This window comes from Demequina litorisediminis, assembly GCF_030161615.1.
Lineage (GTDB): Bacteria > Actinomycetota > Actinomycetes > Actinomycetales > Demequinaceae > Demequina > Demequina litorisediminis.
In genome coordinates, this window is sequence record NZ_BSUN01000001.1 from 2,553,174 (window position 1) to 2,779,743 (window position 226,570).

184 protein-coding genes, 3 tRNA genes, 3 rRNA genes and 99 pseudogenes (2 of these 289 only partly in view) are annotated in these 226,570 nt (G+C 68.1%); 205 read left to right on the forward strand and 84 right to left on the reverse strand.

The annotated features are described in order from the left end of the window. A protein-coding gene (locus QQK48_RS15640; protein WP_284329067.1) for a PadR family transcriptional regulator crosses the window boundary here: on the forward strand, positions 1-24 show its final stretch. 528 nt of this gene lie to the left of the window's left edge; the window shows 24 of its 552 coding nt (coding positions 529-552); the start codon falls outside the window, past its left edge; it ends in the stop codon at positions 22-24. Between the two features lie 126 nt (positions 25-150). Beyond that, complete coding sequence (locus QQK48_RS15645) at positions 151-1,587, forward strand: DHA2 family efflux MFS transporter permease subunit (protein ID WP_284329430.1); 1,437 nt, start codon at positions 151-153, stop codon at positions 1,585-1,587. A gap of 81 nt (positions 1,588-1,668) precedes the next feature. Here the strand turns inward: QQK48_RS15645 and QQK48_RS22225 are convergent. Beyond that, positions 1,669-2,193: pseudogene (locus QQK48_RS22225) on the reverse strand (GNAT family N-acetyltransferase); the annotation flags it as partial. 28 nt (positions 2,194-2,221) lie between these two features. On the opposite strand from QQK48_RS22225, the pseudogene argC reads away from it, so the two are divergent. The 14 genes and pseudogenes from argC to QQK48_RS15715 all read left to right on the forward strand — a co-directional run bounded on the left by argC (position 2,222) and on the right by QQK48_RS15715 (position 19,045). Next, a pseudogene (argC, locus tag QQK48_RS15650) lies at positions 2,222-3,266 on the forward strand (N-acetyl-gamma-glutamyl-phosphate reductase). Then, positions 3,263-4,432, forward strand: a pseudogene (argJ, locus tag QQK48_RS15655) (bifunctional glutamate N-acetyltransferase/amino-acid acetyltransferase ArgJ); the annotation flags it as partial. The pseudogenes argC and argJ, both read left to right, overlap by 4 nt. A 6-nt stretch (positions 4,433-4,438) precedes the next feature. Next, a pseudogene (gene argB, locus QQK48_RS15660) lies at positions 4,439-5,359 on the forward strand (acetylglutamate kinase). Then, positions 5,356-6,595, forward strand: a pseudogene (locus tag QQK48_RS15665) (acetylornithine transaminase). Before argB ends, QQK48_RS15665 begins: the two co-directional pseudogenes overlap by 4 nt. Beyond that, positions 6,595-7,526, forward strand: a pseudogene (gene argF / locus QQK48_RS15670) (ornithine carbamoyltransferase). Before QQK48_RS15665 ends, argF begins: the two co-directional pseudogenes overlap by 1 nt. 38 nt (positions 7,527-7,564) lie before the next feature. Beyond that, positions 7,565-8,023 (forward strand): annotated as a pseudogene (argR, locus tag QQK48_RS15675) (arginine repressor); the annotation flags it as partial. A 78-nt stretch (positions 8,024-8,101) separates the two neighbouring features. Further along, positions 8,102-9,307: pseudogene (locus QQK48_RS15680) on the forward strand (argininosuccinate synthase). A 14-nt stretch (positions 9,308-9,321) separates the two neighbouring features. Further along, the gene (gene argH / locus QQK48_RS15685; RefSeq protein ID WP_284329069.1) at positions 9,322-10,626 is read left to right on the forward strand and encodes an argininosuccinate lyase; all 1,305 of its coding nucleotides are present in this window, start codon (positions 9,322-9,324) and stop codon (positions 10,624-10,626) included. Next, positions 10,611-11,192 (forward strand): AAA family ATPase, encoded by a 582-nt coding sequence (locus tag QQK48_RS15690; RefSeq protein ID WP_284329070.1) that lies wholly within the window; start codon positions 10,611-10,613, stop codon positions 11,190-11,192. The genes argH and QQK48_RS15690 overlap by 16 nt, the downstream gene beginning before the upstream one ends. A gap of 370 nt (positions 11,193-11,562) precedes the next feature. Next, a pseudogene (gene tyrS, locus QQK48_RS15695) lies at positions 11,563-12,824 on the forward strand (tyrosine--tRNA ligase). Between the two features lie 574 nt (positions 12,825-13,398). Next, positions 13,399-14,925 (forward strand): 16S ribosomal RNA (locus QQK48_RS15700). A 370-nt stretch (positions 14,926-15,295) separates the two neighbouring features. Further along, positions 15,296-18,422 (forward strand): 23S ribosomal RNA (locus tag QQK48_RS15705). Between the two features lie 79 nt (positions 18,423-18,501). Then, positions 18,502-18,619, forward strand: a 5S ribosomal RNA gene (gene rrf / locus QQK48_RS15710). Together the 16S, 23S and 5S rRNA genes form the textbook arrangement of a ribosomal RNA operon. 102 nt (positions 18,620-18,721) lie before the next feature. Then, a complete protein-coding gene (locus QQK48_RS15715) occupies positions 18,722-19,045 on the forward strand; it encodes a hypothetical protein (protein ID WP_284329071.1) in 324 nt (107 codons plus the stop codon). Here QQK48_RS15715 and QQK48_RS15720 read toward each other — a convergent pair. After that, the gene (locus QQK48_RS15720) at positions 19,023-19,910 is read right to left on the reverse strand and encodes a hypothetical protein (protein WP_284329072.1); all 888 of its coding nucleotides are present in this window, start codon (positions 19,908-19,910) and stop codon (positions 19,023-19,025) included. The genes QQK48_RS15715 and QQK48_RS15720 overlap by 23 nt on opposite strands. Positions 19,911-20,083: 173 nt before the next feature. On the opposite strand from QQK48_RS15720, the gene QQK48_RS15725 reads away from it, so the two are divergent. The 15 genes and pseudogenes from QQK48_RS15725 to QQK48_RS15790 all read left to right on the forward strand — a co-directional run bounded on the left by QQK48_RS15725 (position 20,084) and on the right by QQK48_RS15790 (position 29,804). After that, positions 20,084-20,671 carry a hypothetical protein gene (locus QQK48_RS15725; RefSeq protein WP_284329073.1) on the forward strand — a complete coding sequence of 196 codons (588 nt, stop codon included), beginning with the start codon at positions 20,084-20,086 and terminating at the stop codon, positions 20,669-20,671. Continuing rightward, positions 20,668-21,675, forward strand: a complete 1,008-nt coding sequence (locus QQK48_RS15730) for an HAD-IIA family hydrolase (protein WP_284329074.1) — start codon at positions 20,668-20,670, stop codon at positions 21,673-21,675. The genes QQK48_RS15725 and QQK48_RS15730 overlap by 4 nt, the downstream gene beginning before the upstream one ends. 2 nt (positions 21,676-21,677) lie before the next feature. Further along, positions 21,678-21,848: a hypothetical protein gene (locus tag QQK48_RS15735; RefSeq protein WP_284329075.1), complete on the forward strand. Its 171-nt coding sequence runs from the start codon at positions 21,678-21,680 to the stop codon at positions 21,846-21,848. Further along, positions 21,849-22,124, forward strand: a pseudogene (locus QQK48_RS22530) (S4 domain-containing protein); the annotation flags it as partial. It lies immediately after the preceding gene. Between the two features lie 100 nt (positions 22,125-22,224). Further along, positions 22,225-22,680 carry an SAM-dependent methyltransferase gene (locus tag QQK48_RS15745; RefSeq protein ID WP_488798428.1) on the forward strand — a complete coding sequence of 152 codons (456 nt, stop codon included), beginning with the start codon at positions 22,225-22,227 and terminating at the stop codon, positions 22,678-22,680. Between the two features lie 63 nt (positions 22,681-22,743). Beyond that, positions 22,744-22,983: an NAD(+)/NADH kinase gene (locus QQK48_RS15750; RefSeq protein ID WP_284329078.1), complete on the forward strand. Its 240-nt coding sequence runs from the start codon at positions 22,744-22,746 to the stop codon at positions 22,981-22,983. Beyond that, on the forward strand, positions 22,949-23,623 hold the full coding sequence (locus QQK48_RS15755) for a diacylglycerol kinase catalytic domain-containing protein (protein ID WP_284329079.1): 675 nt from the start codon (positions 22,949-22,951) through the stop codon (positions 23,621-23,623). Before QQK48_RS15750 ends, QQK48_RS15755 begins: the two co-directional genes overlap by 35 nt. 1 nt (position 23,624) lies before the next feature. Continuing rightward, entirely contained in the window at positions 23,625-25,325 is a 1,701-nt protein-coding gene (locus QQK48_RS15760; protein ID WP_284329080.1) for an AAA family ATPase, read from the forward strand. Beyond that, positions 25,322-25,927, forward strand: coding sequence for a hypothetical protein (locus QQK48_RS15765; protein ID WP_284329081.1), 606 nt, complete (start codon positions 25,322-25,324; stop codon positions 25,925-25,927). The genes QQK48_RS15760 and QQK48_RS15765 overlap by 4 nt, the downstream gene beginning before the upstream one ends. A gap of 38 nt (positions 25,928-25,965) precedes the next feature. Further along, entirely contained in the window at positions 25,966-26,478 is a 513-nt protein-coding gene (locus QQK48_RS15770) for a SteA domain-containing protein (protein ID WP_284329082.1), read from the forward strand. Then, complete coding sequence (locus QQK48_RS15775; RefSeq protein WP_284329083.1) at positions 26,478-26,657, forward strand: copper transporter; 180 nt, start codon at positions 26,478-26,480, stop codon at positions 26,655-26,657. Before QQK48_RS15770 ends, QQK48_RS15775 begins: the two co-directional genes overlap by 1 nt. Further along, a pseudogene (locus tag QQK48_RS22230) lies at positions 26,620-26,766 on the forward strand (hypothetical protein); the annotation flags it as partial. The gene QQK48_RS15775 and the pseudogene QQK48_RS22230, both read left to right, overlap by 38 nt. Positions 26,767-26,831: 65 nt before the next feature. Continuing rightward, positions 26,832-27,401: a copper transporter gene (locus tag QQK48_RS15780; protein WP_284329431.1), complete on the forward strand. Its 570-nt coding sequence runs from the start codon at positions 26,832-26,834 to the stop codon at positions 27,399-27,401. 28 nt (positions 27,402-27,429) lie between these two features. After that, positions 27,430-29,156: pseudogene (pyrG, locus tag QQK48_RS15785) on the forward strand (CTP synthase). A 6-nt stretch (positions 29,157-29,162) separates the two neighbouring features. Next, a complete protein-coding gene (locus tag QQK48_RS15790) occupies positions 29,163-29,804 on the forward strand; it encodes an NUDIX domain-containing protein (protein ID WP_284329084.1) in 642 nt (213 codons plus the stop codon). A 52-nt stretch (positions 29,805-29,856) separates the two neighbouring features. Here QQK48_RS15790 and ilvA read toward each other — a convergent pair. The 3 genes and pseudogenes from ilvA to QQK48_RS15805 all read right to left on the reverse strand — a co-directional run bounded on the left by ilvA (position 29,857) and on the right by QQK48_RS15805 (position 31,765). After that, a pseudogene (ilvA, locus tag QQK48_RS15795) lies at positions 29,857-31,099 on the reverse strand (threonine ammonia-lyase). Between the two features lie 37 nt (positions 31,100-31,136). Beyond that, positions 31,137-31,298 (reverse strand): hypothetical protein, encoded by a 162-nt coding sequence (locus QQK48_RS15800; RefSeq protein WP_284329085.1) that lies wholly within the window; start codon positions 31,296-31,298, stop codon positions 31,137-31,139. Continuing rightward, the gene (locus QQK48_RS15805; RefSeq protein WP_284329086.1) at positions 31,283-31,765 is read right to left on the reverse strand and encodes a COX15/CtaA family protein; all 483 of its coding nucleotides are present in this window, start codon (positions 31,763-31,765) and stop codon (positions 31,283-31,285) included. Before QQK48_RS15805 ends, QQK48_RS15800 begins: the two co-directional genes overlap by 16 nt. A gap of 573 nt (positions 31,766-32,338) precedes the next feature. Here QQK48_RS15805 and QQK48_RS15810 point away from each other — a divergent pair. The 9 genes and pseudogenes from QQK48_RS15810 (at position 32,339) to QQK48_RS15850 (ending at position 39,366) form a co-directional block, all read left to right on the forward strand. After that, positions 32,339-32,989 carry a helix-turn-helix transcriptional regulator gene (locus QQK48_RS15810; RefSeq protein ID WP_284329087.1) on the forward strand — a complete coding sequence of 217 codons (651 nt, stop codon included), beginning with the start codon at positions 32,339-32,341 and terminating at the stop codon, positions 32,987-32,989. Between the two features lie 409 nt (positions 32,990-33,398). Then, positions 33,399-34,434: pseudogene (gene sufB / locus QQK48_RS15815) on the forward strand (Fe-S cluster assembly protein SufB); the annotation flags it as partial. Further along, positions 34,422-35,637, forward strand: a pseudogene (sufD, locus tag QQK48_RS22235) (Fe-S cluster assembly protein SufD). The pseudogenes sufB and sufD, both read left to right, overlap by 13 nt. A 21-nt stretch (positions 35,638-35,658) precedes the next feature. After that, complete coding sequence (locus tag QQK48_RS15825) at positions 35,659-35,952, forward strand: Rieske 2Fe-2S domain-containing protein (protein WP_348523682.1); 294 nt, start codon at positions 35,659-35,661, stop codon at positions 35,950-35,952. A 42-nt stretch (positions 35,953-35,994) separates the two neighbouring features. Further along, positions 35,995-36,751, forward strand: a pseudogene (gene sufC, locus QQK48_RS15830) (Fe-S cluster assembly ATPase SufC). Between the two features lie 10 nt (positions 36,752-36,761). Next, positions 36,762-38,037 (forward strand): annotated as a pseudogene (locus QQK48_RS15835) (aminotransferase class V-fold PLP-dependent enzyme). Between the two features lie 14 nt (positions 38,038-38,051). Then, positions 38,052-38,495: a Fe-S cluster assembly sulfur transfer protein SufU gene (gene sufU / locus QQK48_RS15840; RefSeq protein WP_284329432.1), complete on the forward strand. Its 444-nt coding sequence runs from the start codon at positions 38,052-38,054 to the stop codon at positions 38,493-38,495. Next, positions 38,492-38,819, forward strand: a pseudogene (locus QQK48_RS15845) (metal-sulfur cluster assembly factor). The gene sufU and the pseudogene QQK48_RS15845 overlap by 4 nt, the downstream one beginning before the upstream one ends. A 1-nt stretch (position 38,820) precedes the next feature. Further along, a complete protein-coding gene (locus QQK48_RS15850) occupies positions 38,821-39,366 on the forward strand; it encodes a DUF1697 domain-containing protein (RefSeq protein ID WP_284329088.1) in 546 nt (181 codons plus the stop codon). Positions 39,367-39,479: 113 nt separating this feature from the next. Here QQK48_RS15850 and QQK48_RS22240 read toward each other — a convergent pair. The 5 genes and pseudogenes from QQK48_RS22240 to QQK48_RS15875 all read right to left on the reverse strand — a co-directional run bounded on the left by QQK48_RS22240 (position 39,480) and on the right by QQK48_RS15875 (position 43,027). Further along, positions 39,480-40,792: pseudogene (locus QQK48_RS22240) on the reverse strand (amino acid permease). Between the two features lie 112 nt (positions 40,793-40,904). Further along, a complete protein-coding gene (locus QQK48_RS15865) occupies positions 40,905-41,558 on the reverse strand; it encodes an energy-coupling factor transporter transmembrane component T (RefSeq protein ID WP_284329091.1) in 654 nt (217 codons plus the stop codon). A 135-nt stretch (positions 41,559-41,693) separates the two neighbouring features. Continuing rightward, positions 41,694-42,038, reverse strand: coding sequence for an ATP-binding cassette domain-containing protein (locus QQK48_RS20585; protein WP_431308367.1), 345 nt, complete (start codon positions 42,036-42,038; stop codon positions 41,694-41,696). Next, positions 42,025-42,402 carry an ATP-binding cassette domain-containing protein gene (locus tag QQK48_RS20590; RefSeq protein WP_348523684.1) on the reverse strand — a complete coding sequence of 126 codons (378 nt, stop codon included), beginning with the start codon at positions 42,400-42,402 and terminating at the stop codon, positions 42,025-42,027. The genes QQK48_RS20585 and QQK48_RS20590 overlap by 14 nt, the downstream gene beginning before the upstream one ends. Before the next feature lie 10 nt (positions 42,403-42,412). After that, a complete protein-coding gene (locus QQK48_RS15875; protein ID WP_284329092.1) occupies positions 42,413-43,027 on the reverse strand; it encodes a biotin transporter BioY in 615 nt (204 codons plus the stop codon). A gap of 133 nt (positions 43,028-43,160) precedes the next feature. On the opposite strand from QQK48_RS15875, the pseudogene QQK48_RS15880 reads away from it, so the two are divergent. Continuing rightward, positions 43,161-44,764, forward strand: a pseudogene (locus QQK48_RS15880) (ABC-F family ATP-binding cassette domain-containing protein). A gap of 66 nt (positions 44,765-44,830) precedes the next feature. Here the strand turns inward: QQK48_RS15880 and QQK48_RS15885 are convergent. Both QQK48_RS15885 and QQK48_RS15890 read right to left on the reverse strand, forming a co-directional pair. Continuing rightward, on the reverse strand, positions 44,831-45,106 hold the full coding sequence (locus QQK48_RS15885) for a hypothetical protein (protein ID WP_284329093.1): 276 nt from the start codon (positions 45,104-45,106) through the stop codon (positions 44,831-44,833). Next, positions 45,103-45,651 (reverse strand): SURF1 family protein, encoded by a 549-nt coding sequence (locus QQK48_RS15890; protein ID WP_284329094.1) that lies wholly within the window; start codon positions 45,649-45,651, stop codon positions 45,103-45,105. The genes QQK48_RS15885 and QQK48_RS15890 overlap by 4 nt, the downstream gene beginning before the upstream one ends. A gap of 62 nt (positions 45,652-45,713) precedes the next feature. On the opposite strand from QQK48_RS15890, the gene fabG reads away from it, so the two are divergent. Further along, the gene (gene fabG / locus QQK48_RS15895) at positions 45,714-46,418 is read left to right on the forward strand and encodes a 3-oxoacyl-ACP reductase FabG (protein ID WP_284329095.1); all 705 of its coding nucleotides are present in this window, start codon (positions 45,714-45,716) and stop codon (positions 46,416-46,418) included. 64 nt (positions 46,419-46,482) lie between these two features. On the opposite strand, the pseudogene QQK48_RS15900 reads toward fabG, so the two are convergent. Next, a pseudogene (locus tag QQK48_RS15900) lies at positions 46,483-47,779 on the reverse strand (uracil-xanthine permease family protein). 160 nt (positions 47,780-47,939) lie between these two features. Here QQK48_RS15900 and fabI point away from each other — a divergent pair. The 3 genes and pseudogenes from fabI (at position 47,940) to QQK48_RS15915 (ending at position 49,798) form a co-directional block, all read left to right on the forward strand. Further along, positions 47,940-48,706: pseudogene (fabI, locus tag QQK48_RS15905) on the forward strand (enoyl-ACP reductase FabI). Positions 48,707-48,989: 283 nt separating this feature from the next. Continuing rightward, positions 48,990-49,217, forward strand: coding sequence for a hypothetical protein (locus QQK48_RS15910; protein ID WP_284329096.1), 228 nt, complete (start codon positions 48,990-48,992; stop codon positions 49,215-49,217). A gap of 131 nt (positions 49,218-49,348) precedes the next feature. Further along, entirely contained in the window at positions 49,349-49,798 is a 450-nt protein-coding gene (locus tag QQK48_RS15915; RefSeq protein ID WP_284329097.1) for a pyridoxamine 5'-phosphate oxidase family protein, read from the forward strand. Between the two features lie 9 nt (positions 49,799-49,807). Here QQK48_RS15915 and QQK48_RS20595 read toward each other — a convergent pair whose 3' ends face one another. From QQK48_RS20595 to glgC, 3 genes and pseudogenes are all read right to left on the reverse strand, one after another. Next, positions 49,808-49,927: a hypothetical protein gene (locus tag QQK48_RS20595; RefSeq protein WP_348523685.1), complete on the reverse strand. Its 120-nt coding sequence runs from the start codon at positions 49,925-49,927 to the stop codon at positions 49,808-49,810. Further along, positions 49,924-50,439, reverse strand: coding sequence for a phosphoserine phosphatase SerB (gene serB / locus QQK48_RS15920; RefSeq protein WP_348523686.1), 516 nt, complete (start codon positions 50,437-50,439; stop codon positions 49,924-49,926). Before serB ends, QQK48_RS20595 begins: the two co-directional genes overlap by 4 nt. Further along, a pseudogene (gene glgC, locus QQK48_RS15925) lies at positions 50,436-51,678 on the reverse strand (glucose-1-phosphate adenylyltransferase). The gene serB and the pseudogene glgC overlap by 4 nt, the downstream one beginning before the upstream one ends. Positions 51,679-51,750: 72 nt before the next feature. Here glgC and glgA point away from each other — a divergent pair. The 10 genes and pseudogenes from glgA (at position 51,751) to QQK48_RS15965 (ending at position 57,794) form a co-directional block, all read left to right on the forward strand. Further along, positions 51,751-52,954, forward strand: a pseudogene (glgA, locus tag QQK48_RS15930) (glycogen synthase). A gap of 12 nt (positions 52,955-52,966) precedes the next feature. Further along, a pseudogene (locus QQK48_RS15935) lies at positions 52,967-53,748 on the forward strand (ABC transporter ATP-binding protein). A 4-nt stretch (positions 53,749-53,752) separates the two neighbouring features. Continuing rightward, positions 53,753-54,227, forward strand: a pseudogene (locus QQK48_RS15940) (RrF2 family transcriptional regulator). Positions 54,228-54,324: 97 nt separating this feature from the next. Continuing rightward, a pseudogene (locus QQK48_RS15945) lies at positions 54,325-55,238 on the forward strand (sulfite exporter TauE/SafE family protein). A 163-nt stretch (positions 55,239-55,401) separates the two neighbouring features. Continuing rightward, the gene (locus QQK48_RS15950; protein ID WP_284329098.1) at positions 55,402-55,746 is read left to right on the forward strand and encodes an NfeD family protein; all 345 of its coding nucleotides are present in this window, start codon (positions 55,402-55,404) and stop codon (positions 55,744-55,746) included. Then, entirely contained in the window at positions 55,727-55,840 is a 114-nt protein-coding gene (locus QQK48_RS15955) for an NfeD family protein (RefSeq protein ID WP_284329099.1), read from the forward strand. Before QQK48_RS15950 ends, QQK48_RS15955 begins: the two co-directional genes overlap by 20 nt. Positions 55,841-55,982: 142 nt before the next feature. Beyond that, positions 55,983-56,405, forward strand: a pseudogene (locus QQK48_RS20600) (SPFH domain-containing protein). After that, on the forward strand, positions 56,389-56,733 hold the full coding sequence (locus QQK48_RS20605) for an SPFH domain-containing protein (RefSeq protein ID WP_348523688.1): 345 nt from the start codon (positions 56,389-56,391) through the stop codon (positions 56,731-56,733). The pseudogene QQK48_RS20600 and the gene QQK48_RS20605 overlap by 17 nt, the downstream one beginning before the upstream one ends. A gap of 61 nt (positions 56,734-56,794) precedes the next feature. Continuing rightward, positions 56,795-56,920 carry a hypothetical protein gene (locus QQK48_RS20610; protein WP_348523689.1) on the forward strand — a complete coding sequence of 42 codons (126 nt, stop codon included), beginning with the start codon at positions 56,795-56,797 and terminating at the stop codon, positions 56,918-56,920. A 100-nt stretch (positions 56,921-57,020) separates the two neighbouring features. Then, positions 57,021-57,794 (forward strand): TrmH family RNA methyltransferase, encoded by a 774-nt coding sequence (locus QQK48_RS15965; protein ID WP_284329100.1) that lies wholly within the window; start codon positions 57,021-57,023, stop codon positions 57,792-57,794. Between the two features lie 42 nt (positions 57,795-57,836). Here QQK48_RS15965 and QQK48_RS20615 read toward each other — a convergent pair whose 3' ends face one another. The 4 genes and pseudogenes from QQK48_RS20615 to QQK48_RS20630 all read right to left on the reverse strand — a co-directional run. After that, complete coding sequence (locus tag QQK48_RS20615) at positions 57,837-58,514, reverse strand: pullulanase X25 domain-containing protein (RefSeq protein WP_348523690.1); 678 nt, start codon at positions 58,512-58,514, stop codon at positions 57,837-57,839. A 31-nt stretch (positions 58,515-58,545) separates the two neighbouring features. Beyond that, positions 58,546-59,817, reverse strand: coding sequence for an alpha-amylase family glycosyl hydrolase (locus QQK48_RS20620; protein ID WP_348523691.1), 1,272 nt, complete (start codon positions 59,815-59,817; stop codon positions 58,546-58,548). A gap of 232 nt (positions 59,818-60,049) precedes the next feature. Continuing rightward, positions 60,050-60,310 (reverse strand): annotated as a pseudogene (locus tag QQK48_RS20625) (alpha-amylase family glycosyl hydrolase); the annotation flags it as partial. Then, positions 60,252-60,914 (reverse strand): annotated as a pseudogene (locus QQK48_RS20630) (hypothetical protein); the annotation flags it as partial. The pseudogenes QQK48_RS20625 and QQK48_RS20630, both read right to left, overlap by 59 nt. Here QQK48_RS20630 and QQK48_RS15975 point away from each other — a divergent pair. The 6 genes and pseudogenes from QQK48_RS15975 (at position 60,908) to QQK48_RS16000 (ending at position 68,630) form a co-directional block, all read left to right on the forward strand. Then, the gene (locus tag QQK48_RS15975) at positions 60,908-61,483 is read left to right on the forward strand and encodes a hypothetical protein (RefSeq protein ID WP_284329101.1); all 576 of its coding nucleotides are present in this window, start codon (positions 60,908-60,910) and stop codon (positions 61,481-61,483) included. The pseudogene QQK48_RS20630 and the gene QQK48_RS15975 overlap by 7 nt on opposite strands. Continuing rightward, positions 61,480-63,177, forward strand: coding sequence for a Y-family DNA polymerase (locus QQK48_RS15980; RefSeq protein WP_284329102.1), 1,698 nt, complete (start codon positions 61,480-61,482; stop codon positions 63,175-63,177). Before QQK48_RS15975 ends, QQK48_RS15980 begins: the two co-directional genes overlap by 4 nt. Beyond that, positions 63,170-66,554: pseudogene (locus QQK48_RS15985) on the forward strand (error-prone DNA polymerase). Before QQK48_RS15980 ends, QQK48_RS15985 begins: the two are co-directional and overlap by 8 nt. Positions 66,555-66,643: 89 nt before the next feature. Then, a tRNA-Leu gene (locus tag QQK48_RS15990) sits at positions 66,644-66,732 on the forward strand. A gap of 202 nt (positions 66,733-66,934) precedes the next feature. After that, a complete protein-coding gene (locus QQK48_RS15995; RefSeq protein ID WP_284329103.1) occupies positions 66,935-68,230 on the forward strand; it encodes a M20/M25/M40 family metallo-hydrolase in 1,296 nt (431 codons plus the stop codon). 1 nt (position 68,231) lies between these two features. Next, complete coding sequence (locus QQK48_RS16000) at positions 68,232-68,630, forward strand: hypothetical protein (protein WP_284329104.1); 399 nt, start codon at positions 68,232-68,234, stop codon at positions 68,628-68,630. A gap of 111 nt (positions 68,631-68,741) precedes the next feature. On the opposite strand, the pseudogene QQK48_RS20635 reads toward QQK48_RS16000, so the two are convergent. Next, positions 68,742-68,879, reverse strand: a pseudogene (locus tag QQK48_RS20635) (hypothetical protein); the annotation flags it as partial. A 30-nt stretch (positions 68,880-68,909) separates the two neighbouring features. Between QQK48_RS20635 and QQK48_RS16010 the strand changes: the two are divergent. Beyond that, complete coding sequence (locus QQK48_RS16010) at positions 68,910-69,200, forward strand: primosomal protein (protein WP_284329105.1); 291 nt, start codon at positions 68,910-68,912, stop codon at positions 69,198-69,200. Positions 69,201-69,218: 18 nt separating this feature from the next. On the opposite strand, the pseudogene QQK48_RS16015 reads toward QQK48_RS16010, so the two are convergent. Then, positions 69,219-70,183: pseudogene (locus QQK48_RS16015) on the reverse strand (aldo/keto reductase). Positions 70,184-70,250: 67 nt separating this feature from the next. On the opposite strand from QQK48_RS16015, the pseudogene QQK48_RS16020 reads away from it, so the two are divergent. Further along, positions 70,251-71,111: pseudogene (locus tag QQK48_RS16020) on the forward strand (undecaprenyl-diphosphate phosphatase). Between the two features lie 154 nt (positions 71,112-71,265). Here the strand turns inward: QQK48_RS16020 and QQK48_RS20645 are convergent. Continuing rightward, a pseudogene (locus tag QQK48_RS20645) lies at positions 71,266-71,972 on the reverse strand (PAC2 family protein). Between the two features lie 172 nt (positions 71,973-72,144). Between QQK48_RS20645 and QQK48_RS16030 the strand changes: the two are divergent. Beyond that, entirely contained in the window at positions 72,145-72,687 is a 543-nt protein-coding gene (locus tag QQK48_RS16030) for an HAD family hydrolase (RefSeq protein ID WP_348523692.1), read from the forward strand. Between the two features lie 27 nt (positions 72,688-72,714). Here the strand turns inward: QQK48_RS16030 and QQK48_RS16035 are convergent, their stop codons facing one another. Next, complete coding sequence (locus QQK48_RS16035) at positions 72,715-73,548, reverse strand: RecB family exonuclease (protein WP_284329106.1); 834 nt, start codon at positions 73,546-73,548, stop codon at positions 72,715-72,717. 74 nt (positions 73,549-73,622) lie between these two features. Here QQK48_RS16035 and QQK48_RS16040 point away from each other — a divergent pair, with 74 nt between their 5' ends. The 32 genes and pseudogenes from QQK48_RS16040 to pyk all read left to right on the forward strand — a co-directional run bounded on the left by QQK48_RS16040 (position 73,623) and on the right by pyk (position 100,436). Then, positions 73,623-74,765 (forward strand): site-2 protease family protein, encoded by a 1,143-nt coding sequence (locus QQK48_RS16040; protein WP_284329107.1) that lies wholly within the window; start codon positions 73,623-73,625, stop codon positions 74,763-74,765. Between the two features lie 29 nt (positions 74,766-74,794). After that, positions 74,795-75,766 (forward strand): tRNA (adenine-N1)-methyltransferase, encoded by a 972-nt coding sequence (locus QQK48_RS16045; protein WP_431308437.1) that lies wholly within the window; start codon positions 74,795-74,797, stop codon positions 75,764-75,766. 91 nt (positions 75,767-75,857) lie between these two features. Further along, positions 75,858-76,397 (forward strand): hypothetical protein, encoded by a 540-nt coding sequence (locus QQK48_RS16050; RefSeq protein WP_284329109.1) that lies wholly within the window; start codon positions 75,858-75,860, stop codon positions 76,395-76,397. Between the two features lie 36 nt (positions 76,398-76,433). Further along, a pseudogene (locus QQK48_RS16055) lies at positions 76,434-76,508 on the forward strand (hypothetical protein); the annotation flags it as partial. Next, positions 76,480-76,743: an AAA family ATPase gene (locus tag QQK48_RS16060; RefSeq protein ID WP_431308368.1), complete on the forward strand. Its 264-nt coding sequence runs from the start codon at positions 76,480-76,482 to the stop codon at positions 76,741-76,743. The pseudogene QQK48_RS16055 and the gene QQK48_RS16060, both read left to right, overlap by 29 nt. Then, positions 76,731-77,180, forward strand: coding sequence for an AAA family ATPase (locus QQK48_RS16065; RefSeq protein WP_284329111.1), 450 nt, complete (start codon positions 76,731-76,733; stop codon positions 77,178-77,180). Before QQK48_RS16060 ends, QQK48_RS16065 begins: the two co-directional genes overlap by 13 nt. Continuing rightward, positions 77,181-77,612, forward strand: a pseudogene (locus QQK48_RS16070) (proteasome accessory factor PafA2 family protein); the annotation flags it as partial. A 46-nt stretch (positions 77,613-77,658) separates the two neighbouring features. Then, positions 77,659-77,733, forward strand: a pseudogene (locus QQK48_RS16075) (hypothetical protein); the annotation flags it as partial. 100 nt (positions 77,734-77,833) lie between these two features. After that, a complete protein-coding gene (locus tag QQK48_RS16080) occupies positions 77,834-78,625 on the forward strand; it encodes a proteasome accessory factor PafA2 family protein (protein WP_284329433.1) in 792 nt (263 codons plus the stop codon). A gap of 121 nt (positions 78,626-78,746) precedes the next feature. Then, entirely contained in the window at positions 78,747-78,926 is a 180-nt protein-coding gene (locus QQK48_RS16085) for a ubiquitin-like protein Pup (protein WP_084078458.1), read from the forward strand. Positions 78,927-78,955: 29 nt separating this feature from the next. After that, positions 78,956-80,361, forward strand: a pseudogene (gene pafA / locus QQK48_RS16090) (Pup--protein ligase). A 58-nt stretch (positions 80,362-80,419) separates the two neighbouring features. Further along, positions 80,420-81,334, forward strand: a complete 915-nt coding sequence (locus tag QQK48_RS16095) for an FKBP-type peptidyl-prolyl cis-trans isomerase (RefSeq protein WP_284329112.1) — start codon at positions 80,420-80,422, stop codon at positions 81,332-81,334. Further along, positions 81,334-82,107 (forward strand): annotated as a pseudogene (gene hisF / locus QQK48_RS16100) (imidazole glycerol phosphate synthase subunit HisF). The gene QQK48_RS16095 and the pseudogene hisF overlap by 1 nt, the downstream one beginning before the upstream one ends. Positions 82,108-82,251: 144 nt before the next feature. After that, the gene (locus QQK48_RS16105) at positions 82,252-82,851 is read left to right on the forward strand and encodes an ABC transporter transmembrane domain-containing protein (RefSeq protein WP_284329113.1); all 600 of its coding nucleotides are present in this window, start codon (positions 82,252-82,254) and stop codon (positions 82,849-82,851) included. Further along, positions 82,778-83,707, forward strand: coding sequence for an ATP-binding cassette domain-containing protein (locus tag QQK48_RS16110; protein ID WP_284329114.1), 930 nt, complete (start codon positions 82,778-82,780; stop codon positions 83,705-83,707). Before QQK48_RS16105 ends, QQK48_RS16110 begins: the two co-directional genes overlap by 74 nt. Further along, entirely contained in the window at positions 83,625-83,975 is a 351-nt protein-coding gene (locus QQK48_RS16115; RefSeq protein WP_431308369.1) for an ATP-binding cassette domain-containing protein, read from the forward strand. Before QQK48_RS16110 ends, QQK48_RS16115 begins: the two co-directional genes overlap by 83 nt. 26 nt (positions 83,976-84,001) lie before the next feature. Then, a pseudogene (locus QQK48_RS16120) lies at positions 84,002-84,811 on the forward strand (ABC transporter transmembrane domain-containing protein); the annotation flags it as partial. A gap of 205 nt (positions 84,812-85,016) precedes the next feature. Beyond that, positions 85,017-85,319: pseudogene (locus QQK48_RS16125) on the forward strand (ATP-binding cassette domain-containing protein); the annotation flags it as partial. 43 nt (positions 85,320-85,362) lie between these two features. After that, complete coding sequence (locus QQK48_RS16130) at positions 85,363-85,752, forward strand: ATP-binding cassette domain-containing protein (RefSeq protein ID WP_284329116.1); 390 nt, start codon at positions 85,363-85,365, stop codon at positions 85,750-85,752. 147 nt (positions 85,753-85,899) lie between these two features. Then, a pseudogene (gene hisI / locus QQK48_RS16135) lies at positions 85,900-86,269 on the forward strand (phosphoribosyl-AMP cyclohydrolase). A gap of 17 nt (positions 86,270-86,286) precedes the next feature. Beyond that, positions 86,287-87,826, forward strand: a pseudogene (locus QQK48_RS16140) (anthranilate synthase component I). Positions 87,827-87,860: 34 nt separating this feature from the next. Then, positions 87,861-88,097, forward strand: coding sequence for an HGxxPAAW family protein (locus QQK48_RS16145; protein WP_284329117.1), 237 nt, complete (start codon positions 87,861-87,863; stop codon positions 88,095-88,097). A 92-nt stretch (positions 88,098-88,189) separates the two neighbouring features. Further along, positions 88,190-88,510, forward strand: coding sequence for a CD225/dispanin family protein (locus tag QQK48_RS16150; protein ID WP_284329118.1), 321 nt, complete (start codon positions 88,190-88,192; stop codon positions 88,508-88,510). A gap of 5 nt (positions 88,511-88,515) precedes the next feature. Continuing rightward, a complete protein-coding gene (locus QQK48_RS16155) occupies positions 88,516-88,734 on the forward strand; it encodes a DUF2752 domain-containing protein (protein ID WP_284329119.1) in 219 nt (72 codons plus the stop codon). Beyond that, positions 88,718-88,960, forward strand: coding sequence for a DUF2752 domain-containing protein (locus QQK48_RS16160; RefSeq protein ID WP_284329120.1), 243 nt, complete (start codon positions 88,718-88,720; stop codon positions 88,958-88,960). Before QQK48_RS16155 ends, QQK48_RS16160 begins: the two co-directional genes overlap by 17 nt. Before the next feature lie 147 nt (positions 88,961-89,107). After that, positions 89,108-89,922, forward strand: a pseudogene (gene trpC, locus QQK48_RS16165) (indole-3-glycerol phosphate synthase TrpC). A 71-nt stretch (positions 89,923-89,993) separates the two neighbouring features. Further along, positions 89,994-91,130: pseudogene (gene trpB / locus QQK48_RS16170) on the forward strand (tryptophan synthase subunit beta). Then, complete coding sequence (trpA, locus tag QQK48_RS16175) at positions 91,127-91,933, forward strand: tryptophan synthase subunit alpha (protein ID WP_284329121.1); 807 nt, start codon at positions 91,127-91,129, stop codon at positions 91,931-91,933. The pseudogene trpB and the gene trpA overlap by 4 nt, the downstream one beginning before the upstream one ends. Next, positions 91,911-92,969, forward strand: a complete 1,059-nt coding sequence (gene lgt, locus QQK48_RS16180; RefSeq protein ID WP_284329122.1) for a prolipoprotein diacylglyceryl transferase — start codon at positions 91,911-91,913, stop codon at positions 92,967-92,969. The genes trpA and lgt overlap by 23 nt, the downstream gene beginning before the upstream one ends. Before the next feature lie 10 nt (positions 92,970-92,979). Beyond that, positions 92,980-97,525, forward strand: a pseudogene (gltB, locus tag QQK48_RS16185) (glutamate synthase large subunit). Then, positions 97,518-98,988: pseudogene (locus QQK48_RS16190) on the forward strand (glutamate synthase subunit beta). Before gltB ends, QQK48_RS16190 begins: the two co-directional pseudogenes overlap by 8 nt. A 23-nt stretch (positions 98,989-99,011) precedes the next feature. After that, a pseudogene (gene pyk / locus QQK48_RS16195) lies at positions 99,012-100,436 on the forward strand (pyruvate kinase). A gap of 79 nt (positions 100,437-100,515) precedes the next feature. Here the strand turns inward: pyk and QQK48_RS16200 are convergent. Beyond that, positions 100,516-100,971, reverse strand: a complete 456-nt coding sequence (locus QQK48_RS16200) for a methylglyoxal synthase (RefSeq protein WP_284329123.1) — start codon at positions 100,969-100,971, stop codon at positions 100,516-100,518. A 113-nt stretch (positions 100,972-101,084) separates the two neighbouring features. Continuing rightward, positions 101,085-101,158, reverse strand: a tRNA-Leu gene (locus tag QQK48_RS16205). Here QQK48_RS16205 and QQK48_RS16210 point away from each other — a divergent pair. The 4 genes and pseudogenes from QQK48_RS16210 to QQK48_RS20655 all read left to right on the forward strand — a co-directional run bounded on the left by QQK48_RS16210 (position 101,131) and on the right by QQK48_RS20655 (position 103,277). After that, positions 101,131-101,806, forward strand: a pseudogene (locus QQK48_RS16210) (ANTAR domain-containing response regulator). The gene QQK48_RS16205 and the pseudogene QQK48_RS16210 overlap by 28 nt on opposite strands. Before the next feature lie 188 nt (positions 101,807-101,994). Then, entirely contained in the window at positions 101,995-102,906 is a 912-nt protein-coding gene (locus QQK48_RS16215; RefSeq protein WP_348523693.1) for an ABC transporter substrate-binding protein, read from the forward strand. After that, on the forward strand, positions 102,812-103,129 hold the full coding sequence (locus QQK48_RS20650; RefSeq protein ID WP_348523694.1) for a hypothetical protein: 318 nt from the start codon (positions 102,812-102,814) through the stop codon (positions 103,127-103,129). Before QQK48_RS16215 ends, QQK48_RS20650 begins: the two co-directional genes overlap by 95 nt. Then, positions 103,074-103,277 carry a hypothetical protein gene (locus QQK48_RS20655; RefSeq protein ID WP_348523695.1) on the forward strand — a complete coding sequence of 68 codons (204 nt, stop codon included), beginning with the start codon at positions 103,074-103,076 and terminating at the stop codon, positions 103,275-103,277. The genes QQK48_RS20650 and QQK48_RS20655 overlap by 56 nt, the downstream gene beginning before the upstream one ends. Positions 103,278-103,573: 296 nt before the next feature. On the opposite strand, the pseudogene QQK48_RS16220 reads toward QQK48_RS20655, so the two are convergent. The 6 genes and pseudogenes from QQK48_RS16220 to QQK48_RS16240 form a co-directional block, all read right to left on the reverse strand. Beyond that, positions 103,574-104,305: pseudogene (locus QQK48_RS16220) on the reverse strand (ABC transporter ATP-binding protein). Beyond that, a pseudogene (locus QQK48_RS22245) lies at positions 104,302-105,139 on the reverse strand (ABC transporter ATP-binding protein). Before QQK48_RS22245 ends, QQK48_RS16220 begins: the two co-directional pseudogenes overlap by 4 nt. Next, positions 105,132-105,545 (reverse strand): ABC transporter permease subunit, encoded by a 414-nt coding sequence (locus tag QQK48_RS20670; RefSeq protein ID WP_348523809.1) that lies wholly within the window; start codon positions 105,543-105,545, stop codon positions 105,132-105,134. Before QQK48_RS20670 ends, QQK48_RS22245 begins: the two are co-directional and overlap by 8 nt. A gap of 88 nt (positions 105,546-105,633) precedes the next feature. After that, a pseudogene (locus QQK48_RS20675) lies at positions 105,634-106,104 on the reverse strand (branched-chain amino acid ABC transporter permease); the annotation flags it as partial. Between the two features lie 7 nt (positions 106,105-106,111). Next, positions 106,112-106,993, reverse strand: a complete 882-nt coding sequence (locus QQK48_RS16235) for a branched-chain amino acid ABC transporter permease (RefSeq protein WP_431308370.1) — start codon at positions 106,991-106,993, stop codon at positions 106,112-106,114. A 318-nt stretch (positions 106,994-107,311) separates the two neighbouring features. Then, entirely contained in the window at positions 107,312-107,725 is a 414-nt protein-coding gene (locus QQK48_RS16240; RefSeq protein ID WP_284329125.1) for a PaaI family thioesterase, read from the reverse strand. Between the two features lie 18 nt (positions 107,726-107,743). On the opposite strand from QQK48_RS16240, the gene QQK48_RS16245 reads away from it, so the two are divergent. The 3 genes and pseudogenes from QQK48_RS16245 to QQK48_RS22250 all read left to right on the forward strand — a co-directional run. Then, positions 107,744-108,187, forward strand: coding sequence for a 5'-3' exonuclease (locus tag QQK48_RS16245; protein WP_284329126.1), 444 nt, complete (start codon positions 107,744-107,746; stop codon positions 108,185-108,187). A gap of 68 nt (positions 108,188-108,255) precedes the next feature. Beyond that, entirely contained in the window at positions 108,256-108,936 is a 681-nt protein-coding gene (locus tag QQK48_RS16250) for a 5'-3' exonuclease (RefSeq protein ID WP_431308438.1), read from the forward strand. Continuing rightward, a pseudogene (locus QQK48_RS22250) lies at positions 108,905-108,970 on the forward strand (hypothetical protein); the annotation flags it as partial. The gene QQK48_RS16250 and the pseudogene QQK48_RS22250, both read left to right, overlap by 32 nt. Positions 108,971-108,980: 10 nt before the next feature. Here the strand turns inward: QQK48_RS22250 and QQK48_RS16255 are convergent. Further along, positions 108,981-109,334, reverse strand: coding sequence for a hypothetical protein (locus QQK48_RS16255; RefSeq protein WP_284329128.1), 354 nt, complete (start codon positions 109,332-109,334; stop codon positions 108,981-108,983). 68 nt (positions 109,335-109,402) lie between these two features. On the opposite strand from QQK48_RS16255, the pseudogene QQK48_RS16260 reads away from it, so the two are divergent. From QQK48_RS16260 to QQK48_RS16305, 10 genes and pseudogenes are all read left to right on the forward strand, one after another. After that, positions 109,403-109,465 (forward strand): annotated as a pseudogene (locus tag QQK48_RS16260) (hypothetical protein); the annotation flags it as partial. Positions 109,466-109,559: 94 nt separating this feature from the next. Continuing rightward, positions 109,560-110,408: a DNA polymerase gene (locus QQK48_RS16265; RefSeq protein WP_284329129.1), complete on the forward strand. Its 849-nt coding sequence runs from the start codon at positions 109,560-109,562 to the stop codon at positions 110,406-110,408. Positions 110,409-110,484: 76 nt separating this feature from the next. Then, the gene (locus QQK48_RS16270) at positions 110,485-111,021 is read left to right on the forward strand and encodes a 6-phosphofructokinase (RefSeq protein ID WP_284329130.1); all 537 of its coding nucleotides are present in this window, start codon (positions 110,485-110,487) and stop codon (positions 111,019-111,021) included. Then, the gene (locus QQK48_RS16275; protein WP_284329131.1) at positions 110,930-111,445 is read left to right on the forward strand and encodes a 6-phosphofructokinase; all 516 of its coding nucleotides are present in this window, start codon (positions 110,930-110,932) and stop codon (positions 111,443-111,445) included. The genes QQK48_RS16270 and QQK48_RS16275 overlap by 92 nt, the downstream gene beginning before the upstream one ends. A gap of 52 nt (positions 111,446-111,497) precedes the next feature. Further along, on the forward strand, positions 111,498-111,782 hold the full coding sequence (locus QQK48_RS22255) for an adenylyltransferase/cytidyltransferase family protein (RefSeq protein ID WP_431308371.1): 285 nt from the start codon (positions 111,498-111,500) through the stop codon (positions 111,780-111,782). Next, positions 111,667-111,915 carry a hypothetical protein gene (locus QQK48_RS16285; protein WP_348523698.1) on the forward strand — a complete coding sequence of 83 codons (249 nt, stop codon included), beginning with the start codon at positions 111,667-111,669 and terminating at the stop codon, positions 111,913-111,915. Before QQK48_RS22255 ends, QQK48_RS16285 begins: the two co-directional genes overlap by 116 nt. 135 nt (positions 111,916-112,050) lie before the next feature. Next, positions 112,051-113,546, forward strand: a pseudogene (rpsA, locus tag QQK48_RS16290) (30S ribosomal protein S1). 131 nt (positions 113,547-113,677) lie between these two features. Then, positions 113,678-114,289 (forward strand): dephospho-CoA kinase, encoded by a 612-nt coding sequence (coaE, locus tag QQK48_RS16295; RefSeq protein WP_348523810.1) that lies wholly within the window; start codon positions 113,678-113,680, stop codon positions 114,287-114,289. 38 nt (positions 114,290-114,327) lie between these two features. Then, positions 114,328-116,402, forward strand: a pseudogene (uvrB, locus tag QQK48_RS16300) (excinuclease ABC subunit UvrB). 67 nt (positions 116,403-116,469) lie between these two features. After that, the gene (locus QQK48_RS16305; protein ID WP_284329132.1) at positions 116,470-117,597 is read left to right on the forward strand and encodes a TerC family protein; all 1,128 of its coding nucleotides are present in this window, start codon (positions 116,470-116,472) and stop codon (positions 117,595-117,597) included. Positions 117,598-117,666: 69 nt separating this feature from the next. Here the strand turns inward: QQK48_RS16305 and QQK48_RS16310 are convergent, their stop codons facing one another. Further along, positions 117,667-117,942 carry a YciI family protein gene (locus tag QQK48_RS16310; RefSeq protein ID WP_284329133.1) on the reverse strand — a complete coding sequence of 92 codons (276 nt, stop codon included), beginning with the start codon at positions 117,940-117,942 and terminating at the stop codon, positions 117,667-117,669. Positions 117,943-118,034: 92 nt separating this feature from the next. On the opposite strand from QQK48_RS16310, the gene QQK48_RS22260 reads away from it, so the two are divergent. The 16 genes and pseudogenes from QQK48_RS22260 to QQK48_RS16370 all read left to right on the forward strand — a co-directional run bounded on the left by QQK48_RS22260 (position 118,035) and on the right by QQK48_RS16370 (position 130,034). Further along, positions 118,035-118,754, forward strand: a complete 720-nt coding sequence (locus QQK48_RS22260) for a hypothetical protein (RefSeq protein WP_431308372.1) — start codon at positions 118,035-118,037, stop codon at positions 118,752-118,754. Then, a complete protein-coding gene (locus tag QQK48_RS22265; protein ID WP_431308373.1) occupies positions 118,648-119,388 on the forward strand; it encodes a UvrA family protein in 741 nt (246 codons plus the stop codon). The genes QQK48_RS22260 and QQK48_RS22265 overlap by 107 nt, the downstream gene beginning before the upstream one ends. 19 nt (positions 119,389-119,407) lie before the next feature. Beyond that, positions 119,408-120,286 (forward strand): UvrA family protein, encoded by an 879-nt coding sequence (locus QQK48_RS22270; protein ID WP_431308374.1) that lies wholly within the window; start codon positions 119,408-119,410, stop codon positions 120,284-120,286. 8 nt (positions 120,287-120,294) lie between these two features. Further along, positions 120,295-120,876 carry a hypothetical protein gene (locus tag QQK48_RS22275; protein WP_431308375.1) on the forward strand — a complete coding sequence of 194 codons (582 nt, stop codon included), beginning with the start codon at positions 120,295-120,297 and terminating at the stop codon, positions 120,874-120,876. 9 nt (positions 120,877-120,885) lie between these two features. Next, positions 120,886-122,770, forward strand: a pseudogene (gene uvrC, locus QQK48_RS16320) (excinuclease ABC subunit UvrC). Then, positions 122,767-123,690 (forward strand): RNase adapter RapZ, encoded by a 924-nt coding sequence (rapZ, locus tag QQK48_RS16325; RefSeq protein WP_284329134.1) that lies wholly within the window; start codon positions 122,767-122,769, stop codon positions 123,688-123,690. The pseudogene uvrC and the gene rapZ overlap by 4 nt, the downstream one beginning before the upstream one ends. Then, positions 123,687-124,364 carry a gluconeogenesis factor YvcK family protein gene (locus tag QQK48_RS16330; protein ID WP_284329135.1) on the forward strand — a complete coding sequence of 226 codons (678 nt, stop codon included), beginning with the start codon at positions 123,687-123,689 and terminating at the stop codon, positions 124,362-124,364. The genes rapZ and QQK48_RS16330 overlap by 4 nt, the downstream gene beginning before the upstream one ends. Continuing rightward, positions 124,342-124,605: a CofD/YvcK family protein gene (locus tag QQK48_RS16335; protein ID WP_284329136.1), complete on the forward strand. Its 264-nt coding sequence runs from the start codon at positions 124,342-124,344 to the stop codon at positions 124,603-124,605. Before QQK48_RS16330 ends, QQK48_RS16335 begins: the two co-directional genes overlap by 23 nt. A gap of 49 nt (positions 124,606-124,654) precedes the next feature. Beyond that, positions 124,655-125,639, forward strand: a pseudogene (gene whiA, locus QQK48_RS16340) (DNA-binding protein WhiA). 161 nt (positions 125,640-125,800) lie between these two features. Continuing rightward, a pseudogene (gap, locus tag QQK48_RS16345) lies at positions 125,801-126,829 on the forward strand (type I glyceraldehyde-3-phosphate dehydrogenase). A gap of 66 nt (positions 126,830-126,895) precedes the next feature. Next, a pseudogene (locus QQK48_RS16350) lies at positions 126,896-128,089 on the forward strand (phosphoglycerate kinase). Continuing rightward, positions 128,046-128,306: pseudogene (locus QQK48_RS22280) on the forward strand (hypothetical protein); the annotation flags it as partial. The pseudogenes QQK48_RS16350 and QQK48_RS22280, both read left to right, overlap by 44 nt. Positions 128,307-128,386: 80 nt before the next feature. Further along, positions 128,387-128,887 (forward strand): annotated as a pseudogene (locus tag QQK48_RS16355) (triose-phosphate isomerase family protein). Between the two features lie 83 nt (positions 128,888-128,970). Next, positions 128,971-129,216, forward strand: coding sequence for a preprotein translocase subunit SecG (gene secG / locus QQK48_RS16360; protein WP_284329137.1), 246 nt, complete (start codon positions 128,971-128,973; stop codon positions 129,214-129,216). Positions 129,217-129,236: 20 nt separating this feature from the next. Next, positions 129,237-129,609 (forward strand): annotated as a pseudogene (locus tag QQK48_RS16365) (RNA polymerase-binding protein RbpA). 179 nt (positions 129,610-129,788) lie between these two features. Continuing rightward, the gene (locus tag QQK48_RS16370) at positions 129,789-130,034 is read left to right on the forward strand and encodes an Rdx family protein (RefSeq protein ID WP_284329138.1); all 246 of its coding nucleotides are present in this window, start codon (positions 129,789-129,791) and stop codon (positions 130,032-130,034) included. Between the two features lie 114 nt (positions 130,035-130,148). On the opposite strand, the gene pgl is transcribed toward QQK48_RS16370, so the two are convergent. The 4 genes and pseudogenes from pgl to QQK48_RS16390 all read right to left on the reverse strand — a co-directional run bounded on the left by pgl (position 130,149) and on the right by QQK48_RS16390 (position 135,669). Further along, complete coding sequence (gene pgl, locus QQK48_RS16375; protein WP_431308376.1) at positions 130,149-132,449, reverse strand: 6-phosphogluconolactonase; 2,301 nt, start codon at positions 132,447-132,449, stop codon at positions 130,149-130,151. Between the two features lie 368 nt (positions 132,450-132,817). Continuing rightward, positions 132,818-133,222: pseudogene (locus QQK48_RS22285) on the reverse strand (glucose-6-phosphate dehydrogenase); the annotation flags it as partial. Between the two features lie 161 nt (positions 133,223-133,383). Next, positions 133,384-135,447 (reverse strand): annotated as a pseudogene (gene tkt / locus QQK48_RS16385) (transketolase). A gap of 81 nt (positions 135,448-135,528) precedes the next feature. Beyond that, positions 135,529-135,669, reverse strand: coding sequence for a hypothetical protein (locus QQK48_RS16390; protein ID WP_284329139.1), 141 nt, complete (start codon positions 135,667-135,669; stop codon positions 135,529-135,531). Here QQK48_RS16390 and QQK48_RS16395 point away from each other — a divergent pair. The 15 genes and pseudogenes from QQK48_RS16395 (at position 135,668) to der (ending at position 144,921) form a co-directional block, all read left to right on the forward strand. Then, positions 135,668-136,631 (forward strand): annotated as a pseudogene (locus tag QQK48_RS16395) (heme o synthase). The gene QQK48_RS16390 and the pseudogene QQK48_RS16395 overlap by 2 nt on opposite strands. Next, positions 136,628-137,554, forward strand: coding sequence for a site-specific tyrosine recombinase XerD (locus QQK48_RS16400; protein WP_284329140.1), 927 nt, complete (start codon positions 136,628-136,630; stop codon positions 137,552-137,554). The pseudogene QQK48_RS16395 and the gene QQK48_RS16400 overlap by 4 nt, the downstream one beginning before the upstream one ends. 89 nt (positions 137,555-137,643) lie before the next feature. Next, positions 137,644-137,955: a ParA family protein gene (locus tag QQK48_RS22290; protein ID WP_431308377.1), complete on the forward strand. Its 312-nt coding sequence runs from the start codon at positions 137,644-137,646 to the stop codon at positions 137,953-137,955. Next, positions 137,924-139,294: a segregation/condensation protein A gene (locus QQK48_RS22295; RefSeq protein WP_431308378.1), complete on the forward strand. Its 1,371-nt coding sequence runs from the start codon at positions 137,924-137,926 to the stop codon at positions 139,292-139,294. The genes QQK48_RS22290 and QQK48_RS22295 overlap by 32 nt, the downstream gene beginning before the upstream one ends. Further along, positions 139,287-139,469, forward strand: a complete 183-nt coding sequence (locus tag QQK48_RS20680; RefSeq protein ID WP_348523700.1) for an SMC-Scp complex subunit ScpB — start codon at positions 139,287-139,289, stop codon at positions 139,467-139,469. Before QQK48_RS22295 ends, QQK48_RS20680 begins: the two co-directional genes overlap by 8 nt. After that, entirely contained in the window at positions 139,456-139,833 is a 378-nt protein-coding gene (gene scpB, locus QQK48_RS16415) for an SMC-Scp complex subunit ScpB (RefSeq protein ID WP_348523701.1), read from the forward strand. Before QQK48_RS20680 ends, scpB begins: the two co-directional genes overlap by 14 nt. Continuing rightward, a complete protein-coding gene (locus QQK48_RS16420) occupies positions 139,833-140,042 on the forward strand; it encodes a S4 domain-containing protein (protein ID WP_284329141.1) in 210 nt (69 codons plus the stop codon). The genes scpB and QQK48_RS16420 overlap by 1 nt, the downstream gene beginning before the upstream one ends. Next, the gene (locus QQK48_RS16425) at positions 139,984-140,583 is read left to right on the forward strand and encodes a pseudouridine synthase (RefSeq protein ID WP_284329142.1); all 600 of its coding nucleotides are present in this window, start codon (positions 139,984-139,986) and stop codon (positions 140,581-140,583) included. Before QQK48_RS16420 ends, QQK48_RS16425 begins: the two co-directional genes overlap by 59 nt. Before the next feature lie 51 nt (positions 140,584-140,634). Then, complete coding sequence (gene aroH, locus QQK48_RS16430; protein ID WP_284329143.1) at positions 140,635-140,997, forward strand: chorismate mutase; 363 nt, start codon at positions 140,635-140,637, stop codon at positions 140,995-140,997. 13 nt (positions 140,998-141,010) lie between these two features. Then, a pseudogene (locus tag QQK48_RS16435) lies at positions 141,011-141,313 on the forward strand (prephenate dehydrogenase/arogenate dehydrogenase family protein); the annotation flags it as partial. Positions 141,314-141,453: 140 nt separating this feature from the next. After that, a complete protein-coding gene (locus tag QQK48_RS16440; RefSeq protein WP_348523702.1) occupies positions 141,454-142,059 on the forward strand; it encodes a prephenate dehydrogenase dimerization domain-containing protein in 606 nt (201 codons plus the stop codon). Next, positions 142,056-142,355: pseudogene (locus QQK48_RS20685) on the forward strand ((d)CMP kinase); the annotation flags it as partial. The gene QQK48_RS16440 and the pseudogene QQK48_RS20685, both read left to right, overlap by 4 nt. A gap of 127 nt (positions 142,356-142,482) precedes the next feature. Then, on the forward strand, positions 142,483-142,734 hold the full coding sequence (locus tag QQK48_RS20690) for a (d)CMP kinase (RefSeq protein ID WP_348523703.1): 252 nt from the start codon (positions 142,483-142,485) through the stop codon (positions 142,732-142,734). Positions 142,735-142,820: 86 nt separating this feature from the next. Then, positions 142,821-143,162, forward strand: a pseudogene (locus tag QQK48_RS16450) (lysophospholipid acyltransferase family protein); the annotation flags it as partial. Between the two features lie 252 nt (positions 143,163-143,414). Continuing rightward, positions 143,415-144,921, forward strand: a pseudogene (gene der / locus QQK48_RS16455) (ribosome biogenesis GTPase Der). A gap of 18 nt (positions 144,922-144,939) precedes the next feature. Here der and QQK48_RS16460 read toward each other — a convergent pair. Genes QQK48_RS16460 through QQK48_RS20700 form a run of 3 tightly spaced genes read right to left on the reverse strand, consistent with a single transcriptional unit; the run spans position 144,940 to position 145,924 of the window. Then, positions 144,940-145,503: a DUF4865 family protein gene (locus tag QQK48_RS16460; RefSeq protein ID WP_284329145.1), complete on the reverse strand. Its 564-nt coding sequence runs from the start codon at positions 145,501-145,503 to the stop codon at positions 144,940-144,942. Further along, complete coding sequence (locus QQK48_RS20695; RefSeq protein ID WP_348523704.1) at positions 145,500-145,661, reverse strand: hypothetical protein; 162 nt, start codon at positions 145,659-145,661, stop codon at positions 145,500-145,502. The genes QQK48_RS16460 and QQK48_RS20695 overlap by 4 nt, the downstream gene beginning before the upstream one ends. Continuing rightward, positions 145,661-145,924 (reverse strand): hypothetical protein, encoded by a 264-nt coding sequence (locus tag QQK48_RS20700; RefSeq protein ID WP_348523705.1) that lies wholly within the window; start codon positions 145,922-145,924, stop codon positions 145,661-145,663. Before QQK48_RS20700 ends, QQK48_RS20695 begins: the two co-directional genes overlap by 1 nt. 94 nt (positions 145,925-146,018) lie before the next feature. Here QQK48_RS20700 and QQK48_RS16470 point away from each other — a divergent pair, with 94 nt between their 5' ends. The 3 genes from QQK48_RS16470 to QQK48_RS22300 are packed head-to-tail and all read left to right on the forward strand — an operon-like array spanning position 146,019 to position 147,212. Next, complete coding sequence (locus tag QQK48_RS16470) at positions 146,019-146,339, forward strand: hypothetical protein (RefSeq protein ID WP_284329146.1); 321 nt, start codon at positions 146,019-146,021, stop codon at positions 146,337-146,339. Further along, complete coding sequence (locus tag QQK48_RS16475) at positions 146,309-147,112, forward strand: GGDEF domain-containing protein (protein WP_284329147.1); 804 nt, start codon at positions 146,309-146,311, stop codon at positions 147,110-147,112. Before QQK48_RS16470 ends, QQK48_RS16475 begins: the two co-directional genes overlap by 31 nt. Beyond that, complete coding sequence (locus tag QQK48_RS22300; protein ID WP_431308379.1) at positions 147,069-147,212, forward strand: nucleotidyl cyclase domain-containing protein; 144 nt, start codon at positions 147,069-147,071, stop codon at positions 147,210-147,212. The genes QQK48_RS16475 and QQK48_RS22300 overlap by 44 nt, the downstream gene beginning before the upstream one ends. Positions 147,213-147,215: 3 nt before the next feature. Here QQK48_RS22300 and QQK48_RS16480 read toward each other — a convergent pair whose 3' ends face one another. The 8 genes and pseudogenes from QQK48_RS16480 to QQK48_RS16515 form a co-directional block, all read right to left on the reverse strand. Beyond that, on the reverse strand, positions 147,216-147,401 hold the full coding sequence (locus QQK48_RS16480) for an AMP-binding enzyme (protein WP_284329148.1): 186 nt from the start codon (positions 147,399-147,401) through the stop codon (positions 147,216-147,218). Next, entirely contained in the window at positions 147,388-148,527 is a 1,140-nt protein-coding gene (locus tag QQK48_RS16485) for an AMP-binding protein (RefSeq protein WP_284329149.1), read from the reverse strand. Before QQK48_RS16485 ends, QQK48_RS16480 begins: the two co-directional genes overlap by 14 nt. Before the next feature lie 49 nt (positions 148,528-148,576). Further along, a pseudogene (locus QQK48_RS16490) lies at positions 148,577-148,951 on the reverse strand (AMP-binding protein); the annotation flags it as partial. Next, positions 148,914-149,510 carry an acyl-CoA thioesterase gene (locus QQK48_RS16495; protein WP_284329150.1) on the reverse strand — a complete coding sequence of 199 codons (597 nt, stop codon included), beginning with the start codon at positions 149,508-149,510 and terminating at the stop codon, positions 148,914-148,916. The pseudogene QQK48_RS16490 and the gene QQK48_RS16495, both read right to left, overlap by 38 nt. After that, positions 149,507-150,355: a MaoC/PaaZ C-terminal domain-containing protein gene (locus tag QQK48_RS16500; RefSeq protein WP_284329438.1), complete on the reverse strand. Its 849-nt coding sequence runs from the start codon at positions 150,353-150,355 to the stop codon at positions 149,507-149,509. The genes QQK48_RS16495 and QQK48_RS16500 overlap by 4 nt, the downstream gene beginning before the upstream one ends. Further along, positions 150,355-151,204 (reverse strand): annotated as a pseudogene (locus QQK48_RS16505) (3-oxoacyl-ACP reductase). The gene QQK48_RS16500 and the pseudogene QQK48_RS16505 overlap by 1 nt, the downstream one beginning before the upstream one ends. Next, positions 151,108-151,707: a hypothetical protein gene (locus QQK48_RS16510; protein WP_284329151.1), complete on the reverse strand. Its 600-nt coding sequence runs from the start codon at positions 151,705-151,707 to the stop codon at positions 151,108-151,110. Before QQK48_RS16510 ends, QQK48_RS16505 begins: the two are co-directional and overlap by 97 nt. Further along, a pseudogene (locus QQK48_RS16515) lies at positions 151,707-152,977 on the reverse strand (acetyl-CoA C-acetyltransferase). The gene QQK48_RS16510 and the pseudogene QQK48_RS16515 overlap by 1 nt, the downstream one beginning before the upstream one ends. 88 nt (positions 152,978-153,065) lie before the next feature. Here QQK48_RS16515 and QQK48_RS16520 point away from each other — a divergent pair. The 7 genes and pseudogenes from QQK48_RS16520 (at position 153,066) to QQK48_RS16545 (ending at position 157,074) form a co-directional block, all read left to right on the forward strand. Continuing rightward, a complete protein-coding gene (locus QQK48_RS16520; protein ID WP_284329152.1) occupies positions 153,066-153,467 on the forward strand; it encodes a TetR/AcrR family transcriptional regulator in 402 nt (133 codons plus the stop codon). Next, positions 153,455-153,685 (forward strand): hypothetical protein, encoded by a 231-nt coding sequence (locus QQK48_RS16525; protein WP_284329153.1) that lies wholly within the window; start codon positions 153,455-153,457, stop codon positions 153,683-153,685. Before QQK48_RS16520 ends, QQK48_RS16525 begins: the two co-directional genes overlap by 13 nt. A 482-nt stretch (positions 153,686-154,167) precedes the next feature. Further along, positions 154,168-154,752, forward strand: a pseudogene (locus tag QQK48_RS22305) (acyl-CoA dehydrogenase family protein); the annotation flags it as partial. 79 nt (positions 154,753-154,831) lie between these two features. Continuing rightward, a complete protein-coding gene (locus tag QQK48_RS22310) occupies positions 154,832-155,032 on the forward strand; it encodes an acyl-CoA dehydrogenase family protein (RefSeq protein WP_431308439.1) in 201 nt (66 codons plus the stop codon). An 83-nt stretch (positions 155,033-155,115) separates the two neighbouring features. Then, positions 155,116-155,829, forward strand: a complete 714-nt coding sequence (locus tag QQK48_RS16535; RefSeq protein WP_284329155.1) for an acyl-CoA dehydrogenase — start codon at positions 155,116-155,118, stop codon at positions 155,827-155,829. A gap of 32 nt (positions 155,830-155,861) precedes the next feature. Further along, a complete protein-coding gene (locus QQK48_RS16540; protein WP_284329156.1) occupies positions 155,862-156,605 on the forward strand; it encodes an MFS transporter in 744 nt (247 codons plus the stop codon). Beyond that, positions 156,532-157,074, forward strand: coding sequence for an MFS transporter (locus QQK48_RS16545; RefSeq protein ID WP_348523707.1), 543 nt, complete (start codon positions 156,532-156,534; stop codon positions 157,072-157,074). Before QQK48_RS16540 ends, QQK48_RS16545 begins: the two co-directional genes overlap by 74 nt. A 2-nt stretch (positions 157,075-157,076) precedes the next feature. Here QQK48_RS16545 and QQK48_RS16550 read toward each other — a convergent pair whose 3' ends face one another. Together QQK48_RS16550 and QQK48_RS16555 are read right to left on the reverse strand one after the other, a co-directional pair. Further along, the gene (locus QQK48_RS16550; RefSeq protein WP_284329157.1) at positions 157,077-158,210 is read right to left on the reverse strand and encodes an NAD(P)-binding domain-containing protein; all 1,134 of its coding nucleotides are present in this window, start codon (positions 158,208-158,210) and stop codon (positions 157,077-157,079) included. A 10-nt stretch (positions 158,211-158,220) separates the two neighbouring features. Then, the gene (locus tag QQK48_RS16555; protein ID WP_284329440.1) at positions 158,221-158,721 is read right to left on the reverse strand and encodes a Pr6Pr family membrane protein; all 501 of its coding nucleotides are present in this window, start codon (positions 158,719-158,721) and stop codon (positions 158,221-158,223) included. 375 nt (positions 158,722-159,096) lie between these two features. Between QQK48_RS16555 and QQK48_RS20705 the strand changes: the two genes are divergently transcribed. From QQK48_RS20705 to QQK48_RS16630, 19 genes are all read left to right on the forward strand, one after another. After that, a complete protein-coding gene (locus tag QQK48_RS20705) occupies positions 159,097-159,576 on the forward strand; it encodes a uroporphyrinogen decarboxylase/cobalamine-independent methonine synthase family protein (RefSeq protein WP_348523708.1) in 480 nt (159 codons plus the stop codon). Beyond that, positions 159,548-159,790, forward strand: coding sequence for a uroporphyrinogen decarboxylase/cobalamine-independent methonine synthase family protein (locus QQK48_RS20710; protein WP_348523709.1), 243 nt, complete (start codon positions 159,548-159,550; stop codon positions 159,788-159,790). Before QQK48_RS20705 ends, QQK48_RS20710 begins: the two co-directional genes overlap by 29 nt. Continuing rightward, positions 159,787-159,990, forward strand: a complete 204-nt coding sequence (locus QQK48_RS20715) for a hypothetical protein (protein WP_348523710.1) — start codon at positions 159,787-159,789, stop codon at positions 159,988-159,990. The genes QQK48_RS20710 and QQK48_RS20715 overlap by 4 nt, the downstream gene beginning before the upstream one ends. A gap of 131 nt (positions 159,991-160,121) precedes the next feature. After that, positions 160,122-160,319: a hypothetical protein gene (locus tag QQK48_RS20720; protein ID WP_348523711.1), complete on the forward strand. Its 198-nt coding sequence runs from the start codon at positions 160,122-160,124 to the stop codon at positions 160,317-160,319. Positions 160,320-160,682: 363 nt separating this feature from the next. Then, complete coding sequence (locus QQK48_RS16565) at positions 160,683-161,111, forward strand: YitT family protein (protein ID WP_284329158.1); 429 nt, start codon at positions 160,683-160,685, stop codon at positions 161,109-161,111. Between the two features lie 92 nt (positions 161,112-161,203). Then, a tRNA-Pro gene (locus tag QQK48_RS16570) sits at positions 161,204-161,278 on the forward strand. Between the two features lie 428 nt (positions 161,279-161,706). Further along, positions 161,707-162,423 carry a hypothetical protein gene (locus QQK48_RS16575; RefSeq protein ID WP_284329159.1) on the forward strand — a complete coding sequence of 239 codons (717 nt, stop codon included), beginning with the start codon at positions 161,707-161,709 and terminating at the stop codon, positions 162,421-162,423. Beyond that, positions 162,360-162,872 (forward strand): tyrosine-type recombinase/integrase, encoded by a 513-nt coding sequence (locus QQK48_RS16580; RefSeq protein ID WP_284329160.1) that lies wholly within the window; start codon positions 162,360-162,362, stop codon positions 162,870-162,872. Before QQK48_RS16575 ends, QQK48_RS16580 begins: the two co-directional genes overlap by 64 nt. 508 nt (positions 162,873-163,380) lie before the next feature. Beyond that, positions 163,381-164,427, forward strand: coding sequence for a DUF8548 family protein (locus QQK48_RS16585; protein WP_284329161.1), 1,047 nt, complete (start codon positions 163,381-163,383; stop codon positions 164,425-164,427). Between the two features lie 156 nt (positions 164,428-164,583). Then, complete coding sequence (locus QQK48_RS16590) at positions 164,584-165,630, forward strand: restriction endonuclease, SacI family (RefSeq protein ID WP_284329162.1); 1,047 nt, start codon at positions 164,584-164,586, stop codon at positions 165,628-165,630. Beyond that, positions 165,596-165,766: a hypothetical protein gene (locus QQK48_RS16595; protein WP_284329163.1), complete on the forward strand. Its 171-nt coding sequence runs from the start codon at positions 165,596-165,598 to the stop codon at positions 165,764-165,766. Before QQK48_RS16590 ends, QQK48_RS16595 begins: the two co-directional genes overlap by 35 nt. A gap of 254 nt (positions 165,767-166,020) precedes the next feature. Continuing rightward, positions 166,021-166,695: a DNA (cytosine-5-)-methyltransferase gene (gene dcm / locus QQK48_RS16600; RefSeq protein ID WP_284329164.1), complete on the forward strand. Its 675-nt coding sequence runs from the start codon at positions 166,021-166,023 to the stop codon at positions 166,693-166,695. A gap of 500 nt (positions 166,696-167,195) precedes the next feature. Beyond that, positions 167,196-167,435, forward strand: a complete 240-nt coding sequence (locus QQK48_RS20725) for a hypothetical protein (protein WP_348523712.1) — start codon at positions 167,196-167,198, stop codon at positions 167,433-167,435. 323 nt (positions 167,436-167,758) lie between these two features. Then, positions 167,759-168,250, forward strand: coding sequence for a DNA cytosine methyltransferase (locus tag QQK48_RS22315; protein WP_431308380.1), 492 nt, complete (start codon positions 167,759-167,761; stop codon positions 168,248-168,250). Continuing rightward, entirely contained in the window at positions 168,237-168,611 is a 375-nt protein-coding gene (locus QQK48_RS22320; RefSeq protein ID WP_431308381.1) for a DNA cytosine methyltransferase, read from the forward strand. Before QQK48_RS22315 ends, QQK48_RS22320 begins: the two co-directional genes overlap by 14 nt. Then, entirely contained in the window at positions 168,583-169,557 is a 975-nt protein-coding gene (locus QQK48_RS16615; protein ID WP_284329166.1) for a DNA cytosine methyltransferase, read from the forward strand. Before QQK48_RS22320 ends, QQK48_RS16615 begins: the two co-directional genes overlap by 29 nt. A gap of 158 nt (positions 169,558-169,715) precedes the next feature. Then, positions 169,716-170,936, forward strand: coding sequence for an ATP-binding protein (locus tag QQK48_RS16620; protein ID WP_284329167.1), 1,221 nt, complete (start codon positions 169,716-169,718; stop codon positions 170,934-170,936). Between the two features lie 279 nt (positions 170,937-171,215). Continuing rightward, complete coding sequence (locus tag QQK48_RS16625) at positions 171,216-171,755, forward strand: ATP-binding protein (protein ID WP_284329168.1); 540 nt, start codon at positions 171,216-171,218, stop codon at positions 171,753-171,755. A gap of 594 nt (positions 171,756-172,349) precedes the next feature. Then, complete coding sequence (locus QQK48_RS16630; protein WP_284329169.1) at positions 172,350-172,928, forward strand: hypothetical protein; 579 nt, start codon at positions 172,350-172,352, stop codon at positions 172,926-172,928. Between the two features lie 548 nt (positions 172,929-173,476). Here the strand turns inward: QQK48_RS16630 and QQK48_RS16635 are convergent. The 4 genes and pseudogenes from QQK48_RS16635 to QQK48_RS16650 all read right to left on the reverse strand — a co-directional run bounded on the left by QQK48_RS16635 (position 173,477) and on the right by QQK48_RS16650 (position 176,571). Beyond that, on the reverse strand, positions 173,477-173,686 hold the full coding sequence (locus QQK48_RS16635) for a putative acetyltransferase (protein WP_284329170.1): 210 nt from the start codon (positions 173,684-173,686) through the stop codon (positions 173,477-173,479). Positions 173,687-173,690: 4 nt separating this feature from the next. Next, a pseudogene (locus tag QQK48_RS16640) lies at positions 173,691-175,225 on the reverse strand (SDR family NAD(P)-dependent oxidoreductase). A 10-nt stretch (positions 175,226-175,235) separates the two neighbouring features. Continuing rightward, a pseudogene (locus QQK48_RS16645) lies at positions 175,236-176,366 on the reverse strand (class I SAM-dependent methyltransferase). A 76-nt stretch (positions 176,367-176,442) separates the two neighbouring features. Continuing rightward, positions 176,443-176,571 (reverse strand): hypothetical protein, encoded by a 129-nt coding sequence (locus QQK48_RS16650; protein WP_284329171.1) that lies wholly within the window; start codon positions 176,569-176,571, stop codon positions 176,443-176,445. A gap of 59 nt (positions 176,572-176,630) precedes the next feature. Here QQK48_RS16650 and QQK48_RS16655 point away from each other — a divergent pair, with 59 nt between their 5' ends. Both QQK48_RS16655 and QQK48_RS16660 read left to right on the forward strand, forming a co-directional pair. Further along, complete coding sequence (locus tag QQK48_RS16655) at positions 176,631-176,921, forward strand: hypothetical protein (RefSeq protein WP_284329172.1); 291 nt, start codon at positions 176,631-176,633, stop codon at positions 176,919-176,921. Positions 176,922-176,995: 74 nt separating this feature from the next. Further along, positions 176,996-177,523 carry an NUDIX hydrolase gene (locus QQK48_RS16660; RefSeq protein WP_348523713.1) on the forward strand — a complete coding sequence of 176 codons (528 nt, stop codon included), beginning with the start codon at positions 176,996-176,998 and terminating at the stop codon, positions 177,521-177,523. On the opposite strand, the gene QQK48_RS16665 is transcribed toward QQK48_RS16660, so the two are convergent. From QQK48_RS16665 to QQK48_RS16695, 7 genes and pseudogenes are all read right to left on the reverse strand, one after another. Continuing rightward, positions 177,433-177,741 carry a carbohydrate-binding protein gene (locus QQK48_RS16665; RefSeq protein ID WP_284329173.1) on the reverse strand — a complete coding sequence of 103 codons (309 nt, stop codon included), beginning with the start codon at positions 177,739-177,741 and terminating at the stop codon, positions 177,433-177,435. The genes QQK48_RS16660 and QQK48_RS16665 overlap by 91 nt on opposite strands. Then, complete coding sequence (locus QQK48_RS16670) at positions 177,665-178,999, reverse strand: chitinase (RefSeq protein ID WP_284329174.1); 1,335 nt, start codon at positions 178,997-178,999, stop codon at positions 177,665-177,667. The genes QQK48_RS16665 and QQK48_RS16670 overlap by 77 nt, the downstream gene beginning before the upstream one ends. A 19-nt stretch (positions 179,000-179,018) precedes the next feature. Continuing rightward, entirely contained in the window at positions 179,019-180,251 is a 1,233-nt protein-coding gene (locus QQK48_RS16675) for a glycosyltransferase family 2 protein (protein WP_284329442.1), read from the reverse strand. Beyond that, positions 180,172-181,455: a glycosyltransferase family 2 protein gene (locus QQK48_RS16680; RefSeq protein ID WP_284329175.1), complete on the reverse strand. Its 1,284-nt coding sequence runs from the start codon at positions 181,453-181,455 to the stop codon at positions 180,172-180,174. The genes QQK48_RS16675 and QQK48_RS16680 overlap by 80 nt, the downstream gene beginning before the upstream one ends. A gap of 97 nt (positions 181,456-181,552) precedes the next feature. Then, positions 181,553-183,097 (reverse strand): annotated as a pseudogene (locus QQK48_RS16685) (SDR family oxidoreductase). A gap of 61 nt (positions 183,098-183,158) precedes the next feature. Then, on the reverse strand, positions 183,159-183,998 hold the full coding sequence (locus QQK48_RS16690; RefSeq protein ID WP_284329176.1) for an SDR family oxidoreductase: 840 nt from the start codon (positions 183,996-183,998) through the stop codon (positions 183,159-183,161). Positions 183,999-184,097: 99 nt separating this feature from the next. After that, a complete protein-coding gene (locus QQK48_RS16695) occupies positions 184,098-184,772 on the reverse strand; it encodes an enoyl-CoA hydratase/isomerase family protein (protein WP_284329177.1) in 675 nt (224 codons plus the stop codon). Between the two features lie 166 nt (positions 184,773-184,938). Between QQK48_RS16695 and QQK48_RS16700 the strand changes: the two are divergent. From QQK48_RS16700 to QQK48_RS16710, 3 genes and pseudogenes are all read left to right on the forward strand, one after another. Further along, a pseudogene (locus tag QQK48_RS16700) lies at positions 184,939-185,487 on the forward strand (PadR family transcriptional regulator). Between the two features lie 38 nt (positions 185,488-185,525). After that, positions 185,526-187,200: pseudogene (locus tag QQK48_RS16705) on the forward strand (ABC1 kinase family protein). A 72-nt stretch (positions 187,201-187,272) separates the two neighbouring features. Further along, positions 187,273-187,542 (forward strand): hypothetical protein, encoded by a 270-nt coding sequence (locus QQK48_RS16710; protein WP_284329178.1) that lies wholly within the window; start codon positions 187,273-187,275, stop codon positions 187,540-187,542. An 87-nt stretch (positions 187,543-187,629) separates the two neighbouring features. Here QQK48_RS16710 and QQK48_RS16715 read toward each other — a convergent pair. Together QQK48_RS16715 and QQK48_RS16720 are read right to left on the reverse strand one after the other, a co-directional pair. After that, positions 187,630-189,491, reverse strand: a pseudogene (locus QQK48_RS16715) (DEAD/DEAH box helicase). Between the two features lie 16 nt (positions 189,492-189,507). Next, positions 189,508-191,238 (reverse strand): hypothetical protein, encoded by a 1,731-nt coding sequence (locus tag QQK48_RS16720; protein ID WP_284329179.1) that lies wholly within the window; start codon positions 191,236-191,238, stop codon positions 189,508-189,510. A 286-nt stretch (positions 191,239-191,524) separates the two neighbouring features. Between QQK48_RS16720 and QQK48_RS16725 the strand changes: the two genes are divergently transcribed. Next, the gene (locus tag QQK48_RS16725; RefSeq protein ID WP_284329180.1) at positions 191,525-192,346 is read left to right on the forward strand and encodes a M23 family metallopeptidase; all 822 of its coding nucleotides are present in this window, start codon (positions 191,525-191,527) and stop codon (positions 192,344-192,346) included. Between the two features lie 37 nt (positions 192,347-192,383). Continuing rightward, positions 192,384-193,385, forward strand: a complete 1,002-nt coding sequence (locus QQK48_RS16730; RefSeq protein ID WP_284329181.1) for an NUDIX domain-containing protein — start codon at positions 192,384-192,386, stop codon at positions 193,383-193,385. Between the two features lies 1 nt (position 193,386). Here QQK48_RS16730 and QQK48_RS16735 read toward each other — a convergent pair whose 3' ends face one another. Then, positions 193,387-194,010: an alpha/beta hydrolase gene (locus QQK48_RS16735; RefSeq protein WP_284329182.1), complete on the reverse strand. Its 624-nt coding sequence runs from the start codon at positions 194,008-194,010 to the stop codon at positions 193,387-193,389. Between the two features lie 77 nt (positions 194,011-194,087). Between QQK48_RS16735 and QQK48_RS16740 the strand changes: the two are divergent. After that, positions 194,088-194,515, forward strand: a pseudogene (locus tag QQK48_RS16740) (OsmC family peroxiredoxin). Positions 194,516-194,567: 52 nt separating this feature from the next. Here QQK48_RS16740 and QQK48_RS16745 read toward each other — a convergent pair. The 3 genes and pseudogenes from QQK48_RS16745 to QQK48_RS16755 form a co-directional block, all read right to left on the reverse strand. Then, entirely contained in the window at positions 194,568-194,975 is a 408-nt protein-coding gene (locus tag QQK48_RS16745; RefSeq protein ID WP_348523714.1) for an amidohydrolase family protein, read from the reverse strand. 101 nt (positions 194,976-195,076) lie between these two features. Beyond that, positions 195,077-195,523 (reverse strand): annotated as a pseudogene (locus QQK48_RS16750) (amidohydrolase family protein); the annotation flags it as partial. Between the two features lie 58 nt (positions 195,524-195,581). After that, a pseudogene (locus QQK48_RS16755) lies at positions 195,582-196,010 on the reverse strand (amidohydrolase family protein); the annotation flags it as partial. An 89-nt stretch (positions 196,011-196,099) separates the two neighbouring features. Here QQK48_RS16755 and QQK48_RS16760 point away from each other — a divergent pair. Continuing rightward, entirely contained in the window at positions 196,100-196,504 is a 405-nt protein-coding gene (locus tag QQK48_RS16760; RefSeq protein ID WP_284329184.1) for an EI24 domain-containing protein, read from the forward strand. Continuing rightward, the gene (locus tag QQK48_RS16765; RefSeq protein WP_284329185.1) at positions 196,458-196,925 is read left to right on the forward strand and encodes an EI24 domain-containing protein; all 468 of its coding nucleotides are present in this window, start codon (positions 196,458-196,460) and stop codon (positions 196,923-196,925) included. The genes QQK48_RS16760 and QQK48_RS16765 overlap by 47 nt, the downstream gene beginning before the upstream one ends. On the opposite strand, the gene QQK48_RS16770 is transcribed toward QQK48_RS16765, so the two are convergent. Then, a complete protein-coding gene (locus QQK48_RS16770) occupies positions 196,867-197,763 on the reverse strand; it encodes a LysR family transcriptional regulator (RefSeq protein ID WP_284329186.1) in 897 nt (298 codons plus the stop codon). The genes QQK48_RS16765 and QQK48_RS16770 overlap by 59 nt on opposite strands. A 434-nt stretch (positions 197,764-198,197) precedes the next feature. Between QQK48_RS16770 and QQK48_RS16775 the strand changes: the two are divergent. From QQK48_RS16775 to QQK48_RS22345, 17 genes and pseudogenes are all read left to right on the forward strand, one after another. Further along, a pseudogene (locus QQK48_RS16775) lies at positions 198,198-200,060 on the forward strand (proline dehydrogenase family protein); the annotation flags it as partial. 136 nt (positions 200,061-200,196) lie between these two features. Beyond that, positions 200,197-200,577 (forward strand): annotated as a pseudogene (locus tag QQK48_RS16780) (aldehyde dehydrogenase family protein); the annotation flags it as partial. 129 nt (positions 200,578-200,706) lie between these two features. Then, positions 200,707-201,270, forward strand: a complete 564-nt coding sequence (locus QQK48_RS16785; protein ID WP_284329484.1) for a hypothetical protein — start codon at positions 200,707-200,709, stop codon at positions 201,268-201,270. 71 nt (positions 201,271-201,341) lie between these two features. Beyond that, positions 201,342-201,779, forward strand: a pseudogene (locus QQK48_RS16790) (alpha/beta-hydrolase N-terminal domain-containing protein); the annotation flags it as partial. Between the two features lie 85 nt (positions 201,780-201,864). Then, positions 201,865-202,197, forward strand: a pseudogene (locus tag QQK48_RS22325) (alpha/beta-hydrolase N-terminal domain-containing protein); the annotation flags it as partial. Further along, a pseudogene (locus tag QQK48_RS22330) lies at positions 202,193-202,354 on the forward strand (alpha/beta-hydrolase family protein); the annotation flags it as partial. The pseudogenes QQK48_RS22325 and QQK48_RS22330, both read left to right, overlap by 5 nt. A 103-nt stretch (positions 202,355-202,457) precedes the next feature. Further along, positions 202,458-202,625: a hypothetical protein gene (locus QQK48_RS22335; protein WP_431308440.1), complete on the forward strand. Its 168-nt coding sequence runs from the start codon at positions 202,458-202,460 to the stop codon at positions 202,623-202,625. Then, positions 202,549-202,989: pseudogene (locus QQK48_RS22340) on the forward strand (alpha/beta-hydrolase family protein); the annotation flags it as partial. The gene QQK48_RS22335 and the pseudogene QQK48_RS22340, both read left to right, overlap by 77 nt. A gap of 145 nt (positions 202,990-203,134) precedes the next feature. Next, positions 203,135-203,461: a plasmid stabilization protein gene (locus QQK48_RS16805; RefSeq protein ID WP_284329187.1), complete on the forward strand. Its 327-nt coding sequence runs from the start codon at positions 203,135-203,137 to the stop codon at positions 203,459-203,461. Positions 203,462-203,518: 57 nt separating this feature from the next. Continuing rightward, positions 203,519-203,671: a hypothetical protein gene (locus tag QQK48_RS16810; protein ID WP_284329188.1), complete on the forward strand. Its 153-nt coding sequence runs from the start codon at positions 203,519-203,521 to the stop codon at positions 203,669-203,671. 18 nt (positions 203,672-203,689) lie between these two features. Continuing rightward, entirely contained in the window at positions 203,690-204,340 is a 651-nt protein-coding gene (locus QQK48_RS16815) for a CDP-alcohol phosphatidyltransferase family protein (RefSeq protein WP_284329189.1), read from the forward strand. Next, a complete protein-coding gene (locus QQK48_RS16820; protein ID WP_431308382.1) occupies positions 204,337-204,702 on the forward strand; it encodes an FHA domain-containing protein in 366 nt (121 codons plus the stop codon). Before QQK48_RS16815 ends, QQK48_RS16820 begins: the two co-directional genes overlap by 4 nt. 59 nt (positions 204,703-204,761) lie before the next feature. After that, the gene (gene ftsR, locus QQK48_RS16825) at positions 204,762-205,484 is read left to right on the forward strand and encodes a transcriptional regulator FtsR (RefSeq protein WP_284329190.1); all 723 of its coding nucleotides are present in this window, start codon (positions 204,762-204,764) and stop codon (positions 205,482-205,484) included. Between the two features lie 89 nt (positions 205,485-205,573). Next, positions 205,574-206,146 (forward strand): annotated as a pseudogene (locus QQK48_RS16830) (MerR family transcriptional regulator). 168 nt (positions 206,147-206,314) lie between these two features. Further along, positions 206,315-209,726 (forward strand): annotated as a pseudogene (locus QQK48_RS16835) (pyruvate carboxylase). A gap of 4 nt (positions 209,727-209,730) precedes the next feature. Next, on the forward strand, positions 209,731-210,171 hold the full coding sequence (locus QQK48_RS16840; RefSeq protein ID WP_284329191.1) for a GNAT family N-acetyltransferase: 441 nt from the start codon (positions 209,731-209,733) through the stop codon (positions 210,169-210,171). A gap of 210 nt (positions 210,172-210,381) precedes the next feature. Then, a complete protein-coding gene (locus QQK48_RS22345) occupies positions 210,382-210,708 on the forward strand; it encodes a flavodoxin domain-containing protein (protein WP_431308441.1) in 327 nt (108 codons plus the stop codon). A gap of 770 nt (positions 210,709-211,478) precedes the next feature. Here QQK48_RS22345 and QQK48_RS16850 read toward each other — a convergent pair. Both QQK48_RS16850 and QQK48_RS16855 read right to left on the reverse strand, forming a co-directional pair. Next, positions 211,479-212,438, reverse strand: a complete 960-nt coding sequence (locus QQK48_RS16850; protein WP_284329193.1) for a hypothetical protein — start codon at positions 212,436-212,438, stop codon at positions 211,479-211,481. A gap of 185 nt (positions 212,439-212,623) precedes the next feature. Continuing rightward, on the reverse strand, positions 212,624-212,806 hold the full coding sequence (locus QQK48_RS16855) for a PASTA domain-containing protein (protein WP_284329194.1): 183 nt from the start codon (positions 212,804-212,806) through the stop codon (positions 212,624-212,626). A gap of 76 nt (positions 212,807-212,882) precedes the next feature. Here QQK48_RS16855 and QQK48_RS16860 point away from each other — a divergent pair, with 76 nt between their 5' ends. Then, positions 212,883-213,140 carry a hypothetical protein gene (locus QQK48_RS16860; protein ID WP_284329195.1) on the forward strand — a complete coding sequence of 86 codons (258 nt, stop codon included), beginning with the start codon at positions 212,883-212,885 and terminating at the stop codon, positions 213,138-213,140. Here the strand turns inward: QQK48_RS16860 and QQK48_RS16865 are convergent. The 6 genes and pseudogenes from QQK48_RS16865 to QQK48_RS16890 form a co-directional block, all read right to left on the reverse strand. Then, positions 213,137-213,955: a sulfatase-like hydrolase/transferase gene (locus tag QQK48_RS16865; protein ID WP_284329196.1), complete on the reverse strand. Its 819-nt coding sequence runs from the start codon at positions 213,953-213,955 to the stop codon at positions 213,137-213,139. The two genes, QQK48_RS16860 and QQK48_RS16865, sit on opposite strands and share 4 nt — an antisense overlap. Continuing rightward, complete coding sequence (locus tag QQK48_RS16870) at positions 213,900-214,661, reverse strand: sulfatase-like hydrolase/transferase (RefSeq protein ID WP_284329197.1); 762 nt, start codon at positions 214,659-214,661, stop codon at positions 213,900-213,902. The genes QQK48_RS16865 and QQK48_RS16870 overlap by 56 nt, the downstream gene beginning before the upstream one ends. A gap of 133 nt (positions 214,662-214,794) precedes the next feature. Further along, the gene (locus QQK48_RS16875; protein ID WP_284329444.1) at positions 214,795-215,268 is read right to left on the reverse strand and encodes a GNAT family N-acetyltransferase; all 474 of its coding nucleotides are present in this window, start codon (positions 215,266-215,268) and stop codon (positions 214,795-214,797) included. Positions 215,269-215,349: 81 nt separating this feature from the next. Further along, positions 215,350-216,214: pseudogene (locus QQK48_RS16880) on the reverse strand (VOC family protein); the annotation flags it as partial. Positions 216,215-216,419: 205 nt separating this feature from the next. Then, positions 216,420-216,905 carry a GTP cyclohydrolase II gene (locus QQK48_RS20740; protein ID WP_431308383.1) on the reverse strand — a complete coding sequence of 162 codons (486 nt, stop codon included), beginning with the start codon at positions 216,903-216,905 and terminating at the stop codon, positions 216,420-216,422. Between the two features lie 109 nt (positions 216,906-217,014). Then, positions 217,015-217,530, reverse strand: coding sequence for a MarR family winged helix-turn-helix transcriptional regulator (locus tag QQK48_RS16890; RefSeq protein WP_284329198.1), 516 nt, complete (start codon positions 217,528-217,530; stop codon positions 217,015-217,017). 76 nt (positions 217,531-217,606) lie between these two features. Between QQK48_RS16890 and QQK48_RS16895 the strand changes: the two genes are divergently transcribed. Next, on the forward strand, positions 217,607-218,500 hold the full coding sequence (locus QQK48_RS16895; RefSeq protein ID WP_284329199.1) for an EamA family transporter: 894 nt from the start codon (positions 217,607-217,609) through the stop codon (positions 218,498-218,500). Here the strand turns inward: QQK48_RS16895 and QQK48_RS16900 are convergent. The 5 genes and pseudogenes from QQK48_RS16900 to QQK48_RS16920 form a co-directional block, all read right to left on the reverse strand. After that, entirely contained in the window at positions 218,487-218,774 is a 288-nt protein-coding gene (locus QQK48_RS16900; RefSeq protein ID WP_284329200.1) for a DUF1905 domain-containing protein, read from the reverse strand. The two genes, QQK48_RS16895 and QQK48_RS16900, sit on opposite strands and share 14 nt — an antisense overlap. Beyond that, positions 218,771-221,130: pseudogene (locus tag QQK48_RS16905) on the reverse strand (ATP-binding cassette domain-containing protein). Before QQK48_RS16905 ends, QQK48_RS16900 begins: the two are co-directional and overlap by 4 nt. Before the next feature lie 54 nt (positions 221,131-221,184). After that, the gene (locus QQK48_RS16910) at positions 221,185-221,595 is read right to left on the reverse strand and encodes a VOC family protein (protein WP_284329201.1); all 411 of its coding nucleotides are present in this window, start codon (positions 221,593-221,595) and stop codon (positions 221,185-221,187) included. 4 nt (positions 221,596-221,599) lie between these two features. Continuing rightward, positions 221,600-222,044, reverse strand: a pseudogene (locus tag QQK48_RS16915) (helix-turn-helix transcriptional regulator). Positions 222,045-222,048: 4 nt separating this feature from the next. Next, the gene (locus QQK48_RS16920) at positions 222,049-222,408 is read right to left on the reverse strand and encodes an ArsR/SmtB family transcription factor (protein ID WP_284329202.1); all 360 of its coding nucleotides are present in this window, start codon (positions 222,406-222,408) and stop codon (positions 222,049-222,051) included. A gap of 72 nt (positions 222,409-222,480) precedes the next feature. Here QQK48_RS16920 and QQK48_RS16925 point away from each other — a divergent pair. From QQK48_RS16925 to QQK48_RS16935, 3 pseudogenes are all read left to right on the forward strand, one after another. Continuing rightward, a pseudogene (locus QQK48_RS16925) lies at positions 222,481-222,861 on the forward strand (arsenate reductase ArsC); the annotation flags it as partial. Between the two features lie 21 nt (positions 222,862-222,882). After that, positions 222,883-223,942, forward strand: a pseudogene (gene arsB / locus QQK48_RS16930) (ACR3 family arsenite efflux transporter). Between the two features lie 128 nt (positions 223,943-224,070). Next, positions 224,071-224,337 (forward strand): annotated as a pseudogene (locus tag QQK48_RS16935) (RNA polymerase-binding protein RbpA); the annotation flags it as partial. A 74-nt stretch (positions 224,338-224,411) separates the two neighbouring features. On the opposite strand, the pseudogene QQK48_RS16940 reads toward QQK48_RS16935, so the two are convergent. Both QQK48_RS16940 and lnt read right to left on the reverse strand, forming a co-directional pair. Next, positions 224,412-225,156: pseudogene (locus tag QQK48_RS16940) on the reverse strand (polyprenol monophosphomannose synthase). Positions 225,157-225,241: 85 nt separating this feature from the next. Beyond that, positions 225,242-226,570, reverse strand: partial view of an apolipoprotein N-acyltransferase gene (gene lnt / locus QQK48_RS16945; RefSeq protein WP_284329203.1) — the 3' portion only. 117 nt of this gene lie beyond the right edge of the window; only the last 1,329 of its 1,446 coding nucleotides appear in the window; the start codon falls outside the window, past its right edge; its stop codon occupies positions 225,242-225,244.

Below are 226,570 nucleotides of genomic sequence, written 5' to 3' on the forward strand. Positions count from 1 at the left end.
CGATCTCGCGAGCGGGGCCCTTGACTGGGAAGCCCCGTTCCGCACCCCCACCCCCACCTCTCTTGACAAGGAAAACGCGTGACCGAGTCCTCACCCCGCGTCGCTGACGCCACCGCCGAACAGAACCCCTGGCCGGCGCTCTGGGCGCTCATGATCGGCTTCTTCATGATCCTGGTGGACGTGACGATCGTGTCGATCGCGAACCCCTCGATTCAGGCATCGCTCGATGCGTCAACGACCCAGGTCCTGTGGGTGACGAGCGCCTACCTGCTCACGTACGCCGTGCCGCTACTCATCACGGGCCGCCTCGGCGATAGGTTCGGGCCCCGCCGCCTTTACCTCATCGGCCTCGTCGTGTTCACCATCGCATCGTTCGCTTGCGGCATCGCGGACCAGCTTCCCGGCTCTGGCATTGCCAACCTCATCGCCTTCCGAGCCGTTCAGGGCTTTGGTGCGGCGATGATGAGCCCTCAGACCATGGCCGTCATCACCCGGCTGTTCCCCGCGTCACGCCGTGGCACCGCGATGGCGCTGTGGGGAGCGACCGCAGGCGTTGCCTCCCTCGTGGGTCCGCTCCTTGGCGGATTCCTTGTTGACGGTCCCGGTTGGGAGTGGATCTTCTTCGTCAACGTCCCCATCGGCATCGTCGCGTACGTGATGGTCGCTCGCCTGGTGCCCGCGCTGCCCACCCACGCCCACGAGTTCGACTGGTGGGGCGTGGCGCTGTCCGCCGTCGGCATGACGCTGCTGGTGTTTGGCATCCAGGAAGGTTCGAGCTTCGACTGGAACGGCTGGGTGTGGGCGTGCATCGCCTCCGGCGTGATCGTGATCGCCCTGTTCCTGTGGAGTCAGGCGCGTCACCGCGGGGAGCCGCTCCTGCCGCTTGCCCTGTTCCGCGACCGCAACTTCTCGCTGGCCAACGGTGCCATCGCCCTGGTGGGCTTCGCCGTGACGGCACAGTTCATCCCCATCGTGTACTTCCTTCAGACGGTGCGCGGCCTGACGCCCACCGAGTCGGCGCTGATGTCCGTGCCCACCGCGGTGGCGTCGATCGCCCTGTCGCCGGTGGCCGGCCGCCTCGTCGATCGCCTCCACCCTCGAGTGCTGGCGGTGCCGGGACTCCTGCTGAGCGGCATTGGCCTTGTCGTGTACTTCTTCCTGATGACGCCCGATGTGCCCGTGCTCTGGCTTCTGGTGCCCGCGGCTTTGGTGGGAATCGGCAACTCCTTCATGTGGGGGCCGATCTCGTCGACCGCTACGCGCAACCTGCCGCCGCGCGATGCGGGAGCAGGCTCGGGCGTCTACAACACGACCCGTCAGGTGGGTTCCGTGCTGGGTTCCGCCGCGATCGCGACCCTCATGTCGAGTCGGCTTGCCGCCGCGCTCGGCGACGGCGGAGCGCCCGCGATGTCCGCCGAAGGCTCGGGGGCGCTGGCGCTGCCGGAGCCGCTGCTCGAGCCGTTCTCCACGGCGATGGCGCAGTCGCTGCTCCTGCCTGCCGCGGTACTGCTGGTGGGCGCCGTCATCGCGGCGTTCTTCGTACTGCCCGACTACATGGCGGACAAGCGCACCGCGCCCGCGTCCTAAAGAAGGCCGTCGACGGTCCGCGACAGCAGCGCCACTCGCGCGGTGCCGTCGAGGATGTCGTGCTCCGCGAGCCTGGCGGAACCCGAGTGCCTCGTGGAAGGACAGCGAGCGGGGATCGGCGGGGGCCACCGAGACCTCGGTGGTGACCTCCGTGGCGCCGCGCTCACGGGCACGCTCAAAGACGGACTCGTACAGGGCGCGGCCCACGCCGGTGCCGCGTGCCGCTCCCGAGACGACGATCCGGTCGATGTACTGGTGACGCGTGCCGCGGTCCTCGAACCACCGGTAGTTGGGAGACGCGTAGGGCGTGCCCGGTCCGAGGCTCAGCAGGAAGGCGATGGGGTCGCCGGTCCGGTCGCAGGCCACCAGAGCCACATCGCACCAGCCGCGCAACTGCGCCAGGCTCTCCTCAGTTAGGGGGTGAATCGTGGGCGCTGCGGCGTTGTTCAGGCGCAGCACGGCATCGAGATCCTTGTCGCGCATCACGCGTAGCCGCAGGTACCGCATGGGCACATTGTGCCGTGGCCGTGTCACGAACGTGTGACAGGGGCGCGTCCATGTGGTGGCGGAGGTGACGGCGCGCCGCGCGCGACGGTCGTCGAACATTCATGCATTCGTCTGTATAGTTATGCACATGGCACTCAAGGTCGCAGTCTCTGGAGCCTCCGGATACGTCGGCGGTGAGGTCCTGCGCGTCTTCAGCGAGCACCCTGACGTCGAGTTTGGGGCACTGACCGCGCATTCCTCCGCCGGCGATCGATTGGGGGTGCACCAGCCGCATCTGCGTCTCCTCGCGGAGCGAGAGATCGTCGAGACGAGTGTCGAGACCCTCGCGGGTCACGACGTCGTGGTGCTCGCGTTGCCGCACGGCACCAGCGGCGCGATCGCGGCCCAGTTGCCGCCCGAGACGCTCGTGCTTGACTGCGGAGCCGACCACCGGCTTTCCTCAGCCGATGCCTGGGCGGAGTACTACGGCGGGGATCACTCGGGGACCTGGCCGTACGGCATGCCCGAGCCTCATCACGCCGACGGGCCATCAGCGCGACGCGCTGGTGGGAGCCAAGCGCGTCGCGGTGCCCGGCTGCAACGTCACCGCCGTGACCCTTGGCCTCCAGCCCGGCGTGGCCGCAGGAGTCGTTGATCCGACGGACCTCACGGCCGTCCTCGCCGTCGGATACTCCGGCGCGGGCAAGAAGCTCGCGACCAACCTGCTGGCGTCGGAAGGGCTCGGCGCCGCCAGCCCCTACGCCGTGGGTGGCACGCACCGCCACATCCCCGAGATCGTGCAGAACCTTGCCGTCGCGGGCGCCGACGACGTGCGGATCAGTTTCACTCCCACGCTCGTCCCGATGGCGCGCGGCATTCTCGCGACCATGACCGCCCCGCTGGCCGCAGGGGCCGATGCGGACGCGGTGCGCGCCGCCTGGGAGACCGCTTACGCCGACGAGCCATTCGTCCACGTGTTGCCCGAGGGGCAGTGGCCGTCCACCGCCGCCACCCTCGGAGCCAACACCTGCCTGGTGCAGGTCGCCGTGGACAAGAAGGCGGGCCGTGTCGTCGTGGTCTCCGCCATCGATAACCTCGTCAAGGGCACCGCGGGAGCGGCCCTGCAGTCCATGAACATCGTGCTGGGGTACCCCGAGACCACCGGCCTGCAGCCTCCAGGAGTCGCACCGTGAGCGTGACCGCAGCGAAGGGCTTCGTCGCCGCAGGCGTCGCGGCCGGGATCAAGTCCACCGGTGCCAAGGACGTCACCGTCGTCGTGAACGATGGCCCCGGCCACGTCGCAGCGGGCGTCTTCACCACCAACCGTGTCGAGGCCGCGCCGGTGACGTGGTCCCGCGAGGCCGCCTCAGACGGGCGTCTCGACGCCGTCATCTTGAACTCGGGCGGCGCCAACGCCTGCACCGGTCCCGAGGGCTTCGCGGATACCCACGCCACCGCCGAGCACGTCGCCACGGCGCTGACCGCCGCGGGCCGCGACGTCGCGGCGGGCGACGTCGCCGTGTGCTCCACGGGGTTGATCGGCGTCCGCCTCCCCATGGACTCGCTCCTCGCCGGCGCCGACGCCGCGATCGCGGAGCCTCAGCGCCGAGGGCGGCCAGGCCGCCGCCGAGGGCATCATGACCACCGACTCCGTGTCCAAGACCGCCGTCGCCGAGCGCGGCGCCTGGACGGTCGGCGGCATGGCCAAGGGTGCCGGCATGCTGGCGCCCGGCATGGCGACAATGCTGTGCGTGGTCACCACCGACGCGGTGGTGGATGCCGAGACCGCCAAGGCGGCCCTCGCATCGGCCGTCGCTGCGACGCTCAACCGCGTCGACTCGGACGGGTGCATGTCCACCAACGACACGGTGCTGCTGTTGTCGTCGGGCGCCTCGGGTGAGACTCCGGATGCGGCCGCCTTCGAGGCGGCGCTCACGGAGGTCCTGGCGAGCCTTGCCCGCCAGGCTCGTCGCCGATGCCGAGGGTGCCAGCCACGACATCGCCGTGACGGTGCAGGGCGCGACCAGTGAGGCGGCGGCCGAGGCCGTCGCCCGCGCGATCACGCGCTCCAACCTGTTCAAGACGGCGATCTTCGGCAACGACCCCAACTGGGGCCGCATCATCTCCGCCGCTGGCACCGTGCCCGCCGACGTCGCACCGTTCGATGCCCGTACGCTCGACGTGTGGGTCAACGGTATTCAGGTCTGCCGCGCCTCGGGCGTGGGGGAGGACCGCGATCTCGTGGATCTCACCCCCCGCGAGGTCACCGTGGTCGTTGAGCCTTCACGCGGGCGACGCGTCGGCAACGATCTGGACTAACGACCTCACTCACGACTACGTCCACGAGAACAGCGCGTACAGGCTCATGAGCACAGACATCGATTACCCCGACCTCACCCCCCAACAGAAGGTGGGCGTCCTCATCGACGCCATGCCGTGGATCGAGCAGTTCAGCGGCTCGATTGTCGTCATCAAGTACGGCGGCAACGCGATGATCGACGACGAACTCAAGGCGGCCTTCGCCCAGGACGTCGTCCACCTGCGCCTGCTGGGCCTCTCGCCCGTGGTGGTCCACGGTGGCGGCCCCCAGATCAACGACATGCTCGGCCGCCTTGGCATCGAGTCCGAGTTCCGCGGTGGCCTGCGCGTCACCACGCCCGAGGCGATGGACGTGGTCCGCATGGTGCTGACCGGCTCCGTGTCGCGCGAGCCTCGTCGGTCTGATCAACGACCACGGACCCCTGGCCGTGGGCCTCTCGGGCGAGGACGCGGGCCTACTGCAGGCCAAGCGTCGCACCGCTCAGATCGATGGCGAAGCCGTCGACGTCGGTCTGGTGGGTGACGTCGTCAAGGTCAACCCCGCCGCGATCGAGGACATCATTCACGCGGGCCGCATCCCCGTGGTCAGCACCGTCGCGCCCGACCTTGACGATCCGACTACGGTGCTCAACGTCAACGCGGACACCGCCGCGGCAGCGATCGCGGTCGCGTTGCGCGCCCGCAAGCCTGGTGATGTTGACCGACGTCGAGGGCCTGTACGCCAACTGGCCGGACCGCACCTCGCTGGTGCGTCGTATCCACGCGTCCGACGTCGAGAAGCCTGCTCCCGAGCCTCGCCTCCGGCATGGTGCCCAAGATGGAGGCATGCCTGCGAGCGGTGCGCGGTGGCGTGCCTCAGGCGCACATCATCGACGGACGTGAGCCCCACTCGGTGCTGACCGAGATCTTCACCACCTCCGGCATCGGCACCATGGTGCGCCCCGACGACACGGATCTATGGGCATGAGCGGCCTGAGCGAGCACGGCGAGGGTGGTCTCGAGCGCGGGGCCGTCGATCTCCAGCGGTATGGCCACGCCCTCATGGGCACGTTCGGCGTGCCGATGCGGGTGCTGACCAGGGGAGAGGGCTCATACGTCTGGGACGCGGACGGCAACCGCTATCTCGACCTCCTCGGCGGCATCGCGGTGAACGCCCTTGGTCACGGACACCCCGCGTGGGTCGAGGCGATTGCCTCGCAGGCCGCGACGTTGGCGCACGCTTCGAACTTCTTCGCCACCGAACCGCAGATCGCACTCGCCGAGCGCCTGCTTGACCTCGCGCAGGCACCCACGGGCTCGCGCGTGTTCTTCGCGAACTCGGGCACGGAAGCCAACGAGGCCGCCATCAAGATGGCCCGCAAGACCGGCAAGGGCACCATCATCGCGCTCGAGGGAGGCTTCCACGGCCGCTCCACGGGTGCGCTCGCCCTGACCTACAAGGAGGCCTACCGGGCCCCCTTCGCCCCCTCATCGGTGACGTGGTGTTCGTGCCTGTCAACGATGAGCAGGCGCTGGCCGATGCGGTGGCGACCCATGCGCAGGACCTTTCGGCGATCATCGTCGAGCCGATCCAGGGTGAGGCGGGCGTGATCCCCCTCACGCACGGCTATCTGGCCCTGGCGCGCGAGGCTCACCCGCAGGCACGATGCTCTCCTGGTGTTCGACGAGGTCCAGACGGGTGTCGCCCGCACGGGCGCGTGGTTCGCTCACCAGGCTCCACGGCATTCAGCCCGATGTGATGACGCTCGCCAAGGGACTCGGTGGCGGCTTCCCGATCGGCGCCGTGGTTGCGTTCGGCGACCGAGCAGGGACGATGCTCGGCAAGGGCGAGCACGGCACCACCTTTGGTGGAAACCCGCTGGCCGCTGCCGCCGCACTGGCCACGCTGCGCGTGATCGAGGACGAGGACCTCATCGCCAACGTCAAGGCGGTCAGCGCCCACCTCAGGGAGCGCCTCGAGGCGATGGTCGGTGTGGTGGAGGTGCGCGGAGAGGGACTGTTGCTTGGCATCGGCCTTGCCGCGCCCGCATCGGCCGAGATCGCTCAGGCGGCCGTCGCCGCCGGCTTCATCGTCAACCCGCCGAGCCCCGACACGATCCGCCTGGTGCCCGCGCTCACCCTGACCACCGCCGAGGCGGACACGTTCCTCACCTGGATCGAGGGCCACCTGGCCGCGCATCCCCTGAACGAAGGAGGCCGGTGATGACCCGCCACTTCTTGCGAGACGATGACCTCACTCCCGCGGAACAGCGAGAGGTCATCGACCTCGCGTTGTCGATGCGCGACAACCGTCTGGCGCATCGGCCCTTCGAGGGACCGCAGGCCGTCGCCGTGATCTTCGACAAGCCGTCGACGCGTACCAGGGTGTCGTTCTCAGCAGGCGTCGCTGAACTCGGCGGCTACCCCCTCGTGATCGACGCTCAGACCTCGCAGGCTCGGCCGTGGCGAGCCCGTGGCGGACACCGCCCGCGTGCTGGAGTCGATGACGAGCGCGATCGTGTGGCGCACGTTCGGCCAGGTCCGCATCGAGGAGATGGCCGCCGGCACCACGGTGCCGGTCGTCAACGCTCTGACCGACCTGTACCACCCGTGCCAGATCCTCGCCGACCTGGCCGCTGTGGCCGATGCTCGGGGCGGTTCGTCGGCGCTCGCAGGGCTCGACCTCGCGTATGTGGGCGACGGCGCCAACAACATGGCGCACTCGTACCTGCTGGGCGGCGCGACCGCGGGTATGCACGTCCGCATCGGCACCCCTGACACCTACCTGCCGGACGCTGCGATCGTGTCGCGTGCCGAGGAGATCGCCTCAGAAACGGGCGGCTCCGTCACGGTGACGAACAGCCACGATGAGGCCGTCACCGGCGCGGACATCATCGCCACCGACACCTGGGTCTCAATGGGTGACGAGGAGCAGGGAGACGCTCGGTCCGAGGTCTTTGTGCCGTTCCAGGTGAACGCGCGGTCGCTCGAGCCTCGCCGCACCTGGCGCTCACGTACTGCACTGCCTGCCGGCCTACCGCGGCAAGGAGATCACGGCCGACGTCATCGACGGCGACCAGTCGCTCGTGTGGCTCGAAGCCGAGTATCGCCTCCACGCCCAGAAGGCCCTGCTCACCTGGCTCGTGGAGCACTGATCCCCGTGGCACAGACGATCCCCGCGACGAAGGCCGCTCGGCAGGCCCTCATTCGCCGCATCATCGAGACCGAGGCGGTGCGCTCCCAGGGCGAGCTCGCGCTGCGGCTCGAGCAGCAGGGGATCCACGTCACTCAGGCGACCCTGTCGCGCGATCTGGTCGACATCGGCGCCATCAAGGTGCGAGGACTCGGTGGGGCACACGTGTACGCCACCTCCGACTCCTTGACCGCCACGGAGGACACGGACCAGCGACTCACCCGCCTGTGTGGTGAGCTCCTGCTGGCCGCGGATGGTTCCGCCAATCTCGCGGTCATCAGGACGCCGTCGGGCGCCGCCCAGTACCTCGCGAGCGCCATCGACCAGCACGACGACGCGGCGATCCTGGGCTGCGTGGGCGGAGACGACACGATCATGGTCATTTCGCGCGAGGCCGATGGCGGACTCCGCCTTGCCCAGCGCTTCCTCGAGCGAGCCGCGGGCGGCGGCCACTCGTAGGCCGTTCGCCCCTCGCCCCAGCAATCTTCCGGCCGTGAGCCGGCCCCCATCACGGACTATTTCAAGGAGACAGACAACATGACTGACAGAGTGGTGCTTGCATACTCAGGCGGACTCGACACCTCGGTGGCGATCGGGTGGATCGCCGATGCGACCGGCGCGGAGGTCATCGCGGTGGCCGTCGACGTCGGCCAGGGCGGCGAGGACCTCGAGGTCATCCGCCAGCGTGCCCTGGACTGCGGCGCCGTCGAGGCGTATGTGGCCGATGCCCGCGACGAGTTCGCCGAGGAGTACTGCATGCCAGCGCTCCAGGCCAACGGCCTGTACCAGGAGAAGTACCCCCTGGTATCGAGCCTGTCGCGGCCCGTCATCGTGAAGCACCTCGTGAAGGCCGCCCGCGACTTCGGTGGCACTACCGTCGCCCACGGTTGCACGGGTAAGGGCAATGACCAGGTGCGCTTCGAGGTCGGCATCACCTCGATCGCGCCCGAGCCTGAAGTGCATCGCCCCCGTGCGTGACCTCGCGCTGACGCGCGACAAGGCCATCGAGTACGCGGCACGTCACGAGCCTGCCCATCGAGACCACCAAGTCCAACCCGTTCTCGATTGACCAGAACGTGTGGGGCCGCGCCATCGAGACCGGCTTCCTTGAGGACATCTGGAACGCGCCCACCAAGGACATCTACAACTACACGGACGACCCGGCCTTCCCGCCGGTGCCCGACGAGGTCATCATCACCTTCGAGCGCGGCATCCCCGTCGCGATCGACGGCGAAAAGGTCACCCCGCTCCAGGCGATCGAGATCATGAACAAGCGTGCGGGTGCTCACGGCATCGGCCGGATCGACATCGTTGAAGACCGCCTGGTCGGTATCAAGTCGCGCGAGGTCTACGAGGCTCCCGGCGCGATCGCGCTGATCGAGGCGCACCGTGAACTGGAGAACGTCACGCTCGAGCGCGAGCAGGGCCGCTTCAAGCGCCACGTCGAGCAGAAGTGGTCCGAGCCTGGTTTACGAGGGCATGTGGTCGTCGCCGCTGAAGGACAACCTCGACACCTTCATCGCCGACACCCAGCAGTACGTGAACGGTGACATCCGCATGGTGCTGCACGGCGGCCGTGCCACGGTGACGGGCCGCCGTTCTGACACGGGCCTGTACGACTTCGCGCTGGCCACCTACGACGAGGGCGATGCGTTCGACCAGTCGGCAGCGCGCGGCTTCATCGAGATCTACGGACTGGCAGCCAAGCAGGCCGCCGCCCGTGCCGAGCGCCTGAACGGCTGAGGAGACCTTCCATCATGACTGAGCAGCACGGCACCAATGAAGGCCATCTGTGGGGAGGCCGCTTTGTCGACGGCCCCGCAGAGGCCCTGGCGCGCCTGAGCAAGTCCACGCACTTCGACTGGCGTTACGCCGATGACGATCTGCGCGGTTCTATCGCTCACGCCCACGCGCTTCAACGTGCCGGGCTGCTCAACGATGGCGAGACGTCGACCATGGTCGACGGCCTCGAGGCGCTGCGTGTCGACGTGGCGTCCGGGGCCGTCGGCCCGGCCGAGTCCGACGAAGACGTCCACGGCGCCCTCGAGCGGCTCCTGATCGAACGCATCGGCCCCGAGGTCGGTGGAAAGCCGCGAGCGGGCCGCTCACGCAACGACCAGATCGCGACCCTGCCGCGCATGTACCTGCGCCGTCACGCGCGCATCGTTGCGGTCGGCATTCTCGACGTGGTGGACGCTCTGCTGGAGCAGGCGGACCGTCACCTCGACGCGCCGATGCCCGGGCGCACGCACTTTCAGCACGCGCAGCCTGTGACGCTGGGTCACCACCTGATGGCGCACGCGTGGCCGCTGCTGCGCGACGTCGAGCGCCTCACCGACTGGGACGCGCGTGCCGCGTTCTCGCCGTATGGCGCCGGCGCCCTTGCGGGCTCGACGCTTGGCCTGGACCCGCAGGGCGTGGCGGATGAACTGGGCTTCCTCGCTCCGTGCGAAAACTCGATCGACGCGACCGCGTCGCGTGATGTCATCGCAGAGTTCTCCTGGGTGGCGGCGATGGTCGGAGTCGACCTGTCCCGCATTGCCGAGGAGGTCATCGCGTGGGCCACGGTGGAGTTCGGCTTCGCCGCCTTGGACGATGCCTACTCGACCGGCTCGTCGATCATGCCGCAGAAGAAGAATCCCGACATCGCGGAGTTGGCGCGCGGCAAGGCCGGGCGCCTGATCGGCGACCTCACCGGACTGCTCGCCACCCTCAAGGGCCTCCCGCTCGCGTACAACCGTGACATCCAGGAGGTTCACGAGCCCGCGTTTGACGCCGTCGAGACGTTGGAGGTTCTGCTGCCCGCCTTCGCAGGCATGGTGCGGACCCTGCGCTTCCGCGAGGAGCGGCTGGCCGAGCTCGCGCCCGCTGGCTTCTCCTTGGCGACCGATGTTGCTGAGTGGATGGTCAAGCAGGGCACAACGTTCCGCGTGGCTCATGAGGTGGCGGGCGCGTGCGTGCGGTTGTGTGAGAAGCGCGGCAAGGAGCCTGCACGAACTCACCGAGGACGAGCCTGCAGGCCATCCACCCCGACCTCACCGTCGCGGTGCTCGACGTGTTGACCGTTGAGGGGTCGCTTGCGGCGCGCGATGGCGTGGGCGGTACGGCCCCGGCGCGGGTGGTGGAACAGGGCAAGGCTGCGCGGGCGCGTGTCGCCCACTTCCGCCCGTGGGCGGCCGCCGCGAGCCGATCGCTCGTGGACGTCACCATCGAGGCGCTTGCCTCGCGGATCCTTGCGAGCGAGCCGACGGCCGGTGGTGCACGCATCGTCTTGATTGACGGACCGGCGGGAGCGGGAAAGACCACCCTCGCGCGGCGTCTTGCCGAGCGCCTTGACGATGCGCCCGTGGTGCATGCGGACGACATGTATGAGGGCTGGTCGGGGCTGCCCTCCTTGCACGGGGTGCTGTGCGACCGCGTGCTCGTCCCTCTCGCACGTGGCGAGGAGGCGCGCTTTGCGCGGTGGGACTGGTACCGCGGCGAACGTGGCAATGAGATCACCGTGCCTGCCGCCGAGGTCGTGGTGATCGAGGGAGTGGGGGTCGCCCAACGCTGCGCGCGCGACCTCGCGAGCCTTCGTGATGTGGGTGGAGGCCCCGGAGGACCTGCGCCACGGACGATGGCTTGAGCGTGAGGGAGCAGACACCGAGCCCCAGTGGCGGGCGTGGGCCGCAGCCGAGGCACAGCACTTTGCCGCCGAGGGGACGCGTGGCGCCGCGCACGTCGTGGTGGATGGCGCCGGTCCGGTGTGAGCGCGGAACGGTGCGGAAAACGGTGCGAGTATCTGAGATTCCTCTCAGGTCACGGCGCATAATCTCGAACTAGTCGCTGGGTATGCGACGACCGCAGTCGGTAGGACCCTCATGGATGTCCACCCCTCAGCGCCGACGAGCGGGCACAGAGCGCGTACCCAGCGACGACTCATGTCTGGGGTGTGTCCGCGTCAATGGCGCCGCGGACGCTTCACTACCGCATCGGCCTGGCACAATGGCCTCACCATGACAGAGCACATCCTCGACGAGCTCGCCTGGCGCGGGCTGATCTCTCAGACGACCGGTGACGATGAGCCTGCGCGCGGCTCTGGACGAGGGACCGATCACACTCTATTGCGGGTTTGATCCCACGGCGCCGAGTCTGCACCACGGACACTTGGTGCAGTTGGTCCTGCTTCGGCACCTGCAGCGTGCTGGTCACCACGTCCTGCCGCTGGTCGGCGGCGCCACCGGCATGATTGGGGACCCACGTATGTCGGGGGAGCGCGTCCTCAACACCCGCGAGACTGTCTCTGAATGGGTGGACCGTCTGCGCGCACAAATCTCCCGGTTCCTCGACTTCGAGGGCGACAACCCGGCGCAGATGGTCAACAACCTTGACTGGACGGGCAGCCTGACCGCCATCGACCTTCTGCGCGAGATCGGCCAGCACTTCCGCCTGGGCACGATGATTGCGAAGGACACGGTGGCACGCCGTCTCGCGTCCGACGAAGGAATCTCGTACACCGAGTTCGCCTATCAGGTCCTGCAGGCCAACGACTACCTCGAACTGCACCGTCGTCATGGCGCGAGCCTTCAAACCGGCGGCAATGACCAGTGGGGCAACCTCCTTGGTGGAGTGGAGCCTCATCCGCAAGGCTGAAGGTGCCTCCGTCCATGCCATGACGACGCCGCTCATCACGAAGGCTGACGGCACGAAGTTCGGCAAGACCGAAGGTGGCGCGGTGTGGCTTGCACCCGACCTCATGAGCCCTTACGCCTTCTACCAGTTCTGGATCAACACCGAAGATGCGGATGTCGTTCGCTTCCTCAAGATCTTCACGTTCCGTTCGCGCGAGGAGATCGCAGAGTTGGAGCGTGTGACGGCCGAGGCGCCTTTCAAGCGTGAGGCGCAGCGGACCCTCGCACACGACGTCACCTCGTTGGTGCACGGTGTCGAGACGGCCGATGCCGTGGTCACCGCGTCGCAGGCGTTGTTCGGCCGTGCGGAGTTGTCCGAGTTGGACGAGCCCACCCTTGCCGGCTGCGCGGCTGAGTTGGGTTCGGCACAGATCTCCGTCGACACCCTCGTGATCGACGCACTGGTCGATGCGGGAATCGTGGCGTCCAAGTCGGATGCGCGTCGTGCGGTCCAGGACGGCGGGGCCTACGTCAATAACGTGAAGGTGGAGAGCCTCGACATGACTGTCTCCGCTCATCCCGCTCTGGCGGGTGGGTGGTTCGTCCTACGTCGCGGAAAAAAATCCGTGGGACTTGTTCGGGTGTAACGCTCTCGATCCGAACCCCTGGCAGCGCGTTCAGCGCGTCTGCCAGGGGTTTTGTCGTTTGCGAGAGTGCGACACGCCCGGGATTCACGCGATTTGACGGGACCCCGTTCAGGCCCGTAATGTCTTCCTTGCTGCCGAGGAAGGGAGCGCGGGACAAGAGAGCGAAAGTCTCGAGGCCCGCCCCGCCAGACAGCCAATCTCCACTGAGAACCCCGGGTCGCTGAAGCGTGCTCGAGGGTGTAAAGTAGAGAGCCCTGGATGAAACACGGTAAAAAACCGAGCCGCGAGGCCGATTTGACACCGCGAATCAAACAGTGTAAGTTAGAAGGGTTGCCCCAAATCCGAGCCGAAAGGCAAAGATGAGGTGCGCTTCCGATCTTTGAGAACTCAACAGTGTGCCACATAGTCGATGCCAAAACCTCCGGCATCTGCCTCTTGATAGAGGTGTGATGTACGGATTCCTTTGGTAATGAAATGAATGTCAGTGACATTTGTTCTCTTGCTAGAGATTAAACCTGGTTCTTTGGAACCTACTTCGTTTGTTGATGAGCCTTTCGGGGTTTGTTGAAAAGCATTTACGGAGAGTTTGATCCTGGCTCAGGACGAACGCTGGCGGCGTGCTTAACACATGCAAGTCGAACGGTGAAGCGAGAGCCTGCTCTTGTGGATCAGTGGCGAACGGGTGAGTAACACGTGAGTAACCTGCCCCAGACTCTGGGATAAGCCTTGGAAACGAGGTCTAATACCGGATAAGCGGCACCACCGCATGGTGAGTGTTGGGAAAGTTTTTTCGGTCTGGGATGGACTCGCGGCCTATCAGCCTTGTTGGTGAGGTAATGGCTCACCAAGGCGACGACGGGTAGCCGGCCTGAGAGGGCGACCGGCCACACTGGAACTGAGATACGGTCCAGACTCCTACGGGAGGCAGCAGTGGGGAATATTGCACAATGGGCGAAAGCCTGATGCAGCGACGCCGCGTGGGGGATGAAGGCCTTCGGGTTGTAAACCCCTTTCAGCAGGGAAGAAGCGAAAGTGACGGTACCTGCAGAAGAAGCGCCGGCTAACTACGTGCCAGCAGCCGCGGTAATACGTAGGGCGCAAGCGTTGTCCGGAATTATTGGGCGTAAAGAGCCTCGTAGGCGGCTTGTCGCGTCTGCTGTGAAAGCACGAGGCTCAACCTCGTGTCTGCAGTGGGTACGGGCAGGCTAGAGTGTGGTAGGGGAGACTGGAATTCCTGGTGTAGCGGTGGAATGCGCAGATATCAGGAGGAACACCAATGGCGAAGGCAGGTCTCTGGGCCACTACTGACGCTGAGGAGCGAAAGCGTGGGGAGCGAACAGGATTAGATACCCTGGTAGTCCACGCCGTAAACGGTGGGCACTAGATGTGGGGCTTATTCCATGAGTTCCGCGTCGCAGGTAACGCATTAAGTGCCCCGCCTGGGGAGTACGGCCGCAAGGCTAAAACTCAAAGGAATTGACGGGGGCCCGCACAAGCGGCGGAGCATGCGGATTAATTCGATGCAACGCGAAGAACCTTACCAAGGCTTGACATATACGGTCTATCCCTAGAGATAGGGAGTGATTTTTTCGCCGTATACAGGTGGTGCATGGTTGTCGTCACTCGTGTCGTGAGATGTTGGGTTAAGTCCCGCAACGAGCGCAACCCTCGTCCTATGTTGCCAGCACGTAATGGTGGGGACTCATAGGAGACTGCCGGGGTCAACTCGGAGGAAGGTGGGGATGACGTCAAATCATCATGCCCCTTATGTCTTGGGCTTCACGCATGCTACAATGGCCGGTACAAAGGGCTGCGATACCGTAAGGTGGAGCGAATCCCAAAAAGCCGGTCTCAGTTCGGATTGAGGTCTGCAACTCGACCTCATGAAGTTGGAGTCGCTAGTAATCGCAGATCAGCAACGCTGCGGTGAATACGTTCCCGGGCCTTGTACACACCGCCCGTCAAGTCACGAAAGTCGGTAACACCCGAAGCCGTCGGCCTAACCCCTTGTGGGAGGGAGACGTCTAAGGTGGGATTGGCGATTGGGACTAAGTCGTAACAAGGTAGCCGTACCGGAAGGTGCGGCTGGATCACCTCCTTTCTAAGGAGCACCTACAGACCACGCTTTGGTGTGGCTGTCAGGACCCATGCACAGCACGTACGTTGTTGTGATGGGGCTCATGGATGGAACATCGACATGGCTGCTTTGAGGTAGCCGGCCACGCAAGTACACGCCTTCGGGTGGAGGAACGCACGGGCTGGTTGGTAAGAAGCGGCAAGGCACACTGTTGGGTCCTGAAAGATCGGGACCGACACGCAAGGACAGGTCCAGATTCTTTCTGGTGACCTGCTCGAGACCACATGAACCACTCTCGATCCAAGAGATCAATGAGAGCAAGGCGGTGGTGGAGAGTATGGATCGTCCGTTGCTTGAGAACTGCATAGTGGACGCGAGCATCTTTGTAATCTGTGGTCAAGTTTTTAAGAGCACATGGTGGATGCCTTGGCAGTAGGAGCCGATGAAGGACGTTGTAGCCTGCGATAAGCCTCGGGGAGCCTGGCAAACAAGGCGTGATCCGAGGATGTCCGAATGGGGAAACCCCGCTGGAGTCATGTCCAGTGACCCTCACCTGAATATATAGGGTGAGTGGAGGGAACGTCGGGAAGTGAAACATCTCAGTACCGACAGGAAGAGATATTCCGTGAGTAGTGGCGAGCGAAAGCGGATCAGGCCAAACCATATGCGTGTGATACCCGGCAGGGGTTGCGTGTATGGGGTTGTGGGACCTTTCACCAGGAGCCTGCCGCTTCTGGACAGAGTAAGAAATCCGCGTGATAGTCGAAGGGCATTGAAAGGCCCGGCATAGAGGGTGCGACCCCCGTAGACGAAATCGCGTGGACTCTGGAGAGTCATCCCAAGTAGCACGGGGCCCGAGAAATCCCGTGTGAATCCGTAGAGACCACTCTATAAGCCTAAATACTACCTACTGACCGATAGCGGAACAGTACCGTGAGGGAATGGTGAAAAGTACCCCGAGAGGGGAGTGAAATAGTACCTGAAACCGTGTGCTTACAATCCGTCGGAGCCTCCCTAGCAGGGGTGACGGCGTGCCTTTTGAAGAATGAGCCTGCGAGTTAGTGCTCAGTGGCAAGGTTAACCCGTGTGGGGCAGCCGTAGCGAAAGCGAGTCCGAATAGGGCGATTGAGTCGCTGGGTCTAGACCCGAAGCGAAGTGATCTATCCATGGCCAGGTTGAAGCGCGGGTAAGACCGCGTGGAGGACCGAACCCACTTGGGTTGAAAACCGAGGGGATGAGCCTGTGGATAGGGGTGAAAGGCCAATCAAACTTCGTGATACTGGTTCTCCCCGAAATGCATTTAGGTGCAGCGTTGCGTGTTTCTTGCCGGAGGTAGAGCCTACTGGATGGCCGATGGGCCCTACCAGGTTACTGACGTCAGCCAAACTCCGAATGCCGGTAAGTCAGAGCGCAGCAGTGAGACTGTGGGGGATAAGGCTTCATAGTCGAGAGGGAAACAGCCCAGAACACCAACTAAGGCCCCTAAGCGTGTGCTAAGTGGGAAAGGATGTGGAGTTGCATAGACAACCAGGAGGTTGGCTTAGAAGCAGCCACCCTTGAAAGAGTGCGTAATAGGCTCACTGGTCAAGTGATTCCGCGCCGACAATGTAGCGGGGCTCAAGTACACCGCCGAAGTTGTGTCATTCACACACTGCCCGGCTCGCACCTTCGTGGTGTGGGTCCAAGCGTGTGGATGGGTAGGGGAGCGTCGTGTGGCGGGTGAAGCAGCGGGGGAACCCAGTGTGGACGCCACACGAGTGAGAATGCAGGCATGAGTAGCGAAAGACGGGTGAGAAACCCGTCCGCCGAATGACCAAGGGTTCCAGGGCCAGGTTAATCCGCCCTGGGTAAGTCGGGACCTAAGGCGAGGCCGACAGGCGTAGTCGATGGACAACGGGTTGATATTCCCGTACCGGCGAAGAACCGTCCCTGACGAATCAGACGATGCTAAGCGCCCGAAACCCCTCATCCGATCCTTCGGGATCTTCGAGGGGCGTAGCGCGCGACCCGAGTCTGTAGTAGTCAAGCGTATTAACAGGGGTGACGCAGGAAGGTAGCCGAGCGTGGCGATGGTAGTCCACGTCTAAGGGTGTAGGGCGAACGGTAGGCAAATCCGCCGTTCATATGCTTGAGACCTGATGGTGACCACGTAAGTGGGAAATCGGTGATCCTATGCTGCCAAGAAAAACCTCGGCGCGAGGTTCTAGCCGCCCGTACCCCAAACCGACTCAGGTGGTCAGGTAGAGAATACTAAGGCGATCGAGTGAATCGTGGTTAAGGAACTCGGCAAAATGCCCCCGTAACTTCGGGAGAAGGGGGCCTGAGGCGTGATCGACACTTGCTGTCGTGAGCGTTTGAGGGCCGCAGAGACCAGGGAGAAGCGACTGTTTACTAAAAACACAGGTCCGTGCGAAGTCGCAAGACGATGTATACGGACTGACGCCTGCCCGGTGCTGGAAGGTTAAGAGGAAGGGTTAGGCTGTAAAGCGAAGGCTCTGAATTTAAGCCCCAGTAAACGGCGGTGGTAACTATAACCATCCTAAGGTAGCGAAATTCCTTGTCGGGTAAGTTCCGACCTGCACGAATGGCGTAACGACTTCTCCGCTGTCTCAACCGCGAACTCGGCGAAATTGCACTACGAGTAAAGATGCTCGTTACGCGCAGCAGGACGGAAAGACCCCGGGACCTTTACTATAGGCTTGGTATTGGTATTCGGTGTGGTTTGTGTAGGATAGGTGGGAGACTTTGAAGCCGTGACGCCAGTCATGGTGGAGTCATTGTTGAAATACCACTCTGATCACTCTGGATATCTAACCTCGGTCCGTAATCCGGATCAGGGACAGTGCCTGGTGGGTAGTTTAACTGGGGCGGTTGCCTCCCAAAAAGTAACGGAGGCGCCCAAAGGTTCCCTCAGCCTGGTTGGCAATCAGGTGGCGAGTGCAAGTGTACAAGGGAGCCTTGACTGTGAGACTGACAGGTCGAGCAGGGACGAAAGTCGGGACTAGTGACCCGCTGGTGGCATGTGGAAGCGCCAGCGCTCAACGGATAAAAGGTACCCCGGGGATAACAGGCTGATCCTGCCCAAGAGTCCATATCGACGGCATGGTTTGGCACCTCGATGTCGGCTCGTCGCATCCTGGGGCTGGAGTTGGTCCCAAGGGTTGGGCTGTTCGCCCATTAAAGCGGTACGCGAGCCTGGGTTTAGAACGTCGTGAGACAGTTCGGTCCCTATCCGCTGCGCGCGCAGGAAATTTGAGAGAATCTGTCCCTAGTACGAGAGGACCGGGATGGACAAACCTCTGGTGTGCCAGTTGTTCCGCCAGGAGCATGGCTGGTTGGCTACGTTTGGAACGGATAACCGCTGAAAGCATCTAAGCGGGAAGCCGGTCTCAAGATGAGATTTCCATCAGAGCAATCTGTGAAGGCCCCCTACAGACCATGGGGTTGATAGGCCGGATGTGGAAGAGGGGACTAACGACCCTTGAAGCTGACCGGTACTAATAGGCCAACAACTTGATACACAACAACATTACTTTTGCTACGCGTCCACTATGCGGTTCCCGAGAAACGGGTGAACCAACACCACAATCTCCATAGAGTTACCGCAGCCATAGCGGCAGGGAAACGCCCGGTCCCATCCCGAACCCGGAAGCCTAAGCCTGCCAGCGCCGATGGTACTGCACCCGCCAGGGTGTGGGAGAGTAGGACGCTGCGGGACATATTTCAACGAAGAGCCGCCCCGATGACGGGGCGGCTCTTCGGCTTTGTGTACACAATTGCATCGAGACGGGCCGCCCACTGGCCTGCTGAACGGAGCATCATGGCTGACGACGACAACCGCGAGCGATCTGACGACCGACGAGACTCTCGTCCGCGTCGCGACGCCGGCGGAGACCGGCGCGATAGCGCCGACCGCCAGGGCGGCTACCGGCGCTATGAGCGGTCTGACCGCGACTCGCGCCCTCCTCGCGACGGTCAGCGCTCCGGTGGCTACCAGGGTGGTCAGCGTTCTGGTGGTGACCGTGCGCCTCGCTCCGGTGGATATCAGGGCGGCCGCTCGGGTGACCGTGATGGGGCACGACGCGAGGGCGGTTACCAGGGCGGTCAGCGGTCCGGTGGTTTCAACCGTGATCGAGCCTGGTGATCGTGAGGGCTATCGTCGGTATGACCGTGATTCCCGCGATTCCCGCGACGGTGGCGATCGCGGCCCTCGTTCTGGTGGTTATCAGGGTGGGCGTAGCGGTGACTCGCGTGCTCCCCGTGACGGTCAGCGTTCCGGTGGCTACCAGGGCGGTCAGCGCACCGGTGGTGAGCGGCGCGATGGCGGTGGCTACCGCGGCGGCCAGCGTTCTGGTGGTGACCGTGAGGGCTATCGTCGCTATGACCGCGATTCCCGCGACGGTGGCGATCGCGGCCCTCGTTCTGGTGGTTATCAGGGTGGGCGTAGCGGTGACTCGCGACCTTCCCGGGATGGTCAGCGTTCTGGCGGTTACCAGGGCGGCCAGCGTTCTGGTGGTGACCGTGAGGGTTATCGCCGGTACGACCGTGACTCTCGTGACGGTGGCGACCGCGGTCAGCGTTCGAGCAGGTATGGCCGTGACGGTGGCGGTGATCGCGCGCCTCGTTCTGGTGGTTATCAGGGTGGGCGTAGCGGTGACTCGCGTCCTCCCCGTGACGGTCAGCGGTCCGGTGGTTACCAGGGTGGTCAGCGCGCAGGTGGTGAGCGGCGCGATGGCGGTGGCTACCGCGGCGGACCGCGTTCCAGTGGCGACCGCGAGGGCTACCGCCGCTACGACCGCGATTCCCGCGATGGCGATCAGCGTGGTGGCTTCCGGCGTGACGCCGTGCGCCGCGACGACCGTCGTTCCGAGCGCGAGGACGGTTCTCGCCGCGGCGACCGGAGCACCAATCGCCCCGCGATTGAGGTGCCGGAGATCCCCGAGGAGATCTCGATCGGTCAGGCTCGACCGTGAGGTCAGGGCACGCCTGCGCACCTTGAGCAAGGACAACGCTGAGGACGTCGGTCGTCACCTCGTCATGGCAGGCATGCTGATGGACATTGACCCCGAACGCGCGTACAAGCATGCCCAGGTGGCGGCGCAGCGTGCGGGACGTGTGGATGTGGTGCGCGAGGCTGCCGCCTTGACCGCTTACGCGACCGGTCGTTACGCCGAGGCACTGCGTGAGCCTGCGCACCGTGCGTCGCCTCAACGGCTCGCACGAGCACTTGCCGCTCATGGCGGACTGCGAGCGCGGCCTCGGCCGCCCCGAACGCGCGATCGCCCTGTCCCGGGAGCCCGAGGCGAGCCTGCTCTCTGCCGAGGGCAAGCTCGAGCTCGAGATTGTCGTGGCCGGGGCCCGTATCGACATGGGTGATGGCGACGCTGCGCTCGTGTCCCTCGGGCGCCTCGAAACCCGCGATGAGACAGTCGCAGTACGCATCGCGTCGGCGCGCGTCGAGGCGCTGAAGTCCCTGGGGCGCCACGACGAAGCCGAGGCCCTTGAGGCGACCTTGCCCGTTCCCGAGCCGGTCGAAGACCCGTGGGCAGACGAGATCACGCTGTACGACGTCGCTGAGCTCGAGCTCGAGTCCGACATCGATGACCTCGACGAATGGGACGAGGACGACGACCTCGACGAGGGCGCAGGGCCCGACGAGGACGCCGTCGAGGACGACGATGCGGCGGCGACCGCCGACCCCGAAGACGCACCGTCGGCAGATGACGTCCACGATCTCGCCGAGGCCGAGTCCGAGGAGGGGCGCGCGTGAGCGGGCTTCTCGGAACCGATAAGCCACTCTTCGCCGCGCACGATGCCGCGTTGGTGGACCTCGACGGCGTCGTGTATCGGGGTCCCCAAGCGATCCCGACTGCTCCCGCGGGGCTCGACGCCGCACGCGAGGCAGGCATGAGCATCGTCTTCGTGACGAACAACGCGAGCCGGGAGCCGGGTACCGTCGCAGATCACCTCACGGTGCTGGGCATGCCCACGCAGACCCACGAGGTCTTGACCGCAGCGCAGGCGGTGTCGCGGATGGTCGCCGAGGAGCTCCCCGCGGGCTCCACGATCCTGGTCGTCGGCGGTCCGGGACTGCGCACGGCCCTGACCGAGGTGGGCATGACTCTGGTCGAGTCTGCAGACCCGACCCCCGACGCCGTGGTGCAGGGTTTCCACCCCGATGTGTCCTGGAAGGACATGGCGGAGGCGTCCTATGCGATCACCGCCGGTGCCCGCTTCTTTGCGTCGAATCGTGACCTGACCATCCCGAACGACCGCGGAACCGCCCCCGGCAACGGCGCGCTCGTCAACGTGGTCGTGACCGCCACCGGTGTGCAGCCGCCGAGCGCGGGAAAGCCCGCCCCGGAGATGTTCCGTCTTGCCGCGGCCCAGGCCGGCGCACAGCGCCCGATGGTCATCGGCGACCGCCTCGACACCGACCTCATGGGCGGCAACGCGGCAGGCTTCCCTGGTTTGTTGGTGCTGACAGGAGTCAACGACGGCCGCGACGCCCTGCTGGCGCCTGCCGGCATGCGTCCGTCCTACATCGGCCGTGACCTGGGATGCCTCGCGCACCCGCATCCAGCGCCGGAGCGTGACGGCGATGGCTGGCGTGTCCGCAACGCCTTCGCCCGGGTGACGGCAGCACAGCTCGAGGTCTCGGGAGACGGCGAACTCGACCGTCTGCGTGCGGCGTGCGCCGCAACGTGGGAGGCGGCCGATGCCGGGATCGCCGTCAACGTTGAGGGCGTCACGGGAATAGCAGTAGCCTCATGACCATGGGAGACATCAACGAGTACCGCGAGCCCCTCGGCGAAGTGGAGTACCCGGCCGAGGTCAAGGCGGCGCTGCAGGCGGTCACCGAGCTTCCTCAGGACCTTGACGCTCAGGCTGACTTCTTCGACAAGATCCAGACGTCGCTGTCGAACCGCCTGCGCGACGACCAGTAGATGCGTCTTGACCGGGCGCTCGCTGAGCGGGCCCTGGCGCGATCTCGCTCGCACGCGCAGGAACTGATCTCCGCAGGCGTCGTGACCGTCGACGGCACTGTCGTCACCAAGGCATCAGTCGACGTCGGCGACGAGACGGTGCTGAGCGTCCTTGGGGACGACGCGCGGTACGTGTCGCGCGCCGCGCGCAGGCTCGTGGGCGCGCTCGAAGCGTGCGCACCGTTGGGGCTTGACGTTCGCGGGCGCTCCGCGCTCGACGCGGGCGCCTCAACGGGCGGCTTCACGCAGGTCTTGTTGGAGCGCGGAGTGCGCCACGTACGCGCCGTCGACGTGGGTCACGATCAGGCTCGTGGCGTCGCTGCGCGACGATCCGCGGGTGACGGCTGTCGAGGGCCTCAACGTGCGCGAACTCACGGGCGCGCACGACGGCGCGGGCGTGGACCTCGTCGTGTCCGACCTGTCGTTCATCTCGTTGCCACTCGTGATCCCCGCACTCGTGGACTACGCGGCTGAGGACGCGGACTTCTTGCTCATGGTGAAGCCGCAGTTCGAACTGGGGCGGCGAGCGCTGAGCGGGAGGGGAGTCATCCTCGATCCTCGCGACCACGCGCGTGCCGTGATGGGCGTGGCGGACTCCATGCACGATGCGGGCTTGGCGATCCACCATGTGGAGCGCAGCCCGCTGCCCGGTCCACAGGGGAATGTGGAGTTCTTCGTGTGGGGCTCCGGCGCATGGCAGGCTAGTGACCACGATCACCACAGGCGTGGGCGGCCCCTCCTCGAGGGAGATGCCCTGCGCCACCGCGTCGACGAGGAGGTCAACAACGGATGAGCCGCACGATCCTCATCGTGTCGAACCCCCACCGAGCCTCAGACCCTTGAGGCGGGCGCGGAGGTGGCGCACGCCCTCGAACAGGCAGGCATCTCGGTCTGCACGTCGCTCGGGGCTGCCACCAGTGATGACGTCGAGGCGGCGATTGTTCTCGGTGGTGACGGCACCATGTTGCACGCCGCGCACCTCACTCACGGCACCGGTATCCCCCTGCTCGGCGTCAACCTCGGGCGCGTGGGCTTTCTCGCCGAGGCTCGAACGCGACGACGTGGTGGCGGCTGCCAGCCGGCTGGCGAGCGGTGATTACACCATCGAGGAACGGCGCACCCTCACCGCGACGGTGACGCGCCCCGACGGCACCACGGAGACGGGTTGGGCGCTGAACGAGGCCACGCTGGAGCGAGCCAATCGTCTTCGCACCCTCGAGGTGGCCGTCGCGGTTGACTCGCGTCCGCTGTCCTCGTTTGGATGCGACGGACTGGTCATCTCGACGGCGACCGGTTCCACCGCTCACGCCTTCTCCGCAGGCGGCCCCGTGATTTGGCCCGACGTCGACGCACTCCTCATGGTGCCTCTCGCCGCCCACGCCCTCTTTGCGCGACCCCTGGTGGTGGGACCCGACTCGGTGTTCACGGTCGAGGTCGTTCGCTCGTCGGAGGCCACGGGCCAGGTGGTCCTCGACGGCGCACGTGCCATCGACATGGAGCCCGGCAGCAGGCTTGAGGTGCGCCGTGGCTCCGAGATCGTGAGGCTCGCACGCATGTCCGATGCGCCCTTCACCGAACGCCTTGTCCAGAAGTTCAACCTGCCCACCAACGGGTGGCGCGGTGAGCGCGGACAGATCACGCCCATCGGCCGTGAGATCGGCAACCCCGGTCACCACGGCGCCCAGGCACTGCACGACGTCGTGCCTCCCTTCCGCGCTACGCCCGAGGAGCGCTGACGTGCTCCACGAGTTGTCTATCGCCGACCTGGGCGTGATCGAGACCGCGCGCATCGACTTCGGCGCGGGTCTGACCTGCGTGACCGGCGAGACGGGCGCGGGCAAGACCATGGTGCTGACGGGCCTGGGGCTCATCCTTGGCGCCAAGAGCGTGCCCGCCACGGTGCGTGCGGGCGCTCCCGAAGCACTCGCCGAGGCGGTTCTCGACATCCCCGTAGGGAGCGAGTCCGCGCTGCGCCTCGACGATGCAGGGGTGACGCTCGACGACGACGGCACCGTCATCGTGGCGAGGACCGTCGGTGCGACCACCCGGTCCCGCACCGTCATTGGCGGACGGACGGTGCCGCAGGCGCTGCTCGCGGACATCGCGGGCGAACTCGTCACTGTCCACGGGCAGTCCGATCAGGTGAGGCTGCGCTCTTCTGCGCGTCAGCGCGACACCCTCGACACGTACGCCGGTCCCGCGCACCAGTCGGTCCTCGAGCGCTACCGCGACACGTGGCACTCCTGGACGCAGGCACGCGCGGCGCTGGCCGCCATGGAGCAGGGCGCCGAAGCCGAGCGTGCGGAGGTCGCACGGCTGCGCGACGACCTCGCCGCGATTGACGCCCTCGCACCCGAGGAGGGGAGGACACGCGTCTCGATGCGGAGGCCCGCGTGCTCGACAATGCCGAGGCGGTTCGCACGGGAGCCGCCAGCGCCCACAGCGCCATTGGCGGGGACGACGAGTTCACCGTGGTCGCGGCGATCGAGGCCGCTCGACGCTCCCTCGCGGACGCTGCGCGCCACGACGACCGGCTGGCGGGGTACGAGCAGCGCCTCGCCGACATCTCGTACGGCGCTTCCGACATTGCCGCCGAACTCGCGTCCTACCTGGATGGGCTCGACGCTGACCCCGCGCGCCTCGACGAGATTCACGAGCGCCGCTCGGACCTCGCCGGGCTCACGCGCCGCATCGGCGTCCCGGACCTTGCCGCCGTGCTCGCGTACGCCCAGCAGGCCCGGCCCCGCGTCGCCGCGGACGACGACTGGGACGCGACGCTGGCCACGCGGCGCTCCCAGGAAAGCCACGCCCGCGAGGCGCTCGACGCGGCGGCGACGGCCCTCCACGAGTCACGGACCGACGCTGCGCGGCGCCTCGCCGACGCCGTCGGTGCGGAACTCGATCGCCTCGCGATGCCCGATGCACGCCTCGCCGTCGACGTCGAGCCTGGCCGAGGCATCGGCCCACGGAGCCGACCGGGTCACCTTCACCTTGGCGTCGCACCCCGGCGCACCGCACCGTCCCCTCGGCGAGGGTGCCTCCGGCGGCGAACTCTCGCGCATCATGTTGGCCATCGAGGTGTCGCTCGCGGCGGTGGGGGAGCAGGACTCACGAACGTTTGTATTCGACGAGGTCGATGCGGGTGTGGGCGGGCGTGCCGCCATCGCCGTCGGCAACCGGCTGGCGGAGCTCGCGCGCACCCATCAGGTCATCGTCGTCACGCACCTCGCGCAGGTCGCCGCCTTCGCCGACAACCATGTGGTGGTGGCGAAGACCACCGATGGTGCGATCACCCGCGCCCAGGTCGGGCGTGTCGACGGCGATGCCCGCGTCGAGGAGATTGCGCGGTTGCTGTCCGGCAATGAGGATTCGAGTGCCGCACGCGCCCACGCGCTTGAGCCTGTTGGAGCAATCCCGCGTGGCACGATGAGGCCATGAGTCGCACCGCGCATTCCCCTGTCGCGGGCGACGGCACCATCGTTGGTCCCGTGCGCGTCGAGCCCACTGTCACCGCCCTCGTGCGCCGCCTGCGCAAGGGGGATGTGGCCGTCATCGACGTCATGGACCTCGATCAGCGGACGGCCGAGGATCTCGCGTCGCACCGCCCAGCCGCCGTCGTCAACGCCCGCCCCTCGATCTCCGGACGCTATCCGGCGGGAGGACCTCGCGTGCTCCTCGACGCCGGGATTCCGTTGATCGACGCCGCAGGGCCCGCCGTGCTCGACCTCCACGACGGCACCACGGTGTCGATCACTGGCGGCGCCATCAGCGTGGACGGGCAACAGGTGGCGCACGGTACCGTGCTCGACGCGGACGCCATCGTCGATGCCATGCGAGGCGCCGCAGACGGCATGCGTGTGCAGGCTCCAGATGTTCACCGCCAACGCCATGGAGACGGTGATGCACGAGGGCGACGTGCTGCTCGAAGGGCAGGGCCTGCCTCAGGTGGGCGTGCCGCTCACGGGGCGTCATGTGGTCGTGGTGGCGCCGGGCTACCGGCATCGCGAACAGTTGCGAGAGATCCGTCGCTACCTGCGTGATGTCCGTCCCGTGGTGTTCGCCGTCGACAAGGCGGCGGATGCGGCCCACGACCTGGGCCCCGCAGGCTTCGGTGGTGGTCGGCGACCTCGAGACGATGGGTGAGGCAGCGCTTGCCAGCGCCAGCCACGCCGTGGTCCACGCCCCCCACGGTGGGGAGGGCGGCCTCGCGCGCGCCGAGGCGCTCGGTCTCGACCACTCCTCGGCCGAGACGTCGCTCTCGTCTGTTGACCTCGCCATCCTGCTGGCACATGCGGGCGGTGCCGAGGTGATTGTCACCGTCGGAGTCGAGTCGCGGCTCATGGACTTCCTTGAGTCCCCGCAGGCCGACGCCGCGGGTACCTTCCTTGCCCGTCTCACCGCTGGCGGCACCCTGGTTGACGCGTCTACGCTCGCACTCGTCTACCGCCACCGCTACAGCGCCTGGACCCTCGTGACGATGCTGACCGCGGGCGTCCTCGCTCTCGGCGCGGCGATCTGGGTCACCCCTGGCGGGCGCGAGTGGGTCGAAAACGGCTGGACGGCGCTGACGTCGTGGATCGGAGGCAACTGATGAAGGACTTCCGGTATCACGTGGTGTCGTTGACGGCAGTGTTTCTCGCCCTCGCCATTGGCATCGTGATGGGCTCGGGGCCGATGCGGACGGCGCTCGTGGGGGAGCAGGACGAACGGATCGCTCAGGCTCGAAGAGGACCTGGCCGATGCGCAGGCCGACGCGGCGGGCCAGCGTGACGACGCCGCCGCAGGCGAGCAGTTCGCCGACGAGACCGCGGCCACCACTCTTCCGGGAACGCTCGATGGCATCGGCGTCGCGACGATCGCCGTGGCCGAGCCACAGGACGAGGACGTCACGGCGCTCTCGGAGCGACTCGTCCAGGCGGGCGCATCCGTCAGCGGCCGGCGGAGATCGGCGCCGCCTGGACCGACCCCGATAAGGCTGCCTTCCGCAATTCGCTGGCGTCGACTCTCGCCCCCGACCTTGCCGGAGTCGACACCGACGCCGCACCCACCACGGTCCTTGCCCACGCGCTCGCGCAGGCACTGATGCCAGGTGCGGGCCCCGCCGCGGGCGAGGAGGGGGACGCGAGCGAACGCGCGGGTCTCCTCCTTGATCTCCTCGTGGAGTCGGACATGGTGACAGGTTCGCTCTCGGGTGACGTCACCGCCGTCGTGCTCGCAGCAGGCACAGGAGTCGACGATGACGACGCGCGTACCACCGCATCGGCGGCGTACGCGGACCTCGCGGCCGTGCTCGCGCAGTACGCGGACGGCGTGGCGGTCGCGTCGGGTGTGGACGCCACGGGCGATGTGCCCAGCGCCGTCGCCAACTCGGCCGATGCTGCGGGATTGGTCACCACCGTGGTGACGGGTCTCGACTACTACGGACGGATCACGACGCCCCTGGCACTTGCCCAAAACATCGGCGGAGACGTGTCGACGTATGGCCCGGGTAGCGGGCGGTCGATGCTGCCGTAGATGCCGCGACCGGCGCGGCTCGGCACCCATGAGGGCCGCGTCGGTGTTAGCATTGAAGCCCGTGGAGCGAACTCGAATCTCGTCCGGCACGGACCACGTCACACGGCACATCTTCGTCACTGGAGGAGTTGTTTCCTCCCTGGGCAAGGGCCTCAGCGCTTCGTCGCTTGGCCGCCTTCTGCGCTCGCGCGGCCTGCGCGTCACCATGCAGAAGTTGGATCCCTATCTCAATGTGGATCCCGGCACCATGAACCCCTTCCAGCACGGTGAGGTCTTCGTGACCGACGACGGTGCTGAGACCGACCTCGACATCGGCCACTACGAGCGCTTCCTCGATGTGAAGGCTCTCGGCATCGTCCAACGTGACGACCGGCCAGGTGTATTCGCAGGTCATCGCCAAGGAGCGTCGCGGCGAGTACCTCGGCGACACCGTTCAGGTCATCCCGCACATCACGGACGAGATTAAGCGTCGCATGCGCGACCAGGCCGGCCCCGACTGTGACGTCATCATCACCGAGGTAGGCGGCACGGTTGGCGACATCGAGTCGCAGCCGTTCCTTGAGGCCGCGCGTCAGGTACGCCACGACGTGGGTCGTGACAACGTCTTCTTCCTGCACGTCTCGCTGGTGCCGTTCATCGGCCCCTCGGGCGAGCAGAAGACCAAGCCGACCCAGCACTCCGTGGCCGCGCTGCGTTCGATCGGTATTCAGCCCGACGCGCTGGTGCTGCGCTCCGACCGCGAGGTGCCCGCCTCCGTCAAGGCCAAGGTCGCCCTGATGTGTGACGTGGAGCCCGATGCGGTCGTCAACGCGGTCGATGCCCCGTCGATCTACGACATTCCCAAGGTGCTGCACTCCGAGGGCCTCGACGCCTACGTGGTCCGCCGCCTCAACCTTCCGTTCCACGACGTCCAGTGGGGCGCATGGGATGACCTGCTGACGCGCGTGCACAAGCCCAAGGACGAGGTCGAGGTCGCGCTGGTCGGCAAGTACATCGACCTGCCCGACGCCTACCTCTCGGTCTCTGAGGCGCTGCGCGCCGGAGGCTTCCACCACAAGGCGCGCGTGAAGGCTGCGCTGGGTGGCGTCCGACACGTGCCAGACCCCCGAGGACGCGGAGCGCGCACTCGGCGGCGTCGACGCGGTGCTGGTTCCTGGCGGATTCGGCGTGCGCGGCGTTGACGGCAAGATCGGTGCGCTCCGGTGGGCGCGCGAGAACAAGGTGCCGACGCTCGGCATCTGCCTCGGCCTGCAGACCATGGTGATGGAGTACGCCCGTCACGTGGTGGGCCTCGAGGGCGCCTCGTCCTCCGAGTTTGACCCCGACACTGTCCACCCCGTCGTCGCGACGATGGAGGAGCAGGCTCGCGATCGTCGACGGCAAGGGTGACCTCGGCGGCACCATGCGTCTCGGCGAGTACCAGGCCGTCCTCAAGGAGGGCTCGGTCGCCGCGGCCACCTACGGTGCGACCACGGTCGGCGAGCGTCACCGTCACCGCTACGAGGTCAACAACAAGTACCGTGCCCAGGCTCGAAGAGGCCGGGCTTGTGGTCTCGGGCGAGTCCCCCGACCGGGAGGCTCGTCGAGTTCGTCGAACTCCCGCGCGACGTGCACCCGTACTACATCTCGACCCAGGCTCACCCCGAGTTCCTGTCCCGGCCCACCAAGGCACACCCGCTGTTCGCGGGTCTCGTGGGCGCCGCCCTCGAGCGCCAGCGTGGTGCGGAGGCGGACGCTCCGGACGTCTCGGCCTAGTCCCGCATGCCTCACGAGCTCGTCGACGTCCCCGGACCTCGCGCCGTGACCGCCACACATGAGCGGTTTCGGGGCAAGGTCTGGGACGTCGCGAGTGACGAGGTGGACCTCGGCGGTGGCCACATCGTCACGAGGGACTACCTGCGCCACACCGGTGCGGTCGTGATCGTGGCGCTCGACGCCGACGGCCGTGTCTATCTTGTGAGGCAGTACCGACACCCCGTGGGCGCCGAATGCTGGGAGCCTCCTGCGGGACTTCTGGACATCGCCGACGAGGCGCCGGTCGCCGCGGCCCAGCGCGAACTCTTCGAGGAGGCCGACCTCACCGCGTCGACCTGGCATACCCTCGTCGACTACTTCCCGTCCGGCGGTGGCACGTCCGAGGCGGTGAGGGTCTTTCTTGCCCGCGACCTCGCCGAGGTACCTGCCGAGGCACGCCACACTCGTGAGGACGAGGAGGCGGACATGATCGGCGCATGGGTGAATCTTGACGACGCCGTGGCCGCGGTGCTCGCGGGCCACGTCCACGCGTCCTCAGCAGCCGTGGGGCTCCTGGCGGCAGCGCACGCCCGCGACGCGGGCTTCTCGACCCTGCGGCCGGCCGATGCCCCGTGGCAGCGCCCCGAGGAGACTCGCCTGACGCGGTGACGGCCAGGTCGCCTTGCGTGCCCGCTGTCTCTGACTCGGCGCGGTGCGGCGCCTAGAGCCCGCTCGCCTCGGCGACTACGGGGGAGAAGCCGGACGCGGCCAGCGCGTCGAGTACCTCCTGCTGATGGTTGGGGCCACGCGTCTCGACACTGACCTGCAACACCACATCGCTGACCGTCAGCCCGGCGTCGTGACGGGTGTGAAGCACCTCGATGACATTCGCGCGTGCCGCGGCAAGGATCTCCGAGACGCGTGCCAACTGGCCCGGACGGTCGGGCAACGGAATTCTCATCGTCATGTACCGGCCCGAGGCGACCAGCCCGTGGCCGATGATGCGCTGCATGAGGAGCGGGTCGATGTTGCCTCCCGAGAGCACCACGGTCGTGGGGCCTACGGGCGCGATGAGGCCACCAAGAATGGCTGCCACCCCCGCGGCACCGGCCGGTTCGACCACGAGTTTGGTGCGCTCAAGGATCACCAGCACGGCGCGCGCGAGGTCATCTTCGTCCACCGTGACGATCTCGTCGACCAAGTCCCGAATGAGGGGAAATGTCAGCGCGCCGGGGCGCGCGACGGCGATGCCGTCGGCGATGGTGGCGTCGCGGTCGATCGAGACGGGCTCACCCGCCGCGAGTGACGGGGGATACGCGGCCGATGCCGATGCCTGCACTCCGACGACGCGCACCTCGTGGCCCGCGAGTTCCGCATGGGCCTTGGCGGCGACGGCGATACCTGCGACGAGGCCTCCTCCGCCGACCGGGACCACGATCGTGCTGACCTCGGGCACGTCTTGGACGATCTCCAGGCCGACCGTTCCCTGCCCGGCGATCACGTCGGGGTGGTCAAACGGGTGGATCATGATGGCACCCGTGCGCGACGCGTGATCCTGTGCGAGGGCGAGACAGTCCTCGACGGTGGCGCCCTCGGTGACGACAGTGGCGCCGTAGCCCTTGGTGGCAAGGAGCTTCGGCACCGGGGCGCCGAGCGGCATGAAGATGGTCGCGGGGATCCCGAGTTGCTGGGCGGCGAACGCGACTCCCTGGGCGTGATTGCCTGCGGACGCGGCGACCACGCCGCGAGCGCGCTCCTCGCGAGACAAGCGGGAGAGGCGGTAGGTCGCCCCGCGCAGGCTTGAACGAACCGGTGCGTTGCAGGTTCTCGAGCTTCATCGTCACGGGAACGCCCAGGAGGTCGCTGAGGTGGGTCGCGTGGTCGAGGGGAGTGCGCTGAGCCACGCCTGCGAGCGCCGCCGCGGCCGCCTCGATGTCACCCATCGTCACGTCGGAAGCGCCCATGGTCGTCAGTCTAGGCGCGGCGCCGTAGGCCCCAGCGTCACGCGTTGCGGGAGGTCTTGAGGAGGAAATGGCTCGCCGAGTGCGCCGCGGCGAAGACGCCAAGTCCCGCAAGGTGCAGCGCGACGAGCCACTCGGGCAATCCCGTGAAGTACTGGAAGTACCCGATGGCGCCCTGCGCGAGCGTCACGGCGGCCAGCACCCCCACGCCTTGCGGACCTCGTCGCTGTCGCCCACGGAGTGGTCTCGCCGGATGCGCCACACCAGCAGCGCAAAGAGGCCCAGGAACAGCCAGACCGAGGCGGCATGCACACGGGCGATCAGTTCGGGGTCGAGCGCGAGCCGATCGGTCGCCTCGGCGTCACCGGAGTGAGGCCCGGCGCCCGTGGTGAGCGCTCCGAGGAACAGGATGACGGCGACGTTGAGCGCGATGGCGCGCTGATGCCATATGACCGATGCGCCCTGACGCCGCGGCGCGCGTCGGTAGGCGAGCGCGAGCCAGACGGAATACCAGACCAGCGCGGTGGACAGCAGCAGGTGAGGCGCCACGAGGAGCGGGTGAAGGTCGACGAGCACGGTGATGCCGCCCACGACGGCCTGGAGAATGATGCCGACACCGGGGACGAGGCCCCACCACTTGAGGCTCGGGGCGTGAGCGCCAGATGCCAATGGCGACGCCGAGCGCTACGGCTGCCAGCACAAAGGTCAGCATCCGGTTGCCGAACTCAATCGCGGGGTGGAACCAGGTCTCGGGGTGGAACTCCGGCGTGAAGCGTCCCGGTTCACACTGGGGCCACGAGGAACAGCCCAAGCCGGAGCCGCTGAGGCGCACCACGCCGCCGGTGACGATAATGCCCGCCTGCGTGACGATGTTGGCGATGGTGAACCCGCGCGTGTGGCGCGTGATCCAGTCGAGCACCCCGATCAGGGCGCGCCGCAGGGAGGTCATCAGGCGGGTGAACACGCGTCCATCGTAGTTTCGGTTCGCCGGTGCGCTGGACGCGTGGCGTGACCCCAGCGAGGGGGCGCCCTCGCGGGCACTCGACTGTACCGCCGTGTTCGGCCGCGACGGCAGGGAACAGGTGAGGTGTTGCCGCTCGTTCAGGGATGGCGTCGCCCCGGCTGTCGGGGATTTTCGCAACGCCTGAGGTAAGGCTTCCCTTGCTTGCGAGGAAGCATTTGAGCAACAACAATGTTGTCTTGAAACGGGGCCGAGTGCGGCCCGAGCGGAAGGAGCGTGGCTTGGCATCGGACACGACTCGCGACCGGGTTCTTGGCCTCATCGCCTCGGCCGGTCCCATCACCGCAGCCTGGCTCGCCGAGGAACTCGGCGTGACCCCTGCGGGTGTGCGTCGTCACCTTGGCGCGCTCGTCGATGACGGACTCATCGCGGAGCAGGAGCAGCCCGGCACTCACGTGCGCGGCCGCGGCCGGCCTGCGAAGTCCTATGTCGCGACCACGGACGGGCAACGGTCGCTGACCACCGCCTATTCTGCCGTCGCGGTCGACGCCGTCTCCTTTATGCGTGAGCACGGTCACCTTGACGAGTTTGTCGAGGCAAGGCTCGCCGAGCTCGAGGCCTCGGTCAGGGATGCCGTCCCGACCGATGCGCCCGTCAAGGACAGGGTCGATGCGCTCGCCGCCGCTCTTGCAGAACAGGGATACGCGACCTCGGTGCGGCCCGGACCCGGTGGCTTCACCGTCCAGGTGTGCCAGGGCCATTGCCCCGTGCAGTCGATCGCGGAGGAGGCACCCGAGTGGTGCGAGGCGGAGACCCGCGCCTTCTCCCGCGTTCTTGATGTCCATGTCCAGCGCCTGTCGACTCTGGCAGGCGGCGCACACGTGTGCACCACGACCATCCCCGTCGCGGTTGCGACGCCCAAGGAAGGATGACCATGAGCACCCCTACCGACAACGCCCCCCAGGCGACCGATGAGGAGATCATCGCGTCGATCGGTGGCTATGAGTACGGATGGCACGACTCCGACGTGGCCGGTTCGCTTGCGCGACGCGGCCTAGACGAGGATGTCGTGCGCAACATCTCGGCGCTCAAGAACGAGCCCGAATGGATGCTGAACCTGCGCCTCAAGGGCCTGAAGATGTTCGAGAAGAAGCCCATGCCTCACTGGGGTTCCGACCTCTCGGGCATCGACTTCGACAACATCAAGTACTTCGTGCGGTCCACCGAGAAGCAGGCCACGTCCTGGGACGAGCCTGCCCGAGGACATCAAGGCGACGTACGACAAGCCTGGGCATTCCTGAGGCCGAGAAGCAGCGCCTCGTGGCAGGCGTCGCGGCCCAGTACGAGTCCGAGGTCGTCTACCACCAGATCCGTGAGGACCTCGAGGCTCAGGGCGTCATCTTCGTCGACACCGACACCGGTCTGCGGGAGTACCCCGAGCTCTTCGAGCAGTACTTCGGCACCGTCATTCCCGTCGGTGACAACAAGTTCGCGGCGCTCAACACGTCCGTGTGGTCGGGTGGCTCGTTCGTCTACGTGCCGCCGGGCGTGCACGTCGAGATCCCGCTACAGGCCTACTTCCGCATCAACACGGAGAACATGGGTCAGTTCGAGCGCACGCTGATCATCGCTGACGAGGGTTCGTACGTGCACTACGTCGAGGGCTGCACCGCGCCGGTGTACTCGTCCGACTCGCTGCACTCGGCCGTCGTCGAGATCATCGTCAAGAAGAACGCTCGCGTGCGCTACACGACCATTCAGAACTGGTCGAACAACGTGTACAACCTCGTGACCAAGCGTGCGACCGCCGCGGAGGGCGCGACCATGGAGTGGGTCGACGGCAACATCGGCTCGAAGGTCACCATGAAGTACCCCGCGATCTACATGCTCGGCGAGCACGCCCGTGGTGAGACCCTCTCGATCGCGTTCGCGGGTGAGGGCCAGCACCAGGACGCCGGCGCCAAGATGGTGCACGCGGCCCCGAACACCTCAAGGCTCGATCGTGTCGAAGTCGGTTGCCCGCGGTGGCGGCCGGACGTCGTACCGGGGACTGGTGCAGGTGCTGGAAGGCGCCAAGAACTCGAAGTCAAACGTGCTGTGCGATGCGCTGCTCGTCGACCAGATCAGCCGCTCCGACACGTACCCGTACGTCGACGTCCGCGAGGACGACGTCCACATGGGTCACGAGGCCTCGGTCTCCAAGGTGTCGGAGGACCAGCCTGTTCTACCTGATGTCCCGAGGTATGGACGAGACGGAAGCCATGGCGATGATCGTCCGCGGCTTCGTCGAGCCCATCGCGCGCGAGCCTCCCCATGGAGTACGCACTCGAGCCTGAACCGCCTCATCGAACTGCAGATGGAAGGATCCGTCGGTTGACCGTCACTGACCACTCCCGAGCCACCGCTGACGCCGCGCACACGCACGGTCTCGGCACCCCCACCCCCGACGCCTCGCGCGCGGACCGTCCCACCTCGTTCGAGGTGGACTCCTTCACCGTGCCCACGGGTCGCGAGGAGGAGTGGCGGTTCTCGCCCACCAAGGCGCTGGCGCCGGTGTTTGTCGATGAGGCCGTTGACGGCCACCTTGAGTGGGACGTCCCGGAACTTCCGGCCGGCGTCACGCTCACCGAGGTGTCCACCGCCGATGCGCGTGAGCGTTCGGTGCGTGCGCCTGGCGACCGTGCGGCTGCCGTGGCCGCCGCGCATGCCGGCGGTGCGATGGCGCTGACGATCGCGCCGAACACTGTCGTGGACGAGCCGATCCAGATCACCCTCACAGGTACGGGTGCCGATGTGCGCGGCCACCTCCTCGTCGAGGCGGGTGCCTCGTCGGAGGCCACCGTCATCATCGAGCGCAAGGGCACCGCCACCTACTCTGAGTTCGTGTCGGTGGACCTTGCCCAGAACGCGAGCCTCAACCTGGTGCTCCTGCAGGCTGTGGGACGAGGACGCCGTCCACGCCGGTGAAGTCGTCGCCCGTCTGGGTCGCGACGCACGCCTGCGCGGTTCCGTCGTCACGCTCGGCGGCAAGGCTGTGCGTCTGAACACGTCCGCTGCCTTCGCTGGCGAGGGCGCCTCCGTTGACCTCTTCGGCCTGTACTTCGCCGACTCCGGCCAGCACCAGGAGCACCAGGCTCTTCGTGGACCACGCCGTGCCTCGCTGCACGTCGCGGGTGACCTACAAGGGCGCCCTGGCGGGCAAGACGGCTCGTACGGTGTGGATCGGCGACGTGCTGATCCGCAAGGAGGCCGAGGACACCGACACCTACGAGCCTCAACCGCAACCTTGTCCTGACGGACGGCGCGCGTGCGGACTCGGTGCCGAACCTCGAGATTGAAACCGGTGAGATTGCCGGTGCCGGTCACGCCTCTGCGACGGGACGATTCGACGACGAGCAGATGTTCTACCTGCGCTCTCGCGGCATCTCCGAAGACGAGGCCCGCAAGGCTCGTGGTCCGTGGCTTCTTCGCCGACCTCATTCAGGAGATTGGCGTGCCGACCGTCGAGGCGTCGCTCATGAAGGCGATCGACCTTGAGCTCGAGCACGTCAACGAGGAACTCGCCGAGGAGGAGGCGTGAGCGAGCAGGCTCGCGTGTCTGGTGACGGACCTCGCGCCCGGTAGCGCGATGGACGTCGACCTCACTCTCGAGTCCGGCACGGACACGCCTGTCGCCGTGGTGCGCACGGACGATGGCGAGTTCTACGCCATCGGCGGTATGTGCACTCACGGCGAGGTGCCGCTGGGCGAAGGCGACGTCGAAGGCTGCTTCGTCGAGTGCTGGGCCCACGGCTCCCGCTTCGACGTGCGCACCGGCGAGCCCGACGAGCCTTCCTGCCGTCACCCCCGTGGCTACCTACCCCGTCCGTATCGACGGCGAGCGCGTGCTCGTTGACGTCGACAACCCCAAGTCTTAAGAAGTGAATCAAGGAGCATCATGAGCACCCTGGAAATCAAGAACCTCCACGCCTCCGTGGAGACGCCCGAGGGCACCAAGCAGATCCTCAAGGGCGTTGACCTCACCATCAACTCCGGCGAGACGCACGCCATCATGGGCCCCAACGGCTCCGGCAAGTCGACCCTGGCCTACTCGCTTGCGGGCCACCCCAAGTACGAGATCACCGAGGGCTCGGTCACGCTCGACGGCGAGGATGTCCTCGCGATGAGCGTCGACGAGCGCGCCAAGGCGGGCATGTTCCTCGCCATGCAGTACCCCGTCGAGGTCCCCGGCGTGTCGGTGTCGAACTTCCTGCGCACCGCCAAGACCGCGATCGATGGCGAGGCCCCCAGGCTCCGCACGTGGGTCAAGGACGTCAAGAAGTCGATGGATGACCTGCGCATGGACTCATCGTTCGCCGAGCGCAACGTCAACGAGGGCTTCTCGGGTGGCGAGAAGAAGCGCCACGAGATCCTCCAGATGGAACTCCTCGCTCCGAAGATCGCCGTGCTCGACGAGACCGACTCCGGTCTCGACGTCGACGCGCTGCGCATCGTCTCCGAGGGCGTAAACCGCGTGAAGGACAACACGGGTCTTGGCATCATGCTCATCACCCACTACACGCGCATCCTCAAGTACATCCAGCCCGACTTCGTTCACGTCTTCGTGAACGGTCAGATCGCCGAGCAGGGCGGCCGCGAGGCTCGCCGACCGCCTCGAGGCCGAGGGCTACGACCGCTTCCTGGCTTCCGCGTAAGGAATCCACGATGCACCTTCCCGATCTGCGCGCGGACTTCCCGCTCCTGACCCGCACGGTCAGGAACGGGAAGGACCTCGTGTACCTCGACTCCGGCGCCACCTCCCAGAGGCCCACCGCCGTACTCGATGCGGTGAGGGACTTCGAGGAGCGTCACAACGGTGCCGTCGCGCGCGGCGCCCACCTGCTCGCGGAGGAGGCCACCGGACTCTTCGAGTCCGCCCGCGCCTCCGTCGCGACCCTCGTGGGCGCCTCGCACGACGAGATCGTGTGGACCGAAAACGCCACCGCCGCGATCAACCTGGTCGCGTCGGGCATCGGCAACGCGACGAGCGGCATCGGTGGCGACGAGGCGGCGCGCTTCCGCATCGGCCCCGGTGACGAAATCTGCGTCACCGAGACCGAGCACCACGCGAACCTGGTGCCGTGGCAGCAACTCGCGATCCGCACCGGCGCCACCCTCCGGTGGATTCCGCTCGATGACCTCGGGCGCTTGGTGCTCGACGACCTCGACGCGCTCGTCAATGAGCGGACCAAGGTGCTGGCGTTCACGCACGTCTCCAACGTGACAGGCGTGATCTCGCCCGTCGCGACGCTCGTGGCGCGGGCCAAGGCGGTGGGAGCGCTGACGGTGCTCGATGCCTGCCAGTCCGTTCCCCACCTGCCGGTGGATGTGAAGGACCTCGACGTCGACTTCGCGGCGTTCAGCGGGCACAAGATGCTGGGCCCCACCGGCATCGGCGCCCTGTATGGCCGCAAGGAATTGCTCGATGTGCTGCCACCGTCGGTGTTCGGCGGGGGAGCGGTCACCATCGTCTCGATGGAGTCGACGGCGTGGCATCCGGCTCCGACGCGCTTCGAGGCGGGCACCCAGCCCGTCGCGCAGGCCGTCGGCATGGGCGCCGCGGCGAACTACCTCATGGAACTCGGCATGGAGCGAGTCGAGGCGCATGAGCGCGAGATCGGCCACCTGCTGCGCGAGGGCGTGTCCGAGATCCCCGGCGTGCGCCTGTTGGGCCCCGTGGGAAGCACCGAGGACCGCGACGTCATCGGCCTCGCGGCCGTCGTCGTGGACGGAGTGCACCCCCATGATGTGGGCCAGGCTCCTGGACGACCGCGGCATTGCGGTGCGGGTGGGACACCACTGTGCCCAGCCCCTGCATCGGCGCCTGGGCGTGACCGGCTCCACTCGAGCCAGCGCCCACGTCTACACCACCACCGACGACGCGCGCGCCTTTCTCGAGGCCCTCGCGGACGTCCCTGCCTTCTTCGGAGTGCGCGTATGAGCAGCCTCGAACAGATGTACCAGCAGGTCATCATGGACCATGCGCGTGAAGCGCACGGGCGTGGCCTGAAGGACCCGGGACTCATCCAGATCGGCGAGTCCCACCAGATCAACACCACCTGTGGCGACGAGATCACGCTTCGCGTGGGTCTCGACGGAACGACGGTGGGCTCCGTGTCGTGGGAGGGACAGGGATGCTCCATCTCCCAGGCCTCCGTGTCGGTGCTGACGGACCTCGTGGAGGGCCAGAGCCTCGACCAGGCCGAGGAGACCATGGAGGCGTTCCGGGCCCTCATGCATGCCAAGGGCGAGCCCCTGGATGATGAGCGCGAGGACCTCCTGGGCGACGCAACCGCCTTTGTCGGAGTGGGAAAGTACCCGGCGCGCATCAAGTGCGCCATGCTGGGGTGGTCGGCGTTCAAGGACGCCCTCATCCATGCACGAAAGGATCAGGCATGACTGACACCAAGACCCCCGCGAATGCCGCGGATGTCGAGGAGGCGCTGCGCGACGTCATCGACCCCGAGCTCGGGATCAATGTGGTCGACCTTGGCCTCGTGTACGGCGTGTCGCTGGATGAGAACCAGCACGCCGTCATCGACATGACCCTCACCTCGGCGGCGTGCCCGCTGACCGACGTCCTCGAGGACCAGGCCGGCCAGGTCCTCGACGGCATCGTCGACGGGTTCCGCATCAACTGGGTGTGGATGCCGCCGTGGGGCCCTGACAAGATCACGGACGACGGACGCGAGCAGGCTGCGCGCTCTCGGCTTCAACGTCTGACATGGCCGGTGCGACGCATGTCGCGCTGATCCGCGGCATCAACGTCGGCGGACGTAACCCGGTCCCGATGGCGCGCCTGCGCGAGGAACTGTCCTCGCGCGGCGCGCCTTCGCGTACCTACATCCAGTCGGGCAACGTCATCCTCGATGCGCCGCACCTGGACGTCAGCGCCGTCACCGCGCTCGTTGAGGAGGTGCTGGCGCAGGAGTTCGACGTCACGACGGTCGTGGTGGTGCTCACAGCGCCGATGCTGAGGAGTATCGTGGAGGCCGCACCCGACGGCTTCTCCGTCGATCCCAGCGTGTTTCACCGCGACGTCGCCTTCTTGCGCTCCGGTGTCGACGCGAGCGCGGCGCTGGGAGCGTTTCGCTTGCGCGAGGGCGTCGATGAGGCGTGGGCGGGCGACGGTGCCGTGTACTTCCGACGGCTCAGCGCCGAGCGCACCAAGAGCCGCATGAACTCCATCATGAAGACGCCTTTCTACGCGCAGATGACGATCCGCAACTGGGCGACCACCACCGCACTGGCCGAGATGGTGGACGCCTGACCAGGTAGAAGGAGATGCGGCCGCTGGCAAGGGCAACAAGGCCGATGAGCGCGCCCACCGTCACCGCCACGCACAATGCCGCTTCCGCGTGGGTGAACAGCCGCAGGCCGCGCTCACGGCGGGCCCGCCAATACATCAGTGTCGCGGGTGCGTACACGACGAGTGCGATCAGGACGTACTGCAGGCCCATCGCGTAGACGAGGTAGCAGGTGTACGCGAAGGCGCAGGCTGTGAGAGCGAGCGCCCCCGAGCGCCGGGTGCCGCCGAGCGTGAGCTTCAGCGCGAACGCCGCCGTGAGCAAATACGGCAGGATCGTCACGGCACTCGTGAGCCTCCAGCGAGAAGTCGGAGGCGCTGCGCGAAAAGTGCGCGATGACCAGGAAGACCTGGCTGAGCAATGAGGTCGCGGTCAGCGCGCGCAGCGGCACGCCGCGGGGGCTCAGCGTCGCGAGAGCGCGGGGCGCGTCGTCGCCGCTGGCGGCGGCGAAGAGGACCTCGGCCCCCAGAAGCGTCCAGGCCAGGTAGGCGCCGAGGACCGAGATCAGCAGCCCGATGCCGACCATCCACGCGCCCCAGGAACCCACCGCGGCCTCGATCACGCCTGCGGCTGAGGGCTGGCGCAGCGAGGCGAGCTCCTCGCGGGGCAGCACACCGTAGGACAGCATGGTGATCACCACAAACAGCGCGAGCACGGTGAGGAAGCCGGTCACCGTGGCGCGCCCCACGTCCTCGCGTCGCCGCGCATACCGCGAGAAGACGTTGGCGCCTTCCACGCCAAGGAAGACGAACACGGTCACGAGCATCGTCGCGCGCACCTGCTCGGCGAGGTCACCCGCGGTGTGGGTAGGCGAGCCCCACAGGTTGTCGACGAAGGTCTCCCACGAGAAGCCAGCGAATGCGACCACGACGATGAACAGCGCCAGGGGATGAGTTTGGCGATGGTGGTGATGGTGTTGATGATGGCGGCCGTATCGATACCGCGCGCGATGACGGCATGGAAGACCCAGATTCCCGCAGAGCCGACCACGACGGCGGCGAGGGTGTCGCCCTCGCCGAGTGCCGGGATGACCGCTCCGAGCGTCGAGCAGATCAGCACCCAGTAGGTGACGTTGGCGATGCAGGCCCCGGCCCAGTAGCCGAACGCCGAGAAGAACCCGACGTAGGGGCCAAAGCCCGCCTTGGCGTACGCGAAGATACCTGCGTCGAGGTCGGGACGCTCGCGAGAGAGCCGTTGGAACACGATGGCCATGAGCAACATGCCGCCGCCTGCGAGCGTCCACGCGATGAGGGCGCCGTACACGCCAGTCGCCTCGGCAAACGTGGACGGGAGGGAAAAGACTCCGGCGCCCACCATCGAGCCGATGACCATCGCGATCAACATCGGCAAGCCAAGCCGGCGGGTGGGGGCAGCGGCGGACTCGGTCATGCCAACCCCCTCGCCAGCGCATCGTGCCTGGTGTCAGAGTAGGCCACGGCGTTCGGAGGGGAGCGGTCAGCGCTTCCGGTCGGAGCGGCGAGTGAGGATGTCGAAGGCATCGTCACTCGACAGGCTTCGAGGCGTCCGTGCTGGGGGACGTGTGCGGTCGCGCTGGGGGAGTCTTTGCCCGTGACGGACGCGCGGTGGGCGCCTCCGATGGCGGCGCTACCTCGGGGGCGATGCTGTGCTGAGCGGCCACCGAGCGGCGCGAGCGACGCTCGCGCCGGCGCCCCGATTCGACCTGGTCGCCCTCTTCTCCGATGCCGCGGGCGTGAATCGCCTGTCCGAGGTCAAGTGCGAAGCCGACCGTCCGGGTGGTGGTCGGGTAGAGCAGGGCTCGCAGATTGCGGTCGAACCCACGCGCCCGCGCGGCCTGACGCGACTCGAGGTAGATCTCGGCGACCTCGGGCAGGGCGCGTAGCAGGAGCGCGAACATCAGGCCGAGGGTCTCGGGCGGCAGGACGGCGCGGATGGGGCGGGCAAGCGATGAGACGAGGTCGAGCATCGCGGTCATCGATGTCGACGCCGCGATGGCGAGGGCCAGCGCCACGACCGCGATGAGGTCCGCGCTGACGTCGATAGCGCGGGACCAGTCGCCTCGCCACACGTGAATCGCAGAGGTGAGCGCGGCGACCACCAGCGTGCCTGCCATGGCGACTGCAGTGGTGCGCGCGGGCGGTTGAGTGGAGACCAGGAGCAGCAGACACGCCGCCATGATGCCCAGCGAGGCTCACGGGGTCGTCGAGCATGATCACCGCCACGGTGGTGATCAGCAGCAGGCTCACCTTGAGCCACGCGGGCGCGTGGTGCAGGGGAGTCTGGCGGGCCCTGAAGAGCCCGGTGGGGGCAATCACGACGCGGGGCTCCGGGTGGTGCGCCCGAACATCAGGTCGCGATAGAACGCCACGGCCTCGACCGGGTTGCCGTCGAAGGCGACCGCGCCGTCGTCGATGACGATGGTGCGCTCGGCGCGTGCCGCCGAGTCCAGGTCGTGAGTCACCTCGATCAGTTGCACGGGCAGCGACCGCAGCAGCGCACCGACATGCGCACGCCAGCGCAGATCCAACAGGGTCGTCGGTTCGTCCGCCACGAGGATGGACGGTGTGACGGCCAGGACGCCTGCGAGGGCGAGGAGCCGGCGCTGTCCGCCAGACAGCGACCCCACCGCCACGTCTGCGCGGTTACCAAGACCCATCTCTTCGAGGGCGTCGAGTGCGGCGCGGGTGCGCTCGTCCCGGTCCTTGATGGTGCGTCGAAGCGACAGCATGACGTCCTCGATGGCCGTCGGCATGATGAGCCTGCGCGGAGGGATCCGTGAAGAGGAAGCCCACCTTGCGGCGGACTTCGGGGCCCTTGCGCGCCACGTCGAGGCCGTCGACCTCCACGGAGCCGGTGGTGGCGGGGATCAACCCGTTGATGAGCCGTACCAGGGTTGATTTTCCGCCACCGTTGGCTCCGATAACGGACACGCGCCGTTCGGTGAGGGTCAGCGAGGTGGGCTTCAGGATCGTCACACCCGTGTCGGGTGCGGTGACTCCCGCGTCCTTGAACTCGATCATGGGGTCAAGGCTATGCGGTCGCGGGCGCCTTGCCCTCACTCGCGGCCGATGCCACGGGTCGCGCGGCTCCCAGAAGGCGGGGGTAGGCCCGGTGCACCACGGCGGCGATTCCTGCCGCGATCGCGACCTTGAGCACGTCTCCGACCATGAAAGGCGCCATCGCGACGGTGGCATCGGCCAGGCTCAAGCCGGTGCGGACGGACAACCACGGCAGGCCGATGGCGTAGACCACGGGGATCGAGGCAAGGCCCGCGATCGCGAGGGTGGCGTAGGTGAGGCGGCCTCGGCGCCGGAACGCGACCGCGATGGCGCCGGTGATTCCCGCCGCCGGGATGAAGGACACCAGGAAGCCGCCGGTGGGGCCGGCAAGCACCGCGATGCCCGCGGACATGTTCGCGAAGATGGGCGCCCCTGCGAACCCGACCAGGATGTAGAGCGTGACGGAGGCCATGCCGCGCCACGGTCCCAGACACAGGCCCGCGACGACGACGGCGAGCGTCTGGAGCGAGAACGGGACACCGAAGGCGAGCGTGACCTCGGGGACGAGCGTCGATGCCGCGATGAACGCCGCGAACACCGCGATGAGGGCGATGTTCTGGCCGGACAGGGTCTCACGTGGGGACATGGCTCTCCTTGCTGGATAATGGTTCGGCGCTCACGCTACCCACGCCAATCGCCCGATAGGTATGGATGCGGGGTGGGGCGCACGTTTCTTGTAGAGATCCCACAGTTTTTCTGGTCTGGAGGCCTGACGCGTCGTGATCGCCGTACAGAATCTTGAGATGCGCATCGGCGCGCGCGTTCTCCTCCATCCCACGTCGTTCCACGTGAACGCCGGCGAACGCATCGGCCTCGTGGGCCGTAACGGTGCTGGCAAGACCACGATGACCCGCATCCTCGCGGGCGAGGGGCAACCCTCGGGCGGCACGGTGACGCACAAGGGCACGGTGGGCTACCTGCCGCAGGACCCCCGCTCGGGAGACCTCAACCAGATCGCCATGGACCGCGTGCTCGCGGCTCGTGACCTCGCCACCATCGTCGCGAAGATGCGCCAGGCGGAGGAGGACATGGGCGGCGCGGACGAGAAGGCCGCCGCCAAGGCCATGGACAGGTATCCCGCGCTCGAGGAGCGCTTCCGGGCCGCGGGAGGCTATGCCGCGGAGTCCGAGGCGCACCGCATCGCCTCGAACCTTGGCCTGGACGACCGTATCCTCGCCCAGCCGCTCCACACGCTCTCGGGTGGCCAGCGCCGCCGCGTGGAGCCTCGCCCGCATCCTCTTCTCGGACGCCGAGACCCTCCTGCTCGACGAGCCCACCAACCACCTTGACGCCGACTCGATCGTGTGGCTGCGCGAGTTCCTGCGTCAGTACTCGGGTGGGCTCATCGTCATCTCCCACGACGTCGACCTGGTGCGCACCGTCGTGACGAAGGTGTTCTACCTGGACGCCAACCGCGGCCAGGCTCGACCAGTACGCGATGGGCTGGGACCTGTACCTGCGTCAGCGCGAGGACGACGAGAAGCGCCGCCACACCGAGCGTCGCATCGCCGAGAAGAAGGCGGGCGCTCTCGTGGCCCAGGCGGAGAAGATGCGCGCCAAGGCGTCGAAGGCCGTGGCCGCCCAGCAGATGCTCAAGCGCGCGGAGAAGCCTGCTCGAGGGCACGGAGGGGGAGCGGGCCTCGGACAAGGTCGCCTCGCTGCGCTTCCCGACGCCCGCCCCGTGCGGCAAGACCCGCTTCGCGGCCACGGGCTGTCAAAGAGCCTACGGCTCCCTCGAGGTGTTCATGGATGTGGACCTCGCCATCGACCGCGGCTCCCGGGTGGTGATCCTCGGCTTCAACGGTGCCGGCAAGACCACGCTGCTGAAGCCTGCTGTCCGGCATCGAGGCCCCGGACACCGGCGAGGTGGAGGCCGGGCACGGCCTCAAGGCTCGGCTACTACGCGCAGGAGCACGACACGCTCGACATGGACGCGACCGTGGCGGAGAACATGCGCCACGCGGCGCCGGACCTCGGCGACACCGAGGTGCGCAAGGTGCTCGGTTCGTTCCTGTTCTCCGGCGACGACGCTGACAAGCCCACGCGGGTCCTGTCGGGTGGAGAGAAGACGCGCCTCGCGTTGGCGACACTCGTGGTGAGCCAGGCCAACGTGCTGCTGCTCGACGAGCCGACCAACAACCTCGACCCGGCGTCGCGCGCGGAGATCCTTGGCGCGCTCAGGACGTACGAAGGTGCCGTCGTCCTCGTCACCCACGACGAGGGTGCTGTCGACGCCCTCGAGCCCGAGCGGGTCCTCCTGCTTCCCGACGCCGACGAGGACCTCTGGAACGACTCCTACCGGGACCTCATCACCCTCGCCTAAACCGTCACATGGATCCATGTGACTCGCCTCAGGCGGTAAAAGAACCACACGGATCCACGTGACCGGCTAGAGGGCGTCCTCAATCTCCTCGTCTGAGGGCTCGGCGCGACGTCGCTTGCGCGGCTCCTTGATGGCCGATGCGGGTGCCGGCTCGTCCTCCTCGCGCGCCATCTGTGCGTCGCGACGCAGCAGCAAGATCGCCCCGGTGGGGGCGAGCGCGGCGAACACCCACCACTGCACGGCGTAGGCGAAGTGGGGTCCGAGCGACACCTCGGGCAGCGGCACCTGCTCGCCCACGACCGTGGGGGAGCACTGAGCGCCGTCGCAGATCTCGCGGATCATGAGGTACCCGGGTACCTCCTGGCCCGCGGGGAGTCGAGCTGCGACGGCGTGATGCGGGTCGCCGAGTCGGTGGCCGACTTGCCGTCGTCCTCTTCCCACGCGCGCACCACGCCCGTGACCGTGACCTCGCCCGCCGGATACTCCGGGACCGCGGGGTCCTCGTTTGGGCCCGGCTGGGGGATCCATCCCACCGAGACGAGCACGGACCGACCGTCGTCGGTGTCGAGCCAGGCGAGGTACTGCCACGCGGCGGTGGAATCGATGGGGCGCCCGCGCAGCACCGTCGCGGTGCCCGTCTCGAAGGTGCCCGTGACCGTGACGAGGCGCCATTCGGCATCGTCGGGCAGCGAGGTGGCGTCGGGGGGAATGACCGTGGCGAGAGGCTCCGCCGCTCGACCCTCGGCTGCCTCGAACGCGGCCACCGCGGCCGCCTTGTCCTGATGCCGGTGAAACTGCCAGAACCCCAACTCGATGGCCACCGCGCTCACCGTGAGGGCGATGAGCATCGTGACCGCGATGCGGGTGAAGGTGAGGCGTCGGGGCACCCTTCGATGCTAGTCGCGAGCCGCGGCCGTGCGGTCCGCGCCGTTCCACTACCGTGGCACCCATGACTCGACACGTCCTCGTCACCGGAGCCAACCGCGGCATCGGCCGCTCTATCGCCGCGGCGTTCGTCGACGCCGGCTACACCGTCAGTTCGATTCACCGCAGCGGTGACCTGCCTGAGGGCGTTCACAGCGCGCTCGCGGACATCACCGACACCGACGCCGTGAACGCTGCGTTCGACGCGCTCGAGGCCGAGCACGGCCGCGTGGAGATCCTGGTGGCCAACGCGGGCATCACCAAGGACGGCCTGCTGATGCGCATGTCCGATGAGGACTTCGAGACCGTCCTCGACGTCAACCTCGCGGGTACGTTCCGCTGCGTGCGCCGCGCCACGAACTCCATGCTGCGCCAGCGCTTTGGTCGCATCATTCTCGTGGGCTCCGTGGTGGGCCTCATGGGCAACCCCGGCCAGGTGAACTACTCGGCCTCGAAGTCGGCGCTGGTGGGTATGGCGCGCTCCATCACCCGAGAGGTGGGTTCGCGCGGCATCACCGCCAACGTGATCGCCCCGGGATTCATCACCACGGACATGACGGACGAACTCCCCGAGGATGTGAAGAAGCAGTACGAGGCCACTATCCCCGCCAAGCGTTTCGGGGCGGCCGATGAGGTGGCCGCCGCCGCGGTCTACCTCGCCTCCGATGCCGCAGGCTACGTCTCGGGCGCCGTGCTGCCGGTCGACGGCGGCCTCGGGATGGGTCACTAGACCACAGCGGAAACGACGAGGGCCCTCGGCGCATTGCCGGGGGCCCTCGTCGTGTGAAGCGTGGCTACGCCTGCGGCGCGGGATCGTCGTCGCCACCCTGGTACGCCGGCGAGGCGACGGGGTTGGCGGCGTCACGCCAGCGCGTGATGATGGCCATCAGGTGGTACGTGATGAGCGCGGCGGCGGTGCCGAGGATGATGCCCTCGAACTTCAGTTCGCCCACCTGCCACGTGTAATTGGCGGCTCCCATGACGAGCGCCACACCCGCGGGGATGAGGTTCACCGGGTTGCCGAAGTCGACCTTGCCCTGGCCCCAGATGCGGGCACCGAGGACGGCGATCATGCCGAACAGCACGGTCGACAGGCCGCCGAGGACGCCCGCCGGGGTGGCCGCGATGAGCCTCGCCAATCTTGGGCGACAGGCTCAGCAGCAGGGCGAAGATACCCGCGCACCAGTACGCCGCGGTCGAGTAGACGCGGGTCGCAGCCATGACGCCGATGTTCTCCGCGTAGGTCGTGGTGCCCGAGCCGCCGCCGAGGCCCGCGACTGTGGTGGCGACGCCGTCGGCCAGCAGCGCGCGGCCGGTGATGGGGTCAAGGTCCTCGCCCGTCATCGCGGACACGGACTTCACGTGGCCGATGTTCTCGGCGATCAGCACAAAGATCACCGGCAGGAACATGAGCATGACCGAGGCGTCGAAGGTGGGGGTCGCGAAGTCGGGGAGGCCAAACCACGCGGCGTCGTGGAAGTCGGTGAGGTCGTACTCGCCGTTGAACGCCGCGACGATGCAGCCCACCACGGTGCCCAGCAGGATCGAGAGGCGGCCGAGGATGCCGCGGAACAGCACGGTGATGATCACGACTGCGAGCGCGGACACGAGTGCGGTGCCCATCGACTCCTGCACCATGCCCCACGCCGCGGGGGCGAGGTTGAGCCCGATCAGCATGACGATGGAACCGGTGACGACGGGTGGCATCGTCACCTCGATCCACCGGGTGCCCGCCACGTGGACCACGACGCCCACGACCGCCAGAAGGAGGCCCGTGGCCACGAGGCCGCCGAGTGCAGCACCCTCGCCGCCGGAGGCGACGGCCGCCGTAATGGGCGCGATGAACGCGAACGACGAACCCACGTAGGAGGGCAGGCGGTTGCCGGTGATGATGAGGAACAGGATGGTGCCGATGGCCGAGAAGAAGATCGTGGTGCTCGGCGGGAAGCCGGTCAGCAGCGGCACCACGAACGTCGAGCCAAACATCGCGAGGACGTGCTGAGCGCCCAGGCCGATCGTGCGCGGCCAGGTGAGCCGCTCCTTGGGCTTCACCACCGCATCGGCCGCAATAGTGCGACCGTCGCCGTGCAGTGTCCAGGCTCATCAATGCCATCGTGCTTCTCCTCAACTGGTGACCGCGCGTGGATCGCACGCGCCGGGCGACAATCTACTGGGTTAGCGACGCCGTGCCGTTAGGCTCGGGCCTGGTCGCGCCGACGGCGCTAGGCTCGTTTCGACAAGGAGAGACTTCATGGGAATGCTTGATGGCAAGAACATCCTGGTGACGGGGGTGCTGACCGAGGGCTCGATCGCCTTCGAGGTCGCCCGCCTCTGCCAGGAGCAGGGCGCCACGGTCGTGCTGACCGGCGTCGGGCGTTCCCTCAAGATCACCCAGGCGATGGGTCGCCGCCTCCCCGTCGAGGCTCAGGTCGTGGAGCCGACGTCACCGACCCGGAGCACCTCGCCGCGCTCGCGGACAAGGTGCGTGAGCACGTGCCCCATCTGGACGGTGTGGTGCACTCGATCGGCTTCGCCCCGCAGTCCGTCATGGGCGGCAACTTCATGTCCGGCGAGTGGGATGACGTCTCGACCGCCGTGCACATCTCGTCGTACTCGCTGAAGGCGCTGGCGCAGGCCGCCCTGCCGCTCATGGCGAAGGGCTCGTCGATTGTGGGCCTCACGTTCGACGGCCGCTTCGCCTGGCCCGTGTACGACTGGATGGGCGTCGCGAAGGCCGCCATGGAGGCCGTCAACCGCTACCTCGCCCGCGACCTTGGCCAGCACGGCATCCGTGCCAACCTGGTGTCCGCTGGCCCTATCAAGACCACTGCCGCCAAGCACATCCCCGGCTTCGAGCAGATGGAAGGCGTGTGGGCGGACCGTGCCCCGCTCGGTTGGGACTCGTCCGCGACCGAGCCGACGGCCCGTACCGTGACCGCGCTGCTGTCCGACTGGTTCCCGGCCACCACGGGCGAGATGATCCACGTGGACGGTGGCGTCCACGCGATGGGACAGTGACATGCCTACGCTCATCATCGCCCGCCACGCCAAGGCCGAGGCTCCCTCGACCCTCGGCAACGACGCGGACCGCACTCTCGAGCCTGATCGGCCGTCAGGCCTCGACCAAGCTCGGCCAGGAGATGGCCGCCGCCGGGCTCGCGCCCGCCGTCGCGCTCGTGTCGCCCTCGGTGCGCACTCAGCAGACGTGGAAGGCTCATGTCCGCGGCGCTGCCCGAGTGTGAGACGCGCATCGTCGACGCACTGTACGAGACGGACGTCGACGGCCTGCTCGAGGTCGCGCGTGAGGCTCGAGGACGTGGAGACCGCTGTGATGGTGGGACACGAGCCCACGTCCTCGGCTGCGGCCGCGTATCTGGCAGGAACGGGCTCGGACACGCCCGCCCTGAAGTTCATCGCGCATGGCCTGCGCACCGCGACGGCCGCCGTGCTGACCTTCGAGGGTTCGTGGGCCGACCTGGCGTCGAACTCGGCGGTGCTGACGATGGTGGTCTCCGGCCGCGACGTCTGAGCGAAGATGTCGACCGAGCACGCGAGTCTCGACGGGTTCATCGGAGACTTCATCGCGCGTCAGCCGATGTTCTTCGTCGCCACGGCGGACGTCGACGGCTTGGTCAACCTCTCACCCAAGGGGGCGATGGGATGTTGCGCGTCATCGACGCGCACACCCTCGCCTACCTTGACCTCACGGGGTCGACGGCGGAGACGATCGCGCATGTGCGTGCCAGCCGACGGATCACCGTCATGTGGTGCGCGTTCGAGGGACCGCCGATGATCGTGCGAGTGCACGGCACCGCGCGCATCGTGACCCGTGCCGACCCCGAGTGGAAACACTGGGCGGCGCAGTTCCCGCCCAAGGTGGGGGCGCGTTCCGTGGTCGTGGTGACCGCGCAACGCATCTCCGACTCGTGCGGCATGGCCGTGCCCCTGCTGACGTACGAGTCCGACCGTCAGCAACTCGACCGTTGGGCGCGCGGAAAGGGCGAGGCGGGACTGCGCGACTATTGGGAGCGCAAAAACACCACGTCGCTCGACGGCAAGCCCGCATTCACGGTGGCGGACAGGGGAGTGCCGCCCATGGAGGCTGTCTAGGTTCTCCGCTTACCGCTCGATGACGTCGAGGACGTCTGCGAGACTCGGGGAGTTCACCGCGACATCGGCCTGAGCCTGGACGACCGGCTTGGCGTTGAACGCGACGCCAAGGCCCGCGGCAGCCATCATGTCGAGGTCGTTCGCGCCATCGCCAACGGCCACACAATCGGCGGGGAGATCCCCAACTGGGCCGCATATTCACGCAGGGCCTCCGCCTTGGCGGCGCGGTCAATGACGGGACCCACCGTGCGGCCGGTGAGGCGGCCATCGGCCACCTCAAGGCGGTTCGCGCGGAACCACGAGATGCCGATGCGTGCCGCGAGCGGCGCGACGACCTCCTCGAAGCCTCCGGACACCAGCGCCGCCGTCCAACCCTCACCCTGGAGCGTCGAGATGAGTTCCTCGGCGCCGGGGGTGAAGCGGACTTCCGCAAGAACCTCGGTAAAGACCGACTCGTCGACACCGGCGAGGGTGGCGACGCGCTGGCGCAGCGACTCGCCAAAATCGATCTCGCCGCGCATCGCGGACTCCGTGACGCGCGCGACCTCCTCCTGAGTGCCCGCGCGTGCGGCGATGAGTTCGATGACCTCAGACGTGATCAGCGTGGAATCGACATCGAGGACGATGAGGCGTGCGCTCATGCGGTGACAACCGTGCCCTTCGGCACCACCGTGATGCCGGACTCCGTCACCGTGAACCCACGCTCCAGGTCGCTCACGCGGTCGATGCCGACGCGGGCGCCCTCCTCGATGATGACGTTCTTGTCCAAGATGGCGCGGTGCACCTGAGCGTGACGGTTGATTACCACGTCGTCGAGCAGCACCGAGTCCGACACCGTCGACCACGAGTGCAGGCGCACGCCAGGAGACAGCACCGAACCGGTGACCGTCGCGCCCGAGACGATCACTCCAGGGGAGACGATCGAATCGGCGGCGTGACCGAGCCTGCCCTCCTCGGAGTGGATGAACTTCGCGGGAGGCTCGGTAATGAGGCCCTGATGCAACGGCCACTCGTGGTTGTAGACGTTGAAGACTGGCTGCACGGCGATGAGGTCCATGTGCGCGTCGTAGTAGGAATCCATCGTCCCGACGTCACGCCAGTAGTTGCGGTCGCGGTCGGTGGAACCAGGCACGTCATTGTCGACGAAGTCGTAGAAGCCGCAGGTGCCCTGCTCGACGAAGTGGGGGACGATGTCGCCACCCATGTCGTGCTTCGAGGTCGCGGACTCGGCATCGGCCTTGAGAGCCTCGAGGAGCGGACCGACGGATGCGACGTAGTTGCCCATCGATGCCAGGACCTCGTGGGGAGAGTCGGGCAGCCCCTCGGGCTCGGTGGGCTTTTCGAGGAAGGCCTTGATGAAGCCGGGACGTTCCTTGTCGGTGTCGATCACTCCGAACTGGTCCGCGAGGCTCGATGGGCTGGCGGATGCCCGCCACGGTGAAGTCCGCTCCCGACGCGATGTGGCTGTCCACCATCTGCGAGAAGTCCATGCGATACACGTGATCCGCGCCCACGATCACGACGATGTCAGGGTTCTCATCCTCGATGATGTTGACGGTCTGGTAGATCGCATCGGCACTGCCCAGGTACCAGTGCTTGCCTCGCCGCTGCTGCGCTGGCACGGGCGCCACGTAGTTGCCCAGGAGGGGCGACATGCGCCAGGTGCGCGCGATGTGACGGTCCATCGAGTGCGACTTGTACTGCGTGAGCACGACGATGTGCAGGTAACGCGAGTTCACCAGGTTGGACAAGGCGAAGTCGACCAGCCGGTACGTCCCTCCGAAGGGGACGGCGGGCTTTGCTCGGGCCGCGGTGAGGGGCATCAGGCGCTTGCCCTCACCTCCGGCCAGGACGATGGCGAGAACTTTCGGCGCTGGCATGTGCCCAGCATAGGCGGGTAGCCCGGCGAGTGAACAGGTCACACGCCCGGGGAGAGCACTAGCGTGGGTGGTATGCGAGCAGACATCCTGACCCGTGAGTACCCACCCCACATCTACGGCGGCGCCGGCGTCCACGTGACCGAGTTGGCGGCGGTGTTGCGCGACCACATCGAGGTGCGGGTGCGTGCCTTCGACGGCCCGCGCGACGAGGAAGGCGTGGATGGGTATGAGCCGCTGGGCGGGGGCGTGGGGGACGCGTCGCTCGACGTCATCGCCCACAACCTGCCGATGGCCAAGGACTGCGAAGGCGCCGATCTGGTGCACTCCCACACCTGGTACGCCAACCTCGCCGGCCACCTTGCGGCGCGGCTGCACGGTATCCCTCACGTGATCTCCGCACATTCGCTGGAGCCCCTGCGTCCGTGGAAGGCGGAGCAGGCGGGTGGCGGCTATCGCGTCTCGTCCTGGATCGAGCGCACCGCCTACGAGAACGCTGACGCGATTATCGCCGTGTCCGGCGGGATGCGGCAGGACGTGCTGCGCTCGTACCCCAACGTGGATCCCGCGAAGGTCCGAGTGATTCACAATGGCATCGACGTGGACGCCTGGGCGGCGCCGTCGAGTCCCGAGGAGCGGCAGGCGGCCGATGCCGTGGTCGCCGACTGGGGCATCGACCGCGATCGCCCCGCCTTGGTCTTTGTGGGCCGCATTACCCGCCAGAAGGGGCTGCCGTACTTCCTGCGGGCGGTCGAGTCACTGCCGCCGGAGGTGCAGATCGTGTTGTGCGCGGGCGCGCCCGACACGAAGGAGATCATGGCCGAGGTGTCCGGCCTTGTCGACGAGTTGCGCTCCAAGCGCGACGGGGTGATTTGGATCGAGAAGCACCTGCCCCGAGCCGAGGCTCGTGGCCGTGCTCGACGCCTGCACCGCCTTTGTGTGCCCCAGCGTGTACGAGCCGCTCGGCATCGTGAACCTTGAAGCGATGGCCGTGGGCCTGCCCGTGGTCGCGACGGCGACGGGCGGTATCCCCGAGGTCGTGGTGGACGGCGAGACGGGCATTCTGGTCCCGATCGACCAGGTCTCCGACGGCACAGGAACCCCCAAGAACCCCGAGGCGTTCATCGCGGAACTTGGCGGTGCCCTCGCGGATGCCGTCTCCGACCTGGACCGCGCGAAGCGCTGGGGCGAGGCGGGCAGGGCACGAGCCGCCGAGCACTTCTCGTGGCACACCATCGGCGAGCGCACCCTGGACCTCTACCGGGAACTCACGGACTAGGCTGGCCACATCATGACCGAGGTGCTGAGCTTCCAGGGCGTGGGGCTGCGTCGCTCCGACAACGCCATCCTGTCCTCCATCGACTGGAGCATCGACTCCGCGGACCGCTGGGTCATCTTGGGCCCGAACGGCGCGGGCAAGACATCGCTCATCTCGATCGCCTCGGCGCGCATGCACCCGAGCGAGGGCGAGGCAACTGTCCTGGGTTTGCGCCTGGGTCACGCCGACGTCCAGGAGTTGCGGATCCGCGTAGGACTCGCCTCCGCGGCGCTCGCGGACAGGCTCCCTGCCGACGAGACGGTCCTCAACGTGGTCATGACCGCAGCGCACGGCGTCACCGGACGTTGGCGCGAGGAGTACGAGGGCGTCGACGTGGAGCGCGCCGAGGCGCTGCTTGCCGCCTTCGGCATGCAGGGCTTCGCGGAGCGTCGCTTCTGGACCTTGTCCGAGGGGAGCGCAAGCGCGTCCAGATTGGACGCGCGTTGATGGCGGACCCCGAGTTGTTGCTGCTGGACGAACCGGCGGCGGGGCTGGACCTTGGCGGACGCGAGGAGTTGCTCTCCGCGCTGACGGAGTTGGCGGGGGACAGGCGTTCACCCGCGATGGTGCTGGTGACGCACCACGTCGAGGAGATCCCCGTGGGCTTCACGCATGCGCTGCTGCTGCGTGAGGGGCAGGTTGTCGCCGCGGGCCCGCTTGAGGAGACCCTGACGGCGGACAACCTCAGCACCACGTATGGCATGCCTGTGGCGCTCGACGCGCGCGACGGCCGCTGGTCCGCACGCCGCGCGTGAGCGCATGAGGATTTCCGCGAAGGCCGATTACGCCGTCAGGGCGGCGGCAGAGTTGGCCGCGTCCGAGCCCGGTGCGACGCGTACCGCTGAGGAACTCGCGACGGCGCAGAACATCCCGCGTAAGTTTCTTGAGGCGATTCTGACGGCACTGCGCAGCGCGGGACTCGTCGTGAGCCAGCGCGGACTCGGCGGCGGCTACCGCCTCGCACACGACGCCGCCGAGGTGTCGGTAGCGGATGTGGTGCGCGCCGTGGACGGACCGCTGGTCTTCGTGCGAGGGGAGCGTCCCTCCGAGCCTCGATTACCAGGGCGCGGCGGCGGGCCTCCTGCACGTGTGGGTCGCGCTGCGCGCCAACGTCCGCAGCGTCCTGGAGTCAGTCACGTTGGCCGATCTGGCGGCGGGAACGCTTCCGGCCGAGGTGCGCGAGATGCTCTCCGACGACGGCGCGTGGGAGAGCCCGGATTCCCCATCTTTCTAGTAGGTATTGTTTCCTACTAGGGAAGTAGGTATTGTTCCGGATACGGCGTGTCCCTCGCCGTCGGCGTTGGCGCGCCGCCTGACCCCGGGAGGATGCCATGCGTTCCCTCATCGTCCTCGCGCTCATCGGCTTCGGCGCCCAACTCGTCGACGGATCGCTCGGCATGGCCTATGGCGTCACCTCGACGACGCTCCTGCTCGCCGCGGGGATCAGCCCCGTCGCGGCGTCGGCCACCGTCCACCTCGCCGAGGTGGGCACCACCCTGGCCAGCGGCGCGGCGCACTGGAAGCTCGGCAACGTTGATTGGCGTGTCGTCAGGCGCGTCGGCATCCCCGGCGCGGCGGGCGCCTTCCTCGGCGCCACCGTGCTGTCGAATATCTCGACCGAGCTCGCCGCCCCCATCATGGCCATCGTGCTGCTGTCGCTCGGCGTGTACGTCCTGCTGCGCTTCACCATCTGGGGAGTGCGCACCGCACCGGACCGCCGCCCCTCGGCAAGCGATTCCTCGCACCGCTCGGACTCGTGGCCGGATTCGTCGACGCGACCGGAGGCGGCGGCTGGGGCCCCGTGGGTACCCCGGCGCTGCTCGCCTCGGGCCGCATGGAGCCGCGCAAGGTCATCGGCTCGATCGACACGAGCGAATTCTTGGTGGCCCTCGCAGCGTCGCTGGGCTTCCTCATCGGCATCGGCACCGCAGGCATCGATGCAGGATGGGTGCTCGCGCTGCTCGCGGGTGGACTCCTCGCGGCCCCGATCGCCGCGTGGCTCGTGCGCATCGTGCCGCCGCGTCTGCTCGGCGCCGCGGTGGGTGGACTCATCATCCTCACCAACACCCGCACGCTCATCAGGGCAGAGCTCCTGCCGGTGACCGGCGCGGCGCAGACCGCGGTCTACGCACTGATCGTCGTCATCTGGGTCGCGGCCATTGCCTGGTCCTGGCGCGCCCACCGTCGCGACACGCTCGCGGCGAAGCAGTCGGAGCACGGCGCGCCCGCGCTCGTCGTCGACTGATCCCGACCCGCCCGCGTTGTTCCCGTCCCCCACGGTTGAGCGACGCGGGTGCGGATGAAGGGCGTTGGCCATCGTCATGATGGCCGACGCCCTTCGTCATTCCCGCGGCCGATGCCGCCGCGACGAGGCCCCTGCTAGGTTGCCTCGCAGGAGGTGGTCCCGCATGGATTCAATGTGGTGGTTCATCGGCGCTATGGCGCTCGGTATCGTCGAGGTTTTCACCCTCGATCTCACGTTCGCCATGCTCGCCGGAGGTGCCCTCGCAGGCGGCGCCGCAGCGCTCTTGGGCGCCCCGCTGTGGCTCAGCATCGTCATCGCCTGCCTTGTGGCGGCGCTCCTGCTTTTCACGCTGAGGCCTTATCTGCTCAAGTCGTTGCGCGCCAAGGGCGAGCTCATCGAGACCAATGCCGTCGCCCTCATCGGCGCGATCGCGCGCACACTCGACGAGGTCACCGAGACCCGCGGCCGGGTCAAGGCTCAGCGGGGAGGTGTGGAGCGCCAGGACTGAGGACGACGCTCCGCCGATCGCCGAAGGAATCGAGGTCACCGTCGTGGCCATTAGGGGTGCGACGGCCATCGTCGCGCCAGAGAAGGGGGAATGACATGACACCTACGCAGATCGTCGTCATCGTGCTCGCGGCGACATTCGCGCTGTTCGTGATCATTGCGATCGCTCGCGCGATCCAGATTGTGCCGCAGGCCGAGACCCGCGTGGTCGAGCGCCTCGGACGCTACAGCCGCACCATGCAGGCAGGCATGCACCTGCTGGTGCCCTTCGTGGACAAGGTGCGTCAGCGCGTCGACATGCGCGAGCAGGTCGTGTCCTTCCCCCGCAGTCGGTGATTACGTCCGACAACCTCGTGGTGGAGATCGACACCGTCATCTACTTCCAGGTGACGGACGCCAGGGCAGCGGTCTACGAGATCGCCAACTACATCGTCGGTATGCAGCAGGCTCACCGTCACCACGATTCGTAACGTCATCGGCACGATGGACCTCGAGCAGACGCTGACCAGCCGTGACCAGATCAATGGCCGCCTGCGTTCCGTCCTCGATGAGGCGACCGGCAAGTGGGGTATCCGCGTGGGCCGCGTCGAGCCTCAAGGCCATCGACCCGCCCGTGTCCGTCAAGGACTCGATGGAGAAGCAGATGCGTGCCGAGCGTGACCGCCGTGCCGCGATCCTCACCGCGGAGGGCGTGAAGCAGTCGCAGATCCTCACCGCGGAGGGCGAGAAGCAGTCGGCCATCCTCAAGGCCGAGGGTGAGGCACAGTCCGCCATCCTCAAGGCCGAGGGTGAGGCCCGCGCGATTCTCCAGGTCTTCGACGCCATCCACGAGGGTGACGCCGACTCGAAGCCTGCTCGCCTACCAGTACCTTCAGGTGCTGCCCGAGATCGCCAAGACCGACTCGAACAAGGTGTGGTTCGTTCCCACCGAGTTCACGGGCGCGCTCAAGTCGATCTCCGCGGCCTTTGGACAGGAGGAGAGCGTTGAGCCCCTGCAACGCGATCCGCAGCGTGGCCAGGACCGTGCGTCGAAGGCGACGCAGGCGCTCGTGGACCCCGCCGAGGCGCTGCGTCAGGCGCGCCAGGAGGTGGAGGACGCGACCTCCGACGCCACCGATGCAGGCACCCGTTCGGGTCGCCCGTTCGACCCCGACGCGGAGCGCGGCCAGCAGTAGGCACGCCTCGCGCACGACAGGTGCGCCAGTGGACACTCCGTGTGCGCTGGCGCACCTTCGTGTTTCTGGGGTCAGGCGCCGCTCCTGCGAGAATGGCCCGGTGGATCTCCTCGACGACTATCGCGACCTCACCGATGTGGCGCTGCGCCGCCGCCTCGAGCCCGAGCGGGGGCTCTACATGGCGGAGGGCGCGAAGGTGATCGAGCGGGCGCTCGCGGCGGGCCACCGGCCTCGGTCGATTCTGGTCAGTCCGCGGTGGGAGGAGTCCGCGAGGCGGGCGCTTGAGGTTGTGGGGATCGACGCCCCCGTCCTCGTCCATCCCGAGAGCGTGCTCGAGGAGGTCACCGGCTATCAGGTGCATCGCGGCGCCCTGGCGGCGATGGAACGGCCCGCGCTGCCGGCCCTGGCGGACCTGGTGCGTGATGCGCGCCGCGTGGTCGTCCTCGAAGGCATCGTGGATCACACCAATGTGGGAGCGATCTTCCGCTCGGCAGGCGGCATCGGCGCCGACGCGATCGTCTGCGCGCCCACGTGCGCCGACCCGCTGTACCGCCGGAGCGTCAAGGTGTCGATGGGCACGGTGTTTCAGGTGCCGTGGACGCGAGTCGATCAGTGGCCAGGGGCCCTCACTCGCCTGCAGCAGGAGGGTTTTGTGGTGGCGGCACTCGCTCTCGCCGACGATGCGGTGACGCTCGATGAGTTCGCGGCCGCGGGCCACGCACGTATCGCCCTGGTGATGGGCGCGGAGGGTGACGGACTCACCCGGGCCGCTCAGCGGACGGCCGATGCGGTGGTCACCATCCCCATGAGGGGCGACGTCGACTCACTCAACGTCGCGGCCGCATCGGCCGTCGCGCTGTGGGCGCTGCGCTAGTTGCTGCGCAGCGGGGGCCGGGACGCACACCCCGGCCCCACGTCAAGGCGTCACGGACGCCTCGACCAGATGCGTCGCGTGATCGTAGGTGAACGTGACCGTAGAGTCCTCGGCGAGCGCGAGCGTGATGTTGGCCCCGTCGCGCACGCCCGCGTCCCCGTAGTTCTCGGTCCACGCGCCGTCGATGGCGATCTTGTACTCGTAGGAGCCCGCCGAGAGTTCGACCGTGAGGACCCACAGTGCCGCGTCTTCGTCGAGCGTCATCTGGACGGCGTCGCAGTCGGGCTGCCAGTCCTGCGAGCAGCCCGCGGCCGCGTTGAAGGACCCGGGGACAGACACCGCCGCCGGTTGAGCCGCCGCGCCCGCGACGGCCGGGATGATCGACGATGTCACGGTGGTGCCGCCAGAGGTCGCCACGGCTCGATACTGCACCTCGGTGCCGGGGGCGAAGCCGGACGCATCGTCCCGCACCGTCCATGCGGGCGCGGACGTGTCGGTGCCCACCGTCTCCCAGTCGCCGCCTGACACCCTGCGCTCGAACGTGACCTCGGTGTCGGTACGCACCGGCAGCACGGTCGCCTCCAGCACAGGCGTGTCGCCGAGGGTCGCGCCGGTCAGCGGCTGCGTGAGACTGACCGTTGGCGCGGCGACGGTGCCCGTCAGGAGGTCCGATGCTGACGTCTTGCCCTTCGCGTTGGCCGCCACCGCCTGGTACGTCACCTCGGTGCCGGAAGCGAGGTCAGCGGTGGGGTCAAAGACCTGGTAAGGCGCGTTGTCGTCGGTGCCGAGAAGGCTCCCAGGCGCCGTCGTCGACGCGTGCCCAGAACGTCACCTCCGCATAGGCGTCGCCGTCGACCTCGGCGGTGACCTGCAGGCGGCCGGGGTCCTCTGCGGCCGGTGCCGCGCCGGTGAGTGTCACCGCGGGTGCGCCCTTGGCGGGAGAGACGCGGCCCGCCGACTCGTAGACGACCGCGCTCAGGGCGGGCACGGTGACCGTGAGGGTGGCGTCTGCATCGGTGCGCACGGAACCCGTGGCGCCGTGGATCGCCTTGTATTGGCGCTTGGCGGCCCACGTCGGGATCTCCGCCGTGACGGCCTCCGTCGCGTTGTTGACCGCGACCACATACTCGCGCTGGTCATCGGCGTCCATGCGGCTGAAGGCGTAGACGCCAGCGCCGTCGGACGCGAAGCGGGTCTGGTGGACTCCATCGCGCAATGCCGGGTGGTCGTCGACCAGGGAGGCGAGCGCGGCGACGGCCTCATAGACCGGGTGCGACGTGTCGTAGGAGTCCGTGGCGAGGGTGGCGTCGGTGCCGAGGAGATCGTCGGCGAGGTAGTCCTCCACCTGGGACGCGAACAGCGTCTGACGAGCCTCCTTGTCGCCGCCGTCGCCGGTGAAGCCCTGCTCGTCGCCGTAGTAGATCACGGGGTTGCCGCGCGAGAGCATGAGGAGCGAGTGCGCGAGGATGTCTCGCTGCACCAGTTCGGCGTCCGCTGCCCCGGGGTTGTCGGCGACCAGGAAGGAGCCGAAGCGCCCCATGTCGTGATTGCCCAGGAAAGTGGGCAGTTGGTAGGCGTTCGAATCGGCATCGGTGTACCAGTCATCGGCCGCAAAAAAGTCGGCGAGCGCCGCGGCCGAGCCGGACTGCGAGGCATAGGCGCGCGCGGCCTCCTGGAACGGGAAGTCAAGGATCGCCTGCATGGAAGCGGTGGTGGTGTAGTGCGAGGTGACTGCTCGCGACGTGTCGAACACCTCGCCAAACATCATGAACTCGTCCTTGCCTGCGACATGGGCCGCGGCCAGCACCTCGGGGCCGAATCGCTGCCAGAACGCGTCATCGACGTGCTTCATAGTGTCGATGCGGAAGCCGTCAATCCCGAAGTCCTCGATCCACGTCGAGTAGATGTCGACCATGCCGTCCACCACGGCGGGGTTCTCCGTGAAGAGGTCGTCGAGTCCGTAGAAGTCGCCGTATTGCGAATCCTCTCCCGCGAAGGTGGTGTCGCCGCGGTGGTGATACATCGTGAGGTCGTTCAGCCACGCGGGCGTCTTGGCGTTCTCCTCGCCGGCCTCGCCTGCGGCGTGTAGGGGAAGGACGTTTGCGCGTCGAGAGTGGGGAAGTCCGCGGTTCCGGCGACATCCCGGTCGTCAAAGGCGACCCCGTCGGCGTCCAGATATGGCGCATCGTCCTTGCTGACGTACGCGACCCTGTCTCCTCGTCGTAGCCGATGACATCGGCGGTGTGGTTGGTGATGATGTCGAGGAACACCTTCATGCCGCGGTCGTGCGCCGCGTCGACGAGTTCCGCAAACTCGTCGTTGGTCCCCAGGTGCGGGTCGATCGTGGTGAAGTCGGTGACCCAGTAGCCGTGGTAGCCGGCGGAGGAGTCCTCGAGCCTGGACTGGCTTGTTGGTGAACGAAGGCGTGAGCCAGATCGCGGTGGTGCCCAGCCCCTCGATGTAGTCGAGGTTGTCTCGCAGCCCCGCGAGGTCTCCGCCCTGGTAGAAGCCTGCATCGGTGGGATCGTAGCCGGAGACGAGGGGGTCGTCGCCGTAGCCGCCGGTGTTGTTGGCGGGGTCGCCGTCGGCGAAGCGGTCCGCCATGACGAAGTAGAACTGTTCGCCCGTCAGGGACTGGCGCAGCGGCTGCTCGGCGCGGGGTTCGGTCGCGCTACTCAGGGCTCCGCAGCCGGTGATGGCGATGGCCGATGCCGCGGCGAGCGTGGCGGCGATGCGTGTGGTGGGTTGGGTCGCCACGGGGGCCTCCTTCGTTGCAGGACGGGCGTTGGCGACGAATGTATACGCTTGCACAGATGCGTGCAAGAGGTGGCGTGGAGCGGGGCGAGCGCCTCGGCGATGGGGGACATTCTGCGCTGACAGCGCTTGCATTCCGAGGGCGGATGGACGATGTCGGCACCTCCTGCGATAATCGAACATATGTTCGAACACGAGCCTTGGCGGCTCGCCGCAGGAGGAGGGGAGACCCGCATGCTGAAGCCCCAACATGGCGCGGCTGGCAGCAGCCAGGCCGACCGGTTGGCGGCTGCGCGCAGGGCCCTCGCGGGGGTGGAATCCCGGGTGGGGACCACCCGCGAGAGAGGGAGAAGCCGCGCTTGCCATTGGCGCAGGTGCTGTCCCCGCTGATCCCTGCGGGCTTGGCGCGCGGTTCGGTGGTCTCGGTCGAGGGCTCCACCTCGCTCATGGTGGCCCTCGCGGCGAGGGCGTCTCACGAGGGATCGTGGTCGGCGATCGTGGGGATGCCCGCCGTGGGAGTGGTGGCCGCCGCCAGGCGAGGCCTCGACCTGTCCAAGCTCGTGCTGGTCCCACACCCGGGTACTCAGGTGGTCGAGGTGGCTGGCGCGTGCGTGGACGGGATGGACGTCACCCTGCTGGGGGCACGGCTGGCGTTGTCCGATGCGGACCGCAGACGCCTGATGTCCCGCGCCAGGGAACGCGGCTCCGTCGTCATCGCCTCGGGGCCATGGTCGGGAGCCCACCTGCGCCTCGTGGTGGAACACTCCGCCTGGCGTGGTCTTGGCGCAGGGGAGGGGCGGCTGCGCGAGCGAGACCTCACCGTCGCCGTCACCTCGCGGCGTGAGGGAGCGACGCGGCGGGTACGGATCGTGCTCGATGCGGACACCAGCGGGTTGCGTCATGGGGCGGCCCGTGTCGCTGAGGAGGTGGCATGAGCGCCCCCGTCCATGCCCGAGGCGGGCCCGTCACCACCACCAGGAGGGCCGTCCTGTGGGTGCCTGACTGGCCGGTTGCCGCCGCCATGCGCGAGGCAGGGCTGGGAGCGGATGCCCCCGCCGCCGTCCTTCACGGACGCGGCATGGTGGCCGTCTCTGCTGCCGCGCGTGCCGCAGGGGTGCGTCGTGGCCACGGCAAGCGGCAGGCGCAGCGAGCCTGCCCCGAAGTGGTGATCCTTCCCTACGACGAGGGACGCGACGCACGAGAGTTCGAGGCCGTCGCCGCCGCAGCGGAGGAGGTGGTCGCCGGGGTGGAGATCTCCAGGCCCGGCCTGCTCATGATTCCCGCCGAGGGTGCCGCGCGCTTCCACGGATCCGAGGAGGCGCTCGCCGAGGCACTGGTCACCGCCGTCGCCGAGGCCTCGGGGCACGAGTGCTCGGTGGGTGCCGCGGATGGGCTTCTCGCGGCCATTCTGGCGGCGCGTGCCTCGGTGCTGGTCCCCACGGGAGCCTCTGCCGAGTTCCTCGCCACCGCCCCCGTCACGGTGCTCCCGCTCGCGGCCATGGAGCGGCGCCAGCGCGAGGCTGTCGAGGACCTGGTGAGCGTGCTCGGTCGGCTTGGCATCGACACCCTCGCTCACTTCACGGCGCTTCCCGTGGGAGACGTCCTGGCCCGCTTCGGCCCCGTCGGGAGATGGGCCCACCACATCGGGCTCGGCCACGATGTCCGCCCTCCCGTGCTGCGCCGCGCGGAGGACGACATCGAGGTGGGGTACGAGTTCGAGGAGCCTGCGCAGCGCATCGAGCAACTCACCCTCGTGGCAGCGGAGTCGTCACGTCTCCTCGATGAGGCGCTGCTGGCCGCCGGGGTGCGCTGTGCGAGGGTGAGGATCACGGCCCGCACCGAACGAGGCGACGTTCTCGAAAGGGTGTGGCGCACCGACGTGGGGTCACGTGCGGGGGCCTTCGCGCGTCACATGACGGATCGCGTCCGCTGGCAACTCGAGGGATGGCTCTCCGGCACGGCGAATGGTCCCGAGCCCGCACCGCTGACCTCGCTCAGTCTCACAGCGCAGGACGTCATCGCCCTCGGCGACGAGCAGGCCTACCTGTGGGGAGGAGTCTCCGGAGCGGACTCGCGTGCCCAGCGCACCGTGGAAAGGATGCAGTCCCTCCTGGGCCCCGATGCGGTGCTCGCGGTGCGGGAACAGGGTGGACGCTCTCCCCGTGACCGGGTACTGGCGTCGCCGTGGGGGCAGGAAACCACGCCCGCGCGCAAGGTGGAGCACCCGTGGCCGGGTCGCATTCCCGACCCCGCGCCTGCCACCGTGCTTCCGCTGCCCGAACCCATGCAGGTCCTCGACGCGGGAGGAAGCCCCGTGGTCGTGGACAGAAGGCTTGCGCTCTCCGCCCCGCCCACCTGGGTGAGGCTTCAGGCGGATCCTGGGCGCGCTAGGGCGGCCGCGGCTCGCCGTCATCCCGCCGCAGGTCACGTCGGTGACGAACCCACCTGGGCAGAGGTGCAGCCCATCGAGGCGTGGGCGGGGCCATGGCCCATCGCCGAGCGATGGTGGGCCGCCGATGCCTCCCGGCGTGCCTACCTGCAGGTGATCCTGCGGCGGACGGAGGGCGGGCCGGCCCTGCTGGCGGCGTTCTCCGGCGGTCAATGGTGGCTGGAGGCCCTCTATGACTGAGCCGCGCTACGCCGAACTGCACGCGCACAGCGCGTTCAGGCTTTCTTGATGGCGCGAGCCATCCCGAGGAGATGGCGGCTGAGGCGGGCAGACTGGGGCTGAGTGCCCTGGCCATCACCGACCATGATGGGCTGTACGGCGCGGTGCGCTTCGCCAACGCTGCCCGCGCCATCGACCTGCCCACCGTTTTTGGCGCGGAACTTCATCTGGCGGCGCCGGAAACCCCAGGAGGTCCTCCCGTTCTCGACCCCCCACCGGCAAACCCGACCCTCGCGGCTCGCATCTGCTGGTGCTCGCGCGCGGCGCCAACGGTTACGGCCGGCTGTCCCATGCGATCGGCATGGCGCACCTGGCGACCGGAGAGAAGGGGCTGGCCCGCTACACCCTCGAGGACCTCGCTGCCACCGGAGGAGGGGAGTTCCTGGTGCTGACCGGCTGCCGCAAGGGCACGGTACGCCGTGCGCTCGCGGGCATCGGAGTGCCGGGCGCAAGCGCCCTGACCGGTGCGGTGACCAGGGCAGGAGTGGAGGCGGCGCGGCGTGAGATCGACACGCTCGCGAGCCTGTTCGGTCGCGACAACGTCGCCGTAGAGATCTCCGACACGGGCGACCCCTTCGATACCGAGATCGCCGATGCGCTCGCGGACCTTGCCTTCGACGCCCATCTCCCGCTCGTCGCCACCACGAACGCGCACTATGCGTCACCCCGCGATGCCGATCTCGCCGCCGCGGTCGCTGCCGTGCGGGCGCGCTCGTCGCTCGACGAGATGGACGGCTGGCTCCCGGCAGGCGCCGCGGGTCACCTGCGATCCGCGGCGGAGATGCTGGTGAGGCACCGCAGGCACCCCCAGGCGGTGGCCACGGCCGCGGCCCTGGCGGACGAGTGTGCCTTCGACCTCCAGTTGGTTGCCCCGCATTTGCCTCCGTACCCGGTGCCTGAGGGGCACACCGAGGCGTCGTGGCTTCGCGAGCCTGGTGCGACGGGGTGCCGTCGAACGTTACGGCCCTCCCGAGGCCGAGCGGGTCTCCGGCGCATGGGCCCAGATCGCGCACGAGATGAACGTCATCGAGGCGCTCGACTTTCCCGGCTACTTCCTCATCGTGCATGACATCGTGAATTTCTGCCGCGAACAGGGGATCCTGTGTCAGGGACGCGGATCGGCAGCCAACTCGGCCGTGTGCTTCGCCTTGGGGGTGACCGCCGTCGACGCCGTCACTCACGGGCTGCTCTTCGAACGCTTCCTCGCGCCCGAGCGCGACGGACCCCCGACATCGACGTCGATATCGAGTCCGATCGTCGCGAGGAGGTCATCCAATACGTCTTCCGCCGCTTCGGTCGCATCAACGCGGCGATGGTGGCGAACGTCATCCAGTATCGGCCGCGCTCGGCGGTACGGGACGCGGCGAAGGCGCTGGGATATGACACGGGCCAGCAGGACGCCTGGTCCACGAGCATCGACCGTTGGGGGCGCTGCGGGTGCCACAGGAGAAGCAGGAGGAATGGGCGGCGAAACAGCGTGACGCGATGTGGCCAGAACCTCCGCCAAGCCAAGACCTCGACCACATTCCCGAGCCCGTCCTCGACCTTGCCGACCGCTTCATGCGACTGCCGCGCCATCTCGGCATTCACCCGGGCGGCATGGTGTTATGCGACCGACCTGTCATCGACGTATGCCCGGTGGAATGGGCGCGGATGCCAGGGCGGACGGTGCTGCAGTGGGACAAAGACGACTGTGCCGACGCGGGACTGGTGAAGTTCGACCTCCTGGGGCTGGGCATGCTGTCCGCGCTCAGGTACGCCTTCGAGTACATGCGTGACGTCGCGGGCGAGCAGTGGGGCCTGCACTCGTTGCCTCAGGAGGACCCTGCCGTCTACGACCTGCTGTGCGCCGCGGACACGGTCGGGGTGTTTCAGGTGGAGTCGCGGGCGCAGATGGCCACCCTGCCTCGGCTGCGGCCCCGACGTTTCTACGACATCGTCATCGAGGTGGCGTTGATCCGGCCCGGCCCCATCCAGGGAGGCTCGGTTCATCCCTACATCAATCGCGCGCGGGGTCGCGAAGAGGTCACCTACCTCCACCCGCTACTCGAGAGGTCTCTTGGCAAGACGCTGGGAGTGCCGCTGTTCCAGGAGCAACTGATGCAGATGGCGATGGACTGCGCCGGGTTCGACGGTGCGCTCGCGGACCAGCCTACGCAGGGCGATGGGTTCCAAACGCAGCCCCGAACGGATGGAGGCGCTGCGCGCGCGATTCCTTGTCGGCGCACACGAGCGAGGCATCACCGCCGACGTCGCCGCCCAGATCTTCGACAAGGCTCAAGGCCTTTGCCGACTTCGGGTTTCCCGAGTCGCACTCGTACTCCTTCGCCTACCTCGTGTATGCCTCCAGTTGGCTTAAGGTGCACCGCCCCGCCGCCTTCTATGCCGGATTGCTGGCCGCTCAGCCGATGGGCTTCTATAGCCCGCAGTCCCTCGCAGCGGATGCGAGGCGTCACGGCCAGGTGGTCTTGCGTCCCTGCGTGGCGCGCTCCGCGGCGCTGGCCACGGTGGAGCGCCTCGAAGTGCCCTTCACGGAGCCCGCGGAGACCCGCCCCGACATGGCGCGGCTGAGCCGCGTGGACCGCACCCTCGCCGTGCGCATGGGACTCGCCTCGGTGCGGGGCCTCGGTGCCGACGCGGCCCAGGCGATTGTGGAGGCCCGCGCCGTGCGTCCGTTTGCTGACCTTCGTGACATGGCGCGCAGGGTGCAGGTGCGACCGGCGGGAGTCTCCGGCCAGGCAGGGATTGCGCCGGCCAAGGGGCTGACGACGGCTCAGTGGGAAGCCCTCGCCACCGCGGGCGCGCTCGAATCCTTCGGGGTCACGCGGCGAGAGGGGTTGTGGGCCTCGGGTGCGCTCGCCCTCGAGGGCCCCGACACCCTTCCAGGCACCGTCCCCGGGGTCGACGCGCCGATGTTGCCGGGGATGAGCGCCGTCGAGGAGGCCGTCGCCGACGTGTGGGCATCGGGGGTGTCGGTGGATACCTACCCGACCGTGTTCGTGCGCGAGGGGCTGAACACCCAGGGGGTGCTGACCGTGGCAGGCGTGCTCGCGCACGAGGCCGAACGGCGCGTGAGCGTGGCAGGCGTCGTCACGCATCGTCAGCGGCCCGGGACCGCGAAGGGGGTGACCTTCCTGTCTGTCGAGGACGAGACGGGCTTCCTCAACGTGATCTGTTCTCGGGGGGTGTGGCGCCGCTTCCAACCCGTCGCACGGCGCTCACCTGCGCTCGTGATCCGCGGTCGTATCGAGCGAGCCGATGGCGCCACCAACCTGGTCGCGGAGCATCTGGCTCCGCTATCTCTCACCGTGCCGTCAAGGAGCCGTGACTTCCGCTGACAGTTTCAGGGAAGTGGTGAAACGACCTCGAAAATGCGTGCTAGAGTTTCTTCTCGCTGACGGGCTCGAAAGAGCGAATCAGACACCCTGTCCGGGTGGCGGAATTGGCAGACGCGCTAGGCTTGAGGTGCTAGTGCCCGTATTAGGGCGTGGGGGTTCAAGTCCCCCTCGGACACCACGAGATGAAGGGCCGGAGCGCAAGCTCCGGCCCTTCGTCGTTTCTCGGCTATCTCTCCGTCGCCTGATGCGTCGCCGATGCGGTTCCACGCGCGGTTGGTGCGCCACCGGTGACCTCCGTCCACGCTCACGGGGCGCAGGGTCGCCATCTCCGCGCGCGACGGCTTGCCGATGTCCCGGGCGGACGCCATTAGCCTGGGCGCATGAGCCTTGACGTCGTCCGCACTTGCCAGGACCTCATCCGCATCGACACCTCGAACTACGGTGACGACCCGGGCCCCGGCGAGCGTGAGGCGGCCGAGTACGTCGCGGACGTTCTGCGCGACCTCGGCCTCGAACCCGTCATCCGCGAGTCGCAGCCCGGACGCGCCAACGTCACCGCGCGCTGGCGCGGCACCGATGCGAACCGTGACGGCATGGTGCTGCACGGACACCTCGACGTGGTGCCCGCCTTCGCGGACGACTGGTCTGTCGACCCCTTCGGCGCCGAGATCAAGGACGGCATGCTGTACGGCCGCGGCGCGGTGGACATGAAGAACATGGACGCCATGATTCTCGCGTCCGTGGCGCGCATGATCGAGTCAGGGCAGCGACCGGAGCGCGACGTCGTGATCGCCTTCTTCGCCGACGAGGAGCACGGCGGGCGCAGGGGAGCGGGGTGGATGGTCGACCACCACCCGGAGGACTTCGCCGGCTGCACCGAGGCCGTGAGCGAAGTCGGAGGCTTTTCCGCCTACGTCAACGGCAAGCGTGCCTACCTGCTGCAGACGGCGGAGAAGGGCATCCAGTGGCTGCGCCTCATCGCTCACGGCAAGCAGGGCCACGGCTCGCTGGTCCACACCGACAATGCGGTGGCGCACCTCGCAGGTGCACTGCAGCGCATTGCCGCGCACGGCTGGGACATCGATGTGACGCCCACAGTCGAGACGTTGCTGCGCGGCGTGGCAGATCTCGAAGGAATCGAGTACGAGCCCACTGCCGAGGGCATCGGGCGTCTCATCACGGGGCTTGGCGCCGTGGGGCCGATGATCGACGCGTCGATCCGCAACACCGCGAACCCCACGATGATGCAGGCCGGCTACAAGACCAACGTGGTTCCCGATACGGCGGTGGGCTACGTCGACAGCCGCTTCCTTCCGGGGCAGCAGGAGCAGGTCCTGCGTCAGATCGAGGAACTGGCGGGGACCCACGTCAAGGTCGAGCCGTACATTACGGAGCGCAGCCTCGAGGCGCCGTTCGACGTGCCGCTCGTGGAACGGATGGTTGCGTCGCTGGTCGCGGAGGACCCTGGAGCCACGGTGCTGCCGTACAACATGATGGGTGGCACCGACAACAAGCACCTGGCGCAGTTGGGCATCGCGGGCTACGGCTTCGCGCCGCTGCTGCTGCCGCCGGATCTCGACTTTCCCAGCCTCTTCCATGGCATCGACGAGCGCATCCCGGTCGACTCGCTTCACTTCGGCACCACGGTGCTGACCCGCTTCTTGTCGCAGTGCTGACATGCGCGTGACGGCCGTCGTGGTGCTCGTGGTCCTCGGCATCGGTGGACTCGTCGGGGGAGTGTCATTCCTGGCAGACCCCTCCGGCGCGGGGCTGGGTCTCGACGGCACGCCGCTGCCGGGATGGCTTGCCGGAGACTACCTCCTGCCGGGGGTGGCGCTGGTGAGCGTCTTCGGCGTCGCCCCGCTTGTCACCGCGGTCGCCGTGCGGCGACGATGGCGCCACGCGTGGACGTGGACCGCCGCCCTGGGGCTCGCCTTGCTGGCGTGGATGGCAGTGCAGGTCGCCATCATCGGATGGGCGGCGCCGCCGATGCAGGGCGCCTTCACGCTGATCGGCGCGTGGCTTGCCTGGGTGGGCGTGAGTCGCGCGCGACGTCAGAGCGCGTCGGAGCGCTGAACCAGCATCACCTTGCGGCGTAGCCACACACGGCGCGCCCCACCGATGAACTTCTGCGAGCGGGCCAGGCTCCCAGCGTCCGTACTCGGCCTGCTCGGTGAGGATCGAGCGAGCCTCCGAGCGCGTGATCGCGCTGGGGATGTCCACGACGCGCCACTCAAACCTGCTTGTGGCAGGCTCGCGCCGACGCCGCGGGTCCACCACATGCGCCGCTGTCGGGTTCGAGTGCTTCCTCATCACACCTCCCATTCAACCGCGTTCGCGGTTATCGTCGTGAACATGAGCGCTGAAGCCCGTGAGGCCCTTCGCCGTCTGACCGCCGCCTTCGAGGAGCACCTCGAGGCGGTCACGTCGCGCCGCGGCGAGGAGGATGCCACCGTCGACGATGCGTATGAGGCGCTCGCCGAGGCGTTCGTGCGGTACGAGGAGGTCTTGGACGTTGAGTACGCCGAGACGCTACCCGTGTTGCTCGACGAAGACTTCGACGAGGAGGCGCTCGACGGACACGCGGAAGAGGACGACGAGGCGCTCGACGACGACCTTGACGACTTCGACCTGAGGCAGGAGTAGCGCGTCGTCGTCATCGCCCTACCGCCGCTCGGGATACCCGGTGTGAGGCGCTGAAACTTCGTCCAGGGCCTGCGCAATCGCCTCGGGAAGGCTCGAGGTCGGCGGCCACCAGAGCCGGACGCAACTGCTTCGCGGTCCGTGCTCCCACGATGGCGCTGGTGAGGCCGGGGCGGCTGAGCGTCCACGCGAGCGCGGTCTCCAGCGGGCTCCAGCCCAGTCCCTCAGCAGGCTGTCTCGAGTGCGCTCACCACGATCCCGGAGCGCTGGTCGAGGTACGGGGCGACAAAACCGGCGAGGTGCTCGGACGCCGCGCGGGAATCTGCGGGAACGGCGTCGCGGTATTTGCCCGTGAGGACCCCCTCCCGAGCGGAGACCACCCCAACACTCCCATGCCGAGGGCCTGAGCGGCGGGCATCACCTCGCGCTCCACGCCCCGCTCAAGCAGCGAGTACTCGACCTCGGTGGCGGCGATCGCCGGCCTGCCGGTCGCGAGCGTCGCGATGCGCGCCATCGCCCAGCCGGGGAAGTTCGAGACACCCACGTACCGCGCCCGCCCGGTGTTCGCCGCGATCTCGAGCGCGTGCAGGGTCTCCTCGAGTGGCGTGACCGGGTCGAACGCGTGCACGAGCCACAGGTCAACGTGGTCGGTGCCGAGCCGCTCCAGGGACGCGTCGAGCGTGCTCAGCAGCGTGTCGCGCGATGCATCGACCATGCCTCCACGTGCGGTCCTGCGGATACCGGCCTTCGTGCAGATCTGGACGTCGGAGCGCGAGATCGAGGCGCCGAGTAGCGACCCGATCAGCGCCTCGGAGCCGCCGTCGGCGTAGGAGGCCGCGGTGTCCACGAGGGTTCCACCCGCGTCGAGAAACGCATCCAGCCTGCTGCCCGGCCTCGTCGGCGCCCGTATCGCGCGACCACGTCATCGTGCCAAGCGCGAGGCGCGACACCTCGAGACCGCTACTGCCGACACGTGCCCGTTCCATGGACGCGAACCTATCGAATGTGCGCGGGTGCGCCGTGATCCGACGCGCGGGCGCTAGCCTTGCCGGCATGGGTTGGTGGGAAGCGGTCATCCTCGGGCTGGTGCAGGCGCTGACGGAGTTCCTTCCGATCTCGTCGAGCGCACACATTCGTGTGATCGGCCCCCTGCTGCCACATGGTGCAGACCCGGGCGCCGCGTTCACCGCGATCATCCAGGCTCGGCACCGAGGCCGCGGTCCTGCTGTACTTCCGCAAGGACATCGTGCGGATTGTGAAGGCGTGGTTCGCGGCCCTGTTCGGCCACCACGGCAAAGACCGCGCTCATCGCCTTGGCAAAGGCAACCCCGATGCGCTCATGGGCTGGTGGGTGATCCTCGGCTCGATTCCGATCGTGGTGCTCGGGGTGATCTTCAAGGACGCCATCGAAGGGCATCTGCGCAACCTCTACATCACCGCCGCCGTGCTGGTGATCTTCGGCCTAGTGCTGGGCGTCGCCGACAAGATCGGACGGCGCACCCGTGAACTCGACACGCTGAAGGCGAAGGACGCGTGGCTTCTCGGTCTGGCACAGGCCATGGCCTTGATTCCCGGCGTCTCGCGATCGGGCGGCACCATCTCGATGGGACTGTTCCTTGGCCTCACGCGTGAGGCGGCGGCGCGCTACTCGTTCCTGCTGGCGATCCCGGCGGTCATCGGGTCCGCGGGCCTTGAGCTCGTCACCAATAGCGACGAACTGACCGCCGCGGGTGGCCCCGGCGCCCTCAACACCGTCATCGCGACCGTGGTGTCCTTCGCCGTGGGCTACGTGGTGATCGTGTGGTTCCTCGGCTCATCACGCACCACACGTATTGGCCGTTCGTCTGGTACCGCATCGGCTTCGCGGCGGTCATCCTGGCGCTCCTTGGCGCCGGAGTGATCCCGGCGCTGTAGCGCTACTTCGCGGTGCCGCCGTCGCGTCGACGCAGGAAGCGCTCGAACTCGGCGGCGATGGCATCGCCCGACGCCTCGGGCAGGCTGGTCTCGTCCATGAGTGACTCGAGCCTGGCGCACGTGGTCGGCGATCTCGTCGTCCTCCTGCGCGAGCTCATCGGCGCCGCGCTGCCACGCGTCGACCTCGTCCGGCAGGCTCACCCAGATCGATCGAGACGCCGATGAGGCGCTCCAACTGAGTGAGGAGCGCGGCGGTGGCCTTGGGGCTCGGCGGGTGAGCGATGTAGTGGGGGACACCCACCCACACGCTGAGGACCCGGATGCCGCGTAGTGGGCCTCGTGACCCAGGACGCCGACGATGCCCGTGGGGCCCTCGTAGTCCGAGCGCTCGAGGCCGAACTCGTCGCGGGCGTCCTCGTCCTCGCTTGTCACGAACGTGGGCAAGGGGCGCGTGTGCGGCACGTCGACGAGCAGGGCGCCCACCGTCACGAGCGTCGTCACCCCGAGGTCCTCGGCGTGGTCGAGCACCTCGGCGCAGAACGAGCGCCAACGCATGGAGGGCTCGATGCCACGAGCGACCACGATGCGCGGCCCACCCTCGGGGTCGGCGGTGGACAGGACCGTGCCCGGCCACGACACCACGCGGTCGCCCGATGCCATCCGCGTGATGGTCGGGCGGCTCACCTGGAAGTCGTGATAGTCCTCGGGGTCGAGCGCCGCGTGTTCACGCGCGCCCCACCAGGTCGCGAGGTGGTCGAGCGCGGCCGATGCGGCCGAGCCGGCATCGTTCCAGCCCTCGAACGCCGCGAGCATGACCGTCTCGTCGGCGCTGAGCGTTGGCTCCTGATCCTCGGTGTCCATCCGCCCAGCCTAGACTCGGGCCACGTGACTATGCACGCAACCTCGCCCGCCGCCGTCTTGTGGGATATGGACGGCACCCTGATTGACTCCGAGCCGTACTGGATCGCGGCCGAGACCGAGCCTGGCGCATCGGTTCGGTGCCCCCTGGACCCACGAGGACGGACTGAGCCTGGTGGGCAATCCGCTGCCCGTGTCGGCGCAGGTGTTGCGCGATCGCGGTGTCGACCTTCCGCTCGACGACATCACGGCGTTCCTGCTGGCACGGGTCAGCGATGCGGTACGCGCACATGTGCCGTGGCAGGAGGACGCGAAGCGACTCCTCGAGGCCACCGTCGCCGCGGGCATCCCGTGCGCGCTGGTGACGATGTCCTATACGCGGCTCGCCGACGCCTTCCTGGCGGCTGTCCCCGATGCCTTCGCGGTGGTGGTCACGGGCGACAGGGTCGCGCGCGGCAAGCCCGACCCCGAGGCCTACCTCACCGCCGCCCGTGAACTCGGCGTCGACATCACACGCTGTGTGGCGGTCGAGGACTCGCCCGCGGGCGTGGGGTCGGCGTGGAGTTCTGGCGCCAAGACGGTGGGCGTGCGTCGCCTCGTCCCGATCGAACCTCGCGCCGACCTGAGCCGTGTGCGCTCGCTCGAGGGCTGGAGCGTGAAGACGCTGTCGGAGGTCGCCGGCGGTCGGGTCGTCGACGACCTCGGCGACGAGATCTGACGAGGCTGGGGCGGGCCCGGACGGGGGTTAGGCGGCCTGAGGGCGCACTCCGAGCGCCTTCTCCACGGCGTCGGCATCGAGCGGGGGAGTCTGGCCCCCGAACTCCGGGCACAGCGCCTGGAATGAGCACCAGCCGCACAGTTTGGACTTCTTGGTCCTGAAGGCTCCTGCGCGCGCCGCGCCAAGGATGTCGTCCCACAGTTCGCGCACCTCGAACTCGATCTGCGCGAGGTCATCGTCGCTGGGGCGCAACACCAGCGTGCCGCCATCCTTGAGGAACAGCAGTTGCAGGAGTGCGGGGCGACGGCCACGCAGGCGCTCCACGAGCAGCGCGTAGAACCGCATCTGGAACTTCTCCTTGTGCCCGTACTGCGGTAGCGGCGTCTTGCCCGTCTTGTAGTCGATGATGCGGATCGAACCGTCGGGGGCCACATCGACGCGGTCGATGAAGCCGCGCAACAGCGGGCCGTCCTCCAACTGCCACTCCACGAACTCTTCGCGCGCGGCGGGCTCGAGCCGCTGCGGATTCTCCATCGAGAAGTACGTGGTCAGGCGCCCGCGCCCCTCGGCGAGCCACGCCTCCTCGGCGGCGGCGTCGACGTGCAACTGCGCGAGAGCGGCGTCCTTGGCGACCATGGCACGCCACTGCGGCTCGAGCATCGCCCACGCCGTCGCCTCCGTGCGCTCCGTCGCGGGCCGGTCGTACAGGTGTTCCAGGACGGCGTGCACCAGCGTCCCGAGTGTCGCTGCCGAGGACGGCGGCTCCGGAATCTTGTCCACGACCCTCAGGCGGTACATGAGGGGACACTGACGAAAGTCGCCCGCGCGCGACGGGGACAGGGCAGGCAGGCGGCGAGACATGGTTCCAGGGTAGGGCCGGCCTCTGACATGACCGCGTTCCAGAACGGAGCCGTGAAGCGTCTACGGTTGTCGCCATGACGCCCTCACCGCGCCCCACCCGAGGACTCACGCTCGGCAGGGCCTTCGGCGCCCGCATCGTCGTCCAGCCGTCGACCCTGGTGATGCTGGTGTTGCTCGCGCTGCTGTTCGCCACGAGCGGCGGTGTGGAACTCGATCGCCGCACCTTCACCATCGGCCTCGTGCTGGCGCTCTTGCTCTTTGTCTCGGTCTTCCTTCACGAACTTGCGCACGCCGCGACCGCCCGTGCGTTCAAGCGCGACGTGAGCGAGATCGTGTTGACGCTGTGGGGTGGCCACACCGCCTACGACGCCCGCGGCCTGACGCCGCTCGTCTCGGGTGTCACGTCCGCATCGGGGCCCGTGGCGAACCTGGTGATCGCTGGCCTCGCGTGGCTGCCGATCGCCACCGGCCTGCTCGAGCCCTCACTCGTGCAGTGGCTCAGCGGCTCCGTGACGGTCTACGGCATCGTGGCGTGGCTTGCCTGGGCGAACCTCGTGCTCGCCGCGTTCAACGCCCTGCCAGGCATCCCCATGGACGGTGGACGAGTGCTCGAGGCGATCGTGTGGGCGGTCACAGGGAATCGCTTCCGCGGCATGATCGTCGCCGCGTGGGGCGGCAGGGTGGTCGCGGTGGGTGTCCTGATGGTCGGGCTGAGCGTCCCGTACCTCCAGGGACGCACGCCCGACCTGTTCGACATCGGCTGGTCGCTGCTTATCGTCGCGATCCTGTGGCCCGCCGCCACCCAGGCCCTGCGCGTCGCCAGGGCGCTCGACAAGCGCTCGGCGGTGACCGCCCGCGCGCTCGCGGTCGGCGCCGTCGCGCTTCCGTTCAGCGTCTCGGTGGCCGATGCGAGGGCCGCGGCGAGCGCCGCGGGCGCCGACGAGGTGGTGGTCCTCGGGGCCGATGGTGCGGCGGCCGGCCATTTCCCGGTGGCGTTGACGGAGGCGGTCGAGGAGGCAGCACGTCCCTCGACAGGGTTGCAGTCCGTCACGATGCCCCTGCCACGCGGCGCGGCCGTGCCCATCGACGCTGACGGCGACGCGCTCGTGGACGCGCTGCAGGAGTGGTGGGGAAGGACGGACGTGTGGATCGCCGTCGACGAGGGCGCGATCGTGGGCGTGGTGCGCCTGGCGGACGCGATGAAGGCCCTGCAATAGCGCGACCCTAGACTGGGGCCCATGACCTCATCCCCCTTCCCACGGGCGCCGCCGAGCGCCGCGGCCCGCTGCGTGCGGGCGACCGCGTGCGCCTGACGGACGCCAAGGGACGTCACCACACCATCGTTCTTGAGCCCGGCAAGACCTTTCACACGCACCGTGGCCAGTTCGGTCACGACGACATCATCGGCCAGCCCGAGGGAACGGTCGTCACGAACACCGCAGGCTTCGAGTACCTCGTGCTGCGTCCCCTGCTGAGCGACTACGTCCTGTCGATGCCCCGCGGTGCCGCGGTCATCTACCCGAAGGACTCCGGCCAGATCATTCAGATGGCGGACATCTACCCCGGTGCCCGGGTGGTGGAGGCGGGCGTGGGCTCCGGTGCGCTCACCATGTCGTTGCTGCGCGCCGTGGGCGACGGTGGCTCGCTGACGTCCATCGAGCGACGCGAGGACTTCGCGGACATCGCCCGCGGCAACGTCGAGTTTCACTTCGGTGGTCCGCACCCCGCGTGGGACCTGCGCATCGGCGACTTCGCCGACAGGGTCGGCGAGATCGGTGAGGTCGACCGCATCGTCCTCGACATGCTCGCCCCGTGGGAGAACCTCGATGCCGCGGCCGATGCGCTCGCCCCCGGCGGCGTCCTTCTCGCCTACGTCGCGACCACCACTCAGTTGTCGCGCCTCGCGGAGGCGCTGAAGGATCACGGCGGATACACCGAGCCGCAGGCGTGGGAGTCGATGGTGCGGACGTGGCACCTCGAGGGCCTGGCTGTGCGTCCGGACCACCGCATGATCGGTCACACCGGCTTTTTGCTCACCACCCGCCGCATGGCACCCGGCGTCGATGCGCCCTTGCGCAAGCGTCGTCCGGCCAAGGGCGCGTACGGCGAGGACGAGTGGAGCGCCGAGGACCTCGGCGAGCGCGCCGTGTCGGACAAGAAGATCCGCCGTGTGCGCCGGGATGCGACCCGACCCGCGGCCGAGCAGGGGGAGAACTGATGGTGTCCGAGGGACAGGACCGCGTCGCCGCGCTACAGGCGCGCAACGCCGAGCCTGCAGCGGTTGCTCGAGACGGCACGCCAGTCGCTGGGTGAGATGCGCGAGAAGGCTCGCCGAGGCATCGGCGCCGCCACAGACCTTCGCGACCTTCGTCCAGTGGGCGGGGGAGCACGCCGACGTCGTGAGCGGCGGCCGTCGCCTGCGCGTGGCGGTCCTGCCCGGCGTGCCGCGCGACCTGGAGCCCGGCGCCGAGGTCCTCATGAACGCGATGAGCGTCATCGTCGGTGTCGCTGAGGCAGAGAAGGTGGGCCAGAGCGCCCTCGTCCGCGAGGTGCTCGACGACGACCGCGTGCTCGTGGTCGCGCGCGGCGAGGACGAGCGGGTCGTGATGCTCACGGGAGGCGACGCCAGGGCGCGCCTGACCGAAGGCGACACCGTCATCATCGATGCCCGCACCGGCTTCGCCACCGAACGGGTGGACCGCTCCGGCGTCGAGGCGCTGCTGCTCGAGGAGGTGCCCGATGTCGACTTCGGCTCCATCGGTGGCCTCACCGCCCAGATCGAGCGCATCCGTGACGCCATCGAGCCTGCCGCTGCGGCACCCCGACCTCTACCGCGAGCACCGCCTTAACCCGCCGCGGGGCCTGCTGCTGTACGGACCCCCGGATGCGGCAAGACGCTCATCGCGAAGGCCGTGGCCCATTCGCTCGCCGATGCCGTGGGCGCCGACCGCTCATACTTCCTCTCGGTCAAGGGCCCCGAGCCTGCTGAACAAGTACGTGGGCGAAACCGAGCGGTACATCCGCACCATCTTCGAGCGCGCCCGTGCCAAGGCAAACTCGGGTGCGCCGGTCGTGGTCTTCTTCGACGAGATGGAGGCGCTGTTCCGCTCCCGCGGCACCGGGGTGAGCTCGGACATGGAGACGACGATCGTTCCGCAGCCTGCTGACCGAGGCTCGACGGCGTGGAGCAGGTAGGCAACGTCATCGTGATTGGCGCCTCGAACCGCGAGGACATGATCGATCCGGCCATTCTGCGCCCCGGTCGCCTCGACGTGAAGATCGAGATCTCGCGTCCCGATGCCGCGAGCGCGCGAGACATCTTCTCCAAGTACCTCACCGCCGACCTGCCGCTGTCCGGCGCGGCGCTCGCGGCCACAGGCGGCGACGCTGGGGCGGCCGTCAAGGCGCTCGCGGACCACGCGGTGGATCGCCTGTACGCGGATCCCGCCAACAAGGCCCACATGTCGGGTGCGCTGCTGCGCAACGTCGTTGACCGCGCCAAGACCCTCGCCATCAAGGACGTGATCCGTGGCGGCGAACGCGGACTGACGGCCGTTCACCTCGAGAAGGCCTGCGAGCAGGAACTGGCCGAGGCGCGAGCCGTGGCAGCCTCGACGCTGCGGGAGGGCTGAGTGAGGCTCGTCGGAATCGAGACGGAGTACGGCATCGCGGATCCCGCGCGGCCACAGGCCAACCCGATCCTGATGTCATCCCGCCTGGTCGAGGCATGCCGCGGATGGGCGGACGGCCACACCACACGCTGGGACTACGGCGGCGAGGACCCGCTGCAGGACCAGCGCGGGCAGCGACGTGACAGGGCATCGGCCCATGCGGACCTCCTCACTGACGCGTCTGAGTACGACGCCGTCGCCGGCGGCGTGAGCCTGCGACGCAGGCGGGGGTCCTGGGAGGATCCCGCGCACCTGAACGCCGTGCTGTCCAACGGTGCGAGGTTCTACGTTGACCATGCCCACCCGGAGTACTCCGGGCCCGAGGTGACCACGGCCCACGATGCCGTCCTGTGGGACCGCGCCGGCGACGCGATCGCGCTGGCGGCTGCGGAACGCTACGCCGTGGACGAGGACGGCACCGTCGCGTTGTACAAGAACAATGTGGACGGCAAGGGCTCGAGCCTACGGCACCCACGAGAACTACCTCGTCGAGCGTGCCACCGACTTCGGAGATCTCGCCACGCGCCTGACCGCTCACCTCGTCACGCGGCAGGTCTTCACCGGCGCGGGGCGCGTGGGGCTCGGGCAGCGCAGCGAGCGCGCGGGCTTCCAGCCTGTCACAGCGCGCCGACTACATGGAGGCCGAGCTCGGACTCGAGACCACGCTGCGTCGCCCCATCGTGAACACCCGCGACGAACCCCACGCGGAACGCGCGCGGTGGCGGCGCTTGCACGTCATCATCGGCGACGCCAACTGCCTGCAGGTGCCCACATACCTGAAGATCGGCACGACGTCGCTCGTACTGAGTGCCATCGAGGCGGACGATGAGCGCCTGGACGCCCTCGTCCTCGCCGACCCGGTGAGCGCCGTTCAGCAGGTATCTCACGACCTCACGCTGCGCGCCGCGCTGCCCCTGGCATCGGGGGAGCAGGCCACGGCGATCGAGATTCAGCGCGCCCTGCTGGAAATCTGCCGCGACTACGCCTCCGACGCCGACGACGCTCTCGTGGTGGCGCGGTGGGAGCAGATCCTTGCGGTCCTGGCACGCGATCCCATGGAGGCCGCGGCGGACGTGGAGTGGGTGGCAAGGCTCCGCCTGCTCGGCAGGCTGCGCGACAAGCATGCGAGCGTGGCGGCGGACGGCGCCGTCACACCGCTGGCCTGGGACGCGCCGATGCTCGCCGCGCTCGACCTGCAGTGGAGCCGGCTCGGCGACGGCTGGGCCGCACGGCTCGAAGGCGCCGGACAGACCACCGTGCTCGTCGACGCTCAGGAGGTCGCCGCGGCGGTGACGCGGGCGCCACAGGACACTCGGGCACGTCTGCGTGGCGGCATGGTCGCCGCGCGGCCCGAGCCTTGTCGATGCGGCGGGCTGGTCGAGCGTGGTGCTGGACCGCGACGGTGACCACCTCGAGGTGGTCCACCTCGACGACCCCCACCAGGCGACGCACCCCCTGCTCGACCCGTTGATGGCGGGGCGGTGACGGAAGCGAGCCACGGCATCGGCCGGGTCTAGACTCGCTGGTATGGCTCAGACTTTCTCCTCCGGACAGCCCTACGAGGACGATGCGCCGGAGCCCGCCCCCGCACCTGCGAAGGCGGAGTCCACCGACGCACTCGACTCGTTGCTCGACGAGATCGACGACTCGCTTCAGGTCAACGCGGAGCAGTTCGTGCGTTCCTTCGTCCAGAAGGGCGGGCAGTAGTCTCGACCGCCACCGGCTTCGCGACCGACATTCCCGCACCCCTCGAGGTTCCCGCCGCACGGCGCATCTTCGGCCTCGAGACCGAGTTCGGGCTTCACCTTGACGCGCCCGGCGCGCGCACGGTCACGCCCGAGGAGGTGGCGGGGCACCTCTTCCACTCGGTGGTGCGGTGGGGCCGCTCGTCGAATGTGTTCCTCACGAACGCGTCGCGGCTCTACATCGACGTGGGCGCTCACCCCGAGTATGCGACCGCCGAGTGCGACACCCTCACGGACCTCATCGCCTCGGACAAGGCCGGCGAGCGCATCGTGCAGGCACTCGTGGCCGAGGGGGAGTCGCGGCTGGCCGAAGCCGGCGTCGCGGGCGAGATCCACCTGTACAAGAACAACACCGACTCGGCGGGCAACAGTTACGGCTGCCACGAGAACTACCTTGTGCGTCGCCGTGCCGATTTCCGCGCGTTCGCCTCGGCCCTGTTGCCGTACCTGGTGACGCGCCAGATCGTCACGGGGGCGGGGACGATCACGCGTACGCCGGAGGGTGCGCACTACTCGTTCTCGCCGCGGGCCGACCACATGTGGGAGGGTCTCAGTTCCGCGACCACGCGTTCGCGGCCCATGATCAACACCCGCGACGAGCCGCACGCGAACGCCGAGCCTGTATCGCCGCATGCACGTGATCGTCGGCGACTCGACCATGGCCGAGCCGACCACCCTGCTCAAGGTGGGCGCCACCGACCTGATGCTGCGCCTCATGGAGGCGCACGTGCGCCTGCCGGACCTCACGCTCGCCAACGAGATGCAGGCCATCCGGACCGTGGCGCATGACCTCAGCGGTACGGCCACGGTCGAGTTGGCCGATGGTCGCCACGTCACCGCGGTGGAGATCCAGTCCGCGTACCTCGACGTGGTGCGCTCGCACGTGGGTGGCATCATCGAGCCCACCGCGGAGGTGGAGTCCATCCTCGACCTGTGGGAACGCGGCATTCGTGCCGTCGCGGAGGACGCCTCACACCTGGTGGACACCGAGTTGGACTGGGCGATTAAGCGTCGCCTCATCGCGCGCTATCAGGAGCGATTGGGGTGCTCGCTTGGCGACCCGCGCCTGGCGCGACTCGAACTCGCGTTCCACGACGTGTCGCCGGAGCGTGGGCTCTATCACCGGCTCGTGGGCCAGGGACTCATCGCGACCGTCGTCGATGACGCCGCGATCGAGAGCGCGCGGACCGTGGCCCCTCAGACCACGCGCGCGCGGTTGCGCGGAGCGTTCGTGGAGGCGGCCTCCACCTCGGGTCAGGACTACACGGTGGACTGGGTGCACCTGAAGGCTCACCGGGGCGAGTAGGACGGTGCTCCTCAAGGACCCGTTCCGCCACGTCGATGAGCGCGTCGATGCGCTCATCGAGGGTCTTCAGGCAGGCCCTCAGGGCGCTTGAGCATCCCCGTCGCGCCGCTAAACTGAACCATCCCCACCCCCGCCCGAGAGGACGACCCATGCGTCGCATCATTGCGCCCGTTGCCGCGGCCGCGGTGACCCTTGCGGCGTGCACGGGGCCGTCGCCCGATCCCTCCGTGACCGCATCGGCAGCGGGGGACATCGCGCAGATCACGGTGGGCCAGTCCGACACCCTCGCGCCGTCGTTGACGTACGAGGCAGGGCTCACGTACACGGACCAGCAGAGCGCGGTCATGTGGAACGGGGACGGGGCCGCCCTGGAGGACGGCCAGCCGCTCCTGCTCGACCTGTACGGCGAGTCGCTCTCCGACGCGACGCCGGTCGTCAACACCTTCGACGGCCTGCCCCAGTCGTTTGTGCTCACCGAGGAATCGCTCGGCGAGGACCTATATGCGAGCCTCATCGACCTCAATGTCGGAGCGCGCGTGCTGACCGTGTCGCCCGGCGACGGCAGCGAGGACAAGCCGCCTGTCGCGATCGTCATGGACGTGCGCTCGGAGACCGCTCAAGGCGACGAGGTCGCGGCCCCGGAATCGATGCCCGCGGTGTCGCTCGACGTGGATGGCGCGCCGCAGGTCACCGTGGCAGACGACGCGCCGACGGTGGACGATCTCCAGATCGCGACCCTCATCCGCGGCAGTGGCCCTCAGGTGACCGCAACGTCGCGCGTGTTGGTCAACTACACGGCGTTTTACTACGCGGATGGTGAGAACGCGGAGGACGGCGCGTGGGAGGCGGGGGATGTGTTCCGGACCTCATGGCCCGCCGATGTGGAGCCGCTGACCATAGATATGGATGCCGGTGACACCGTCACGGGCATCACTCAGGGCATCCTCGACCAGACCGAAGGGTCGCGCGTCGAGCTCGTCATTCCCGCGACGATGGGCTATCCGTCGCGTGGCACGATGGTTGTCGTCGTGGACATCCTCGACGTGTGGAACTCGGAGGAATAGTGGGCACTGCCGTCAGGGTGATTCCGTGCTTGGACGTCGACGCGGGGCGTGTGGTGAAGGGCGTGAACTTCGTCGAGGCTCCGTGATGCGGGCGACCCCGTCGAGCTCGCCGCCGCTTATGGCGTCGCGGGCGCTGATGAGGTCACCTTCCTTGATGTCACCGCGTCCGTCGATGGCCGTGACACGACCTATGACGTGGTGGGCCGTACCGCGGACACCGTGTTTGTGCCGCTGACGGTGGGCGGAGGAGTGCGCAGCCCCGAGGACGTCGACAGGCTATTGCGTGCCGGCGCCGACAAGGTGGGGGTGAACACCGCCGCGATCGAGCGTCCCGAGCCTGATCTCAGAGATCGCCGCACGCTTTGGTTCGCAGGTGTTGGTGCTGTCCGTCGACGCGCGCCGCTGCGGTCCGGACACGTACACCGAGTCCGGCTACGAGGTGACCACGCACGGCGGCAAGAAGGGCACCGGCATCGACGCCGTGGCCTGGGCGCGCAAGGGTCAGGAGCCTCGGGGCGGGGGAGATCCTGCTGAACTCCATGGATGCCGACGGCACCACCGGTGGATTCGACCTTGAGATGTTGCGCGAGGTGCGAGCCCAGGTGACCATTCCGTTGATTGCCTCGGGGGGCGCGGGCACGGCGGAGCACTTCGTGGAAGCCGCGCGTGCGGGGGCCGATGCCGTCCTCGCGGCAAGCGTCTTCCACTTCGGCGTGCTCACCATTGGAGAGGTCAAGGACCACCTGCGAGCAGCGGGGATCGAGGTCCGATGAGCCGCCGACCAAAGGCCGCGGATTACCGACTCACGGGATCGTTCAACCGCAAGGCCATTCAGCCTTCTGTGGCACGCGCTCAAGACCGAGCCGTGGCGCTTCGGCGTCGCCATCGGGTCCGCGGCCGTCTTCTCACTCCTGACCGTGCTCTTCGGCACGCTCGTGGGCGACATCACCGACGACGTGGTGATTCCCGGTGTCGCGGGTGACCCCATTCGGGGCTTCTGGGGCGACCTGACTCAGGACCCGACCACAGCGATCTGGATCGCGGGTGCGATCTTCCTCGCTATCGGCGTCGTGAACGCAATCCTGGTCGGTATTCGACGGGGCGTGCAGGGGATCGCCGTCGCGGGTGTGGCGGCCCAGCACCGCAGAGTGGTGGCCGATGCCCTCGCCAGCCTTCCCCTCGGATGGCACCGGGCGAACCCGTCGGGCCGCATGCTGTCCGCGATGTCTTCGGACTCCGAGAGCGCCACGAACACGCTTCACCCGTTCGCCTTCACCGTCGGCTCCTTCGTCATGATGTTCGCGGCCGGATGGACCATGTGGCGCATGGATCCGTGGCTTGCCGTCACGGGGCTTGCGGTGGTGCCCGTCATCTTCGCGATCAACTACGCCTTCGAGAAGATCATCACGCCGCAGTGGGATCTGGGGCAGTCGCGTCGCGCCGATGTCTCGACCATCGCGCACGAGAGCCTTCGAGGGCGGCACTGTCGTCAAGGCGCTCGGCGCCGAGGCCCGTGAGACCGCGCGCTTCTCGGAGGCCTCGCGTGGCCTGCAGGATGCCGATATTCGCGTCGGGCGGACCTCCGCGTGGTTCGAGCCGCTTATGGACCTCATTGTTCCGCTCGGCGCCGTCGCGCTGATGATTGTGGGTGCCATCAGGGCCGATGCAGGCTACGTCTCGGTCGGCGAGGTGGTGTCGTCGATCTATCTGGTGACGCTGATGGCGGTGCCGATCCGTGGCATCGGCTGGGTGCTGGGGCAGATGCCCCAGGCGCTCGTGGCGTTCAGGCGCATCGGCGAGATCGCCCAGGCGGCGACGGAGGTCGACGAGCCTGGCCACCGCGTACTCGCCAGGGACGGAGCCGGTGCGCTCGCGTTTGTGAACGCTGACATCGGCGCCGACGACGGCGACGGTAACCTCGCGATGATTCTTCAGGACGTGTCGCTGTCGCTCGAGCCGGGCACCGTCACGGCGCTCGTGGGCCCTACGGGTGCGGGAAAGTCGACCGTGGCGCTGGCCGCGGCGCGCCTCGCCCGGCCGGTGACCGGCACCGTGACGCTCGACGGCGTGCCGCTGGACGAGATCTCGGGGCTTGGCGATCACGTCGCACTCGTACCGCAGACGGCGTTCGTGTTCGCCGGCACCGTGCGCGAGAACGTCACCCTCGGCGGCGACTACACCGACGAGCAGGTCTGGGACGCTCTGCGTGCCGCGAACGTGGTCGACGTGGTGGAGAAGCCTTGCGCGCGGCGAGGGCAGCGGCCTCGACGGCGTGCTCGCCGAGCGCGGCATGAACCTCTCGGGTGGCCAACGTCAGCGTCTCGCGCTTGCGCGTGCCCTCGTGCGCCGTCCGCGCATCCTCGTCCTCGATGACGCGACGAGCGCGGTGGACCCGCGGGTTGAGCAGGACATCCTTCGCGGTCTTGCCGCGGACGGAGACGGCCCCACCGTGCTGATCATCGCGTACCGCCTGGCATCGATCATGCTCGCCGACAGCATCGTGCACGTCGACGCGGGCCGCGTGGTGGACTCCGGCATGCACTCCGATTTGGTGGCCCGCGATGGCGGCTACCGCGAACTGGTGCTCGCGTACGAGGAGGACTCGCGCAGGCAGGCCGAGGAAGAGGCGGGGCGCATCTGATGAGCCAGTCGATGTCGACCAAGGAAATGTTCCGCCGCGGCTTCGCGGTCAGTCCGGAGTTCAAGGTGGGGCTCGGCGTCACCCTGACACTTGCCGCTCTCGCCGCGTGCGGGCGTGCGGCGGTGCCGTTCGTGACCCAGCGCGTCACCGACCTGGGCCTCATGGCACCGGGCGGTGTCGACATCGAGGTCGTGGTCCAGTACGCGGCGCTCGGCGCCGTGGTGCTCGTCATCGCAGCATTGCTCGCATGGCGTGTGCGCCGCCGCATCGTTGCCGCAGCAGAGACCGGCCTTGCCACGCTGCGTATCCGCGCCTTCCGCAAGGTGCACGAGCCGAGTGTGCTCACGCAGAACGAGGAACAGCGAGGACGCTACGTCTCCCGCGTGACCGGTGACGTGGAGACCATCCGCGACCTGATGCAGTGGACCGGTGCGGCGATGATCATCTCCGCTCTCGAGTCGCTCGTGGTGTACGGCGTGATGGTGGCGTACTCGTGGCGAGTGTCGCTCATCATCCTGGTGGCCTTTGTGCCCATGGTGCTGTCACTGCTGTGGATTCAGCCGCGTGTGAGCCGGGCCTTCCAGCACGTCCGTGAGCGGATGGCGGACCTGCTGGCGCGCACCAGCGAGCAGATCGTGGGCGTGTCGACCATCCGGTCGTACGGCGTGCAGCAGCGCATGCGCGACGAGTTGAATGCCGAGAATGACGACATTCTGGCCGCCGAGCGGCGCGCGTCGATCCTCGCGTCGGTGAACTTCTCTTCGACCGTGGTGGGCCAGTCTCTCGCGACCGGCATGGCACTCGTGGGCGGCACGATTATGGCCGTCAACGGTCAGATGTCGGTGGGCACCGTGGTGGCAATGGCGTTCCTCGTGTACCAGTTCGCCGGTCCCGTCATGTGGATCATCGAGATGCTTGCCGAGATGCAGCGCGCCCTCGTGGGTTGGAAGCGCGTCCTCGAACTCGTCGACGAGCCCGTCACCGTCGCCGACCCCGGCGCGAACGGCACGCCGATTCCTCACGGCAGGGGTGAGGCTCGACATGGAGGGCATCCGGCTGACCTACCCGGGCGGCCCGGAGGTCCTCAAGGGCATCGACCTGTCGGTTCCCGCGGGCAAGCGCATCGCGCTCGTCGGCACCACCGGTTCAGGCAAGACCACGCTGGCTCGGCTCATGTCCCGCTTCTTCGACCCCACCGAGGGCGCCGTGCGCGTGGGCGGAGTGGACCTCAAGGACGTCCCGATGGATTCGTTGCGTCGGTCCGTCGCCGTGGTGCCTCAGGAGGGCTTCCTCTTCGATGGCACCGTGCTGAGCAATCTCGCCTACGCGTTGCCCGATGCGCCGCCTGCCGAACTGAAGGCCCGTGCGCTCTCGGCTTTCGAGTCGCTTGGCCTCGAGGGCTGGGTGGACGCGCTGCCTGCCGGGCTCGACACCCACGTGGGTCCGCGCGGCGAGCCTGCTGAGTGCGGGGGAGCGGCAACTGGTCGCCATCGCGCGCGCCTACCTGCGGGACCCCGACCTCCTCATCCTCGACGAGGCCACGAGTGCGGTGGACCCCGCGACCGAGGTGCGGATCTCGCGTGCGCTCGAGTCGTTGATGCAGGGACGCACCTCAGTGGTGATCGCTCACCGTCTCTCGACCGCCGAGCGTGCGGATCTGGTCGCGGTGATGGAGTTTGGTGAACTGATCGAGGTCGGTCCGCACCGTGACCTGGTGGCTGCGGGCGGCATGTACGCGTCGCTGCACTCCGCGTGGGTGTCGCAGACCCGCGACTGACCACACGCAGTCTCGCCCCACGCCACCCTCACCCACCCCAGTCCACCCCGTCCCCTGGCGCAAATGGCTCCATTTGCGGCGCCAAGCGCGGCTTCGTGCCGCAAATGCGGCCATCTGCGCCAGCCGGTGTGACGGATCTGGAAGGATATGCGCATGCCATTGGACGCCAGCATCGCTGACCGCCTCAAGCGCAACGACGACGGGCTTGTCTGCGCCGTCGTTCAGGAGCGCGACACCCGCGACGTTCTCATGGTCGCGTGGATGGATGACGAGGCTCTTCACCAGACCCTCACCACCGGGAGAGCGGTCTACTGGAGCCGGTCGCGACAGGAGCCTGTGGCGCAAGGGTGACACGTCGGGTCACATCCAGGAGGTCCACTCCGTCGCCATCGACTGCGACGGTGATGCGCTCCTCCTGACCGTCACGCAGCACGGACCCGCGTGCCACACCGGCACTACTACCTGCTTCGAGGCGGGCGGCGCGCTGCCCGTGATCACACTGGGAGCGGGCGAGTGAGCGGCGCGACCGCGGCTGTGGTGCGGCCCGCGTGGGGTGAGACGTGGCCCACCCTCGAGCGTTTCGTTGAGATCGGCGCCACGCGCCGCGTGGTGCCCGTGGTGCGCCGAGTGTTGGCCGATGGCCTCACTCCCGTGGCCGTCTACCGCGCGCTGGGTGACGAGCGCGCCGGCACCTTCATTCTTGAGTCAGCGGAGCCGGACGGCACGCGTGGCCGCTTCTCGTTCGTGGGCGCAGACTCGCGGGCGACGCTCACGATTCAGGGCGATGACGCGCGTTGGGCGGGCGATGTTCCCGTGGGCCTCACCAACGGTGCGCCGCTCGAGACCATTCGGCACGCCCTGCGCGAGCCTGCAGTCGGAGCCCATTCCTGGGCTTCCTCCGCTGACCGGCGGCCTGGTGGGGGCGCTGGGTTGGGACATCATCCGCCAGTGGGAGCCCACGCTGCCCTTCAAGGCGCCCCGGGAGATTGAGGTCCCGGATGTGACGCTGCTGCTGGCGACCGATATCGCCGCCATCGATCACCACGACGGATCGGTGTGGCTGATCGCGAATGCCGTCAACGCCGATGCGCGCGAGGACGGCATCGAGCGTGCCTACGCCGATGCCGTGGCGCGTCTTGACCGCATGGAGCGCCGCCTGGCCGATGCCGATGCGGGCGAGGTGTCGGCGCTCGACCCCGATGCAGTCGAGCCGATGCTCACCCAGCGCAGCGCGCCAGGAGAGTTTGAGGAGGCGGTGCGGTTCGCGAAGGAGGCGATTCGTGACGGTGAGGTGTTCCAGATGGTGCCCTCTCAGCGTTTCGATGTGGATTGCCCCGCGAGCCCCTTGGACGTGTATCGGGTGCTGCGCACGCTGAACCCGTCGCCGTACATGTATTGCTTCCACCTCGCGGACGACGAGGGCCGGGAGTTTGCCGTGGTCGGGGCGAGCCCCGAGTCACTCGCCGCGGTCAAGGACGGACGCGTCTCGACGTTCCCTATCGCGGGTTCGCGCCCGCGGGGTGCGACCGTCGAGGAGGACGCGGCCCTCGAGACCGACCTTCTGGCGGATCCCAAAGAGATCGCCGAGCACGTCATGCTCGTTGACCTCGCGCGCAACGACCTGGTGAAGGTCTGCGAGCCCACCTCGGTCGAGGTGCTCGAGTTCATGAAGGTCAACCGCTATAGCCACATCATGCACATCTGCTCCACGGTGGTGGGCCGCCTGGAGCCGCAGTACGGCCCAGTGGATGTGCTGACCGCGACCTTCCCCGCGGGCACGCTGTCCGGCGCTCCCAAGCCACGGGCTATCGCGCTGATCGACGAGATCGAGCCCGCGCGGAGGGCGCTCTATGGCGGCGCCGTCGGCTACTTCGATTTCGCGGGCAACATGGACATGGCCATCGCGATTCGCACCGCACTGATTGAGAACGGCATCGCGCACGTGCAGGCCGGCGCAGGCATCGTGGCTGACTCGGTGCCCGCCAACGAAGATCAAGAGACCAAGGACAAGGCCGCAGCCATGGTTCGTGCCATCGGCATGGCGGCCCGACTCCGCACTATCACCGCTGGTTAGACTGGCCCGCGACGACGTCAAGGAGAAACAACACATGTCGAGCATCGAGATTGGCCCCGAGGACCTGCCCGAGGTCGCCCACTCCAACCACGGCAAGACCACTGCCGCGTGGGTCACCAACACCGGACTGGTCATCGCGGCGCTCGTGATGGCCTTCGGCATCGCGATCCCCACCTGGCCCCTCGTGTGGGTGGGTGTGGGCATCGCCGTCGTCTCCCTGGCCGCCGGAGCAATCCTCCGCGCGCTCGGCCACGGACAGCCCCTCGCCTAGCGGCCCCGTTCGCGGGCGCCGCTCCCTTCGAAGGAGAACCGCATGACCGACGTTCCCCCGCCCCCGGTGGACAGCCCCCCTACGACGGTGGCATGACCCCGCCGCCCCCCGGTGGCGGCTACAACGCGCCTCCGCCGCCCGGCGGCTTCCCGGGCTCCGGCCAGGCGCCCAACAACAACCTGGTGCTCGCCATCTTGACCACCGTGCTGTGCTGCCTCCCGCTTGGCGTGTGGGGCATCGTGAAGGCCGCCGAGGTCAACGGCAAGTGGGCCCAGGGCGACTACGCCGGTGCTCAGGCTTCCGCTGACCTCGCCAAGAAGGTGTCCCTGTGGGGCATCGGCGTTGGTGCGGTCGGCGTCATCCTGTACGTCGTGCTCATGCTCGGCGGCGTCCTCTCGCTCTCGACCTACTGAGAGCCATGGCAGTAGACGAGCGGGTGGAGAAGACTCAGCAGACATTGCTGGGCCGGCTCCACCCGCTCGTCGTTCCGCTGGCGGTCGGCGCAGGTGCGCTGGCGGCCGTGACCTATGTCGGCAACGTCGATCCCCACGAGGGCGGTCACTACCCGACGTGCCCGAGCCTCCTGCTGACGGGTTTCTACTGTCCCGGTTGCGGCAGCCTTGCGCGCCATTCATGACCTTGCCAACGGCGATCTTGCCGGAGCCTGGGGCATGAACCCCCTTGCCGTCATCGTCATCCCGTGGCTCGTGTGGCGGTGGATCGCATGGGTGCTCACGGCCGTCGGACACCCACCGCGTCGGCGCCCAGCGCCCGCGTGGTCGCTCTACCTGCTCGCCGCTGCCGTCGTGGCATACGGCATCCTGCGCAACATTCCCGCTCTCGCGCTCTACCTCGCCCCGTAGACGCACACTCGCCGCCGTCCCCGGACGCGCCGCGCCACTCAGCACGGCTGTGCCGTTCTCAGCATCTGCCAGCGCTCCCTGCCTTGAGAACAGGTCAGAGGCGTCGATGAGCGCCGGTACGATGGGCCGCATGGCAAGGGGAGAGCGATGACGACTGTGCTAGACAGCATCGTGGCGGGGGTACGCGAGGATCTCGCGGTGCGCGAAGGCGCCACCACCATGGATCAGGCTCAAGGAGCGTGCGTCGCGTCAGCCTGGCGCGCTCGACGCGCGGGCGATGCTCGCCACCTCCGAGGTGTCGGTGATCGCGGAGGTCAAGCGCTCGAGCCCCTCCAAGGGAGACCTCGCCTCAATCTCGGACCCGGCGCTGCTAGCCACCGAGTACGAGGCCGGGGGAGCAACCGTGATCTCGGTGCTGACCGAACAGCGACGCTTTGGCGGTTCGCTGGAGGACCTCGACGCCGTGCGCGCCAAGGTGGACATCCCCATCTTGCGCAAGGACTTCATCGTCACGCCGTACCAGGTGTGGGAGGCGCGTGCTCACGGAGCCTGACGTGGTCCTCCTCATTGTTGCCGCGCTCGATCAGATGGCCCTTGAGGGTCTCGTGGAGCGGGTGCACTCGCTCGGCATGACCGCGCTGGTGGAGGTTCATGACGCCGAAGAGGTGTCGCGCGCCGTGGACGCCGGCGCGCGAGTGATCGGCGTCAACGCCCGCAACCTCAAGACCCTTGAGGTGGACCGCCACACGTTTGCGCGCCTGGCGCCCACCATTCCCGACGGGATCGTGCGCGTCGCCGAGTCCGGCATTCGTGACGGCCACGACGTGGTCGAGTACGCGCGGATGGGCGCCGATGCGGTGCTCGTCGGCGAGGCGCTCGTCAAGAACAAGGATCCGCGACAGGCAGTGGCCGACATGGTCGCCGCGGGAGCGCACCCGGCGCTCCGGGCGGTTCGCCCGTGACGGGCTCCCTGCAGTCGGCTCCCGGACCGTTCTTCGGCGAGTTCGGTGGGCGCTTCGTTCCCGAGGCGCTGATGGCCGCGCTCGACGAGCCTGACCGACGCCTACGACAAGGCCCGCGTCGACCCGGCCTTCAATGAAGAGCCTCGTGCGCCTCGCACGCGACTACACGGGCCGCCCGTCGATCATCACCGAGGTGCCGCGCTTCGCCCGCCACGCCGGCGGCGCGCGCGTCTTCCTCAAGCGTGAAGACCTCAACCACTCCGGTTCGCACAAGATCAACAACGTGCTCGGCCAGGCCCTGCTTACCAAGCGCATCGGCAAGAAGCGCGTGATCGCCGAGACCGGTGCGGGTCAGCACGGCGTGGCGACGGCCACCGCCGCGGCGCTCATGGATCTCGATTGCGTGATCTACATGGGCGAGGAAGACACGGAGCGTCAGGCGCTCAACGTCGCTCGGATGCGCCTGCTGGGTGCCGAGGTGATTCCCGTCGCTACGGGCACCCGCACCCTCCGTGACGCCATCAACGAGGCCTTCCGCGACTGGGTGGCGAACGTCGACACCACCAACTATGTCTTCGGCACCGCGGCCGGCCCGCACCCGTTCCCCGCCATGGTGCGAGACTTCCAGCGCGTCATCTCCGTGGAGTCGCGCGAGCAGATGCTTGCGCTCGGTGGGCTGCCCGATGCGGTCCTCGCTTGCGTGGGAGGCGGGTCCAACGCGATCGGCTCCTTCGACGCCTACCTCGACGATGCCGACGTGCGCCTCATCGGTTGCGAGGCAGCGGGCGACGGTGTCGAGACCGGCCGCCACGCCGCAACGCTGACCGGTGGACGCCCCGGCATCCTTCACGGGTCCATGTCCTACATCCTGCAGGACGAGGAAGGCCAGACGCAGCCCTCCCACTCCATCTCCGCGGGACTCGACTACCCAGGAGTCGGCCCCGAGCACACGTGGCTCGCGAGCATCGGCCGTGCGGAGTACTGGCCCGTCACCGATGCCGAGGCGATGGAGGCCTTCCGTCTTCTGACCCGAACTGAAGGCATTCTTCCCGCCATCGAGTCGTCGCATGCGCTCGCCGGAGCCATCCGCCTTGGCCGCGAGCCTGGGTCCCGAGGCGACGCTGCTGGTCACGCTGTCTGGCCGCGGCGATAAGGACGTCGAGCAGGCGGCTCGCTGGTTCGACATGATGCCGGAGGATCAGGTGTGAGCGCGATCACCGCACGGATCGACGTGGCGAAGGCCGAGGGACGTGCCGTCCTCGTCGGCTATCTCCCCGTGGGTTACCCGACTGTCGAGACCTCGCTCGAGGCGATGCGTGTGCTGGTCGAGGCCGGCTGCGACATCGTCGAAGTGGGTCCGCCGTACTCCGACCCGCTCCTGGACGGCCCCGTTATCCAGCACGCGGCCGCGACGGCGCTCGAGCACGGCGTCCGCGTGGACGATGCGTTCCGCGCGGTCAACGTCGTCGCCGAGGCTGGCGCCGTGGCCGTCATCATGTCGTACGCCAACCTCATGCTGAGCCGTGGCTGGGAGCGCTTCGCCGACGACCTCGTCGCGGCAGGCGGCGCGGGCGTGATTACGCCCGATCTCACTCCCGACGCGGCGCCCGAGTGGATCGCGGCGGCGCGCGAGCGAGACGTCGACACCATCTTCCTGAGCGCTCCGTCCACCACTCGCGAGCGGATGAAGCTCACGGCCGATGCGTCTCGAGGCTTTGTCTACGCCACGAGCCTCATGGGGGTCACGGGTGAGCGCGCGTCGGTGGGCGACGCCGCCGCCGACGTGGTGCGCCGCACCCGCGAGGCGGGCGCCGAGCGGGTCTGCGTGGGGCTTGGAGTCTCGACCGGTGTCCAGGCAGCGCAGGTCGCGCAGTACGCGGACGGCGTCATCGTGGGCTCGGCATTCGTGAAGGCGCTCGGCGACGGGGAGACCTGGCGGCGCTGCGCGCCAAGGTCGAGGAACTCGCCGCGGGCGTCAGGGGTGAGGCGTGATCCGGGCCTCGATCCCTAGCCCGCCCATCGAGTGGGCGTCGTTCAGCGTTGGCCCACTCACCATTCACACCTACGCGATCTGCATCATCATCGGCATCGTGGTGGCCCTGTGGCTGACCACGAAGCGCTGGGTGGAGCGCGGTGGCGACCCTGATCTCGTCGGAGAGATCGCGCTATGGGCCATCCCGTTCGGCATCATCGGCGGTCGGCTCTATCACGTGATCTCGACGCCCGGCCCTTACTTTGGCGAGAACGGCAACCCGGTCGACGCGCTCAAGATCTGGGAGGGTGGCCTCGGTATCTGGGGCGCCGTCGCGCTCGGTGCGCTCGGCGCGTGGATTGGAGCCAGGCGCCACGGCGCGCGGTTCACGGCGTTCGCCGATGCCGCGGCGCCCGGAGTGCTGATCGCTCAGGCCATCGGCCGCCTGGGAAACTACTTCAACCAAGAGCTCTTCGGCGGTCCGACCGACCTGCCGTGGGGGCTCGAGATCGACCCTGCCTTCCGACCGGAGGGCTACGAGCAGTTCGCAACGTTCCACCCGACCTTCTTGTACGAGATGGTCTGGAACCTTGCGGGGGCGTTCCTCATCATCTGGCTCGACCGCAAGCGCGACCTGCGCGGCGGCCGAGTGTTCTGGCTCTACGTGATCGTGTATGTCTCGGGTCGCCTGTGGATCGAAATGGTCCGCATCGACACGGCCGTTCACATCCTCGGGGTCCGCGTCAACGTGTGGGTATCGGTGCTGGTGCTCCTCCTCGCGATCGTCGCGTACGTCGTGCTTGGCATGCGTCAGCGCGCGAGCGGCGTTCACGTGCCGCGTGAGCAGGCTCGCGCTGAGCGCCCTCGCGGTGCCCGCGGACGCGGAAGGCACGGCCTCCGAGGATGCCGACCACGCGGAAGACGCCGCGGCCGGGGACGATCGTCCCGAAGACCAGAACAACTCATAGACGATTCTTTACCTGGGGCCTCAAGGCGGTACGCTGAACACCCGTGTGTTCACCGGGCCGACGGCGCCCCAATACCAGTAAGCCCACGTGTCCCCGTGGGCGGTTAAGGACGGTGTGATGGCAGCGCTTCTTGGCGCCTCGCAGCCCGCGTATGGGCTCTACAACCCCGCGTACGAGCATGATGCGTGTGGTGTCGCCTTCGTGGCGACGCTCCGTGGCACGCCCGGACGCGACATTGTTGACGCGGGGCTCACGGCGCTGAAGAACCTCGAGCACCGTGGCGCCGTGGGTGCCGAGACCGAGACGGGAGACGGCGCGGGCATTCTCACGCAGATCCCCGACGCGTTCCTGCGTGAGGTCGTGGACTTCGAGCCTTCCCGAGGCCGGCCGCTACGCCGTCGGCATCGCCTTCCTCACCCCCGGCACCGAGGCCGATGAGGTGGCTGCCTTTGCGCGCGCCGCTGAGGTTGAAGGGGTCCGCGTCATCGGCTGGCGCGACGTGCCCGTCAACCCCGAGCCCCTCGGGCCCTCCGCGCGTGCGGCGATGCCCGTCTTCCGTCAGGTGTTTGTGGCCGCCGATGAGCCTCTCCGGCATCGAGCCTGGACCGCCGCGTGTACCGCGTCCGCAAGGCTCGCCGAGCGCGACGGCGGGCCGTTCTTCGCCTCGCTGTCGAGCCGCACCCTGACCTACAAGGGAATGCTCACGACCTATCGCCTTGAGCAGGTCTTCCCCGACGTGACGCATGAACTGTTCGCGTCCGAGCCTGGCGCTGGTGCACTCGCGCTTCTCTACCAACACGTTCCCCTCGTGGCCGCTCGCTCAGCCGCTGCGCGGCATCGCTCACAACGGTGAGATCAACACCGTCCAGGGCAACCGCAACTGGATGGCCGCGCGCGAGGGCACGCTGCAGTCGGACCTGCTGGGCGACCTGGGCACGTTGATGCCCGTGTGCTCGGCGTCGGCATCGGACACGGCGTCGTTCGACGAGGTGCTGGAGCTCCTGCACCTCGGCGGCCGTTCGCTGCCCCACGCCGTGCTGATGATGATGCCCGAGGCGTGGCAGAACAACGACGAGATGGACCCCGCGCGCCGGGCCTTCTACGAGTACCACTCGGCCCTCATGGAGCCGTGGGACGGCCCTGCAGCGCTGCACTTCACGGACGGCACCGTCATCGGTGCAACGCTCGACCGCAACGGCCTGCGCCCGGGGCGTTTCTGGCTGACCGACGACGGCCTGGTGATCGCGGGCTCCGAGGCGGGCTTGCTGGCCATCGACCCCGCCAAGGTGGTCCGCAAGGGCCGCCTGCAGCCCGGCCGCATGCTCCTGGTGGACACCGCAGCCGGACGCATCATCGAGGACGAGGAGATCAAGTCTCACCTGGCGGGCGAGCACCCCTACGAGCAGTGGGTCTCCGAGAACGCGGTGCGCCTGTCCGAGTCACCCGAGCGTGAGCACATCGTCCACTCGCGGGCGTCCGTCAAGCGCCGCCAGCGCGCCTTCGGTTACACGGAGGAAGAGCTCAAGCGCATCCTGTCGCCGATGGCGATCGAGGGTGCCGAGCCGTTGGGTGCCATGGGATCGGACACGCCCATCGCGGTGCTGTCGAGCCGTCCCCGGCTCCTGTTCGATTACTTCACCCAGATGTTCGCGCAGGTGACGAACCCGCCGCTGGACGCGATCCGCGAGGAGATTGTCACTGCCATCTCGGGCGCGATCGGTCCCGAGCCGAACCTGCTGGCCGCCACGCCCGAGCACGCCCGCAAGATCATGCTCGAGTTCCCCGTCATCGACAACGACGAGGCTCGCCAAGGTGCTCCACATTGACGCCGACCCGCGTCTCAAGGGCGTGTTCTCGGCACGGAAGATTCGGGGCCTGTACCGCGTAACCGATGGTCACGAGGGTCTCGAGCGCCGGCTGGACGACATCTTCGACGAGGTCGACCAGGCGATCCGCGAGGGCGTGTCGTTCATCGTGCTGTCGGACCGCGACTCCAACCAGGACTTCGCGCCGATTCCGTCGCTGCTGTTGACCGCTGCGGTCCACCACCACCTGGTGCGCAACCACACCCGGACCAGGGCGTCGCTGCTGGTCGAAGCCGGAGACGTGCGCGAGGTCCACCACGTGGCCCTGCTCATCGGCTACGGCTGTGCCGCGGTGAACCCGTACCTCGCGATGGAGACCATCGAGGACCTGGGGGAGCGCGGCTACCTCGGCGACATCGAGCCCTCCAAGGCGGTCAAGAACTACATCAAGGCGCTCGGCAAGGGCGTCCTCAAGATCATGTCCAAGATGGGCATCTCGACCATCCAGTCGTACCGCGGTGCACAGGTGTTCGAGGCGCTCGGGCTTTCTCGCGAGCCTGGTCAACCGTCACTTCACCGGCACCCCGAGCCAGGTGGATGGTGCAGGCCTCGACGTCATCGCGGAAGAGGTGGCGCGTCGCCACGCCGATGCCTACCCGGCGTCCGGCGACCTGCCCCCGCACGAGCGGCTCAACACCGGCGGCGAGTACCAGTGGCGTCGCGACGGCGAAGAGCACCTCTTCGATCCGCACACGGTGTTCAAGCCTGCAGCACGCGACGCGTACCCGTCAGTACGACGTTTTCCGTGAGTACACGGACCGGGTCGACGATCAGTCCACGCGGCTCATGACGCTGCGCGGTCTCCTCGAGTTCTCGTCGGACCGCGAGCCTGTTGCCCTGGACGAGGTTGAGCCCGTCAGCGAGATCGTCAAGCGCTTCAACACGGGCGCGATGTCCTACGGGTCTATCTCGGCCGAAGCGCACGAGACCCTCGCGATTGCCATGAACCGGCTCGGCGCACGCTCCAACACCGGCGAGGGTGGCGAGAGCCCCGAGCGCCTGTACGACCCGGAGCGTCGCGGCTCGATCAAGCAGGTCGCGTCCGGCCGTTTCGGTGTCACCAGCGAGTACCTCGTGAACGCCGACGACATTCAGATCGCTCGCCCAGGGCGCCAAGCCCGGCGAGGGCGGTCACCTGCCCGGCAACAAGGTCTACCCGTGGGTCGCCGAAACGCGTCACTCGACTCCCGGCGTGGGGCTCATTTCGCCGCCCCCGCACCACGACATCTACTCGATCGAGGACCTCAAGCAGGCTCATCCACGATCTGAAGAACGCGAACCCCGCGGCGCGCATCCACACCAAGTTGGTGTCGGAAGTCGGCGTGGGCACCATCGCGGCGGGCGTGGCCAAGTGCAAGTCCGACGTGGTGCTGATCTCGGGCCAGGACGGTGGCACGGGCGCAAGCCCACTGAACTCGCTCAAGCACGCGGGTGTGCCGTGGGAGATCGGCCTCGCCGACACCCAGCAGACCCTGGTGCTGAACGACCTGCGCGACCGCATCGTGGTGCAGGTTGACGGCCAGATGAAGACCGGTCGTGACGTGGTCGTGGCCGCGCTCCTGGGAGCCGAGGAGTTTGGTTTCGCGACGGCGCCGCTCGTCGTCGAGGGCTGCATCATGATGCGCGTGTGTCACCTCGACACCTGCCCCGTCGGTGTCGCCACCCAGAACCCCGAGTTGCGCAGCCGCTTCACCGGCAAGCCCGAGTTCGTGGTGACGTTCTTCGAGTTCATCGCGCAGCAGGTCCGCGAGCACCTTGCGGCGCTCGGCTTCCGCACCATCGCGGAAGCGGTGGGTCACGTCGAGGCGCTCGACGCACGCAAGGCGATTGACCACTGGAAGGCCGCAGGTCTCGACCTCGCTCCGGTGCTCGCTCGCCCCGAGCCCGGCCGCGCCATCACCAGCGCGACCACACAGGACCACGGACTCGAGCACGCTCTCGACAACACGCTGATTGCCCAGGCGCAGACGGCGTTGGAGCGCGGCGAGAAGGTCACCATTGACCTGCCGATCTCCAACGTCAACCGCACGGTGGGCACGATGCTCGGCCACGAGGTCACCAAGCGCTACCGCGGCGCGGGCCTTGAGGACGACACCATCGACGTGACGTTCCACGGTTCGGCGGGCCAGTCGTTCGGCGCCTTCGTGCCGCGCGGCATCACGCTGCGGCTCCTTGGTGACGCGAACGACTATGTCGGCAAGGGCCTGTCGGGTGGACGGATCGTCGTGCGCCCCGCGCGCGAGTCCATGATGGACGATTCCAAGGACGTCATTGCGGGCAACGTCATCGGCTACGGCGCCACCGGGGAGAGCTTTTCCTGCGCGGCCAGGTCGGCGAGCGCTTCCTGGTCCGTAACTCTGGCGCCACGGCTGTGGTGGCGGGTGTCGGCGATCACGCCCTCGAGTACATGACCGGCGGCACCGCGCTGATCCTCGGCCGCACAGGCCGGAACCTGGGCGCTGGCATGTCCGGTGGCACCGCGTATGTCCTTGACCTGCGGCCCGAGCGCGTCAACGCTCAGGCCATCGCGAGCGGCGAGCCTGACGCTGTCGCCGCTCGATGCCGAGGACGAGGTGATCGTGCACAGCCTGCTCGCTCGCCACGTCGAGGAGACCGAGTCCCCGCGCGGTCGCGACCTGCTCACGCGTTGGGAAGAGATCAAGGGACGCTTCACCCGCGTCCTGCCCGCCCAGTACGCACGCGTCCGCGAAGTGCTTGCGGACCTTGACGCCTCGGGAGGCGACCTCAACGCCCCCGGTGCGTGGGCCGAGTTCCTGGAGGTGACGAGCCGTGGCTGACCCGCGCGGATTCCTCAAGCACCGCGAGCGTGAGCTTCCGAGCCTCGCGTCCCGTGCCGGTGCGACTGCTGGACTGGAAGGACGTCAAGGACGAGCCTCACCAAGGACGAGCCGACCCTGCGCCGCCAAGCCGGCCGCTGTATGGACTGCGGTATCCCGTTCTGCCACCAGGGCTGCCCGCTGGGCAACATCATCCCCGAGTGGAACGACCTGGTCCGTGAGGGCCACTGGTCGGATGCCATCGAGCGCCTGCACGCCACCAACAACTTCCCGGACTTCACCGGGCGCATCTGCCCTGCTCCGTGCGAGACTTCTTGTGTGCTCGGCATCAACCAGCCCGCGGTCACGATCAAGAACATCGAGGCCGAGATCATCGACCACGCGTTCAAGGACGGGAACGTCAAGCCGTTCGTGCCGCAGCGCCTCACGGGCAAGACCGTCGCCGTGGTCGGCTCGGGGCCCGCGGGCCTCGCCGCCGCGCAGCAGTTGACTCGGGCCGGACACACGGTGCGTGTGTACGAGAAGGACGACCGCATCGGCGGCCTGCTGCGCTACGGCGTGCCCGACTTCAAGCTCGAGAAGGTCGTCATCGACCGCCGCGTCGAGCAGATGGAGGCCGAGGGCACCCGCTTCCGCACGTCGGTGAGCATCGGCGAGGACATCACGTGGGACGAGTTGCGTGCGCGCTACGACGCCGTGCTCGTCGCGACCGGTGCTCCGAAGCCGCGTGACCTGCCGCTGCCCGGCCGTCACCTGGGCGGCATCCACTACGCGATGCCGTACCTGCACCAGGGCAACCAGGCCGCAGCCGGCGACGTGGTCGAGAACCAGATCACCGCGGAAGGCAAGCACGTCATCGTCATCGGCGGTGGCGACACGGGCTCCGACTGCATCGGCACCGCGCTGCGTCAGAAGGCCGCGTCGGTGACGACGCTCGCCATCGGCCAGCAGCCGCCAGTCGATCGCCCCGAGAGTGAGCCGTGGCCCACCGACCCCCGCGTGTTCGAGGTGTCGTCGAGCCACGAGGAGGGCGGCGAGCGCGAGTACCTCGCGTCGACCGTCGAGTTTGTCGGCGACGAGGCGGGCCACGTGCGCTCGCTGAAGGTCGCCGTCACGCAGTACAACGAGGACGGCTCCCGCACCCCCACCCCGGGGACGGAGCGGGAGATCCCCGCCGACCTCGTGCTCATCGCGATGGGCTTCACCGGCCCGGAGACGGATGAGCCTGAACGCACAGGGCGGCGTGGCCGTCACGGACCGGGGGCGCATCGAGCGCACGGACGACTTCCACACCTCGACGGACGGCGTGTTCGTTGCTGGCGACGCAGGACGCGGCGCCTCGTTGGTGGTGTGGGCCATTGCGGAGGGCCGAGCGGCCGCCGCAGCCATCGACGAGTACCTGACCGGTAGCACCGAGCCTGCCGGCACCTGTGACGGCGCGCACGGTCGCGATTCGCGCCTAAGAGAACGACTGAGGTTGGAGAACATGCGTAAAGCAAAGATCGTCTGCACCATCGGGCCGGCCACCGCGCCGATCGAGCGGATGCGCGAGCCTGGTGAACGCGGGCATGGACGTCGCCCGTATCAACCGCTCCCACGGCTCGACCGAGGAGCACGAGGCGGTGTACAACAACGTCCGTCAGGCTGCGCAGGAGGCCGGCCGCAACGTCGCCGTCCTCGTCGACCTGCAGGGCCCCAAGATCCGTCTCGAGAAGTTCGCGGACGGCCCCCACGAGCTCGCGATTGGTGACGTCTTCACCATCACCACCCGCGACGTGGTCGGTACCAAGGACATCTGCGGTACCACGTTCAAGGGCCTGCCCGGCGACTGCTCCGTCGGCGACACCCTCCTGATCGACGACGGCAAGGTGCGCCTTGAGGTCACCGACATTGTGGACGGCACCGACGTCGTCACGAAGGTCGTCGTGCCCGGCCCCGTGTCGAACAACAAGGGCATCAACCTCCCCGGCGTGGCCGTTTCCGTTCCCGCGCTGTCGGAGAAGGACGAGGACGACCTGCGTTGGGGCCTGAACATCGGCGCCGACTTCATCGCGCTGTCGTTCGTGCGTTCCGCCAAGGACTACGAGGACGTCGCCCGCATCATGGCCGAGGAGGGCATCACCCTGCCCGTCGTCGCCAAGGTCGAGAAGCCCCAGGCTGTCGACAACCTCGAGGAGATCGTCGACGCGTTCGACGGCATCATGGTCGCCCGTGGTGACCTCGGTGTGGAGCCTTCCGCTCGAAGAGGTGCCGCTGGTGCAGAAGCGCGCCATCGAGTTGTGCCGTGCCTACGCGAAGCCCGTCATCGTCGCCACCCAGGTGCTCGAGTCGATGACGCACTCGCCCGTGCCGACCCGTGCCGAGACCTCGGACTGCGCGAACGCGATCCTGGACGGCACCGACGCGGTCATGCTTTCGGGCGAGACCTCGGTCGGCGACTTCCCGATCGTCACCGTCGAGACCATGGCCCGCATCGTGCGCAACACGGAGGAGAAGGGGTACTCGCGTATCGCGCCGTTCCTCACCACCCCCAAGACGCGCGGTGGCGCCGTCACGCACGCGGCGGCCGAGATCGCCAACGTGCTCGACATCAAGTACATCGTGACGTTCACCCAGTCGGGTGACTCGGCCGTGCGTATGGCCCGCCTGCGCCCGAGCGTGCCGATGCTCGCGTTCACCCCCGACGCCAAGACCCAGAAGCGCCTGGCGCTGTCCTGGGGTGTCGACGCTCGCCTCGTGGACCGTGCGGAGACCGCGGACGACATGGTGAACATGGTCGACGCCAAGGCTCAAGGCCGATGGCCTCGTCGAGGACGGCGACTACGTGGTGGTCGTGTCCGGCACGCCCGTGGGCATGCCCGGCACCACCAACTCGGTGTTCGTCCACAAGATTGGCCAGGTGCGCGGCTAACCGCCAGCCTGAATCACGAAGGGCCCGTCGCACCCATGTGGTGCGGCGGGCCCTTCGTCATGATCGGCCGATGCGGCGATCAGGAGCGCTTGGGAGAGAAGTTCCGTGCATCGCGGTCGGGCAGCGTGGGCGCGGCTCGCTGATAGTCCTCCCGGAACAGAGGAGAAGAGATCAGGAAATCGGCCGTGGCGACGTTGGAGGCCATCGGGATGTTCCACACCGCACCGAGTCGCAAGAGCGCCTTGACGTCGGGATCGTGGGGTTGCGCCTCAAGCGGGTCCCAGAAGAACACCAGCATGTCGATGCCGCCCTCGGCGATCTTGGCGCCGATCTGCTGGTCACCACCGATGGGGCCCGAGAGGAAACGGTGCACCGGCAGCCCTACTCGTGTTCGAGGAGCGTTCCGGTGGTGCCGGTCGCGTACAGGTGATGCGGCGCGAGCGAACCCTTGTTGAAGCTTGCCCACTCCAGCAGGCTCGGCCTTCTTGTTGTCGTGCGCGACGAGCGCAATGTGCCGTGCGGCGATCCGTGCCATCGGTGAACCTCCTGAAATCGTTGCGTTGAGTATCGCAGGCGACAGGAGGGGAGGTGGACATCGCCGTGCCGCATCGGCCCTCCAGATAGGAGGGCCGATGCCGGCTGGTGCGGTGCCCCGAGTGGGATTCGAACCCACACTGGTACGGGTTTGAGCCGTATGCCTCTGCCAGTTGGGCTATCGGGGCCAGCGGAGACTAGGCTAGCGCCTGTGACAGACACGAACAGCACATCCGAGCAGATCAACACCCCCGCGAGCAAGAAGCGTCGCGCGGTCGTCGCCGAAGACGAGGCCCTTATCCGCATGGATATCGTGGAAACCCTCCGTGAGGGCGGCTACGACGTGGTCGGTGAGGGCGCGAACGGTGAAGAGGGTGTGGCCCTCGCTCGGGAGCACAAGCCCGACGTGGTTGTCATGGACATCAAGATGCCCGTGATGGACGGCATTTCTGCCGCCGAGCAGATCGCGCAGGAGCGTCTTGCTCCCGTGGTCCTTCTGACGGCTTTCTCGCAGACCGAACTCGTCGAGCGTGCGCGCGATGCAGGCGCCATGGCCTACGTGGTGAAGCCCTTCACTCCCGCCGACCTGCTGCCCGCGGTCGAGATCGCGGCCTCGCGCTTCATTGAGATTCGCGCTCTCGAGTCGGAGATCGCCGACATCACGGACCGCATGGAGACCCGCAAGAAGGTGGAGCGCGCCAAGGGTCTGCTGATGGAGAAGATGAAGGCTCAACGAGCCCGAGTCTTTCCGCTGGATCCAGAAGACCTCGATGGACCGTCGCCTGACCATGAAGGAGGTTGCGGAGGCCGTCATCGAGCAGATGGGTGGCAAGTAGCAACCGCTTCCCGAAAGGCGCGCACCGGTTCGTCCGGTCCGCGCCTTTCGTGCATCTAGCAGGTCACAGAATCGTGACCATGCAGACCCCCACAAGAAATGAATGGTCGGTAACGTGGCCACATCGCCGCCTGGGACGGTCCCTGGGGCGAGAGGCTGACTGCCCAGTCAGTGTGGAGGGAAGACAACATGGCACGATGGAACACCATCGCGCGTGGCGCGGCGTTTGCTGCTGCTGCCTCGCTCGCCCTCGCGGCCTGCGCGACCGACTCGGACCCTGAGGCGTCCGGCTCCGAAAGCGGCTCCGAAGGTTCAGGTTCGACCGACGCCCTGAAGATCGGCACCGTGTTGCCGCTGACCGGTTCGCTCGCGTTCCTCGGCCCGCCCGAGGTGGCGGGTGTGGACCTGGCGATCAGTGAGATCAACGAGGCCGGCGGTGTGCTGGGCAACGAGGTTTCGGTGCAGCACGAGGACTCGTCCGACACCACGCAGGCGAACATCGCCCCGCAGTCGGCCTCGAAGCTCATCTCGGACGGCGTGTCGGCCATCATCGGTGCCGCGTCCTCGTCCGTCACGCTGAACTTCATCGACGACGTTATGGCCGCCGAGGTGGTGCAGGTCTCGCCCGCGAACACTGCTACTGCTCTGTCGGGCTACAACGACTTCTTCTTCCGCACCGCTCCGCCGGACTCCGTCCAGGGCAACGCGCTCGCCAACCTCATCCTGGAGGACGGCCACAAGAACGTCGGCGTGCTCGTCTTCAACGACGACTACGGCACGGGTCTTCGTGACGTGATCCAGTCGACCATCGAAGAGGGCGGCGGCACCATCACGTACGGCACCGCGGGCCAGGAGTTCGACCCTGCCGCGACCAACTTCTCCGCCGAGGTGGAGGCGATCATGGGCACCAACCCCGAGGCGCTCGTGCTGATCGCGTTCGACCAGACCAAGCAGATCATCCCCGAGCCTGCTGGCCGCCGGCCTCGACCCGACCACGCTGTACATGGTGGACGGCAACACCGCCGACTTCTCCGAGGACTTCGACGCCGGTGCGCTCGAGGGCGCTCAGGGCACCATCCCCGGTGCTCAGGCATCCGATGAGTTCGCGCAGCGCCTCGAGGAGGCCTACGGCAAGCCGCTCGACTCGCTGGCCTATGGCCCCGAGTCGTACGACGCCACGATCCTGGTCGCGCTTGCCGCGGTCCACTCCGGTGGCACCGACGGTCCGTCGATCCAGTCGTCGATGGCGGCGGTGTCCGGCGCCACGGGTGGCACCGAGTGCTCGGCCTTCGCCGAGTGCGTGGAGCCTGCTCGACGCTGGTGAGGAGATCGACTACAAGGCAGTCTCCGGTGTCGAAGCGTTCAACGACGCCAACGACCCCTCGGCCGCCTACGTGGGCGTGTACAAGTACGACGCCTCGAACGTGCCGGTGTGGCAGTCCGAGGTCTTCGGTGAGGTTCCCGCCTCCTGATCGACTGACACGCATCTGACAGGGGAGAGGGCCCCGGCTTCGGCCGGGGTCCTCTTTCTTGTGTCACGGGCTCGTGCGCGGCCCCGGGGGCGGGCCCGTGCGCGGCCCCGGGGCCGGTCCCGTGGGCGTGGACGCCAGAACTCCCGCCCAGGACGTTCGAGACGGTGCGGCGGGAGCGTCGAGACCGACACTTGCGCACCCTCATCTCAGGAACGCTAGGCGTGACGGCATGGGCCGCCGATACACGACTGCGCCCCGCCGGCGTGGCCGACGGGGCGCAGACGAGGACGCGGAGATTAGGCGCCGAGCGTTCCCAGGTACAGGCTCGATGACCTTGGGGTCCTTCAGCAGTTGCTGACCGCTCGCGGTGTACGCGGTCGTGCCCTGGTCGAGCACGTAGCCGCGGTGGCAGATCTGCAGGCACCGGCGCGCATTCTGCTCCACCATGATCACGGTGACGCCCGTCTTGTTGATCTCCCGCGTCCGCACGAACGTCTCGTCCTGGCGATCGGGCGACAATCCTGCGGACGGTTCGTCGAGGAGCAGCACGCTCGGGTTCATCATGAGTGCGCGGCCCATGGCCACCATCTGGCGTTCGCCTCCGGACAGCGATCCCGCACGCTGGTGCTTGCGGTCCACGAGCCTGGGGAAGAGGTCGCCAATACGCTCCCACGCCTGCTTGAAGGACTTGGGGTCCTGGTAGGTGCCCATCTCCATGTTCTCCATCACGGTGAGCGACGGGAACACGTTGTTGGTTTGGGGAACGAAGCCGATGCCGCGCTTGACGAGCCTCGTCGGCGCGCATGTTGGTGATGTCCTCATCGCCGAGCCTTCACTGTGCCCTTGCGGATCGGGACCAGCCCGAACAGCGACTTGAGGAACGTGGACTTGCCGGCGCCGTTGGGGCCGATGATGCCGATGAGTTCGCCCTGACGAACCTCCATCGAACATCCGTTGAGGATGTCGATGCCGGGAAGGTAGCCGGCGAAGAGGTTGTCGGCGTTGACGATGACGGGGGCGTCGTTCATGAGGCGTCCTCCGAAAGGTCGGTGTCGTGGTGAGCGCCAAGGTAGGCGTCCTGCACGGCGGGATTGGACATCACGGTCTGTGGCGGGCCCTCAGCGATGATGCGGCCTTCCGCCATCACCACCACCCAGTCAGAGATGCGGCGGACCATGTGCATGTCGTGCTCGACGAACAGGATGGTCTTGCCCTCGTTCTTGAGGTCCACGATGTGGTCGAGGAGCGATTCGGTGAGAGCAGGGTTCACGCCAGCCATCGGCTCATCGAGCATGATCATCTCGGGGTCGGACATGAGGGCTCGCGCCATCTCGAGCGCCTTGCGCTGTCCTCCCGAGAGGGATCCGGCGTAGTCATCGCGCTTCTCCCACAGCCTTGAACCGCTTGAGCAGCACCTCGGCCTTCGCCGTGATGTCCTTCTCCTCGGACTTCCAGGTGGCAGGCACGAGCGCGCGGAAGAAGTTCTCGCCGGACTGCTGCGCGGCGCCCAGGCGCATGTTCTCGATGACCGTCATGCGGTTGAGCGCCTTGGTCACCTGGAACGTGCGCACCTTGCCCGCGCGGGCGATCTTGGCGGGGGAGGTCCCCACGAGCGAGTGCCCGTTGAACATCCATTCGCCGCGTTGGGGCTTGTCGAAGCCGGTCAGCAGGTTGAAGAAGGTCGACTTGCCTGCGCCGTTGGGGCCGATGAGGGCCGTGATGGCGTGGCGTTGCACCTCGAAGTGCTCGACATCGACGGCGGTCAGGCCGCCGAACTGTCGCTGCACGCCATGGGCGGTCACGATGGGATCCGGCTTGGGCGCGCCGGGCTCCTGGGGCACGGCCGCGAATGCGTCAGTCATTGAACGCCAACTCCCTCTTGTTGCCGAGGATTCCTTGGGGCCTGAACACCACCAGGCACATCAGCGTGATGCCGACGAGGACGAGCGAGAACGGTTCGAGCTCGATCGGCGACAGCACGGAGGTGGGAATCACCGCGGAGGCGATGCCCTTGACAGCGACGAGCGCCATCCAGAACAGCATCGAACCCACGATGGGGCCGAACACCGTCGCCGCACCACCGAGCAGGAGCAACGTCCAGATCCAGAAGGTCGTGGGGCGACCCATCGAGTCCGGCTGCACGGAGTTGCCTAGCGCCCACAAGATGCCGCCGAGTGCACCGATGACACCGCCGAGGACGAGCGCCTGCATCTTGTAGGAGTAGACGTTCTTGCCGAGGGCGCGGACGGCATCCTCGTCCTCGCGGATTCCCTTGAGGACGCGTCCCCAGGGACTGCGTGCGAGCCTGCCAGTAGAGCAAGGCGAACAGCGCGACGGCCGCCCACGCGACGATCACCAGCCACCATGAGGATGAGAGTGAGCCGTGCCTGCTCCAGAACAGGAACGTGATGTTCTGGTCTGGTAGCGGACTCAGTTCCTCGAAGGTGAACTTGAAGTCGTTGCCGCGAATACCGGTGGAGCCGCCCGTGAGCGACTTGAGGGAGTTCGAACGCCCCAGATAGCGCACCAACTCAGCGGCGGAGATGGTCGCGATGGCGAGATAGTCGCCACGGAGCTTCAGCGTCGGCCATCCCAGGAGGAGGCCAAAGAGCGCCGCGACCACGATCGCGATGACGAGGGCGAGCCAGATGGGGGCGCCACGCGACGTCGAGATCGCGTAGCCGTACATGCCGAGGAGCATGAAGCCTGCGTGGCCCATGTTGAGCAGGCCCGTGAGGCCGAAGTGGAAGTTGAGGCCGATCGCGGCGAGAGCGAAGGCCGCCGTCGCGGGCGCGAACAGGCTCGTTGATGGCGTCGAGCAGGATATCCATGGATCAGCCCACCCTTTCCGCGCGTCCCAGGATTCCCTGGGGCCGCACCAGCAGGACCAGAATCAGGATGCCGAGTGCGACCGCGTACTTCAGGTCGGTTCCCACCCAGATGGTGGACATCTCGACGGCGACGCCGATGACCAGCGAGCCAACCAACGCGCCAAACGGGTGTCCGAGCCCGCCGAGGGTGACGGCCGCGAACATCAGGAGCAGCAGACGCGCGCCCACATCGAAGGCGGCGGCGTTGTCATAGAGGGCCAGCAGGATGCCGCCGACCGCGGCGAGCCCGGTCGCGAGGATCCAGACCAGGCGCACCACCTTGTCGACGCGAATGCCCGATGCCGAGGCGAGCGCGGGGTTGTCGGAGACTGCGCGCGTGGCACGGCCCGTCCGGGTGCGCATAAGGAAGTACGCGACGCCGCCGAGGCAGGCGAGCGAAATCGCGAGCGACCACAGCGTCGACTGGCCGATGGTGAAGATGCCCATGTCGATGCGCGAGTCGATCGAGGTGGACAGACGCTGGCGCTCGGCGCCGAACCACCACTGGATGAAGTTGACCAGGGCGAGCGACAGTCCGATCGACACGATCATCTGCTGCACGGTCGAGACGCGACGGCGCCGCAGCGGCGACCACAGGAACTTGTCCTGCAACCAACCGGTACCCGCTGCGACGGCGATCGCCGCGATCGCAGAAGGGATAAGCGGCCAGCCGATGGTGAACTCGACGGGGATCAGCGGCAACGAGACCGGCTGCTGGGTGGTGAAGAAGAAACACAGCAGGGCGCCGAGTGAGACCTGCTCGCCGTGCGCGAAGTTGCTCAGGCCAGTGGTGCCGTAGATGAGCGACAGGCCCACAGACGCGAGTGCCAGCAGTAGCCCGAACACGAGTCCGTTGACGAGCCTGTTGGATGTATCTGTTGTCGCCGGGTTCGGTGGTCGCTGCTGCGGCCTCGGCGTGGATGCTCGCATCGGCCTGCGCGATGGAGCCTGCCGCGTCACCGCTTGCCGCCCACGCGTGTGTTGTCACGTGGGTGGCGGTGTCCGCGGCGGCGGCAGTGCCGAACGCGGAAAGCACGGTGAAGGCGGCGGCTGCCACGACGAGGACGATAAGCGCGCGGAGCACCACGCGTCGATCGACTCTGTTCGTCAAGGGGTCCCCTCCCATATTGGATTGCGCCACAACGTACGCCCCGAATGTTTCGCCTACGTAGCAGGCACCTTTCGGATGGCGCACGTCAGCCGGGCTGACGCGAGGTGGCGCCCGTCCTGGTCCTCGATGCGCACGGTGTACGTCGCGACGGTGCGGCCCAGGTGGACCGCCTCCGCGACGCCCACCACCAGGCCCGCCGAGGCGGAACGGTGATGGGAGATGCTGAGTTCGATGCCGACGGCGACGTGATCGGGGCCCGCGTGAAGGTTCGCGGCGATGGAGCCTAGGGTCTCGGCGAGCGCGGCGGAGGCGCCTCCGTGAAGCAGCCCGTACGGCTGACGGTTGCCCTCGACGGGCATCGTCCCCTCAACGCGGGCGGCGGAGGCAGACGTCAGAGACATGCCCATGCGGCTCATGAGCGTGTCGTCGGCGAACTGCCGAGCGCTGGCCGCGTCGTTGTCGGTCATGCCGTATAGGTTTGCATAGTGAGCGACGAGAACCGACCAACACTGCTGCTGATCGACGGCCTTTCTATGGCATTTCGGGCATTCTTCGGACTGCCGGTCGAGAATTTCGCCACGTCGACAGGGGTTCCGACCAACGCGGTGTATGGCTTCACGACGATGCTCGCGACACTGATGAAAGACCACGCTCCCACGCACGTGGCGGTGGCGTTCGACCTTCCCGGGGGCACGTTCAGGACCGAGGAACTGCCGGCCTACAAGGGCACTCGCGACGCGACTCCGCCCGAGTTTGAGCCGCAGGTGCCGCTGATTCGCGAGATGTTGGACGCTCTCGGCGTGTCGGCCGTCGACAAGGCCCGGTATGAGGCTGATGACCTGCTCGCCACCTACGCGCGCCTGGGCCGCGAGGCGGGCATGAGGGTCTTGGTCGTGTCCGGCGACAGGGACACGATCCAGGCCTGGTGACGGACGACGTGACGCTGCTGTATCCCCGCAAGGGTGTCTCCGACCTGGTGTACTTCACCCCGGCGGCGGTGCAGGAGAAGTACGGCGTCGCCCCGCATCAGTACCCGGAGCTTGCCGCGCTCGTCGGCGAGACGAGCGACAACCTTCCTGGCGTGCCTGGGGTGGGGCCGAAGACGGCCGCGAAGTGGATCGGCGCGTATGGCGGGCTCGAGCAGATCCTCGCGCAGGCGGAGGATGTGCCTGGCAAGGCGGGTCAGAACCTGAGGGAGCACCTCGACCAGGTGCGCACCAATCGCCGCCTGAACCGGTTGCTCGACGATCTCGAGGTCGAGGCGAGCCTCGCGTCGCTCGAGTATCGCGGTGCGGATCCGGTGGCGATCCACCAGATGTGCGATGCCCTTCAGTTCCGTACCCTGCGCGACCGGCTGATGCCCTTGGTGGCCGGTGACGCCGTGGAGGAGGTCACGGAGGCACCCGCAGAGGTGTCGGTGGTGACCGATGGCGCGCTCGCGGCCGTGACCGCGTTGAGCGGTGCGGTCACGGTGTTCGTCGACGGCAGGATCGGGGCCGATGCCGACGCGTGGGCGCTCGGCGTCACGCAGGACGGTGCGGCCTGGGGCATTGATCTCAGTGCGCTGTCCGCGGAGCAGGAGCGTGAGCCTGGGTGGATGGCTCGCGGACCCGTCGGTCGAGGTGACGACCCACGCGGCGAAGGATGCCTGGCATGCGCTGCAAGCCCGAGGCCTTGACCTCGGGGGAATCGTCGGCGACACCCAGATCGCTGCGTTCCTCGTCAATGCTGACCAGCGCGGTTTTGATCTCGAGTCCGTCCTGCAGCGCTACCTGGGTGTCGCGGCGGGAGCGGGCACCGAGGCGGGCGAGCCTGGACCTCGGCCTCGGGGAATCCGCCGCGCAGGCCGCCGGCCGCACCGCTGTCCACATCGCTGCGCTGGCCCGCGAGCTCGACGCGGAGGTACAGCGGCGCGGCATGGCACAGCCTGTACGCGACGCTCGAGATCCCGCTCATCTCCGTCCTTGCCCGCATGGAGCACGCGGGGATGGCAATCGCCACGGACGCGATGCGTGAACGGCGCGAGGCGGCACAGGCGCGCGCCGATGCGGCGGCCGCCGCCGCGTACGAGTCCATCGGTGGGGATCGGGTCAACCTTGGCAGCCCCAAACAGGCTCCAAGAGGTGCTGTTCGAGCGGCTCGGTATGCCCAAGACCAAGAAGATCAAGACGGGCTACTCGACGGACGCATCTTCTCTCGCGGATCTCCAGGAAAAGAACCCGCACCCGTTCCTCGAGGCTCTGCTGGCGCACCGCGACGCCGCCAAGCCTGGGCCAGATCATCGACACGCTCGCTCAGGCGGTGCGCGCCGACGGCCGCATTCACACCACGTTCTCGCAGGTGGTCGCGTCGACGGGACGCCTGAGTTCCAAGGACCCCAACCTGCAGAACATCCCCATCCGCACCGAGGAAGGGCACCGCATCCGCGAAGCCTTCGTGGTCGGTCACGGCTACGCGACACTCGTGACGGCGGACTACAGCCAGATTGAGATGCGCATCATGGCGCACCTCTCCGGCGACGCGGGTCTGATCGAGGCGTTCAGGGCGGGGGAGGACCTCCACCGTTTTGTGGGCGCGCGCGTGTTCGGGGTAGAGCCCGGCGACGTGACGCCGGAGATGCGCTCCAAGGTCAAAGCGATGAGCCTACGGGCTCGCGTACGGGTTGTCGTCGTTCGGGCTCGCGCGGCGCTGTCGTTGTCCGTGGGCGACGCTCAGAAGCTCATGGATGACTATTTCTCGCGGTTTGGTGGGGTGCGGGACTACCTGCACTCCGTGGTGGAGCAGGCGCGCGAGGTCGGCTACACCGAGACCATCATGGGTCGCAGGCGCTACATCCCCGACCTCACCTCGAGCAACCGGCAACGGCGCGACATCGCCGAACGGGTGGCGCTGAATGCCCCCATTCAGGGCTCCGCGGCGGACATCATCAAGCAGGCGATGCTGGGTGTTGACGAGGCGATCGCGTCTCAGGGCCTGGCCTCCCGCCGGCTCCTCCAGGTGCACGACGAATTGGTGATCGAGGTCGCGGCGGGCGAGGAGGACGCCGTCGAGGCAATTCTCATCGAGCAGATGCACGCGGCAGGCGATCTATCAGTGCCTTTGGATGTGAATGTAGGACGTGGGTCTGACTGGAGAGCGGCCGGGCACTAGATAGGGTAAGCATCATGAGGATTGGAATCCTGACCGGCGGGGAGACTGCCCCGGACTCAACGCTGCGATTCGTGCCGTGGTCAAGCGCGGTACGTCGCAGCACGGCTGCTCCATCGTGGGTTTCCACAATGGCTGGCAGGGCGTGATCGACGGCGACGCCGTCCCGCTCACCAGGGATGACGTCAGCGGCATCCTGGTGCACGGCGGCACCATGCTCGGCACGGCGCGTTGCCACCCGCACAAGGTCGAGGGCGGACTCGAAGCCGTCGCTCAGACGGTCGAGGACGAGAAGATCGACGCCCTGATCTGCATCGGCGGTGACGGCACCCTGCGCGCCGCCTCCAAGGTGCAGGAGAAGGCCGGCGTTCCCGTCATCGGCATTCCGAAGACCATCGACAACGACGTGGTCGGCACGGATTCCTCCATCGGTTTCGATACCGCTGTCACGATCGCCACCGAGGCCATCGACCGACTGCACTCCACCGCCGAGTCGCACAACCGCGTCATGGTGGTCGAGCCTCATGGGTCGTCACTGCGGCTGGATCGCGGTCACGGCCGGCATCGCCGGTGGCGCAGACATCATTCTTGCCCCCGAGTCGCCGTTCGACATTGAGCGGATCGCCAAGAAGATCAAGCACCGTCACCGCTACAAGAACTTCTCGATCGTGGCAGTCGCCGAGGGCGCCGTTCCCGTCGAGGGCTCCTCGTGGGACGCGAACGACACGCTCGACGCCAAGGGCAACCCCATCGCCGGACAGGTCGGCGCGCAGGTCACCCGTGCGATTGAGCGTCTCACCGGCTTCGAGGCGCGCCTCACGACGCTGGGCTACGTCCAGCGTGGAGGCGTTCCCACCGCTGCTGACAGGCTTCTCGCCACCCGCTTCGGCATCGCGGCGATTGACGCTGCCGTCGAGGGCAACTTCGGTACCTTCACCGCTTTGCGCGGCGAGAAGGTCGAGATGCTCCCGTTCAGCGACATGGCGGGCAAGACCAAGTACGTGCCCGACGAGCTTCTCCAGGCCGCCTGGGGGCTGTGAGCCCGCGGCGCCGGGCGTCGAGCGCGCGACGCCGTGCCGGTAGGGTTGACGCATGACCCGAGTGATCACGTTTGGCACGTTTGACGTCTTCCACATCGGCCACGTCAACATGCTGGTGCGCGCGGCGGAGATGGGCGATCACCTGACGGTGGGAGTGTCGTCGGACGAGCCTCAACTTCTCGAAGAAGGGCCGCTACCCGGTGTACCGCGAGGAGCACCGCATGGCCATCGTGAAGTCGCTCGCCTGCGTGGACCAGGTGTTCGTCGAGGAGTCCCTCGAGCTCAAGGGCCAGTACATCAAGGAGCACTCTGCGGACATCCTCGTGATGGGCGATGACTGGGCGGGGAAGTTCGACCACTGGAACGACCTGTGCAAGGTGGTTTACCTTCCGCGTACCGCAGAGGTGTCGACGACCGACATCATCCAGAGCATCCGCGAGGAGCCTGGGCTGACGTTTCCTCGTCCGTAATCTCGCCACGCGGCGCGGTGGCGTTGTGCGGGAACGGGATGTGGGGCTAGAATGTCTGTTGGCTACGTGCGCCTACGCGCGCGGTGCTAGCACGACATCCACTACTCATCCATTGTCCAACGGAGTCACTCCTTAATGTCCGTATCCACCCCCGAGTCCACCCCTATCGCCGTCAACGACATCGGCTCCGCTGAGGACTTCCTCGCAGCCGTCGACGCGACCATCAAGAACTTTGACGACGGCGACCTCGTCGAGGGCACCATCGTCAAGGTCGACCGTGACGAGGTTCTCCTCGACATCGGCTACAAGACCGAGGGCGTTATCCCCTCGCGCGAGCCTGTCGATCCGCCACGACGCCAACCCCGATGAGGTTGTCAACGTTGGCGACACCGTCGAGGCGCTCGTCCTCCAGAAGGAGGACAAGGAGGGTCGCCTGATCCTCTCGAAGAAGCGTGCCCAGTACGAGCGTGCATGGGGTTCGATCGAGAAGATCAAGGACGAGGACGGCGTCGTGACCGGCTCCGTGATCGAGGTCGTCAAGGGCGGTCTGATCGTGGACATCGGTCTGCGCGGCTTCCTCCCCGCCTCGCTCGTCGAGATGCGTCGTGTGCGCGACCTCGCCCCCTACATCGGTCAGCAGATCGAGGCGAAGATCATCGAGGCTCGACAAGAACCGCAACAACGTGGTCCTGTCGCGCCGTGCCTTCCTCGAGCAGACCCAGTCGGAGGTGCGCTCGTCGTTCCTCACCGCGCTGCAGCCGGGCCAGGTCCGCAAGGGCACCGTGTCGTCGATCGTCAACTTCGGTGCGTTCGTCGACCTCGGTGGCGTGGACGGCCTCGTGCACGTCTCGGAGGCTCTCCTGGAAGCACATCGACCACCCCAACGAGGTCGTGTCGGTGGGCCAGGAGGTCGAGGTCGAGGTTCTCGACATCGACATGGACCGCGAGCGTGTCTCGCTGTCGCTCAAGGCGACGCAGGAGGACCCGTGGGCCGTGTACGCCCGCACCCACGCGATCGGTCAGATCGTCCCGGGTAAGGTCACCAAGGCTCGTTCCGTTCGGCGCGTTCGTGCGCGTCTACGACGGCATCGAGGGCCTGGTCCACATCTCCGAGCCTCGCCGTTCGCCACGTCGACCTGCCCGAGCAGGTTGTTCAGGCCGATGAAGAGGTCTTCGTCAAGATCATCGACATCGACCTCGAGCGTCGCCGCATCTCGCTGTCCATCAAGCAGGCCAACGAGGGTGTCGACCCGGCCGGCGAGGACTTCGACCCCGCGCTGTACGGCATGACCGCGGAGTACGACGACCAGGGGAACTACAAGTACCCCGAGGGCTTCGACCCCGAGACGCAGGAATGGCGCGACGGCTTCGACGAGCAGCGCGAGGCCTGGGAGGCAGACTACGCCAAGGCCCACGAGCGCTGGGAGGCACACAAGCAGTTCGTTGCCAAGCAGGACGAGCAGGCCGCCGAGGCAGAGGCCACCGAGCCCGCCGCAGGCGCCGCGCGTCGTGCCGGCGGCAAGCGTGACGCCGGTGCATCGTACTCGTCGCACGACGAGTCGTCCGACGCGGGCACGCTCGCCTCGGACGAGCGCCTCGCCGCTCTGCGCGAGAAGGCGACCGGCAACTAAGACCTGCCGCAGTCGCGAAGGCCGTCGCCCCTTGGGGCGGCGGCCTTCGTCGTTCCCGCCGGTCCCTGTCCGATGCCTGTGCGCCCGGCAGCCTCCAGAGCCGGCCGATGTGGTGGTTGCCGCCCGTCACGATGAACTGGGAGACTCTGACCCATGCTTCGTATCGGCCTTACGGGGGAATCGCCGCTGGCAAGTCGACGGCGTCCGCACACTTTGCGGCGCTCGGCGCGCGCGTCGTGGACCATGACGTGCTGGCACGCCGTGCCGTCGAACCCGGATCGGCGGGGCTCGTGGACATCGTCCGCGTGTTCGGTGACCGGGTCATCAAGGACGGATCGCTCGACCGCGCGGCGCTCGCCGCCATCGTCTTCAATGACCCCACCGCGCGCGAACGCCTGAACGGAATCGTGCACCCCTCGGTCTTCGCGATGGGCAGGGCTGCCGACCGGCAGGCACGAGCAGACGGCGTGGACGTGGTCGTGCATGACATCCCGTTGCTCGTCGAAAGCGGTCAGATCGCCGACTTCGACACGGTCATCACCGTGGCGGCGCCCGTGGAGGTGCGCGTCGAGCGTCTCATCGCCTCGCGGGGGATGACGCGCCAGGAAGCCGTGGCACGCATCGGCGCGCAGGCCAGTGACGACGCGCGCGCGGCCATTGCCGATGTGGTGCTTGACGGCGCGGGCTCGGCGGAGTCCCTGCGCCGGCAGGTGGAAGAGTGGTGGGCCGTCCACGTTCCCTGAGTGGCGTCCGTGTCAGTGGTGACGCGTACCGTAGAGCCATGAGTCCTGACCTACGCCGTAGCGAGGCCCCGTTCAAGGTCGTCTCCGAGTACCAGCCGTCGGGCGACCAGCCCAAGGCGATCGACGAGCCTTGAGCGACGACTGCGCGCGGGGGAGCAGGACGTGGTGTTGCTGGGCGCCACGGGAACCGGAAAATCGGCCACGACGGCATGGCTCGTGGAGCGACTGCAGCGGCCCACGCTCGTCATGGCTCACAATAAGACGCTCGCCGCGCAGGCTCGCGAACGAGTTCCGTGACCTGCTTCCCCACAACGCGGTCGAGTACTTCGTGAGCCTACTACGACTACTACCAGCCCGAGGCGTACGTCCCGCAGACCGATACCTTCATCGAGAAGGACTCGTCCATCAACGAGGAGGTCGAGCGGCTGCGCTACTCGGCGACCAACTCGCTGTTGACCCGGCGCGACGTGGTGGTCGTGTCGTCCGTGTCCTGCATCTATGGACTCGGCACGCCAGAGGAATACATCCAGGGCATGGTTTCGCTTGCAGTGGGCGACTCCGTGGACCGCGACATGCTGCTGCGCGAGTTCGTCCAGATGCAGTACTCGCGCAATGACCTCGCCTTCACCAGGGGCACCTTCCGCGTGCGCGGCGACACGGTAGAGATCATCCCGGTCTATGAGGAACTCGCCATCCGCATCGAGTTCTTCGGCGACGAGATCGACGCTCTCTACACGCTCCATCCGCTCACGGGTCAAGTGGTGGAGCAGCGTCAGCAGGTGCACATCTTCCCGGCGTCGCACTACGTCGCCAGTGAGCAGAGGATGAATGCGGCGATCCGCACCATCGAACTCGAGCCTGGGCGAGAGGCTCGAAGAACTCGAGCGGCAGAACAAGCCTGCTCGAGGCGCAGCGTCTGAAGATGCGTACGACCTTCGATCTCGAGATGATGCGCTCCGTGGGGACGTGTTCCGGCATCGAGAACTACTCACGCCACATCGAGCAGCGAGAGGCCGGCACTCCGCCACACACGCTGCTCGATTATTTCCCCGACGACTTCCTGCTTGTCCTCGACGAGTCACACGTGACGGTCCCGCAGATCGGCGCCATGTTCGAGGGCGACAGGTCTCGCAAGCGCACGCTGGTCGAGCACGGCTTCCGGCTTCCCTCGGCCCTCGACAACCGGCCCCTCACGTGGGGCGAGTTCCTCCACCGCACCGGCCAGACCGTCTACCTCTCGGCCACGCCTGGCCAGTACGAGCCTGGATGCGGCCGACGGCGTCGTGGAGCAGATCATCCGCCCCACAGGACTGGTCGACCCCGAGATCGTGGTCAAGCCCACGGAGGGTCAGATCGACGACCTGCTGGAACAGATCCGGTTGCGGGTGGAGCGCGACGAGCGTGTGCTGGTCACCACGCTGACGAAGAAGATGGCGGAGGACCTTACCGAGTTCCTTTCCGACCGGGACGTGCGCGTCGAGTACCTGCATTCGGATGTTGACACGCTGCGACGCGTCGAGCTGCTGCGCGAGCCTGCGCATGGGCCGGTACGACGTGCTGGTGGGCATCAACCTCCTCCGCGAGGGCCTTGACCTGCCCGAGGTGTCGCTCGTGTCGATCCTCGACGCCGACAAGGAGGGCTTCCTCCGGTCCGGCACGTCGCTCATCCAGACCATCGGACGCGCGGCGCGCAACGTCTCCGGACAGGTGCACATGTACGCCGACACGATCACCGACTCGATGGGCAAGGCCATCGAGGAAACGAACCGTCGTCGTGACATCCAGATCGCCTACAACAAGGACAACGGGATCGACCCCACGCCGCTGCGCAAGCGCATCGGCGACATCACCGAGATGCTGGCGCGCGAGGAGGCGGACACCGCCGAAACTCTCGAGCGCGCCAAGGGCTCGAGCGCGGGGGCGCGCACCCATGCGAAGGCGCCGTCGCCGATGGCCGGCAGGCCTTCCGAGGAGCCGACGCAGGCTCATCGAGGATCTCAGTGCGCAGATGCGAGAGGCCGCGGCCGAGTTGCGCTTCGAGATCGCCGCGCGGCTGCGCGACGAGATCGGCGAACTCAAGAAGGAACTGCGCCAGATGCTCGACGCGGGGTGATGCGCGCGTCCACGGTCATCCACGAGGAGGAGGCGCTATCTCCGATGTCCTCCTTTAGGATTGCCCGGTGACCGATCCTCTTGTCTGGACCGTGACGATCGCGCTGATCGTCGGACTCTTCGTGTTCGATTTCGCCGTCGTCATCCGTAAGCCCCACGAGCCGAGCTTCAAGGAGTCGGTGGCGTGGTCGCTGTTCTACATCGGCGTGGCCGTCGTGTTCGGACTTGTCCTGCACATCTGGCACCACGAGTTCGTCACTGGTGAGTTCTTCGCCGGATACATCACCGAGAAGGCGTTGTCCGTTGACAACCTGTTCGTCTTCCTGGTGATCATGACGCGGTTCGCTGTGCCGCCGAAGTACCGCTCGCGCGTGCTGCTCGTCGGCATCGCCGTGGCGCTCGTGCTGCGAGGCATCTTCATCGCGGCGGGCGCCGCGGCTCTCGACGCCTTCTCGGTGCTGTTCTACGTCTTCGGTGCCTTCCTGATCTACACCGCCTGGGGACTGGCGCGCGAGAACAAGGATGAGGCCGGCGACGAGGACTACGAGGAGGGCCGCCTCGTCCGCCTCGTGCGCCGCCTGTACCCCGTCACCGATGGGTACCGCGAGGGTCGAGTCTTCGTGAAGGAAGCCGGCCGTCGCATGGTGACGCCGATGCTCCTGGTGATGGTGGCCATCGGCTCCACCGACGTCCTGTTCGCTCTCGACTCGATTCCCGCGATCTTCGGCCTGACTCAGGACCCGTTCATCGTCTTTACCGCCAACGCCTTCGCGCTACTGGGCCTACGCCGCCTGTACTTCCTGGTGCAGGGCCTCCTGCAGCGCCTGGTGTACCTGCACTACGGCCTCGCCGCCATCCTTGCGTTCATCGGCGTGAAGCTCGTTCTCCATGCGCTTCACGAGAACAACCTGTCGTTCATCAACGGCGGCGAGCACGTGAAGGTCCCGGAGATCACGACCGGCATGTCGCTCATCGTGATCGTGGGCATCCTGGCGATCGCGACCATCGCGAGCCTCGTGGCCACGCGCGGCAAGTCCGCGCTGGCGGACGAGGTCGAGGCGGCGCACGGGGGAGAGGCGCTCGAGGCGACCGCGGGCAGCGAGCCGGAGGACGTGGAGCCCGCGTCGTCGGCCTCTGCCGGCGCATCGGCCGAGACGACCGGCGAGCACGCCTCAACGCCTGACGACCGCCGCTAGGGCCCATCTGACGCGAGAGGGCGTCCTGAGCCCAGGGTCAGGACGCCCTCTCGCGTTGGCGGATGGTGTTTACGCCCAGACGGCCGGCCAGCGACGAATGCGGCGCTCGGCCACGAGTCCCGCCACGTAGAACGGGTCGGTGTCGAGCATGGCCTCGACCTCGTCGAGGGTCTCCGCGCGCCCGATGAGCAGGGCGCCGGCGGCGCCCTCGTCGTCGAAGCGCCCGTAGGCGGGCATGCTGCCCTGCTCGGCGAGCGCCGCGAGGTGGGCGCGGTGCTCAGGGCGGAGGCGGTCCCGCTCGTCGGCGCGGTCGTCGTACACGTACTCGATCATCCAGTCGGTCATGCCGCCATGCTCCCAGGTCGCGCAGCCGCCAATCCGGGACGACACGCCCATTCGAACGTGCGTTCGAACGCCAAGGCCCGTACGATGAGCGGGTGAACGAACGACTTCTGGTCCGCGGCGCACGCGAGCACAACCTCAAGGGCGTCGACCTCGACCTCCCGCGCGATTCCCTCATCGTCTTCAGCGGCCTCAGCGGCTCAGGGAAATCATCGCTGGCGTTCGACACGATCTTCGCCGAGGGGCAGCGCCGCTACGTGGAATCCCTGAGCGCCTACGCGCGTCAGTTCCTCGGGCAGATGGACAAGCCAGACGTCGACTTCATCGAGGGACTTTCGCCCGCGGTGTCGATCGACCAGAAGTCCACGAACCGCAACCCGCGCTCCACGGTGGGCACCATCACCGAGGTGCACGACTACCTGCGACTCCTGTATGCGCGCGTGGGCACGCCTCACTGTCCCGTGTGCGGCGAACTCATTCAGGCGCAGACCCCGCAGCAGATCGTCGACTCGGTGCTGTCGCTGCCCGAGGGCACGCGCTACCAGGTGCTCGCGCCCGTGGTCCGTGGCCGCAAGGGTGAGTACGCCGACCTGTTCGAGGAACTGCAGCAGCAGGGCTTTGCGCGCGCCAGGGTTGATGGCGAAGTGGTGCAGGCTCACCGATCCGCCGCAACTCGAGAAGAAGCTCAAGCACGACATCGAGGTGGTGGTGGACCGCCTCGTCGCGCGCGATGGCGTCCGCAGGCGCCTGACGGACTCCGTCGAGACCGCGCTGCGCATCGCCGATGGACTCGTGCTCATCGATCCGGTCGATGACGACGTACCCGCGCGCCGCTACAGCGAGAAGCGTGCGTGCCCCAACGACCACATTCTGGCGCTCGAAGAGATCGAGCCGCGCACGTTCTCCTTCAACGCCCCGTACGGCGCGTGTCCCGAGTGCACGGGCATCGGGGTGCGCCTCGAGGTCGACCCCGGCCTCGTGGTGCCGGACGAGGACCTGAGTCTCGCGGGGGCGCCGTCGCACCGTGGGCTGCCTCGTCGTCGGAGTACTTCGGGCGCATGCTCAACGCGCTGTCCGAGGACCTCGGGTTCTCCATGGACACGCCATGGCGCGAGCCTACCCGAGGCGGTCAAGGAAGCGGTCCTGATCGGCAAGGACTACGAGGTGCACGTGAAGTTCCGTAACCGGTTCGGCCGGGAGCGGGCGTACACGACGGGCTTCGAGGGCGTGATCTCCTGGATCCAGCGCCTGCACGAGCAGACCGAGTCCGAGTGGTCGCGCGAGAAGTACGAGGCGTACATGCGCGAGGTGCCGTGCCCCGTCTGCAAGGGCACCCGCCTCAAGCCAGAGGTCCTTGCGGTGACCATCGGCGGACGGTCCATCGCCGAGGTCTCCGACCTCTCCATCGCGGACGCCCGCGACTTCCTGCTTACCGCCGAGGCTCGATGAGCGCGGCAGGCAGATCGCCGTGCAGGTGCTCAAGGAGATCGACGCGCGCCTTGGCTTCCTCCTCGATGTCGGCCTCGACTATCTGACGCTGTCCCGCGCCGCGGGCACCCTGTCCGGCGGAGAAGCGCAGCGCATTCGCCTCGCCACCCAGATCGGCTCGGGACTGGTGGGTGTGCTGTACGTGCTCGACGAGCCGAGCATCGGCCTGCACCAGCGCGACAACCATCGCCTCATCGAGACCCTGACGCGGCTGCGCGACCTCGGCAACACCCTGATCGTCGTGGAGCACGACGAGGACACGATTCGCGCCGCGGACTGGGTGGTCGACATCGGTCCCGGCGCAGGCGAGCACGGCGGCGAAGTGGTGCACACGGGCACGGTCGAGGAACTTCTCGTCAACGAGCGCTCGCTCACGGGCGCCTATGTGGCTGGTACCCGCAGCATCGCGGTGCCGGACGAGCGCCGCACGCCCCAGGCGGGTCGCGAGATCACGGTCGTCGGCGCGCGAGAGAACAACCTGCGGAACGTCGACGTCACCTTCCCGCTCGGCGTTCTCACCGCCGTGACCGGCGTGTCGGGATCCGGCAAGTCCACCCTCGTGAACTCGATCCTCTACACGTCGCTTGCGAACACGCTGAATCGGGCGCGCCAGGTACCGGGCCGCCACACCCGCATCACGGGCGTTGACCAGGCTCGACAAGATCGTGCACGTCGACCAGGGCCCCATCGGCAGGACGCCCCGCTCCAACCCGGCGACCTACACCGGAGTGTGGGACAAGATCCGCAAGGCTCTTCGCTGACACGCAGGAAGCCAAGGTCCGCGGCTACGGCCCGGGGCGCTTCTCCTTCAACGTCAAGGGCGGGCGCTGCGAGTCCTGCTCCGGAGACGGCACGCTGAAGATCGAGATGAACTTCCTTCCCGATGTCTACGTGCCGTGCGAGGTCTGCAAGGGCGCGCGCTACAACCGCGAGACGCTCGAGGTGCATTTCAAGGGCAAGACCGTTGCCGACGTGCTCGACATGCCCATCGAGGAGGCTGCGGACTTCTTCGAGGCCATCCCTGGCATCTCGCGTCACCTCCGCACCCTGGTCGACGTGGGCCTCGGCTACGTGCGGCTCGGCCAGAGCGCCCCGACGCTGTCCGGCGGCGAGGCCCAGCGCGTCGCTCGCGTCGGAACTCCAGCGACGCTCGACGGGACGCACCATCTACGTGCTCGACGAGCCGACCACCGGCCTTCACTTCGAAGACGTGCGTGCCTGCTCGCGGTGCTGCAGGGCCTGGTCGACAAGGGCAACTCGGTCATCGTGATCGAGCACAACCTGGACGTCATCAAGAGCGCCGACTGGCTCATCGACATGGGCCCGGAGGGCGGCTCCGGCGGCGGCATCGTGGTCGCGGAGGGCACGCCGGAGGAGGTGGCAGCCGTCGAGGCGAGCCACACGGGCAGGTTCCTCGCGCCGATGCTGGGCGTGAGTACCCCGGCGTAGAGTCGACCGGTGGCTGATCCCGCGAGTACCGGCCTGCGCCGGGCACCATTCCCACGCGACCCGGCGTCTACCGGTTCCGTGACCCCCACGGCAGGGTGGTGTACGTCGGCAAGGCGAAGAACCTGCGCGCGCGGCTGGCGAACTACTTCCAGCCGCTCGCCAACCTCCACCCGCGTACCCAGATGATGGTGACGACCGCGGCCTCCGTCGAGTGGACGGTGGTGCGCAACGAGGTCGAGTCGCTCATCCTTGAACACACGTGGATCAAGGAATACGACCCGCGGTTCAACGTGGTCTTCAAGGACGACAAGTCGTACCCGTACCTTGCCGTCACGCTCAACGAGAAGTTCCCGCGCATCCAGGTCATGCGCGGCGACCGCAAGAAAGGCGTGCGGTACTTCGGGCCATACGCCAAGGCGTGGGCCATCCGCGAGACCGTCGATACGCTGCTCGCCGCGCTTCCCGTGCGCACCTGCGCGCCGGGCGTGTTCAGGAAGGCCGAGCGCCAAGGGCGTCCGTGCCTGCTGGGCTACATCGACAAGTGCTCGGCTCCGTGCGTGGGCCGGATCTCCCCGGAGGACCACCGCGCCCTCGCAGAACGGGTCTGCGCCGTGCTCGGCGGCGACGCCAAGGGCATCATGCGCGACCTCACGCACACCATGAACGATGCCGCGGAGCGGGAAGACTTCGAGGCGGCGGCACGGGCACGCGACCGACTCCAGGCACTCACCGCCGTGCTCGACCGCAACGCCGTGGTGCTCGACGCGGGCGTCGACGTCGACATCTTCAGCCTCGTGGACGACGAAATGGAGGCTGCCGCCCACGTGTTCTATGTGCGTGACGGCCGCATCACGGGTGAGCGTGGCTGGGTGGTGGACAAGCCCGAGCCGCTCGGCGCGGCCGCCATGGTGCTGCAGCCTGGTCCAGGAGGCCTACGGCGCCGCGGAGGCGGACGACATTCCCCCCGAGGTGCTCGTGCCTGCGTTGCCGGACGACGCGGCGCCGCTCGCCGAGGTCCTGGGCGGCATGCGAGGCACCAGGGTCGCTATCCGGGTGCCGCAACGGGGCAAGAAGGCGGAACTAGCGCAGACGGGTCACCAGAACGCCCAGCAGGTGCTCGATCAGCACCGGCTGAAGCGCGCCAGTGACCTCACGACGAGGTCCGCGGCACTGCAGGAACTGCAGGAGGCTCTCGGCATGGTCGAGGCACCGCTCAGGATCGAGTGCTACGACATCTCCCACACCCAGGGCACCCACCAGGTGGGCTCGATGGTCGTGTTCGAGGATGCGCTGCCTCGCAAGAAGGAGTATCGCCAGTTCTCCATCGCCGATGCCGTGGATGACACGGCCGCGATGGACGAGGTGCTGACGCGACGGTTCACCCGCTACCTCGAGGAGTCGCAACTGCCGCCCGAGGAGCGCGAAAGCGCGCGTTTCGCGTATCCGCCGCAGCCTGGTCGTCGTCGACGGTGGTCTTCCGCAGGTGAATGCCGCTCGGGAGGTGCTGGACCGGCTCGGGATCACGGACGTGTTCCTCTGCGGCCTTGCGAAGCGGCTGGAGGAGATCTGGATCCCTGGTGAACCCTTCCCTGTGATCCTGCCGCGCGGTTCCGAGGCGCTCTACCTGATGCAACGGGTCCGCGACGAGGCGCACCGTTTCGCCATCCGGCACCACCGCGCCAAGCGCGGCAAGACCGTGACGGCATCGGCGCTCGATAGCCTCCCGGGCATCGGCCCCTCGCGCGCCAAGGCGCTGATCCGGCACTTCGGATCACCCGCACGGCTCAAGGAGGCCTCCGCCGAGCAGATCGCGCTGGTGCCGGGGATCGGGGAGGGGCTTGCCCGGTCGGTCTACGCCGCACTTCACGGTGACGATGGCATGCTGGAGTCATGACGGAAGATCCCCATCCGCCGACGTACCCCTCCGGCATCCCGCGTCCCACAACCCACGCGCGTGGGGATGGGGCCGAGGTCCTTGTGCTCACCGGCATGTCCGGGGCGGGCCGGACCAGAGCGGCTGCTGTCCTCGCCGATCTGGGCTGGTATGTCGTCGATAACCTGCCGCCGCACCTGATGGGTGACCTGGTGGACTCGCTGCTGGGCCGCGAGTCCACGCGCAAGCTGCGGTGGTGGTCGACGCCCGCGGCGGCGCCTTCCTTGAGGACCTTGATCCGGTGGTGGAGGAGCCTCGAGCAGCGCGGAGTCCAGGTGCGCATCGTGTTCCTCGACGCCTCGGACGAGACCCTGGTGCGTCGCTTTGAGGAGGCCCGCAGGCCGCACCCGCTCCAGGGTGACGGCACGCTGCTTGAGGGGATCCGCAAGGAGCGCGAGATCGTGGCCGGCACGCGCCGCACGGCCGACCACGTCATCGACACGTCCAGACTCAATGTGCATCAACTGCGTGAGGTCATCACGGCGGAGATCGCCGCCCAAGTGCCCCAGTTGCAGGTCAATGTGCAGTCTTTCGGCTTCAAGAACGGCATCCCCGTCGACGCGGACTTTGTGGCGGACGTCCGCTTCCTCGCCAATCCCCATTGGGACCCTGCGTTGCGGCCGCTGACGGGCCTCGATGCGCCGGTGCGCGACCACGTCCTCCACGGGTTGGGGGCCGAGGAGTTCCTCGACGGCTACACGGCCGTGCTCGACGGCGCGCTTCAGCGCTACCGCGCTCACGACAAGCCGTCGGTCACGGTCGGCGTGGGGTGCACGGGGGCAAGCATCGCTCGGTCGCGATCGCCGAGGAGCCTTGGTCGTCGCCTTCAGGAGCGCGGGTACGCGGTGCGGATCAGCCACCGCGACAGGACGCTGGGATGACACTGCGCGTGGTCGCCCTCGGCGGCGGGCACGGGCTGTATCACTCGTTGACCGCGCTGCGGGGAGTGACGAGCGACCTCACCGCGATCGTGACGGTGGCCGATGACGGCGGCTCGTCGGGCCGCCTGCGCTCCGAGATGGGCATCGTGCCTCCTGGGGACCTCCGCATGGCACTGTCCGCCCTCTGTGGCGACTCCGAGTGGGGGACCACCTGGCGAGACGTGTTGCAGTGGCGCTTCACGACGGAAGGTGCCCTCGACGGGCACGCCGTCGGCAACCTGCTCATCGCCGCCCTGTGGGATCGGTGCGGCAACGTGGTGGAGGGGCTCGACTGGGTGGCGCGGCTACTCCAGGCACACGGCAGGGTCCTGCCGCTGTCCGATGAGCCGCTGACCGTGCGTGCCAGCGTCGAGGGCCCCGATGGCGTGGTGGAGGTTCGCGGCCAGGTGGCTGTGGCGCTAGCCGCGGGGCGCGTGCGGGAGCTCGCGCTCGATCCGCCCCACCCCCATGTGCCGGAGGAGACCCTCACGGCCCTGGCCGAGGCCGATGCCGTCGTCCTGGGTCCGGGGAGCCTGGTACACCTCGGTGCTGACACACTTCGCCGTGGCCCCTGTGGCCGCGCGGCTGGTGGAGGCAGGACCTCGTTCGACGGTGATCCTCAACGTCGGCGATGACGATGTGGAGACCGCGGGCATGTCGCGTCTTGACGACGTGCGAGCGCTGCGTGCCGCCGCCCCGGAGTTTGTGCCTGCGGCCGTCCTCGTCGACCCTGCACACGCCGATGAGCCGGGCCTGCGCGAGGAGATCGAGCAGTGGGGGCCGCGGCTCGCGGTGGCGCACGTCCGCGACGAGGCACGCTCCCACGCCCACGATCCTCTCGCTCTGCGCCGAGCGCTCACAGATTTGCTGAGGTAAGGGGACCTCGGGGGACTCGCCGGCCTCCGGGGAATGGCAGAATCGGCGCATGGCTTTGACGGCGCAGGTGAAGGACGAACTGGCAAGGGTCGCGGTCGACAAGACCTCGGCACGCAAGGCGGAGGTCGCGACGATGCTCCGCTTCGCGGGGGACTCCACATTGTCAGCGGCAGGATTGTGATCGAAGCCGAACTCGACACCGCGGCAGGCGCTCGACGCCTGCGCGCGTTCATCCACGAGGTGTACGGGCTTGTGGGCGAGATCATCGTGGTGTCTGGCGGCGCTCTCAAGAAGGGCAACCGCTACGTCGTGAGGGTGGTCAAGGAAGGCGAGTCGCTCGCCCGCCAGACCGGACTGCTCGACCAGCGGGGACGCCCCGTGCGCGGACTGCCTCCCCAGGTCGTCGGAGGGTCGCTCGACGACACCGTCGCCGCATGGCGTGGCGCGTTCCTCGCGCACGGTTCGCTCACGGAACCCGGCCGATCATCGGCCCTTGAGGTGACGTCTCCGGGGCCCGAGGCCGCGTTGGCGCTCGTGGGGGCCGCCCGCAGGCTCGGCATCTCCGCGAAGTCGCGTGAGGTCAGGGGAGTGGACCGCGTGGTGATTCGCGACGGAGAGGCCATCGCGCAGGCTCCTGACGCGGCTCGGGGCCCACGACTCGGTGCTCGAGTGGGAGGACAAGCGCACGCGCCGCGAGGTGCGCGGCACGGCGAACCGCCTGGCGAACTTCGACGACGCCAACCTGCGCCGCTCTGCCCAGGCGGCGGTGGCGGCAGGGGCTCGTGTTGCCCGCGCCTTCGAGATCCTGGGAGACGACGTCCCGGAGCACCTTCGCGAGGCTGGCGAGCTCCGTCTTGCCAACCGTGACGCATCCCTCGAGGAACTGGGAAAGCCTGGCGACTCCGCCGCTGACCAAGGACGCCGTCGCGGGTCGGATTAGGCGTCTGCTCGCCACCGCCGACAAGCGTGCGGAGGAACTCGGGATTCCCGATACTGAGGCCGGGATTAACCAGGAGATCTTGGATCTCGACTGACCACCCACCAGGACTTTCGTCGCGTCTCGCCGGTCGGCGCACCGGTGTAGGCTGATGGAAGATCCCCGGGGAACCGGGGACACCCAGCGCACGTCGAGGTGCGCGAAGAATCCACACACAATCGCGCCGGCAATGGTCGGCGCAAGCCGAGGAGATTCACTGTGACCATCAAGGTCGGCATCAACGGCTTCGGCCGTATCGGACGTAACTTCTTCCGCGCAGCGCTCGCCGAGGGCGCTGACTTCGAGATCGTCGGTGTGAACGACCTCACCGACAACCACACCCTTGCGCACCTGCTCAAGTACGACACCGTCCTGGGCAAGTTCCCCAAGGAGGTCACCTACGACGACGACAACATCTACGTCGACGGCAAGGCCATCAAGGCGCTCGCCGAGCGTGACCCCGCCAACCTCCCCTGGGCCGAGCCTGGGCGCCGACATCGTCATCGAGTCGACCGGCTTCTTCACCGACGCTGAGAAGGCCAAGGCGCACATCGCCGCCGGTGCCAAGAAGGTCATCATCTCCGCGCCCGCCAAGAACGAGGACGCGACGTTCGTCGTCAACGTGAACCACACGGACTACGACCCCGCCAACCACCACGTGATCTCGAACGCGTCGTGCACCACCAACTGCCTCGCGCCCGTCGCGAAGGCCCTCAACGACGCCATTGGCATCGAGAAGGGCCTCATGACCACGGTTCACGCCTACACGGGCGACCAGAACCTGCAGGACGGCCCCCACAAGGACCTCCGCCGTGCCCGCGCCGCTGCGCAGAACATCGTTCCCACCTCGACCGGTGCGGCCAAGGCCGTGGCGCTCGTGCTGCCCGAGCTCAAGGGCAAGCCTGGACGGCTTCGCGATGCGCGTTCCCACCATCACCGGTTCCGCCACCGACCTCACCTTCGAGGCCGGCCGTGAGGTCACCGTTGACGAGGTCAACGCCGCCGTCAAGGCCGCCGCTGAGGGTGCCATGGCCGGCACGCTCGCCTACGTCGAGGACGACATCGTCTCCTCGGACATCGTGGGTGACCCGCACCAGTCGATCTTCGACGCCAAGGCTCACCAAGGTGTCGGGCAACATGGTCAAGATCGTGGCCTGGTACGACAACGAGTGGGGCTACTCGACCTCGCTCGTCAAGCCGACCACCTACGTCGGCGACAAGGCTCTGATCCACCCCATCCGGATCTGATCGTGGCAACGCCCGCGCACGCGCCGCGTGTGCGGGCGTTGCTATGTCAGGAATGTGAGGACTGAAATGAAGACCATCGCAGGACTGGGAGACCTGACCGGCAAGAAGGTGCTGGTTCGCTCCGACCTCAACGTGCCGCTCGACGGCACCACCATCACGGACGACGGCCGCGTGCGCGCCTCCGTCCCGACCATCCAGGCGCTGCTCGACGCAGGCGCCGCCGTGATCGTCACGGCCCACCTCGGCCGTCCCGGTGGCGAGCCGAAGCCCGAGTACTCGCTCGCGCCCGCGGCCGCCCGCCTCGCCGAGGTTCTCGGACGCCCCGTGACCCTCGCCGAGGACCTCGTGGGTGACTCGGCGAAGGCCACCGTTGCGGCCCTCGAGCCCGGCCAGGTCGCCATGCTCGAGAACGTGCGTTACGACAAGCGCGAGACCTCGAAGGTCGACGAGGAGCGCCAGGAGCTCGCCAAGGAGCCTTGCGGCGTTCGCCGATGCGTTTGTCTCCGACGGCTTCGGTGTGGTCCACCGCAAGCAGGCGTCGGTGTACGACGTGGCGCGCCTGTTGCCCGCCGCGGCCGGCACGCTCGTCGAGAAGGAGGTCGTCTCCCTCTCGCGCGCCACCACCGACCCTGAGCGCCCCTACGCGGTGGTGCTCGGTGGCTCCAAGGTCTCGGACAAGCCTGGGTGTCATCGGCAACCTGCTGACCAAGGCCGACCGTCTCCTCATCGGTGGCGGCATGGTGTTCACCTTCCTCAAGGCCAAGGGCTACGACGTGGGCTCCTCGCTCCTCGAAGAGGACCAGGTCGACACCGTGAAGGGCTACCTGGAGACCGCAGCGGCCAATGGTGTGGAGATCGTTCTTCCCACCGACATCGAGGTCGCGGACAAGTTCGCGGCCGATGCCGAGCACAAGACCGTCGCCGCCGACCAGATTCCCGCCGGCTGGATGGGTCTGGACATCGGCCCCGACTCGGCCGCACTGTTTGCGTCCAAGATCGCGGACGCCAAGACCATCGTGTGGAACGGCCCCATGGGCGTGTTCGAGTTCGAGGCCTTCGAGGGCGGCACCCGTGCCGTCGCGCAGGCGATGATCGACGCTGACGGCTTCTCGGTCGTCGGCGGTGGCGACTCGGCCGCGGCCGTGCGCCGCCTCGGCTACGACGAGGCCGGCTTCTCGCACATCTCGACGGGCGGCGGCGCGTCGCTCGAGCCTGCTTGAGGGCAAGGTCCTGCCGGGCCTCGCCGTACTGGAGGACTGACACATGGCACGCACCCCTGATTGCGGGTAACTGGAAGCCTGAACCTCGACCACCTCGAGGCCACTCACACCGTGCAGAAGCCTTGCGTGGCTCCTGCGCGACGCGAAGCACGACTTCGAGGACGTGGAGGTTGCGGTGCTCGCATCGTTCACCTCCATCCGTTCCGTGCAGACGCTCGTGGACGCCGACAAGGCTCGAGTTGAAGTACGGCGCCCAGGACATCTCGCAGCACACCTCCGGTGCCTACACCGGCGAGGTCTCCGGCACCCAGGCTCGCGAAGCCTGGGCGTCTCCTACGTGGCCGTCGGCCACTCGGAGCGTCGCGAGTACCACGGCGAGAGCGACGAGGTCGTGGCGGCCAAGACCAAGGCCGCGTTCGAGAACGGCATCGTGCCGATCGTCTGCGTGGGCGAGGGCCTCGACGTCCGCAAGGAGGGCCGCCAGGTCGAGTACACGCTCGCCCAGGTTGACGGCGCGCTGAAGGACCTGCCCGCCGACAAGGCGAAGGACGTTGTCATCGCCTATGAGCCCGTGTGGGCCATCGGCACCGGCGAGGTTGCGACCCCCGCCGATGCTCAGGAGGTCTGCGGTGCGATCCGTGCCCGCCTCGCCGAGCCTGTACGACGCCGAGCCTTGCCGATGGCGTGCGCGTGCTCTACGGCGGCTCCGTGAAGTCGAGGCTCGATCGCCCAGGCGATGGCGGAGCCCGACGTCGATGGCGGCCTCGTGGGTGGCGCAAGCCTCGACCCCGAGGAGTTCGCGAAGATCGCGCGCTTCCGTTCGCACCAGATCGGCTGACGCCCCACCGTGCGTGGCGCCTACCAGGATGCGCTCACCTTCGCGTATCCTGGTAGGCGATCCGAACACGTCTGAGGAGAACTGTGCACATTCTGGAGATCACCCTGTGGGTGCTGCTCGTGGTCACGTCGCTCGTGATCATCGGCCTGGTGTTGATCCACCGGGGCCGTGGCGGCGGCATCACCGACATGTTCGGCGGCGGCTTTGCGTCCGGCGTTCAGTCGTCGGCCGTTGGTGAGCGGAACCTCACCCGCATCACGTGGATTACGGCCTCGATTTGGGTCTCGATCATCGTGTTGCTCGGTCTCATCTCACGGTTCGCCGTCTAGCAGCATCTGAGGGGAAACACATGGCAGGCGGAAACGCCATTCGCGGCTCGCGCGTCGGCGCGGGGCCCATGGGCGAAGACGAGCGCGGCGAGTCCGCACCGCGTCAGGTCGTCAACTACTACTGCGCGAAGGGCCACGTCACGTCGCCCAGCCTTTGCGCTGGGGGACGAGAACGACGCTCCCGAGGTTCCGATGGAGTGGGATTGCCCCCGCTGTGGACTTCCCGGTGGCCTTGACCCCGAGAACCCGCCGGAGCCGCTGCGCAACGAGCCGTACAAGACGCACCTCGCGTATGTGAAGGAGCGTCGCACCGATGAGGAGGGCGAGGCCCTGCTCGACGAGGCGCTCGGCACGCTCCGTGCCCGTCGCGGCACCGCGGTCGTCGCCGACTAACACCCGTTCACCGAGGGGCCCGTCGCCTTCCCACCAGGGAAAGGCGACGGGCCCCTCGGCTATTTCCCCCGCCACCCACCTACCCCCTTAGCCGAGTCAAATGGATCCATTTGACTCGCCTAAGGCCTTAGACGAACCAAATGGATCCATTTGACGGTGAGGGAGTGGGGGATGGAAGGATGGCGGGGTACGACCCCATCGACACTGGAGGACCTGTGAAGATCGAGATCGAGTACTGCGTGCCGTGCGGCTACCTTGACCGGGCGCTCGACGCCCAGCGCACGCTGCTGAGCACGTTCGGCGGCCGCCTGGAGTCCGTCGCGCTGGTGACGGGGGAGAAGGGCGTGTTCACGTTCCGTGCGGACGGCGACACCATCTACTCCAAGCCGGACAGTACGACATCACTCAGATTGTCGAGTCCGTGAAGGCCCGTCTGACCGCGTAGTCGACGACCGACAAGGAAGGGCGGGGCCATCGGCCCCGCCCCTTCCTCATGGTTGATCCGCCTTGCGGCGATGTGGCCGATGCCTCGGCTGGCCCTAGACCTTCGTCGCGGCTGCGGCGTCGACGAGCCACAGCGTGCGCTCGGTGCCGTCCACGGCACCGCCGGGAACTCCGGAGCGGCGCAGGGAATCGCGGACCGCATCGGCCTTGCCCTCGCCTGCGGCCACCACCCACACCTCGCGGGCGCGGTTGATGCTGGCGAGCCCGAGCGACACCCTGGTGGGCGGCGGCTTGGGGGAGTCGTGAACGGCGTGAGTCTCGGCCGAGGGGCCCGTGAAGACCGGGTGTCCGGGGAACAGCGACGCCACGTGAGCGTCCGGCCCAAGCCCGAGCAGCAACACATCCCATGCGGGGGTGCCTGCCGCGGAGATTTCGCGGGCGTATGCCTCTGCAGCCTCCTCGGCGGATGCGAAGGCATCGGAGGAACCCATGCGGTGGATGTTGTCCTCGGGCAGCGGAAGCGTTCCGAGCAACACGGCCTGAGCCTGGCCCTCGTTGCGGTCGGCGTCGCCCGCGGGGACGAACCGCTCGTCGCCCCACCACACGTGAACGCTGGTCCAGTCGACCGTGCCGGCCAGCGGAGAGGCCGCCGCCGCTTCCAGCAGCGCGATGCCGACGGTGCCGCCGGTGAGCACCACGTCGGCGCGGCCGCGCAGGGCCACCGCGTCGCCCACGGCGATCAGGAGGCGCGCGCCCGTGGACTGGGCGACGGCATCGGCGTCAGCGTGGACGATGACCTGCCTCACGCCTGACCCTTTCCTGCCCAGCGACGCAGCGCGTTGCCGTAGACGGGGTCGTCGTCGAGGCGGCGAAGGCTCCTCCGCGAGGCAGTCGCCGAGCGTCCTGGCGGGCAGAGCGATGGTGTGCTCCGGCTGGCCCGGCTGCGTGAGCGTGGCGTTGTGTCCGTCAGGCCGCGCGATGCCGATCTCGCCGGAGGGAGTCTCCAGCACGATCGACTGCAGGCCACGGACGTCATCGGCGTACGTGGCCTCGAACTCGCAGCCCAGGGTGCCCTGAAGCCAGGCACCGAGCAGCAGGATCGACGGGCTACCCGTGTCCCCGTGCAGACGCGCCTTCGTGACGCGCTGGTCCGCCACCTGCTCGAGCGCGGCGGCCAGGAGCGCACGCCAGCGCGTGACGCGCGTCCACGCAAGGTCGGTGTCGCCAGCCTGGTAGTGCTCGGCGAGCGACCGCAGCACGGCGCCCGCATCGGCCTCACCCTTGGAGTCGGTGATGCGGCGCGCCGCCATACGGCCGATGCTCGAACCACCAGGGTTTGCAGGCACCGCGGCGGGCCACCAGGCCACGAGCGGCACATCGGGAAGCAGCAGCGGCATGACGAGCGTGTCGCCGTGGTCGGCCTGGACGCGCGAGGGACGCAGGACCACGACCTCGGAGGCGCCGGCGTCGCCGCCCACGCGTAATTCGGCGTCGAGCGTGCCCTCGTCGCCGTCGTGCGGCGCGATGACGATGATGCGGCAGGGGTGCTCGCGCGAAGCGACGTTCGCGGTCTCGATCGCGTCCTCGACGTCCGCGTCGGTCGCGTCGATCACCAGGGTGAGGACGCGACCGAGTGTGATGACTCCGAAGTCCTTGCGCGACGACACGAGTCGCTTGTTGATCTCCGAGATGGAGGTACGGGGCAGGTCGATGATCATGGGCGCCTCCAGACGCGTCCGTCCTTGGCCATCATGGCGTCGGCACTGGCCGGTCCCCACGTGCCCGAGCGATACTGCTCGGGCTGCACGCCGGAACCCTCCCAGTGGGCGATGACGGGGTCGAGCAGGCTTCCACGACAGGGCGACCTCTTCGTGGCGGGGGAACAGCGGCGGGTCGCCCAGCAGGACGTCGAGGATGAGGCGTTCGTATGCCTCGGGCGAGGACTCGGTGAAGGCGTTGCCGTAACCGAAGTCCATCGTGACGTCGCGCACCTCCATCTGCGAGCCCGGCACCTTGGAGCCGAATCGCAGGGTGACGCCCTCGTCGGGCTGGACACGGATCACGAGCGCGTTGTTGCCTGCGTCGGTGCCTTCCACGTCCTGGAAGTAGGGACTCGGGGCCTTCTTGAAGACGAGCGCGATCTCCGTGACGCGACGACCAAGGCGCTTGCCCGCACGCAGGTAGAACGGCGTGCCCGCCCACCGGCGGTTGGAAACGTCGAGCCGGATCGCGGCAAACGTCTCCGTGATCGAGTCCGAGGGGATGTCATCCTCGTCGAGGTAGCCACCCACCTGCTCGCCACCGCGCCAACCCGCGGCGTACTGGCCGCGCGCGGTGTTCGCGTCGAGGTCGTCCGGGAGCCTTGGCGGCGCGCAGTACCTTCTCCTTCTCGCCACGCAGGTCGTCGGCGTCGAAGGTGGCGGGCTCCTCCATCGCGGTCAGCGCGAAGAGCCTGGAGGAGGTGGTTCTGGATGACGTCGCGAGCCTGGCCGATGCCGTCGTAGTAGCCGGCGCGCGACCCGATACCGATGTCCTCGGCCATCGTGATCTGGACATGGTCCACGTACTGGCTGTTCCAGATCGGCTCGAACAGCCTGGTTCGCGAAGCGCAGCGCCAGCAGATTCTGCACCGTCTCCTTGCCCAGGTAGTGGTCGATGCGGAACACGGAATCGGGCGGGAAGACGTCGGACACCACGGCATCGGCTCATTCGCGGTGACGAGGTCCTGGCCGAACGGCTTCTCGATGACGACACGGCGCCACGTGCCGTCCTTGGCGTCCGACAGCCCCGAATCGCGTAACTGCGTGAGGACCTGGGGGAACGCCGACGGCGGAATCGAGAGGTAGAACGCGTGATTGCCGCCGGTGCCGCGACGCTCGTCGAGCTCCTCGACCGTCTCGCGCAATCGACGGAACGCATCGGGGTCGTCGAAGGTGCCCTGGACAAAGCGGATGCCCTCGGCGAGCCTGCTTCCATGTCTCTTCGCGGAACGGCGTGCGGGCGTGCTTCTTGACGGAGTCGTAGACGACCTTCTCGAAGTCCTCGCGGTCCCACTCGCGCCGCGCAAAGCCCGTGAGCGCGAAGGCGGGGGCAGGAGACCACGGTTTGCGAGGTCATACACGGCGGGCATGAGTTTCTTGCGGGCGAGGTCGCCGGTGACGCCGAACATCACCAGGCCGGACGAGCCCGCGATGCGGGGAGGCGGCGGTCGCGCGGATCGCGCAGCGGATTGACCATGTCAGACCTTACGTCGCGACGATGACGCCGCGTGGGTTCCGGGGGAGGGGTAGATGGTGAGGGTGGCGCAAGCGCGCCACCCTCACCGACGTACTACTTGGCGGCGGCCAGCGACTCGCGCGCCTTGGCGGCGACGTTGTCGGCAGTGAAGCCGTACTTCTTCAGCAGCAGACCACCATCGGCCGACTCGCCGAAGTGGTCGATCGACACGGTGCGGCCCGCGTCGCCTGCGATCTCGGTCCAGCCGAGGCGCGAACCGGCCTCGACGGTGACGCGAGCCTTGAGCGCGGACGGGAGGACCGACTCGCGGTACTCGGCGTCCTGACGCTCGAAGCGCTCGCGCGACGGCATCGACACCACGCGGGCGTTGATGCCCTCGGCGGCGAGCACCTCACGTGCCTCGAGCGCGACCGCAACCTCGGAGCCGGTGGCGACGATGACCACGTCGGCCTCGCCGTCACCGGCGAGCACGTAGGCACCCTTCGCAACGCCCTCTGCGGACGTGCCCTCGAGCACGGGCAGGTTCTGGCGCGACAGGATGATCGCCGACGGACGGTCGGTGGTCTCCAGGATGGCCTTCCACGCCGCGGTGGTCTCGTTGGCGTCCGCGGGACGCACCACGTCAAGGCCGGGGATGGCGCGCAGCGTCGCGATGTGCTCGATCGGCTGGTGCGTGGGGCCGTCCTCGCCAAGGCCCACCGAGTCATGCGTCCACACGAACGTGGTGGGGATGCGCATGAGCGCGGCGAGACGGACCGAGGCACGCATGTAGTCGGAGAACACCAGGAAGGTGCCGCCGTACGTGCGAGTGAGGCCGTGAAGCGTGATGCCGTTGAGGATCGCGCCCATGCCGAACTCGCGGATGCCGAAGTGCAGCGTGCGGCCGTACCAGTCGGCGTTGGGCCACGAGTGGGTCGCGCGACGCGGGGGCAGGAACGACGGCTCGCCGTCCATGGTGGTGTTGTTCGAGCCGGCGAGGTCGGCCGAGCCGCCCCACAGGCTCGGGAAGGATCGGTGCGAGCGCGCTCAGGACCTTGCCGGACGCGGCGCGGGTGGCGACCTTGGTGCCGGGCTCGAAGGTGGGAAGCGCGTCCTCCCAGCCCTCGGGAAGGCTCGCGAGCGGCGAGGCGAGCGAGCAGGCGAGCACGCTCGGGGTTCTCAGCCTCCCAGCGGGCAAGCCCCGCGTTCCAGTCGGAGTGCGCGGCCTGGCCGCGCTCCTTCACCTTGTGCATGTGCTCGAGGATCTCGGGCTCCACCACGAAGGACTGCTCGGGGTCGAAGCCGAGCACCTCCTTGAGGCCCGCGACCTCGGCGCCACCCAGGGCGGAGCCGTGGACTCCACCGGTGTTCTGCTTGGTGGGCGAGGGCCAGCCGATGATGGTCGACAGGCGGATGATCGACGGCTTGCCGGTCTCGGCCTTGGCGGCCTCCAGCGCGTCGAACAGCGCGACGGGGTCCTCGTCGTAGCCGTCCTCCTTGATCCACGAGACGTGCTGGGTGTGCCAGCCGTAGGCCTCGTAGCGGGCCATGACATCCTCGGTGAAGGAGATGTCGGTCTCGTGCTCGATCGAGATGCGGTTGTCATCCCAGATGACGATGAGGTTGCCCAGTTCCTGAGTTCCCGCCAGCGACGACGCCTCAGCCGAGACGCCCTCCTGGAGGCAACCGTCGCCCGCGATCACATAGATGTGGTGGTCGAACGGCGAGGTGCCGGGCTCGGCGTTGGGGTCGAGCAGGCCGCGCTCCTTGCGGGCCGCCATCGCCATGCCCACGGAGGAGGCGATACCGGTGCCCAGGGGGCCGGTGGTGATCTCCACGCCGTCGGTGTGGCCGTACTCGGGGTGACCCGGCGTGCGCGAGCCCTCGGTGCGCAGCGCCTTGAGGTCGTCGAGGTCCAGGTCGTAGCCGGAGGCGAACAGGCTGCAGGTACAGCGTCAACGACGAGTGGCCCGCGGACAGCACGAAGCGGTCACGGCCCAGCCACGACGAGTCCGACGGGTCGTGGCGCATGACGTTCTGGAACAGCAGGTACGCGGCCGGCGCCAGCGAAATGGCGGTGCCGGGGTGGCCGTTACCGACCTTCTCTACGGCATCGGCGGCAAGGACGCGCAGGGTGTCCACGGCGCGGCGGTCGGCATCGGTCCAGGTGACGGTCACAGATTTCTCCCATGAATCGTGAGGTGGTTCCCCGCCAGCCTAGCGGCGCGAAAGGGGTGCCGACACGCATCGGGCACAACTTCACGGCACCCAAATCTGGGTGGTGAGGATCTCAGTACAAGGTTGTAACCCACGGGGGTCGCCGACGCTTCCCGCCGCCACATCAATCCACCCGCGGCGTGGGGCGGCGCCGCGGCCCTGCGCAGGTACCATGGACGCCATGTCCCAGGTCCCCCTCGCGCCCACCACGACGCCCGGCAAGGTGTCGTCGCGAATCCCGCTCGGAGACAAGGCCAAGGCCTACGTCGCGCTCACGAAGCCGCGCATCATCGAGCCTGCTGCTGATCACGACCGTTCCCGCGATGATCCTCGCGGCCGATGGCTTCCCGCGCTGGGACCTGCTGCTCACCACGGTGGTGGGCGGCTACCTGTCCGCCGGTGCCGCCAACGCGTACAACATGTACTTGGACCGCGACATCGACGCCATCATGAACCGCACCAAAGGCCGCCCACTGGTGACCGGCAAGGTGACGCCGTCCGAGGCGCTGACGTTCGCATCCGTCCTGGCCGTCGTGTCGACCGCGTGGTTCTGGGTGGTCGTGGGGTCGCCGCTGGCATCCGTGCTGTCCGTCGCGGCCATCGTGGGCTACGTGGTGCTCTACACGATGATCCTGAAGCGCCGCACGGCCCAGAACATCGTGTGGGGTGGAGCCGCGGGCTGCATGCCGGTGCTCATCGGCTGGGCGGCCGTCACGCAGTCGCTCGCCTGGACCCCCGTCCTCCTGTTCCTCATCATCTTCTTCTGGACGCCGCCGCACTACTGGCCGCTGTCGATGAAGTTCAAGCGCGACTACGCCCGCGCCGAGGTACCGATGCTTCCGGTGCTCGCCTCGAGCCGCCGCGTCGCCGTCGAGATGATCGCCTACGCGGCCGCCATGGTCGCCACCACGCTGGTGCTGATTCCGGTGGCGGGGATGACCTGGGTCTATGCCGGCATCGCGGCTGTCGCGGGAGCCTGGTTCCTCACGGGATGCGTCAGCCTGTACCGCCGCGCGCAGCGTGACGAGGCGAAGCTCAAGGAGATGCGCCTCTTCCACGACTCGATCACGTACCTGACGATCGTGTTTGCGGCCATCATGGTGGACCCGTTCCTTCCGGAGGCCCTGACCGTCTGGCAGCCGTGACGAGCCTGACGGGGGAGCGCGAGGCCTACCTTGCGCACGTCTCCGTGGAGCGCGGCCTGAGCGCCAACACGCTCGCCGCCTATCGCCGCGACCTCACGCGGTACGTCCTCTTCCTCGAGGCTCGCGACCGGGATGACCTCGCCGCCGTCACCCGCACCGACGTGGCCGACTTTGCCCTGGCGATCGGCACGGGGCGCGACGGTGGACGGCCGCTCGCCCCGGCATCGGCCTCCCGCACCGTGGTGGCCGTGCGCGGCTGGCACCGCTTCGCGCTGGCCGAGGGCTGGTGCACGCAGGACGTCTCCTCCGACGTCAAGCCGCGTGCCGTGCCCCAGCGCCTTCCCAAGGCAATCTCGACCGATCAGGTGGAGGCCATCCTCGAGGCGGCCTCGACAGGCGACGGCGCGGCACCCCTGCGCGACAGGGCCCTGCTCGAGCTCGTCTACGCCACGGGCGCACGCATCTCCGAGGCCGTGGGCCTCGACGTCGACGACCTGACCCTCGACGAGGGGCAGGAAGCGGTCCTGCTGCGCGGCAAGGGCCGCAAGGAGCGCGTGGTGCCCATCGGCGGCTACGCGGCGCGCGAGCCTTCACGCCTACCTGGTGCGAGCCCGCGCTCCGCTGGCACAGGGGGAGTGGGCACTCCCGCCCTGTTCCTCAACACCCGCGGCGGCAGGCTGTCACGTCAGAGTGCGTGGGTGATCCTGAAGGACGCCTCCGCCCGCGCGGGAGTGCCCGATGTTTCTCCGCACACCCTGCGTCACTCGTTCGCCACGCACCTCCTCTCGGGCGGCGCGGATGTGCGCGTGGTGCAGGAACTGCTGGGTCACGCCTCGGTCACCACCACGCAGATTTACACGGCCGTCACTCAGGACGCGCTACGCGAGGTGTACGCCACCTCGCACCCGCGTGCCCGCGGGTGACAGGGGTGTCCCGACGGTAAGGTGTGGGGCGTGACCGACTTCCCTCAGCCCGCCCCCTTGCCAGCCACGGTCCCGCACGCGTGGTCGCGTTGTGCAACCAGAAGGGCGGCGTGGGCAAGACCACCACGACCGTGAATCTCGCGGCGGCGTTGGCGGAGTACGGGCGCAAGGTCTTGGTGGTCGACTTCGACCCGCAGGGCGCAGCATCGGCCGGGCTTGGTATCAACCCGAACGAGGCCGAACTCACCATCTATGACCTGCTCATGAGGTCCTCGGTGTCCGCCGCGGACGTGATCGTGCCCACCAACGTCGAGAACCTCGACCTGATGCCCGCGAACATCGACCTCTCGGCCGCCGAGGTGCAGGCTGGTGGGCGAGGTGGCCCGCGAGTCGACGCTTGACCGTGCCCTGCGTGGCGTCGAGGACGAGTACGACGTCATTCTGATCGACTGCCAGCCCTCGCTTGGCTTGCTCACCGTGAACGCGCTGGTGGCTGCGCACGGCGTCATCATTCCGCTTGCCTCGGAGTACTTCGCGATGCGCGGCGTGGCGCTGCTGGTGGAGACCATCACCAAGGTCCAGGACCGCCTCAACCCGCGCCTCACCGTGGACGCGATCATCCCGACCCTCTACGACGGCCGCACCCTGCACTCACAGGAGGTCGTCGAGAGCGTCCGTCACGGCTTCGGCGACAAGGTCACCGAGACCATGATTCACCGCACGGTGAAGTTCCCCGACGCCTCCGTGGCCGCCGAGCCCATCACCACCTTCGCCCCGCAGCACGCGGGCGCCCACGCCTACCGTCAGGCTCGCCCGCGAGCCTTGTCGCGCGCGGCGTCGCCGCCTGACACGCACGTGACGGGACAGGGCACGGCGGTCGACGGCACCGCCCTCGAGGCCGATGCCCCCGTCGCCGACGCTGCCCCTGCGGCCAAGGCGGGATTCTCCGTCCACCTCGACAACTTTGAGGGACCGTTCGACCTCCTGCTGAGCCTCATCTCGAAGCACGAGATGGAGATCACCGAGGTGGCTCTCGCGCGGGTCACGGACGAGTTCCTCGCCGTGTTGTCCTCGGGGGAGAAGGATTGGGATCTGTCCCAAGCCTCGGAGTTCCTCGTGGTGGCGGCGACGCTCCTTGACCTCAAGGCGGCGCGCCTGCTGCCGCAGGGTGAGGTCGACGACATCGAGGACCTGGAGTTGCTCGAGGCGCGAGACCTCCTGTTCGCGCGGCTCCTGCAGTACCGCGCGTTCAAGCAGGTGGCTGCGACGTTCGATGGGCTGCTGAGCGGCCCCCGGCGTGTGCCCCGCGACGTTCCCCTCGAGCCGCACTTCGCGATGCTGCTGCCGGAACTGATCTGGGCCGTCACCCCCGAACAGTTGGCGCGCCTCGCCGCGCGGGCGCTGCAGCCCAAGAGCACCGACACCGGGGTCAGCCTCGCGCACCTTCACGCACCGGCGGTCTCGGTTCGCGAGCAGGCGATGGTGGTGACCAGCAGGCTGCAGCGCGAGCACGTGATGACGTTCCGCGCGCTCGTGCGCGACGCCGACCACGTCAACGTAGTGGTCGCACGCTTCCTCGCCCTGCTTGAATTGTTCCGTGAGGCGGTAGTGGCCTTCGACCAGGTACGCTCGCTCGGCGAGTTGACGGTCCGCTGGACCGGCGGCGAGCATCAGGTGGAGGTGTCCGACGAGTTCGACGACGGCGAGCCCGACGAGACGGAGCAGGGAGCAGATGGCTGACACGCACATCGCGGGAGCGATCGAGGCGATCCTCATGGTCGTGGACGAGCCGGTGGCTCCCGCGGACATCGCCGCGGCGCTTGACGTGCCCGAACCCGAGGTGGTCGCGGCCCTTCACGCGCTGCGCGACGAGTACGCCGACCCCGACCGTCCGCGTGGCTTTGAGCCTGCGTGAGGTCGAGTCGCGGTGGCGCGTGTACTCGTCCCGCCTCTACGCCGATGCTGTGGGTGCGTTCATCGTCGAGGGCCAGTCGGCCCGCCTGTCCCAGGCGGCGCTTGAGACCCTCGCCGTGGTCGCCTACCGCCAACCCGTCACGCGCGGTCAGGTCTCGCAGGTGCGTGGCGTGAACGTCGATTCCGTCATGAAGACACTGTCCGCCCGCGGCCTCGTGACCGAGGTCGGTGAGGTGGGCGGCGCCCTGCAGTACGGCACCACGACGGAGTTTCTCGAGCGGATGGGGATGGCGTCGCTCGACGACCTTCCCGAGCTCGCCCCCTACCTGCCCGAGTTGGCAGACGTTGACGGAGAAGGACGCTGATGGACCTCGAGATCCACCGCCCCGAGGGCGTACGGCTGCAGAAGGTGCTGGCGGCCGCCGGTGTGGGATCGCGCCGCAAGTGCGAGGTGCTCATCGAGCGTGGCCTCGTGACGGTCAACGGCGAGGTCGTGGATCAGGCTCGGGGTCCGGGTGAACCCCGCCGAGGTCGTGATCGAGGTCAAGGGCAAGCGCATCTCGGTCGACGATGACGCCGTGACGGTGGTCCTCAACAAGCCGCGAGGCGTGGTGTCCACCATGTCGGATCCGCAGGGCCGTCCCGCCCTCGACACGTATGTGCGGGAATTCTCGGAGCGACTGTTCCACGTGGGAAGGCTCGATGCCGAGACCACGGGCGTGCTGTTGCTGACGAACGACGGCGAGCCTCGCGAATCGTCTGGCCCACCCGACGCACGGCGTCTCCAAGGTCTACATCGCCAAGGTCACCGGCGCGGTGCCCGCGAACCTGTGCACGCGTCTGCGCGCCGGGGTCGACCTCGACGACGGCCCCGTGCGGGTCGCCTCGTGCACCATCCTCGACGTGTCCAAGGGGCATTCTCTGGTCGAGGTCGAGCCTTCACGAGGGCCGCAACCGTATTGTGCGCCGCATGTTCGACAAGGTCGGCTTCCCCGTGGTGGACCTGGTACGCACCCGTTTTGGCCCGGTCACGCTCGGCAACCTCGGGCCCGGAGAGCTCCGTCGTCTCGACCGCGAGGAGCCTTGGCTCGCTGATGCAGGCCGCGGGCCTGTAGCAGGCACGCGGCCGCGCATCGTCGCGGCACGTCACCGATACGATGGACCCCATGACGACCCGAGCGATTCGCGGCGCCACCTCGCTCGCAAGCGACGACAAGGCCCACCTGCACGAGCGCACCAAGGAACTGGTGACGGCGATGCTGGAGGCCAACAACCTCGGCACCGACGCGGCGATCTCGGTCTTCTTCACCTGTACGCCGGACATCGTGTCCGACTTTCCCGCCGCCGCGGCCCGCGAGATGGGCTTCGCCGACGTCCCGCTCATGTGCGCGGTCGAGATGGCCGTGCCTGGCGCGCTTCCGCTCGCGGTGCGCGTCATGATGCATGCGGAACTTGACGTTCCCCGCGCGGAGGTGAGGCACGTGTACCTGCACGAGGCCGTCAGGCTTCGCCGCGACATCGCACAGTGAGGTGGCCGCGTCCATGACCTCGGTTCACATCGTCGGCGCCGGCCTCATCGGCGCCTCGATCGGCATCGGCCTGAGCGCCGAAGGCTGGTCCGTCACCATCACCGATGCGAATGCCGAAGCCGCGCGCCTCGGCGCCGCGATCGGTGCCGGCGCGACCCGTGACGCCTCCACGCCCGCACCGGACCTCGTCATCGTGGCGGTGCCGCCATCGGTGGCGCCCGCCGCCGTCGTCTCGGCGCTGCAGGAATGGCCCGATGCGGTGGTGACGGATGTCGCCAGCGTGAAGGCGCCCATCGCGCGTGCGGCGCACGACTCCGGGCACGGAGCGCGGTACGTGGGCTCGCACCCCATGGCCGGCCGCGAGGTGTCCGGGGACGCGCCGCGCAGGGCGACCTGTTCAAGGCGCGACCGTGGGTCATCTGCGCAGGCGAGGCCCCGGCATCGGCCGTCGCGACGGTGCGCGCCGTGGCCGCCGCGCTCCAGGCCGATGCCATCGACATGGATGCTCAGGCTCACGACGCTGCCGTGGCGAGGGTGTCGCACGCGCCCCAGGTGGCCGCCTCGGCCGTGGCGGCCGCACTCGGGCCGCTACAGGCCGACGACGTGGCCCTTGCCGGTCAGGGACTGCGCGACGTGACACGGATCGCTGCATCCCTGCCTGCCATGTGGGCGGACATCGCGCGCCTGAATTCGCACGCCCTCATCGCGACGCTCGACCACATCATCGGCGATCTCGAGGACGTGCGCGATGCCGACGACATCGGCGAGGCGCTCACGGACCTCATCGAACGGGGACGCATGGAGGTCGCGCGCATCCCCGGCAAGCACGGCGGACCCACGCGCGACTGGGTCCCCGTGACCGTCATCGTCCCCGACACCCCCGGTCACCTGCTGCGGCTGCTTTCCGACGCGGCCTCCGCGCACGTCAACGTCGAGGACATCACCATCGAGCACTCACCGCGCCAGCCCGTGGGTCTCACCACCTTGCACGTCCTTCCCGAAAGCGCCCCGGCGCTCGTGGACGCCCTCACCGCACAGAACTGGGAGATCGCCTCATCATGACCGGCATCGCCATCGCCATCGACGGTCCCGCGGGGACCGGCAAGTCCACCGTCTCGCGCGAGGTCGCCAAGCGCCTCAAGTTGGCGTACTTCGACACGGGCGCCACCTACCGTGTCGCGACGCTGACGTGCCTGCGTGAGGGCGTGGACCTCGCGAACGCGGCCGACGTGGCCGCGATGGTCGCGACCATGAACGTCGAACTGATCCTCAACCCCGCAAACCCGCGCGCGCTGCTCGACGGCGAGGACGTCTCGAGCCTGATCCGCACCGACACCGTGGCGCTCACGGTGTCGAAGGTCGCGACCAACCTCGAGGCGCGTCCCCTGCTCCAGCAGATGCAGCGCGACGTGATCGCGGCCGAGCCTCGCCGGCGGCTTCTCCGGCGGCCGTGGCGTGGTGGCCGAGGGCCGCGACATCACCACCGTGATCGCCCCCGAAGCCGACCTTCGCATCCTCATGACCGCCGACGACGAGGTCCGCGTGGCACGCCGCGCGGGAGAGGGCGCGGACGTGGCCACCGTGCGCCAGGCCGTTCTTGGCCGCGACAAGACGGACTCCGCGGTGTCCTCCTTCCATGAGGCCGCCGACGGCGTGCTGACCCTCGACACCACCGATCTCACCATCGAGGAGGCCGTCACGGCCGTCCTCGACCGCGCCGCCGAGGCGCGGGCGTGACCCAGGCGCGCGTCCCGAGCCGATGGGGACCGCGATGGTCCCGATGGGTGGGGCGCGCGCTCGCCAAGGGCCTGTGGCGCACCGAGGTGCGCGGCGCAGGCAATATTCCCGCCGAAGGCCCGGTCATCATCGTGGGCAATCACGTGGGCCTCATCGACGGCCCCGTGCTCCACGGAGTGATCCCGCGTGGCTCGTACTTCCTGATCGGCTCGCACATGTTCCGCGGCGCCCTCGGCGTCCTCCTCAGGGGCGCGCAACAGATCGAGGTGGTCGATGCGGGGCGTGACGCCCTCGCGCAGGGGCTCGCGGTCTTGCGTCGCGGAGACGTGGTGGGCGTGTTCCCCGAGGGCACCAGGGGAGCAGGCAGGGCCGATGCCGTTCACGGCGGCGCGGCGTGGCTCGCCATCCAGTCCGGGGCACCCATCGTGCCCACCGCGCTCGTGGGGACACGGCACACCGGAGAGCCCACGGGTGTGTGGCCCCGGCCGGGGCGGCGTATCCTCGTGGAGTTCGGTGAGCCGATCTCGCTCGACCTCGATGAGTCGCTGCGCGGTCGCGCCCGCCAGGAGGCGGCGCAGCAACAGGCTCGCCGACGCCCTGCGCGAGCGCATCGACGCGACGCTCGCCACCACCGACCTCACGCTTCCCGCCGATGCGGGGGCGCCTTCCAAGGAGACACCATGACCGACGAGCAGGAGTACCACGGCCTGGGCGATGTGCCCGAGCCCCTGCAGGTGCCGTCCGACCCCGCCGAAAGCCTTGACGAGGTGCGCGAGGCCGCGCTCCGCGCAGGCCTTGAGGCGTACGAGCCGACGGAGGCCGACCTCGCCACGCTGGCCGGCGAGGAGGAGGTCGAAACCGAGGAGGCGCTGCCCATCCTCGCGATCATCGGCCGCCCCAACGTGGGCAAGTCCACGCTCGTCAACCGCATCATCGGCAAGCGCCTCGCCGTGGTGGAGGACACCCCCGGCGTGACTCGCGACCGCGTCGAGTACCGCGCCGAGTGGGCGGGCCGCGACTTCACGCTGATGGACACCGGCGGCTGGGAGGCGAAGGTCACTGGCCTTGACCTCTCGGTGGCGCAGCAGGCCGAGGTCGCGATCGACCTGGCGGACGCCGTGCTGTTCGTCGTCGACGCGACCGTGGGCGCCACGGCCTCCGACGAGCACGTGGTGCGCCTCCTGCGGGCCTCCAAGAAGCCCGTGGTGCTGGTCGCCAACAAGGTCGACGGGCCCCAGGGCGAACTCGAGGCCGCCGCGCTGTGGAACCTCGGGCTCGGCGAGCCGTACCCCGTCTCGGCGCTGCACGGACGTGGCACCGGTGACCTGCTGGATGCTGCCGTCGCGGCGCTTCCCACCGAGATGCCTCAGGTCGAGATCGACCCCGACGCTCCGCGCCGCATCGCGCTCGTGGGACGTCCCAACGTGGGCAAGAGTTCGTTGCTGAACCAGGCTCGCGGGGAGAACCGCGTGGTGGTCAACGAGGTGGCAGGCACCACCCGCGATCCGGTCGACGAGATTGTCGAGATCGGTGACCGTCGCTGGACGCTCGTGGACACCGCGGGTATCCGCCGTCGCGTCCACCAGACTAAGGGCGCAGACTTCTACGCGTCGCTGCGCACCGGCGCCGCGATCGACCGAGCCGAGGTGGCCCTGGTGCTGCTGGACGCCTCCACGCCCCTGACGGAGCAGGACACCCGCGTGATCTCGCAGGTGATCGACTCGGGCCGCGCCACCGTGCTGGTCTTCAACAAGTGGGACCTGGTGGGCGAGGACGAGCGGTTCCTGCTTGAGCGCTCCATCGAGAAGGACCTGGTCCAACTCACGTGGGCGCCGCGCGTGAACCTCTCGGCCCGTACCGGCTGGCACACCAACCGCCTGGTGCCCGCAATCGACCTCGCGCTGGGAAGCCTGGGATCAGCGCATCTCGACCGGACGCCTCAACTCGTTCCTCGGGGAACTCGTGGCGGAGCACCCTCACCCGGTGCGCTCGGGCAAGCAGCCCAAGATCCTCTTCGCCACGCAGGCGTCGAACCGTCCGCCGCGCTTCGTCATCTTCGCCAGCGGCTTCCTCGAGCCCACGTATCGCCGCTTCATCGAGCGTCGCCTGCGCGAGGCGTTCGGCTTCGAGGGATCGCCGATTCAGATTTCGGTGCGGGTGCGCGAGAAGCGCAAGAGGCAGCGCTAACTCCCGTTCAGTGTGCCGTCACGCGCGTGACGGCACACTGACGTGCGCCACCTCGTACACGGTGCCGTCCGTGCGGCGCGGCTGGCCCGCGAGCAGATCAAAGCCGACCTGGTCGCCGGTGGCCAGGTCAATGGCTCGCACGGCGGCGCGGCAGTCCTTGCGCAGCACCGCGGCATTCGCGTCCGTCTTGAGGCGGCCGGCGGTGTCCGCGAGCGAGTCGCCCGCGTTGCTCAGCGCCCGGGAGAACACGCCGACGGTGGCCGATGCCGCTCCCGCGCCATTCACGTGCAGACTCGCCACGGGCCAGGTCTCCACGACGGGCCTGCCAAAGTCGGCCTCGATGCCCTGAAAGCCGTCGCCGCCCCACAGGAATCGCGCCATACGGGACGTGTTGGCCCACACGTAGAACGGTGCGTACTCGTTCGACGTCGCACCATCGACTCCGGCCTCGCGCAGGCAGTACGCCTTGAACACCAGGCCCTCGTAGTCGTCCAGCGCGCTCCCGCGAGTCGCGACCCGGTGGCGAATGCGTCCCATGTCGTAGTCGCGGGGCAGTGTGATGGCGTAACGCATCGCGATCATGCGGACGCGTCCATCTCGCGGTGGTGCGCGTACCCGAGCTCCACCAGTTCCCGCAGCACGTCCTCGTCGACAGCATCGAGTCGCGTGACATAGAGGCAGGCTCGCTCCTCGGGTGTGGGGCCCGAGCGACGCGAGCAACGCGTCAGACCCCACAGCATCAGTGAGGCCGTAGAGCGAGAGCCTTCGCCTTGCGAGGCGAGAATCCCACGCACGGCATGTCTCCCTCGCGCCCCGAGTCGTAGCGATAGTGAGTGCTGCCGAACCCGACGATGCTCGGACCCCACATCACGGGCGGCTCGCCCGTCACGCTTGCCATCAGTTCCGCGAGGCGTTCACCCTCGGCCACGCGCCGCGGCGGCTCGACGGTCGCCAGGAAGGCATCGACGGGGACATCGGTGGGGCGGGTCACGGCATCGGCCATACCGGCCAGCCTAGAGCGAGCCGTGACCGAGGGCCAGAGACGGGTGCGTCACACCGGGTGTCGCCGCGGCGCGATCCCTGGGTAAAGTCTGTCCATGCTCGACGTCATGACCCTGCGCATCACGCTCGGGGTCGTGACTCTCACGGTGCTGGTGCTGTTCTGGGCTGCGGTCTATCTCCCGACGCGCTCGCCGTTCGCGGGCTGGTGGACCATGGCGCTCGCGTGGTCGACTTTGAGCCCCGTGTTGCTCCTGTTTAACGGCAGTCCCGCGCAGGTGGTGTTGAACCCGACGTCGAACGTGCTCTCGGCGTGGGCGGGTCTGAGCGTGTGGTGGGCGACGCGCTCCATGCGCGACCGCGAGCCCCCTCGTGGGTCCTGCCCGTCGTGTCCGTTGTCACCCTTGTCACCGCGCTGATTGACAGCCCCGGTACCAACGTCTGGGCGGGCAACGGCACGCTGTTCACCGTCATGTCGGGGTGTTTTGCCCTGGCGTCCTGGGACCTGTGGGCGACCTGGCGGCACCGGAGGCTCGTGCCGGATCGGCGCGATCAGCAGGAGGCGCTCGTGGCCCTCATGGTCGCCGCGCTGGGCTCAACGCTGCTGGGAGCCTTCTATGTGGTGCGACTGGCGCTGTTCGTCGTGGCGGGCGCGGACTCGTGGGCCTTCACGACCTTCGCGGGATCCGGCACCACGACCATCGTGCTGTTGGTGGTCCTCGTCGCGGTGACCTTCTCGGTCTCGGCGCTCGGCTACGACTATCGCACCCAGGAGTTGCGGCGCCGCGCCACGCAGGATGACCTCACGGGAATCCTGGGCCGCACCGCATGGATCGACGGGGCACGCCGTCTCTTGGAGAAACGCGCTCACGGACTGGATGACGTTGTTGTCGTCGTAGCCGACATTGACCACTTCAAGGTGATCAACGACTCTCACGGCCATGCGACGGGCGACGCCGTGCTCACCACCTTTGCCGACGCGGCACGTGACGCCATGGGCCGTGGCGCCGTCGTGGGGCGTATGGGTGGTGAGGAATTTGCCGTCGCCGTAGCGGGGGAGTCACCTGCCGTGGTGGCCGCGCGCCTCGAGAAGCCTTGCCGACCGCTTTGCGTGGCGCCTGCGGACGGACGGACTACCGGCCACGACCGTGAGTTGTGGAGTCGCGGAGGCCCGCGCGGCGGATTCAGTTGACTCGGTGGTGGCCCGTGCCGATGCCGCCATGTATCGCGCCAAGGCCGAGGGCCGCGCCCGCGTCGTGATCGACAACGCAGACGGAGCCCCCGGCCGGTAGCGGTTAGGCCGATGCGTTCGCGCGGCCCTCTTCGCGCTCGCGCAGCGCACGGCGCAGCACCTTGCCCACATTGGTCTTGGGCAGTTCATCGAGGAACTCGATCTGGCGCGGGCGCTTGTAGCCCGTCAGGCGTTCGCGCAGGAACGCCGCGAGTTCCTCCTCAGTGAGCGACGGGTCACGTCGCACCACGAAGAGCCTTGGGCACCTCGCCCGCGTGATCGTCGGCGATGGGAATGGCGCCTGCCTCGAGCACCTTGGGGTGCTGCATTGCGGTGTCCTCGATGTCGCCGGGGTACACGTTGAAGCCGGAGACCACGATGATCTCCTTCTTGCGGTCCACGATCGACAGGTAGCCGGACTCGTCGATCGTGGCCACGTCGCCGGTGAGCAGCCAGCCGTCGTCGGTGATGACCGCGGCGGTCTCCTCGGGCTTGCGCCAATACCCCTTCATCACCTGGGGTCCCTTGACGGCGAGCTCGCCCGGCTCCCCGAGCGGCGCGTCGGCGCCGTCGTCGGTCAGCACCCGCACATCCGTGGAGGACAGCGGCACTCCGATGGTGCCCAGCCGGGGCGGCAGGTGCGTGGGGTTGACGCTGACCACGGGGGAGGCCTCGGTGAGCCCGTATCCCTCGACCATGTCGGTGTGCGTCACGTCCTTCCACTTGTGAGCCACGGCGGTGCGCAGCGCCATGCCTCCCGCCACCGAGATGCGCAGTCGCGACAGGTCTGCCTTCGCGAAGCCCTCGTTCTCCAAGAGTGCGCCGGCGAGCGTGGACACGAGCACGAGCACATGCGGCTTGGACTGGTCGATGGTCTTCACGAACGCCGGGATGTCGCGAGGATTGGTGATGAGGACGTTGTGGCCGCCCAGGCGGAAGAATCCGATGCAGTTCACCGTCAGCGCGAACACGTGATAGAGCGGCAGTGCCGCGATCACGGTCGAGTCCTCGTCGAGGACGGCGCGCATCTGGCCGATGAACTGGGCCTGGTTGGCCAGGAGGTTCCAGTGGGTCAGCATCGCGGCCTTCGTGCCGCCGGTGGTGCCGCCCGTGTACTGCAGGAAAGCGAGGTCCTCGGGCTCGACGCGCGGATCGGTGAACCGGCCAGGGTCTCCCGTGAGGAGGTCCCGGAACGCGATGGCGCCGGGGAGGTCATAGGCGGGGACCATCTTCTTGACCCGCTTCGCGACCAGGTTGACGATGGCGCGCTTGGGCTGGTGGAGCATGTCCCCGGCCTCGGTCACGATCATGTGCTCGATGGTGGTGTCGCCGACCACCTTGGAGGCGGTGGCCGCGAAGTTTGCCAGCACGATCATGGCGCGCGGCTCGGCGTCCTTGAGGACCGCCGCAAGGCTCGGTGGCCGTGTACAGCGGGTTGGCGTTGACGACCACGAGACCGGCGCGCAGCGCCCCGTACAGCGCCACGGGGTACTGGAGCAGGTTGGGCATCTGCAGCACGATGCGGTCGCCCTTGGTCAGGCCGAGCTCGTTCTGCAGGTAGGACGCGATGCGGGTGGCGATCTCGTCCACCTCGCGGAAGGACAGGGTGCCGCCAAGGTTGGAGAACGCGGTGCGGTCACCGTGGTGCTCGGCTGCCGCATGGGCGAGTTCGCCGAGGGAGTGCTCGGCTGGAGCGCTGATCCGGGGCGTCACGCCGGGGGGATAGTGCGCGAACCAGGGACGCGAGGCGTCGCCGACGGGGTCAAGGTTGACGGGCTGAGTGGTCATCTGCATCTCCATTGATGTGGATGGCTGGGGGACTTGTCGCGGTCAGGCTTGGGATGAGGGTACGCGAGTGTGGCGGGTCCAATCGCGCATCCAGTCCTCGACACGCAGGTGCGCGGGGAAGCCGCCGACGGCCTCCTCGAGGCTCATCGTGGTCGACGGTGCCGCCGGACTTCTTGAGGAACCTCGTGCGCACCAGGGCGTGCGCGTGCACCGTGTCTCCCACGCAGAAGCGCTGCTCCAGGTAGCCCCAGCGGTCGTCGAGGCCAAGGATCCGGGAGTGGATCTCGAAGCGCTGGCCCAGGCGCAGTTCCTTGCGGAAGGTGATGGTCTGGCCGGCGACCACGGGGAACCACCCGCGGCGTTCCAGGTCCTCCCAGAAGCCCGAGCGCATCATCAGGTCGAGCCTGCCGAGGTCCATGAGCGTGAGGTAGCGGCCGTTGTTCATGTGGCCCAGCACGTCCAGGTCCGTGGGCGCCACGCGAAACGGCGTGACGGCCGTTGACCACAGTGACAACGCGCCGCGGCGGCGCGAGCGCAGCCGCGTGAGGAGAAGGCGCCACCACAGGTTCACGGGCGCACTCGCATCCGTAGGTGTGGCTTGGCGCCGTCGCGGGTGGTGACCGCCGCGTCCCAGCCGCCGCCGGCATCGGCCGCATGAAAGCCGATGGTGCCAGGCAACAGGACCGGCTTCACGAAATTGACCTCGACGGAGTAGCGCTCGGGGAGCCGTGACTCGAGGGCGGCGAGGGCACGAGCGTGCGTCCACATGCCGTGAATGATGGGCCGGGCGAAACCGAACCCGCGGGCCGCGACTTTGCTGGTGTGGATGGGGTTGGGATCGCCGGAGACGCGTCGGTAGTCGCGGCCAAGAGTGGCGGGCAGCCGCCAGCGGGCGTGCGGCGTCACGGGGGCAAACGGCTCATGGGCCTCGTCGGTAGGCGTGCCCGGCGCACGCATCCCGGTGGCGAGGTATGTGCTCACGCCCTCCCACACCAGCGCGCCGTCGGTCGATACGGTCGCCTGCAGGTCCACGAGCGCGCCCCGTCGGTGCGAACGCACGTGGCCCGCACGTACCGCGATGTCGAGCGGCTCGCCCACGCGCACGGGACGGTGTTGCGTCATGGTGTTGGTGACGTGGACCGCGCCCACGAGACGGACGGAGGCGCGCGGGTCTCCCAGGAGATGGACGTGGAGCGGGAAGGCGAGCACGTGGAGCCACGTGGGCGGGACGGTGTCACGCAACGTGAACCCGGTGACGCGGCAGTAGTCGGCGAGCCTGGTGACGTCCTGGCGCTGACGCTCGAGGCGCACCTCGTGGCCCGGGACGGTGGCGTCCTTGGCGCGCGTCGGGACCAGGGCTCGCGCGAAGGCCGGGCCCAGGCGGGGGACGGCGTCGAGGCGCACGGTCTGCGTCATCACGCCCCCACGAGGTTCTGGCCGCATACGCGGATCACCTGGCCCGTGAGGCCCTGGGAGTGGGGGTCAAGGAGATAGCCGATGGTCTCGGCCACGTCCTCGGGGCGTCCGCCCTGGGACAACGAGTTGGAGCGCCGGAAGATCTCGCGCTGGACAAAGGGGATGCGCCCGGTCATTTCCGTCTCGATAAATCCGGGGGCGACGGCGTTGACGGTGATGCCTCGGGAGGCGACGTCGGGTGCCATGGCGGCGACCAGCCCCGCCACGCCCGCCTTGGAGGCCGCGTAGTTAGTCTGGCCCTTGTTACCCGCGAGGCCCGAGGTCGAGGCGATGCCGACGAGCCTGCCGCCCTCGGCGAGTCCGCCTTCGGTGGCGGGGTCCAGCAGGACCTCGTTGATGCGCATCTGGGCGGAGAGGTTCACGTCGAGCACCGACGCCCATCGGTCGGCGTCGGTGTTGGCGAGCATCTTGTCGCGGGTGATGCCCGCGTTGTGCACCACCGCGTAGAGCGGGAGGCCGCTGCGGGCCACGTGCGCGGCGATGGTGGCGCCGGCATCGGGCGCGGTGATGTCGAGCCTGCACCGCGGTGCCGCCGACCCTGTTTGCCACCTCGGCAAGCGCCTGGCCCGCCGGAGGGATGTCGACGGCGACGATGCGCGCGCCGTCGCGAGCCAGGGTGGTGGCGATGGCGGCGCCGATGCCACGGGCGGCACCCGTGACGACGACGACCTTGCCGTCGAGGGGGCGGTCGCTCAGGCCCTCGGCGGGCTGGTCGGCGGCGGCAATCGTCCACGCCTGCCCGTCCACGAACGCGGAGCGTCCCTGGAGCACGAAGCCCAACGTGGACACGAGGTCGCCGGGGCTGGCATCGGGTTCGACGTACAGGAGCGTGGCGGTGGCGCCGCCGCGCAGGCTCCTTGCCGACGGTGCGGTTGATCCCATCGAGGGCTCGCGCCACCGTGCGCTGTTCCCAGTCGCCGGCGCTGGGGTGCGCGATCACCACGATGCGTCCTGCACGCTCGATGCCGCGCACCGCGGGCCGCAGCACTGCCCGGAGTTCCTCGAGCCTGAGCGATGCGGGTGAGGCCGGTCGCGTCCACCACGAGGGCTCCGATGCGGCTCCCGTATCCGGGCGCGGGGTCGCCGCCGTCGTCGACCACGGGCGACTCGACCGAGCGTCCCAGGAGCCACAAGGTGCGACGCGCCAGGGTGCCGTCGCCGATCTGCGCGAGCACGATGGCGCCCTCGGGCCAGGTGCGACCGCGGCGCAGGCGGGGCGGCTCCTTGAGTCCCGCCTTGGCGGCGATCGCCTTGCCCGGCTTGGAGGTGAAGGCCTTCTCGAGCGCGCTCATCACACCGCCTCCAGGATTGCGACGACGCCCTGCCCGCCCGCGGCGCACATCGAGATGAGCCCCTTGGATCCGGGGCCCCGTGCGTGGAGCAATTTGGCGAGGGTGGGGACGATGCGGGCCCCGGTCGCCGCGAACGGGTGTCCCGCAGCCAGCGAGGACCCCGTGACGTTGAGCCGCGAGGGGTCGGCGGCGCCGATGGCCCCGTCGAGGCCGAGGCTGCGGCAGTAGTCGGCGTCCTCCCAGGCCTTGAGGGTGGCCACGACGGTGGAGGCGAAGGCCTCGTGGATCTCGATCAGCGCGAAATCGTCGGGCGTCAGGCCCTGGCGGGCGAGGAGGCGGCCGGTCGCCGCCACGGGGCCCAGCAGGAGGTCGTCGCCGCCGGGGTGATCGACGGCCGCCACCTCGGCGTCCACGAAGCGGGCGAGGATGGGCATGCCGTGCTCGCGCGCCCAGTCCTCGCTCGCCAGCAGCGCCGTCGCGGCGCCATCGGACAGCGCGGTCGAGTTGCCCGCCGTCATGGAGCCGTCCGGGCCGCCGAAGACGGGCTTCAGCGCCGCGAGCCTTCTCGACGGTGGTGTCGGGACGCATGATCGCGTCGCGGGAGACGCCGAGGTAGGGCGTGACGAGGTCGTCGAAGAAGCCATCGGCCCAGGCGGCGGCGAGGCGCTGGTGGCTCGCGGCGGCGAGGGTGTCCTGTTCGGCGCGGGTCACGTTCCAGCGCTCGGTGGTGAGCGCCTGGTGCTCGCCCATGCTCAGGCCGGTGCGGGGTTCGGCCACGCCGGGGGCCTGGGGGGCCAGGTGGCGAGGGCGCAGCCCCGTGAACGCCTTGGCTCGCTCGGCGGCCGAGCGTGCGCGGTTGGCCTTGAGGAGAGCCCGCTTGAGGCCGTCGCTCACGGTGATGGGGGCATCGGACGCGGAGTCGACGCCCGCGGACACGCCCACGTCGATCTGGCCCAGCGCAATCTTGTTCGCGATGTAGATGGTGGTCTCGAGCCCCGTGCCGCAGGCCTGTTGAAGGTCGCACGCGGGCGTGGCGGGGGACAGCGCGGAGCCTCAACACCACTTCGCGGGTGAGGTTGAAGTCCTTCGGGTGCTTCAGGACGGCGCCGCCTGCGACCTCTCCGAGGCGGGCTCCGGCGAGGCCGAAGCGCGCGACGAGTCCGTCGAGGGCTGCGGTGAGCAGGTCGTGGTTTGAGGCATCGGCGTACGGGCCGCCTGCCTTTGCAAAGGGGATACGGTTTCCCCCGATCACCACGGCGTTGTGGGACATGCTGCCTCCATCATTGGCGGGAACTGGTCAGCGTCAGTACGTGATACTCACGGTAGCAGATACTTCAGGTATCGGGTATGGTCGGCGTATGGCCATCGACGGCAGGGACACCCGCTGGGATCAGCACCGCACGCAGCGACGCCGCGAACTGGTGTCCGATGCGCTGCGCGCCATTCGTGTCCACGGCCCCGGTGTGGGCATGGACGAGATCGCCACCCGCGCCGGCACCTCGAAGACCGTCATCTACCGCCACTTTGGCGACAGGGCCGGGCTGTACGCCGCCGTCGTCGAGTCCGTGCATGCGTACATTCGCGACGGGGTGACCGAGGCGCTGCAGGCGAGCGAACACGGCGACCTTGCGCACCTGACCGACACGCTCGCCGATGGCTACCTCGGCCTGGTCGAGCGTGACCCGTACATCTACCGGTTCGTGATGAATGGGCCGGGGGAGCGGGCGCGGTCAATCCCGCGGGCCGTGTGCCCGATGTGATCGCGGACTACATCGCGCAGATCCTCGTGGAGCACGCGGGCGCGAACGGCATCGACCGGGCCACCGCGGAGACGTGGGGGCACGGCCTCGTGGGCTTCATCCATGCGGTCTCGGACCGGTGGATGGATGACCCTCACCGCGAGCCGCGCGCCGCCGTCGTGGCCCGCATCAGCCAGTTGTTTACGCCCGCCTTCGCGAGCGTCCTTGCGCCGCAATAGCGACGCTCTAACCCATCCGCCATCACCCCGGAGAGGCAACAATGACGTTGACCGATGAGACCGCCGCCCCCGTCCAGCACGAGAGCCTGACGGCGCTGGGCGCGCACCTGCGCACCGCCGTCGACGGGCCCTACGCCGCCGAGCGGGCCGTGGGCCGCGCCACCTTCCCCGCCGACGATCTGCTGCGCGACCCGGAACTCGACGTCGAGCAGTCGCGGGAGTGGACGCTGGGGAGGCTGCGCGAGCTCGAGCGGCACGGCTTTGGCCACGCAGGCGTTCCCGATGGGCCCAATTCCGTCTCGGACCCGCTGACGGCGGTCATGGCGTTTGAGATGCTCGCGCATGGCGACCTGTCGGTGACCATCAAGTCCGGCGTTCAGTTCGGCCTGTTCGGTGGCGCGGTGACCAACCTCGGCACCGAGTGGCACCACGCCACCTTTCTGCCCGGCATCACGGATCTGAGCCTGCTGGGCGGATTCGCGATGACCGAACTGGGCCACGGATCGGATGTGGCCAGCCTCGAGACCACCATCACGTACCTGCCGGAGTCCGACGAGTTCGAGGTGCACTCGCCGACGCCGGGCGCCACCAAGGCGTACATCGGCAATGCGGCCAAGGACGGGACCATGGCGGCCGTGTTCGGCCAACTGTGGGTGGATGGAAAGTGCCACGGCGTCCACGTGATCCTTGTGCCGCTGCGTGACGAGTCCGGCGCGGACCTTTCGGGAGTGACGACGGGGGACCAGGGCCACAAGGGTGGGCTCCTCGGCGTCGACAACGGCACCATTCGGTTCGACAAGGTGCGGGTCCCGCGGCGCATGCTGCTGGACCGCTTCGGCGGCGTCCGTGAGGACGGCACGTATGAGTCGCCGATCGAGAACGCCAACCGGCGCTTCTTCACGATGCTCGGCACTCTGGTGCGTGGCCGGGTCTGCGTCGGTGGCGGCGCGGGGGTGGCGGCACGCCGGGCGCTGTCCATCGCCACGCGGTACGCGCTGCGGCGCCGTCAGTTCCCGGCGGCCGGGCGCCCCGGCGGAGTCCTGCTCCTGGATTACGTGGTTCACCAGCGACGGCTCCTGCCGCGGGTGGCGCGCAGTTACGCGCTCGGCTTCGCGCAGAACGAGCCTGATTCAGGCGCTCGTCACGGTGCAGGGTCCGGGCGAGAGCACCGAGGCGCAGCAGCGCGAACTCGAGACGCGCGCGGCGGGCATCAAGGCGATCACCACATGGTTCGCGAACGATGCGGTGCAGGAGGCGCGCGAGGCCTGCGGAGGCTCGGGCTACCTCAGCGAGAACCACCACGGAGATGCGCAGGGACGTGGACATCTTCGCCACGTTCGAGGGTGACAACACCGTGCTGCTGCAGTCCGTCACGAAGGCGCTGCTGATGGACTACAAGCGCGAGTGGAGCGAGCCTGGACCGCACGGGAGTGCTGCAGGCGACCGCGAAGGTGGCGGGCGAGCAGGTCGTCGAGGCGACCTCCGCGAACCTCGTGCTCGACCGATTGGCAGGCGCGATTCGCCGCAGGCCAGAGGAGACCACGCTCACCGATCGCCGCTGGCACGCGCTGATGTTCGAGGAGCGCGCTCGGCACTCCCTCGAGTCGCTCGCTCGCCGCATGCGCGCCGCATCCACCGCGTCCGGCGACTCCTTCGAGGCGTTCAATGCGCTCGGTGAGCACGTCCAGTTCGTGGCCAAGGCCCACCTGGAGCGCCTGGTCCTGCAGGCGTTCATCGACGGGATTGAGGCCTGTGCCGATGTGGAGGCGCGCGGAGTCCTCGAGGATGTCTGCAGCCTGTACGCGTTGTCCTCCATTCACGACCAGCGGGCGTGGTACCTCGAGCACAACAGGATCAGGCTCCTCGAGGTCGAAGGCGATCGGCCAGCAACTCGACGATCTGTGCCGCAGGCTCAGGCCCCACGGACTCGCGCTGGTGGAGGGCATGGGGATCCCCGAACACTGGTTGGGGGCGGCGATCCTCAGGGACTGACTGACGGTCAGAAAGTCGCCGGTCTGCCTGGGGTTATCCTGGTTTGTGCTCGCCGTCGAGCGTGTCCCTGCTCGCTCGTCGAACGGCCTCGTCATGTCCCCTCTCAGCCCTGCCCGCACCCGCCTCGCGTTGGTGGCCCTCGCCATTGGTAGGCTTTGGCATCGGTACCACGGAGTTTGTGGCGATGGGCCTGCTGCCCGACATCGCCCGTGACCTGCTGCCGGGCCTGTGGGAGACCAGCCAGGAGGAGGCGCTGTCGCGCTCCGGTTGGCTGATCTCCGCGTACGCCGCCGGTGTGGTGGTGGGTGCGCCGACCATCGCGGCGGCGACAGCGAAGTACTCGCGCAAGACGGTGCTGACCATCCTGGCCGTGGTCTTCACACTCGGCACGGTGGCGTCCGCGACGGCGCCGACGTTCGAGACCGTAGTTGCGGCCAGGTTCGTCGCGGGCCTGCCGCACGGCGCGTACTTTGGCATCGCCGCGCTGGTGGCGGCGAGCCTCATGGGTGCCGAGAAGCGTGGCCAGGCAGCGGCATTCGTCCTCGCGGGCCTCACCATCGCGAACGTGGTGGGCGTGCCCGCGATCACGGCGCTGGGTCAGAGCGCCGGATGGCAGACCGCCTACCTGGCCGTCGCCGCGATGTTCGCGGTCGCCGCCGTCGCGATCGCGCTGTTCGTCCCTCAGCAGGGAGGGGATCCCACCGCGACGATGCGCCGCGAGGTGGCCGCGCTCGGCCGTCCCGCCGTGTGGTTCGCGCTGCTGACCGGAGCGCTGGGCTTTGGCGGGTTCTTCGCCGTCTACAGCCTACGTCTCGCCGCTCGCGACGGAGGTGACGGGCACCACGGAGGCCTTCGTGCCCTTCGCGCTCATGACCGTGGGTCTTGGCATGACGGTGGGCAACTTCGTGGGTGGCTGGATGGCCGATAGGGGCGCGCTGCGGGCGATCTTCACGCTGTTTGGGGCGCTCGCCGTGTCTCTGCTGGTCCTCATCGCCGCCGCGGGTTGGACCCCCGGACTGCTGGGCGGGCTGTTCCTGGTGGGGGCCTCGGCGTCCGCGCTCTCGCCTGCCATTCAGACCCGGCTCATGGACGTTGCTGGCGACAGCCAGACCATGGCCGCCGCGCTCAACCACTCGGCGCTCAACATCGGCAACTCGATTGGTGCGGCCCTCGGCGGTGCGGTCCTCGCGGCGGGGCTGGGTTATCTTTCGCCCACATGGCTTGGTCTCGTGCTCTGTGTGCCCGGAGCGCTGTGTGCCCTGGCAGGGTGGGGCGTCACGCGCCACGCAGCCGCCGCGCGCCTCACGAGCGCTACGGCGGCTCCAGCGGAACTGCGCGGCGCGGCCGATGCGTCCGATGGTCTTCCCGCCGGCGTTCCGCAGTCGCCGGCGCGCTGAGCCTACTTGTCTGAAGTCACGGCCGTCCGTGACGGCGGCACGGGTGGCCACACCGCATCTGTGAGGAATTGCTCGATGTCCCTGGCGATGACCCGGGCACCGCGGTTCGCGCTGATGGTGGACGCCTGCGGCCCGTAGCCCGCGAGGAACAGGCCCGGCACCGCGACGGCGTGCCCCTCGCTCACCATGACGCCCTTGCGTGCGTCGATGCCGAGCGGGGAGAGCAGGCCGAGGTCCGCGTCGAAGCCGATCGACCACACCACGGCATCGATGGCGGCGTAGGTGCCGTCGGCGAGCACCACGCCGTCGGTCACCATGCGGGTGAACATAGGCAAGCGGTGCAGGAGCCCCTCGCGCTTCATGCGGGCGATGGGCGGCGTGAGCGGCATCCCGGTGGTCGAGACGATGCTGGGCAGGGGCCGTCCGGCGCGCGCTGCCTCATCTTGAAGACGCACGGACTCGCGGCCTAGGTCCTCGCGCAGGCTCGACTCGCGGTCGTGGAACGTCACGGGGCGTCGGGTAAACCAGGAGACGGAACTCGCCACGGGGGCGATCTCGCGGATCATCCCCAGGGCGGACGCGCCGCCGCCGACGATCGCCACGCGCAATCCCGCGAAGGCCTGAGCGTCGCGGAACTCCGGGGTCGTGATCTGCAGGCCTCGGAACAGATCGGCGCCCGGCATGCTCGGCACCCGGGGGCTTCCCCAGGTGCCCACGGCGGCAACGACCACGCGTGCGCGGAACGTGCCCGCGGCATCGGCCGCGTGGACGTCAAAGCCACCGTCGGCGGCGCGCGAGACGGAGGCGATGTTGACGGGGCGTTGCACCGCGAGGCCGTAGTGGCGCTCGTAGGCGCCGTAGTAGTCGCGCACCACCACCGATGCCGGTGGCGAGGGCGGCGCGTTGTCGAAACTGACGCCGGCATCGGCCATGCCGGGCAGGTCGGCGATGCGATGCGCGTCGCCTAGCCGCAGCGAGTCCCAGCGATGCTGCCAGGCGCCGCCCGCGGTGGGGCCGCGGTCCACGATGGTGAAGTCCACTCCCGGACGCAGGCCGCGACGGATGAGGTGGTAGCCCACCGAGAGTCCCGCCTGTCCGGCGCCGATGACCAGGACGGGGGAGGAGGGCGCGCTCACCTGGATAGGTCTACGCCCGCGGGCGGCGTTCGGGCAAATGCGTGGCGTGAGGCTCGGCGCGTCGCAGGAACATGCTGCAGTGGAGGATGGCGACGAACGCGAGTCCCACGGCCGCGATGATGCCGAGCGTGGTGGCGATGGCGGCGAACCCGCGCTCGGGGTCGAGGAACGGGTAGGGGACCCAGCCGTCGCGGGCGGCGCGCACCAACAGGAAGGACGCCCAGCCCGCGGGGACGAGCAGCACGGTCCACCAGGTCGAGACGGGCAAGCGCCGGCGCTGGCCGACCAGGAGCCAGTCGGCGACCAGGACGATGCCCGCGCCGCCGTGGAGGACAGCGTTGGCCCACGGGAACAACGGGTTGGCGTGGGCGGCGAGGACGGCCCAGTAGACGGCGCCGGCGAGGAACAGGTAGGTGGCAGCATTCACGCGCAGCAGTTGCAGCCACAGGAGGTTGCGCTCGCCCGCGACGGCGGATCCGACGAGCGCGACCACGCCGGCGATGGCCGCCAGGGGAGTGAAGTAGCCCGGGAGCCTGGCCCCAGGTGAAGGTGCCGTGGGTGAGGTCCGCCCAGCCCTGGAACCCCAGTGACACGGCGATCACGAGGGCGGCGAAGAGACGGATGGTGCGTAGTGCGGCGTCGTTGCTCACGTTCGGCACTTTACCTGACCTTGGGGAATCGATGTGACAAATTTGCCCGTGTTGTGGGGTTTTGGGGGTGAAATTCGGGGGTAGAGGGTCGCCGGGGCACCGGCCCGGTGGAAGAATGGGCGGCGACGCCACGCATCAAACGAAGCCTCGGATCCGCGCCTCAGCGCGGGCATTGCTGGCGCGAGACCCCTGGTACCCAGGCGTGCGCTCGCGCGCCGAGATCATAAGGAGGATGCATGTCCGATCTCACCATCGAGACCACCACGGCAGGCTCGCTGCCGCGTTCGGCGGAACTCGTCGAGACGACGAAGACCCTGAAGGTCGCCGAGGACGGCTTCACGCTCATTCAGACCGACGAGTACAAGGAGAAGGCGGCCGCCGCGGTCACCGCGCTCGTCAAGCGTCGGCTCGACGCGGGCATCACGCGCGTGGGCGACGGCGAGTATGGCAAGGCCATGACGGCGTCGCACGACTTCGGCGCCTGGTGGAGCCTATTCGTTCCAGCGCACCGCCGGGTTGGCGCTTCCCCGGCCGATGCGCCGATGCCCGAGCCCGTACGCTCGACCCCCGGTCACGTGGAGCCTCACCACCATGAACGACCGCCGCGATTGGGTCGCCTTCGCCGAGGCCTACCAGGACCCGTCCTCGGGTGTCCTGCTTGGCGAGCCGCCGTTCTGGCCGCTCACGGTGTCGGACATCTCGTACCGTGGCCATGACCTCATCGCCGCGGACATCGCGAACCTCAAGGGCGCGATGGACGCGACCGGTCAGACCCACGGCTTCCTTACGTCGCTTGCGCCCGGCTCCGCCGCCCGCATCGGCAACGCCCACTACAAGGACGAGGCCGAGCACATCTGGGCCTGGGCCGACGTGATGCGGGAGGAGTACAAGGCCATCGTCGATGCCGGACTCACCGTGCAGGCTCGATGACCCGTCGCTCGCGGAGAGCCTGGGACCAGGTCAACCCCGAGCCGTCGGTCGCCGACTACCGCGCGTTCCTGCAGACGCGCATCGACGCGATCAACCACGCCATCGAGGGCCTTCCTCGCGAGCAGGTCCGTCTGCACATTTGCTGGGGCTCGTGGCACGGGCCCCACACCACGGACCTCGAGCCTGCGTCACATCCTTGACCTGCTGCTGACCGTGAACGCCGGCGAGTTCTCGTTCGAGGCGGGCAACGTGCGCCACGAGCACGAGTGGAAGGCGTGGCGCGACGTGTCCATTCCCGAGGGCACCGTGCTGGTTCCCGGTGTGGTGAGCCATGCGACCAACGTGGTGGAGCACCCCGAGCCTGGTCGCGGACCGCATCGAGCGCTTCGTGGACATCGTGGGCCCGCAGCATGTGGTCGCCTCGACCGACTGCGGCCTCGGCGGACGCGTCCACCCGCAGATCGCGTGGGCCAGGCTCGCGTCGCTCGGCGAGGGCGCGCGCATCGCGGCCCAGCGCATCGGCGGCTAGTAGTTCGTTTCGTTGGTGGCGGCGCCGGCTCCCTTTGGGGGCCGGCGTCGTTGCTGTGTGGGGCCGATGCCGTGGCTGGCTTCCCGAAACGTCGCCGACACGCGGCTCTGGCACCATAGACCGGCGCGCGACCCGCGCATCGTCCACCCGCCTTCCCCACCCTCGGAGGTTCAGCCTTGTCCGTCGTCGATCCGCCCATTGCCGAACGTCACGCGCTGTGGGAGGACGCGCTGGCGATTCCCACGGGCGCGTTCATGATGTCCTTCGGGCTGTTCTTGCTGGACCAGATCGGGGGAGTGTCTGGCGGTCTCGCGGGCGTCGCGATCCTGACGAGCCTACTGGACGGGCGCGGCGTTTGGGCTGGTGTTCTTCCTCATCAACGTGCCGTTCTACTGGCTCGCCGTGAAGCGCATGGGGTGGACGTTCACCGTCAAGACGCTCATCGCGGTGACACTGATCTCGGTGCTGACGTCCGTGCACGGGCTGTATCTGGACGTGTCCGGGATCAACCCGCTGTACGGGGCGGTGTTCGCCGGGCTCGCGATCGGCGTGGGCATGCTCATCATCTTCCGTCACGGGGCGTCTGCGGGTGGGTTCGGCATCCTTGCCGCATGGTTGCAGGAGACGCGCGGGTGGAGGGCCGGGTACGTGCAGGGCGCGCTCGACCTGGTGGTCGTGGTGGCCTCGCTTGCGCTGGTGCCGTTCCCGATCCTGCTGTGTTCGATCCTCGGCGCCGTGCTGCTCAACCTGACGCTCGCGATCAACCACCGTCCGGGCCGGTATTTCGGCTAACTCGGGCTTCGGTGGTCATCGCGACCCCGCGATCTGTGTAAACTATTCACCGGCCCAAGGCGAGGACGTCAAGTCCTTCGAGGCGGGCTGTTCGGGCTGTGGCGCAGGCTTGGTAGCGCACTTGACTGGGGGTCAAGGGGTCGCAGGTTCAAATCCTGTCAGCCCGACGAACTGCATACGGAAAGTCCTGGTAACTCGCGAGTTGCCAGGACTTTTTGCATGGAGTGGCGTGGACGGGTCGTCTTTTGACCATGGCTTTGGGCTCGCCGAGGCGCGCTCGGCTGGCTGCGGTCTGACACAGGCCGGCCCGTTCCTGTTGGCCCCGGTCGCCTGGGGTGCGCGCTCCACACCTACGTGGCATGAGCGCCGAACGCCGCACGGTGGACAGTTTCAGGAGCCTGGAGCCGCTACTCGATGTGAACGAGCCTGGCCGCATAACTGGGCGTGCCAGTCTCCACGGTCGACGACCCGCGGACTCGCGGCGTTCGGCCGCGCGGGTACCGCTTCGGCAAGCACCTGAAGTTATCGGTCTCGGACGTGCGCCTCTGGGTCGAGTAGCAGCGCGACGCCTCACCGGCGGAGGGGCGGTGACCCCGTGACCCGCGCGCGACTGACCATCGGCACCTTTGGCGGCATCACCTATCTCGAGGCTCCCCGCGGGCGCGTGGTCGCGCGGACCCGCTACCGCGACTGGGACGGGAAGAACTGGCTCGTCCAGGCCAACGCCAACACGCGCAGCCAGGCCGAGCAGGCGTTGAAGGCGAAGGCTCGCCGATCGGAGCCTGTTCCAGCCCGCCAGGCTCGGTCCTGTCACCCGACAGCCCCTTCCCGGACCGGGTCGCGTATTGGCCCGAGGATGTCGAGTTTGAGGCGCGGATCTCGAAGCGCACTCTGGAGCCTGTACGTGCGGGACATGCGCACGCTTGTGCTGCCGGTGTTCGAGGGCCTCACGCTGCGGGACATCGGGGTCGCCCGTTGCGACCAGTACCTCAAGGTGCTGGCGAAGCAGAGCCTACAGCCGCGCGCACGGGCGGTGCTCCGGCTCGCGCTCGAGCTCGCGGTGCGACACGAGGTGATGCCGCGCAATCCCATGGCTCACGTCTCGCCGCTGCGGCGCCCCGCGTCGCGACCGAACGCGTTGACGGCCACCGAGGTCAACGCGGTGCGCGCGGTTATTGCCTCGTGGGCGATGGGCGGCTCGTACACCGGCCCACCGCCGGACGGGCACTCGGAGCGATCGTCGAGGTCATGCTCGGCACCTCCGCCCGCATCGGCGAGGCCCTGGCTATCCGGCGCCGCGATGTCGACCTGACGACCGTGACGCCATCGAATCGCATCGCCGGCACCATCGTCAGCCTCCATGGTGAGCCGACGAAGCGTCAGGACCACCCGAAGACGAGGACCGTGGTGATCCCGTCGTTCACCGCCGAGGCGGTACGGCGCCGGATGGCGCGGTTGGAGGACCACTCGCTCGACGCGCTGCTGTTGTGCACGCGCGGCGGGACGCCGCTCACGACGAACAACGTGCGCCGTCAGTTCCGGATGGTGCTCGAGCGTGCCGGTATCACCGGGGTCACGCCGCACATGTTCCGACGCACCGTTGCGACCGCGATCAATGACGAGGGCGGGGTAGAGCCTGCGGCGGAACTGCTGGGGCACACGGACCGGCGGATCACGATCCATCACTACATCCAGGCGCCGGAGATGGTGAATCCGGCGACGGCTGCGATGCTCGACCAGGTGTTCGCGAAGGACGAGTGAGGCGAGCCGAGGTGCTCATGCCGTCAGTGTCGGGGGGAGCGGGCTGGGTGGTCGGCTCGTCGGGCGCGGTCGTCGGCTCCTGCTTGGCGCGGCGCGTGCGCTCGACGGCTCGGTCCGCAGTGCGGCCGAACACGACCAGGTCGTGGAACGTCGGCTCGAGCGGGGTGAATAGGCCGTCCTCGCCGCGCTGGAAGTGCTCCTGGCCGACGCGGACGTAGAGGCGGGCGCCGGCTCGCTCCGTGGCGGTGAGCGCCACTCGCTCACGAAGAAGCCAGACAGTGATGCGCGGGTGCGGAACATGATGCCGCCCTCCCTTCTAGGTGGTCGGCGTCGCGGTGACGCCAACACCGGACAGGTGCACGACGTGCTACCGCGGTGGACGAAGTCTCGCTTTGGCGCGCGTTCGACGCGCTGTTGAATCAGGCCGGCTGTCAAGTGGGACGGCACGAGCTTCCGGGCACGTCGGCTGTCAATGGGGGCTGTGCGCGCCCGCCCCTAAGGTCTCCCCATGTGCCATGGTGCAGTCGTCGCGGAGTTCGTCGAGTACGTCCGAACTGACTTTCCGGAGGGGATCCCGCTGCTTCCCAACTACGGGTACCCGGACTCGCTTGCGCTTTGTGCCGTGGACTCCGTCTACTCGCTTGCAGCCCGATACTCGGGAGTGATCAATGCAGTCTCGCGCTACGGCGCGGTTCGCGCTGGGAGCGGTGCTGACGCGACCAAGGACTCGCTACTTGACCTGGTCGAAGCAATCGATCGGGTGGGCGGACCAACTGCGGCCGCCGAGCGCCTGTTCAAGAACCGCCAGATCACCCCTGGAACCAAGCGCCGCAAAGCCGAGGCGCGGTACGGCGCGGCGACGCGCCTATCGGGGCCTGAGGTGGGTATCGCCACGGCCTCCGACCTCGTCGCGTGCGCATGCGATCCGGCACGCCTCGAGAGGGTCCGTCGTGCATGGATGGCTGAGCCCGGTCTTGGGTATGCGTCCTGGCGCTACTTGCTAATGCTGGCTGGTGTGCCGGGCGTGAAGATCGATCGCATGATCACACGGTACGTCGCTCGTGCTTTTGGACGGACTCTTTCCAAGGTCGAACTCGAGGCAGCGTTCGCAGGTGCAGCGGCTTCACTCGGCGTCGGCATTCGAGACTTCCTGCAGCGCTACATGCCCTCGAACATCCCCATCCGCGCCACGCGTCGGCGTTCCGGTCTGAAGTGGGGTGTGCCGGCGATGCTCGTCGCCGGGATCTACTTGGTGATCGCGGCGGGTCTTGTGCAATGGATCGGCGACGGCGGACCGGGGTGGGTGTACGTCGTCGTTCTGGTGTGCCTGTGGAACGCGCTCATGCTCGCGATCAACGGGCCGGTCACGGTGGTGTTGCTCATCGGGGTGCGTGCTGAGGCAGGCTCGCGCGCGCCAACGATACCGCGGAGATACACATTCAAGGCCACGGCAGGACCAGCGCCTGCGCAACTTGCGGGCTTGAACTGTCACCGCAGTACGTGCCGAGTTCGCACCGCCAGTTCCGTCCCGTGCTCGACACCGAAGCCCAGTTGACCTTTGCCTCCACGAGAGTGCAAGTTGAGTGGCGAACTGCGGATCGGCGACACTGGCGGCGCAGCCAATTCCTCCCGACACGCGGTCATCGAGAGGCAGCAATCGGTTCAGCCGACTGGGCTGTTGGGGTCAGTGCTGCACCGATAGGCTCGCTCCATGATGGACATCTCAAGCGAGCACGACGAAGGCAAGCGTTGGCAACTTGACTTGGCTGCGGCTGAGATTGTTATGGAGCAAGCGCTTGCTCAACGTACTGCGGATCGCGCGAACGACAACTTCGTGGCGGGCGAGTGGGCGGAGGTCTCGCGGGAGGTCTACGGCTGGGCGCAGGCTAAGACGTACCTGGCGGCAGTTCTTTGCGGTCTCGTCGCCCGCGCGACTGATGCTCGCGCAAACCCGTTGAGTCTTCAGGTCGGAGACGATGCCGGGACATTCGGGTATGCCGCTACGAGTCTTTGGCAGGTCATCCAAGGTGTCGCGCATGGGCGTGTCGATCTGCGGTCACTCAAGAGCCAACCATTCAACAACAGTCCATTTGGGGGCAAGCGCATCTTGTCGTCCGATTGGGCGAACGTTGCACCACGCAATCGTCCACTCCTAGCCCGCACTGTCTCGCTTATGGCCAATGTGGCTGAGATGTCGCGATCGGACGCTGCACAGGCGTTGCGCGACTTTCTATCGGCTGTGCCTGATGCGACCCTCCCGAGCGTGCTTGAAGCCCATCTGGCCACGAGTCACCTCGATTTAGTGGCATTCTTCGAGTCGTTGGAAACGTTCCTACTTGACGACGGCGAGAACGGACGTCGCGCGCAGGCGATGGTCGCTGCAGCGATTTCATTGGTGCATCCGCTGGGTACTTTCACGCCGAAGAGCGTCAACGATCCCAGCCGAACGACGCCGGGTGACGTGTCTGTAACGGGCGTGACGTCGCTTGGTCGAAGGCGTGGACTCTACGTTGAGGCGAAACAGAAGTACACTCCCGCTGAGTGGGTTGGGCAGTTCGCCCACGAACTCGCTGAAAGGGATCCTGCCGGTGTCGGCGCCTACGCGGCACTGGTGAACGACCGCACGGAGAGGTCGGCCAGACGAGCCAGCAAGGCTTCCCGCATGGACGGAGGTCATGCGGGAAACCGGGGTTCTGATGACCATCTGGACCAATCCTTCCGACATGGTGCGCGAAGCGCTGACGTGGTCAGGGCTTGAGGTCACGGCTGCCGTTGCTCGCTTTGTCGAGCAGTACGTCTTCTTCCTCGAGTGGGTGGAAGCGGACCCTGCGACCGTCCAGGAGTGGCTCGCGGCAACTCGTGACTTCGGCGTCATCATCGTTCGCGACGACTAGTGAAGCCTGTGAGTAGTGGGGATTGTGCGGGCCGTGCGGGGTTATAACCAAGCCTGCGACCAGGGTCTAGTAGGCTCATCTGTTCACCAAACTGTCGCGAACGGCTCGCATCTCACCGGAGAGTGGACACGCCGTATGAAGCGAGGCATGGGTCTAGGCCTTCGCGCCAGGCTCCTCTCAGCACGCCTGCTCGAACGCGCGTTCGATCGGTGTGTCAGGACAGCAAGGTCGGTGGGGCGACGTAACCTTGCGGGATGGCGTACGACTTTGATGCTCACACCGGCGTTGCATTCGCGGACCTCTTCGCAGGAGTCGGTGGATTCGCGGCTGCGCTCACGCCTATGGGCGCCAATCATGCCTACGCCGTCGAGATCGACAAGGCGGCAGCAGCGGTGTACGAGGCGAATTGGCGCCACCGTGCACTCGGCGATGTCACCAAGGATGCCAGCGACGCCGGGGTGAGCGTTCCCGCGCACGACATCATCACGGGTGGGTTCCCGTGCCAGCCGTTCTCGAAGTCTGGCGCTCAGCGCGGCATGGAGGAAACGCGCGGCACTCTCTTCTGGCACATCGAAAAGATCGTTCGCGAGCGCAAGCCCACGCTTGTCTGTCTTGAGAATGTCAGGAACCTTGCAGGCCCGCGCCATATCCATGAGTGGGAAGTCATTATTCGAGAACTTCGGGCGCACGGCTACCAGGTTTCCGAGACTCCGGCCATCTTCTCTCCGCACCTAATCGATCCGAGGTTCGGCGGCGCTCCGCAGGTTAGAGAACGAGTCTTTATTACCGCGACGTTGGTCCCCGAAGGCCACGTGGCTGACCCGGAAGTGGCTCCTGTGCGGCTCCCCGCCGACGTATTCATGGAGCGTGAGTGGGATCTCGTCAGCGACCTGCCCATGGACAGGCTCACGCGCAATCCCTGGCACTGAGATTAGTGACGACGAGGTTATGTGGATTGACCACTGGGAGGTAATGGTCCAGCACATGCGCATGTGGCGTGCTTCGCAGGCGGCGGCGACTGGCGAGCCAGTGCGTCGGCTACCTGGATTCCCCATCTGGGCAGACGCGTGGGGCACCGAATGGACCAAGGCGCGCCGCGAAGCGTCTATCGCTGCAGGCTCCAGCGTGGAAGGCGGATTTCCTTCGCAAGAACTTCGATCTCTACGACGCGCTCAAGTTGCACCTAGGTGGTGACCTAGTCGGCAGGTGGCTTGCGAAGGTGCGCACGTTCCCAGAGTCGCGACGCAAGTTGGAGTGGCAGGCACAGGACACCGAGCGCCTTTGGGACTGCGTGATCTCGCTACGCCCGTCGGGGCTACGCGCCAAGCGGCCAACTCACCTACCGGCATTGGTCGCGATCACGCAGACACCCATCATCGGTCCAATGAGACGCCGACTTTCTCCCCGCGAAGCGGCGCGACTTCAGGGCTTGCCCGACAACTTCTCATTTGGGCCGCAGCGCGACGCTCTTACCTACAAGCAGATGGGCAACGGCGTGAACGTCGGTGTCGTGAACCAAGTGCTTAAGGCTCATTGTGAACGCGACAAGGATTTGTTGCTCGCGACGGAACGAGGCCGCGCGATCTACGAGTTGGTGTCGCGCGCAGTGACCGCCCGCTTCCAGTTGTCGAGGCAGTGCTGGACGGACACGGTGCCTTTGCCGGCGTAGGTAAGTAGGCCTCGTGGCCGCCGCCGCTAGGCGAGGGCAAATTCCTTGCGCGTGGTCCTGACTCATGCGATTCCCGTACCGCTCTTTGAGTCTGTCTTCGGGCCGCGCGGGAGTTGAACGGCGTCATGGCGGCGCGTTGGTGTGCCTCGAATCCAGTTGCTGATGCGTGTCCCCGCGCGCGACTAGAGTGTCGACGGGATAGTGTCGGCGCCGTCAGTTGGCAATCTCACGAGACGCCCACGGTGTGGTCTTGGAGGTGAACCCGAAGGCATGGAGGGAGCGCTTACGCGTGGCGCAATACGCAGTGAAGGCTCGAACGTTCGGTGCCGCTCGCCCTTCCTCGACACCCTGACGCTCCTGCGGACGACGCGTTCGTTGAGTGGTGCGCCGCCGAGAAAGCGGCAGGGCGCCCGCTCGCAGTTGACCTGTTCTCAGGCGCGGGCGGCCTCGGTGCAGGGGTAGAGGCGGCCGGGTGGACCGTAGTGGCGGCGGTCGACCACGACAAGGCGGCCCTTGACACCCACCGTGCGAATTTCCGCGGACAGGCGCTCGACGTCGACATGTCGGACGAGACTCAAGTGCGCGTCCTTATCGACCGCTTGAAGCCGCTGGAAGTTGATCTCGTTGCGGGTGGGCCACCGTGCCAACCGTTTAGTAGGGCGGGACGGGCCAAGATCCGCAGCCTCGTTGAGGGTGGAGTTCGTGATGCTGTCGATGGCCGCAAGGAACTGTGGCGCTCCTTCGTGGCCGTGGTGAAGGCATTGCAGCCTCGAGCCTGTGCTCATGGAGAACGTCCCAGACATGGCAATTGGTGATGATCTCACCGTGATTCGCGAGATCGCGGACATCCTCGAAGGCATTGGCTACGTCGTCGACTATCGGCTTCTCGATGCTTGGCGACACGGTGTCCCCCAACACCGAAAGCGGTTCATATTGCAGGCACGTAGGGACGGCGTTGACCCCATGTGGCCGGAGTTGAACAGTGAACGCCCGACTGTTCGCGACGCGATCGCGGATCTCCCGGCATTGCACGATTCGACTGGCGCCCGAGAGCCTTCCGTATTCCGGCGCGCCAATCAGTGTTCTAGCGAAGCGCTTGCGATCCTCGGATGGATCGGGCGTCATTCACGATCATATGACGCGCCCTGTGCGCGCGGACGACAAACAAGCATTTGAACTCATGACGTCGTCTACGTTGTATTCGGAATTGCCGGAACGGCTCAAGCGATATCGCTCCGACACATTCAATGACAAGTACAAGCGCCTACCCTGGGACGACCTGAGCAGAACCATAACCGCCCACATTGCGAAGGACGGCTACTGGTACATCCACCCTGCTGAGCATCGGACGTTGACGGTCCGGGAGGCCGCCCGCATCCAGACGTTCCCCGACGACTTCCGTTTCTCTGGCACGCGGAGCGATGCCTTTCGTCAGATCGGGAACGCGGTACCTCCTCTCCTGGGGCTTGCGGTCGCCGAGGCAATCCGACCCGACAACGGCGGTGACCAACTGGAGCGACTTCCGGTCTTGGAGCTTCGGCGCCAACTAGTGGCGTGGGCCAAGGCGCGCCGACGCGACGCTTGGTGGCTCTTTCCTGGTCCCGACATGACCACCTTGGCAGCCGCGTTTGCCGCGCTTCTTGAAGTTCATCAACTAACTCCCGACCAGGCTGCAGTGATGATGGAGCCGTTCCAAGGAGCGACTCGGATCACGCCGAGTGCGCTCGAGAAGATCGAGGCGACGAGATTCACTCCAGCGAGGGGGCGGGCGGTCGATGCAGCGATCAGGAAGCTCCAGGATGCCGCCGATAGCGACGAACTGATCGCGATCGACGGCCTGCTACGCCCATCGCAGCAGGCCGTGTTCGGGATGCTGCGCGGGGGCAACCAACTCATTACGAGCCAACGCGTAGTTGCGATTGTCGCCGAACTGCTCGATCTGCCCGAAGCGCAACGGGGACGCGGTACCGACATTAAGGTCGCCTTGGCACAGTTGGTCGGCGCGGGTGACGACGCCGCGTTGCGTATGGCCGCCATACGGGCGCTAGTTAAGGAAGATGTACAGTTGATTCTCGCTTTCCAACGCGAGGACTTGCACGATGCGACGGCTAGGGCATCATGAATCCGAGTTTGCCGCGAACAGAGTTTTCACGGACATCGGTGGAGATCGGGAGCACGGATGACTGACGGCGACGCACTGCGATTCCGCCCACGGGCAAGGCTCCTTCAACTTCTGGGCGACCAACTGATCGGTAGTCCCCGACTCGCGATCTTCGAGCTGTGAAGAACGCGTACGACGCTGACGCAACGCAAGCAGAAGTCACGATGGCGCGCCTCGACGCGACCGACGCAACGATTACGGTGGCTGATGACGGCGAAGGCATGTCGGAAGACACGCTGAGAAACATCTGGCTTGTACCGGGGCACGATCACAAGGCGAAGGATCGCGCGAGCGGAACAAGGACTCGGAAGGGGCGACTGCCGCTCGGTGAAAAGGGAGTTGGACGGTTTGCCGTGCACAAACTTGGCCGCGCTGTCGAAGTGGTTACGCGTCAGACCGACGGGCCCGAACTTGTACTCAAGATTGACTGGGACGACATTGCCTCCGTCGAGTACCTTGATGAGGCTCGAGTTGAGATTGTCGCGCGCACGCCCCAACTATTCTTGGGCGGTAGGGGCACGTCCGTGACGGTCTCGGCATTGCGCGGTCCGGCTTGGACTCGAGGTGAGGTCCGGCGCTTGTATCGGCAAATCACGTCAATCTCCTCGCCCTTCGCCGCTCGGTCCGACGACTTTGCTGCCACCTTGTCCCTTCCGCAGCAGGCCGATTGGATCGCGGACGTACCCAACACTGAGACCCTGCTTGAGAGTGCGCCGTGGCGTTTCACATTCTCGCTGAAGGACAACGAGTTCAGTTGGCGGTATGAGTTTCGCGGATTCAAGGGGATCGCGTTGAGCCCGCGCACGGCGGAGGGGACTCAGTTTGGCGTGCTCCTAGACCCCAAGGACTTGCCAGAGGGAGACCAGGACGCGCTAAGAGGCCAGGACAAGCCGCCGCGGGCGGTGCGGAGCAGTTCGACGCACCAAGAGGGGATCGGTCCAATATCGGGCACTCTTATGGTCTACGACCGCGACAAGGACGTGATAGAGAAGATCGGGAATAGCGCCTCGTTGCAGGAGTTCTTGAACGAGAGTGGTGGCGTACGGGTCTATCGAGACGGCATTCGTGTCTACAACTACGGTGAGCCGGGCGATGACTGGCTAGGGCTCGATATCCGACGAGTCAACTCCCCGACCAAGCGCATTAGCAACAACATCGTAGTAGGCGCCGTGGACCTGTCCCTTGCAGCAAGTAGTTACCTCGAGGAGAAAACGAACCGCGAGGGATTTGTCGAAGGCGTCGCGCTCGGACGTATGCGCGCCTTGATCCGTGGCGCAATAGCGGTTTTCGAGTCTGAGCGGAACATTGACAAGAAGAATCTTCGGAAGGCTCCTGGCTAAGAAGCGCAATTCGCTGAGTGGTGGCATCGAAAGGCCTCTCGAACAGATCAAAGTTCTTGCCAAAAGGAACAATCTGTCCGACGAGGTCGACCCGCTGATCGACAAGGCCCAGAAGGCCTACGACGATATGCGTGAAATAATGCTGCGTGCTGGAGTTTCCAGTATGTCACTCGTAATTGTTTACCATGAGATTGATCATGGTGTGCGATTGCTCCATACCGCGTTGCGTGGGGAGGCGACGCGGAACGAGCAGTTCAGCAGGCCCGTGACCTCGTTGCGGTGTTGGACAGTTTCGGCGACATCCTGCGTAAGGGAGAGGTCTCGGACCATGACCTTCGAGACCTGGCTGAGCGGGTTGCCGAACTCAACTCCGTTCGCCTGTCAAACCACGACATCGAACTCGAGGTGCGCGTCGACCGGAGTCCCGTAGCAACTCTCGCGCCGTCAAAGTTTCCACTCGGTCTCGTGCTTGGTGCCGTGACGAACCTCATTGATAACAGCGTCTACTGGCTCTCTTCGCGCTGGCCAGAGAACGCAGAGCAGGGGAGCCGCAGACTGCTTATCGCCGTTGACGCCGACTCCTATGAGGGCCCAGCGCTGATCATCGCGGACAATGGCCCAGGCTTCGCGGACGGGCTCGAAGACGCTACCGAACCGTTTTTCACGCGCCGTCCGGACGGTATCGGAGTCGGCCTGTATTACGTCAATCTGATCATGCATACGATCGGTGGTTCTCTGCGAATGGTAGACACCGATCTGTTTCCGCTCGGTGACGAGTATGACGGCGCCGCGCTCGCTCTAGTATTTCCGAGAGGCTAAATGTTCACGCCGCCGAGATTTGTTGTCATTGACGACGACCCGAGACACCTGGACGCCATCTCTTCCACGATCCAATCGCTCGGCTCCGCCTGCGCTCGTGTCCACTATCGACCCGAGCACGACGTGCCACGGGAGTTGTTCGCCGGTGTCAGAGCCTATATTCATTGACCTTCAGGCTCCAAGACCGGGCCGCAAGCAGTGACTTCAACCGCCACTTCGCTGAAATTCAACGAATACTCGGGAGAGTCATCGATACGTCTGGCGGACCGTACGTCCTGATCGTGTGGACGGACAAGCCCGAGCGGGTCGGCGAACTCGAGAGGTACCTGGAGGATAATTTCTTCCCCAGGAATCTTCACGCGAAGCCAATCGCGATTGTTCCGCTTTCCAAATCCAACTACATAGACATCGACACGGGCGCTCCCAATAGAGGCAACCTCGTGGAGGACATCCGTGAGCATTTGACTCGGCAGCCTGCGATGAGCGCTCTTGTGCAGTGGGAGGCGGAGGTTCTCGGCGCAGCGACGGGCGTTCTGACTGATGTAGGCTGGTCTCGCAGCAGATCTAGATGGGGACGCGCCTCTCCCAACGCTGTTGAAGCGGCTCGCGGTAGAAGCCGTCGGGCACGCAAACGCGGCAGATGACCCACGCGCTTCCATCCAGGCTGCGCTACTGCCGCTACTTCAGGATCGCCTCCAGAACGCGCCCGACGAAGGAGGTGAATGGGTGCGGTCGTTTGAAGGTGCCACTGAACCACCACCGGCGTTGTCAAAGACACAGGTCGGTTTGCTGAACACCAAGTTGCACGTCACCAGACAGGACACCGCACGTCCTATCTCGCCGCTTGCTTGGGGTGCGGTCTGTGAACCAGAGCCGGGGATCGACTGGAGCGAGTTCGGCGTCGCCGACGAAGCGACCTTTGTTAGCGAAATCGTCGCCAAGAAGGTCAGGATCGACCTGAAGAACTACGCGCCGGGCATAGCGCAGATCCGCATCGGTGCCGCTTGTGACTACGCACAGAAGGCCACAGGTCCGATTCCGTATGCGTTGGCGGCGCTGCTCCCCGTGAAGGACGGGGACCGCACCCATGAGTTGCAGCCCAAGTCGACTGGATGGCTGTCGCCGGAACTCGATTTTGGAAGCGGGATCGTTCAGGCTCTTCGTGGATCCTAGGTTCGTCAGGGTTCGGGGCTCGAATGTGGCAGTGTCATTCAAGCCCATTGGCCGAATCAAGGAGCAGTTGTTGCTCGAACTGGTCGGAGCCGTGAGTCATCACGGTTCGAGGCCAGGTATCGTGCGATTCCAAGTCAAAGGGTGACCGTTAGTCGCCTCGCGGGACCCCAGTGCTGGCGGAGTCTCGCCTGCCGATCACAGGGCGTGGGGGCTGAGTTCTCGGCGGGAGTCGCGGGGCCGAGTTCGGCTGGACTGCTCGCCGCCCCCCGACCTCATCAAATTGTCATCAGATTCAACCGTGAGCAACCGTGAACGTCCGGATACACTCGTGAACGACGGACCGTCCGGTTCCCGAACACCACGAGGGAATCCGAGAGTTCCGGGACTAACCGTGAATGACCGGAAAGAGACTGGTTGAAGCAGGGGGTCGCAGGTTCAAGTCCTGTCATCCAGACCGAGAGGAGAGCCGTGTTTCCTGGTAGACACCGGGAAGAACGACTCTCGTTCGGTATCGCACGTGGGTGCTAGCGAGCGCGTCACCCCCTTCTTTACTCGCGCACCCGCCGTTCCGGCGCCGGCGGCACCGGCTTAGCAGCCACAATCGCCGACACAGCAATAGTCACCACCCCACGCTTCCCGTCGACCACCACGGTCTCGGCATCGGCGCTCAGCAACATGCCCAACGCGTCCGTCGCCGAACCATCGGGCAACAGGTAGCGCACCACCACGCGCGCCCCGGGCGCGGGCAGCCGGATCACACCGTCACCACTTCGAGGGTGCGTAGTCCTTGAGGAACACCCCGAAGAGGTCCTCGCCGGCCTCGCCCCGGACCACAGGGTCGTAGACGCGCGCCGCGCCGTCGACCAGATCTAGGGGAGCGTGGAAGCCCTCCTCGGCGAGCCGCACCTTGGTGGGATGCGGCCGCTCGTCGGTGATCCAGCCGGTGTCGACGCTCGTCATCAGAATCTGGTCGGACTCGAACATCTCGCGCGCGCTCGTGCGCGTCAGCATGTTGAGCGCCGCCTTCGCCATGTTGGTATGCGGGTGCCCAGGGCCCTTGTAGCCGCGCTCGAACACGCCCTCCATCGCGGAGACGTTCACCACATAGGAGCGACCGGAGCCAGAGCCCGACGCCGATGCTGCAGCGCCCGCCGCGAGAGCCGGCCGCAGGCGATTGATCAGAATGAACGGCGCGGTCGAGTTGCACAGTTGCACCTCGAGCAGGCTCCAGCGGCGTCACGTCGCCCACCGCCTGCACCCACGAATTCGACCCGTGAAGATCGGGCACTAGACCGCCAGCGTCAATCGCCGTGCCGTCCGCGAGTCGCGCTAGCGACGACGATCCCGGCGCGAGCGCCTGGTCGGTGAGGCGCTGAGCCTCCCTCGAACCCATTTCCGCCAGGTGCGCGGACGCCAGCAGAGGATGCGTGGCGGCCGAGGCCTCGATGCTGACGGGGTGAGCATCGGCCGTGCGCCCCAGGGTGAGCAGCCGCGGCCCCTGACCCTCGGCCCACAGACCCTGCTCGAGCGGCACAGACTCGGCCTCCACGAGGGGCGCGTACGCGCCGGGGGAGCGGCGCACTGTCTGCGCCGCGTTGTTGATCAGAATGTCGAGCGGCCCGCCCGCGGCGACAGAATCGGCCAGCGCGACCACCTGGGCCGGGTCACGTAGGTCGATGCCGACCACCGTGACGCGGTGAAGCCACAGCGCGGCATCGGGCATGGCGGCGAAGCGCCGCACCGCGTCGCGGGGGAAGCGCGTCGTCACGGTCAGGTCGGCGCCGTCGCGCAGCAGCCGCAGCGCGATGTGCATACCGATCTTCGCCCTGCCGCCCGTCAGCAGCGCGCGGCGTCCCCGCAGGTCCGTGCTCGCATGCCGCTTGGCGTGACTGGTTTCCGCACACGCGGGGCACAGGCTGGTGATAGAACGCGTCGACGACCGTGTACTTCTGCTTGCAGATGTAGCACGGGCGCGCCTTGAGGTACTCGCCCGCGGTCGGCGTCGCCGCGCGCGCCTCCAGCGTCAGCCCGCGCGTCTCGTCATCGATACGGTCCGATGCCCCCGTCGCCGTGGCGGCGACCACAGCGGTGTCGTTCGCGGCGATGGTGGCGCGCCGCTCGCGCCGCCTGCTCTGCTTGACGGCCTTGATCATGTGGGCCGTCGCGTTGCGCACCGCCACGAAATCCGGGTCCTGCTCGTCGACGTCGCTCAGCGAGGCGAGCACCCGCAACGTGGTCTCGAGGTCACCGGGGTCGATGCGGTGCTGGCGGTCGGCGGGTGCGGACGGTGTGGACACTCGCTCTAGTTTACGGACGCCGCGTGGAGACCGTGACGGTGAACTTGGCGTTGCGCGCCACCTGAGCGGTGGGCCCCACGATTGTCGAGAGCCTGCGGCCTGTACCGCAGGGCCGAGTTCCACACGCACCACAGTTCGCCGCCAGGACGCAGCACGCGTGCCGCATCGGCGAACAGCCGCGGCGCCAGCAGATCCGTCACGGCTGCGCCCGAGTGAAACGGCGGATTCAGCGCGATGAGGGACGCGCTCGAGTCCGGCCGCGAGGCGAGCGCGTCGTCGCGCGCCACCTCCACGCGTGAGTTGATCCCGTTGGCGATCATCGTCGCCCGCGCGGACTTAACCGCGACGGCCGACTGATCCGAGGCGTAGACGCGCACCTCAGGGTGGCGCGTCGCCATCCACGCGGCCACGATCCCCGTGCCGCAGGCCAGGTCGATCCACGGGTCGTCGGCGGTCCCGCCCGCGGGAGCGGCCGGGAGTTGCTCCAGCAGGAGCCTGGTGCCGATGTCGAGGTTCGCACCCGCGAACGCCCCGCCAAAGGCCCGCACCTCTAAGCCCTCCACCCGGGCCGCTGCGGGCACGGGGTCGCGGCCCTCGCGCGGCGAGCGCGCGATGAGGACGCGCGACTTCTGCCGGGCGTGACTCACGTCGAGGCGGCCGAAGTGTTCGCCGAGCACAGCGTTCATCGACACCGACATGTGCTTGAGCCGGCCGCCCGCGAACACGATCACCTCGGGATCCGCGTACGCCGCGATGAGGCCCGCCATGTCGCGCAGCGCCTCCAGCGACCGGGGAGCCTCAGCAGCACCACGCGGGCGCCGCGCACCAGCGCCGGCTCCAGGCGATGCACCTCAAACGCCGCACCCAGGCCGGCGCGCTCGGCGTTGGCCTCCAGGGCGCGCTCGCCATTCAGCGGATCCACATGCGTGCGGATGCCGGTCGCGCCCTCGGCGGCGGCTCCCAGGGTGAGGGCGCCATAGCCGTCACCGATCACCACCACGGTGCCAGGCGCCGCGGACGCACGGTGCTCGCTCGACTCGTCCAACATCAGCCTGTCTGCGGCATCGACGGCGACAAGCCCCGGCGCCTCGACATCGGGCCACCGGCGTAGCGCGTCCAGATCGAGCGGCGGGGGAGACATCACCGTCAGAGCCTAGCCCTGGGCATGCCGCAAGGCCCGCGCGGCACTACACTTTTCTGGTCGACAAGACAACCCCTTATCCCTTGAGCAGAGGAACCCTCATGCGCTTCTCCATCACCGCTGCCGTCGGCGTGCTCGCCGCGGCCACGCTCCTCACCGCGTGCAGCAGCGACGCCGACACCGACGCCTCGGCATCGGCCAGCACCTCGCCGTCCGCCGAGGAGAGCCTTCGACGCCTCGCAGGTCTCGACCATCGTCGAGGACGTGCGTGTCGCGACCGGTTGCGAGACCTGGGCGGGCGGCCGCGTCGCCGGCGCCGGCTACGTCTCCACCTGGGAGTACACCTGCGACGTCGACGGCGACATGGTCGTCGACTCGACCCTCGCGATCTACACCACCGCCGACGCGCTCGAGGGCGACGTTGCCACCCGCGAGGCCGCCGACGCTGCTACCGCGATCGTGAAGGGTGACGACTACCTCTTCATCACCACGGACGCTGACCAGGCGACCGCGGTCGAGGGCCTCGGCGCCGAGGTGGTTCGCCCGCTGTCCTAAGCGGCACCCCTGATGGTCTGGCGGTCCCCGGTTGAGCCTGCGCTCCCGGGGCCGCTGGCCCGTAACCTGAACGCATGACCCCCCACGATCCGACCACCCTCATCCGCGTCTCCGCGGTGGTGCTGCGCAACGAGCGCGGCGACATCCTCACCGTCCGCAAACGCGGCACCGCCCGCTTCATGCTTCCCGGCGGAAAGCCGGAGCCGGGCGAAACCGCCGTCGAGGCCGCGCTGCGCGAGTGCCACGAGGAACTTGGGATCACACTGGATTCCGCGCGCCTCACGGAGCCTGGGGGTACTACGGGCCGATGCCGCCAACGAGCCCGGCCACGTGGTCGAGGGCACGGTCTTTGTGCACCCGGCCGTGGCGGTCGACGCTCCGGCTGCCGAGATCGAGGAGCCTGCGCTGGCTCGATCCGAGCGCGGAGGCTCCCCGGCGACCTTGCGCCGCTCCTGGAGAAGGAGATCCTGCCGCTGCTGGTGTCCTCAGGCAAGCAGCGGCAGGACCGTTCCTACTGGACGGGAATGACCAGCACCCACGGGCTTCCGCCCGCCACGTTGGTGCCGGGCTCGGTGCCCTGGCTCCACCACTTCGCCTCGTAGGGCACCAGATCGAACAGGACCCGGTCGCCGGCGTTGTACGTTTCCTCGGCGTCCCACTCGGGGTAGGTGCCCGCCGGAAGGGTCGGCAGCGGAGCGGGCGTGTCGCCGGGCAGCACGGGGCCGATGAGCGTCCACGGGTCGTCACCGCCGCTCGGCGTGGACCCGGGCGCGACGCCGCTGGTCCAGTACCGGGCCTCGTAGACCTGTTTGTGCCACACGATCTTGGTGCCGCCGGGGTACGTGCCGAGCGGGTCCCAGATCGGGTACGGGCTGGTTTCCGGGTCGTCGGTCACGTTGGCCGGGTTCTCGGTCGCCTCGGGCGAGGACTCCTCGCTGGGCTCCGTGGTCGGCGACGCGGAGCCTGTCCGATGCCTCCTCGGACTGCGCGGCCGGAAGGTTCGCCGCGAGCGTGTCGGCGTACGAGGCGCCGTCCTGGTTCACCCCGCTGCACGAGGTCTGCACCACGGTCGTGACGGTCGGCAGCGGCGACTCGCAGGTCGCGTCTCGGTTGAGCGACCAGATGCCCACCAGACCCACACCGTGGTCGAGCGCGAACTGGTTGACCCGCTCCGCATCGGCGATGGTGAAGGTCTCGGACGAGACGTCGTTCTGACCGATCATCACCGTCATGCCCACGTGACCCCACGCCGCGGAGGCCGACAGCGACGTGCCAGCAGCCGTGTAGAGGTCGTCCACCTGGCCCTGGAGCGCCGTCATGGCCTGCGCCACGAGGTCGGACTGCGGGTTGGCGGACGAGGTGGCGGCGCCGAAGTTCATCGCCATGCCGTTGACGCCAGCGAGGTCCACGCCCGCGGCCAGGGTCTGCCGCACCACGTTCTGACCCGCCGCCGTGAGGCCGGCGGTGTCGACGGGAAGCGTCAGCCACACGGCGAGGGGGTCGCCTTCGCCGCGCTCTTCCTGCAGCGCCGCGATGGCGTTGGCGCGGCGGTCGATGCTCGCGGAGTCATCGAGCGCCGCGCCCTCCACGTCGAGGTCGATCGAGTCGAGGTCGTAGCGCTCCACCACCGAGCGGTAGGCGTCGAGAAGCGCCTCATCATCGGTGCAGCCCACCGCGAGCGACGTGTTCGCCTGGCCGCCGAAGGACACGCGCACGTGTCCACCCACAGATGCCAACTGGACGATGCGACGGTCAAGTTCCATCTCATCCGAGGCCTCGTCGAGCGAGTAGTAGCCGCCCCAGGCGGGCTCACACGCGTCCTGCGGGTCGGAGACCACGAAGGACAGGGTGACGTCGGACTGCGCAGCGCCCGTGGGCGTCTCGAATCCGAAGGCGGGCGTGGCGGTCACGTCGACGTAACCGCTGAACGTAGACGGACCCGGCTGCAGCGGGCCGATGGCCGCCGCGGAGACGGCCTTGAAGCCGAACCACCCGACGGCCGCCGTCACCAGCAGGAGGACGAGGACGCGGGACTTGGAGATACGCGTGGTGCGCACGCGCGCGGACGATGAAGACATGGTGAGGCTCTCCTGCGGCTTAGTCGCGCTGGCGGGCGCGGGTGTCGCCGTAGCGGGGGCGGGTGGTGGAGGACACGGTCACCGGCGGGGGAGTGTCCGAGGTCGGGTCGTGGTCGGGTCCGAAGTACAGGACTGACTCCCACGCATCGGCGACGGTGCGCTGTTCCAGAGCGGCCTTCTTAGGCTTGCGCGGCACCTTCACCCAGTGGACGGCGCCCAGCACGATGTCTACCAGGGAGTTGCGGAAGCCGATGAACGCGCCGATCGCGTACGTGGTCAGCACACCGTTGAAGGCGGCGAACGCGGCGTGGTACCAGTTTTCCGTGCGGATGTCGTTGGCGAGCGTGTAGAACGAGAACAGCGCGATGGCGTACGCCGCGAGCACGTAGAGCGCGGGCGCGGCCGTGCGGTTCGCGACCTTGGGGGTGCGCGCGAACGCGATCTTGGACTTCGCCGCGGCCTGCTGGAGCGACTTGAGCGTGCCTCCGAGGTTCACCGCGAGCAGGATCAGGTTGAACGCGTAGACGCGGAACACGTCGGTGCGCTTGTAGCCCATGCGCTTGAAGTCGTAGGACATCGCCAGGAAGTACGGCAGGGCCGCCGCGACGATGATGGGGCTGAGCAGGCGGTCATCGAACGGGTAGGTCAGCAGCAGCAGAAGCCCGAAGGCGGCCCACGAGATGGACGCCATGTAGTTGACGCGCAGAATGATCGACGAGCGGCGGATGCGGTTGCCCTGCTTCTTGCGCTGCTTCACGAGGCGCCTGAACTTCGGGGCGATCAGCAGGCCGCCGTTGGCCCAGCGGGCGCGCTGCACCGCGAGGGAGCCGAAGTCGGGCGGCGTGGCGCTATACGACAGTCGCTCGGGGTAGTTGTACAGGCTCCAGCCGTGCGCCACGAGGTCGATGCTGGACTCCGTGTCCTCGATGACGGTGCGGTCCTGGACGTAGCGGCGCACCTCCTGACCGCCCACGTAGGTCACCTCGACGATGTCGTTGAGCGCCGTCTTGCGGATGACCGCGTTGGCGCCCACCCAGAAGGTCGCGTCGAAGTAGGTCAGGCCCTGGTGGAGGATGTGCTGAATATCGGTGGTGGCCGCAGCGATGCGCTCGAGGCGCGTGGTGGCGCCGCGGAACGCCGAGTACGGCGTCTGGATCACGGCGATGCGCTCATTACCGGGCATCTCGAGGTGGTGAACCAGGCGCAGGCAGTACTCGCGCAGGATCACGCTGTCCGCATCGAGCGTCAGCACGTAGTCGGAATCCGGGATGAGGACGCCGTCCTCCGCATCGGTGAAGCGCAGCATGGGACCCGAGCGGGTCTCGACGCGGCGCACCTTGCGGCCCATGAGGCCCAGGTACGCGTTGAGGTTCATCGCCTTGTTCGCGTCGTGAGGCAGGTTCGCGTACGCCTTGCGCTCGAACGAGGACACCTGAGCATCGAACGTCCACACCAGGCGCCTGCACAGGCTGGCTGAGGCGCGCGGTGGGCAGCGCCGCGCCACTGTCGAGCGATGCGAACAGCGCCTGCGCGGTGGTGTCCATGTCGTCGGCGAGGCCGCCCAGCACCTCATCGGCGAGGAAGTCGTCGGCGTTGTTGGTGCGTACATACTCGTCGCGCTGCTCGCGCAGCCACGCGGCGGCCCAGCGGAAGTCGCGGCCAAGGTCACGCACCTGGTCGGGGGTGCTCGCACCGTCGGTGAGCGCGGCCTCCTCGTGGCGTGCCAGCGACTCGGTGAACCGGTGGTACGGCCCCGCCAGGAGCATCTGGATCTCGCCGGGCACGGCGCGGCACGCGTCGAGGCTGGCCATCGCGGCCGGGTCCGTCGGGTGCGGCGGGTCGTCGAGAAGCAGCACCACGCGGATGTCCGGGTACTCCTGGAGCGCCGCAGACAGCAACGTGGCGCGCACGACCGCGGGGTCCTCGGCGTAGGAGGGCACCAGGGCGGTGAGCGACGGCCTGCTGACGGAGAAGAACGCATCGATCTCCGCGCGCGGCGTCCGCACGTGGTCGCGCGAGCGGTACAGCGCGCCCTGGCGAGCCAGCAGGTACGAGAACGTCGAGAAGATGAGGAAACCCATCACGATGACGTACGCGATGGCCTGCCAGACGAAGGCGCTGCCGATGATCCCTTCGTCGATGACCTGCGACACGATGGTGATCGCGAGGTACGCGACGAACATCACCACGGTGGCCACGATCGCGAAGCCGCCCAGCCACGTCGCCGCGGTGCTCGCGGGCTTCTCGATGGCGGGAAGTGGCGGACGCGGTCGCTCCGCACCCCACTGACGCCTGCGGCGCTTCGGGGGCTTGGGGGCATCGGCCGAGACGGGCGACTCCTGCTCCATCTCGAGGACCTCGAGCGGGTTGGCGTGATCGTCGTCGTGGGCGCGCGCGGGCGCAGCAGAACCGGCGGCGGGCGCGGCGGCGCCCGACCTCTGGTCGTGTGTTGGCATGGGTGACTACCTCAGCGTCGTCGTGTCGCGGCGAATCGCGACCCCGGCGAGTCTAGGTCGGACGACCCAACTTGACCAGGGTTTCGAGTGATATTCGTCACATCTCGTGGGAATCTTCTCGTTCGGCGAGGGCAACAATGCGATTGACCATGCCCGCGAATACGAGACCGTGAAACGGCAGCATGGCGAGCCAGTACAGGCGGCCCGTGAGCCCTCGCGGGAAGAAGACGGCGCGTTGGCGGTACGTGCAGCCGTCCTCGGACGGCTCGACGGCAGGCTCCAGCCAGGCACGCCCGGGAACTCGCATCTCGGCTCGCAGGAGCAACAGATGGCCGGGCTCCACGCGCTCCACCCGCCACAGGTCAATCGCATCCCCCACGCGCAGATGCCTCAGCGTGCGGCGGCCCCGCCGCAGGCCCACACCACCCGCCAGACGATCCATCAACCCCCGGGCCGCCCACAGTGCCGATGCCGAGTACCAGCCCGTGGCACCGCCGATCTGCTCGACGACCGCCCAGACGGCGCGGGTGCTCGCGGTCGTGTCCCGATGCCGCTCGTCGGTGAACTCGGGCCTGCCTGCCCAGTCGGGATCGCTGGGGAGCGGATCGCTGGGCGCGCCACGCACCGATGCGTCTTGCCAACTGGTTTCGACGGCATCGGCTCAAGCCTGCCCAGCGCCCAGCGCACGGCTTCCTCGTACCCGGTCAGTCCCTCGGGCGGCGGTGCGATGACCTGGTCGATGTCACGGCTCTTCACCACGCACGAGTGAAGCAACGACTCGACGAGGGGGCGCGCGATGCGGCGCGGTACCGGCGTCACCAGGCCCACCCAGTGCGACGCGAGGCCAGGAGTCAGCACGGGCAGGGGCAAGATGCGGCGTCGGGGGAGGCCCGCGATGGCGGCGTAGCGGTTCATCATGTCGGCGTACCGCATGACGTCCGGACCGCCGATGTCGAATGCACGGTTGGTGGCGTCGTCGAGCCGGGTGGCCGCGAGCAGATAGTGCAGAACATCGCGGACAGCGATGGGTTGGATGCGGTTCATCACCCACCGGGGAGCGGGCATGAAGGGCAGCACCTCGGTCAGATGCCGCACCATCTCGAAGGACGCCGAGCCGGCGCCGATCACCACGCCGGCCTGCAGCACCAGGGTGGGGGTGCTGGAGGCGAGCAGGATGTCTCCCACCTCCTTGCGCGACGCGAGGTGCGCAGAGAGCCTCCACGCCATCGGGATGCAGACCACTGAGATAGATCAGGCGCCCCACGTTCTCTGTGGCGGCGTGTCTCGCGACCGAGAGGGCGATACCCCGGTCGATCCGGCCGTAGTCCCGAGCGGCGGACATCGAGTGGATGAGGTAGTGGACCACGTCGACACCCACCATTGCGCGGGCGATGGAGTCATCGTCGGTCGCGTCGCCTTGGACGATCTCCACGTCGCGAGCCCAGGGCTGCCCCTCGACGCGCCGCCGTGACCGCGTGAGAACCCGGACTCGATAGCCCGCCGTGATGAGCCGCGGCACCAGTCGACCGCCGATGTACCCCGTGGCGCCAAGGACGAGCACGAGCGGTGCATCACCTGTGCCCGTGCCGGCAGCCCGCAGCCACGGTTCTGCTCCGGTGGGAGAGCCTCGGAGCGTCTGCATCGTCGCGAGTCATGCCACGGAAACCGCGTCAGGCCCCCGCGCCATTCCCCGGCGCGAAGCCCTAGTCCAGAAAGATGTCCGGAAACAGGTCCTCATCCGCGGTGCCTGGCACGGCGGCGTACTCGCTGAAGTCGGTCACTCCCGCCGCGGTGAGCAGGTCCTCGACGAGAAGGCTCTCACCCGCGACCTCCGCGGGGGCGGACGTCAGCACCACGTGGGCCGCGTCCGCATAGATCTCCGGGGTTCTGCTCTGGCGCATGAGCCGCTCGCCGCCGATGACGTTCCTCACCGCCGCCGTCGCGATGGTGGTGCGTGGCCACAGGGTGGTGGCGGCGCCACCCATGGCGACGAGGTCCTCGTTCAGCCCCAGCGTCGCCATCGTCATCCCGAACTTTGCCAGGCTGTAGCCGGTGTGTGCGCCGAGCCATCGCGCCGACGGATTGAGGGGCGGGGACAGGGACAGCACGCGGGGAGTCGCGGACACCGCGAGGTGCGGCAGCGCGGCCCGGGTGAGCATGAAGGTGCCGCGCACATTCACGTCCTGCATGAGGTCGTACTTCTTGGGCTCGAGGTCCGCCGTGGGGGACAGGTCGATCACCGAGGCGTTGTTGATCACGATGTCGATGCCGCCGAACTCGCCGACGGTCGCCTCGACGGCGCGAGCGATGTCGTGATCGCTCCTGACGTCCCCAACCACGGCGAGGGCGGAGCCGCCTGCCGCGGTGATGGCCTCGGCCGCCGTATGCACCGTGCCCTCCAGTCGGGGGTGAGGTGCGTCGGTCTTGGCCAGCAGTGCGACGTTGGCGCCGTCCCGGGCGGCGCGCAGGGCGATCGCAAGGCCGATGCCTCGCGACCCTCCCGACATCAGCAGGGTGCGGCCGGACAGGGTTGAGCCGGTCATCGGCGTGCCTCCCGAGCCGCGCTGGCCGCGGCGAATGCGGCGATGCGCCCGCGCGCCTCGTCGGCGTCGAAGGCGGCGCCGATGGTGGTGGCCTCGTCCTCAAGGCTGGCCGCGAAGGGACGCGCAGCGGAGGCCTGGATGAGACGCTTTGCCTGTCCGAAGGCCCCGGTCGCGCCGTCGAGCCACCCCTGCGCAATCTCGCGGGCACGCTGTTCGGGCTGCTCGTGGACTTCCTCGACGAGGCCCCACGCAAGGGCAGTCTGCGCATCGAGCCTCGCGCCCGAGCGTCAGGATGGCCGTGGCGCGGCGCGGCCCCACGGCGCGCACCAGAAGTGTGCTGACACCGAGATCCGGAGTGAGGCCCACGTCCGTGTAACGTCCGGCGACGCGAAGGTCGGGGGCGGCGACCACCACATCGGCCGCCAGCATGAGGCCGATGCCGCCTCCGGCGACGGCGCCACGTACCGCCGCGACCACAGGAATGGCCGACGAGGTCAGGGCGCTGATGCCCTCGTGAATCACTCGCGCTGCCGCGGTCACGTCGGCCCCCGTGGCGCCGCCGGAGGCCATGGCGAGCACGTCGCCGCCGGCACAGAAGGCACCGCCCTCGGCGTCGAGGATGACGGCGCCAAGGCTGGGAGTCGAGGTCGCCTCGAGGCAGGCGTCGCGGTAGGCGGCACCCATGGCGAAGTCGATGGCGTTGAGCCGCTCGGGCCTCGACAGGGTCACCTGCGCCAGGGCGCCGTCGATGGTGAGCGTGATGCCGTGGGGCATGGAACCTCCCGTGCTGCGCCGGTGCTGGGTTCGTCGGTGAACCGCATCCCCATCCTGACACGGCCGTGCGCTCACCCCTTGCGGCCTGACGTTCGGCGTGTTCCAATAGCGATATATCGTTCAGAGTCGTTCGGCAGTCGAACGACATGGAAACACGGAGGTCAGCATGGGTTCTCAGCAGCACTCGCGACACGGCGGCTTCAGCGCGTCCCAGGCGGGCGACGCCATGTGGGAGGCGATGGAACAACTGCGCAGCCAGTTCGACAAGCGTGTGGGCACGCGCATGGGCAGGGAGACGTCCGCGCCGCCGTCCTCGCGCTTCTTCACGAAGAGCCGATGCACGGCTACCAGATCATCCGCGAGATCACCGAGCGCACGGACGGCCGCTGGAAGCCCTCCGCCGGGTCGGTGTACCCCACGCTTCGCCTGCTCGCCGACGAAGGCGTCGTGACCGCCGAGGCTCTCCGCCGACCGCAAGACCTACGCGTTGACGGACGAGGGCCGCGACGAGGCCGAGGCGGCCGCGGCATCGGCCCCCTGGGTCGAGACCGAGAGCGACGGCCCCCGCTTTGGCGGCGCACCCAAGGCCGGAGCCGAACTGGCGCAGGCGGTCGCTCAGGTGGTGCGGTCTGGCTCTCAGGACCAGCAGGAGCGCGCCACGGAAATCCTCAACGAGGCCCGACGTAAGATCTACACGATCCTGGCTGAGGACTGACGGGAGGTCCGCGGCCCGGTCGGGATCAAGGAGAGCCGATGCCCGACACCCCCGTGGACCGTGCCCGTTACCGACGCATTCTCCGCTTCGCCGCGTGGCACTTTGCGGTGCAGTGGTGGTACGAGATCGCGCTTCCCGTCATCGGCCTGAGGCGCGTCGCCGAGCGCACGCGGCCCCAGCGCATGCGCACCTTTGCGCAGCGGTTCCGCGGGCTCGCCGTGGACCTCGGCGGGCTCATGATCGCCTGGGACAGTTCATGTCCTCGAGGCTCGACGTGTTGCCGCCCGAGATCACCAAGGAACTCGAGGGACTGCAGGACGAGGTGCCGGCGGTGCCCTTCGAAGCGCTGCGGGCTCAGGCGGAGGCGGAACTCGGCGTGCCGCTGGCGGCTGCCTTCGCGACGCTTGACCCGGTCCCGATCGCGGCCGCGTCGCTCGGTCAGGTGCATCGGGCTCGGTTGCGCGAGGACGACGCCGCTGCCTGCGGCTTCGCGGACGTGGTCGTGAAGGTGCAGCGCCCCGGCATTGGCGCCATCGTCGACGTGGACCTTGCCGCGCTGCGACGCGTGGCGCGATGGCTGATGAAGGTGCGTGGCGTGCGCGCCCGCGTCGACATGCCCGCCCTGATCGAGGAGTTCGCGCACGTCAGCCGCGAGGAGGTCGACTACCTCCACGAGGCCTCCGCGTCTGAGCGGTTTGCCGACGTGTTCGCAGACGATGCTCGCGTCCACGTGCCCCGCGTCGTGTGGGAGCGCACGTCGAGGCGCGTCCTGGTCCTGGAGGACGTGTCCGCCATCAAGATCACGGATCACGCGGCGCTGCGGGACGCGGAGATTGCCCCGGCCGCGGTCGCGCGGGTGTTCGCCGAGGTGATGCTTGACCAGGCTCTTTGTCCACGGCTACTTTCACGCCGACCCGCATCCCGGCAACCTCTTCGTGACGCCCGATGCCTCCGTGGAGCAGGGCTGGCGTCTCACCATCGTCGACTTCGGGATGATGGGAGAGGTCCCCGCAAACCTCCGCACCGCCCTGCGTGCGCTGGTGATCGCCGTGGCCTCCCGTGATGGAGCCGGGCTGGTCAAGGCCATGAGCACGGCAGGCGTGCTCCTTCCCTCGGCCGACACCAAGGAACTGGAGAAGGCGCTGACGGCGCTGTTCGGACGGTTCGGAGGCATGGGCTTCGCGGAACTCAAGGAGGTTGATCCGCGCGAATTCCGTGCGTTCGCCGCCGAGTTCGGTGACCTGGTGCTGGATCTGCCGTTCCAGATGCCTGAGGACTTCCTCCTGATCATCAGGGCCCTGTCGCTCACCTCCGGCGTCTCGACGGCCCTGGACCCCGCCTACAACGTGTGGGACACCGTGGAGCCCTACGCCCAGCAGGCTGCTGCGCGACGAGACCAGGTCCTTTGCGGCCGATGCGGGCCGCGAGGCCGTGGACATGGTCAAGTTCGCGTGGGGACTGCCGCGGCGCCTCGACGGCATCCTCGCTCAACTCGAATCGGGCGACCTGCCCGTCGCCGCACCGCGACTCGAGAGCATCGTGCAGCGCCTCGAGCGGACTGCGTCACGCCTGGTCAGCGGGTTGATCTTCGCCGCCGTGCTGCTCGCCGGTGCCTTGGTCCACGCGGCCACGCCGGGCCTCGGCACCACCCTGATGGCGCTGTCGGTGATCCCGCTGCTCGTGACCGTCTTCGGTGGGCGCGGCGGCCGGTAGCCGGCACCGGACGCGTCGGGACGCCAGGCGCCTGTTCGCCGCGCGCCGTAGCGTGAAGGCATGTTCACGCTGATGTCCATTCATCATCCGCACCCGGAGCACCGCGACGCGCTCATCGACTCGATGCATCGCTACGGTGCGGCGCTTCAGGGCCACGAGGGCCTCCTCAGCGTGCACACCCTGGCCGATGCCCGGTCCGAGCGGCTCGTCGGCCTCGCCATCTTTACGGATCGCGAAGCGTTCGAACGGCTCGCCCCGCTGGCTCGTGCTGCGGTTGCTGAGGATCCGTTCGATCAGTGGGAGAGCCGCGAGACCGACGGCTTCGCGCTGACGGAGATCTGAGCCGTCTGCACGGACGACGACTGCCACCACGACGACGACGGCCGCCCTGGCGGGGTGCCGGGGCGGCCGTCGTGCTGCGTCGCAAACTTACTTGTGGCGCGGCTTGCGGAAGGGCTTCCCGCCAGCGGCGTCGTCGCGGTACGAACGGCCGCCACCGGAGCGCGGCTTGTCGTAGCGGTCCCCGCCGGAGCGCGGGCCACGGTCACGTGAGGGACGGTCGTCGCGGCCGCCCTCGCGGCGCTTGAACGAGCCGGGACCACGGTCGAGCCGCGCTCGATCAACTGACCGGAAATGCGCGTGCGCTCGAGGGCGCGCAGCGCGTCCTGAGGCAAGTCGGCCGGCAGGCTCCACAAGGGAGAAGTCCGGCTTGATGGTGATCCGGCCGAACGCGGAACGGTCGAGGCCGCCCTCGTTGGCGATCGCACCAACGATCTGGCGGGGCTCGACGTGCTGACGCTTTCCCACCGAGATGCGGTACGTGACGCGGTCGCCAGAGGTGCGCGGCCCGCGATCGGGGCGGCCGCCATCGCGGTCTCCGTCGCGCTCACGGCGCTTGCGGTCCTGGAAGCCCACCGAGCCGCGGTCCTCCGCCGGGTCGAGCAACAGGGGAGTCTCGCCCTGGCTGACCACGGCGAGCGCGGCGGCAACATCGGCCTCCGGGACGTCGTGGTGCTCCACGTAGTGGGCGATGATGTCGCGGAACCGGTCGATGCGGTCGCGCTGCTCGAGCGCGGCCGTGATGGACGCGTCGAAACGCGTCAGGCGCGTCGCGTTGACGTCCTCGGCGCTCGGCAGCGGCATCGGCGTGATGGGCTGCTTGGTCGACTTCTCGATCGAGGACAGACGCCCTCGCTCGCGGGGCGTCACAAAAGCGATCGCGTCACCCGTGCGGCCGGCACGGCCCGTGCGACCCACGCGGTGGACGTACGACTCGTTGTCGATGGGGAGGTCGTAGTTCACGACGTGGCTGATGCGCTCCACGTCGAGACCACGCGCGGCCACATCCGTGGCGACCACGATGTCCAGGCTTGCCGTCCTTGAGCCTGCTGGATGGTCTTCTCGCGCTGAGCCTGCACCACGTCGCCGTTAATCGCCGCGGCGGCGTAGCCGCGAGCGCGCAGGCGCTCCGCGACCGTCTCGGTCTCGTTCTTGGTGCGGGTGAAGACGATCATCGCGTCGAAGTTCTCGACCTCGAGGATGCGCGTCAGGGCGTCCATCTTCTGCTGGTACGCGACCACCAGGTAGCGCTGCGTGATCGATGCCGAGGTCGCCGTCTTGCGCTTGACCGTGATCTCCTGCGGGTCACGCAGGTACTTCTGGGACAGGCGGCGAATCTGTGCCGGCATGGTGGCGGAGAACAGCGCCACCTGCTTGTCCTCGGGGGTCGAGGCGAGGATGGTCTCCACGTCCTCGGCGAAGCCCATCTTCAGCATCTCGTCGGCCTCGTCGAGCACGAGGTACTCGAGTTCGGACAGGTCGAGCGTGCCCTTGTCGAGGTGGTCCATGATGCGGCCGGGCGTGCCGACCACAATGTCCACGCCGCGACGCAGCGCGGAAAGCTGGACGCCGTAGCCCTGGCCGCCGTACACGGGCAGGATGTGGACGCCGGTGCGGTGGTTCGCGTACTGCTCGAACGATTCACACACCTGCAGCGCCAACTCGCGGGTCGGTGCCAGCACGAGGGCCTGGGGCTTCTTCCTGCCGGGCGTGAGGCGGTCAAGGATGGGCAGGGCGAACGCGGCGGTCTTGCCGGTTCCGGTCTGCGCCAGGCCGATCACGTCGGATCCCGCGAGAAGCGGGGGAATGGTGGCGGCCTGGATCGCGGAGGGGGTTTCGTAACCCATCGCCTTGATCGCCCTCAGGACGGAGTCACCCAGTCCGAGGTCGGCGAACGTGGGTCCCTGATCGGGCGCGAGGTCGTCGGCCGGTGCTGGTGTGTCAATCGTCATGGGATAAGGGTAGGTGCTAGACGCGTGTGGAGCGGCGGACCTGGCCGCAGAGATGCCATCCGTCACTCGGCGGCATCCGCGGTCGCGGCCTCGTCGTCGCCGCCGAGCGCGTCGACGATGTCTGCCAGCACGTCCTCTGCGGGCTCCAGGAAGTCCGGCGCCTCGGGGGCCTCGAAGGTGCCGACCTCGGTGGCGACGTACTCCAAATGCCACCATTCGGGCTTCGAACCGCCGCTGCGCGCCCAGGTGGGATGGACCCAGCCGTACCGCGCACCGTTCTCCGTGAGCCAGGTGGCCGAGGCGTAGTCGAGGTCCACCGCCATGCCCCACCCGTGGTTCGAGGTGCCTGGGGTAGCCGCGAGGCTTCCTTGATGGCGCGCGTGCGTACCTGCGAGGCGTACGACCGATACGAGTCCGTCAGCGTCAGGTGGTCGCCGGTTTCCGCGTAGTAGTCGGCGTCTGCGGCCTCGAGCGCGGCGGCGGCATCGCACTGCAGGGAGTGTCCCGCGGCGAAGTCGACCTCACACAGGCTGTCGCTCGAGACGTTGCCGTTGGAGCCACTGACGCCCGTGGGCTGTCCTTCCCAGCCTTCCTGGCGCGCAGCGACGGCGGCCTCGTTGGCCTCGGCGAACGCGGCCTCGGCCTCATCGATCTCATCTTCGTACGCGGCGAGCGTCTCGGCGTTCTCCGCGTCGCGGCGTTCGTTCTCGGCGGTGAGCCACTGGGTGTGCGACTCCTGGGCGGCGACGACGGCGTCGAGCAACGCGGTGCGCACCTCAGCAAGGGAGGCGACGCGGGCCTGTGCCGTGGTGCTGTCATCGACCTGGAGCGCGACCGCGGCGCTGGCGCGCAGGTTGGCCCGTGCGGACGCGATCGCGCTCAGGGTGGACTCGTCCTCCACCATGCCGGTCACCGCCTCGATCACGTCGGCCGTCGCGTCAAGATCCGCCGTCGCCGCCACTACGAGCGAGTCGTAGTCGGACGTGGCCGCGGCAAGCAGCGCTGACTCGGCGGCATCGGCGAGCCGTTGAGACTCGTCGTCGACGCTTGCCGTCGCGGCCTCGAGGTCGGCCGTGGCGCGCTCCAGCGCGGCGGTGGCATCGCGTGCGCTGTCGGCGTCGGCAAAGTCCGCCGCGTCAAGGTCGAGGACGTCGGCCACTGTGGTGGCGCCGTGTGTTGCTGTCGCGACGTCGCCCTCGGCGGCACCGCTGGTGTCGCCCTCGGTGGAAGCCGTCTCGCCGGAATCGCTCACCACACCGGCATCGCCGGCAGCCTCCTCGGACTCCGGCGTCGGCGAGGTAGTCGAGGCGTCGGTGCCCTCCGTGGTGTCGTCCGCATCCTCGGACGTCGCCTCACCCTCGGCATCCGCGGTGTCCGATGCCGTCACGGGTGCGATGACAGCATCGGGCTCCAGCGAGGTCCCCGCAGCCTCCGCGGCGGTCTCCTCGGCTTCGGCCGCGGCGCGTTCGGCCGTGTCGGTGACGGCCTCGAGCGTCTCACTGGCCTCGACGACGTTCTCGGCGTCGGAGACCTCGGCAGCCTGATCGGCCACCGCATCGGCCTCGGACAGGACGGAGCGCAGGCGGCTACGCCGCTCCTCGAACTCCTTGGCGGCCGCTTTGGCCTCGCTGATGGCGACGTGTTTGTCCACGGCGTTCGCGGTGTGGGCGCCAAAGACGCCCGTACCGAAACAGACGACGGCGATGGTGGTGATGAATGCCCGGTGAGGGCGGGGGAAATGACGCATGGTGGGGTGGGGGTTGGGGAGGTGTCATCCGCGTGCGACGAGGCGCTACGGGTGAAGGCGGAGCCTGCGTCGCCCGGAATCGACGGCGCATGCGGCTCTGCCGGTACAGCCAGGCTAGGAGCGGTCCCAGGCGCAAACGCGGGACGGGCGTCCCACGCCAGGCGTGAGGACGATCACACTGGCCGACGGTGGCGGAGCAGCGCACATCACGTCGATGACCCCCAGATAACGCACGACACGGCCAGAAGGTTTCGAGATGGTAACAATCGGGCCTAAGGTGTCCCGCATGCCAGTCGCCTTTGCCCGCTGTCGTGTGCCTGCGATGTACCTCTCGCTCGTGGTGCTCCTCGCGGGGATCGTCCTGACCGCCGCCGGATGGTGGGGTGCCCCCACCGATGCGCTCGGGCGCCTGGGCATTGTGGCGGGTCTCGCCCTGTTTGTGCTGTCCTTCGTCGTCACCGTTGCCTCGCCTCGGGCGCGCGTCGAGCCCGCCGTCCTGACCTCACCCGTGCTGGGCGAGTGGATGGCCGCGCACTCGCCCGCCTCTCGCGTCCCCAGCCAGGGAACGCACGCCTGGGGTCAGACCTACGCCATCGATCTGGTGTACGCGCCCACCGGCGTGGACCGCCCCCGGTTCGCCGACGGCTCCGGCTCGTTCCTGGGACCGGGGCGCTTTCCCGGCTTCGGGCAACCCGTCCTCGCGCCTGCGGCTGGCATCGTGGTCCACGTGACCGATGGCGCCAAGGATCACCGTTCCCGCTCCTCGCGTCGTGCCATCGCCTGCATGTTCCTCGAAGGTGCCGCGCGGGAGATCTGGGGTCCGCGCGCGGTGTTTGGCAACCACGTGGTGATCCGCCTGAGCGACGGCACGCACGTATTGGTGGCGCACCTCAGGCGCGGGTCGATTCGGGTTGCGGAGGGTCAGAGCGTCGAGGCCGGCGTCGTGATGGCCGCGTGCGGCAACTCGGGCCATTCGACGGAGCCGCACGTCCACATGCAGCGACAGGACCTCGCCTCGCCGTACGTGGCACTGGGCCTGCCATGGACCCTCGAAGGCGCGCCGATGCCCGCCTCGGGCGAGTTCCTCGCACGCGTCTCAGCGCGCTAGGTGTCGCGAGCATCGTCGCGTGTGACACGCTGACAGCGTGAACACCGATCCCCAGGTGCCTCCCACTGGTCCCGGGCGACCGTTCGACGACGCCGTCACCAGCCGCAGCACCCGTGCGCCGCGGCTTCCGCGCCTGCGCGACCCGGGCGACGCGTGGGTCGAGGGGCCCGACGGCACCCGCTACTGGGGACGGTTCGGGGCCGCCGGGTTGCTGGTGATCGACCCCGAGCGCGGCGTCCTCCTGCAGCATCGGGCATCGTGGAGCCACCACGGCGACACGTGGGGCGTGCCTGGTGGTGCACTCCACGAGGGTGAGGCGCCCGTGGTGGGCGCGTGCCGCGAGGCTGCAGAGGAGGCGGGCGTACCCGCCGAGGCGCTCGTGCCGCTCGTATCCGTGGTCGCCGACAGGGGCGTGTGGCACTACACGACCATCGTCGCCGCGGCGCGCGAGGCATTCGAGGCTCGCGCCATGGACGCGGAGTCGCACGAACTGCGGTGGGTGCCAGTCGCGCAGGTGGAGCACCTTCCGCTCCATCCCGGATTCGGCTCGGCCTGGCCCGTGCTCGTGGAGACGCTGGGGTGGCGTCCCGTCCACGTGGTGGTGGATGTGGCAAACCTGATGGGCTCCGTCCCCGATGGCTGGTGGCGGGACCGTCGCGGCAGTGCCGCCCGGTGGCTGGACAGGCTGGCGCGGTGGGACCCTCGCTCCGTTCAGCACGAGGGCACGCCGCAGGATCCGCCGGTGGACCACCCGGCGGTTTCAGGCGACCACGGGCTCGCGGTCGAGGTGCTCACGCACGTCACGGCCGTGGTCGAGGGTGCCGCACGAGGCGCTCGTGCGTCCGCGGCGGCTCCGCACCTGACCGTGGTCGATGCTCGCGAAAGCGGCGACGACGCGATCGTGACCATCGTGCGAAGGCTCGAGTCCAGCGCGTCCGTCATCGTGGTGACGGCCGACCGTGAACTGCGGGAGCGGGTCGCCGAGGCGGGCGGCGACGTGCGCGGTGTGACGTGGCTGAGAGATTCCCTGCCTGAGTGACCTATGGCGCCAGCGCGTCACGGAGGAAGGCGGCGACGTCGTCCATCTCCGCCGGCTCGATGCCGTGTGCGAGTCCCTGGTACTCCCTGCGGGTGAGCCGCGTGTGCTCGGTGAGCCACGTGTCGGTGCGCGCGACTGCGGCGTCCCAGATCACCTGGTCGCGCAGCCCTCGACCCCAGAAGACTCGGGGTCGGAGCTCGGCGAGCGAGGCATCGGCCGTTGCCCCCGCCTCCGTCACGAATCCGGCGAGCACCACGGTCGCGGCGACCCGAGCGGGGCGCGATCGCAGCATCTCGAGCGCCATCATGCCGCCCTGCGAGAAACCCAGCGGCACCACCTGGCGTGCCGCCCCAACCTTGGCGTCCAGGTACTCCCAGATCGCGGCGACCGACGCCTCTGCGCCCTCGCCCGTGGGTTCATCGGGCAAGGAGATCGGATACCACTCGAAGCCGCCGAATCCCGTCGTGCCGGGAGCCCTCAGCGAGACCCAGGGCATGCCCGCGGGCAGCCACGGCGCGAGCCCGGCGAGATCATGCTCGTGAGAGCCGTAGCCGTGAAGCATCACCACCAGCGGGGCGTCGTCTGCGGTTGATGGCGGGCCCCACACGGCCTCGGTGATCGTCATGGCGCCAGTATGCCGGGCGTGCTTGACTGGTCTGGGCGGCGGACGTCCCGCCGCCGAAGTCCCCACGGAGGTACAGCATGGCAATCCACAGCAAGGCATCGACGGTGTGGAAGGGCGGTCTCGCCGACGGGTCCGGCACTACTGCACTCGCGTCCGGCGTGGCCACTGTCGGGGTCAACTGGAAGGCACGCTCGGAGGGTTCCGAGACCACTACGACGCCCGAGGAACTCCTCGCGGCCGCCCACGCCTCGTGCTACGCCATGGCGCTGTCCCACGCGCTCGGCGAGAACGGTACCCCGCCCACCGAGATCTCGGTCGAGGCGGAGGTGACGTTCGTTCCCGGCGAGGAGTGACGCAGTCCGTGCTGACCGTGTCGGCCTCCGTCGAGGGCATCGACCAGGTGGCGTTCGGCGAGATCGCCGAGGACGCCAAGGCCAACTGCCCGGTCTCGAAGGCGCTTGCCGGCGTGCAGATCGCCCTGGGTAGCGCGACCCTGCTGGACTGACGCGTCAACCCGATGCCGGTGTTGCCCCGAGCGGGCGCACCGGCATCGGCGTCTAGATCGCGCAGTGGGTGAAGGCGCCCCCGACGAGTGTGGCCGCCACCGGCATTGCCAACAGGTCGTCCGTGGAGCACGTCAGCGGATCCGTGTCGAGCGCAATGACGTCGGCTGGCTCGCCCACGCGCAGCGTGCGGCCATCGGTGGAGGCCGCGAGCGCGTGGGCACGGGTCAAGGCCTGCTCGGGGTGCCAGGGTGCGCGGTCATCGCCACTGCGGTGCTCGGCCGCCGCGATGGCGCGCCACGGATTCAGCGGAGACACGGGTGCATCGGACCCAAGAACGATGTCCGCCCCTGCGTCACGCAGCGCACCGAACGGGAAGGCGCGGTGGGTGCGACCCGGCCAGATTCGCTCGCTCGCGTCCCTGTCGTCCCACAGATGCTCGGGCTGAACTGACGCCACCACCCCAAGGCTCGCCGAAGCGGCCGATGTCCGCGTCGCTCACGAGCCTGGGCGTGTTCAATCGTCCCGCGTGCACCGGTGGCCGCGAACGCGTCGAGGGCGTGGGTGACCGCGGCATCGCCGATGGCGTGAACGGCCACGTCGTAGCCCGTCGCCACGGCGCGCTGCAGCAGCGCAGTGGTCTGCTCGGGGGAGTAGGTGAGGACTCCGTGACTGCCGGACGCGTAGGGGTCATGGCAGAACGCGGTCCTCGTGTTGAGGGAACCGTCCGTGATGATCTTGAGCGCGCCCACGGTAAGGAGCCCTCCCGTGTCGGGGATGACGTCGCCGCCCGTGAGCCCCATGCCTAGGCGTTCGTCGAATTCGTCGGGGTAAAAGCCGGAGCGCACGCGGAAGGCTCTCAGGCCCTGCGACATCCGGCGCGTCCAGCCGTGGAGGTTGCGCGCCATCTCCAGGTCGACGATGCCGACGATGCCGCGCGCGGCCGCCTCCGCGGCTGCCTCGGAGATGGCGACATCCTCGTCGCCTGGCGCCTCCTGGTCCAGGCGCATCTGCAGGCTCGAACGCGTCGCGCTCGCGCAACACTCCCGCGTGGGGCAGCCCAAAGCGGTCCCGTGCCGCAGAGTTCACCCACACCGCGTGGAGGTCGCCGGAAAGCAGCACCACGGCGCGCGTGGGTGCGACCTGGTCGAGCACCTCGGCCGTGGGCGAGTCGTCCCACAACGCATCCCTGTAGCCGTTCCCGATGAGTGGTGCAGGCACGTCGAGCTCCGCCTGGAGACGGGCTCCCACGATGTGGGCGGCCATCGCCGCACTGGTGGCTCCGGACAGATCGAGCCGTCTCCTCACGATGGCCCACTGCGTGAAATGCACATGGTGATCCCACAGCCCCGGCATGACCCAGCGGCCCTCGAGCGAGACGCGCTCGGCGTGCGAGTCCGCGGTGGTGGGATCGGCGAGCAGTCCGTCGCGGATCAGAAGCCGAGTGGTGGTGGCGGATCCGGGGAGCCGCGCATCGGTCAGCAAGAGGTCGGTCACGCGTCTGCAGCCTTTCTGCGTGCGGGTGTCGCGTCAGGATAGGGCCGATGCTCCCCACGGCTAGGGGAGCGCGCCGCTAGCATCGCGGCATGCGAGTCGTGCCGCCCGTGGTCCCCATTGCCGCCGCCGGGTCGGCGCTCAAGGAGGCGGCAATCGGCGCTCGCATGCTGTGGCGTGGCGTGATGACCTGGAAGGCGGCTCCTCGCACGATGGCGTGGGGGCTGGTGCCGGCCGGCATCGCGGCGATCATGCTTGGAGCCGTGGTGGTGGCGGCGTTGGCGTCGGCGGTGCCCGCGGGCGAGTGGGTGGCCGACCGCGCCTTCGCGGACGGCTCCTTCCCTCAAGGGCTGCTGCGCGCGGTGGTCGCGGTCGGGCTCGTGGGTGCCGCGGCGCTCGTGTCGATCTACACGTTCACCGCGTTGGCGCTCCTGGTGGGCCAACCGTTCTTTGAGCGCATTTCCCGCGAGGCTCGACGCGAACGATCCGACGCTTGATGAGGAGGATCCAGAACCGTGGTGGCGGGCGGCGCTGCGGGGCGTGGCCGAGTGGGCGCGGCTGCTGTTGCTCACGGTGCCGCTTGGCCTGGTCGCGTTGGTGCTCGGCTGGGTGCCGCTGGTGGGGGCGGTCGCGGCCTTCGTGGTCTCCGCGACCCTCGGTGGATGGCTGCTGGCCCTCGAACTCACCGCCTACCCGCTGAGTCGTCGCGGCATCGTGACGCTCGCCCAGCGGCGCGCGGCCCTCAGGGGTCACCGGGCCCGCGCGATCGGCTTCGGGGCGGCCGTGTTTGTGACGTTCCTGGTGCCGGGGGCCGTGGTCGCCATGATGCCCGCCGCCGCGGCAGGGGGCACCGCGTTGGTCAGGTCCCTGCCCGCAGATCCTGCGCGCCGCGTCGCAGCGCCTCACGGACCGCGCTGACCGCAGGGTCGGTGCGGGACGACCCGCGAAAGGCGGCGAAGACCGTCCGACGCGCGGGCTCGGCGAGCGAGGTGAGCGCCACACCGACAGGCGCGCTCGCCACCATGAGCCCTGGCATGAGCGCGACAGCGTGACCGGCAGCGATGAGCGCCAGATGGGCCTGCAGATCCGCCGTCTCGAAGCGCACATCCGGCTCGAAGCCCGCGACGCGACAGGCCTGCTCGGCGAAGTGTCGCGAGGCCGCTCCGAGCGGCTCCATGACCCACGGCATCGCGGCTGCGGCGCCGATCTCGCGGACCGGGTTGGCGAGCGCCGAGGCGAGCGCGATCTCATCGCGCACGAGCGTCTCCCTGACCAGTTCGCTGTGATGAGGAGCGCTGTGGTGGGGGTACTCCTCGGCGACCACCAGGTCGTACTGGCGAGCCCAGGTGTCCTCAAGTGCTTGGGCAGGCTCCGCCTGAGTGATCTCGACACGGACCTCAGGCGCATTGCGCGAGAGCAGCGTGAGGGTGCGCGGCACGAGCGCCAAAGCGGCGGACTGAAAGATGGCGAGACGCACTGTGCCGTGGGGGCTTGCGAGGGTCGCGGCGACACCGGCCCTGGCCCGTTCGAGCGCGCCGAGGACGTCCTCGGCTGACCGAGCCAGGGCGGCGCCCGCGGAGGTGAGCACGAGCCGGCGCCCCACGCGCCGCGTCAGGGCAGTGCCCGCCTCCCGCGTCAGCGCGGACAGGTGCTGGGAGACAGCCGACGACGTGTATCCCAGGGCGTCAGCGGTCGCCTGGAGCGTGCCGCGGACGGCGAACTCCCGCAGCGTCCTCAGGTGCGTCACGTCGTACATGCCAACAGTTAAGCATTTGTGAACGTTATTCGTGAGACACCCGCGCTAGTGCTGGAAGGTTGGCCAGCCTCACACTCAGTCGTATGACCCCGGATACCCTCTCTTCGCGCGCCCTTTCGACGGAGGCGGACGCCGCCGTCGCTCAGGTGCACGCGTGGCTCAGCGACGCCGCCACGACCCGGCAAGGCGTCGCCGCTCACCTCATGGAGGAGATGCTGCGTAGGCGAGGGGGCCTCGCCTTCCTCACCACGCTGCTCGACGGCCTCATGCGGCCCGACGACGCCCAGGTCGCGGCCGAGGGGTTCCGGTCCGCGGCCCGCATCGCACCGCCCCGCCTGCCCTGGGGACTCAGCCCGGCCCTCCACACCGGTGCCTTCGCCAGCCGCATCGCTCCCGCCACCACCGTCGCGGCCGCGAGACGCGTCGTGAAAGCCATGGTGGGCCACCTCGTCGTGGACGCACGTCCCGAGCGACTCGCTCGCGCGCTTGATCACGTGCGCGCCGGGGGAGCGGACGTCAACCTCAACCTGTTGGGTGAGGCCGTGCTCGGACGCGGCGAGGCGCAGCGGCGCGTGAGCCGCACCCTTGCGCTCATCGAGCACCCCGCGGTGGACTACGTCTCCATCAAGGTCTCCGCGGCGGTGGCTCCTCATCCGGCCTGGGCGTTCGACGAGGCCGTCGCGGACGTGACCGACGCCCTCGCACCTCTTTACCGTGCGGCGCTCACGCATGACGGCACCTTCATCAACCTGGACATGGAGGAGTACCGCGACCTCGACCTCACCCTGGCGGTCTTTGAGGACCTCGCCATGCGCGAGGAGTTCCTCGCGCTGCCTATGGGGGTCGTCCTCCAGGCGTACCTTCCGGACTCGCTTGCCGCATTGCGGCGCCTCCAGGACCTCGCCCGGGCGCGCGCCGCCGCATCGGGCGCGCCCCTGAAGGTGCGCATCGTCAAGGGCGCGAATCTGTCCATGGAGCGCATCGAGGCGGAAGCCCACGGGTGGCGGCTCGCCACCTGGGACTCCAAGGTGGAGGCCGACGCGCACTACAAGCGCCTGCTCGACATTGCGCTCGACCCTGCGAGTCTCTCCACGCTCCGGGTCGGTCTCGCGGGACACAACCTCTTTGATATCGCGCTGACCCGCGTCAGGTGCGAGCGTCGGGGGATTACCGAGGGCGTCGACCTGGAGATGCTGCTGGGCATGGCCCCGGGGATGGCCACCACCGTCGCACGCACGATGGGGGAGTGCGCTTGTACACGCCTGCCGTGGCGCCCGAGGACTTCGACGTGGCGCTCGCCTACCTCGCCCGCAGGCTCGAGGAGGTCGCCAGCCCCGGCAACTTCCTTGCCGAGGTGGGCGAGCCTGCGCGAGGACGCAGGGGTGTTCGCCGCCCAGGAGCGTGCCTTCCGGCTCGCGCTCGAGGCATCGGCCACGCTCCCACGGCGCGAGCGCGGACGCACCGCGACGCCGCCGGTGCGCGACCACGACGGATTCGTCAACGCGGCCGATGCCGATCCCGCCGTGTCCGGGCAGCGTGATGCCGGCCGGAGCGCGCTGGCGCGCGTGACCCAGTCGGATGCGGGGGCGGCAACGGCAGCGCAGGCACGCGTGGCGGACCACGCAAGTCTCGACGCCGTGCTCGACGAGACGGTGGCCGCGGCCAGATCATGGGGGCTCAGCACGCCCGCCAAGCGTGCCACCATGTTGCGCGCCGTCGCGGTCGCCCTCGAGCAGCACCGGGAGGTGCTGTACGAGGTCATGGCCTCGGAGTGCGGCAAGACGCTGGAGCAGTCCGACCCGGAGATTTCGGAGGCCATCGACTTCGCCAGGTACTACGCGATGAGCGCCGAACGGCTCGTCGACATCGACGGCGCGCGACCCGTACCGCGTGCGGTCACGCTCGTCACTCCGCCGTGGAACTTCCCCGTCGCCATCCCCCTTGGCTCGACGCTTGCGGCCCTCGCGGCGGGCAGCGCCGTAGTGCTCAAACCTGCGGAAGAGGCAATGCGATGTGGCGCCGTGATCCGTGAGGTGCTCGATGCCGCAGGCGTGCCCCGCGATCTGGTGCGTCTCATCGACATCGACACGGAACGTCTTGGTGACGCGCTTATCGGCGACCCCCGCGTGGAGCAGGTCATCCTCACGGGCGCCTTCGAGACCGCACAGCGTTTCCTGGCGGTGCGCCCTGACCTTGACCTGCGGGCGGAGACCAGCGGCAAGAACGCGCTCGTCGTCACACCGAGCGCCGACGTTGACCTCGCGGTGCGTGACCTGGTCCAGTCCGCCTTCGGGCACGCGGGCCAGAAGTGTTCCGCCGCATCGCTCGTGATCCTGGTGGGCTCCGCTGCGGCGTCGCTCCGCTTCCGCGATCAGGCTCATCGACGCCGTCACCTCGCTACGCGTGGGCCCCGCGGGCGATCCGCGGACGCAGATGGGGCCCGTCATCCTCCCGCCCAAGGGAAAGCTGCGTCGCGCCCTCACCACCCTGGAGGAGGGCGAGGAATGGTGGGTGGAACCGCGCGAACTCGCGCCCGAACTGTGGACCCCTGGTGTGCGCGCCTGGGTCACGCCCGGGTCGTGGTTCCACCTCACGGAGTGCTTCGGTCCCGTGCTGGGTGTCATGCGCGTCGACACGCTCGAGGAGGCGATCGCCGTCCAAAACACGGTCGACTACGGCCTGACCGCCGGGCTTCACTCGCTGGACGAACACGAGATGCGTGTGTGGCTCGCCGGCGTCGAGGCAGGCAACGTCTACGTCAATCGCGGCACCACGGGCGCCATCGTCCAACGCCAGCCTTTCGGTGGCTGGAAGCGGTCGGTGGTGGGCGCCACGGTGAAGGCAGGAGGTCCGCACTACGTGGCGTCGCTGACCGGTTGGGAACGGGTGGCCGATGCGCCGGCGGCACCCAGCGGCCACCTCTCAGCGCGCGTGGCGCGGCTGGTGGAGGCGAGCGCCGCCTGGGTGCGAGACGGAGCCTCCCGTGACGCTACGGCCTGGGAGCGTGCTCTCCGCCTGGGCAGCGATCCCTCCGCACTGGCCGGTGAACACAACGTGGTGCGCCACGGCCCTGTGGCCACGCCGGTGCGCTGGGGTGGCTCCGATGCGCGCGCCGATGCCGACGCGCTGATGCGTGCCGTGGCGGCGTCGCTCACGGTGACGGGGGCGGCCACGGTGTCGTCGCTTGACGCTCTCCCCGCGGCGCTTGGCTCTCGGCTCGACGAGGCGGGTGTGACGCGCGTGGTGGAGGACGCGGCATCGGCCGTGAAGCGGGCTCGCGAGCACGGGCGCCTCCGGATCATCGGCGCAGTAGAGCCTGGGGTTCGTGGCCACGCCGATGTCGCGGTGTACTCCGCGGCCCCCACCGCGTCCTGGCTCGACGTGCTTCCCTTTGTGCGGGAACAGGCGGTCTCGATCACCGCGCACCGTTACGGCACCCCTCACCCGCCCAGCGGCCGCATCGGCGCGGCCCTCCTCGCCGGTGAGGTGGGGATCGCCCGGGGCTAGACACTCGTCCCGCGCAATGTCACCGCAACGACATGCGGTGGCGCTACTGTGGCGCCCGGAAGGGAGGGCGCATGTTCGCATGGGGTGTCAGGCGCTTTGACGTCGTCGGCTCGGTCGTGGGAGTGGCATTTGTGGTGCTCTCGCTCACGCCGTCGCTCTTGCCGCGTCCGGCCTGGGGCCAGGGCCTGGTCTCGGGACTGGCGTTCGCGGTGGGCTATGGTCTCGGCGTGCTCGCCTGGCGCGTGCTTCGCCTGGTGAGCGCAGGGCGGATCCGCTGGGATGCCTCCGCACCGGGTTGGATCGTGGCGGGATCGACGGCGCTCGCTTTTGCGGCGGTGCTTCCGCTTGGGGTGCGGTGGCAGAACGATGTGCGAGAGGCCGTGGGGCTGCCCGACTCCGACGGTCTGCACTGGTTGAGCCTCATCCTCGGCGCCTTCCTCGGAGTCTGGCTGGGCTTCGCCATCGGCCGCGGCATCCGTAGGCTCCACAATTGGCTCCGGCCGATGGTGGTGCGCGTGGCCGCCAAGGTGAGCCAACGCGACGGTGGCCCCCGCGATTCCCTGGTGAGCCTTCGCGGCAGGTGGGACGACCACACTCGGTGTCATCGTCATCGTCGCGGTCGGCACCTCGGTGCTCTCACTGCTACTCACGGGCCTCTATGGCCAGCGCAACAACCAGTACGACCCCGCCTACAGCCAACCTTCGAGCGCGCTGCGTTCCGGCAGCCCCGAAAGCCTGGTGGCATGGGAGGACCTGGGACAGGCCGGCGTCAAGATTGTCGCGAGCGGCCCGACGGCCGAGGAGATTTCCTCGATCACCGACGTCGAGGCGATCGAACCTATCCGTGTCTACGTGGGTATCAACGCGGCGGACACACCCGAGGCTCGCGCGGACCTCGCGGTCCAGGAACTCGAACGCACCGGTGCGGCCGACCGCGACCAGGCTCCTGGTCGCCGCGACCACCGGGTCGGGCTGGCTCGATCCCGCGGCCATCGACGGATTCGAGTACCTCCACGCTGGCGACACCGCACTCGTCACAGTGCAGTACGGCGCGACGCCGAGCCCCGTGTCCGCGTTGCTCACCCCGGACCTGGCGCCCACGGGGACCCGCGCGGCCTTCGACGCCATCTACGCGTGGTGGAGCGCACTGCCCGAGGACCACCGCCCCCAGGCTCACGGTCTACGGGCTGTCCCTTGGCTCCTACGGACTCAACAACGCGTTCGACTCGGTCGACGATCTTCTCGCCCGCACCGAAGGAGCAGTCCTGGCGGGCACGCCCAGCCTTCTCGAACGTCTGGAAGCAAGCGACGTTTGGTCGCGACGCTGGATCGCCCATGTACAAGCCCGTGGTTGACGACGGCATCAGCGTTCGCTTCGCCGAGCAGCGCGGCGACTTCGACAGCCCCGCGGGGGAGTGGGCCGAGCCACGGATCGGGTACCTACAGCACGGCAACGATCCCATCGTGTGGATCGGTCCGTCCGTGATCTGGTCCAAGCCGGACTGGCTCACCGACGGTGAGCGCTCGCCGATGCTGAGCGACGACATGGTCTGGATTCCAGGGGTTACGGCGTTCCAGGGAGTCATCGACCTCATCCTGTCCCAGGGCGTGCCGGAGGGGCGGGCCACAAGTACGGCAACATTGCGCTCTACGGCTTCGAAGAGGTCACCGGCGACGCAGGGCTCACCGACGACGCGCGAGACCGCATCGCCCAGGTGATCGCGACGTACGACCCGTACTGGATTCTCACTCGCTAGGCACCAGCGGCGGCCGGTCACGTGCCGGCCGCCGCATCAGCGTGGAGGAACACGTCAACGGCGCGACGTGTTGCAGCCTGTGTGGTCGACCAACGGAGGTGAGTGCCATGCCGCACAGCGCATGGAGCAAGAAGCGTGAACGTCAGTACGAGCACATTAAGGACTCGAAGCTCGATTCCGGTGCGAGCGCGGAAGAAGCCAAGGAAGTCGCTGCGCGCACCGTCAACAAGGAGCGTGCTCGTGCAGGGGAATCGGAACGGGCCTCCCAGACATCGACCGACGACCTGTCCAGCGGCGAAAGGGGCGGCAGACGGTCGCACAGTGGCGCACGTGGTCGCACGCGGGACCAGTTGTACGCGGAGGCGAAACGCAAGAACATCAAAGGTCGCTCCACGATGACGAAGGCACAACTCGAGGAGTCCGTGGGTCGCTAACGCGCGCGTGGGGCCAGTGCGGCATAGCCTGAAGTGACCCGACGAGAGGAGCCCGCCATGGGTGAGCAGGCATCGACCGAGAACCGTCGCCGCACCTTCGAGCAGATCCGTGCCAAGGAGCTCGCACGCGGGGCCTCCGAGGACGAGGCAAACCGGATCGCCGCCGACACCGTGGACAAGGTGCTCGCCCAGGAAGCGGCCCAGAAGTAGTCCGGTAGCATCGCTCGGGTGAGCGTCACCCCACCCGAGCAGCGGCCCTATCCGGTGTCGCACGCCGTGTGGACGATTCCGAACGTGATCTCGTTCGCGCGGATCCTCCTGATCGCCGTCTTTGGCGGACTGTTCATGGGGGAGCAGGACGTCGCGGCGATCATCGTGCTCGCCGCCGCGGGCCTGTCCGACTTCCTCGACGGCTTCCTCGCGCGCCGCTGGAATCAGGTGACGGCTCTGGGGCGTCTGCTCGATCCTGCCGCGGACCGGCTCCTCACCCTCGTGGTGGTGCTCGGGCTCGCCGTGCGTGACATCATCCCGTGGTGGCTTGTCGTCGTGCTCCTCGCCCGCGACCTCATGGTCGCCGTGGCCCTGCTGTACGGTCGCGCTCACAAGATTCGCAGCCCCCACGTCACCTTCGTGGGCAAGGCGGCGACGTTCTGCCTCTACATCACGCTTCCGATGGCCTACGTGGGCTTCGAATTGTGGGAGTGGCTCCACACGGTTGCCATCGTCCTGTCGCTCGGTGCGGCGGTCCTGTACTGGATCTCCGGTGTGGGCTACGTCCAGGACATTCGGCATCGTGCGGCGGCGGCGCGGCGGGCGCGGGGATCCGCGCGCGGGCCTAGGATGGAAGCCACGATCCGAGACAGCGAGGAGGCGTCGTGACCTACGACGAGAGTCCTGTCGAGCGGACCATGTCCCTCGACGCACACATCAACGCGGAGGACGCGCCCGCGCGCCTGTCCACCCAGGACGACGCGGCCATCGACGCGCTCGATGAGAACTGCGCCCTGTTGATCGTGCACCACGGCCCCAACCAGGGGGCTCGCTTCCTGCTGGACGTTGACCTGACCACCGCGGGCCGGTCGGTGTCCTCCGACATCTTCCTCGACGACGTGACGGTCAGCCGCGAGCACGTGCAGTTCGTGCGCACGGGCTCCACGTTCACCGTGAAGGACGCGGGCTCGCTGAACGGCACCTATGTCAACCGCGAGGCTCGTCAACGAGCACGTGCTGGCGGCCGGTGACGAGGTCCAGATCGGCAAGTACCGGATGACGTTCCACCCCGGAACGGCCCGCTGAGCAGATGCCAGCGCTGAGCGCAGCCGGATCCGAGCCGCGGCGCGAAGCCCTCGAACCTCTTGAGGGCACGTGGCCGCATGCGCTGTCCCATGAGCCGCTGCTCAGGGTGTCGGACGTGCTCGCGCTCGTGCAGACGGAGTTTCCGGCGCTCAGCCCATCAAGGCTCCGCTTCCTGGACTCGAACGGGCTGGTGTGCCCGCACCGCACAGCATCGGGCTACCGCCAGTACTCGCCCGCTGATGTGGAGCGCGTGCGGTTCGTCTTGCGTCAGCAGCGCGACCACTACCGCCCTCTCAGCGTGATCGCGGGGCACCTCACGGCTCTCGACGAGGGGCGCATGCACGAGGCTGTCGTGCCGCATGCGGTCGACCAGCGCGATGCGTTCCTGTCCCCAGATGACCTCGCGACTGCTGCTTCGATGGACGTCGAGGTGGTGCTCACCCTCGAGGGTGAGGGTGTGATTGCCCAGGCAGTCCCCGGTCGCTTCGACAGGGCGGTGGTGCCCTTGGTCGTAGCCGCGGGCGCTTTCCTCGCCGCTGGCGGGTCCACGCGCGACCTGCTCGTGCTGGGGCGTGCGGTGGCGCGCGAAGCCGATGCGGCCAAGAATGCAGGTGCAGCCGATCGCGCCAAGGGTCGCGACGCCCAGGCCGATGCGTCGACGCGTGCGCGCCTCGACGCGACGGTGTCGCTGTTTTCGGCCTGGGTTCACGCTCAGGTCGACCGGTAAAGGAATCGTGACCTGGCGCGACCCGCGTGGTGCGTTGACCGGGTTAAGCCTCAACCGTAGGTTGAAGGACGTGACACAGAGGAGGGCTCATGGCTGACGGCGGTACTCGTGACGTACGCATCGTGAGTGATCAGGGCATCCTCTTTGACGACGGCCTCGCCGAACTCGATGAGAACGCCGGCTATCGCGGCCCTACGGCCTGCAAAGCCGCGGGCATCACCTATCGCCAGGCTCGACTACTGGGCTCGTACCGGACTCGTGGAGCCGACCGTGCGCTCCGCTGGTGGATCCGGCACGCAGCGCCTCTACGGCTTCCGCGACATTTTGGTGTTGCGCGTGGTGAAGCGCCTGCTGGATTCCGGGGTGTCGTTGCAGCAGATTCGTAGCGCGGTCTCGCATCTGCGCGAGCGCGGCGTCGAAGACCTGTCCCGCATCACCCTCATGTCGGATGGCGCCTCCGTCTACGAGTGCACGTCCGACGACGAGGTCATCGACCTGGTCCAGGGCGGACAGGGCGTGTTCGGCATCGCGCTGGGCAAGGTGTGGAGGGGCTCGAGGGCTCGCTCTCGTCACTGCCCGCCGACCGCGGCGAGGCGGAGCCCGTCGTCGACGGCACCGACGAACTCGCCGAGCGTCGCGCCAAGCGCACGCAAGCCTCCTGACCCCTTCCTCACTTTGAACCGCTCGCGGTGCGACACGCCGTCGCTGCGGTGCGCGCCGGCGTCTGAGACGGGGTGTCGCGGCCGCATTCGGTTCAAACTGTCGGAGTGAGGACCGCGACTCGCCCGCGATAGTCTGGCGCTCGTCAAGAGACGTTCGAAGGGGAGTCAATGTTCTCTAAGGTGCTTGTCGCCAACCGTGCCGAGATCGCCGTGCGAGCCTTCCGGGCCGCCGTCGAGCCTGGGGGCCAAGACCGTCGCGGTCTTCCCGCACGAGGACCGCATGTCCGAGCACCGCGTGAAGGCGGACGAGGCCTACCGGATTGGCGAGGAAGGCCACCCCATCAAGGCCTATCTCGACATTGACGAGATGCTGCGCGTCGCGACCCACGCCGGGGCCGATGCCATCTACCCCGGGTACGGCTTCCTGTCCGAAAACGTCGAACTCTCGCGCCGTTGCGCCGAGTCGGGCGTCACCTTCGTAGGGCCGCCGCCCGAGGTGCTGGAGCAGGCGGGCGACAAGGTCGCTGCGCTGAAGGCCGCCCGTGCCGCAGGCGTGCCCGTGCTCGACTCGTCCGAGCCGTCCAAGGACGCGGAGGCACTGATCGAGGCCGCCGACCGCATCGGCTTCCCGATCTTCGTCAAGGCCGTCGCGGGCGGTGGCGGGCGCGGCATGCGCCGCGTCGAGACCCGTGAGGCGCTGCCCGAGGCCCTCGCCTCCGCCATGCGCGAGGCTGACACCGCGTTCGGCGACCCCACCGTCTTTCTTGAGCAGGCGGTCCTTGGCCCGCGCCACATCGAGGTGCAGATCCTCGCCGACGGCGAGGGCAACATCGTGCACCTGTACGAGCGCGACTGCTCCGTCCAGCGCCGCCACCAGAAGGTGGTCGAGATCGCGCCAGCACCCGCCCTTGACCCCGCCATCCGTGAGGCGCTGTGCGCCGACGCCGTGACGTTCGCCCGCTCCATCGGCTACGTCAACGCCGGCACCGTCGAGTTCCTCCTTGCCACCGAGGGCGAACGCGCCGGCGAGCACGTCTTCATCGAGATGAACCCGCGCATTCAGGTGGAACACACGGTGACCGAGGAAGTCACCAGCATCGACCTGGTCGCCGCACAGTTGCGTATCGCCGCGGGCGAGACGCTGGAGCAGATCGGCATTCGCCAGGAGGAGATCAGCACGCGCGGCTTCGCGGTGCAAACCCGCATCACCACCGAAGACCCCCTGAATGGATTCCTGCCCGACACGGGACGCATCGTCGCCTACCGCTCGCCGGGCGGCGCAGGCGTGCGCCTCGACGGCGCGACCGGCATGGCAGGCAACGAGATCACCGGTCACTTCGACTCGATGCTCGTCGGCTCACCTGCCGTGGCCAGGACTTCGAGCAGGCTGTCACGCGTGCCTCCCGCGCACTGGCGGAGTTCCGCATCCGCGGGGTCACGAACAACATCCGGTTCCTGCGCGCGGTGCTCGCCGACGAGTCGTTCCGTGCCGGGGGAGTGACCACCGCGTTCATCGAGTCGAACCCTCGCCTGCTCGAGGTTCCCGAGAACGCCGAACGCTCCACCAAGCCTGCTGACGTTCCTTGGCCACCGCACCGTCAACCGTGCGCACGGCGAGCCGCCCGCCGTGATCGTCACGCCACGCGCCAAGCGCCGCAGGTCGACCTCGATGCTGCGCCCGCCGACGGCACCCGCCAGCAGTTGCTCGAGGTGGGGCCAGAGGGATTCGCGGCCGCCCTCAGGGCCGAGCAGCGACTGCGCGTCACGGATACGACGATGCGCGACGCCCACCAGTCGCTGTTGGCGACGCGCGTGCGCACCTATGACCTTCTGGGCGCCGCCGGACACACGGCACGCATGATGCCCGAGCCTGTTTTCGGTCGAATGCTGGGGAGGCGCCACCTACGACGTGGCGATGCGGTTCCTCTCCGAGGACCCGTGGCTGCGCCTGTCGCGGTTGCGCGAGGCGATGCCCAACATCGCTCTGCAGATGCTGCTACGAGGCCGGAACACCGTGGGGTACACGCCCTACCCGGACGAGGTCGCGCACGCGTTTGTCCAGGAAGCGACCGCGACGGGCATCGACATCTTCCGCATCTTCGACGCCCTGAACGACGTCGAGCAGATGCGCCCCGCGATCCAGGCCGTCCGTGACACAGGGCAGGCGGTCGCCGAGGCAACGCTGTGCTACACCGGCAACCTCATCTCGCCGGACGAGAAGCCTGTACACGCTCGACTACTACCTGCGCCTCGCCGAGCAGTTGGTGGAAGCGGGCGCTCACATCCTGGCCGTCAAGGACATGGCGGGGCTCCTGCGACCCGCGTCCGTGTTCGTGCTGGTCGACGCCCTGCGCAAGCGCTTTGACCTTCCCGTGCACCTGCACACTCACGACACGACCGGCGGACAGACCGCGACGCTTCTCGCCGCCGCCGAGGCCGGGGTCGACGCCGTCGACGTCGCGAACTCGGCGATGGCGGGGACCACGTCTCAGCCGCCGATGAGCGCGCTCATCGCCGCCATGGAGTACACGGCCCGCCAGACCGAGATTCCGTTGGAGGCCGCGCTCGATCTCGAGCCCTACTGGGAGGCGGTGCGCAGCTGTACCGCCCGTTCGAGTCCGGCCTTCCGGGCCCCACCGGGCGCGTGTACCGCCACGAGATTCCCGGCGGTCAGGCTCTCGAATCTGCGCCAGCAGGCCATCTCGCTTGGTCTCGCCGACAAGTTCGAGCAGATCGAGGACATGTACGCCGCCGCGGACCGCATGCTCGGTCGCCTCGTCAAGGTGACCCCGTCGTCGAAGGTGGTCGGTGACCTCGCCCTCAACCTGGTGGCCGGAGGAGTGGACCCGGGCGAGTTCGAGCGCAACCCGCAGGACCAGGACCTGCCCGATTCCGTCATCGGCTTCCTGCAGGGCGAGCCTGGGTGACCCGCCCGGCGGGTGGCCTGAGCCGTTCCGCACCAAGGCACTCGAGGGCCGCGACGCACCCAAGGTGCGTGCAGAGCCTGTCCGACGACGACCGCGCCGCCCTGGCATCGGCCGGACCGGAGCGTCAGCGCCGCCTCAATCACCTGCTGTTCCCCGGGCCTGCCACCGACTTCGACGTGGCGGTGGCGACCTACGGCGACATCTCCGTGGTGGACACCTTCCACTACCTGTACGGGCTCACCGTGGGCTCCGGCGAGGAAGTCACCGTGCGCCTGGACGAGGGCAAGGAACTCCTCGTGTCGCTTGAGGCCCTCGGCGAGCCGGACGACCACGGTGAGCGCACCGCGATGTTCAACTACAACGGATCGTTGCGTCCCGTGCAGATCAGGGACGAGGTCGCCTCCGTGGGCATCGTCGAACGAGAGAAGGCCGATGCCGGCGCACCGGGCTCGATCGGCTCGCCGTTCTCGGGGATGGTCACGCCCACCGTGGCCGTGGGCGACGCCGTGGCGGCGGGGCAGACCGTGGCGACCATCGAGGCGATGAAGATGGAGTCCTCCATCACGTCTCCGGTCGCGGGGACCGTCGCGCTCCTCGCGATCGATGGCGCGGCACCCCTCAACGGTGGCGACCTGATCCTCGTCGTGGAGTGACGCGGTGAGCGCCCTCGTGCGGTCCGCGTCACAGGCGGACGCAGACGCCGTATGGGGGCTGCTCGCCGAACTCGTCGTGTCGCATCGGCCACGGCGCGTGGCCTTCGAAGCGGACTACCCGGTGGTGATGGCCGATGCCGGGGCCCGGGTCGCGGTGGCCTGCGACGCTGACCGTGTGGTCGGGTACGTGCACGCGTTGCTCCGACCCTCGCTCTATGCGGGTGGCCCCGTCTGTTGGGTCTCGGAACTCGTCGTGGCGGCGGGGGAGCGCGGCCAGGGTCACGGCGGGCGTCTCATGGATGATGTGGAGGCGTGGGCGCAGGAGATGGGGGCGGTGGAGGTGACGCTCGCCACCTCGCGCGCCGATGCCTTCTATGCCGGGCGCGGATTCAGCCGCACGGCCGGCTACTTCAAAAAGCACCTGGTAGACGAGTTGGGGACGTAGGTCCCCCGCGATCGCCCCTGGCGCGCGGGACACTTAACCGAGCACAGGAGGAGGTCGTCATGAAGGTACTTGTCGCCAACGGTTCGAAGTACGGATCGACGCGCGAAGTTGCTCGGGTCATTGCCGAAGAGCCTGAGTTCGCTCGGCTTCGATGTGCATAGCGCTGACGCCTGCGAAGTAGCCGGCGTTCATTTCTACGATGCCGTCATCGTGGGATCCGCCGTCTACGGGGGATTGTGGCGCCGCGACGCTGCGGGGCTGGTGCGTGAGCAAGCAGAGGAATTGCGTCATCGGGATGTGTGGTTGTTCTCCGTGGGGATGGCCACGGTCAAGCAGCCGCACCAGGAATTCGATGAGGCACGTGAACTCGCGTCCCTGGTGGGCGCGCGCGGACATCGCACGTTCGATGGGGCGCTCGACTATGAGCGTCTCAACGCGGGGGAGAAGGCGATCATTCGCGCCCTGAACCCGCCCAAGGGGGACTTCCGTGACTTCGCGGAAATCCGCGATTGGGCGCACGGCGTCGCGATCGAGTGAGGGCGGTCGCGGCGCTGTAGTAGCGCCCGGCATCGCCAACGAAGGGGCGGGACGCGTCATGCGTCCCGCCCCTTCGTGTCGGTCTAGGCGGCGTCGCGCAGGAGTTCGTCGACCACCGTGAGGGCGGAGGACAGTGCCGAAACGGCAGGAGCCTGCCGCATCGTCATGAGGGCTCCGCCACCGCGCGGCGACCTCGATTTGCAGGCCCGCGAGGCCCAGGTGTTGCTGCGCGAGGCTGGTCACCGTGTAGTGCGGGCTCGCGTCGAAGGGGGAGTCGACCGCCACGTCGAACGGTTCGAGCTCGGTCCGCAGAATGTCCACGGCCATCTCCTCGAGCGCCCCCGGCTGCGGTCCGGTACCCAGGCAAAAATCTGGGCCGTGGTGGTCGGCCATGCCGTGGATGTCCACCACCATGCGTGCGGGGTGCCTCAGGTCGCGGAGGTGACGGGTGAATTCGTCGTCCCTCTCGTCCCAGGTCTCCCATTCGGCGCGCGCGCGAGTGACGACCACCGTCGACACGTGTGCCACCTCGCCGGCGAGCATGGTGAGCGAACCCGTGTGAAGATCCGCCTGCTTGAGGCCACCTGCGCGGTAGTGCTTGGTGGCGTGGGGCGCGGTGAGGACTACGGCACTGCCACGGTCCGTCAGCACGGCGGGATCGGAGCCTCGCGCCTGCGCGCGGGCGGCGCCAAAGGAGTCGTGGAGGCTCTCGCCAGCGGTTGGGAATCGCATCGACATCAAGAATCTCGGACATCGCTCCTCCAGCCTTCTCAGGGTGGCGCGTGTATCGGCGCTGGTATTAAGCCTATCGCCGCCGTGTGCTCGACCCTATGAGGCGCGCCGCGGGGAGGGGACGTCACCGCAGCGGGTTTCCAGTGCCGTGACTCGTCGTCCAGACGCCATACGACGGGCGGCTCCGCGCCGATGCTGACGGCACCAAAGTGGTAGGTCTCACCCGGGTTCCACCCAGCGATCACACTGCCGACGCCGGGATACACCTCAAGCGCCCGGCCGGCCAGGTCGAGGTAGCCCGTGAGCGTCAGTTGCACTGCGTCGTACTCCTCGGCCACCGCGGCCCAGTCGGGAATCACCCAGCGCACATCGCCGCGTCCGGTGGTGTGGAACCAGTCGCTGCGTTTGCTTGCCGTGACCTCCAGGGGAGCGAGCCGACACAGTGCGACCCAGTCCTCGGCGGTGGAGATGGCGTGCACGCGCGCGGACGGGGACACGGTGACGGGTGCGACACGTGCGACCTCCTCGCCGAAGCCGTCCTCCACGCACGCGAGGCCCCAGGGGCCACGTGCCGGATCATTTGGCGTCGAGACCACAAGGCCGTGCGGGGGCGTCGACCACCAGTCGCTCGACACCCCGTGGGCGGGATCGGTGGGCCAGGTGCGGGCCGCGATCGCCTCGTGTTGCCTGGCCCGCGCCGACCATTCCTGAAGGATGGTGGCGGCTGCCGCAGGCACCGGCCACGGAGTGGGGTCATCGTCGCGGGGCCAGATGACCATCGTGCTGCCCTTGTGGTCGCCTTCCGGCAGCGCACGGGTGTCACACACCGCCTGAGCAAGCCCACCCAGGACGCCAGCGAGTTCGGGTGCGGCGGCGAGCGCGTCCTCGCCGCCGGGAGGTTGCCAGTAGGCGGCCGCGTCGACGGCGGCGACAAGGGCCGTCCACGCCGCGTCCGCGGTGATCTGGCTGAGGTCGACCTCGGCTACGGCAGAAGCCACCTGCTCGGGGGTGACATGTGGCGGCGCGTTCGAGCCGGCTTCGAACGCGAGCCGCGATGGTGTGCCGCTGGGGTGGAGCAGCCGGGCCGCGTAGAAGCACTGTCTCGCGACCTCGGGGGAGAGGGCGCTGGCGAGCTCAAGCAGTAGGCGCCTTCCACGAGGCCCCGCAAACACGGGTACTGGAGTCATTCGGAGAACGTGACCGCGATGCCGCCCTCTGGGGGTACCGGCTCACCGGGCTCGGGGGACTGGCTGATGATCACTCCGTCGGACTCCATCATCTGCGTGGGCCGCGTCCCGGTGGTTTCCTCCATGACGTCAAGAGCCTCGTCGAGGGTGAGGCCCAGCAGCGCGGTGCGTACGTGCATTGTTCCCCCTGCGATTTCTCTCACTGTGGCAGAGTCACACGTCGCCCACAAGGTGCGCACGACCTAGAGTGCTGGAATGAGCACCACGGCGTCGCATCGTTCCTGGAAGTCCATCGCGTCGAACCGCTCCGTGCTGTCCATCGGAAGCAATCGCTCCATCCTCAGCATTGGCTCCACGGATTCCGTGTTGAGTGTCGGTTCCGCTGGATCGGTGTTGTCGGTCGGCTCGTTTTTGTCCGTGGGCACCGTCATGTCCGCGGTGTCCGTCGCGGCCATCCTGTCGTGGCTTTCAGTCGGGGGAGTCCTCGCGAAGGGGCGACGGAGGCGCGGTTAGTTCCACCCTCGGGGGTTCACATCCATCTCCGCAGTGCGCCGCTCGAACTCGGCCTTGAGTGCTGCGGCCACGTCGGGATACCGCGCCGATACGTCGTAATTCTCGCCTGGATCCGCGTCGAGGTCGAATAGCCATGGCCCCTGTGCGGTGACCGAGAGCCCGTCCGCGTTGCCGCTGGGCGCATCGACATAGTCGGTCACGGCGTGATACTTGAACCGGCCGTCGCTCACCGCAAGCAAGTCCAGGCCGGAGTAGAAGTAGTAGAACTCGCTCGCAGCATCGGACGTCCCGTCGATGAGTCCCGCCATGCTGGAGCCGTCGAGTTTGCGGTCCGTGGGTGCGGCGATGCCGAGCCACTCCAGCACCGTGGGGAACACGTCCGTACCCATCGTCATCGCGTCGATAGTGCGGCCGCCGTCGAGGCCCGCAGGCCAGTGGGCAAGGAACGGCACCAAGAATCCGCCCTCGTATACCGAGCCCTTGCGGCCCCGATGGTCGCCTGCGCTGCCCTGGTACCAGGGGCCGTTATCGCTCGTGACGATCAGGAGGGTGTTGTCGAGCTCGCCCGTCTCCTGCAGGGTCTCGACGAGACGGCCGATGCCATCGTCAAGTCCCTCGACCACGTCACCATAGAGCCCGGCGTCCGACCGTCCGAGATTGTCCTCACTGGTAGTCAGCGGTTCGTGTGGGTAGTGGTGGGCGAGATACAGGAAAAACGGCGCGTCATCCGCGGCGCCCTTGTCGATCACCTTCACGGCCTCATCCGTGTACAGCGCGTCGAGCCTGAGACTCGTCGACACCCTCGACGACGTCACCGTCGCGGTACAGCACGAACGGGTCCATGTCGTGAGAGAAGTACGAGCCCACGAACGAGTCGAACCCGAAGTCTGTGGGTAGCGACCCCTCCGAGTCTCCCAAGTGCCACTTGCCGATCATGGAGGTCGTGTAACCCGCCGCGTGCAGGGTGTCGGGCAGCGTGATCTCCTCCTGCGTCAGGGGAGAGGCGCCGGACTCGTCGTTGAGAAACGCGAGGTCGCCCTCCGACGGAAACAGCACGGCGGGGACGTTGGCCCGGGGGCCTAGCCGCCCGGTGAGGAGCCCTGCGCGTGACGGGGTACACACCGCAGAAGGTGCGTGATAGTTCGTGAGTACCACGCCAGCCTTGGCGAGCGAGTCCAAGTGAGGCGTGGCGACTGGAGTGTCGGCCATGAAGCCCACGTCCCCATAGCCGAGGTCGTCGTAGTGCACGATGACGACGTTGGGGGCGTCTGCGGCCACGCCCGCCGCGGCGACGTCGGCGAGGTAGTCGAACTTGCCGTCGGTCGCGCGTGCGATGGCTTGTGCTGGAGACCCATCCTGGTTGACGTCGGACACACGAGACGCATCGTGTGCGTCGTTTCCCGTGTGGGTGAAGGAATATGCGAGCGCGCCAAGAACGACGACGGTTGTCAGTGCCACGCCGGTCGCGGCGCGTGCGCGTGACGCCCGACCACGAGTCGGCGTGCGCTCAGTGTCCGTCACGAGCACCAACCTAGGGCACGGGTGGGGTCGTGGCCGTCAGGACTGCTCTGCGTCGTATCTGACATAATGTGCATTATCGGCGTTACGGAGGGGGTGACGCCGAGGAGCGTTCCTCGTGGCCAGTCCGCACCCGTCATGCCCGCCACACCGTCTCCTCGTCGACACGTTCCTCGGTGCGCGTCATGCCGAGACGCCCGGCAACGCGATCCGAGGCCAGGTGTCCGTCGGCAATGTTTGCGCTGAACTCCCGCACGCCGTGGCGCGTGAGATGGTCAATCATGAGCCTGGCCGCACGAGTGGCGATCCCGCGGCCCTGATACGCCGGGTGGACGAGCCACGCGACCGATGCCGCCCAGGGTTCCTCGCGAAGCATGAGCGTTGCCTGGACATAGCCCACCGCGGATCGAGTCGCGGTGTCCCTGATGATCCAGTTGAGCCAGGCTTCATCGCCGGCCGGTGACACGCCACGTGACTGTCTGACATAACGTTGCCGCAGTGCCTCCAGTGACGGCGCCGTGTCGCCCGTGAAGACATACAGCGAGGGTTCGGCGAGGACCCGCACCATCTCGTCCGCATGGTTCGGGCTCAGCGGCTCCAACGACACCACCGCGTCACCGAGCGGCGTACAGCGTGGCGACCCCGCCCCGCCCGCCGGGCTCATCGGCGTGCGTCCCCCACAGAAAGGCTCGATGCGATTCGCCCACGGGTCGTCGAACGCGAGCGTCTGGCCGTCGTGCGCCAGGGCGACCCCCGCGAAGGTGAGCCTCTCCCCTGCCTCCCCGACAGCATCGGCCGTCGGTAGAGCGATACGCACCAGGCCAAGGCCGAGGGCGGGCGCGCGCAGGCCCGCACCGCGGGAGTTCCACACGTTCATGGCCATGTGATGGTGATATCCACCCGCCGAAACGAACAGCGCCGAGCCAGGCATCGCGAAGGTCTGGTCGAAGCCCAGGGCATCCACGTAGAACTTGCGAGCCGTGTCGACGTCGCCCACCGACAGGTGAATGTGGCCCACCGTCGCGGGCGCCAGGCCCTCCAGAGCGTCGGCCGTGTCCCGCACCAGGTGCTCGTCGAGGAACGCGTTCGGGTCCACGTACATCGAGCCCATCTCGACCTGGCCGTGCACCCATGACCATGCGGTGCGTTCCCGGTCCCAGTACAGGCTCCACGCCGTTGCCCTCGGGGTCCGTCATGTAGAACGCGATCGACACCAGGTGGTCGGCGCTGCCGGTGTAGGTGCCGGGATACCGGCGCGCGATCGAGTACAGCGAGCGCGCCAGTTCCGCACGGGTGTCGAACACGATCGCGGTGTGAAACAGCCCTGCAGACCCGCTCGGCGCCCAGGACAACTCGGGTGCGTGTTCCAAGATCACTACCGGCACTCCCCCACGGCCGAGCGTCGCCACGCCGTCTGCCAGGGACAACAGTTCGAGCAGGACCCCATCGCGGTAGTAGCCGATCATGGCGTCGAGATCGGCAACCTTGAGCGTGACAGCGCCCATGGCCGTCGCGACGTCGAGGGAGTCCGGCCGCTGCGCCGGCGAGGCGGTCATGCGAGGTCCAGAAGGTGGCCGGTGACCTCGCGCTTGGTGGCGAGGTAGCGGGCGTTGGCGGCGGTCAGGTGGACGCCGGTGGGAACCTGCTCGGCGACCTCGAGCCCGTACCCGCGCAGGCTGCTCCGCCTTGTCCGGGTTGTTGGACAGGAGGCGGATGCGGTCGGCGCCCACGGCGGCGAGCATCTGCGCCACCATCGCGTAGTCACGCTCGTCGTCGGCGTGGCCCACGGCACGATTTGCCTCGTAGGTGTCGAGCCCGGCATCCTGCAGCGCATACGCATCGAGCCTTGGCGTACAGGCCGATGCCGCGGCCCTCCTGGCGCAGGTACGCCAGGAAGCCGCCGGTGGTGGCAATGCGCTCGGCCGCCTCGCGTAGGCGAGGGCCGCAGTCGCAGCGCTCGGAACCGAACACGTCGCCCGTGAGGCACTCGGAGTGCGGTCGCATGAGGGGCGCCTCGCCTCCTGCGGCGGATGCCGCAAGCGCGCCTCGCCAGTCGCCAAGGCCGAGCAGGAGGTGCTCGCGACCATCAACGAGGCCAGTGAAGGTCATCACCTCGGCGTCGGTTCCGTAACCATCCGCGAAGCGCAGGGGGACGCGCACGGAGGTGCGCAGGTTGGCAACGGGTACGGCGGCGTTGCGCGAGGCCGATGCGGGGGCCGCGGTGGCGGCAAGGGCGACGGTCGACATGGTTCTCCTCCGGGTGGTCGAGCCCAGCGTAGGCCCGATTACTTGAGGATTCAACTACATTATCGTGTCGGGCATTCCCGCGATGGCGGAGGCGCCCGTAGCGGCGCCCTCAGGCGCGTCGCCCAGGCTCGCGTCCCAGCGCAAGCAGCCCGGCGAGCAACGCCTCCCGCTCCCCCGGCTCGAGCCCCGCGAGGATCCGTGACTCGTTGGCGGCGTGGGCGGCGTGCGCGGTGGACTGCACAGCCCGGCCCTCCTCGGTGAGGCGCACGCGCACCACTCGGCGGTCGGCCTCGTCGCGCCTGCGGGTGACGAAGCCGCGCTGCTCGAGGCGCTGGACCCGGTGCGTGGTGGTGCCCGAGGAGATCAGCAGGGCGCGGTCCAACTCCCCCGGCGTCAGTTCGTACGGTGCTCCAGCGCGCCTGAGGGCGGCGAGGACGTCGAACTCCCAGGACTGAAGGCCGTGCTCAGCGAACACCGCATCGAGCCTGTCCTGCACCAGGTCCGCGAACCGCGACAGCCGTCCGATGATGGGGAACGCCTCGAGGTCGAGGTCTGGACGCTCGCGCCGCCAGGCACCGTAGAAGGCGTCGACGGCGTCGGGCTGGCGATCGGGCATGTCCGCCATCATGCCAGCGGAATATCTTGACGTCGAGATACGTCTGATATCTTGACATCGAAATATCTTCCCGAAGAAGGCCGTCATGAACACCCTGCGCACGCTTGCCCACACCGCGCTCGCGCCCATCACCTGGGGTACCTCGTACCTGGTGACCACCGAATTGCTTCCGGACGGCCGCCCGCTCCTCACCGCGACACTCCGTGCCCTACCCGCGGGGATCGCGCTTCTCGCACTCACCCGAGTCCTCCCCCGCGGCGACTGGTGGTGGAAGGCCGCCGTGCTCGGCACGCTCAACATCGGCGCGTTCTTCGCCCTCATGTTCGTGTCCGCCTATCGGCTCCCCGGCGGCATCGCCGCCACGCTCGCCGCGGTCCATCCGTTGGTGACCGCGCTTCTCGCCGGGGCGGTGCTCCACGAGCGCGTCTCCCCGCTCGCCCGAGCGGCGGCGGGCGCAGGCGTAGCGGGCGTCGCACTTCTCGTCATCACGCCATCGGCCCGCCTCGACGCGTGGGGCATCTTGGCGGGGCTCGGGGCGGCGCTCTGCACCTCCGCAGGGGTCATGTTGACCAAGCGCTGGGGACGCCCCGTGCCCATGCTGGCCTTCACCGGGTGGCAGTTGGTCGCGGGTGGCCTGGTGCTGCTGGTGCCACTGCTCGCACTCGAGGGCCTGCCATCGGGTCTCACCGCCAACAACCTGCTGGGCTACGCCTGGCTCGCCATCCCCGGCACGGCCATCGCCTACCTCCTGTGGTTCGGCGGCATCCTCAAGCCTTCCTGCGACCCAGGTGAGCCTGCTGAGTTTCCTCACACCGCTGACGGCGGGCGCGCTCGGGTGGTCGATCCTCGGTCAGTCGCTGAGCGCCACCCAACTCGTGGGCGGAGGCGTGGTCCTCGCGGCCGTCGCGGTCGGAGCATTCGCCGGACGCCCCCGGGCCGTCACCCCCGCCGAGGCCCCCGACGCGTCAGCGCTGGGTGACGACGACGGTCACGGAGTCGCCGATGTCCTTGCCGAGCGCCTTCCTCACCTTGGCGCTGAGGGAGATCATGTGGCCACCGCGGCCGGTGACCATCGCGCCCACGTTGCTGAGGGACACGTCGTCGACCGTCGCGTCGACGCGGACCGAGCGGCCGGTGCCGAACAGTTCTGCGGAGTCAGGAATCTCGACGCATGACCACGTCTCGCCCTTGACCTCGACGCCGATCACCGCCTCGAACCGTGCGGACGGCTGGTGCTGCGAGTCGTCGCTCATCGGCCCACGTACTCCTTGAGGTGCTGGCCTGTCAGGGTCGAGGCATCGTCTACCAGCGCCGCGGGCGTCCCCTCGAACACCACCGCGCCGCCATCATGCCCCGCTCCCGGACCCATGTCGATAATCCAGTCCGCGTGAGCCATCACGGCCTGATGGTGCTCGATGACGATGACCGTCTTGCCCGAGTCCACCAGTCGGTCCAGAAGGCCCAACAGCGTCGATACGTCCGCCAGATGCAGGCCCGTGGTCGGCTCATCGAGCACGTAGACGTCGCCCTTCTCGGTCATCCGCGCGGCCAGGCTTGAGGCGCTGGCGCTCGCCGCCGGACAGTGTCGTGAGCGGTTGGCCGAGCCTTGAGGTAGCCAAGGCCCACGTCCTTCATGCGCTCCAGAATCCTGTGCGCGGTGGGGGTCTTGCCGTCGCCTGCGCCGAAGAACTCCTCCGCCTGTGCGACCGACATGCGGAGAACCTCGGCAATGTTCTTGCCCCCCAGGGTGTGCTCGAGAACGGACGCTTGAAAACGGCGGCCCTCGCACTCTTCGCACAGGGTCTCGACCGAGTCAAACGGTCCGAGGTCCGTCACGGTCACTCCGGCGCCCTTGCACACCGGGCACGCGCCCTCGGAGTTCGAGCCTGAACAGGGCGGGCTTGACCCCATTCGCCTTGGCGAAGGCCTTCCGGATCGGGTCGAGTAGGCTGGTGTAGGTCGCGGGGCTCGACCGGCGGGACCCTCGGATGGGGCTCTGGTCCACTGCGATGACGTCCTCACGCGGGGTCACGGACCCGTGGATGAGCGATGACTTGCCGGAGCCCGCGACACCGGTGACCACCACGAGAACCCCGGTCGGGATATCGACGTCAACGTCACGCAGGTTGTGCGAGCGGGCGCCACGTACCTCGATGACACCCGTGCCGGCACGCACCGCGTCCTTCAGGCCCGCGCGATCGTGCAGATGCCGCCCCGTGCGTGTGTCCGCCGCCGCAAGGCTCGGCGGGCGTTCCCTCGAACACCACCTCGCCGCCGTCGGTGCCGGCGCCCGGACCCATGTCGACCACGTGATCGCCAATGGCGATGGTCTCTGGCTTGTGCTCCACCACGAGCACGGTGTTGCCCTTATCGCGCAGCCTGCAGCAGCAGGTCGTTCATGTTCTGAATGTCGTGCGGGTGCAGCCCGATGGTGGGCTCGTCGAACACGTACGTGACGTCCGTGAGCGCCGACCCGAGGTGCCGGATCATCTTGGTGCGCTGCGACTCTCCCCCGACAGCGTGCCGGTGGGCCGCTCGAGCGACAGATAACCCAGTCCGATGTCGACGAAGGCGGTCAGTACGGCCCGGATGCCATCGACGAGGGGCCCGGCGGCGGGCAGATCGACGCCTGCAAACCACGTGGCGAGGTCGGTGATCTGCATGCGGCAGAGGTCCGCGATGGACTTGCCCTCGATGACGGAGGCTCGCGCGGTCTCGTTCAGACGAGTCCCGTCGCAATCCGGGCATGTCTGGAAGGTCACCGCTCGCTCCACGAACGCGCGGATGTGCGGCTGCATGGACTCCTTGTCCTTGGCCAACATCGACTTCTGGATGCGCGGGATGAGGCCCTCGTACGTCATGTTGATGCCGTTGACCTTGACCTTGACGGGCTCCTTGTAGAGGAAGTCGTCGCGCTGACGCTGAGTGAAGTCCTTCACGGGAGTGTCGCCGTCGAAGAAGCCGGCCTCAGCATAGATCCGGACCATCCATCCATCGGCGGTGAACCCTGGCACGGTGATGGCTCCCTCGCGCAGCGACTTGGACTCGTCCACCACTTGGCTGAGGTCGATGTCCGACACGGCGCCCATGCCTTCACACCGGGGGCACTGGCCGCCCTGGATAGAGAACGATCGCACTTCCTTGGTGGTGGTCCCGCGGCTGTTCTCCATCTGCACGGCGCCCTGGCCGGAGATCGAAGCCACGTTGAACGAGTACGCCTGGGGCGAGCCGATGTGGGGCTGCGCGACCCGTGAGAAGAGCATGCGGAGTAGTGCGTTGGCGTCGGTGGCGGTTCCCACGGTGGAGCGTGAGTTGGCCCCCATCCGCTCCTGGTCCACCATGATCGCGGTGGTCAGTCCCTCCAGCGAGTCCACGTCGGGGCGGTTGAGGGACGGCATGAAGCCCTGGACGAAGGCCGGGTAGGTCTCGTCGATGAGGCGCCGCGACTCCGCCGCGATGGTGCCGAACACGAGCGAGCCTCTTTCCTGAGCCCGAGACGCCGGTGAAGACCGTGAGGCGGCGCTTGGGAAGATCGACGGAGACGTCGCGCAGGTTGTTCTCGCGCGCTCCGCGCACGCGGATGATGTCGTGGCTGTCAGCCTGGCTCACGGGGACTCCTTGGGGTGGGCCGATGCGGTGGGTGGACCTAGTCTGCCAGGCCCATCACGGGCGCTGCTGGAGGCGAATGAGGTTGCCTGCGGGGTCGCGCAGTGCACAGTCGCGGACGCCGTAGGGCTGGTCGGTGGGCTCCTGCACGATCTCGACGTCGTGTCGCTCGATCTCGGCGAAGGCGGCATCGACGTCGGGGGTGGCGAGGAGGAGGGAGGCGAACGTGCCCTTCGCCATCATGTCCGCGATGACGTCCTTCTCGGCGTCCGTGATTCCCGGGTTGGCCTGGGGTGGATACAGCACGATGTTGGTGTCGCCTTGGCCGGCGGGGCCGATCGTGAGCCAGCGCATGGCGCCTTGGCCCACGTCGAGACGCACCTCGAAGCCGAGGACGTCGCGGTAGAACGCCAGCGAGGCTTCCGGGTCGGCCAGTGGAAGGAAGGAGGAGTGGATGGTGAGGTTCATGACCTCACCGTAAGACGCTGACCGGCACCGTGGCTTCTCGATTCCTGACCGGTCGTGCGACGTCCCGGGTGATGAGGGTGGGCAGCCCTGCCGTCGCATCGGCCGTGTGCTCGCGGTACACGCCGGGCGACATGCCGACCAACTCGGTGAAGCGTGTCGTGAAGGTGCCGAGCGAGGCGCACCCCACTGCCAGGGCAACCTCGGTCACGCTGAGGTCGCCGCGCCGCAGCAGCGCCATGGCCCGCTCGATGCGACGCGTCATGAGGTACGAGTACGGACTCTCGCCGTATGCGTCACGAAACTGCCGTGAGAAATGCCCCGCGGACATGCCCACGCCGGCCGCGATCAGGCTCGACGTTCAGCGGGAGGGCGTGCTCGCGATCCATGCGGTCCCTGGCGCGGCGCAGGAGCGCGAGATCGCGCAGGCGCTGCTCACGCGAGGTGGTCATGCCGTCATCGTGGCACGGATGGTAGCGCCGTGAGCGTCATGAGTGGCGCATTCACGCGGGCCACCGCCTCCGTGTCCAGACCAAAGAAGGCCCAGGTGCCGCGCTTCTCGCGCGTGACTAGGCCCGCATCATGCAGCAGGCGCAGGTGATGCGAGACGGTGGGCTGACTCAACCCGAGCGGCGCCTCAAGGTCGCAGGCGCAGACGGCGCCGTTGGCGGCGAGGATGCGGAGAATCCTGAGCCGCGTGGGGTCCGCCACCACCTTCAGCAGTGCGGCAGCCGCAGCGTCATCGCCCTCCGGAACCACTAGTGCGGTGCCGGGGCTGCACACGTCTCCAGCGAGGAGGTTCTCTCGGATCGCCATCTCACCAGGCTAGCCCGTACATCGGCATTCATCAATATTGACAGTGATCGATATAAGAGCCATGCTGGCCGCATGAGCGACTCCCACCCCTCCGTCATCTTTGTGTGCGTCCACAACGCCGGCCGGTCCCAGATGGCCGCAGGATTCATGCGCCACCTGTCCGCCGGTGCCGTCGAGGTCCGGTCCGCGGGCTCCATGCCCGCCGAGCACATCAACCCGGTCGCCGTCGAGGCGATGCTCGAGGTCGGCATCGACATTCGTGAGGAGCAGCCCAAGGTGCTCACTCCCGATGCGGTCCAGGCGTCCGATGCCGTCATCACCATGGGCTGCGGCGACGCGTGCCCCTACTACCCCGGCAAGCGTTACGAGGACTGGGTCCTGGAGGACCCCGCAGGACAAGGGATTGACGCGGTGCGTCCCATCCGTGACGAGATCAAGGCGCGTGTGGAGGCGCTCCTCACGCAGGCTCACGGCATGAGCACGCTGGCCCCTCGCACCGCCCCCGCGCGTCTCAGCACCCTCGACCGGTGGCTGCCGCTGTGGATCGCGCTGGCGATGCTCGCAGGCATCGGCCTCGGCGAGTACGTGCCGTTCGTGGGCGACGCCCTCGAGGCGCTCGAGGTGGGCGGCATCTCGCTGCCGATCGCACTCGGCCTGCTCGTCATGATGTACCCCGTTCTCGCGAAGGTCCGCTACGACAAGGTCGCGGCCGTCACGGGTGACAGACGGCTCCTCATCAGTTCGCTCGTCCTCAACTGGCTGGTGGGGCCCGCCGTCATGTTCGCCCTCGCCTGGACCTTTCTGCCTGACCTCCCCGCCTACCGCACGGGGCTGATCATCGTAGGGCTTGCCCGATGCATCGCGATGGTGGTGATCTGGAACGACCTTGCCTGCGGAGACCGCGAAGCAGCTGCCGTGTTGGTCGCCATCAATTCCGTGTTCCAGGTGGTCGCGTTCTCGGTCCTTGGCTGGTTCTACCTCGCGGTGCTTCCCGGGTGGCTGGGCCTCGAGACTCAGGGGCTCGACGCGTCAATGGGCACGATTGCACTCAATGTCCTCGTCTTCTTGGGTGTTCCCCTGGTGGCGGGGTTCGTCTCCCGCGCCGTGGGTGAGCGTGCCAGGGGGCGCGAGTGGTACGAGGAGACGTTCCTACCCCGCATCGGCCCCTGGGCGCTCTACGGACTGCTCTTCACCATCGTGTTGCTGTTCGCGCTCCAGGGTGAGCAGGTGATCGCACACCCGTGGGACGTGGCACGGATCGCCCTGCCGCTGCTGTGCTACTTCGCGGTCATGTGGGGCGCGGGCATGGCGACCGGACGCGCGCTTGGCCTCGGGTACGCACGCACCACCACGCTCGCCTTCACCGCGGCGGGCAACAACTTCGAGCCTTGCCATCGCCGTGGCCATCGGAACATTCGGCGCCGCCAGCGGCGAAGCACTCGCCGGGGTCGTCGGCCCGCTCATCGAGGTGCCCGTCCTGGTCGCACTGGTGTACGTGACCCTCTGGCTTCGCCCTCGCCTGTTCGCCGCATAGTCCGAGGGTCGGGAGCCTTTCCCAGTACCGGGAACCCTCAAGCGGGAACAACCCTGGTATCAGGCTCGTTCACTTCCCAGAGAGCAGGCACCACCCCCGCCTGCCGTCACACGATGAGGGAGGCTGACATGGCTGATCGAGCACTGCGAGGAATGCGACTGGGAACCCAGAGCATGGAAGCACCGGGCAACTCCGAACTCGCGGAGCGCCGCGATGTTCACTACGACTGCCCCAACGGCCACGTGGTGACACTGCCGTTTTCCGTCGAGGCCGACGTCCCGCTGTCCTGGGAATGCCACTGCGGCGCGCTCGCGCTGCTGCGTGACGGCGACCGCCCCGCGGAGACCGACACCAAGGCCGCCCGCACCCATTGGGACATGCTGCTCGAGCGCCGCACCATTCCCGAGCGAGGAACTGCTCGACGAGCGCCTCGAACTGCTCCGGGCGGGCCGCATCGGCGCCTAGCCCGCTACTTCTCCCGTGAGAGCGCGCGACGCACCTGCGTCGCGCGCTCTTTCATGCCCCACGCAGTGGTCTTGATGAGCGCCTCGCGAATGATCGCCCCCGACATCTTCGACTGGCCCTGCTCGCGCTCGACGAAGGTGATCGGCACCTCGACCACCACTCCCCCGGCTTTGACGACTCTCCACGCCATGTCGATCTGGAAGCAGTATCCCTGGGACTCCACCGCGGAGAAATCGAGCCTCGCGCAAAGTGTCGGCGCGGTAGGCGCGGAAGCCCGCCGTCGCATCGTGCACACCCAGGCCCAACATCAGGCGCACATAGGTGTTGGCCCCCGTGGACAAAAGTCGGCGGTGCGTCGGCCAGTTGACCACCGAGCCTCCCGGCACCCAGCGGGAACCGATTGCGAGGTCCCACGCTCCGGGGGCGCCCAGCACGGAGGGCAGGTCGACGGCCCGGTGGGAGCCGTCGGCGTCCATCTCGACCAGCACGTCGTACCCGCGCTCCAGACCCCAAGCAAAGCCCGCGAGATACGCGGCGCCCAAGCCGGCCTTGCCGGGCCGATGCAGCACGTGGACGTGCTCGTCGGCGGCGGCGCGCTCGTCAGCCCACAGTCCGGTGCCGTCGGGCGAGTTGTCGTCGGCCACCAGGATGTCCACGTCAGGAGCCGCTGCACGTACCGCGGCCACCTGGACGGGAAGCGACTCGCGCTCGTTGTACGTGGGGATGATGACGAGAGTTCGGGTCACCAGTCATACCTCTCTCGGATGGTCCGTCCGGCGGCGGAGGTCACCAGGATGATGGGGACGATGAGGAAGCCCCAATGCCACAGGTGCCTCAGTCCCACCGCCGGGGTGATCTCCGTGCGAAGCGGCAGCGTGGCGTAAAGCCTGATCGGCGGTGAAGAGCTCTGTCGACTCCACGAGCCTGCCGTTCGGTGTCACCACTGCGGAGACGCCAACGGTCGAGATCTGGATTGCGGCGCGGCCCGTGGTGATGGCCGCCAGGCGCGTCATCTGCAACTGCTGCGTGGACTCCGCGGTCAGGCCGAAGGCTCGCGTTGTTGGTGGGAACCAACAGCGCCTCGGCGCCCTCGGCGATCGCGTCGGTGATGATCGCGTCGTAAGCGATCTCGAAACAGATGGGGGTTCCGACGGTCACGACCCTGTTCAGTGCGGCGACCGGAACGTCGATGGTGGCGGAGCCCGTACCGGGCAGGACCTCGGTCTGAACGAGGTCGACGGCGTCAGAGAATCGCGACACGAAGTCACGGATGGGGATGTACTCGGCGAAGGGCGCGGGCCGCTGCTTGTTGTACGAGTCGATCACGGAGCCAGCCTGCGACCACAGCAGCATCGTGTTGTACCGGCCATCCTCGGGCGAGTAATCGTTCGTACCGAGCAGCAGCGGCGCCCCCGCCGCCTGAGCCGACGCGGTCACGAGCGCCTCGGACTCCTCATCCGCCCGCGGATCGTAGTCGGACGAGTTCTCGGGCCACAGCAGCAGGTCGATCGGGCCGGGGTCGGATTCGACGAGCGCGAGGGTCCCGTCGTGGTGATTCTTGGTCACCTCGCGCGCCTGCGAGAACGCGTCGAGCCCGGTGTTGGGAACGTTGCCCTGGACGGCGCCGACGCGCAGCGTGCCGTCCTGAGCCTGAGTGTCGATGGGTACGAAGAGGCCGCCGATGAGCAGCACGGCGCCCACGATGGGCGCAGCGCCTGCGAGGACGAGTCTGCGGGTCAGTGCGGCCTCGATCGCGAGTCCCAAGCACCCCGCGACGACGGCGACCACGAACGCGGTCAACGGCACGCCGCCGAGCCACGCGAAGCGTGCGATGGGCGCGTCGACCTGCGAGTACGCGATCCGGCCCCACGGGAATCCCCCGAAGGGGATGAGCGAACGCAACTGCTCCATGCCGACCCAGAGCAGGCCGAAGGCGAGCGGCGACCACCACGGCGGGCGTCCACTCATGAGGGGTGAGCGGCGGACGCACACCCAGGCCGCACCGAACAGCGCCATGAAGGCCCCCTCGGCGATGCTCAGCGCCACCCATGGCACCTTGCCCACCGAGGCATCGGCCCACGTGAGGTGTGGCAGCAGGAAGGCGATGGAGAAGAGCCAAGTCAGGAGGAACCCACGCCACACCGTCGTCTCGCGCAGCGCGAG

What these genes read in the sequence shown, in the direction of transcription:
- QQK48_RS22275 (WP_431308375.1), top strand. Translation starts at nt 120,295, where the DNA reads ATGAACTTCCTTCCCGATGTCTACGTGCCGTGCGAGGTCTGCAAGGGC.
- QQK48_RS20705 (WP_348523708.1), top strand. Translation starts at nt 159,097, where the DNA reads ATGTCCGATCTCACCATCGAGACCACCACGGCAGGCTCGCTGCCGCGT.
- QQK48_RS15715 (WP_284329071.1), top strand. Translation starts at nt 18,722, where the DNA reads ATGGCTGACGACGACAACCGCGAGCGATCTGACGACCGACGAGACTCT.
- QQK48_RS16670 (WP_284329174.1), bottom strand. Translation starts at nt 178,999, where the DNA reads ATGTCTTCATCGTCCGCGCGCGTGCGCACCACGCGTATCTCCAAGTCC.
- QQK48_RS22320 (WP_431308381.1), top strand. Translation starts at nt 168,237, where the DNA reads ATGGCAATTGGTGATGATCTCACCGTGATTCGCGAGATCGCGGACATC.
- QQK48_RS16110 (WP_284329114.1), top strand. Translation starts at nt 82,778, where the DNA reads ATGTCTCGACCATCGCGCACGAGAGCCTTCGAGGGCGGCACTGTCGTC.
- aroH (WP_284329143.1), top strand. Translation starts at nt 140,635, where the DNA reads ATGACGACCCGAGCGATTCGCGGCGCCACCTCGCTCGCAAGCGACGAC.
- ftsR (WP_284329190.1), top strand. Translation starts at nt 204,762, where the DNA reads ATGCCAGCGCTGAGCGCAGCCGGATCCGAGCCGCGGCGCGAAGCCCTC.
- QQK48_RS16285 (WP_348523698.1), top strand. Translation starts at nt 111,667, where the DNA reads ATGGCCATCGTGAAGTCGCTCGCCTGCGTGGACCAGGTGTTCGTCGAG.
- QQK48_RS16500 (WP_284329438.1), bottom strand. Translation starts at nt 150,355, where the DNA reads ATGACGCAGACCGTGCGCCTCGACGCCGTCCCCCGCCTGGGCCCGGCC.
- QQK48_RS16510 (WP_284329151.1), bottom strand. Translation starts at nt 151,707, where the DNA reads ATGAGCGCGCTCGAGAAGGCCTTCACCTCCAAGCCGGGCAAGGCGATC.
- QQK48_RS16255 (WP_284329128.1), bottom strand. Translation starts at nt 109,334, where the DNA reads ATGGACTCGTACGCGGCGGCGGCCGCCGCATCGGCGCGCGCCTGTGCC.
- QQK48_RS16920 (WP_284329202.1), bottom strand. Translation starts at nt 222,408, where the DNA reads ATGGCGATCCGAGAGAACCTCCTCGCTGGAGACGTGTGCAGCCCCGGC.
- QQK48_RS16595 (WP_284329163.1), top strand. Translation starts at nt 165,596, where the DNA reads ATGGTGCGCGAAGCGCTGACGTGGTCAGGGCTTGAGGTCACGGCTGCC.
- QQK48_RS16770 (WP_284329186.1), bottom strand. Translation starts at nt 197,763, where the DNA reads ATGTACGACGTGACGCACCTGAGGACGCTGCGGGAGTTCGCCGTCCGC.
- QQK48_RS15995 (WP_284329103.1), top strand. Translation starts at nt 66,935, where the DNA reads ATGAGCCTTGACGTCGTCCGCACTTGCCAGGACCTCATCCGCATCGAC.
- QQK48_RS15915 (WP_284329097.1), top strand. Translation starts at nt 49,349, where the DNA reads ATGTTGCGCGTCATCGACGCGCACACCCTCGCCTACCTTGACCTCACG.
- QQK48_RS16240 (WP_284329125.1), bottom strand. Translation starts at nt 107,725, where the DNA reads ATGACCGACAACGACGCGGCCAGCGCTCGGCAGTTCGCCGACGACACG.
- fabG (WP_284329095.1), top strand. Translation starts at nt 45,714, where the DNA reads ATGACTCGACACGTCCTCGTCACCGGAGCCAACCGCGGCATCGGCCGC.
- QQK48_RS16580 (WP_284329160.1), top strand. Translation starts at nt 162,360, where the DNA reads ATGCTCGGCACCTCCGCCCGCATCGGCGAGGCCCTGGCTATCCGGCGC.
- QQK48_RS16720 (WP_284329179.1), bottom strand. Translation starts at nt 191,238, where the DNA reads ATGCGTCATTTCCCCCGCCCTCACCGGGCATTCATCACCACCATCGCC.
- QQK48_RS20715 (WP_348523710.1), top strand. Translation starts at nt 159,787, where the DNA reads ATGACCCGTCGCTCGCGGAGAGCCTGGGACCAGGTCAACCCCGAGCCG.
- QQK48_RS16000 (WP_284329104.1), top strand. Translation starts at nt 68,232, where the DNA reads ATGCGCGTGACGGCCGTCGTGGTGCTCGTGGTCCTCGGCATCGGTGGA.
- QQK48_RS16860 (WP_284329195.1), top strand. Translation starts at nt 212,883, where the DNA reads ATGAGCACCACGGCGTCGCATCGTTCCTGGAAGTCCATCGCGTCGAAC.
- QQK48_RS16370 (WP_284329138.1), top strand. Translation starts at nt 129,789, where the DNA reads ATGGCGGGGTACGACCCCATCGACACTGGAGGACCTGTGAAGATCGAG.
- QQK48_RS15865 (WP_284329091.1), bottom strand. Translation starts at nt 41,558, where the DNA reads ATGGCGGCGTGTCTGCTGCTCCTGGTCTCCACTCAACCGCCCGCGCGC.
- QQK48_RS20700 (WP_348523705.1), bottom strand. Translation starts at nt 145,924, where the DNA reads ATGGCCGATGCCGTGACCCGCCCCACCGATGTCCCCGTCGATGCCTTC.
- QQK48_RS16485 (WP_284329149.1), bottom strand. Translation starts at nt 148,527, where the DNA reads ATGATCGTGCTGGCAAACTTCGCGGCCACCGCCTCCAAGGTGGTCGGC.
- QQK48_RS16275 (WP_284329131.1), top strand. Translation starts at nt 110,930, where the DNA reads ATGGGTCGTCACTGCGGCTGGATCGCGGTCACGGCCGGCATCGCCGGT.
- QQK48_RS16085 (WP_084078458.1), top strand. Translation starts at nt 78,747, where the DNA reads ATGGCTCAGACTTTCTCCTCCGGACAGCCCTACGAGGACGATGCGCCG.
- QQK48_RS20605 (WP_348523688.1), top strand. Translation starts at nt 56,389, where the DNA reads ATGCGTGCCGAGCGTGACCGCCGTGCCGCGATCCTCACCGCGGAGGGC.
- QQK48_RS16680 (WP_284329175.1), bottom strand. Translation starts at nt 181,455, where the DNA reads ATGCCAACACACGACCAGAGGTCGGGCGCCGCCGCGCCCGCCGCCGGT.
- QQK48_RS16040 (WP_284329107.1), top strand. Translation starts at nt 73,623, where the DNA reads ATGACGCCCTCACCGCGCCCCACCCGAGGACTCACGCTCGGCAGGGCC.
- QQK48_RS16420 (WP_284329141.1), top strand. Translation starts at nt 139,833, where the DNA reads ATGGACCTCGAGATCCACCGCCCCGAGGGCGTACGGCTGCAGAAGGTG.
- QQK48_RS16460 (WP_284329145.1), bottom strand. Translation starts at nt 145,503, where the DNA reads ATGATCGCGATGCGTTACGCCATCACACTGCCCCGCGACTACGACATG.
- QQK48_RS15850 (WP_284329088.1), top strand. Translation starts at nt 38,821, where the DNA reads ATGGCCGGTGCGACGCATGTCGCGCTGATCCGCGGCATCAACGTCGGC.
- QQK48_RS15645 (WP_284329430.1), top strand. Translation starts at nt 151, where the DNA reads ATGATCGGCTTCTTCATGATCCTGGTGGACGTGACGATCGTGTCGATC.
- QQK48_RS16900 (WP_284329200.1), bottom strand. Translation starts at nt 218,774, where the DNA reads ATGAGCGACGACTCGCAGCACCAGCCGTCCGCACGGTTCGAGGCGGTG.
- QQK48_RS16215 (WP_348523693.1), top strand. Translation starts at nt 101,995, where the DNA reads ATGGCACGATGGAACACCATCGCGCGTGGCGCGGCGTTTGCTGCTGCT.
- coaE (WP_348523810.1), top strand. Translation starts at nt 113,678, where the DNA reads ATGAACTGGGAGACTCTGACCCATGCTTCGTATCGGCCTTACGGGGGA.
- QQK48_RS15980 (WP_284329102.1), top strand. Translation starts at nt 61,480, where the DNA reads ATGAGCGCCCCCGTCCATGCCCGAGGCGGGCCCGTCACCACCACCAGG.
- serB (WP_348523686.1), bottom strand. Translation starts at nt 50,439, where the DNA reads ATGAGCGCACGCCTCATCGTCCTCGATGTCGATTCCACGCTGATCACG.
- QQK48_RS16540 (WP_284329156.1), top strand. Translation starts at nt 155,862, where the DNA reads ATGGGCCTGCTGCCCGACATCGCCCGTGACCTGCTGCCGGGCCTGTGG.
- QQK48_RS20595 (WP_348523685.1), bottom strand. Translation starts at nt 49,927, where the DNA reads ATGATGGCTGCCGCGGGCCTTGGCGTCGCGTTCAACGCCAAGCCGGTC.
- QQK48_RS16115 (WP_431308369.1), top strand. Translation starts at nt 83,625, where the DNA reads ATGAACCTCTCGGGTGGCCAACGTCAGCGTCTCGCGCTTGCGCGTGCC.
- QQK48_RS15765 (WP_284329081.1), top strand. Translation starts at nt 25,322, where the DNA reads ATGAGTCGCACCGCGCATTCCCCTGTCGCGGGCGACGGCACCATCGTT.
- QQK48_RS16155 (WP_284329119.1), top strand. Translation starts at nt 88,516, where the DNA reads ATGGCAGTAGACGAGCGGGTGGAGAAGACTCAGCAGACATTGCTGGGC.
- QQK48_RS15885 (WP_284329093.1), bottom strand. Translation starts at nt 45,106, where the DNA reads ATGATCCGCGAGATCTGCGACGGCGCTCAGTGCTCCCCCACGGTCGTG.
- QQK48_RS16035 (WP_284329106.1), bottom strand. Translation starts at nt 73,548, where the DNA reads ATGTCTCGCCGCCTGCCTGCCCTGTCCCCGTCGCGCGCGGGCGACTTT.
- QQK48_RS16660 (WP_348523713.1), top strand. Translation starts at nt 176,996, where the DNA reads ATGACCCCCCACGATCCGACCACCCTCATCCGCGTCTCCGCGGTGGTG.
- QQK48_RS15775 (WP_284329083.1), top strand. Translation starts at nt 26,478, where the DNA reads ATGAAGGACTTCCGGTATCACGTGGTGTCGTTGACGGCAGTGTTTCTC.
- dcm (WP_284329164.1), top strand. Translation starts at nt 166,021, where the DNA reads ATGGCGTACGACTTTGATGCTCACACCGGCGTTGCATTCGCGGACCTC.
- QQK48_RS16590 (WP_284329162.1), top strand. Translation starts at nt 164,584, where the DNA reads ATGATGGACATCTCAAGCGAGCACGACGAAGGCAAGCGTTGGCAACTT.
- QQK48_RS20680 (WP_348523700.1), top strand. Translation starts at nt 139,287, where the DNA reads ATGGCTGACACGCACATCGCGGGAGCGATCGAGGCGATCCTCATGGTC.
- QQK48_RS16895 (WP_284329199.1), top strand. Translation starts at nt 217,607, where the DNA reads ATGAACACCCTGCGCACGCTTGCCCACACCGCGCTCGCGCCCATCACC.
- QQK48_RS16330 (WP_284329135.1), top strand. Translation starts at nt 123,687, where the DNA reads ATGACACTGCGCGTGGTCGCCCTCGGCGGCGGGCACGGGCTGTATCAC.
- QQK48_RS16710 (WP_284329178.1), top strand. Translation starts at nt 187,273, where the DNA reads ATGTCCATTCATCATCCGCACCCGGAGCACCGCGACGCGCTCATCGAC.
- QQK48_RS20620 (WP_348523691.1), bottom strand. Translation starts at nt 59,817, where the DNA reads ATGTATCACCACCGCGGCGACACCACCTTCGCGGGAGAGGATTCGCAA.
- QQK48_RS16855 (WP_284329194.1), bottom strand. Translation starts at nt 212,806, where the DNA reads ATGCACGTACGCACCGCGCTGCTGGGCCTCACCCTCGACGAGGCTCTT.
- QQK48_RS15875 (WP_284329092.1), bottom strand. Translation starts at nt 43,027, where the DNA reads ATGTCCCCACGTGAGACCCTGTCCGGCCAGAACATCGCCCTCATCGCG.
- QQK48_RS16725 (WP_284329180.1), top strand. Translation starts at nt 191,525, where the DNA reads ATGCCAGTCGCCTTTGCCCGCTGTCGTGTGCCTGCGATGTACCTCTCG.
- sufU (WP_284329432.1), top strand. Translation starts at nt 38,052, where the DNA reads ATGTACCAGCAGGTCATCATGGACCATGCGCGTGAAGCGCACGGGCGT.
- QQK48_RS16095 (WP_284329112.1), top strand. Translation starts at nt 80,420, where the DNA reads ATGCGTCGCATCATTGCGCCCGTTGCCGCGGCCGCGGTGACCCTTGCG.
- QQK48_RS16145 (WP_284329117.1), top strand. Translation starts at nt 87,861, where the DNA reads ATGTCGAGCATCGAGATTGGCCCCGAGGACCTGCCCGAGGTCGCCCAC.
- QQK48_RS20585 (WP_431308367.1), bottom strand. Translation starts at nt 42,038, where the DNA reads ATGGGTCTTGGTAACCGCGCAGACGTGGCGGTGGGGTCGCTGTCTGGC.
- QQK48_RS16690 (WP_284329176.1), bottom strand. Translation starts at nt 183,998, where the DNA reads ATGACCGGCTCAACCCTGTCCGGCCGCACCCTGCTGATGTCGGGAGGG.
- QQK48_RS15770 (WP_284329082.1), top strand. Translation starts at nt 25,966, where the DNA reads ATGCGGCCCACGACCTGGGCCCCGCAGGCTTCGGTGGTGGTCGGCGAC.
- QQK48_RS16585 (WP_284329161.1), top strand. Translation starts at nt 163,381, where the DNA reads ATGTGCCATGGTGCAGTCGTCGCGGAGTTCGTCGAGTACGTCCGAACT.
- QQK48_RS20720 (WP_348523711.1), top strand. Translation starts at nt 160,122, where the DNA reads ATGCGACCAACGTGGTGGAGCACCCCGAGCCTGGTCGCGGACCGCATC.
- rapZ (WP_284329134.1), top strand. Translation starts at nt 122,767, where the DNA reads ATGACGGAAGATCCCCATCCGCCGACGTACCCCTCCGGCATCCCGCGT.
- QQK48_RS16060 (WP_431308368.1), top strand. Translation starts at nt 76,480, where the DNA reads ATGCCGTGGGCGCCGACCGCTCATACTTCCTCTCGGTCAAGGGCCCCG.
- QQK48_RS22255 (WP_431308371.1), top strand. Translation starts at nt 111,498, where the DNA reads ATGACCCGAGTGATCACGTTTGGCACGTTTGACGTCTTCCACATCGGC.
- QQK48_RS16390 (WP_284329139.1), bottom strand. Translation starts at nt 135,669, where the DNA reads ATGGCGTCCATGGTACCTGCGCAGGGCCGCGGCGCCGCCCCACGCCGC.
- QQK48_RS16150 (WP_284329118.1), top strand. Translation starts at nt 88,190, where the DNA reads ATGACCCCGCCGCCCCCCGGTGGCGGCTACAACGCGCCTCCGCCGCCC.
- QQK48_RS16310 (WP_284329133.1), bottom strand. Translation starts at nt 117,942, where the DNA reads ATGACCGACTGGATGATCGAGTACGTGTACGACGACCGCGCCGACGAG.
- QQK48_RS16010 (WP_284329105.1), top strand. Translation starts at nt 68,910, where the DNA reads ATGAGCGCTGAAGCCCGTGAGGCCCTTCGCCGTCTGACCGCCGCCTTC.
- QQK48_RS16890 (WP_284329198.1), bottom strand. Translation starts at nt 217,530, where the DNA reads ATGGCGGACATGCCCGATCGCCAGCCCGACGCCGTCGACGCCTTCTAC.
- QQK48_RS20695 (WP_348523704.1), bottom strand. Translation starts at nt 145,661, where the DNA reads ATGCTGTGGGGTCTGACGCGTTGCTCGCGTCGCTCGGGCCCCACACCC.
- QQK48_RS16910 (WP_284329201.1), bottom strand. Translation starts at nt 221,595, where the DNA reads ATGAACCTCACCATCCACTCCTCCTTCCTTCCACTGGCCGACCCGGAA.
- QQK48_RS20740 (WP_431308383.1), bottom strand. Translation starts at nt 216,905, where the DNA reads ATGTCGACCGTCGCCCTTGCCGCCACCGCGGCCCCCGCATCGGCCTCG.
- QQK48_RS16810 (WP_284329188.1), top strand. Translation starts at nt 203,519, where the DNA reads ATGGGTGAGCAGGCATCGACCGAGAACCGTCGCCGCACCTTCGAGCAG.
- QQK48_RS16200 (WP_284329123.1), bottom strand. Translation starts at nt 100,971, where the DNA reads ATGGCACGGATCGCCGCACGGCACATTGCGCTCGTCGCGCACGACAAC.
- QQK48_RS20590 (WP_348523684.1), bottom strand. Translation starts at nt 42,402, where the DNA reads ATGATCGAGTTCAAGGACGCGGGAGTCACCGCACCCGACACGGGTGTG.
- QQK48_RS15790 (WP_284329084.1), top strand. Translation starts at nt 29,163, where the DNA reads ATGCCTCACGAGCTCGTCGACGTCCCCGGACCTCGCGCCGTGACCGCC.
- QQK48_RS16805 (WP_284329187.1), top strand. Translation starts at nt 203,135, where the DNA reads ATGCCGCACAGCGCATGGAGCAAGAAGCGTGAACGTCAGTACGAGCAC.
- QQK48_RS15735 (WP_284329075.1), top strand. Translation starts at nt 21,678, where the DNA reads ATGGGAGACATCAACGAGTACCGCGAGCCCCTCGGCGAAGTGGAGTAC.
- argH (WP_284329069.1), top strand. Translation starts at nt 9,322, where the DNA reads ATGACTGAGCAGCACGGCACCAATGAAGGCCATCTGTGGGGAGGCCGC.
- QQK48_RS15950 (WP_284329098.1), top strand. Translation starts at nt 55,402, where the DNA reads ATGGATTCAATGTGGTGGTTCATCGGCGCTATGGCGCTCGGTATCGTC.
- QQK48_RS16735 (WP_284329182.1), bottom strand. Translation starts at nt 194,010, where the DNA reads ATGACGATCACCGAGGCCGTGTGGGGCCCGCCATCAACCGCAGACGAC.
- QQK48_RS16470 (WP_284329146.1), top strand. Translation starts at nt 146,019, where the DNA reads ATGCTCGACGTCATGACCCTGCGCATCACGCTCGGGGTCGTGACTCTC.
- QQK48_RS16520 (WP_284329152.1), top strand. Translation starts at nt 153,066, where the DNA reads ATGGCCATCGACGGCAGGGACACCCGCTGGGATCAGCACCGCACGCAG.
- QQK48_RS16695 (WP_284329177.1), bottom strand. Translation starts at nt 184,772, where the DNA reads ATGCCCCACGGCATCACGCTCACCATCGACGGCGCCCTGGCGCAGGTG.
- QQK48_RS16760 (WP_284329184.1), top strand. Translation starts at nt 196,100, where the DNA reads ATGCGAGTCGTGCCGCCCGTGGTCCCCATTGCCGCCGCCGGGTCGGCG.